225 protein-coding genes, 11 tRNA genes and 2 pseudogenes (1 of these 238 only partly in view) are annotated in these 212,191 nt (G+C 68.4%); 112 read left to right on the top strand and 126 right to left on the bottom strand.

Annotation, left to right across the window (positions count from 1 at the left end; all coding sequences use genetic code 11):
* Window positions 1–31 precede the first annotated feature (31 nt).
* Together IE302_RS21140 and IE302_RS21135 are read right to left on the bottom strand one after the other, a co-directional pair.
* Window positions 32–1,210, bottom strand: a complete 1,179-nt coding sequence (locus tag IE302_RS21140; protein ID WP_191256186.1) for a L,D-transpeptidase — start codon at window positions 1,208–1,210, stop codon at window positions 32–34.
* Window positions 1,211–1,422: 212 nt separating this feature from the next.
* Window positions 1,423–2,487: a UDP-N-acetylmuramate dehydrogenase gene (locus IE302_RS21135; protein ID WP_191256185.1), complete on the bottom strand. Its 1,065-nt coding sequence runs from the start codon at window positions 2,485–2,487 to the stop codon at window positions 1,423–1,425.
* 26 nt (window positions 2,488–2,513) lie between these two features.
* Between IE302_RS21135 and IE302_RS21130 the strand changes: the two genes are divergently transcribed.
* From IE302_RS21130 to IE302_RS21110, 5 genes are all read left to right on the top strand, one after another.
* Window positions 2,514–3,011 (top strand): DUF2505 domain-containing protein, encoded by a 498-nt coding sequence (locus IE302_RS21130; RefSeq protein WP_191256184.1) that lies wholly within the window; start codon window positions 2,514–2,516, stop codon window positions 3,009–3,011.
* The gene (locus tag IE302_RS21125; protein ID WP_191256183.1) at window positions 2,993–3,808 is read left to right on the top strand and encodes a class I SAM-dependent methyltransferase; all 816 of its coding nucleotides are present in this window, start codon (window positions 2,993–2,995) and stop codon (window positions 3,806–3,808) included. Before IE302_RS21130 ends, IE302_RS21125 begins: the two co-directional genes overlap by 19 nt.
* A gap of 66 nt (window positions 3,809–3,874) precedes the next feature.
* Entirely contained in the window at window positions 3,875–4,534 is a 660-nt protein-coding gene (locus IE302_RS21120) for a DedA family protein (RefSeq protein WP_191256182.1), read from the top strand.
* Window positions 4,512–5,396, top strand: a complete 885-nt coding sequence (purU, locus tag IE302_RS21115; RefSeq protein WP_191256181.1) for a formyltetrahydrofolate deformylase — start codon at window positions 4,512–4,514, stop codon at window positions 5,394–5,396. The genes IE302_RS21120 and purU overlap by 23 nt, the downstream gene beginning before the upstream one ends.
* 15 nt (window positions 5,397–5,411) lie before the next feature.
* On the top strand, window positions 5,412–6,041 hold the full coding sequence (locus IE302_RS21110) for a pyridoxamine 5'-phosphate oxidase family protein (RefSeq protein WP_191256180.1): 630 nt from the start codon (window positions 5,412–5,414) through the stop codon (window positions 6,039–6,041).
* 81 nt (window positions 6,042–6,122) lie between these two features.
* Here the strand turns inward: IE302_RS21110 and IE302_RS21105 are convergent, their stop codons facing one another.
* The 3 genes from IE302_RS21105 to IE302_RS21095 form a co-directional block, all read right to left on the bottom strand.
* A complete protein-coding gene (locus IE302_RS21105; RefSeq protein WP_191256179.1) occupies window positions 6,123–7,121 on the bottom strand; it encodes an NADP-dependent oxidoreductase in 999 nt (332 codons plus the stop codon).
* A gap of 100 nt (window positions 7,122–7,221) precedes the next feature.
* The gene (locus IE302_RS21100; protein ID WP_093937924.1) at window positions 7,222–7,656 is read right to left on the bottom strand and encodes an SRPBCC family protein; all 435 of its coding nucleotides are present in this window, start codon (window positions 7,654–7,656) and stop codon (window positions 7,222–7,224) included.
* A gap of 162 nt (window positions 7,657–7,818) precedes the next feature.
* Window positions 7,819–8,739: an ABC transporter substrate-binding protein gene (locus IE302_RS21095; protein ID WP_191256178.1), complete on the bottom strand. Its 921-nt coding sequence runs from the start codon at window positions 8,737–8,739 to the stop codon at window positions 7,819–7,821.
* A gap of 151 nt (window positions 8,740–8,890) precedes the next feature.
* On the opposite strand from IE302_RS21095, the gene IE302_RS21090 reads away from it, so the two are divergent.
* Together IE302_RS21090 and IE302_RS21085 are read left to right on the top strand one after the other, a co-directional pair.
* The gene (locus tag IE302_RS21090) at window positions 8,891–9,577 is read left to right on the top strand and encodes an ABC transporter permease (RefSeq protein ID WP_191256324.1); all 687 of its coding nucleotides are present in this window, start codon (window positions 8,891–8,893) and stop codon (window positions 9,575–9,577) included.
* Window positions 9,574–10,290: an ABC transporter permease gene (locus tag IE302_RS21085; RefSeq protein WP_191256177.1), complete on the top strand. Its 717-nt coding sequence runs from the start codon at window positions 9,574–9,576 to the stop codon at window positions 10,288–10,290. Before IE302_RS21090 ends, IE302_RS21085 begins: the two co-directional genes overlap by 4 nt.
* Before the next feature lie 7 nt (window positions 10,291–10,297).
* On the opposite strand, the gene IE302_RS21080 is transcribed toward IE302_RS21085, so the two are convergent.
* From IE302_RS21080 to IE302_RS21055, 6 genes are all read right to left on the bottom strand, one after another.
* Window positions 10,298–11,458 carry a transporter gene (locus tag IE302_RS21080; RefSeq protein WP_229907879.1) on the bottom strand — a complete coding sequence of 387 codons (1,161 nt, stop codon included), beginning with the start codon at window positions 11,456–11,458 and terminating at the stop codon, window positions 10,298–10,300.
* Window positions 11,459–11,646: 188 nt separating this feature from the next.
* The gene (locus IE302_RS21075; RefSeq protein WP_191256175.1) at window positions 11,647–13,068 is read right to left on the bottom strand and encodes an aromatic amino acid lyase; all 1,422 of its coding nucleotides are present in this window, start codon (window positions 13,066–13,068) and stop codon (window positions 11,647–11,649) included.
* Window positions 13,065–13,619, bottom strand: a complete 555-nt coding sequence (locus IE302_RS21070; RefSeq protein WP_191256174.1) for a YbaK/EbsC family protein — start codon at window positions 13,617–13,619, stop codon at window positions 13,065–13,067. The genes IE302_RS21075 and IE302_RS21070 overlap by 4 nt, the downstream gene beginning before the upstream one ends.
* Window positions 13,620–13,632: 13 nt before the next feature.
* A complete protein-coding gene (locus tag IE302_RS21065) occupies window positions 13,633–13,926 on the bottom strand; it encodes a DUF2516 family protein (RefSeq protein WP_191256173.1) in 294 nt (97 codons plus the stop codon).
* Window positions 13,927–14,011: 85 nt separating this feature from the next.
* Complete coding sequence (locus IE302_RS21060) at window positions 14,012–14,689, bottom strand: hypothetical protein (protein WP_191256172.1); 678 nt, start codon at window positions 14,687–14,689, stop codon at window positions 14,012–14,014.
* Window positions 14,686–15,108, bottom strand: a complete 423-nt coding sequence (locus tag IE302_RS21055) for a helix-turn-helix domain-containing protein (RefSeq protein WP_191256323.1) — start codon at window positions 15,106–15,108, stop codon at window positions 14,686–14,688. Before IE302_RS21055 ends, IE302_RS21060 begins: the two co-directional genes overlap by 4 nt.
* Before the next feature lie 151 nt (window positions 15,109–15,259).
* On the opposite strand from IE302_RS21055, the gene IE302_RS21050 reads away from it, so the two are divergent.
* Window positions 15,260–16,393 (top strand): methyltransferase domain-containing protein, encoded by a 1,134-nt coding sequence (locus tag IE302_RS21050; protein WP_191256171.1) that lies wholly within the window; start codon window positions 15,260–15,262, stop codon window positions 16,391–16,393.
* On the opposite strand, the gene IE302_RS21045 is transcribed toward IE302_RS21050, so the two are convergent.
* From IE302_RS21045 to IE302_RS21035, 3 genes are read right to left on the bottom strand one after another with little or no spacing between them, the layout of a single operon-like run.
* Entirely contained in the window at window positions 16,355–17,026 is a 672-nt protein-coding gene (locus IE302_RS21045; RefSeq protein ID WP_191256170.1) for an AAA family ATPase, read from the bottom strand. The two genes, IE302_RS21050 and IE302_RS21045, sit on opposite strands and share 39 nt — an antisense overlap.
* A gap of 2 nt (window positions 17,027–17,028) precedes the next feature.
* Window positions 17,029–17,406 (bottom strand): TFIIB-type zinc ribbon-containing protein, encoded by a 378-nt coding sequence (locus IE302_RS21040; protein WP_077241269.1) that lies wholly within the window; start codon window positions 17,404–17,406, stop codon window positions 17,029–17,031.
* Window positions 17,407–17,439: 33 nt separating this feature from the next.
* Complete coding sequence (locus IE302_RS21035; protein ID WP_191256169.1) at window positions 17,440–17,808, bottom strand: VOC family protein; 369 nt, start codon at window positions 17,806–17,808, stop codon at window positions 17,440–17,442.
* A gap of 60 nt (window positions 17,809–17,868) precedes the next feature.
* Between IE302_RS21035 and IE302_RS21030 the strand changes: the two genes are divergently transcribed.
* Window positions 17,869–18,369, top strand: coding sequence for a CGNR zinc finger domain-containing protein (locus IE302_RS21030; protein WP_191256168.1), 501 nt, complete (start codon window positions 17,869–17,871; stop codon window positions 18,367–18,369).
* 316 nt (window positions 18,370–18,685) lie between these two features.
* Here the strand turns inward: IE302_RS21030 and IE302_RS21025 are convergent, their stop codons facing one another.
* Window positions 18,686–19,984: a DUF445 domain-containing protein gene (locus IE302_RS21025; RefSeq protein WP_191256167.1), complete on the bottom strand. Its 1,299-nt coding sequence runs from the start codon at window positions 19,982–19,984 to the stop codon at window positions 18,686–18,688.
* Window positions 19,985–20,013: 29 nt separating this feature from the next.
* On the opposite strand from IE302_RS21025, the gene IE302_RS21020 reads away from it, so the two are divergent.
* A complete protein-coding gene (locus IE302_RS21020) occupies window positions 20,014–21,177 on the top strand; it encodes a pyridoxal phosphate-dependent aminotransferase (RefSeq protein WP_191256166.1) in 1,164 nt (387 codons plus the stop codon).
* 15 nt (window positions 21,178–21,192) lie between these two features.
* Here the strand turns inward: IE302_RS21020 and IE302_RS21015 are convergent, their stop codons facing one another.
* Window positions 21,193–21,666 carry an RNA polymerase sigma factor gene (locus IE302_RS21015; protein ID WP_191256165.1) on the bottom strand — a complete coding sequence of 158 codons (474 nt, stop codon included), beginning with the start codon at window positions 21,664–21,666 and terminating at the stop codon, window positions 21,193–21,195.
* Window positions 21,667–22,049: 383 nt separating this feature from the next.
* On the opposite strand from IE302_RS21015, the gene IE302_RS21010 reads away from it, so the two are divergent.
* Window positions 22,050–23,189 (top strand): hypothetical protein, encoded by a 1,140-nt coding sequence (locus tag IE302_RS21010; protein WP_191256164.1) that lies wholly within the window; start codon window positions 22,050–22,052, stop codon window positions 23,187–23,189.
* 517 nt (window positions 23,190–23,706) lie between these two features.
* On the opposite strand, the gene yczR is transcribed toward IE302_RS21010, so the two are convergent.
* Window positions 23,707–25,161 (bottom strand): MocR-like transcription factor YczR, encoded by a 1,455-nt coding sequence (yczR, locus tag IE302_RS21005; RefSeq protein WP_191256163.1) that lies wholly within the window; start codon window positions 25,159–25,161, stop codon window positions 23,707–23,709.
* A 61-nt stretch (window positions 25,162–25,222) separates the two neighbouring features.
* On the opposite strand from yczR, the gene yczE reads away from it, so the two are divergent.
* A complete protein-coding gene (yczE, locus tag IE302_RS21000) occupies window positions 25,223–25,855 on the top strand; it encodes a membrane protein YczE (protein ID WP_191256162.1) in 633 nt (210 codons plus the stop codon).
* A 116-nt stretch (window positions 25,856–25,971) separates the two neighbouring features.
* Here the strand turns inward: yczE and IE302_RS20995 are convergent, their stop codons facing one another.
* Window positions 25,972–26,496 carry a Clp protease N-terminal domain-containing protein gene (locus IE302_RS20995; RefSeq protein ID WP_191256161.1) on the bottom strand — a complete coding sequence of 175 codons (525 nt, stop codon included), beginning with the start codon at window positions 26,494–26,496 and terminating at the stop codon, window positions 25,972–25,974.
* Window positions 26,496–26,705 carry a sigma factor-like helix-turn-helix DNA-binding protein gene (locus IE302_RS20990; protein ID WP_004559389.1) on the bottom strand — a complete coding sequence of 70 codons (210 nt, stop codon included), beginning with the start codon at window positions 26,703–26,705 and terminating at the stop codon, window positions 26,496–26,498. Before IE302_RS20990 ends, IE302_RS20995 begins: the two co-directional genes overlap by 1 nt.
* A 61-nt stretch (window positions 26,706–26,766) precedes the next feature.
* Here IE302_RS20990 and IE302_RS20985 point away from each other — a divergent pair, with 61 nt between their 5' ends.
* The gene (locus IE302_RS20985; protein ID WP_191256160.1) at window positions 26,767–27,540 is read left to right on the top strand and encodes a protein phosphatase 2C domain-containing protein; all 774 of its coding nucleotides are present in this window, start codon (window positions 26,767–26,769) and stop codon (window positions 27,538–27,540) included.
* Between the two features lie 53 nt (window positions 27,541–27,593).
* Window positions 27,594–28,145, top strand: a pseudogene (locus IE302_RS20980) (DUF998 domain-containing protein); the annotation flags it as partial.
* A 78-nt stretch (window positions 28,146–28,223) separates the two neighbouring features.
* On the opposite strand, the gene IE302_RS20975 reads toward IE302_RS20980, so the two are convergent.
* Window positions 28,224–29,228, bottom strand: coding sequence for a D-cysteine desulfhydrase family protein (locus IE302_RS20975; RefSeq protein WP_191256159.1), 1,005 nt, complete (start codon window positions 29,226–29,228; stop codon window positions 28,224–28,226).
* 88 nt (window positions 29,229–29,316) lie between these two features.
* Here IE302_RS20975 and IE302_RS20970 point away from each other — a divergent pair, with 88 nt between their 5' ends.
* From IE302_RS20970 to IE302_RS20940, 7 genes are all read left to right on the top strand, one after another.
* On the top strand, window positions 29,317–30,699 hold the full coding sequence (locus IE302_RS20970) for an amidase (protein WP_191256158.1): 1,383 nt from the start codon (window positions 29,317–29,319) through the stop codon (window positions 30,697–30,699).
* Window positions 30,696–31,244 (top strand): TetR/AcrR family transcriptional regulator, encoded by a 549-nt coding sequence (locus tag IE302_RS20965; RefSeq protein ID WP_191256322.1) that lies wholly within the window; start codon window positions 30,696–30,698, stop codon window positions 31,242–31,244. The genes IE302_RS20970 and IE302_RS20965 overlap by 4 nt, the downstream gene beginning before the upstream one ends.
* Window positions 31,241–32,125 (top strand): oxygenase MpaB family protein, encoded by an 885-nt coding sequence (locus tag IE302_RS20960; RefSeq protein ID WP_191256157.1) that lies wholly within the window; start codon window positions 31,241–31,243, stop codon window positions 32,123–32,125. Before IE302_RS20965 ends, IE302_RS20960 begins: the two co-directional genes overlap by 4 nt.
* 112 nt (window positions 32,126–32,237) lie before the next feature.
* Window positions 32,238–33,686, top strand: coding sequence for a DUF8832 domain-containing protein (locus IE302_RS20955; RefSeq protein WP_191256156.1), 1,449 nt, complete (start codon window positions 32,238–32,240; stop codon window positions 33,684–33,686).
* Window positions 33,683–34,099: a FixH family protein gene (locus IE302_RS20950; RefSeq protein WP_191256155.1), complete on the top strand. Its 417-nt coding sequence runs from the start codon at window positions 33,683–33,685 to the stop codon at window positions 34,097–34,099. The genes IE302_RS20955 and IE302_RS20950 overlap by 4 nt, the downstream gene beginning before the upstream one ends.
* A 19-nt stretch (window positions 34,100–34,118) precedes the next feature.
* On the top strand, window positions 34,119–35,252 hold the full coding sequence (locus IE302_RS20945) for a hypothetical protein (protein ID WP_191256154.1): 1,134 nt from the start codon (window positions 34,119–34,121) through the stop codon (window positions 35,250–35,252).
* Complete coding sequence (locus tag IE302_RS20940) at window positions 35,245–35,793, top strand: hypothetical protein (protein ID WP_229907875.1); 549 nt, start codon at window positions 35,245–35,247, stop codon at window positions 35,791–35,793. The genes IE302_RS20945 and IE302_RS20940 overlap by 8 nt, the downstream gene beginning before the upstream one ends.
* A 58-nt stretch (window positions 35,794–35,851) precedes the next feature.
* On the opposite strand, the gene IE302_RS20935 is transcribed toward IE302_RS20940, so the two are convergent.
* The gene (locus tag IE302_RS20935; RefSeq protein WP_191256153.1) at window positions 35,852–36,106 is read right to left on the bottom strand and encodes a DUF397 domain-containing protein; all 255 of its coding nucleotides are present in this window, start codon (window positions 36,104–36,106) and stop codon (window positions 35,852–35,854) included.
* A 346-nt stretch (window positions 36,107–36,452) separates the two neighbouring features.
* On the opposite strand from IE302_RS20935, the gene IE302_RS20930 reads away from it, so the two are divergent.
* Window positions 36,453–36,725, top strand: a complete 273-nt coding sequence (locus tag IE302_RS20930) for a hypothetical protein (protein ID WP_191256152.1) — start codon at window positions 36,453–36,455, stop codon at window positions 36,723–36,725.
* Between the two features lie 5 nt (window positions 36,726–36,730).
* Window positions 36,731–36,997, top strand: a complete 267-nt coding sequence (locus tag IE302_RS20925) for a hypothetical protein (protein ID WP_191256151.1) — start codon at window positions 36,731–36,733, stop codon at window positions 36,995–36,997.
* 4 nt (window positions 36,998–37,001) lie between these two features.
* On the opposite strand, the gene IE302_RS20920 is transcribed toward IE302_RS20925, so the two are convergent.
* From IE302_RS20920 to IE302_RS20910, 3 genes are all read right to left on the bottom strand, one after another.
* Window positions 37,002–37,859, bottom strand: a complete 858-nt coding sequence (locus IE302_RS20920; protein WP_191256150.1) for an SAM-dependent methyltransferase — start codon at window positions 37,857–37,859, stop codon at window positions 37,002–37,004.
* Window positions 37,856–38,689, bottom strand: coding sequence for an SAM-dependent methyltransferase (locus IE302_RS20915; protein WP_191256149.1), 834 nt, complete (start codon window positions 38,687–38,689; stop codon window positions 37,856–37,858). The genes IE302_RS20920 and IE302_RS20915 overlap by 4 nt, the downstream gene beginning before the upstream one ends.
* Window positions 38,690–38,753: 64 nt before the next feature.
* On the bottom strand, window positions 38,754–39,611 hold the full coding sequence (locus IE302_RS20910; RefSeq protein ID WP_191256148.1) for a helix-turn-helix domain-containing protein: 858 nt from the start codon (window positions 39,609–39,611) through the stop codon (window positions 38,754–38,756).
* Window positions 39,612–39,830: 219 nt separating this feature from the next.
* Here IE302_RS20910 and IE302_RS20905 point away from each other — a divergent pair, with 219 nt between their 5' ends.
* Window positions 39,831–40,739: an MBL fold metallo-hydrolase gene (locus IE302_RS20905; protein ID WP_191256147.1), complete on the top strand. Its 909-nt coding sequence runs from the start codon at window positions 39,831–39,833 to the stop codon at window positions 40,737–40,739.
* 323 nt (window positions 40,740–41,062) lie between these two features.
* Window positions 41,063–42,502, top strand: coding sequence for an NADP-dependent phosphogluconate dehydrogenase (gene gnd / locus IE302_RS20900; protein WP_191256146.1), 1,440 nt, complete (start codon window positions 41,063–41,065; stop codon window positions 42,500–42,502).
* 114 nt (window positions 42,503–42,616) lie between these two features.
* On the opposite strand, the gene IE302_RS20895 is transcribed toward gnd, so the two are convergent.
* Both IE302_RS20895 and IE302_RS20890 read right to left on the bottom strand, forming a co-directional pair.
* Window positions 42,617–43,336, bottom strand: coding sequence for a Clp protease N-terminal domain-containing protein (locus tag IE302_RS20895; RefSeq protein ID WP_191256145.1), 720 nt, complete (start codon window positions 43,334–43,336; stop codon window positions 42,617–42,619).
* 32 nt (window positions 43,337–43,368) lie between these two features.
* Complete coding sequence (locus IE302_RS20890) at window positions 43,369–44,583, bottom strand: NAD(P)/FAD-dependent oxidoreductase (RefSeq protein WP_191256144.1); 1,215 nt, start codon at window positions 44,581–44,583, stop codon at window positions 43,369–43,371.
* Window positions 44,584–44,719: 136 nt separating this feature from the next.
* Between IE302_RS20890 and IE302_RS20885 the strand changes: the two genes are divergently transcribed.
* Window positions 44,720–46,069: a nucleobase:cation symporter-2 family protein gene (locus tag IE302_RS20885; protein WP_191256143.1), complete on the top strand. Its 1,350-nt coding sequence runs from the start codon at window positions 44,720–44,722 to the stop codon at window positions 46,067–46,069.
* A gap of 10 nt (window positions 46,070–46,079) precedes the next feature.
* On the opposite strand, the gene IE302_RS20880 is transcribed toward IE302_RS20885, so the two are convergent.
* The gene (locus tag IE302_RS20880; protein ID WP_191256142.1) at window positions 46,080–46,607 is read right to left on the bottom strand and encodes a serine/threonine protein kinase; all 528 of its coding nucleotides are present in this window, start codon (window positions 46,605–46,607) and stop codon (window positions 46,080–46,082) included.
* Window positions 46,608–46,854: 247 nt separating this feature from the next.
* On the opposite strand from IE302_RS20880, the gene IE302_RS20875 reads away from it, so the two are divergent.
* Both IE302_RS20875 and IE302_RS20870 read left to right on the top strand, forming a co-directional pair.
* Window positions 46,855–49,632: an EAL domain-containing protein gene (locus IE302_RS20875; RefSeq protein ID WP_191256141.1), complete on the top strand. Its 2,778-nt coding sequence runs from the start codon at window positions 46,855–46,857 to the stop codon at window positions 49,630–49,632.
* The gene (locus IE302_RS20870; protein ID WP_191256140.1) at window positions 49,629–49,928 is read left to right on the top strand and encodes a GNAT family N-acetyltransferase; all 300 of its coding nucleotides are present in this window, start codon (window positions 49,629–49,631) and stop codon (window positions 49,926–49,928) included. The genes IE302_RS20875 and IE302_RS20870 overlap by 4 nt, the downstream gene beginning before the upstream one ends.
* Before the next feature lie 4 nt (window positions 49,929–49,932).
* Here IE302_RS20870 and IE302_RS20865 read toward each other — a convergent pair whose 3' ends face one another.
* From IE302_RS20865 to IE302_RS20800, 14 genes are all read right to left on the bottom strand, one after another.
* Window positions 49,933–50,754 carry an arylamine N-acetyltransferase family protein gene (locus tag IE302_RS20865; RefSeq protein ID WP_191256139.1) on the bottom strand — a complete coding sequence of 274 codons (822 nt, stop codon included), beginning with the start codon at window positions 50,752–50,754 and terminating at the stop codon, window positions 49,933–49,935.
* Between the two features lie 22 nt (window positions 50,755–50,776).
* A complete protein-coding gene (locus tag IE302_RS20860; RefSeq protein WP_191256138.1) occupies window positions 50,777–51,325 on the bottom strand; it encodes a hypothetical protein in 549 nt (182 codons plus the stop codon).
* A 132-nt stretch (window positions 51,326–51,457) separates the two neighbouring features.
* Window positions 51,458–51,727: a hypothetical protein gene (locus tag IE302_RS20855; RefSeq protein WP_229907874.1), complete on the bottom strand. Its 270-nt coding sequence runs from the start codon at window positions 51,725–51,727 to the stop codon at window positions 51,458–51,460.
* A gap of 8 nt (window positions 51,728–51,735) precedes the next feature.
* The gene (locus IE302_RS20850; protein ID WP_191256137.1) at window positions 51,736–52,938 is read right to left on the bottom strand and encodes an ABC transporter permease; all 1,203 of its coding nucleotides are present in this window, start codon (window positions 52,936–52,938) and stop codon (window positions 51,736–51,738) included.
* Complete coding sequence (locus tag IE302_RS20845) at window positions 52,935–53,639, bottom strand: ABC transporter ATP-binding protein (RefSeq protein WP_191256136.1); 705 nt, start codon at window positions 53,637–53,639, stop codon at window positions 52,935–52,937. The genes IE302_RS20850 and IE302_RS20845 overlap by 4 nt, the downstream gene beginning before the upstream one ends.
* Window positions 53,636–54,853 (bottom strand): efflux RND transporter periplasmic adaptor subunit, encoded by a 1,218-nt coding sequence (locus IE302_RS20840; RefSeq protein ID WP_191256135.1) that lies wholly within the window; start codon window positions 54,851–54,853, stop codon window positions 53,636–53,638. Before IE302_RS20840 ends, IE302_RS20845 begins: the two co-directional genes overlap by 4 nt.
* A gap of 111 nt (window positions 54,854–54,964) precedes the next feature.
* Entirely contained in the window at window positions 54,965–55,987 is a 1,023-nt protein-coding gene (locus IE302_RS20835; RefSeq protein ID WP_191256134.1) for a hypothetical protein, read from the bottom strand.
* A 313-nt stretch (window positions 55,988–56,300) separates the two neighbouring features.
* Complete coding sequence (locus tag IE302_RS20830) at window positions 56,301–57,428, bottom strand: tyrosine-type recombinase/integrase (RefSeq protein WP_191256133.1); 1,128 nt, start codon at window positions 57,426–57,428, stop codon at window positions 56,301–56,303.
* Window positions 57,428–57,640, bottom strand: a complete 213-nt coding sequence (locus IE302_RS20825; protein WP_037333131.1) for a helix-turn-helix domain-containing protein — start codon at window positions 57,638–57,640, stop codon at window positions 57,428–57,430. Before IE302_RS20825 ends, IE302_RS20830 begins: the two co-directional genes overlap by 1 nt.
* 12 nt (window positions 57,641–57,652) lie before the next feature.
* On the bottom strand, window positions 57,653–59,299 hold the full coding sequence (locus IE302_RS20820; protein WP_191256132.1) for a replication initiator: 1,647 nt from the start codon (window positions 59,297–59,299) through the stop codon (window positions 57,653–57,655).
* Complete coding sequence (locus IE302_RS20815) at window positions 59,296–60,879, bottom strand: FtsK/SpoIIIE domain-containing protein (protein WP_229907873.1); 1,584 nt, start codon at window positions 60,877–60,879, stop codon at window positions 59,296–59,298. The genes IE302_RS20820 and IE302_RS20815 overlap by 4 nt, the downstream gene beginning before the upstream one ends.
* A gap of 335 nt (window positions 60,880–61,214) precedes the next feature.
* Window positions 61,215–61,469, bottom strand: coding sequence for a helix-turn-helix domain-containing protein (locus tag IE302_RS43270; protein WP_191256319.1), 255 nt, complete (start codon window positions 61,467–61,469; stop codon window positions 61,215–61,217).
* 37 nt (window positions 61,470–61,506) lie between these two features.
* Entirely contained in the window at window positions 61,507–61,761 is a 255-nt protein-coding gene (locus IE302_RS20805; protein WP_191256330.1) for an AMED_5909 family protein, read from the bottom strand.
* Between the two features lie 542 nt (window positions 61,762–62,303).
* Window positions 62,304–62,762 carry a hypothetical protein gene (locus IE302_RS20800; RefSeq protein ID WP_125731890.1) on the bottom strand — a complete coding sequence of 153 codons (459 nt, stop codon included), beginning with the start codon at window positions 62,760–62,762 and terminating at the stop codon, window positions 62,304–62,306.
* Between the two features lie 161 nt (window positions 62,763–62,923).
* On the opposite strand from IE302_RS20800, the gene IE302_RS20795 reads away from it, so the two are divergent.
* Together IE302_RS20795 and IE302_RS20790 are read left to right on the top strand one after the other, a co-directional pair.
* Window positions 62,924–63,808, top strand: a complete 885-nt coding sequence (locus tag IE302_RS20795) for a DUF5919 domain-containing protein (protein ID WP_191256131.1) — start codon at window positions 62,924–62,926, stop codon at window positions 63,806–63,808.
* A gap of 10 nt (window positions 63,809–63,818) precedes the next feature.
* Window positions 63,819–64,289 carry an NUDIX hydrolase gene (locus IE302_RS20790; RefSeq protein WP_191256130.1) on the top strand — a complete coding sequence of 157 codons (471 nt, stop codon included), beginning with the start codon at window positions 63,819–63,821 and terminating at the stop codon, window positions 64,287–64,289.
* Here IE302_RS20790 and IE302_RS20785 read toward each other — a convergent pair.
* From IE302_RS20785 to IE302_RS20755, 7 genes are all read right to left on the bottom strand, one after another.
* Entirely contained in the window at window positions 64,280–64,840 is a 561-nt protein-coding gene (locus IE302_RS20785) for an HD domain-containing protein (protein ID WP_191256129.1), read from the bottom strand. The two genes, IE302_RS20790 and IE302_RS20785, sit on opposite strands and share 10 nt — an antisense overlap.
* An 83-nt stretch (window positions 64,841–64,923) precedes the next feature.
* A complete protein-coding gene (locus tag IE302_RS20780) occupies window positions 64,924–65,436 on the bottom strand; it encodes a DUF4145 domain-containing protein (RefSeq protein ID WP_191256128.1) in 513 nt (170 codons plus the stop codon).
* 793 nt (window positions 65,437–66,229) lie between these two features.
* Window positions 66,230–66,303: transfer RNA gene (locus tag IE302_RS20775), tRNA-Phe, on the bottom strand.
* A 31-nt stretch (window positions 66,304–66,334) separates the two neighbouring features.
* A tRNA-Asp gene (locus IE302_RS20770) sits at window positions 66,335–66,408 on the bottom strand.
* Window positions 66,409–66,437: 29 nt separating this feature from the next.
* A tRNA-Glu gene (locus IE302_RS20765) sits at window positions 66,438–66,510 on the bottom strand.
* 256 nt (window positions 66,511–66,766) lie between these two features.
* Window positions 66,767–67,081, bottom strand: a complete 315-nt coding sequence (locus tag IE302_RS20760) for a helix-turn-helix domain-containing protein (protein WP_229907872.1) — start codon at window positions 67,079–67,081, stop codon at window positions 66,767–66,769.
* Between the two features lie 59 nt (window positions 67,082–67,140).
* On the bottom strand, window positions 67,141–67,398 hold the full coding sequence (locus IE302_RS20755; RefSeq protein ID WP_020633070.1) for a hypothetical protein: 258 nt from the start codon (window positions 67,396–67,398) through the stop codon (window positions 67,141–67,143).
* 593 nt (window positions 67,399–67,991) lie between these two features.
* On the opposite strand from IE302_RS20755, the gene IE302_RS20750 reads away from it, so the two are divergent.
* A complete protein-coding gene (locus IE302_RS20750) occupies window positions 67,992–68,414 on the top strand; it encodes a hypothetical protein (protein ID WP_191256127.1) in 423 nt (140 codons plus the stop codon).
* Between the two features lie 116 nt (window positions 68,415–68,530).
* On the opposite strand, the gene IE302_RS20745 is transcribed toward IE302_RS20750, so the two are convergent.
* Window positions 68,531–68,734, bottom strand: a complete 204-nt coding sequence (locus IE302_RS20745) for a cold-shock protein (protein WP_003097368.1) — start codon at window positions 68,732–68,734, stop codon at window positions 68,531–68,533.
* Between the two features lie 421 nt (window positions 68,735–69,155).
* Here IE302_RS20745 and IE302_RS20740 point away from each other — a divergent pair, with 421 nt between their 5' ends.
* The 6 genes from IE302_RS20740 (at window position 69,156) to IE302_RS20715 (ending at window position 74,281) form a co-directional block, all read left to right on the top strand.
* Complete coding sequence (locus IE302_RS20740) at window positions 69,156–70,397, top strand: L,D-transpeptidase (RefSeq protein WP_191256126.1); 1,242 nt, start codon at window positions 69,156–69,158, stop codon at window positions 70,395–70,397.
* A 287-nt stretch (window positions 70,398–70,684) separates the two neighbouring features.
* Window positions 70,685–71,029, top strand: coding sequence for a hypothetical protein (locus tag IE302_RS20735; protein ID WP_191256125.1), 345 nt, complete (start codon window positions 70,685–70,687; stop codon window positions 71,027–71,029).
* Complete coding sequence (locus tag IE302_RS20730; RefSeq protein WP_191256124.1) at window positions 71,030–71,587, top strand: SigE family RNA polymerase sigma factor; 558 nt, start codon at window positions 71,030–71,032, stop codon at window positions 71,585–71,587.
* Between the two features lie 4 nt (window positions 71,588–71,591).
* A complete protein-coding gene (locus IE302_RS20725; RefSeq protein ID WP_229907871.1) occupies window positions 71,592–72,056 on the top strand; it encodes a hypothetical protein in 465 nt (154 codons plus the stop codon).
* A 215-nt stretch (window positions 72,057–72,271) separates the two neighbouring features.
* Entirely contained in the window at window positions 72,272–73,687 is a 1,416-nt protein-coding gene (locus IE302_RS20720; protein ID WP_191256122.1) for an MFS transporter, read from the top strand.
* A gap of 9 nt (window positions 73,688–73,696) precedes the next feature.
* Window positions 73,697–74,281 carry a PaaI family thioesterase gene (locus IE302_RS20715; protein WP_020633063.1) on the top strand — a complete coding sequence of 195 codons (585 nt, stop codon included), beginning with the start codon at window positions 73,697–73,699 and terminating at the stop codon, window positions 74,279–74,281.
* A 67-nt stretch (window positions 74,282–74,348) separates the two neighbouring features.
* On the opposite strand, the gene IE302_RS20710 is transcribed toward IE302_RS20715, so the two are convergent.
* Entirely contained in the window at window positions 74,349–77,030 is a 2,682-nt protein-coding gene (locus tag IE302_RS20710) for a tetratricopeptide repeat protein (protein ID WP_191256121.1), read from the bottom strand.
* Between the two features lie 189 nt (window positions 77,031–77,219).
* Here IE302_RS20710 and IE302_RS20705 point away from each other — a divergent pair, with 189 nt between their 5' ends.
* The 4 genes from IE302_RS20705 to IE302_RS20690 all read left to right on the top strand — a co-directional run bounded on the left by IE302_RS20705 (window position 77,220) and on the right by IE302_RS20690 (window position 80,550).
* The gene (locus IE302_RS20705; protein ID WP_229907870.1) at window positions 77,220–77,972 is read left to right on the top strand and encodes an ESX secretion-associated protein EspG; all 753 of its coding nucleotides are present in this window, start codon (window positions 77,220–77,222) and stop codon (window positions 77,970–77,972) included.
* Window positions 77,973–78,066: 94 nt separating this feature from the next.
* Entirely contained in the window at window positions 78,067–78,483 is a 417-nt protein-coding gene (locus IE302_RS20700) for a hypothetical protein (protein WP_191256120.1), read from the top strand.
* An 8-nt stretch (window positions 78,484–78,491) separates the two neighbouring features.
* Complete coding sequence (locus IE302_RS20695; RefSeq protein WP_191256119.1) at window positions 78,492–79,037, top strand: DUF3558 family protein; 546 nt, start codon at window positions 78,492–78,494, stop codon at window positions 79,035–79,037.
* A gap of 19 nt (window positions 79,038–79,056) precedes the next feature.
* The gene (locus IE302_RS20690; RefSeq protein WP_191256118.1) at window positions 79,057–80,550 is read left to right on the top strand and encodes a hypothetical protein; all 1,494 of its coding nucleotides are present in this window, start codon (window positions 79,057–79,059) and stop codon (window positions 80,548–80,550) included.
* 43 nt (window positions 80,551–80,593) lie between these two features.
* On the opposite strand, the gene IE302_RS20685 is transcribed toward IE302_RS20690, so the two are convergent.
* The 9 genes and pseudogenes from IE302_RS20685 to IE302_RS20645 all read right to left on the bottom strand — a co-directional run bounded on the left by IE302_RS20685 (window position 80,594) and on the right by IE302_RS20645 (window position 89,655).
* Entirely contained in the window at window positions 80,594–81,559 is a 966-nt protein-coding gene (locus IE302_RS20685) for a glutamate ABC transporter substrate-binding protein (protein ID WP_191256117.1), read from the bottom strand.
* Entirely contained in the window at window positions 81,559–82,953 is a 1,395-nt protein-coding gene (locus IE302_RS20680; RefSeq protein WP_191256116.1) for a GlnX family signal transduction membrane protein, read from the bottom strand. The genes IE302_RS20685 and IE302_RS20680 overlap by 1 nt, the downstream gene beginning before the upstream one ends.
* A gap of 106 nt (window positions 82,954–83,059) precedes the next feature.
* Window positions 83,060–83,631 (bottom strand): annotated as a pseudogene (locus tag IE302_RS20675) (response regulator).
* Complete coding sequence (locus IE302_RS20670; protein ID WP_229907869.1) at window positions 83,598–84,581, bottom strand: sensor histidine kinase; 984 nt, start codon at window positions 84,579–84,581, stop codon at window positions 83,598–83,600. Before IE302_RS20670 ends, IE302_RS20675 begins: the two are co-directional and overlap by 34 nt.
* 103 nt (window positions 84,582–84,684) lie before the next feature.
* Complete coding sequence (locus IE302_RS20665; RefSeq protein WP_191256115.1) at window positions 84,685–85,947, bottom strand: GAF domain-containing protein; 1,263 nt, start codon at window positions 85,945–85,947, stop codon at window positions 84,685–84,687.
* Between the two features lie 72 nt (window positions 85,948–86,019).
* Window positions 86,020–86,892 (bottom strand): diacylglycerol kinase family protein, encoded by an 873-nt coding sequence (locus tag IE302_RS20660; RefSeq protein WP_191256114.1) that lies wholly within the window; start codon window positions 86,890–86,892, stop codon window positions 86,020–86,022.
* A 193-nt stretch (window positions 86,893–87,085) separates the two neighbouring features.
* A complete protein-coding gene (locus IE302_RS20655) occupies window positions 87,086–87,289 on the bottom strand; it encodes a cold-shock protein (RefSeq protein WP_005163378.1) in 204 nt (67 codons plus the stop codon).
* A 286-nt stretch (window positions 87,290–87,575) separates the two neighbouring features.
* The gene (locus tag IE302_RS20650) at window positions 87,576–87,746 is read right to left on the bottom strand and encodes a hypothetical protein (RefSeq protein WP_005163371.1); all 171 of its coding nucleotides are present in this window, start codon (window positions 87,744–87,746) and stop codon (window positions 87,576–87,578) included.
* A 247-nt stretch (window positions 87,747–87,993) separates the two neighbouring features.
* Window positions 87,994–89,655 carry a thiamine pyrophosphate-binding protein gene (locus IE302_RS20645; protein WP_268246770.1) on the bottom strand — a complete coding sequence of 554 codons (1,662 nt, stop codon included), beginning with the start codon at window positions 89,653–89,655 and terminating at the stop codon, window positions 87,994–87,996.
* Window positions 89,656–89,771: 116 nt separating this feature from the next.
* Between IE302_RS20645 and IE302_RS20640 the strand changes: the two genes are divergently transcribed.
* Together IE302_RS20640 and IE302_RS20635 are read left to right on the top strand one after the other, a co-directional pair.
* Window positions 89,772–91,058 (top strand): hydroxyacid-oxoacid transhydrogenase, encoded by a 1,287-nt coding sequence (locus IE302_RS20640; RefSeq protein ID WP_191256112.1) that lies wholly within the window; start codon window positions 89,772–89,774, stop codon window positions 91,056–91,058.
* The gene (locus IE302_RS20635; protein WP_191256111.1) at window positions 91,052–91,471 is read left to right on the top strand and encodes an acyl-CoA thioesterase; all 420 of its coding nucleotides are present in this window, start codon (window positions 91,052–91,054) and stop codon (window positions 91,469–91,471) included. Before IE302_RS20640 ends, IE302_RS20635 begins: the two co-directional genes overlap by 7 nt.
* Here the strand turns inward: IE302_RS20635 and IE302_RS20630 are convergent.
* From IE302_RS20630 to lanKC, 4 genes are all read right to left on the bottom strand, one after another.
* Window positions 91,427–93,163 (bottom strand): ABC transporter ATP-binding protein, encoded by a 1,737-nt coding sequence (locus IE302_RS20630; protein ID WP_191256110.1) that lies wholly within the window; start codon window positions 93,161–93,163, stop codon window positions 91,427–91,429. The genes IE302_RS20635 and IE302_RS20630 overlap by 45 nt on opposite strands.
* A complete protein-coding gene (locus IE302_RS20625; protein ID WP_191256109.1) occupies window positions 93,160–94,827 on the bottom strand; it encodes an ABC transporter ATP-binding protein in 1,668 nt (555 codons plus the stop codon). Before IE302_RS20625 ends, IE302_RS20630 begins: the two co-directional genes overlap by 4 nt.
* A gap of 112 nt (window positions 94,828–94,939) precedes the next feature.
* Window positions 94,940–95,083 carry a SapB/AmfS family lanthipeptide gene (locus IE302_RS20620; RefSeq protein ID WP_191256108.1) on the bottom strand — a complete coding sequence of 48 codons (144 nt, stop codon included), beginning with the start codon at window positions 95,081–95,083 and terminating at the stop codon, window positions 94,940–94,942.
* Between the two features lie 39 nt (window positions 95,084–95,122).
* Entirely contained in the window at window positions 95,123–97,666 is a 2,544-nt protein-coding gene (gene lanKC / locus IE302_RS20615; RefSeq protein ID WP_191256107.1) for a class III lanthionine synthetase LanKC, read from the bottom strand.
* A gap of 426 nt (window positions 97,667–98,092) precedes the next feature.
* Here lanKC and IE302_RS20610 point away from each other — a divergent pair, with 426 nt between their 5' ends.
* Together IE302_RS20610 and IE302_RS20605 are read left to right on the top strand one after the other, a co-directional pair.
* Window positions 98,093–98,458: a hypothetical protein gene (locus IE302_RS20610; protein ID WP_191256106.1), complete on the top strand. Its 366-nt coding sequence runs from the start codon at window positions 98,093–98,095 to the stop codon at window positions 98,456–98,458.
* Entirely contained in the window at window positions 98,451–98,873 is a 423-nt protein-coding gene (locus IE302_RS20605; protein WP_191256105.1) for a hypothetical protein, read from the top strand. The genes IE302_RS20610 and IE302_RS20605 overlap by 8 nt, the downstream gene beginning before the upstream one ends.
* Window positions 98,874–98,894: 21 nt before the next feature.
* Here the strand turns inward: IE302_RS20605 and IE302_RS20600 are convergent, their stop codons facing one another.
* Genes IE302_RS20600 through IE302_RS20590 form a run of 3 tightly spaced genes read right to left on the bottom strand, consistent with a single transcriptional unit; the run spans window position 98,895 to window position 100,801 of the window.
* Window positions 98,895–99,881, bottom strand: coding sequence for an MCE family protein (locus IE302_RS20600; RefSeq protein WP_191256104.1), 987 nt, complete (start codon window positions 99,879–99,881; stop codon window positions 98,895–98,897).
* A 32-nt stretch (window positions 99,882–99,913) separates the two neighbouring features.
* On the bottom strand, window positions 99,914–100,372 hold the full coding sequence (locus tag IE302_RS20595; RefSeq protein WP_229907868.1) for a PPOX class F420-dependent oxidoreductase: 459 nt from the start codon (window positions 100,370–100,372) through the stop codon (window positions 99,914–99,916).
* A 36-nt stretch (window positions 100,373–100,408) separates the two neighbouring features.
* The gene (locus IE302_RS20590; RefSeq protein WP_191256103.1) at window positions 100,409–100,801 is read right to left on the bottom strand and encodes a MerR family transcriptional regulator; all 393 of its coding nucleotides are present in this window, start codon (window positions 100,799–100,801) and stop codon (window positions 100,409–100,411) included.
* Between the two features lie 54 nt (window positions 100,802–100,855).
* Between IE302_RS20590 and IE302_RS20585 the strand changes: the two genes are divergently transcribed.
* Window positions 100,856–101,812, top strand: a complete 957-nt coding sequence (locus tag IE302_RS20585) for an SDR family NAD(P)-dependent oxidoreductase (protein WP_191256102.1) — start codon at window positions 100,856–100,858, stop codon at window positions 101,810–101,812.
* Here the strand turns inward: IE302_RS20585 and IE302_RS20580 are convergent.
* Complete coding sequence (locus IE302_RS20580; RefSeq protein ID WP_191256101.1) at window positions 101,809–102,897, bottom strand: alpha/beta hydrolase family protein; 1,089 nt, start codon at window positions 102,895–102,897, stop codon at window positions 101,809–101,811. The genes IE302_RS20585 and IE302_RS20580 overlap by 4 nt on opposite strands.
* Before the next feature lie 138 nt (window positions 102,898–103,035).
* Between IE302_RS20580 and IE302_RS20575 the strand changes: the two genes are divergently transcribed.
* Both IE302_RS20575 and IE302_RS20570 read left to right on the top strand, forming a co-directional pair.
* Entirely contained in the window at window positions 103,036–104,238 is a 1,203-nt protein-coding gene (locus IE302_RS20575) for a sensor histidine kinase (RefSeq protein WP_191256100.1), read from the top strand.
* Window positions 104,235–104,882 (top strand): response regulator, encoded by a 648-nt coding sequence (locus IE302_RS20570; RefSeq protein WP_191256099.1) that lies wholly within the window; start codon window positions 104,235–104,237, stop codon window positions 104,880–104,882. The genes IE302_RS20575 and IE302_RS20570 overlap by 4 nt, the downstream gene beginning before the upstream one ends.
* Here IE302_RS20570 and IE302_RS20565 read toward each other — a convergent pair.
* From IE302_RS20565 to IE302_RS20555, 3 genes are all read right to left on the bottom strand, one after another.
* Window positions 104,872–105,516: a GNAT family N-acetyltransferase gene (locus IE302_RS20565; protein ID WP_191256098.1), complete on the bottom strand. Its 645-nt coding sequence runs from the start codon at window positions 105,514–105,516 to the stop codon at window positions 104,872–104,874. The two genes, IE302_RS20570 and IE302_RS20565, sit on opposite strands and share 11 nt — an antisense overlap.
* A gap of 104 nt (window positions 105,517–105,620) precedes the next feature.
* A complete protein-coding gene (locus IE302_RS20560) occupies window positions 105,621–106,862 on the bottom strand; it encodes a lipase family protein (protein ID WP_373308008.1) in 1,242 nt (413 codons plus the stop codon).
* A gap of 210 nt (window positions 106,863–107,072) precedes the next feature.
* Window positions 107,073–107,276, bottom strand: coding sequence for a cold-shock protein (locus IE302_RS20555; protein WP_016330817.1), 204 nt, complete (start codon window positions 107,274–107,276; stop codon window positions 107,073–107,075).
* Window positions 107,277–107,426: 150 nt separating this feature from the next.
* On the opposite strand from IE302_RS20555, the gene IE302_RS43325 reads away from it, so the two are divergent.
* Window positions 107,427–107,699 (top strand): hypothetical protein, encoded by a 273-nt coding sequence (locus IE302_RS43325; RefSeq protein ID WP_229907867.1) that lies wholly within the window; start codon window positions 107,427–107,429, stop codon window positions 107,697–107,699.
* A gap of 18 nt (window positions 107,700–107,717) precedes the next feature.
* Here IE302_RS43325 and IE302_RS20545 read toward each other — a convergent pair whose 3' ends face one another.
* Window positions 107,718–109,241: a nucleobase:cation symporter-2 family protein gene (locus tag IE302_RS20545; protein WP_191256096.1), complete on the bottom strand. Its 1,524-nt coding sequence runs from the start codon at window positions 109,239–109,241 to the stop codon at window positions 107,718–107,720.
* 194 nt (window positions 109,242–109,435) lie between these two features.
* On the opposite strand from IE302_RS20545, the gene IE302_RS20540 reads away from it, so the two are divergent.
* Window positions 109,436–110,647 (top strand): amidohydrolase family protein, encoded by a 1,212-nt coding sequence (locus IE302_RS20540; protein WP_191256095.1) that lies wholly within the window; start codon window positions 109,436–109,438, stop codon window positions 110,645–110,647.
* Here IE302_RS20540 and IE302_RS20535 read toward each other — a convergent pair whose 3' ends face one another.
* Entirely contained in the window at window positions 110,648–111,559 is a 912-nt protein-coding gene (locus IE302_RS20535; RefSeq protein ID WP_229907866.1) for a trypsin-like serine peptidase, read from the bottom strand.
* A 65-nt stretch (window positions 111,560–111,624) separates the two neighbouring features.
* Here IE302_RS20535 and IE302_RS20530 point away from each other — a divergent pair, with 65 nt between their 5' ends.
* The 3 genes from IE302_RS20530 to IE302_RS20520 all read left to right on the top strand — a co-directional run bounded on the left by IE302_RS20530 (window position 111,625) and on the right by IE302_RS20520 (window position 114,837).
* The gene (locus IE302_RS20530; protein WP_191256094.1) at window positions 111,625–112,125 is read left to right on the top strand and encodes a polyketide cyclase; all 501 of its coding nucleotides are present in this window, start codon (window positions 111,625–111,627) and stop codon (window positions 112,123–112,125) included.
* A 104-nt stretch (window positions 112,126–112,229) separates the two neighbouring features.
* Window positions 112,230–112,898, top strand: a complete 669-nt coding sequence (locus tag IE302_RS20525; protein WP_229907865.1) for a S1 family peptidase — start codon at window positions 112,230–112,232, stop codon at window positions 112,896–112,898.
* Between the two features lie 679 nt (window positions 112,899–113,577).
* Window positions 113,578–114,837, top strand: coding sequence for a hypothetical protein (locus IE302_RS20520; protein WP_191256093.1), 1,260 nt, complete (start codon window positions 113,578–113,580; stop codon window positions 114,835–114,837).
* A gap of 12 nt (window positions 114,838–114,849) precedes the next feature.
* Here the strand turns inward: IE302_RS20520 and IE302_RS20515 are convergent, their stop codons facing one another.
* Window positions 114,850–115,407 (bottom strand): NUDIX domain-containing protein, encoded by a 558-nt coding sequence (locus tag IE302_RS20515; RefSeq protein WP_229907864.1) that lies wholly within the window; start codon window positions 115,405–115,407, stop codon window positions 114,850–114,852.
* 6 nt (window positions 115,408–115,413) lie between these two features.
* Window positions 115,414–116,745, bottom strand: coding sequence for a helix-turn-helix domain-containing protein (locus IE302_RS20510; RefSeq protein ID WP_494492202.1), 1,332 nt, complete (start codon window positions 116,743–116,745; stop codon window positions 115,414–115,416).
* 75 nt (window positions 116,746–116,820) lie between these two features.
* On the opposite strand from IE302_RS20510, the gene IE302_RS20505 reads away from it, so the two are divergent.
* From IE302_RS20505 to IE302_RS20455, 11 genes are all read left to right on the top strand, one after another.
* Window positions 116,821–117,279 (top strand): hypothetical protein, encoded by a 459-nt coding sequence (locus IE302_RS20505; protein ID WP_229907863.1) that lies wholly within the window; start codon window positions 116,821–116,823, stop codon window positions 117,277–117,279.
* A 31-nt stretch (window positions 117,280–117,310) separates the two neighbouring features.
* Entirely contained in the window at window positions 117,311–117,553 is a 243-nt protein-coding gene (locus tag IE302_RS20500) for a hypothetical protein (protein ID WP_191256091.1), read from the top strand.
* A gap of 195 nt (window positions 117,554–117,748) precedes the next feature.
* Complete coding sequence (locus IE302_RS20495; RefSeq protein WP_229907862.1) at window positions 117,749–118,435, top strand: hypothetical protein; 687 nt, start codon at window positions 117,749–117,751, stop codon at window positions 118,433–118,435.
* A 19-nt stretch (window positions 118,436–118,454) separates the two neighbouring features.
* Window positions 118,455–119,273: an FtsK/SpoIIIE domain-containing protein gene (locus tag IE302_RS20490; protein ID WP_191256090.1), complete on the top strand. Its 819-nt coding sequence runs from the start codon at window positions 118,455–118,457 to the stop codon at window positions 119,271–119,273.
* Between the two features lie 39 nt (window positions 119,274–119,312).
* Entirely contained in the window at window positions 119,313–119,531 is a 219-nt protein-coding gene (locus IE302_RS20485) for a hypothetical protein (RefSeq protein ID WP_191256089.1), read from the top strand.
* Window positions 119,528–119,788, top strand: coding sequence for a hypothetical protein (locus tag IE302_RS20480; protein ID WP_191256088.1), 261 nt, complete (start codon window positions 119,528–119,530; stop codon window positions 119,786–119,788). The genes IE302_RS20485 and IE302_RS20480 overlap by 4 nt, the downstream gene beginning before the upstream one ends.
* Window positions 119,789–119,800: 12 nt before the next feature.
* A complete protein-coding gene (locus tag IE302_RS20475; protein ID WP_191256087.1) occupies window positions 119,801–119,986 on the top strand; it encodes a hypothetical protein in 186 nt (61 codons plus the stop codon).
* Entirely contained in the window at window positions 119,986–120,255 is a 270-nt protein-coding gene (locus tag IE302_RS20470) for a hypothetical protein (RefSeq protein WP_191256086.1), read from the top strand. Before IE302_RS20475 ends, IE302_RS20470 begins: the two co-directional genes overlap by 1 nt.
* A 153-nt stretch (window positions 120,256–120,408) precedes the next feature.
* Window positions 120,409–121,800, top strand: a complete 1,392-nt coding sequence (locus IE302_RS20465) for a replication initiator (RefSeq protein ID WP_229907861.1) — start codon at window positions 120,409–120,411, stop codon at window positions 121,798–121,800.
* Window positions 121,801–121,816: 16 nt separating this feature from the next.
* Entirely contained in the window at window positions 121,817–121,996 is a 180-nt protein-coding gene (locus tag IE302_RS20460) for a helix-turn-helix transcriptional regulator (RefSeq protein ID WP_037319078.1), read from the top strand.
* An 11-nt stretch (window positions 121,997–122,007) separates the two neighbouring features.
* Complete coding sequence (locus IE302_RS20455) at window positions 122,008–123,204, top strand: site-specific integrase (RefSeq protein ID WP_191256084.1); 1,197 nt, start codon at window positions 122,008–122,010, stop codon at window positions 123,202–123,204.
* A 39-nt stretch (window positions 123,205–123,243) separates the two neighbouring features.
* Here IE302_RS20455 and IE302_RS20450 read toward each other — a convergent pair.
* Window positions 123,244–123,319 (bottom strand) — tRNA-Lys (locus IE302_RS20450).
* Between the two features lie 98 nt (window positions 123,320–123,417).
* Between IE302_RS20450 and IE302_RS20445 the strand changes: the two genes are divergently transcribed.
* The 3 genes from IE302_RS20445 (at window position 123,418) to IE302_RS20435 (ending at window position 126,434) form a co-directional block, all read left to right on the top strand.
* Window positions 123,418–123,957, top strand: a complete 540-nt coding sequence (locus IE302_RS20445) for a DinB family protein (RefSeq protein ID WP_191256083.1) — start codon at window positions 123,418–123,420, stop codon at window positions 123,955–123,957.
* Between the two features lie 25 nt (window positions 123,958–123,982).
* Window positions 123,983–125,356, top strand: coding sequence for a nitrosuccinate lyase (locus IE302_RS20440; protein ID WP_191256082.1), 1,374 nt, complete (start codon window positions 123,983–123,985; stop codon window positions 125,354–125,356).
* A gap of 82 nt (window positions 125,357–125,438) precedes the next feature.
* Window positions 125,439–126,434, top strand: a complete 996-nt coding sequence (locus tag IE302_RS20435) for an SCO0930 family lipoprotein (RefSeq protein WP_191256081.1) — start codon at window positions 125,439–125,441, stop codon at window positions 126,432–126,434.
* A gap of 11 nt (window positions 126,435–126,445) precedes the next feature.
* On the opposite strand, the gene IE302_RS20430 is transcribed toward IE302_RS20435, so the two are convergent.
* Window positions 126,446–127,042, bottom strand: a complete 597-nt coding sequence (locus IE302_RS20430) for a DUF4383 domain-containing protein (protein ID WP_191256080.1) — start codon at window positions 127,040–127,042, stop codon at window positions 126,446–126,448.
* A 185-nt stretch (window positions 127,043–127,227) separates the two neighbouring features.
* Here IE302_RS20430 and IE302_RS20425 point away from each other — a divergent pair, with 185 nt between their 5' ends.
* Both IE302_RS20425 and IE302_RS20420 read left to right on the top strand, forming a co-directional pair.
* Complete coding sequence (locus tag IE302_RS20425) at window positions 127,228–128,151, top strand: serine hydrolase (protein WP_191256079.1); 924 nt, start codon at window positions 127,228–127,230, stop codon at window positions 128,149–128,151.
* 66 nt (window positions 128,152–128,217) lie between these two features.
* Window positions 128,218–129,057 (top strand): oxygenase MpaB family protein, encoded by an 840-nt coding sequence (locus IE302_RS20420; RefSeq protein WP_191256078.1) that lies wholly within the window; start codon window positions 128,218–128,220, stop codon window positions 129,055–129,057.
* Here the strand turns inward: IE302_RS20420 and IE302_RS20415 are convergent, their stop codons facing one another.
* A complete protein-coding gene (locus tag IE302_RS20415; protein ID WP_191256077.1) occupies window positions 129,058–130,275 on the bottom strand; it encodes an alpha/beta hydrolase in 1,218 nt (405 codons plus the stop codon).
* 136 nt (window positions 130,276–130,411) lie between these two features.
* Entirely contained in the window at window positions 130,412–131,359 is a 948-nt protein-coding gene (locus IE302_RS20410; RefSeq protein ID WP_191256076.1) for an alpha/beta hydrolase, read from the bottom strand.
* Window positions 131,360–131,514: 155 nt separating this feature from the next.
* On the opposite strand from IE302_RS20410, the gene IE302_RS20405 reads away from it, so the two are divergent.
* The 5 genes from IE302_RS20405 to IE302_RS20385 all read left to right on the top strand — a co-directional run bounded on the left by IE302_RS20405 (window position 131,515) and on the right by IE302_RS20385 (window position 136,543).
* Window positions 131,515–131,982 carry a MarR family winged helix-turn-helix transcriptional regulator gene (locus IE302_RS20405; protein ID WP_191256075.1) on the top strand — a complete coding sequence of 156 codons (468 nt, stop codon included), beginning with the start codon at window positions 131,515–131,517 and terminating at the stop codon, window positions 131,980–131,982.
* A gap of 27 nt (window positions 131,983–132,009) precedes the next feature.
* Window positions 132,010–132,858: an SAM-dependent methyltransferase gene (locus IE302_RS20400; protein ID WP_191256074.1), complete on the top strand. Its 849-nt coding sequence runs from the start codon at window positions 132,010–132,012 to the stop codon at window positions 132,856–132,858.
* A 117-nt stretch (window positions 132,859–132,975) separates the two neighbouring features.
* Complete coding sequence (locus IE302_RS20395; protein ID WP_191256073.1) at window positions 132,976–133,512, top strand: PadR family transcriptional regulator; 537 nt, start codon at window positions 132,976–132,978, stop codon at window positions 133,510–133,512.
* A gap of 10 nt (window positions 133,513–133,522) precedes the next feature.
* A complete protein-coding gene (locus tag IE302_RS20390; RefSeq protein WP_191256072.1) occupies window positions 133,523–135,541 on the top strand; it encodes an NADPH-dependent 2,4-dienoyl-CoA reductase in 2,019 nt (672 codons plus the stop codon).
* 48 nt (window positions 135,542–135,589) lie between these two features.
* The gene (locus tag IE302_RS20385) at window positions 135,590–136,543 is read left to right on the top strand and encodes a prephenate dehydrogenase (protein WP_191256313.1); all 954 of its coding nucleotides are present in this window, start codon (window positions 135,590–135,592) and stop codon (window positions 136,541–136,543) included.
* A gap of 69 nt (window positions 136,544–136,612) precedes the next feature.
* Here IE302_RS20385 and IE302_RS20380 read toward each other — a convergent pair whose 3' ends face one another.
* From IE302_RS20380 to IE302_RS20370, 3 genes are all read right to left on the bottom strand, one after another.
* Complete coding sequence (locus IE302_RS20380; protein ID WP_191256071.1) at window positions 136,613–136,846, bottom strand: antitoxin; 234 nt, start codon at window positions 136,844–136,846, stop codon at window positions 136,613–136,615.
* A 62-nt stretch (window positions 136,847–136,908) separates the two neighbouring features.
* Window positions 136,909–137,841: a TauD/TfdA dioxygenase family protein gene (locus tag IE302_RS20375; RefSeq protein WP_191256070.1), complete on the bottom strand. Its 933-nt coding sequence runs from the start codon at window positions 137,839–137,841 to the stop codon at window positions 136,909–136,911.
* 204 nt (window positions 137,842–138,045) lie between these two features.
* Window positions 138,046–138,384, bottom strand: a complete 339-nt coding sequence (locus IE302_RS20370; RefSeq protein WP_191256069.1) for a hypothetical protein — start codon at window positions 138,382–138,384, stop codon at window positions 138,046–138,048.
* 90 nt (window positions 138,385–138,474) lie between these two features.
* Here IE302_RS20370 and IE302_RS20365 point away from each other — a divergent pair, with 90 nt between their 5' ends.
* On the top strand, window positions 138,475–139,098 hold the full coding sequence (locus tag IE302_RS20365; RefSeq protein WP_191256068.1) for an AAA family ATPase: 624 nt from the start codon (window positions 138,475–138,477) through the stop codon (window positions 139,096–139,098).
* Window positions 139,099–139,101: 3 nt separating this feature from the next.
* On the opposite strand, the gene IE302_RS20360 is transcribed toward IE302_RS20365, so the two are convergent.
* The gene (locus IE302_RS20360; protein ID WP_191256067.1) at window positions 139,102–141,066 is read right to left on the bottom strand and encodes an FUSC family protein; all 1,965 of its coding nucleotides are present in this window, start codon (window positions 141,064–141,066) and stop codon (window positions 139,102–139,104) included.
* Window positions 141,067–141,115: 49 nt separating this feature from the next.
* Between IE302_RS20360 and IE302_RS20355 the strand changes: the two genes are divergently transcribed.
* On the top strand, window positions 141,116–141,556 hold the full coding sequence (locus IE302_RS20355) for an SRPBCC family protein (protein ID WP_191256066.1): 441 nt from the start codon (window positions 141,116–141,118) through the stop codon (window positions 141,554–141,556).
* 283 nt (window positions 141,557–141,839) lie between these two features.
* Here the strand turns inward: IE302_RS20355 and IE302_RS20350 are convergent, their stop codons facing one another.
* From IE302_RS20350 to IE302_RS20325, 6 genes are all read right to left on the bottom strand, one after another.
* A complete protein-coding gene (locus IE302_RS20350) occupies window positions 141,840–144,368 on the bottom strand; it encodes a CHAT domain-containing protein (protein WP_191256065.1) in 2,529 nt (842 codons plus the stop codon).
* A 114-nt stretch (window positions 144,369–144,482) separates the two neighbouring features.
* The gene (locus IE302_RS20345; RefSeq protein ID WP_191256064.1) at window positions 144,483–144,962 is read right to left on the bottom strand and encodes a carboxypeptidase regulatory-like domain-containing protein; all 480 of its coding nucleotides are present in this window, start codon (window positions 144,960–144,962) and stop codon (window positions 144,483–144,485) included.
* Window positions 144,959–145,564, bottom strand: a complete 606-nt coding sequence (locus IE302_RS20340; protein ID WP_007030724.1) for an RNA polymerase sigma factor — start codon at window positions 145,562–145,564, stop codon at window positions 144,959–144,961. Before IE302_RS20340 ends, IE302_RS20345 begins: the two co-directional genes overlap by 4 nt.
* 330 nt (window positions 145,565–145,894) lie before the next feature.
* The gene (locus IE302_RS20335; protein WP_191256063.1) at window positions 145,895–146,068 is read right to left on the bottom strand and encodes a hypothetical protein; all 174 of its coding nucleotides are present in this window, start codon (window positions 146,066–146,068) and stop codon (window positions 145,895–145,897) included.
* Between the two features lie 116 nt (window positions 146,069–146,184).
* Window positions 146,185–146,910 (bottom strand): SGNH/GDSL hydrolase family protein, encoded by a 726-nt coding sequence (locus IE302_RS20330; protein ID WP_191256062.1) that lies wholly within the window; start codon window positions 146,908–146,910, stop codon window positions 146,185–146,187.
* An 82-nt stretch (window positions 146,911–146,992) separates the two neighbouring features.
* Window positions 146,993–147,625, bottom strand: a complete 633-nt coding sequence (locus IE302_RS20325) for an NAD(P)-dependent oxidoreductase (RefSeq protein ID WP_191256061.1) — start codon at window positions 147,623–147,625, stop codon at window positions 146,993–146,995.
* Between the two features lie 96 nt (window positions 147,626–147,721).
* On the opposite strand from IE302_RS20325, the gene IE302_RS20320 reads away from it, so the two are divergent.
* Window positions 147,722–148,306 carry a TetR/AcrR family transcriptional regulator gene (locus IE302_RS20320; protein ID WP_191256060.1) on the top strand — a complete coding sequence of 195 codons (585 nt, stop codon included), beginning with the start codon at window positions 147,722–147,724 and terminating at the stop codon, window positions 148,304–148,306.
* 13 nt (window positions 148,307–148,319) lie between these two features.
* On the opposite strand, the gene IE302_RS20315 is transcribed toward IE302_RS20320, so the two are convergent.
* Window positions 148,320–148,823, bottom strand: coding sequence for a GbsR/MarR family transcriptional regulator (locus IE302_RS20315; protein WP_191256059.1), 504 nt, complete (start codon window positions 148,821–148,823; stop codon window positions 148,320–148,322).
* Window positions 148,824–148,917: 94 nt separating this feature from the next.
* On the opposite strand from IE302_RS20315, the gene IE302_RS20310 reads away from it, so the two are divergent.
* Both IE302_RS20310 and IE302_RS20305 read left to right on the top strand, forming a co-directional pair.
* Entirely contained in the window at window positions 148,918–149,814 is an 897-nt protein-coding gene (locus tag IE302_RS20310) for an ABC transporter ATP-binding protein (RefSeq protein WP_191256058.1), read from the top strand.
* Complete coding sequence (locus tag IE302_RS20305) at window positions 149,811–151,445, top strand: ABC transporter permease (RefSeq protein WP_191256057.1); 1,635 nt, start codon at window positions 149,811–149,813, stop codon at window positions 151,443–151,445. Before IE302_RS20310 ends, IE302_RS20305 begins: the two co-directional genes overlap by 4 nt.
* A gap of 44 nt (window positions 151,446–151,489) precedes the next feature.
* Here the strand turns inward: IE302_RS20305 and IE302_RS20300 are convergent, their stop codons facing one another.
* From IE302_RS20300 to IE302_RS20275, 6 genes are all read right to left on the bottom strand, one after another.
* The gene (locus tag IE302_RS20300; protein WP_191256056.1) at window positions 151,490–151,870 is read right to left on the bottom strand and encodes a hypothetical protein; all 381 of its coding nucleotides are present in this window, start codon (window positions 151,868–151,870) and stop codon (window positions 151,490–151,492) included.
* A 36-nt stretch (window positions 151,871–151,906) separates the two neighbouring features.
* Window positions 151,907–152,230: a superantigen-like protein SSL4 gene (locus IE302_RS20295; protein WP_191256055.1), complete on the bottom strand. Its 324-nt coding sequence runs from the start codon at window positions 152,228–152,230 to the stop codon at window positions 151,907–151,909.
* A gap of 53 nt (window positions 152,231–152,283) precedes the next feature.
* Window positions 152,284–152,859, bottom strand: a complete 576-nt coding sequence (locus IE302_RS20290) for a TetR/AcrR family transcriptional regulator (protein ID WP_191256054.1) — start codon at window positions 152,857–152,859, stop codon at window positions 152,284–152,286.
* 62 nt (window positions 152,860–152,921) lie between these two features.
* The gene (locus IE302_RS20285) at window positions 152,922–153,707 is read right to left on the bottom strand and encodes a metal-dependent hydrolase (RefSeq protein ID WP_191256053.1); all 786 of its coding nucleotides are present in this window, start codon (window positions 153,705–153,707) and stop codon (window positions 152,922–152,924) included.
* Between the two features lie 57 nt (window positions 153,708–153,764).
* Entirely contained in the window at window positions 153,765–154,118 is a 354-nt protein-coding gene (locus IE302_RS20280; protein WP_005149764.1) for an STAS domain-containing protein, read from the bottom strand.
* 214 nt (window positions 154,119–154,332) lie between these two features.
* Window positions 154,333–154,641, bottom strand: coding sequence for a WhiB family transcriptional regulator (locus IE302_RS20275; protein WP_029715500.1), 309 nt, complete (start codon window positions 154,639–154,641; stop codon window positions 154,333–154,335).
* A 136-nt stretch (window positions 154,642–154,777) separates the two neighbouring features.
* Here IE302_RS20275 and IE302_RS20270 point away from each other — a divergent pair, with 136 nt between their 5' ends.
* The 3 genes from IE302_RS20270 (at window position 154,778) to IE302_RS20260 (ending at window position 156,468) form a co-directional block, all read left to right on the top strand.
* Window positions 154,778–155,194, top strand: coding sequence for an ATP-binding protein (locus IE302_RS20270; RefSeq protein ID WP_191256052.1), 417 nt, complete (start codon window positions 154,778–154,780; stop codon window positions 155,192–155,194).
* On the top strand, window positions 155,191–155,964 hold the full coding sequence (locus IE302_RS20265) for a SigB/SigF/SigG family RNA polymerase sigma factor (RefSeq protein ID WP_191256051.1): 774 nt from the start codon (window positions 155,191–155,193) through the stop codon (window positions 155,962–155,964). Before IE302_RS20270 ends, IE302_RS20265 begins: the two co-directional genes overlap by 4 nt.
* Window positions 155,965–156,042: 78 nt before the next feature.
* On the top strand, window positions 156,043–156,468 hold the full coding sequence (locus tag IE302_RS20260) for an ATP-binding protein (protein WP_191256050.1): 426 nt from the start codon (window positions 156,043–156,045) through the stop codon (window positions 156,466–156,468).
* Here the strand turns inward: IE302_RS20260 and IE302_RS20255 are convergent.
* Window positions 156,437–156,913: a MarR family transcriptional regulator gene (locus IE302_RS20255; RefSeq protein WP_191256312.1), complete on the bottom strand. Its 477-nt coding sequence runs from the start codon at window positions 156,911–156,913 to the stop codon at window positions 156,437–156,439. The genes IE302_RS20260 and IE302_RS20255 overlap by 32 nt on opposite strands.
* A gap of 55 nt (window positions 156,914–156,968) precedes the next feature.
* On the opposite strand from IE302_RS20255, the gene IE302_RS20250 reads away from it, so the two are divergent.
* A complete protein-coding gene (locus IE302_RS20250; RefSeq protein WP_191256049.1) occupies window positions 156,969–157,604 on the top strand; it encodes a nitroreductase family protein in 636 nt (211 codons plus the stop codon).
* Here the strand turns inward: IE302_RS20250 and IE302_RS20245 are convergent.
* Window positions 157,582–158,238 (bottom strand): alpha/beta hydrolase, encoded by a 657-nt coding sequence (locus tag IE302_RS20245; RefSeq protein WP_191256048.1) that lies wholly within the window; start codon window positions 158,236–158,238, stop codon window positions 157,582–157,584. The two genes, IE302_RS20250 and IE302_RS20245, sit on opposite strands and share 23 nt — an antisense overlap.
* A gap of 28 nt (window positions 158,239–158,266) precedes the next feature.
* Window positions 158,267–158,914 carry an HNH endonuclease family protein gene (locus IE302_RS20240; protein WP_373308011.1) on the bottom strand — a complete coding sequence of 216 codons (648 nt, stop codon included), beginning with the start codon at window positions 158,912–158,914 and terminating at the stop codon, window positions 158,267–158,269.
* Window positions 158,915–159,092: 178 nt separating this feature from the next.
* Between IE302_RS20240 and IE302_RS20235 the strand changes: the two genes are divergently transcribed.
* Window positions 159,093–160,097, top strand: coding sequence for an SEL1-like repeat protein (locus IE302_RS20235; RefSeq protein ID WP_191256046.1), 1,005 nt, complete (start codon window positions 159,093–159,095; stop codon window positions 160,095–160,097).
* Here the strand turns inward: IE302_RS20235 and IE302_RS20230 are convergent.
* Both IE302_RS20230 and IE302_RS20225 read right to left on the bottom strand, forming a co-directional pair.
* Window positions 160,094–160,987 (bottom strand): SWIM zinc finger family protein, encoded by an 894-nt coding sequence (locus IE302_RS20230; RefSeq protein WP_191256045.1) that lies wholly within the window; start codon window positions 160,985–160,987, stop codon window positions 160,094–160,096. The two genes, IE302_RS20235 and IE302_RS20230, sit on opposite strands and share 4 nt — an antisense overlap.
* A gap of 4 nt (window positions 160,988–160,991) precedes the next feature.
* Window positions 160,992–161,660, bottom strand: coding sequence for an SDR family oxidoreductase (locus IE302_RS20225; RefSeq protein WP_191256044.1), 669 nt, complete (start codon window positions 161,658–161,660; stop codon window positions 160,992–160,994).
* 47 nt (window positions 161,661–161,707) lie between these two features.
* Between IE302_RS20225 and IE302_RS20220 the strand changes: the two genes are divergently transcribed.
* A complete protein-coding gene (locus IE302_RS20220) occupies window positions 161,708–162,277 on the top strand; it encodes a TetR/AcrR family transcriptional regulator (protein WP_191256043.1) in 570 nt (189 codons plus the stop codon).
* Here IE302_RS20220 and IE302_RS20215 read toward each other — a convergent pair.
* Window positions 162,274–163,473, bottom strand: coding sequence for a hypothetical protein (locus IE302_RS20215; protein WP_191256042.1), 1,200 nt, complete (start codon window positions 163,471–163,473; stop codon window positions 162,274–162,276). The genes IE302_RS20220 and IE302_RS20215 overlap by 4 nt on opposite strands.
* Entirely contained in the window at window positions 163,470–164,933 is a 1,464-nt protein-coding gene (locus IE302_RS20210; RefSeq protein ID WP_191256041.1) for an AAA family ATPase, read from the bottom strand. Before IE302_RS20210 ends, IE302_RS20215 begins: the two co-directional genes overlap by 4 nt.
* A 164-nt stretch (window positions 164,934–165,097) precedes the next feature.
* Between IE302_RS20210 and IE302_RS20205 the strand changes: the two genes are divergently transcribed.
* The 5 genes from IE302_RS20205 to IE302_RS20185 all read left to right on the top strand — a co-directional run bounded on the left by IE302_RS20205 (window position 165,098) and on the right by IE302_RS20185 (window position 166,995).
* Window positions 165,098–166,111, top strand: a complete 1,014-nt coding sequence (locus IE302_RS20205; protein WP_191256040.1) for a phosphorothioated DNA-binding restriction endonuclease family protein — start codon at window positions 165,098–165,100, stop codon at window positions 166,109–166,111.
* Window positions 166,112–166,623: 512 nt separating this feature from the next.
* A tRNA-Arg gene (locus tag IE302_RS20200) sits at window positions 166,624–166,697 on the top strand.
* Window positions 166,698–166,733: 36 nt separating this feature from the next.
* Window positions 166,734–166,822, top strand: a tRNA-Ser gene (locus tag IE302_RS20195).
* Window positions 166,823–166,825: 3 nt separating this feature from the next.
* Window positions 166,826–166,897 (top strand) — tRNA-Arg (locus tag IE302_RS20190).
* Window positions 166,898–166,920: 23 nt separating this feature from the next.
* A tRNA-Cys gene (locus IE302_RS20185) sits at window positions 166,921–166,995 on the top strand.
* 70 nt (window positions 166,996–167,065) lie between these two features.
* Here IE302_RS20185 and IE302_RS20180 read toward each other — a convergent pair.
* From IE302_RS20180 to IE302_RS20145, 8 genes are all read right to left on the bottom strand, one after another.
* A tRNA-Arg gene (locus IE302_RS20180) sits at window positions 167,066–167,139 on the bottom strand.
* A 42-nt stretch (window positions 167,140–167,181) separates the two neighbouring features.
* Window positions 167,182–167,271, bottom strand: a tRNA-Ser gene (locus IE302_RS20175).
* Between the two features lie 65 nt (window positions 167,272–167,336).
* The gene (locus IE302_RS20170; protein ID WP_191256311.1) at window positions 167,337–168,992 is read right to left on the bottom strand and encodes a phosphatidylglycerol lysyltransferase domain-containing protein; all 1,656 of its coding nucleotides are present in this window, start codon (window positions 168,990–168,992) and stop codon (window positions 167,337–167,339) included.
* Window positions 168,993–169,187: 195 nt separating this feature from the next.
* Entirely contained in the window at window positions 169,188–171,164 is a 1,977-nt protein-coding gene (locus IE302_RS20165; RefSeq protein ID WP_191256039.1) for an acetoacetate--CoA ligase, read from the bottom strand.
* A gap of 19 nt (window positions 171,165–171,183) precedes the next feature.
* Window positions 171,184–171,945 (bottom strand): ESX secretion-associated protein EspG, encoded by a 762-nt coding sequence (locus tag IE302_RS20160; protein ID WP_191256038.1) that lies wholly within the window; start codon window positions 171,943–171,945, stop codon window positions 171,184–171,186.
* Window positions 171,945–173,069 (bottom strand): PPE domain-containing protein, encoded by a 1,125-nt coding sequence (locus IE302_RS20155; protein WP_191256037.1) that lies wholly within the window; start codon window positions 173,067–173,069, stop codon window positions 171,945–171,947. The genes IE302_RS20160 and IE302_RS20155 overlap by 1 nt, the downstream gene beginning before the upstream one ends.
* Window positions 173,069–173,548, bottom strand: coding sequence for a hypothetical protein (locus IE302_RS20150; protein WP_229907860.1), 480 nt, complete (start codon window positions 173,546–173,548; stop codon window positions 173,069–173,071). Before IE302_RS20150 ends, IE302_RS20155 begins: the two co-directional genes overlap by 1 nt.
* Before the next feature lie 47 nt (window positions 173,549–173,595).
* Window positions 173,596–174,228 (bottom strand): dienelactone hydrolase family protein, encoded by a 633-nt coding sequence (locus IE302_RS20145; protein ID WP_191256036.1) that lies wholly within the window; start codon window positions 174,226–174,228, stop codon window positions 173,596–173,598.
* A 97-nt stretch (window positions 174,229–174,325) separates the two neighbouring features.
* On the opposite strand from IE302_RS20145, the gene hisC reads away from it, so the two are divergent.
* Window positions 174,326–175,381: a histidinol-phosphate transaminase gene (gene hisC / locus IE302_RS20140; RefSeq protein WP_191256035.1), complete on the top strand. Its 1,056-nt coding sequence runs from the start codon at window positions 174,326–174,328 to the stop codon at window positions 175,379–175,381.
* A 47-nt stretch (window positions 175,382–175,428) separates the two neighbouring features.
* Here the strand turns inward: hisC and IE302_RS20135 are convergent, their stop codons facing one another.
* Together IE302_RS20135 and IE302_RS20130 are read right to left on the bottom strand one after the other, a co-directional pair.
* Window positions 175,429–176,190, bottom strand: coding sequence for a sulfite exporter TauE/SafE family protein (locus IE302_RS20135; protein WP_191256034.1), 762 nt, complete (start codon window positions 176,188–176,190; stop codon window positions 175,429–175,431).
* A 92-nt stretch (window positions 176,191–176,282) separates the two neighbouring features.
* Window positions 176,283–176,909: a GNAT family N-acetyltransferase gene (locus tag IE302_RS20130; protein ID WP_191256309.1), complete on the bottom strand. Its 627-nt coding sequence runs from the start codon at window positions 176,907–176,909 to the stop codon at window positions 176,283–176,285.
* Between the two features lie 74 nt (window positions 176,910–176,983).
* Between IE302_RS20130 and IE302_RS20125 the strand changes: the two genes are divergently transcribed.
* Both IE302_RS20125 and IE302_RS20120 read left to right on the top strand, forming a co-directional pair.
* Window positions 176,984–177,676: a FadR/GntR family transcriptional regulator gene (locus IE302_RS20125; RefSeq protein ID WP_191256033.1), complete on the top strand. Its 693-nt coding sequence runs from the start codon at window positions 176,984–176,986 to the stop codon at window positions 177,674–177,676.
* Between the two features lie 77 nt (window positions 177,677–177,753).
* Window positions 177,754–178,569, top strand: coding sequence for a class I SAM-dependent methyltransferase (locus IE302_RS20120; protein ID WP_191256032.1), 816 nt, complete (start codon window positions 177,754–177,756; stop codon window positions 178,567–178,569).
* Between the two features lie 48 nt (window positions 178,570–178,617).
* Here IE302_RS20120 and IE302_RS20115 read toward each other — a convergent pair whose 3' ends face one another.
* Window positions 178,618–179,118, bottom strand: coding sequence for an FBP domain-containing protein (locus IE302_RS20115; protein WP_191256031.1), 501 nt, complete (start codon window positions 179,116–179,118; stop codon window positions 178,618–178,620).
* 84 nt (window positions 179,119–179,202) lie between these two features.
* On the opposite strand from IE302_RS20115, the gene IE302_RS20110 reads away from it, so the two are divergent.
* Window positions 179,203–180,687 carry an adenylate/guanylate cyclase domain-containing protein gene (locus IE302_RS20110; protein WP_191256308.1) on the top strand — a complete coding sequence of 495 codons (1,485 nt, stop codon included), beginning with the start codon at window positions 179,203–179,205 and terminating at the stop codon, window positions 180,685–180,687.
* Here IE302_RS20110 and IE302_RS20105 read toward each other — a convergent pair.
* Window positions 180,674–181,711 carry a beta-ketoacyl-ACP synthase III gene (locus IE302_RS20105; RefSeq protein ID WP_191256030.1) on the bottom strand — a complete coding sequence of 346 codons (1,038 nt, stop codon included), beginning with the start codon at window positions 181,709–181,711 and terminating at the stop codon, window positions 180,674–180,676. The two genes, IE302_RS20110 and IE302_RS20105, sit on opposite strands and share 14 nt — an antisense overlap.
* 154 nt (window positions 181,712–181,865) lie before the next feature.
* Here IE302_RS20105 and IE302_RS20100 point away from each other — a divergent pair, with 154 nt between their 5' ends.
* Together IE302_RS20100 and IE302_RS20095 are read left to right on the top strand one after the other, a co-directional pair.
* A complete protein-coding gene (locus IE302_RS20100; protein ID WP_191256029.1) occupies window positions 181,866–182,339 on the top strand; it encodes an Lrp/AsnC family transcriptional regulator in 474 nt (157 codons plus the stop codon).
* A gap of 217 nt (window positions 182,340–182,556) precedes the next feature.
* Window positions 182,557–182,961, top strand: coding sequence for an SsgA family sporulation/cell division regulator (locus tag IE302_RS20095; RefSeq protein ID WP_191256028.1), 405 nt, complete (start codon window positions 182,557–182,559; stop codon window positions 182,959–182,961).
* Window positions 182,962–183,129: 168 nt separating this feature from the next.
* On the opposite strand, the gene IE302_RS20090 is transcribed toward IE302_RS20095, so the two are convergent.
* Window positions 183,130–184,233, bottom strand: coding sequence for a S1 family peptidase (locus IE302_RS20090; RefSeq protein WP_191256027.1), 1,104 nt, complete (start codon window positions 184,231–184,233; stop codon window positions 183,130–183,132).
* Window positions 184,234–184,703: 470 nt separating this feature from the next.
* Here IE302_RS20090 and IE302_RS20085 point away from each other — a divergent pair, with 470 nt between their 5' ends.
* From IE302_RS20085 to IE302_RS20060, 6 genes are all read left to right on the top strand, one after another.
* Complete coding sequence (locus IE302_RS20085; protein ID WP_191256026.1) at window positions 184,704–187,646, top strand: ATP-binding protein; 2,943 nt, start codon at window positions 184,704–184,706, stop codon at window positions 187,644–187,646.
* Between the two features lie 212 nt (window positions 187,647–187,858).
* Window positions 187,859–188,710: an ESX secretion-associated protein EspG gene (locus tag IE302_RS20080; protein WP_191256025.1), complete on the top strand. Its 852-nt coding sequence runs from the start codon at window positions 187,859–187,861 to the stop codon at window positions 188,708–188,710.
* Between the two features lie 30 nt (window positions 188,711–188,740).
* Window positions 188,741–189,184, top strand: a complete 444-nt coding sequence (locus IE302_RS20075; RefSeq protein WP_191256024.1) for a hypothetical protein — start codon at window positions 188,741–188,743, stop codon at window positions 189,182–189,184.
* 10 nt (window positions 189,185–189,194) lie between these two features.
* A complete protein-coding gene (locus tag IE302_RS20070; RefSeq protein WP_191256023.1) occupies window positions 189,195–191,207 on the top strand; it encodes a hypothetical protein in 2,013 nt (670 codons plus the stop codon).
* Window positions 191,204–191,533 carry a type VII secretion target gene (locus IE302_RS20065; protein ID WP_191256022.1) on the top strand — a complete coding sequence of 110 codons (330 nt, stop codon included), beginning with the start codon at window positions 191,204–191,206 and terminating at the stop codon, window positions 191,531–191,533. The genes IE302_RS20070 and IE302_RS20065 overlap by 4 nt, the downstream gene beginning before the upstream one ends.
* Complete coding sequence (locus IE302_RS20060) at window positions 191,530–192,054, top strand: YbaB/EbfC family nucleoid-associated protein (protein WP_191256021.1); 525 nt, start codon at window positions 191,530–191,532, stop codon at window positions 192,052–192,054. The genes IE302_RS20065 and IE302_RS20060 overlap by 4 nt, the downstream gene beginning before the upstream one ends.
* 214 nt (window positions 192,055–192,268) lie before the next feature.
* On the opposite strand, the gene IE302_RS20055 is transcribed toward IE302_RS20060, so the two are convergent.
* From IE302_RS20055 to IE302_RS20040, 4 genes are all read right to left on the bottom strand, one after another.
* A complete protein-coding gene (locus tag IE302_RS20055) occupies window positions 192,269–193,444 on the bottom strand; it encodes a GGDEF domain-containing protein (RefSeq protein ID WP_191256020.1) in 1,176 nt (391 codons plus the stop codon).
* Between the two features lie 254 nt (window positions 193,445–193,698).
* Window positions 193,699–194,961 (bottom strand): MFS transporter, encoded by a 1,263-nt coding sequence (locus IE302_RS20050; RefSeq protein WP_191256019.1) that lies wholly within the window; start codon window positions 194,959–194,961, stop codon window positions 193,699–193,701.
* 106 nt (window positions 194,962–195,067) lie between these two features.
* Window positions 195,068–195,757, bottom strand: a complete 690-nt coding sequence (locus IE302_RS20045; RefSeq protein ID WP_229907858.1) for a hypothetical protein — start codon at window positions 195,755–195,757, stop codon at window positions 195,068–195,070.
* A 115-nt stretch (window positions 195,758–195,872) separates the two neighbouring features.
* On the bottom strand, window positions 195,873–196,697 hold the full coding sequence (locus IE302_RS20040; protein WP_191256017.1) for an SDR family NAD(P)-dependent oxidoreductase: 825 nt from the start codon (window positions 196,695–196,697) through the stop codon (window positions 195,873–195,875).
* 144 nt (window positions 196,698–196,841) lie between these two features.
* Here IE302_RS20040 and IE302_RS20035 point away from each other — a divergent pair, with 144 nt between their 5' ends.
* Both IE302_RS20035 and IE302_RS20030 read left to right on the top strand, forming a co-directional pair.
* Window positions 196,842–197,603 (top strand): trypsin-like serine peptidase, encoded by a 762-nt coding sequence (locus IE302_RS20035; RefSeq protein WP_191256016.1) that lies wholly within the window; start codon window positions 196,842–196,844, stop codon window positions 197,601–197,603.
* A 7-nt stretch (window positions 197,604–197,610) separates the two neighbouring features.
* Entirely contained in the window at window positions 197,611–197,835 is a 225-nt protein-coding gene (locus tag IE302_RS20030; RefSeq protein WP_191256015.1) for an RNA-binding S4 domain-containing protein, read from the top strand.
* Window positions 197,836–198,121: 286 nt separating this feature from the next.
* On the opposite strand, the gene IE302_RS20025 is transcribed toward IE302_RS20030, so the two are convergent.
* Complete coding sequence (locus tag IE302_RS20025; protein ID WP_229907857.1) at window positions 198,122–198,838, bottom strand: Crp/Fnr family transcriptional regulator; 717 nt, start codon at window positions 198,836–198,838, stop codon at window positions 198,122–198,124.
* A gap of 113 nt (window positions 198,839–198,951) precedes the next feature.
* Window positions 198,952–199,896 (bottom strand): Ldh family oxidoreductase, encoded by a 945-nt coding sequence (locus IE302_RS20020; RefSeq protein WP_191256014.1) that lies wholly within the window; start codon window positions 199,894–199,896, stop codon window positions 198,952–198,954.
* A gap of 113 nt (window positions 199,897–200,009) precedes the next feature.
* Here IE302_RS20020 and IE302_RS20015 point away from each other — a divergent pair, with 113 nt between their 5' ends.
* From IE302_RS20015 to IE302_RS20005, 3 genes are all read left to right on the top strand, one after another.
* Window positions 200,010–200,297, top strand: coding sequence for a DUF2277 domain-containing protein (locus IE302_RS20015; RefSeq protein WP_034309927.1), 288 nt, complete (start codon window positions 200,010–200,012; stop codon window positions 200,295–200,297).
* Between the two features lie 28 nt (window positions 200,298–200,325).
* Window positions 200,326–200,706 (top strand): DUF4190 domain-containing protein, encoded by a 381-nt coding sequence (locus IE302_RS20010; protein ID WP_191256013.1) that lies wholly within the window; start codon window positions 200,326–200,328, stop codon window positions 200,704–200,706.
* A gap of 58 nt (window positions 200,707–200,764) precedes the next feature.
* Window positions 200,765–200,853, top strand: a tRNA-Ser gene (locus IE302_RS20005).
* Between the two features lie 58 nt (window positions 200,854–200,911).
* Here the strand turns inward: IE302_RS20005 and IE302_RS20000 are convergent.
* On the bottom strand, window positions 200,912–202,687 hold the full coding sequence (locus IE302_RS20000; RefSeq protein ID WP_191256012.1) for an RICIN domain-containing protein: 1,776 nt from the start codon (window positions 202,685–202,687) through the stop codon (window positions 200,912–200,914).
* Window positions 202,688–202,806: 119 nt separating this feature from the next.
* Here IE302_RS20000 and IE302_RS19995 point away from each other — a divergent pair, with 119 nt between their 5' ends.
* Entirely contained in the window at window positions 202,807–203,214 is a 408-nt protein-coding gene (locus IE302_RS19995; RefSeq protein WP_191256011.1) for a YciI family protein, read from the top strand.
* Between the two features lie 8 nt (window positions 203,215–203,222).
* Entirely contained in the window at window positions 203,223–204,365 is a 1,143-nt protein-coding gene (locus IE302_RS19990; RefSeq protein ID WP_191256306.1) for an RNA polymerase sigma factor, read from the top strand.
* Here the strand turns inward: IE302_RS19990 and IE302_RS19985 are convergent.
* Window positions 204,355–204,858 (bottom strand): MarR family winged helix-turn-helix transcriptional regulator, encoded by a 504-nt coding sequence (locus tag IE302_RS19985; RefSeq protein WP_191256010.1) that lies wholly within the window; start codon window positions 204,856–204,858, stop codon window positions 204,355–204,357. The genes IE302_RS19990 and IE302_RS19985 overlap by 11 nt on opposite strands.
* 534 nt (window positions 204,859–205,392) lie before the next feature.
* Here IE302_RS19985 and ypfJ point away from each other — a divergent pair.
* On the top strand, window positions 205,393–206,313 hold the full coding sequence (gene ypfJ / locus IE302_RS19980) for a KPN_02809 family neutral zinc metallopeptidase (RefSeq protein ID WP_191256009.1): 921 nt from the start codon (window positions 205,393–205,395) through the stop codon (window positions 206,311–206,313).
* A gap of 269 nt (window positions 206,314–206,582) precedes the next feature.
* Here ypfJ and IE302_RS19975 read toward each other — a convergent pair whose 3' ends face one another.
* A complete protein-coding gene (locus IE302_RS19975) occupies window positions 206,583–208,130 on the bottom strand; it encodes a M28 family metallopeptidase (RefSeq protein ID WP_191256008.1) in 1,548 nt (515 codons plus the stop codon).
* Between the two features lie 80 nt (window positions 208,131–208,210).
* Between IE302_RS19975 and IE302_RS19970 the strand changes: the two genes are divergently transcribed.
* Window positions 208,211–209,188, top strand: coding sequence for an NAD(P)H-quinone oxidoreductase (locus tag IE302_RS19970; protein WP_191256007.1), 978 nt, complete (start codon window positions 208,211–208,213; stop codon window positions 209,186–209,188).
* A 76-nt stretch (window positions 209,189–209,264) separates the two neighbouring features.
* Here IE302_RS19970 and IE302_RS19965 read toward each other — a convergent pair whose 3' ends face one another.
* Window positions 209,265–210,464 carry a cysteine desulfurase-like protein gene (locus IE302_RS19965; RefSeq protein WP_191256006.1) on the bottom strand — a complete coding sequence of 400 codons (1,200 nt, stop codon included), beginning with the start codon at window positions 210,462–210,464 and terminating at the stop codon, window positions 209,265–209,267.
* A gap of 134 nt (window positions 210,465–210,598) precedes the next feature.
* Between IE302_RS19965 and IE302_RS19960 the strand changes: the two genes are divergently transcribed.
* Window positions 210,599–211,198 (top strand): bacterial proteasome activator family protein, encoded by a 600-nt coding sequence (locus IE302_RS19960; protein ID WP_191256005.1) that lies wholly within the window; start codon window positions 210,599–210,601, stop codon window positions 211,196–211,198.
* A gap of 95 nt (window positions 211,199–211,293) precedes the next feature.
* Here the strand turns inward: IE302_RS19960 and IE302_RS19955 are convergent, their stop codons facing one another.
* A protein-coding gene (locus IE302_RS19955; protein ID WP_191256004.1) for an epoxide hydrolase family protein crosses the window boundary here: on the bottom strand, window positions 211,294–212,191 show its 3' portion. Its footprint extends 212 nt past the window's final position; 898 of the gene's 1,110 nt are visible here — the last part of the coding sequence; its start codon lies off the right edge, out of view; the stop codon is at window positions 211,294–211,296.

Below are 212,191 nucleotides of genomic sequence, written 5' to 3'. Positions count from 1 at the left end.
GGGGGGGGGGGGGGGGGGCGCGGGGCGACGGCTACTTGATCGCGGACAGGGCCTTCCAGGACTTCCAGTCGTAGAACCAGTTCTTGACGTCCGATTTGGTCGGGCTGCCCAGTTTGGACCCGGTGATCTCGACCGGGTCGCCGATGAGCGCCGAGTCGAAGTACTTCTTCGCGTCCGCTTCGAGCAGGTTCACGCAGCCGTGCGAGGTGTTGGCCTTGCCGATGTTCGACGCGTTGTCCTGGTTCTCGTGGATGTACTCGCCGTTGTTCGAGATCCGGCAGGCCCACTTCTTGTTGACGTTGGTGTAGCCGTAGCGCGCGTTGTCGAACCGCGCCGTCGGCTCCTTCGTCATCACGATGAAGGTGCCGTTGGGGGTGTTCCGCTGGACGTCGCCGTCGAGCCCGTTCGAGCACGGGTAGCTCGCCGACTCGGCGCCGCCGCGGTAGACCTTCATCGTGTGGTCCGGGGTGTTGACCTTGACCACCTGGTTGCGGCCGATCTTGAACTTGGTGGTGACGTCGGCCTTGCCGTACGCGCCGCCGCCGAGCGCGACGCCGTAGAGCTTGGCCTCGACGTTGACCGTGATGTTGGCGGGCCAGTACTCCTTGGGCCGCCAGTCGACCTGGGTGTCCGACAGCCAGCCCCAGGAGCCCTCGACGTCCTTGTCGGTCTTGACCTTGAGCGCCTTCTCGGCGGCCGCCTTGTCCTTGACCGCGGACGCGAACTTCACGCTGATCGGCATCGCGACGCCGACCTCGGCGTCGTCGGCCGGGTTCAGCGTGGCGCGGACCTCCTTGGCGGGCTTGACCGTGGTGAAGGAGCCCTTGAGTTCGGCGGGCTTGTTGTCGCTGCCGGTGGCCTTCGCGGCGTAGGTGTACGTCTTGCCGTAGCCGAGGACCTCGGAGCTGGTCCAGGTGAGCCCGTCCGCGGCCAGCTCGCCCTTGACGTCCTTGCCGCCTTCGCCGGTGACCTTGACCTCGGTGAGCTTGCCGTCGGCGACCTTCACGACGACCGGGGTCACCACGGAGGCGTCCTTGGCGTCGGCGGCGGGCTCGGCGGTGATCTTGGCTACCGGCGCGGCTTCCTGCTCCCCGCCGCCGCTGCTGCCTTCCGGCTTGGCGTTGCCGCCTTCTTCGCTGGAGCAGGCGGCCGCCAGCATGGCCGCCCCCGCGGCGAGCGCGGCCTTGAACACCGTGCGCCGTTCGATCACCGTGTACCTCCCATTGGCCCCCCGCGAGCTTCTACCCGCCCAGCGCTGGGGACCTCTCCGACGTTACCCGCGGCGACGGATCTCACCCTCGCCCCTCGGAGTGATAGACGCACGGAGGTGGCGTGGGGTTGTTCACTCTTCGCATTTCGTCCTCTGAATGCGGTAGTTCGTGTCGCCAACTACCGCATTCAGAGGACGAAATGCGGGGAGGGCTAGAGCGAGCAGTTGATGAGCAGAGGCTCCGGGTGCAGCGAAACACCGAAGCGGGCCTCGACGCCGTCGCGCACTTCGCGCGCCAGAGCGAGAAGGTCCTCCGTGGACGCCTTGCCCCGGTTGGTGAGCGCGAGCGTGTGCTTCGTCGACAGCGAGACCCTGCCGCCGGGCCCCTCGTGGCCCTTCCCGAACCCCGCCCGCTCGATCAGCCACGCCGCGGACAGCTTCGTGCCGCCGGGCGCCGGGTACTGCGGCACGCGCACGTCCTCGCCCACGACGTCGACGATCCCTGCCAGCACCTTCGCCAGCTGGGCCTCCCCGATGATCGGGTTGGTGAAGAAGGAGCCCGCGCTCCACGTGTCGTGATCGTCCGCGTCCAGCACCATGCCCTTGCCGCGACGCAGGCCGAGGACCGCTTCGCGCGCTTCGGCCGCCGGGACCCGGTCGCCGATCTCGACGCCGAGCGTGCGCGCGAGCTCGGCGTAGCGGATCGGGGCCGAGAGGCCGTCTTCGGTGACCTTGAAGCGCACTGTCAGCACCACACCCGCGTCAGTCCCCTTCAGGATCGACGTGCGGTAGCCGAAGCCGAGCTCTTCGGCGGTCAGCGTGCGGATCTCGCGGGCGGCGCGGTCGTAGAGGTCGACCGAGACCAGGGACTCGGCCACCTCGCAGCCGTACGCGCCGACGTTCTGGATCGGCGTCGCGCCGACCGAACCGGGGATCCCGGAGAGGCATTCGAGCCCGCCGACGCCCTCGGCGACCAGCTCCGCGACGAACCCGTCCCAGTTCTGCCCCGCCGCTACCTCGACGAGATCCCCGTCACGGGTCCAGCCGGTGTTGCCGACCTTCAGCACCGCGCCCTCGAAGCCGCCGTCGGCGACGACGAGGTTCGAGCCGCCGCCGAGCAGCAGGACCGGCTCGCCCGCCTCGTCGGCTTCGCGGACCGCGTCGACCAGGGCCTGCACGGTCTTCGCCTCGGCGAACCGCCGCGCCGGGCCGCCGAGGCGCAGCGTGGTGTGGTCGGCGAGGGCGGCGTGCTGGGTGGGAGTTTCGGCAGTGCTCACGCCCGTGAACGGTACTGTCTGGCGCCATGGCCTCCCGTATCGAGCACCGCTCAGCGTTCTCCGCAGACCTCGCGACCACGTTCGACGCGGTCGCCGGCGAGCCGGCGCTCCGGGCCAGGCTGGAGCAGATCGGCGGCGACGACGCGGAGTTGCTGGAGTACGTCCCGGATGGGGACGGCGTGCGCTACAAGCTGCGCCAGGGCATCAGCTCGGACAAGCTCCCGTCCGCCGTGCGGACGCTGCACCGGGGCGACCTGATCGTCGAACGCGAGCAGACCTGGAAGGCCTCCGGAGCGGGATACACCGGCACGGCGACCGCGGCGGTGTCGGGCGTGCCCGGCGAGATCACCGCGAAAACGTCCCTGACCGACGAAGGCGAGCGGACGACGCTGGTGAACAGCGGCACGGTCAAGGTGCGGATCCCGTTCGTCGGCGGGAAGCTGGAGGGCGTGATCGCCGAACAGGTCACCAAACTGCTGGAGCGCGAGGCGGAGTTCGTCGCGAAGTGGCTGGCCGAGCGCTGAAGCCGGTCGGGGCACCGACACGCGGGACGACCAACCCGAACCGGCTGCGCCGCGTCGACCGGTGGCTCGCGAGCGACGCGGGTGTGACCCGGCTGCTGCGCCGCGCGGACGAACCGCTGGTGGTCGACCTCGGTTACGGCGCCTCCCCGGTGACCACCGTGGAGATGGCGCGGTGGCTGCGATCCGTCCGCCGCGACGTCCGGGTGCTCGGCCTGGAGATCGACGCCGAACGCGTCGCCGTCGCGCAGGCGCGCGTCGACAAGCCGTGGCTCGACTTCCGGCGCGGCGGCTTCGAACTGGCCGGGACGCGGCCGGTGCTGGTCCGCGCGTTCAACGTGCTGCGGCAATACGACGAGGCCGAGGTCCCGGGGGCCTGGTCGCTGATGCTGGACGCGATGGCGCCCGGCGGGCTCCTGGTCGAAGGGACCTGCGACGAGATCGGACGGCTGAGCACCTGGGTCGCGGTCGGGCACGACGGACCGCGCACGCTCACCCTATCGGTCCATCTCGCCAGCCTGGAGCGTCCGTCCACAGTGGCCGAACGACTGCCGAAGGCCCTCATCCACCGCAACGTCCCCGGCGAGCGGGTCCACGAACTACTGTCCGCACTGGACGTCTGCTGGGCGACGGCGGCGCCGCATCAGAACTTCGGCGTCCGTGCCCGCTGGGCGCATACCGTGCACCTGCTCACCGGCCGGGGCTGGCCGGTGCTGAACCGGCCTTCGCGCTGGCGGCTCGGCGAGCTGACCGTGCCCTGGTCCGCGGTCGCGCCGAGTGACCGCGGACTGGTCCCTTAGCGGGAATTCATCGCCAGCACCCCACTCCGTCACCCCGTAGCGACCTGCGGTGATCACCATGGAACCGTGGAACTGCTGGAGTACGTCACCGAACTGCTTCGGGGCACCCTGGGATCACCCTGGCTGTGGGTGATCGTGTTCCTCGTGTCCGGGTTGGACGCGCTCCTGCCGTTCATGCCGAGCGAGACGACCGTCATCACCGTCGCCGTCCTGATCGGCCCGGACTTCCCGCAGCTGGCGCTGCTCGCGCTGGTCGCCGCGCTCGGGGCCTGGCTGGGCGACTGCCTCGGCTACACCGTCGGCGCCGCGGCGGGCCCGCGGGCGCTCGCCCGCCTCCAGCGCGGTCCGGACGGGGTCCGGCGCTACGAATGGGCGAAGATCCAGGTGCGGCGCAACGCCGTCCTGCTGATCCTCGCCGCCCGCTACCTGCCCGGCGGCCGGGTCGCGAGCGGCCTCGCCAACGGCAGTCTCGGCTACCCGCCGCGCAAGTTCGTCCTGCTCGACGCCCTCGGCGCCGCCATCTGGGCGGTGTACAGCGTCCTGATCGGGCTCATCGGCGGAGCGACCTTCGCGGACGAACCGGAGAAGGGCCTTCTGCTGTCCTTCGCGATCGGCCTGCTGCTGGTCGCGTCGATCGAGATCGGGCGGCGGGTCCGCGTCCGCATCCTGACCCGGCGCCGCGCGGCGGCCGAGAGCAGCGACAATGGAGTCCGTGTCGAACCCTGAACGTCGCTACGTGATCTCCTTCGGCTGCCCCGACCGCACCGGCATCATCGCCCGGATCTCGGGTTTCCTCGCCGAACACGGCGGCTGGATCGTCGAAGCGGCGTATCACACGGACCCCGACACCGGCTGGTTCTTCACCCGCCAGGTCGTCCGCGCCGACTCGCTCCCGTTCGACGCCACCGAACTCCGCACGCGCTTCGCCGAGGTCGCGAACTCGCTTTCGGCCGAGTCGAGCTGGCAGGTGACCGACACGGGTGAGCGACGTCGCGCCGTGATCCTCGTCTCCAAGGCCGGTCACTGCCTCTACGACCTCCTCGGCCGCGTCGCGTCCGGGGAACTGGACGTCGACGTCGCCGCCGTCATCGGCAACCACGCTTCGCTGGGCGACATCACCCGCGCCCACGGCATCCCGTTCCACCACGTCCCGTTCCCCGCCGGCGACGCGGAAGCCAAGGCGTCCGCCTTCGCCGAGGTGCGGAAACTGGTCGACGAACACGACCCGCACGCCGTCGTCCTCGCCCGGTTCATGCAGGTCCTGCCCGCGGAACTGTGCGAGGCCTGGGCCGGGCGGGCGCTCAACATCCACCACAGCTTCCTGCCGTCGTTCGTCGGCGCGCGGCCGTACCACCAGGCCCACGCGCGCGGGGTGAAACTCATCGGCGCGACCTGCCACTACGTCACCGCCGACCTCGACGCGGGCCCGATCGTCGACCAGGACGTCATCCGGGTCGACCACGGCGACTCGGTCGAGGACATGGTCCGCAAGGGCCGCGACATCGAGAAGGTGACGCTGGCGCGCGGGCTGCGGTGGCATCTGGAGGGCCGCGTGCTGGTGCACGGTAACCGAACCGTCGTCTTCTGATGATTCACTGAGCTCATGGGGACTTCAGAGATCAAAACGATCGAGACTCTCGACGCGCTCCGTGAGCACCTGGGCCACCCGGCCGAACGGACCAAGGGGAAGATCCTCCCCTTCGTCGATCAGCACGCGCGGACGCTGATCGAACACTCGCCCTTCTACCTGCTGGCGACGGCGTCGTCCGACGGGACCTGCGACGTCTCCCCGCGTGGCGACCCGGCGGGTTCGGTGAAGGTGCTCGACGACAACACCCTGGTGCTGGCGGACCGGCCGGGCAACAAGCTGCTCGACAGCCAGACCAACATCATCGAGAACCCGCACGCCGGACTGCTGTTCATCGTGCCGGGCATGAACGAGACGCTGCGGATCAACGGCCGCGCGAAACTGGTCGCCGACGCGCCGTTCTTCGACGACCTCGTGGTCAAGGGCAAACGGCCCGCGCTGGCGATCCTGATCGAGGTCGAAGAGCTGTACATGCACTGCGCCAAGGCTTTCCTGCGGTCTTCGCTGTGGAAGCCGGACACCTGGCCGGAGCGCTCCAGCCTGCCGACCGCGGGGCAGATCTTCCGGGACCAGATGAAGCTGGACGTGACGGCCGAGGCTCTGGACGCCGCCCTGACCGAAGGCGCCCTCACCACGCAGTACTGAGCGCCCGCGCGCGTGCAATGAAGGGGCCTTTCATAGCAAATTTTGCTATGAAAGGCCCCTTCATTGCACGCGGGGAGCGGGTCAGACGCGAACCAGCATCTTGCCGGTGTTCGCTCCGCCCAGCAGGTCCAGAAAAGCCTGCGGCGCGTTGCGGATACCGTCCACAATGGTCTCGGAGTACTTGAGCTCGCCGGAGGACACCAGCGGCGCGACCTCCTTGACGAACTGCGGCTGGAGCGCGAAGTGGTCGCCCACGAGCATTCCGCGCATGGTGAACCGCTTCGCGATGATCGACGCGAGGTTGCGCGGCGCCGCGGCCGGTTCGGTGTTGTTGTAGACCGAGATCATCCCGCAGATCGCCATCCGGCCGTGCAGGTTGATCGAGTCGATGGCCGCTTCGAGGTGCTCGCCGCCGACGTTGTCGAAGTACACGTCGATGCCCTCGGGCGCCGCCGCGCGCAGCTGCTCGATGACCGGGGCGTCCTTGTAGTTGAACGCCGCGTCGAAGCCCAGTTCGTCGGTCAGCCACTTGACCTTGTCGTCCGTGCCCGCGCTGCCGATGACCCGCTTCGCGCCCTTCAGCTTCGCGAGCTGGCCGACGACGGACCCGACGGCGCCCGCCGCGCCGGACACGAAGACGGTGTCGCCCTCCTTGAACTCGGCGACGTCGAGCAGACCGGCGTACGCGGTGAGCCCGGTCATGCCGAGAACGCCCAGGTACGCCGTGACCGGCGCGGCGTCGGGGTCGATCTTCACCGCGTGCTTGGCGTCGACGACGGCGTGCGAACGCCAGCCGAGGCCGTGCAGCACGATGTCGCCCGGCTCGAAACCGTCCACGGTGGACTCGAGCACTTCACCGACGGCGCCGCCGTGCATGACCTTGCCGACCTCGTACGGCTCGGCGTAGGACTTCGCGTCGCTCATCCGGCCGCGCATGTACGGATCCACGCTCAGCACCTGGTTGCGGACCAGGATCTGCCCCTCGCCCGGCACCGGGATCTCGACGTCGGCGATCTCGAAATTCTCCAGCGTCGGGACACCGTGCGGACGGGAGGCGAGCCGGATCTCGGTTGCGTTCACGAGGTAACTCCAAAGTCTGTAGCCGAAGCGGGGCGATCGCCCCGTATCCATGTCCGGTACAACGGGCTAACCGGGGCGACCATTCCGATTGTGGTGAGCGCTACACGACCTCGGCGAGCTTGCCGAGCACTCCCTCGTAGATCCGCTTGAGCCCACCGGGCGCGAAGGTCTTCTCGAAGAAGCCGCCGATGCCGCCCGCGCCGTCCCAAGACGTCTCGATGCGGACGAGGCTGCCGTCCGGCACCTCACGCACGGTCCACGTGGTGACCATGCTGGAGTTCGCGTCGGTCTCGACGAGAGTGCCCTCGGACGGCTCGGTGACCGTCGCGGCGACGTCCCGCACGCGCTTCGACGTCGCCTGCAGCTTCCAGCTCGCCTTCGTGCCCGCGCCGACACCGCCTTCGGTGACCTCGTAGTCGCGGTAGTGCTCGGTCAGCAGCTTCGGTCGGGTTTCGGCGTAGTCCGCGACGAGCGCCCTGACCTTGTCCGCCGGCGCTTCGATGGTGCGCTCCGCGATGGCCGTGACCTTTCCCATCCCACTCCCTTTCACCCGTGTTGCAAGACAGCGTCCACGATTCCACCGCTGCTCGCGAGAGGAACGAGCGCCCCCGTCCCGCTCCTGCCCCGGCCGCAATGAAGGGGCCTTTCATCGCAAATTTTGCAATGAAAGGCCCCTTCATCTCACTTGCGGAGGACCTCAGATGAGGGACTTCTCCTTCAGCCAGTCCTTCGCGACGTCGGCCGCCTTCTCGCCGTCCGAGTCGACGCGCTTGTTCAGCTCACGCAGCTGCACGGTGTCGAGGGCCTTGCTCACGGCGTTGACGGCGGCCGCGAAGTCGGCGCCGCGCTCGTCGAGGACCTTCTTGTTCACCGCGGGCACGACGTTCTCGGTCGGCACGATGGCGAGGTCGTCCTCCAGTGCCACGAACTGCGGGTCGCCCACCAGCGGGCTCACCGAGTCGACCGGGATGACGGTGACCTTGCCGGACCGCAGCTGCTCGACCCGCGGGCCCGCCTCCTGCACGGTCTGGAAAGTCGCCTTCAGCTTGTAGACGTCGGTGAAGCCCTTGAAGCAGGGAAGCCGCTTCTCGCACTCCGGCCCGCCCGCGACGATGACGTTGTCGACCTTGGACAGGTCGCTGATCTTCGCGAGGCCCTTCTCCTTGGCGAGGTCGGCCTTCACGATGTAGGTGTTCTTGTCCTCCGCCGGCGAGTAGTCCAGCAGGCCGATGCCGTCGGGCTCGAACAGCTTCTTGAGCTGCTCGTGCTCGCCGGCCGCGTCCTTCGCGGCTTCCTTACCGAAACCGGTGGTGATGGCGGCGCCCTGGTACTCCGGGATGAACTGGAGTTCGCCGGACTTCAGCGCCGGGTAGATCAGCTCGCGCGAACCGAGGTTCAGCTTGCGGGTGATCGGGTAGCCCTTGGCCTCCAAGGCGTTCGCGTACAGCTCGGCGAGGATCAGGCTGTCGGTGAAGTTGAAGGAGGCGACGACGATCGGCGCCCCGCCCTTGCTCTGCGCGGCCGGGGCCGCCGCGTCGTCGCCACCCCCGCAGGCGGTCATACCGAGGACGGCGGCGGCGAGCACCGCGCCCACTCGAACATTCCGTGTCCAGCGCACGTGCACACACTCCTATGACTCGTTCAGAGGAATGGACAGTATCTCCGGGTCACGACAGAATCCACATTTTGAGAGTTCCGCCCCGTGCGCTCCCAGAGAACGGAATCGCACCGCCCGAACGGGGTAAGGTCGGCCGGTGCGAGCATCCTCCGTGTTCCCCGTACCCGCCCAGGGCGGGCGGCCGCTGTTCGAGTGGCGGTGGGTGGACCGCAACCTCGACGAGATCTTCGAGCGGCTCGGCGAGCACGTCACGCTCACCGCGGCGGCGCTCGCCATCGGCCTGGTGGTGTCGATCGGTGTTTCCGTGGTTTCGCTGCGTCGCCGGTGGTTCTACGCCCTCGCGCTGGGCACGGCCGGTTCGCTGTACGTCATCCCGAGCCTCGGTGCCTTCGCCGTACTGGTGCCCTTCACCGGCCTGACGTCCTTCACCACCGCAGTCATCCCGTTGGCGACGTACACGTTGCTGATCCTCATCCGCAACATCGTCACCGGTGTCGAGCAGGTACCCAAGGAAGTCCGCGAAGCCGCGATAGGCATGGGTTTCACGCGCGCGCGGCTGCTGTGGCAGGTCGAGCTGCCGCTCGCGCTGCCGGTGGTGATCGCGGGGCTGCGCGTCGCGGCGGTGACCACGATCGGGCTCGTGACGGTGACTTCCATGCTCGGCAAGGGCGGGCTCGGATACTTCATCCGCAACGGGATCCAGACCGCGACGCCGAACCCGACGTCGATCATCGTCGGCGTCGTGCTTTCCGTGGTGCTCGCCGTGGTGGTGGATCTGCTGCTGTGGCTCGGTGGGCGCGCACTCGCGCCGTGGTCGCGGAAGGCGGCGTCGCGATGAGCATCATCGACCAGACCATCGAGTGGTTCGGCGAACCGAACCGCTGGAGCTGGACCGACCCGGCGGGCGTGCCGTACCGGACCGTCGAGCACCTTCAGTTCTCCTTGCTGGCGTTGGCGATCTCGGCCGTGCTGACGATCCCGGCCGCGTTGTGGCTCGCGCACTACCGCCGCGCGCAGTTCCTCGCGACGAGCGCGGTGAACATCGGCCGCGCGATCCCCAGCTTCGGGCTGGTGATCCTGTTCTGGTTCCTGGCTTCCCGGCTCGAAGCCGACACGACGTTCTGGCCGCTGATGCTCGCGTTGGTGGCGCTGGCGCTGCCGCCGTTGTTCACCAACACCTACGCGGGCGTCATCCAGCTGGAGCAGGAAACCGTCGACGCCGCGCGCGGAACCGGCTACCGGGAGTGGCAGATCATGCTGCGCCTGGAGTTGCCGCTCGCGTCGCCGGTCATCCTCGCGGGTGCCCGCGTCGCTTTCCTGCAACTGGTGGCGACCGTCGCGATCGGCGCGATCGTCAACGACGGCGGTGGGCTCGGACGGTACATTGTGGACGGTTTCGCGCTCGGGGATCCGGGCCACGGCGAGATCCTGGCGGGTGGTATCGCCGTGGTCGCACTGGCGTTGGTGTGCGAGGGCGTTTTCGCGCTCATCACACGCTGGGTGACGCCGCGCGGGCTGGCGATCCAGTCCCGCGCGGACGCCCGGACCTGATCTCGCGTTATTCGCGTAACCAGACCCAGTACTGGTCACCGTCGAGAATGCGGTGCTGAGCGAGGAAGCCGTTCACGGTCCGCTCCGTCGCCTGGTAGACGGGCTCGATCACCGGCTTCACGGTGAACGACGGGCCTTCGGCGGTGTCCGGTGAGATCGCCGCCCCGTCCAGCGTGCCGTTGAACGGGTACACGGCGCATTCGAGGGCCGTCCCGTCCGGGCCGGTGTGCCACTCCGGACCCCACCGCGCCGCGCAGAACCTCCTGGCGACAGCGTTGTTGGCGTTTCGAGTCGCCTGGTCGTAGTGGATCCGCGTGAGCGGATAAGTGCGCCTGCCACAGCATTTGGACACGTTCCCCGCGTAGTACCGCCCCTCGGCCAGCCCGGGATACGTCTTTTCGACGCCGCCATGGAACGCGTCGGACACCAGCCGGGCGTAGTCCGCGATGGTCGGCTCGCGGACATCGAGGAGGAACATGGGTGTCATCGGGAAGACGCACATGCTTCCTTTGACGTAGTCGGCCTCGTCGCACCGCGCGGTGGACGAGAGGGGCGGCGCGTCCAGCTTGCCGGTCTCGCCCTCGAGGAACAGGAACCGGCCCAGCTGGTACCAAGTGCGTTTCTCGGCCTGGATCTGCGGCGGATCCGCGGGATTCGGGACGTCCTCACCGCGCATCGTGAACCTGGCGTACTCGATGGACTGGGCCTTCCAGTCCGCGAGGCTCTTCGTGATCCGGGTTTCGGGCGCGTCGCAGTCCACGGTCCCGCCCGGGTTCTTCGCGGCGCATGTCATGCCGACGCCGAGACGGGCGGTGTCCGGCAGGCCGGTGTGAGAGCCGATGCCCACCCGGTGCCCGATGACGACACCGCGCCGCCCGGGCTCCATGTTCCGGATGACGAACACCCGCGCGTTCAACTCGGCGACGACCGGACAGGTCGATTCGGGGCAGGCGTAACGCTGATAGCGCAGATTGGTGATCTGACAGGTGGAAAACCGATTTTTGAGATACCCGATCAACGGATCCGGCCGGCTGGGAGAACATTCGTCGAAAGTGATCGGCTTGGGTTCGTTGATATCTTCCAGGGTCTGTTCGGCCGTTTCCGGGGGCGAAACGGGTTTCGCCGTCCGCAGGTCCGCGTCCGGCGGGAGATTCTCCGACAGTGGCAACTCCCGCAGTATCTCCAAGGGTGTCGCGAAGGCGGCGCCTTGCGCCACAGTAACTGTCGAGGCGGCGAACAGGGCCAGAACAGAGAGGATGAGCGCGGCACGACAAGGTCTTCGACGATTCATGGGTCCCCATTTCCGAAAATAATGTGGACGCCAAGATTAAGGGAGCACCGCCGTCGGGATCGTCGTCAGAACGGCCCAAATCCCCCGGCCGAAAACGCGGCGACGAGAGCAGTCACTTCCGGCCCCAATGACCGATCCTCCGCCACCGGCGGCACCAACTCCCGCAGCCGCTCATAAGCCGCTCGAAGCCCGGGTGCCCCCTGACCGGAGGCCAGCCACCGCGCCTGCGAACCCGTGATCAGGTCGCAGGCGGTGATGGCGAACATCCGCGCACAGGCGTCGCGGAGCTGATTGCCCGCCGCCCACGCGAACGCCTGCACGTCCTCCTGCCCGGCGGAAGTGTCGAGGGAGCCCAACGTCGCGGGCGTGGTCAGCCGCCGCAACGCGTGCAGCTCCCCCACCGCGCGTTTGTGCAACGGCACCAACCCCGCGTACGGCCCCGGAGCGGGCGTCAGTTGCGCGGGCAGACCGCTGAACCGCTTGTCCAGCAGCCGGTGCGCCCGCTGGACGCTCACCTCGCCGAGATGCGCCAGCGCCGCCGACACCGCGTCCATCCGCAGCCCGAGTTCGACGGCGTGGAAACCCGTCGTGGACACGAACTCGCCGTCCAGGAAGGCCGGCGAGTCGGTCGGCATCGAGCGCCGCAGGACCGCGTCCAGATCGTCGGCGACTCTCGTCAGGTGCGCGATCGCGCGCGGGGCGACCCGGACGGAAACGGGCGCCTGCACGACATCCCGCCGTTCGGCGGAGCCGTCGATCAGCTCGCCCAGCTCGACCAGGACCGCACGGAGAACCCGGTCGTCCCCGGCCATGACAGGACGGTAGATCGCTCGCGGCGCACCGAGAACGTCGACCGCGATCGCCGCGGCCAGCGTCTGGAGGGCCACGAGCCGCCGGACCTCGGCGAGCGCGAAGGCGGCGAGCGTCTCGGCCAGCGGCGAGCCCTGGATGAGGATCGCGCCTTCCTTGAGGCCCGGCTCGTACGGCTTCGCGAGCACCTCGGACGCGGGCGTCTCGACGCCGTCCACCAGCACGGTCCCGACACCGAGAAAGGTCTGGAAGGCGTGCGCCAGCGGGATGATCTCGCCGGCACTGCCCAGCCCGGTCCTCGGCACGGCGGGCGTGAACCCTTCGTTCAGCCTGTCGACGAGGAACGTCACCAGCTCCGGGCTCGCGCCCGCCTCCGGCGCGAGCAGATCCCGCAGGCGCACCAGCAGGAGCCAGCGCACCTCGCCGGGCGAGAGCCAGGGCGGGCCGCCGACGGCACGGCCGACCAGCAGATTCCGCTGGTGGGCGGCCGTCGCGTCCACCGCGACCCCGGCGAGCCGCCCCATGCCGGTGTTCACGCCGTAAACGGGACGATCGGTCAGCGCGTCGAGGACGCGGGCGCGGTTTTCACCGAGCCTCGCCAGCAACGCGGGGTCGATCTCGACGACTTCGGCATCGAAGGCCGAAGCCGGTTCGAAGTCCTTTGTGGACAGCCTCACTCGACGGGGCGCGCGAGGTCGTCGATGACCTCGGCCCCGGGCAGCGACGCGAGCGCCGAACCCGAGATCAGCAGCTTGCTGCCGCGGATCCCGCTGCCGATGATCAGTTCGGGCTCGTCGGCGACGCGCCGGTCGATCAGGATCGGCCACGATTCGGGCAGGCCGACGGGCGTGATGCCGCCGTACTCCATGCCGGTGATCGAGACGGCCTCGTCCATCGGGGCGAAGGACGCCTTGCGGACGTCGAGACGGCGTTTGATCACCCCGTTCACGTCGGCGCGGGTGGTGGCGAGGATCAGGGCGGCGGCGAAGCGGACCTCACCGGCACGTTTGCCGGCGACGACGACGCAGTTCGCGGACGCGGAAAGCGGGGAGCCGTACGCCTCGCAGAAGGCGGCGGTGTCGGCGAGTTCGGCGTCGATCTCGGCGACGCCGAGGGCGTCGGGATCGGACAGGGCGGCGAGTGCCTTGGCGACGGGCTCGGCGAGCAGGTCCGTGCGCGACGGGGCGGGGACGACGGTGAGGCTTCCGGCGATGGTCCAGGTGGTCACCCCGCCACCCTAATCACCAGTTGCGGCCGCCGCGTTGCACCTCGATGAGCTTGGGCCGGACGTCCACGAGGTAGACCAGGACCGCGACCAGCGCGGGCAGCCACAGGATCATGCCGCCGCCGTAGAACTGGAACAAGGTCATCACGACGGTGGACCCACCGGTGATGAGCATCCAGATGGGCTTGGTCTTCCGATCGGCGGCCGAATACGCGTCCGAGCGCTGGAGCAGCGCGTGCACGAAGGCGAACAGCCCCGTCAGCGCGCCGCCCCAATGGATGGCGAAGAGGATCCAGTTGGCAACGAACACGAAACCAGCTTACGTCAAACCGGGCGAATGCCCCGGGCCCCTGGCGCCGAAGCGGTGCCAGGGGCCCGGGAGTTCGCGTGGACCTTTACTTCTCGGTCGTCTTCGGCGCGTTGGCCGGCTTCTTCGCGGCCGCGCTGGTGGTGGTGCGGCGCGCGGCGGGCGACGTGGTCTTCGGCGCGGTCTTGTTGGCGACCTTGCGCGAAGCCGAGCGGGTCTCGTGCGCGAGGTCGTCGCCGATCTCCTCGACCTCGTCGGCGATCTCGCCCGCGACCTCGGTCACCTTGCGGGCGGTCTTCTCGCCCACCGAGCGGGTGCCCTTGGTGACCTTGCCGAGCACGGTGTCGATGCGCTCACGGGCGTCGGTGGTCACGTCCTCGACGCGGTCCTGCGCGGTGCTCAGCGCGTCCTCGAGCTGCTCGATGGCCTTCTTGACCTGCGGCTGCGCGGCGATCTTGTCCCACGCCTGCTCGCCGGACTCGGCCAGCTTGTTGTACAGCTTCAGCGCGGCTTCGGTGTACTCGTCGATGACCTTGCGCAGCTCGGCCGGGTCCAGCTTCTCGCGGAGACCCTCGACGTCGTGCGGAAGCTCCTCGATGTTCTTGCGGGCGGCCTCGCCGCTCTCGACGACGCGCTCCTTGGCCTTCGACACGGCGTCGACGACGGCCTGGCCCGCCAGGTTGCCGGCGCCCAGCGCGGCCAGCAGCGGGGTGCGGACCTGGTCGAGGGCGGTGTGCTTGCGTTCGGTCTTGGTGGCCGTGGTCATGCTGACTCCTTGGATTCGGCTGCTGGGTCTTCGGGTTTCGCGTCCGCCGCCTGCGTTGACTTCTCCGGCCTCGCGGCGGCGTTCTCGCGGCGGAACGATTCGTAGACGTCGAGCAGGACCTGCTTCTGCCGTTCGGTCAGCTCGGTGTCGGCGCGGATCGCGTCGCCGACCGGGCCGCCCGTGGGCAGATCGAGGATGCCCGCTTGCACGTAGAGCGCCTCGGCCGAGATACGCAGGCCCTTGGCGATCTGCTGCAGGATCTCCGCGCTGGGTTTGCGGACCCCGCGCTCGATCTGGCTCAGGTAGGGGTTGGACACTCCGGCGAGTTTCGACAGCTGCCGCAAGGAGATCTTCGCGTTGCTGCGCTGCTGGCGGATGTACTCGCCGATGTCGGAAGCGATGTCCGCGACCTTCTCCATCGGTCCGCCCGATGCGGGCTGATCCCGGTTGGTGTCTGACATCGGTCACCTCCTCGCGACGTCTTCAACGCTACGCGCGAGTGCTAGCTATTGCAAGCACTCTGCTTGCAACCATCGGGTGTGTCGGTGCTCACCCCGCTACCGTGGAGGTATGTCGAACGCGACGCGGCTGCGGCGGCGCCTGGTCGAGCATCTGCTCGGCGAGGGCGTCCTGCACGACGCTCGCTGGATCACCGCGTTCCGCACCGTGCCGAGGCACGTCTTCCTGCCGCGGTTCTTCGTCCCGGCGGCGAACGGCTGGGCCGCGATCGAGAGCGGCGACGACGAGTGGCTCGCCCGCGTCTACTCCCCGGACGTGCTGGTCATCCAGCTCGACGACGATTCCGGGCTCTGGGAACGGGCGCGCTACCTCGGCGCGCAGCCGGGAACGCCGACGAGCTCGTCCAGCCAGCCGACGATCATGGCGATCATGCTCGAAGAGCTCCGGGTCGCCGACGGGCATCGCGTACTGGAGATCGGCACGGGCACCGGGTACAACGCGGCCCTGCTGTGCCAGCGGCTCGGCTCCGGGCTCGTGTCCACAGTGGACATCGACCCGGATCTGGTCGACGCCGCGCGCAAGCGGCTCGCGGAGGCCGGGTACGCGCCCTCGTGCGCCGCGGCCGACGGTGCCGACGGCTTCCCGGCCGGCGTCCTCTACGACCGGGTGATCTGCACCTGCTCGGTGTCGTCGATCCCGCCCGCGTGGCTGGAGCAGACGGTGCCGGGCGGGCTGATCGTCACCACGCTGAATCGGCCGATCGGCGGTGGACTGGTCCGGATCGTCGCGGGCGAAGGCGCGACGGGCCAGGGGCGGGTGCTGGCGCGCGACGGTCGCTTCATGCCGCTGCGCGCGCACCGGTTCAGGCCGTCGAAGGTGCCGGAAGGCGACATCGTCTGGCGGCCGACGACGCTGCCGATGGGAGTGATCACCGAAGTTCGCAGCCGCTTCGAGTTCTTCGCCGGGCTTCAGCTCCCGGGCGTGACAGCCCTGCGAGACGGCAAGAACACCGCGCTGATCCATCCGGACGGCTCATGGGTACGGCATCGGCAGACGAGCCGCGGCTGTGAGGTGGCCGAAGGCGGACCGCGGCGGCTGTGGGAGAGCGTCGAACTCGCCTATGAGGAATGGCTGGACTTAGGTGAGCCGTGGCGGGACCGGTTCGGGCTCAGCCTCGACGGCGAGGACCAGGTGCTCTGGCTGGATTCACCCGGCGGCCGCACCTGGCCCCTGTGCCTGGGATAGCCGCAGCCCTGAAAGCAGGCCGCGCACCCAGGTCTCGACGTGGTCGACGGCGGCGTCCACCGGGAGGTGGGTGGTGTCGAACAGCTCGACCGGCGGTTCCATCGAGGGCGCTTCCCGCTGCAGCCACTCGTTGAACTCCAGCATCTCCTCGACCCGCTCCTCGTCCCACTCGCGCCAGGCCGGCCGCGCCAGCAAACGCTTGCGCAGGGCTTCGGGCTCGCTGACGAGCGCGAGATAGTGGATGCCGGAGAAGAAGACGCGCTCGGGCAGCCGCTCGAACTCGGGCGGCGCGACGGTGCCGCACAGCACGACCGGGCGGCCGTTCTGGTGCAGCATCGCCGCCATCCGCAGCCAGGTCGAGCGGAACGCGGGATGGCCGGGGACGTCGTCGCGCAACGCCCCGGTCCACAGCACGTCCTGCTCGACCACGAGCGCGAGATCGCCGAGACGGCGCGCCAGCAGGGGCCCGACCGTCGACTTGCCCGCCCCGCTCGGCCCGGTCAGCGCGAACAGCGGGAGCTGCCGGAACGGCCACCGGTGCGCGCATTCCGCGCACACCAGCAGCCCGCTCTCGACGCGTGGCCGTTCGGCGCGATCACCGCAGGCCGGGCAGATCTTGAGATCGAGGACCACGGTCAGTCGAAGAGGCCTTCGAGGAAGCCGCCCTTGCGACGCTTGCCGTGGTGGCCGTACCCGTGCGGGGAGTCCGCGTAGCCGCCGCGGTACCCCTTGGGCGAGTCGGCGTAGCCGCCCCGGTAGCCCTTCGGTGAATCGGCGTATCCGCCGCGATGCGGCCGCGGGGAGTCCGGACGGCCGTAGTGCGGCGCAGGCGCGTGCCCACCTCCCTGGTACGGCGGGGGCTGGTGGCCGCCGTAGTACGAGTTCTCGGCACCGGCGATGGCCTCCAGCTCGCCCCTGTCCAGGAAGATGCCGCGGCATCCCTGACACTGGTCGATGTGGATGCCGTTCTTGTCGACGGTCTTCATGGCGTTCTGGCACTTCGGACAAATCACGTATCAGAGGTTACGCATTTTTCGCCTCCGAGGTCAGCAGGCGCACAGGCAAAACGGATGACCGGCCGGATCCGCGTACACCCGGAACGTCTCCGGGGAGTCGTCGAGCAGCTTCGCGCCGATGGCCAGCGCGCGCTCGTGAGCGGCCTCCATGTCGGTGACGTCGAGATCGACGTGCGCCTGCTGCGGGTTCTCGGCGGACGGCCACGCGGGCGGCCGGTAGTCCGGGACGCGCTGGAACGAGAACCGCGCGCCGCCTTCCGGGTTCCGGAGAGTCACCCAATGGCCGTCTTCGGCGACGTCGGCCGCCTTCCAGTCGAGCAGCTCGCGGTAGAACTCCGCCAGCGCGACCGGGTCCGGGCAGTCGAGGGCCACCGCGCCGAAGGTCGGTACCGCACCCATGGTCCATCCTCCAAGATGATCGAGTAACCAGTGAAGTGAGTATGCGGGTTATCGGAGCCGATGACAACCGGTCACGCCCGTACACTGGGCGAGGTGAACACCGACGCGTCCCTGGTGGTCGAGTTTCTGAACACGGTGAACGTCGAACGCGGCACCGACCTCCTGGACGATCTGGAGACCTGGCAACGCTGGGCTCGGGATCACCGGCTGCGGGCGGATACCCCCGTGGCCGCGCGCGAAACCCGGGACGCGCTGCGGGCGGCGATCGGCGACCCGCGGCTGCCCCGGCTCGGCCTGCGCGCGCCGGCGGACATCGTCCTCGGCCCCGAAGGCCCGCTCCTGGTCGCGGAAACGGTCAAAGAAGCGGTGCTGGCGGCGTCGACCCGGCTGACCGTGCTCGGCGAGTGGATCCGGCTCAAGATCTGCCCGGCGGACGACTGCCTGTGGGCGTTCTACGACGAATCGCGGAACCGGTCGAGGACGTGGTGCTCGATGCGGGCGTGCGGGAACCGGGAGAAGGCGCGGGCCTGGCGGGCGCGGACGGCGGACGTCTCGACCTGAGTGCCGGAACCCGCGTGCTTGAACCCGTCACTCGCGTGATCAGAGCCGGATCTCGCGTGCTTGGGGACGTCACGGCTCCAAGCACGCGAGATCCGGCCTAAATCACGTGAGTTCCGGCTCCAAGCACGCGACATCCGGCAAGCGTCCTGGCCCGAACGACCACAACTTCTGGGGTCACCCACCCCCGAGTTACCCCCAGGGGTTGTGCACAGCGTTAGGCCAAAGACGTGAAATGCTGTGGATAACCCTGGGGATGACTCCACTTCCTGTGGACAACTCCCGGTGAACCCTCCGGAGTGTGGTATATGCGGAAGGCTCAGAAGAGCAGCTGCGCGACCGCGTAGATGACCAGGCCCGCGAGCGCGCCGACCACCGTGCCGTTGATCCGGATGAACTGCAGGTCCCGGCCCACCTGGAGCTCGATCTTGCGCGAGGTCTCCTCGGCGTCCCAGCGCTCCACGGTGTCGGTGATGATCGTGGTGATCTCCTTGGAGTAGTGCGTGACGACGTAGGCCGCCGCGCCCTCCACCCAGGTGTCCACCTTGGACCGGATCTGGTCGTCGGAGACCAGCCGCCCGCCCAGGGTCTCGAGTCCGGTGCGCACGCGGCGCCGCAGCTCGCTCGACGGGTCTTCGGCGGCGTTGAGCAGCATCTCCTTCGCCGTCGCCCACGCCGAGCCGATCAGCTTCTGCACCTCGTCGTGCCCCAGCATCTGCGCCTTGACCTGCTCGGCGCGCGCCATCACCTCGGGGTCGGTCTGCAGGTCCTGGGCGAACTCGCCGAGGAACTTGTCCAGCGCCAGCCGCATCGGGTGGTTGACGTCGGTCTTCACCGCCCACACGAAGGACAGCACCTCGCCGTAGACCTTGTCCGCGAGCATCTCGTCGACGAACTTCGGCGACCAGCTCGGCGCCCGGTCCGAGACCACGCGCAGCATCGTCGTGTGGTTGTCCCGCACCCATTCGTAGGCGCGGTCGCACATCAGGTCCACCAGCTTGTGGTGCGCCCCGTCGGCGAACACGCCCTCCAGGATCTTGCCGAGCGGCGGCCCCCACGGCTTGTCCACGATCCGCTTGACCACGGCCTGTTCCATGATCGCCTGGACGTCTTCGTCGCGGAGCACCTTGACCGCGGCCCGCACGACGGTCGCTAGTTCGGACGTCACGCGTTCGGCGTTCCGGGGCTGCGAAAGCCAGCCACCGAGCCGCTTGGACACCTCGACCCGGCTCAGCTTCTCGCGGATCACGGACTCGGACAGGAAGTTCGAGCCGACGAAGTCACCGAGGCTGCTGCCCAGCGCGTCCTTCTTGTTCGGGATGATCGCGGTGTGCGGGATCTTGATCCGCAGCGGATGCCGGAACAGCGCCGTCACCGCGAACCAGTCGGCGAGCGCGCCGACCATCCCGGCCTCGGCGGCGGCGCGGACGTAGCCGACCCAGTCCGGCCAGCCCGCGGCCTCGGCCCAGCTGGTCAGCAGGAAGATCACCGTGGCGCCGAGCAGGAACGACAGCGCGACCAGCTTCATCTTGCGCAGGCCGCGGCGCTTCTCCTCCTCGGCGGCGGTTCCACCTGGCGGATCGGCTGGGGTCACCTTGGCGGGCGTCAGTTGCTCCACACGGCCATTGTCCGTGAGGATGGCTGATCGTGCGCGAACCTGTCCTCGTACCCCGCCTCCAGCCCTTCACCTCGACCATCTTCGCGGAGATGACGGCACTGGCCGTCCGCCACGAAGCCGTCAACCTCGGCCAGGGTTTTCCCGACACCGACGGGCCCGCCGGAATGCTCGACGCCGCCAAGAACGCGCTGTTCGGGGGCGCGAACCAGTACCCGCCGGGTCCCGGGCGGCCGGAGTTGCGCGCGGCGATCGCGCGCCACCGGCTCCGCTACGGCGTCGAGTACGACCCCGGCACGGAGATCCTGGTCACCGCCGGTGCCACCGAGGCCATCGCGGCGTCGCTGATCGCGCTGACGCAGGCGGGCGACGAGGTCATCGTCATCGAGCCCTATTACGACTCGTACGCCGCCGCGGTCGCCATGGCGGGCGCGGAGCGGCGTGTCGTCGGCCTGGTGGAGCGCGACGGCCGGTTCGCCCTCGACGTCGAGGGCCTGCGTGCCGCGGTGACCGAACGGACCAGGGCGATCCTGATCAACTCGCCGCACAACCCGACCGGCACGGTGTTCACGCGCGCCGAACTGGAAGCCGTCGCCGCGCTCTGCGTCGAACACGACCTGATCGCGATCACCGACGAGGTGTACGAACACCTGGTCTTCGACGACGCCGAGCACTTCCCGCTCGCGACCTTCCCCGGCATGCGCGACCGGACGGTTTCGATCTCCAGCGCGGGCAAGACGTTCAACTGCACCGGCTGGAAGATCGGCTGGGTCTGCGCGAGCTCGGAACTGGTCGCGGCGGTGAAGGCGGCGAAGCAGTTCATCACCTTCGTCTCGGGCGGCCCCCTCCAGCCGGCCGTCGCCCACGCGCTGGACCACGAAGTGCCCTGGGCCGAGGAACTGCGCGTGAGCCTGCAGGGCAAGCGGGACCGGCTCGCGGCGGGTCTCGCGGAGGCCGGGTTCGCGGTCCGGCCGACCGCGGGGACGTACTTCATCTGCGTCGACGTCCGTCCGCTCGGCTTCGACGACGCCGCGGAACTGGCCTGGCAGCTCCCCGAACGGGTGGGGGTGGCGGCCGTGCCCGTAAAGGTGTTCACCGATCACCCGGAAGAGTGGAAACATCTGCTGCGTTTCGCGTTCTGCAAACGCAATGAGGTCATCGACGAAGCGGTCACCCGATTGCGCAAACTTCAGTGACTCGTCCGATGTCCTTCACGCCCAGCCGCCCTTTTCGAGCGCGCGCCTGAGCCTGTCCAGACACCGTCTTCGCAGCCTGCCCACACTGGCCGGACTGATCCCCAGCTCCCCCGCGAGCTGCGTGTAGGACAGCTCCGGCCGGTGTGCGAGCAGCCACATCAACCGCCGGTGGACGTCCGGCAGGAGATCGACCGCCGCCCAGAGCGCGCGGGCGAGTTCGGCGCGGACGACCTCGGTCTCCGGAGTCGTCCCGGAGTCCGGGAGCGGACGCGGCGTTTCGCGCCTGTTCCTGGTGATCATCCGGAGCGCGCGGCGCCTGGCGGTGGTCGTCAGCCAAGCCGCGAGCTTCGCTTCGTCGCGTAGCGCGCCCGGTGCGCGAAGCAGTTCCAGCCAAGCGTCCTGACAGACGTCCCTGGCGTCGGATTCGGTCAGGCGATAGGTCTTCAGCGCGCCGAGCACCGCCGCCGAGACCGCTTTCACGTCCCACATCCCGGACTCTCCTCTCCAGACGGCCCGCGACCGCCACGTCGATCACCGAACGCGACTTCGACGGCACACACCGCAGCAGGGATCCTGAAAAGGTCAGGTCATCGCGGATTTGAGTAGTTCCACCCGGGCCCGGATGGCCGCCGGGCACACACCGAGAGTGATCAACTTCGGTACTCCATGCACCGGAGCCGGTTGCGTCGTTCCGCCTAACGGGCTGGATCAGCGGCGGCTGAGGTGAAACACTCCCCTCCGGTGCTAAAACTGGTGCAGCCCCGGGGGAACTGCGACCTGACCGGAAGAGACCCCAAGAAAGATCGAACTCACGCGGAGAACGTGGGTTTCAGGCGCGGACGGTGGTGATTGCTGTGAGTGGTGCGGCAGTCGTGTCCCGTCACGGCCTCACCTTCCGGAAGTCCGGCGCGCGAATTCTTTTCGCGGGCGGGCTCGCGCTGACGGGCTGGCTCCTCGGCGCCGTCCTGAGCACTCCGGCTTCGGCCGACGAACAGACCCCCGTGACGCCGGAGACCTCCGTGGTCCAGCCCGCGAACGGGGCCGAATCCTGGAAATCGACTACTCCGAACGAGTCCACTTCGGACTCCGGTACGGCCGGGGCCACGAAACCCGTTGAGGCCACCGAAACCCCGGAGACCGAATCTCCCAAGGCCGCGTCTCCCCAGGAAGAGCCCGCTCCCGTTTCGAGCAAGGAGCCCGAGGCCTCGTCTTCCGAGAGCCCCGTGTCCTCCGAGAACGCCGTCGAGGAAAAGGCCGTTTCGAACGCGAGTTCCGTCGAGGAGACGAAGACTTCTTCTCCGGAACCGCAAAAGAAGACCGCGAAGCCCCAGGCGTCCAACGGTTTGCTGGGCGGCCTCATCGGCGGCGTGCTGGATCTCGTCTCGAACACGGTCGGCGGGGTACTCGAAACCGTCGGCGGGGTCGTCGGCGGAATCAGCGAACACGTCGTCGAGCCGATCGTGAAACCGGGTCCGTGCTGCGGATCGGGTGATCCGGGGATCCTGCCGGGCGCGGGCGACATACTCGACCCCGTCTTCGGCGGCGGATCGGGTCACTCGGCAGGCGGCTCGGTGACCATCGCCGTCCCGGCCAAGACGGCCACGACGAACGAGCCCGCGCCGAACACCCCGGACCCGCGTCCGTTCGTCCCCGTCACGGCGCCCGCACCGGCACCCGCCGTGCAGAACCACCGCGTCGCCACGCTGCCCCTCCAGGTCAAGACCGCCACCAAGCCCGCACCGGCCGCGCCCGCCGCTTCCGACACGCACGCGTCCCCGGACGGCGGCGGCTCGGGCGGCGGCGGTGGCCTGCCGAACACCCCGGCGACCCCGGTCGCGCCCACGACGACCGCGCAGCCCGGGCACGACCACTCCGGCGGCGGCCGCGGGCTGCTCGCCGTGCTCGACTCCGGAATGCCCGCCACGCAGCTGAAACTCATCGGAGCCGGCTGCGACCACGAAGGCGAGCGCACCGGCCGGGAAGCCGCGCTTCCGGCCACCTCCCCCGACTGACCTGACCGGGTCGCCGGGGAGAACCACGTCCAAACCAAGATCAACTTCTGGTTTCGGCGTCCCCTGAAGTCCCCGGCTTGAGTCCGTTTTCGCCTGCCCCTCTTTCAGGCATCCCCTGTCTTCCCGAACGGCCGACCGCGCCCGGCCGGTTCGGATCCCGGCCCCGGCGCCGCGCTGCCCCTTTGCGGCGCCGGGACCAGCACCGGGTGGACTCCGGGGGCTTCTGCTCACCGCGCCGAGCAGGAGCCGGTCTAGCTCGAAGTCCGCCTGAACCGCGGGCGGTTCCCGGCACGTCGAGGGGCTGTGCCGGGTAACCGCCGCGGTGCCCGTCCCGAGGTTTCGGCCTCGGGGCGGGCCGGATAGCCGGTGCGCCGGTCGTGCGGCGCCGATGCCCTCCCTGGAGCATCGGCCGCCCCGCCGGCGCACCGGCTATTTCCGTTTCCGCCCTACGCGTTTCGTCCTCTGAATGCGGTAGTTGCCTACGCAAGGACCGCATTCAGAGGACGAAACGCATGAGTCAGGTGACCTGCATGGCCACCGGGGCGGCCGTGGCGGGCGTCGCGGCGACCGAAGCGGCGGCCACGCCCAGCCGCCGCACGGCCTCGAACAGCCGGTCGGCCGGGAGCGAATACGGCAGGCGCAGCCAGCGCTCCAGTCCACCGTGGACACCGAACCGCGAACCCGGCGCCACCTGCACCCCGTGTCCCGCCGCCGCGACGGCCAGGCGCGTGCTCATCGGCTCCGGAAGACGGCACCACAGCGAAAGCCCGCCGGGCGGCACGGTGAACGTCCACTCGGGGCAGTACCAGTTCAGCGCCCCGGTGAGCGCGTCGCGCAGGGCGAGCGCCTCCTCTCGACGGTGCGCCAGCGCGGCGCCGCCGTCGTCGAGGAGTTCGGCGAGCACGAGTTGCTCGAAGACCGGAGAGCCCAGGTCGACGGCGAACCGGGCCGCGATCAGCCTGCCGATGACGTCCTCGGAGGCGCGGATCCAGCCGAGCCGCAGGCCTGCCCAGTGCGATTTCGACGCCGAACCGATCGTGATGCCCAGGTCGCCCGCGAACGCCCCGAGCGGCGGCGGCCCGTCGGCCGGATCGCCTTCGAGGTCCAATTCGACCAGGGTCTCGTCGATGATCGCGGGCGTCCGTGCACGGCTCAGCGCGGACGCGAGCCGCTCGCGGCCGACGGCGTCCATCCGCAGGCCCGTCGGGTTCTGGAAGTCCGCGACGAAGTACGCGAGCCTCGGCGCGGACTGCCGCAGCGCGGCTTCGATCCCGACGATGTCCCAGCCGGTGGCGGGGTCGAGCGGCACCGGTACCGGGATTGCGTGCGCGGCACTGATGGCTTCGAGCGCGTTCGGATACGTCGGCTGCTCGACCAGCACGCGGTCACCGGGACCGGCCAGCATGCGCAGGACCTGCACGAACGCGTGATGCGCGCCGTTGGTGATCATCACCTGATCGGCGTTGGTCGGCAGCCCGCGTTCGGTGTAGCGGCGGGCGATCCGCTCGCGCAGGATCCGCAGGCCGCGTACGTGGTAGCCGTTCTCGCCGAGGTGGTCCACCAGCGCCTTGCGCGCGGCGTCCACGGCCGGGACCAGCCCGGGAATCGCGGGCGGGCAGGCCTGGGCGAGGTCGATGAGGTCCTCGCCGGACGGCAGGATCGTGTCCCGGCCCCGGCCGCCGGGGGACGCGATCCAGGACCCGGCCCCGCGGCGGCTGGCCACCAGCCCGTCGGCCCGCAGCTTGTCCAGCGCGGCGCCGATCAGCGTGCGGCTGACTTCCAGGGCGTCGGCGAGCTCGCGCTCGGCCGGGAGTTTAGTGCCGAGCGGGAGCCTGCCGTCGAGGACCAGCAGCTCGACCGCCGCCGCGAGATCCGCGGCACCGTGTCGAGAACCACTCTGCCGCCAACTCCCCAGCAAAATGGCCAATTTCGAGCCTGAAACGCGTCCAGTCAGCGGGATCAGCGGTTCCATAAGGCCAATTGTTCCAGATTGGCCATGGTCAAGGTAGCCACTTACCCCTGATGGTGCACTCGTGGCACTCAAACTCGACCTCAGACCCGTCGGCATCTCCCACGACACCACCCGTCGCTCGCTCCAGCTCGTCGGCGGGCTCGCCCTCTACGGCGGCAGCATGGCCATGCTGACCCGGTCGGGGCTCGGCCTCGACCCGTGGGACGTGCTGCACGAGGGCCTGATGAAGCGCACCGGCCTGTCGTTCGGCACGGTCACCGCGATCGCCTCGGTGCTGGTGCTCCTGCTGTGGATCCCGCTGCGGCAACGGCCCGGGATCGGCACGCTCGCCAACATCGTGGTCATCTCGCTGACCGTCGACCTGGTCCGGCTCTTCCTGCCCGAACAGGACGTCCTCGGCTGGCAGATCCTCAACCTGGTCGCCGGTGTGGTCCTCAACGGCCTCGCCGCCGCGATCTACGTCGGCGCGCGGCTCGGCCCGGGCCCCCGCGACGGGTTGATGACCGGTTTCGCGGCCCGGACGGGCAAGTCGATCCGCCTCGTCCGGACCCTCATCGAGATCACCGTCCTGGCCGCCGGCTGGCTGCTCGGCGGCACCGTCGGTGTCGGCACGGTGCTCTACGCGCTGGCCATCGGGCCGCTGACGCAGGCTTTCCTGCCGTACGTCGTGTGGCGTGAGCGTTCTGCCGCGTAGCCGCGCGCGGGACTCGCGTGATCAGAGGCGTGACTCACGTGATCAGGCACCGCACTCGCGCGTGCGGGGTCTGATCACGCGAGATCCGTCTCTGATCACGCGAGTCCGGTGTCTGATCAACTGGCCTCGCGCTGCTCCACCAGGCGCCGCACGGCCAGGTAGTCGATCCCCCGCTGCGCGAGGACGTCGGCGGCCACGCCCGGAAGCGCGGTCAGCGCGAGCAAGAGGTGCTCGCCTTCGATGCGCTTGCTGCCGACCTCGACGGCTTCACGAAGGCTCTTCTCCAGCACCTTCTTCGCGTCCTGCGTGAAGGGCCGATGCCCGCGCCCGGCGCGCTGCCCCCCGGCCAGCGCGCCGGGACCGTGGGTCTGTTCGACCCGCGCGACGATGTGCTCGACGTCGATGCCGAATCCGCTCAGGGCTTCGACGTCGGCGTCGCTCATGCCGCCCCGGCGGCGGACGCGGCGGAGGTCGTCGGCCAGTTCGTCCGCCGGGCAGCCCAGGGTGGTGAGCACGCCGGCGCGCTGCGCGAGCGAGGTCAGCAGGTGCAGCGGGTCGACGTTCGCGGACGCCTCCTCCGAAGCGACCCGCTGAGCCCCCATGACGACCTCGCGGAGTTCGGTGGTGAACCGTTCGAACATCAGTGCCTCCCGTACTTCTTGTGCACCGCTTGCCTGCTGACCCCCAGCTCGGCCGCGATCTCCTGCCAGGACCAGCCGTGCACCCGCGCGCTGCGGACCTGCACGGCTTCGAGTTGTTCCAACAGCCGGCGCAAGGCGGCGACGGCGCGCAACCCCACCCGGGGATCGCGGTCGCCGGCTCGCGCGGCCAGATCTGTCGCTTCGGTCATGACGTCAACCTACGTTGACATCTCGCCCGCGTCAACCTCAGTTGACAGTTAGGGTCTGGCCATGGTCGAAATCGCAGTGGCGGAAAGGGACGGAGTAGGCGCGGACGGAGCATCGCGCCCGACAGAAGACCACGTCGCCGTACTCGGCAACGCCGTGGTCGTGCTCGACGGGGCGACCGCGCCGCGACCGGATCTGCCGTCCGGCGGCTGGTACGCGAGCCTGCTCGTGCGCAGCCTGTCGCGGGCGCTGACCGCGGAACCCCAGGCGGATCTCGGGATCCTGCTGGCCGGGTCGATCGCCGACGTCGCGAGTCGCGAAGGGCTCGAACCGGGACGATCACCGTCGAGCACGGTCGCTATCGCGCGCTGGACGGACGAAACCGTCGACGCGCTGGTGCTCGCCGACAGCCCCATCATCGCCTTCGGCCCGGCGGGCGCGGACCCGCTCACCGACGACAGGCTGGTTTCGCTCCGCGACGGAGGGCAGCTCCGCACGGGCGCCGACGTCCGCGCGAAACGCAACGCGCCGGACGGCTTCTGGGTCGCCGAAGCGGAACCGAAGGCGGCCGCCGAGGCCGTCCGCCGCAGCTGGCCGCGCTCGGAGGTCGAAGCCCTGTTGCTGGCGACGGACGGGGTCGCGATCGGTGTCGACGAGTACGACCTGTTCGGCTGGCCGGAAGTGCTCGCCCTCAGCCGGGAACGTGGTCCGGACGCGGTCCTCGACGCGGTGCGCACGGCGGAGAAACAGGACCCGGACGGTGTCCGCTGGCCTCGGGCGAAAAGGCACGATGACCAGCTACTGGTACTGGTCGAGTTCGGGGTAGCCCCAGGGTAAAACCGGGGGCTTCCCGGATCGGAAATCCCCGCCCGCGCGAGCAGGCTGGACGCATGACGTTCCCTGGGGAGAGATCGCGGGCCAGACCCTGGCTGATCGCGTCGGGCGCGGCCATCGGATGGGCCCTGTTCACCATGGTGGTGCTCCACCTGATCAGCTCACGCGATCCGGTGTTCGACACGCTGTCCAGCTACGCCTACGTCGATCGCGGCACCGGCATGCTCGGGGCCAGCGTGCTCTCCCTGTCCATCGGCTCGCTCACCGCGCTCGGCGCGCTGGCCGCGGCCGGGATCCCGCTCAGCCGCACCACGAAACTGCTGTTCGTGCTGTGGTCGCTGGGACTGGCGGCGGCCGCGATCTTCCCGGCGAGCTACCCCGAATATCCGGACCCGGTCAGCGGCGAGATCCACCTCTACGCGTGCCTCATCGCGTTCCTCAGCCTGCCCGCCGCCGGGTTCACCCTGCGCGACAACCTGCGCGGCACCCCCGCGGCCAGGCGGATCGGCCGCCTGGCTTGGGGCAGCGCGGCGGGCCTGGTCGTCTTCGGGCTCAGCTTCATCTTCGTGCGCCTGTCCGACATCCCGTTCTTCAAGGCGCTGACCGATTTCGTGCCGGTCGGTGTCACACAGCGGCTTTCCCTGGTGGCACACGTGATCCTGATCGCCGGGATGCTGAAGGTCGCGTCAGCGGCTCACCGCGTCGGCGAATTCGGGCGCGTACCCGTAGAGACCGGGAAGCCCGCCCGTGTGCAGGAAGACCACGTGCTCGTCGGGCGCGAAATGGCCTTCGGCGGCCCACTCGATCAGCGCGGCGCCCACCTTGCCGGTGTACACGGGATCGAGCGCGATCCCTTCCGTGCGGCCGAAAAGCCGCACCGCGTCCCACGTCGCGGCGGTCGGGATCCCGTAGCCGGGGCCGATCGTGCGGTCGTCGATGCGCAGACCGTCGAGTGACGGCGGCTCGGTCCCCAGCAGTGCGGACGCCGCGATGGTGAGGTCGGCCAGGTTGTCCAGGGCCTCGTCGACCGGATGACTGACACAGGCGATGTCCAGCGTCAGCCGGTCGAGATCCGCCGCTCCGACGACGAGCCCGGCGGACGTCCCGCCGCTGGCGTGCGGCGCGACCAGCCGGGCCTTGGTGACGCCGAGCGCGTCGAGCTGCCCGTCGAGCTCCCGCGCGGCCGCCACGTAGCCGAGCGCGCCGACGCCGTCGGAACCGCCGACCGGGAACGTGGCCACCTTGCGGCCCTCGGCCGCGGCCTCGGTGATCAGCCGGTCGTAGGTCTTGCCGGTCTCCTCGCCGTCGCGGCAGACGTGCACGGTCGCGCCGAAGAGGTGGTCGAGGGAGACGTTGCCGGACCGTTCGTACGCGTCGCCGTCGCGAGGGACCTTCGCCGTGAGCACCAGCTCGCACCGCAAACCGAGCTTCGCGCAGGCCGCGGCGGTCTGGCGGCCGTGGTTGGTCTGCAACGCGCCGAAGGTGATCACCGTGTCGGCGCCGTTCTCGATCGCCGCGCCGAGCAGGAACTCGAGTTTGCGCAGCTTGTTGCCACCGACGCCGAGCGGATGCACGTCGTCGCGTTTGAGCAGCAGGTTCGGCAGACCGAGGGCCTCGCCCAGCCGGGGTGCCGGATGCAGCGGCGTCGGGTAGCCGCCGAGGTCGACGCGGGGGAAGCGATCCAGGTTCATGCAGGTCACGTAACCACACCGAAGACGCCCGATCGAGGTTACCCGGTGGTATCGTTCGTTTGAACGAACGAGAGAGGCAGGGGGAGCCATGACCACGTCGAAACCGGAGCTCGCCTTCACGGGCCTGGCCGAACAGGCCTCGATGCTCGCCGCCGGAGCCACGACGTCGGTCGAGCTCACGCGCTTGGCGCTCGAAAAGGCCGAAGCCAGCCAGCCGACCCTCAACGCCTTCAAAAGCCTTCGCGCCGAAGAGGCCCTTCGCGAGGCCGAGGAGGCCGATCGACGGCTGGCCGCCGGCGAGACCGCTCCCCTGCTCGGCGTTCCCACCGCGATCAAGGACGACCTCGACCTCACCGGACTGCCGACCGCGTTCGGCTGCGAAGGCGATTTCTCGGTCGCGACAACGGATTCCCCTCCCGTCGCCGCGCTCCGTGAGGCGGGCGCGGTGCTGATCGGCAAGACCAACACCCCGGAACTCGGCCAATGGCCGTTCACCGAAGGCCCCGCGTTCGGCGCGACCCGCAATCCGTGGGACACCGAACGCACCCCGGGCGGTTCCTCGGGCGGCGCGGCGGCGGCCATCGCGTCGGGGGTGATCGCCGCCGCGCTGGGTTCCGACGGGGCGGGGTCGATCCGGATCCCGGCCGCGTGGACCGATCTGGTCGGGATCAAACCGCAACGCGGCCGCGTCCCGACCGAACGCGAGCTCTTCCACGGCCTGACCGTGGTCGGCCCGCTCGCGCGCACCGTCGCCGACGCGGCCCTGCTGCTCGACGTCGCGGCGGGCACCGGGACCGCGTTCCAGGCCGCCGCGCGCCGCGAACCGGGCCGGATGCGGATCGGCCTGTCCACCAGGATCCCTTTCACCGCCACGAAAACCCGGCTCGACCCGCAGGCGCACGCGGTCGTCGTCCGGCTCGCGGAGCGGTTCGCGGAACTCGGTCACGAGATCGTCGAGATCGAACCCGACTACCGGCTGATCGGTCTCACCTTCCTGCCGCGTTCGCTCGTCGGCGTGCGTGACTGGTCCCGTCGCGTCCCGGACCAGGCGCGGCTCGACCCGCGCACGCGGGCCAACGCGCGGCAGGGCTCGGCGCTGGCCGGACCGGCGCTGCGGCTGGCCAGGGCCACGGAACCGTTGCTGCAACGCCAGATCGGCTCGGTGTTCGGCCGGGTGGACGTCGTCCTCACGCCGACCACCGCGACCCCGCCGCCGCGGATCGGCACCTTCGACAAGCTCACCGGCTGGCAGACCGACCAGGCCATGATCGCCGCGTGCCCTTACGCTTGGCCGTGGAACGTGCTGGGCTGGCCGGGGGTCAACGTCCCCGCCGGGCTGAGCCCGGAAGGACTGCCGCTCGGCGGCCAGCTGCTCGGCCCTTCGCATGCGGAGGAACGGCTGATCTCGCTGGCCGCGCAACTGGAAGAGGTCGAACGGTGGCAGGACCGCAAACCCGAGACCGGTTGGTGAACACCCGCGAGACGATCCTCCACGCCGCGCTCAAGGTGGTCGGGGAACAGGGCGTCGGAGGGCTGACCAACCGCCGGATCGCGACCGCGGCCGGGGTCTCGCTCGGCACGCTGACCTACCACTTCCCCAGCCAGACCGCGTTGCTGCGCGAAGCGATGCTGCTGTTCGTCGAGGAGGAGACCACGAAGCTGACCGGCTTCGTGGACGCCTACCGCGAGCAGGGCTTGAGTGTCGAGCAGGCCGCGTCGGTGGTCGAGCAGGTCATCTCGCAGCTGCCGTTCGGCACCGACGAACTCGGCGCGCACGAGCTGTACCTGCAGGCCGCGCGCGACCCCGGGCTCCAGGACGCGGCCGCGCGGTGTTTCGCCGCCTACGACGAGCTCGCGCTGGTGATCCTGAAGACGCTCGGTGTGCCGTCGCCCGAGCGGCTGACCGGTCCGGTGGTGGCGCTCATCGCCGGATTGCAGTTGCGCAGGCTGGCGACCGGCGACGACGGCGTCGGAGTGGCGCAGTCGTTGATGATGCTCATCCGCGGCGCGTCGTGAGCGGTCCGCCGATCGTCAAGGGCACGGCGGCATGGCGGTACTTCGGCGACTTCCGGGCCGGACTCATGGCGGGTCAGGTGCTGGTGCTGCAGGTCGCGCATCCGGTCGTCGCGGCCGGGGTGCGGGATCATTCGGACTACGTCGAGGATCCGTGGACGCGGCTGATGCGCACGGCCGCGTCGCTGTCGATCTACATCTACGGCGGTCCCGAAGGCGCCCGCTACGAGGCGGACCGGCTGCGCGCGCTGCATCGCGAGTTCACCGGGGTCGACGCCGACGGCCGCCGGTACAGCGCGCTGAACCCGCGCGCGTACGCCTGGGTGCACGCCACGCTCGTCATGGTTCCCGTTGACACGCAACGGTTCTACGGCAAGCCGATGACCGCGTCCGAACTGGACGAGTACTACGCGCAGATGTGCGACGTCGGACGCCTCCTCGGTCTCCGAGCGCAGGACATGCCGCCGACGTGGCCGGAATTCGAGCGCTACTACACGGAAATGATCGACGGCTTCGGCCCGAACGGGACGATCTCGACGCTGTTCGAGACGATCCGGACGGTGAAGAAACCCTGGCGATGGCTGCCCGACGAACGCTGGGTACGGCTCCAGCGGTGGCAGCATCGGGGTCAGATGTTCGTCATCCGAGGCACTCTCCCGCCCGCGTTGCGGGAGCGTCTCGGTCTACAGTGGACAGATCGGGATCAGCGCCGGTTCGATCGGTTCCGGGCCGTGGTGCGGGTGACCGGTGGTCTGGTGCCGGTGACGCTGCGCTCGTCGCTCGTGCGCCGGATCGGCAGGCTGAACGTCTGGTTCCGGGCGCATCCCCGCGCTTACCGCTTCCTGGGCGGCGACAACGGACCCGGAAGCTTTCGGAGCATTTAGTCCTCTGGATGCTCCCCTACCGGAGTAAGGGCCGCCGTCCCCTGTACGGGGGACCCCGGTTCACCCCGCGCCGTGACGCTTTCCCCGGCTTCCGTCGTTAACTTCGGCCACGATGGGGAATTCACCGAGGGGGCGGCGCGCGGCGCCGTTGGTCATCGCTCGCGTACTCGTGCTCTGTGCGCTGGCGTCCTTGCTGTGGGGCGGCACGGCCCGGGCGGACGGCGTGTCGAGCGGGGCGGACGTCCAAGTCGCGCAGACGCTCGGTACCCGGGATCTCACGGTCGTGCTGCGGCGGATGGACATCGCGCCCGGGCCGCTGCACGTCGACGTCGTCACGCACGCCGGAAGCGCGCCGGGCACGCTGAAACTGCGCGCGTCGACGGCCGGGAAGACGTTTTCCGAAACCACGGTCCGGCTGGACGGGAAACCCGGCGCCCATCCGGCGCTGCTGAAGGTCGACCAGCCCGGGCCGTGGGAACTCGGCCTCGACGACGGGACGGACACCGCGTCGATCCCGTTCCTCGTCCCGGCCAGGGTCATCCCGCCTTGGGAGAAGGCCACCTTCGGCGGTTTCGTCGCCGCGGGCGTGTTCCTGGTGATCGGCCTCGTGGTCGCGCTGCGCGTCCGGCGGCCGCAACTCGCGCTGATCCCGGCAGGCGGGATGGTCGCCGCGCTCGCGGTCGCGGTCACCGGCGCGATGCTCTCGGCGTCGACCCCGGCGCCACCCGCGCCCGGTGCCGCGCTGGACCCGACGATCGACAACATCCAGGACCCGTACGCGAACGCGCAGATGTCCACTGTGGACTTCTCGCGGCCGCCGGTGAACCTGGCCGTGAAGGCGCCGAACGCACGATCAGGCGGACTCACCGAGGTCCGGCTCGCCTTCGCGGACGGTGCGACCGGCCGCCCGGTCGACGATCTTTTGGTGCACGACAACGCCTTGGTGCATCTCGTCGTGATCTCGCCGACGGGCAGGCTCTGGCATCTGCATCCGGTTCGCGTCGCTCCCGGCGACTATCGCGTGAAGTTCACACCGCCCGAGGCGGGCACCTACGCCGTCGCCGCGGAAGTCGCCCGGCGAGGCGGTGGCGTGCAACTGGTCCGCGCCACGATGGGTGTCGCGGCGGGCACCGACTCCCCCGCCGAACCCGTGCCGCCGGGCGCCGGCCGCCGGGTCGTGCACGGGAACCCGGTCGACGTCGAGGTCAAGCCGGGGACGCCGACCACGATCACCGCGCGGTTCGGCAAGGCGGATCTCCAACCCTGGCTGGGCATGCTCGGCCACCTGATCGTCGTCGGCCCGATAACCGGCGACAACCGGGTCGGCGCGGATGCCGCTGCCGCGCCGACCTGGGCCCATGTGCACTCGATGATCCCGCAATCGCCCGGTATGCCGGGAAAGCCCGACGAGACCGTCGCCGCGTACGGCCCCGACGTCCCGTTCACCTACACCTTCGCCGCCCCCGGCAAGTACCGGATCTGGCTGCAGGCCGAACGCGACTACACGGTGCTGACCGTGCCCATGCAGATCGAAGTCCCACCGGAAGGGGCGCCGCAATGACCACCGAGACGTCCACAGTGGACAGACGCAAGCCCGTCCTGCTCATTTCCGTGGTCGCCGTGCTCGTGGTGGCGATCGTGGCCTGGCTGGTGTGGCCTAGCGGCGGCGGGGAACAGGTGCAGAGCTCGACCCAGGGGCCGTACACCGTGGGGCTTTCGGTCGTGGATCCGCACCAGGGCGGCAATGTCTTCGCGCTGACCGTCACCGGGGCGGTGCCGGAGGTCGTCACCGTCGAACCGGTGATGCCGCAGATGGGGCACGCGCTCGCCCCGTCGCCCGCGATCGCGGAGGCACCGGGCCGGTTCCGCACCGGCGACGTCCTGTTGCCGATGTCGGGGCAATGGGAGATCACCGTTTCACTGCGCGGGCCGTCCGGTTCGACGCAGCACGTTTTTCCTTTGCTGGTCAAGTAAGAGAGGGAGGTCGGGGGGTATGGATCTCACCGCGGGAGGGGCGAGGGTCGCCTCGGTGACCCGAAGCGAACGCACCGGGCTCGTACCGGCGGGCACGGTGCTGGCCGGATCGGTGATCTCGCTGATCGGGCTCACCTGGGACATCCAGTGGCACGGCGACGTCGGACCGGACACGTTCTTCACGCTGCCGCATCTGTTCCTGTATTCGGGCAGCGCGATCTCCGGGCTCGCGAGCCTCATGGTCGTGCTGATGACCACGGCCGCGCGCCGGGCAGGCCGCGAGGTCGACGCCCGCGTCGGGGGCCGCGCGATCAACGTCTTCGGCAGGCTCTTCGCCGCACCGGCCGGCTACCTGGTGACCGGGACCGGCGCGGCGATGTTCCTGCTGTACGGCCTGTGGGACCAGTGGTGGCACGGGCTGTACGGCTTCGACGCGGTGATCGACTCGCCGCCGCACATCGGGCTGCTGCTGTCGATCACGCTGAGCATCATCGGCACGGTCATGGTGTTCGCGGCCGCACGGGAGCACCGCTGGGGCACGCTCGGCGTGGTCGGCAGCCTCGGCGTGCTGATCGCGTTCAGCACGGTCACCGTGCTGGGGCTCCAGCAGATCGACGTCGACCGGGTCGACGTGATCTCCGTGGGCATCGCACTGCTTTCGGTGCTGCTGGTCTCGGCGGGCGCCGGGTTCTGGGGGCGGCCGGGCGGCGCGGTCCGGGTCGCCGCGGCACTGGCGGTCATCCAGGCGATCACCTGGTGGTTCTCGCCGTGGGCGGCGGAGGCGTACGCGAGCGCCGTCGGCCTGCCGATGCGGGACTACATCGACGGCGTGCCCGCGATGCCCGCGATGATGCCGATGGCGTTGCTGCCGATCGCGGCCGTGCTCGAAGCGGTCTACCTGCTTTCGCGGCGTGGCCTCTCCGCCGGCCGGGTTTCGGTGCTGGCGGGCGGGATCGGCGGGTTCCTGATCGGCGCGAGCATGCCGATCCAGAACGTGCTCGTGTACGGGGCCTCGCACGTCGAGTGGGCGCTCGTGTTCGGGACCGCCGCCGCCGGCGCGGTGTTCGGGCTGCTCGGCGGGTTCGCCGGGTGGCGGTTCGGCGGAATGCTGAGGCTGCTGGCCCCGGCGAAGGGGGACGACGCGCATGCGTAAGACACTGCTGGCCTTGGCGGCGGCGATCGGGTTGCTGTTCGCGACCACGCCCGCGGCGAACGCCTACGAACCGGTGAACATCGTCCACACCGAGCGGGTGCAGGTCGGCCCGTACGGGATGACGGTCGGGTTCAGCACGTGGCCGTTGCGCGCCATGCAATCGCTGGACTTCACGTTCATCCCGGACGACGGGATCGCCGGGAAGTCGGGGACGCTCGCGTTCGTCAATCCGGAGACCGGGCGGCTGGGCCGCCCGCAGCCGCTGGCGAAGCACCCGCGGAAGCTGGAGGTCTGGGGACTGGACATCCGGGCACTGCAGACGCAGGGCGCGTGGACGTTCCGGTTCGAGATCGACGGACCCGCGGGCAAGGGCACGGGAGAACTCCGCGATCTGACGGTGCTCGAACAGCCGGGACCGCCGATGGCGGTGAGCTGGTCGATCAGCCTGATCCCGCTGATCGTCCTGGCCGTCCTGATCACCATCGCCTGGAGGCGCACGAAAGCCCGGCTGCGGGGGAACGGGCTCCCGGCGACGGTGTGACTCGAAGTGACGAAGATCGGATGGCTCGCGTGTCCCGAGGGGGCACGCGAGCCTTTCGTCATGGGCTCAAATCGAACTGTCCGGCCTTGACCGCCTCCAGGAAGGCGTTCCACTCACCGGAATCGAAGACGAAGACGGGACTCGCCGCCAGCTTGGTGTCACGCACCCCGACCAGGCCTTCCCTGCCGAGGTTGACCTCGACACAGTTGCCTCCGTTGGGCTCGCTCGCGAAGGACTTCTCCCACGCGGAGTCGTCGAACAGCGACACGGCCGTGGTCGGATCGTAATCCGCCGCCGATGGATAATCGGCCATTGGTCGTACCTCCGAACGTCGGTCGGGGATGCGGTCGCGACCTGCGCGAACCGTCACGGCCCCAGCTTCTCCTTGCCTCAACGGGACTATCCCGCACGGCCAAGTGGGTGATCAACTCCGCCCACTCTCGACATGAAGATTATTCCAGGAGTAGGATTAATCGCAGCGGCCGGGGCTCGCTTGTTGGTGATTCGCCCGCAGTATGCGAAAACCCCGGCGACGGCTGTCACCGGGGTGGCGCTCACCAGGAAGTTCGCCCGTTCCAGCCGGTCACCGACGGCAGGTGACCGGACGGGACCTCCGGGCGCGTGACCACCCACCGCCGACCTCGTGGGGGAGGATCAGCGTGATCATTCAGGACACGATGCCTGCGACGGTACTCGCCGTCGGCAGGCTCATGGCCGGGACGGCGGGCGAAAGCCGCCGCTCCGCACACCTTTTCGACCTGCACGCCGGGGGTTCGCACCCCGAATTCCTGCACGCCCGATGCGGCGCCGCGATGCCTTACGACCACCTGGAATGGATCCCCGTCGGTTCGGGGATGCCGTGTGAGCGTTGTCTCGGTCTGGCCGGTTCCGCCGACCAGACGCGGCTGCCGCGGCCGAGCCGGGGAGTGTGACGGTCATGGCCGTCCGCCTCACCACGCTGTTGTTCCGCCGTGAGGACGACCGCCTGGCACCGACGAAGCGCCGCAACATCGGGCTCGAACTGCGTCAGCGGTTCGGGTTCAGCCTCATCCAGGCCCCGCTGCGCAAGCAGCCGCCGTGGAACTCGGAAGTCGACTTCCCCCTTCAGCGCGGCGCGCACCGGGACCTGATCAGGACCGGCCGGCCGCTCGAAGGACACTTCGAGCTATCGCCCTTGATCGGGCATCTGACCGGCCGGGCCTGAGGGATCAGGGCTTGCGGCCCAGGCCGCCGAGCCCGCCGGTGAAGGTCGGGTCGTCCGCGAACCGGTCACTGGCCCGGGAAGCCGCCTCGTCCAGGTGCCAGGTGGCCATCCAGTCGATTCCCGGCTCCACCAGCTCCAGTCCGTCGAAGAACGCGGTGAACTCCGCGCGGGACCGCAGGTGGAACGGCGCGCTGGTCTTCTTGTAGAGCTCCTGCACGTTCTCCCGGTTGTCGCCTTCCTTGCGAGTGACGCCGTCCTCCGTCAGATGCGAGGACAGGAAGTACGAACCCGACGGCAGCAGGTCGAGATAGCGCTGGACCATCTCGTGGACGGGTTCGTCCGGGCCGAGGAAGTACAGCAGGCCGACGAGGCACAGCCCGATCGGCTGCCGGGGGTCGAGCACCCCGGTTTCGAGGGCGCGCTTCCAGATGTCGGCGGGGTCCCGCACGTCCCCCTGCAGGACCGCGTGCCGCCCGAGCAGGCCCTCCCTTTCCAGCAGCAGCTGGGAATGCGCGACGGCGACCGGTTCGATGTCGACGTAGACGACGCGGCTGTCCGGGTTGATCGCGCTCGCGATCTGGTGCACGTTGCCGACGGTGGGCACGCCGGAGCCGATGTCGAGGAACTGGGTGATCCCCTGGCGGGCCAGGTAGCCCACGCCGCGGCCGAGGAAGTCGCGCCCGACGCGGGCGAAGGTCTTGACCTCCGGGAACTGCTTGAGCACCTGCGAGCCGAACTCGCGGTCGATGGCCCAGTTGGCGGAGCCGCCGAGGAACCAGTCGTACACCCTGGCCACGTTGGGTCGTTCGAGGTCGACACCTTCGGGGGCATCAGGGTCTCTGGGGTCCTGCTGCGTCGTCATACCGTCACACCTCGTCGGAAACCGGGTTTGCGGGCGACCCCGCCGATGGCGCAGTTAAGCGTAGGCGAGCGGGGGTCGTCCAGCCGCCATGCGCCGACCGGGACCAGACCCGGCGCCACGAGGTCGAAATCCCCGAAGAAGCCGAGGATCTCTTCCTTGTCGCGGAACGAAGCGGGCGTGCTGGACTGGTCGTACTGCTGCACGACGCGCTTGATCTGTTCGAGCTCGTCGCCTTCCACATCGGACTTCGTGACGTGGGAAAGAACGTAGAAGGAGCCTGGGGGCAGAAGTCTCCGGTACCGCGCGATGACGTCGGCGAGCTCGGGGCCCGGCACGAAATGCAGGACCGCGACGGTGAGCAGGGCGACCGGTTTGGCCGGGTCGAGCACGCCGGTGTCGAAGGCGTGCTCCCAGACGTCGTCGGCGTCGCGCAGGTCTCCGCCGATGACCGCGTGGCGGGCGGGGTCCCCGTTCTTCTCCAGGAGGATCCTGGCGTGCGCGACGGCGACCGGTTCGTTGTCGACGTACACGCAGCGGCTGTCGTCGTCGAGCTCCCCGGCGATCTCGTGGACGTTGCCGACCGTGGGCACGCCGGAGCCGAGGTCGAGGAATTGGTTCACGCCGTGTTCGGCGCAGTGGCGCACCGCGCGGCCGAGGAAGGCCCGGTTGGCCCTGGCGAGGGAGCGGATGAGCGGGAACGCCTTGACCAGTTGTTCGCCGAATTCCCTGTCCACCGCCCAGTTCGCGGTTCCCCCGAGGGCCCAGTCGTAGATCCGGGCGGCGTTGGGACGCTCCAGGTCCACGCCTTCGGGTAGGAACTGCGGGTCCACGTCCAGCCCCTGTCCACTCGACCGCGCCTGTGCGGACAACCCTACCGAAGGAAGCGGCGAGCTCTCAGGTTTGCATCTGATTGCGGTACAGCTCGGCGAGTTCCTTGAGGAACTGCCGGGTCTCCTGGCGTTCCAGCGCGGCGCCGCGCAACCGGTCCCAGGAGTCGACGAAAATGTTGAAGTCCTTGACGTCGTCGAGGTACAACCCGCCCGCGGAATGCTCGATGTAGACGAAATCCCTGGTGCGATCGGGAAAACGCATGATGGTGAAGTCGTTGGGGACCGCGGCGAGGCGGGCGCCGAACGGCAACACGTGCACATACACGCGCGGATGCTTGTCCAGCGCCAGCAGATGTTCGACCTGGTCCAGCATCACCGCCGGGGCGGAACCGCCGGGAGCGCGGCGCAGGGCGCCCTCGCTGATGATGAACCGGTAGTAGGGCGGCTGCTGTTGCTCGAAGACGGCCTTGCGGTCGAGCCGGTTGCGGACCAGCGAAGTGACGTCGGTGGCGCCGGCTTCGGTGAACTGTTTGAGCATGTAGTGCTCGGACTGCAACGGGCCGGGGATGCGCTCGCCGTGCCAGGTGAGGATCTCGGCGGCCGCGGGTTCGAGGTCGGTGAAGGTGCGGAACCAGTGCGGGACCACGGATCGGTAGCCGGACCAGTGGCCGCGCTGCCCGGCCGCGGCGCGGGCCAGGTTCATCAGCGTGTCGGCCTCGTCGCCGTTGATCCCGAACGCGTTCAGCATCGATCGCACATCCCCGAGTTTGACCCCGACGGCACCGGACTCGATCTTGTTGACCTTGCCCTGGGTGCAGCCGAGAACCTCGGCGACCTGCTGCTGTGTCATCCGCGCGGCGTTGCGGGCATGCCGGAGCTCGTTCCCGAGCTGCTTCCGGCGCGAGGTGACGGTGCTGGCCATCGCCTTGCTCTCCCGGACCACATAGCCAGGACCGCGGCTGCCCGCCGTCCTGCGCGCGAATACTCGAACCCACCCAGGGTACTTCACCTTGCGGGGTTCGATGATGACATTGCGCAGCGTTCCAGGAAACGGCCGAAAACACCAGTCACCTGGTACGTCACCCTGGTGGCGGAGCGATCTCGTCACATTTCGGGCACCTCGGCCGGGCATAGTGACCGAGTGGACCAATCTCCCTTCGCCCGGCGGCTCTCCGACGGTGTCTTCGGGTACGTGCAGCCCGACGGCTCCTGGTGGATCAACAACTGCGGGTTCGTCTCCGCGGGTGATCACACCGTGGTCATCGACACATGTTCCACCGAACGGCGCACGCGTGCCCTGCTGGAGACGGCGGCGTCGACCGGCGGTGCGCCGGTGACCACCGTGGTCAACACGCATCACCACGGCGACCACACGAACGGCAACTACCTGGCGGCGGGCGCGACGATCGTCGGGCACCGGAAGACCCGCGAGGTGATGGTCGCGACCGGGATCAACACCTACGAGAACGCGTTCACGGGGAGCGACTGGGGGCATCTGGAGCTGCGGCCGCCCGAAGTGGTGTTCGACGACCGGCTGACCGTGCACGCCGGTGACGTGCGGCTGGAGCTGATCCATCCCGGGCACGCCGCGCACACCACCAACGACGTGCTGGTCTGGCTGCCGGAACGGCGGGTGCTGTTCGTCGGCGATCTGATCTTCAACGGCGGCAGCCCGTTCGCGCTGATGGGCTCGCCCGCCGGCTGGCGGAAGGCCCTGGACCTGGTGCGCGAGCTGGAGCCGGAGACGATCGTGCCGGGCCACGGCCCGGTGTGCGGGCCGGAGGCGATCGACGTCGTCGACGGCTATCTGGGCTTCCTGCAGAAGCTCGCCTCACACGGGAAGGCCGCGGGCCTGACGCCTCTCGAAGCCGCGCGCGAAGCGGATCTCGGGCCCTACGAGGCACTGTCCGAACAGGAACGCCTGCCCGCGAACCTGCACCGGGCCTACGCCGAACTGGACGGCCTGGAGTGGGGCGCACCGATCGACCTGGGGGCCGCGATAGCGGACATGGTCACCTTCAACGGCGCCCCGATCCGCTGCTTCTCCTGACGCTGCTCACACGTCTCGCCCTGCGCTCTTGCCAGGTCCTTCTTCCCGCTCGGGCAAGTGTCAGGAAAGCCACTTTCAGGACACTTTTCGTCCTGAAAGCCCCTTTCAAGACATCCGAACCCCCTACCCCAGCCCCCCACCCGTCCCTGGGGGACGGCCCCGCACCCAGCGTACCGGCGCCCCCGCCGGGAGGGGCCGGTCGAGCCGAGTTGTCCACAGGCCGGTCAGGTTGTGGACAACTCGGCGTTGATCCGTTCTCGCCCCGGCGCCGTATCCCTCGACGGGGATAGGCTCGGCACGGGAATCGAAGCGGAAGGGTGCGGATGAGCAAGAAGGCGAGCATCGGGGTCACCGGCCTGGCGGTCATGGGCCGCAACCTGGCCAGGAACCTGGCGAGGCACGGGCACACGGTGGCCCTGCACAACCGCTCCGAGCAGCGGACGAAGGAACTGGTCGAGCAGTTCGGCGACGAAGGCGACTTCATCCCGGCGTATTCGGCGCAGGAGTTCGTCGACGCGCTGGAGCGGCCGCGCCAGGTCGTGATCATGGTCAAGGCCGGTGCGCCGACGGACGCCGTGATCGACGAGTTCGTCCCGCTGCTGGAGAAGGGCGACGTGATCGTCGACGCGGGCAACGCGCACTTCGCGGACACCCGGCGCCGCGAGGCCGCGTTGCGCGAGAAGGGCATCCACTTCGTCGGCACCGGCGTGTCCGGCGGCGAGGAGGGCGCGCTGCACGGGCCGAGCATCATGCCGGGCGGCTCCAAGGAGTCGTACCAGTCGCTCGGGCCGCTGTTCGAGGACATCTCGGCGAAGGTCGACGGCGAACCGTGCTGCACGCACGTGGGCGCGGACGGCGCCGGGCATTTCGTGAAGATGGTGCACAACGGCATCGAATACGCCGACATGCAGTTGATCGCCGAATCGTTCGACCTGCTGCGCGGCGCGGGCGGCTACTCCCCCGCCGAGATCGCCGGCATCTTCCAGAACTGGAACTCCGGACGGCTGGACTCGTACCTGATCGAGATCACCTCACAGGTGCTGGCCCACACCGACGCCGCTTCCGGCAAACCGTTCGTCGACGTCGTGGCGGATCAGGCGGAGCAGAAGGGTACCGGCCGCTGGACCGTCCAAATCGGACTGGACCTGGGCGTGCCGATCAGCGGGATCGCCGAAGCCGTCTTCGCGCGTTCGCTGTCCGGTTCGTCGAACCTGCGTGAGGCCTCCCGCGGTCTCGGCGGTCCTTCGCGCGCTCCGCTGACGGGGTCCGCTTTGGACACCTTCGCCGACGACGTGGAGCAGGCGCTGTACGCGTCGAAGGTGGTGGCGTACGCCCAGGGCTTCAACCAGATCCAGGCGGGCGGTGCCGAATACGGCTGGGACATCGACCTCGGCAAGGTCGCGTCCATCTGGCGCGGCGGCTGCATCATCCGCGCGAAGTTCCTGAACGACATCACCGCGGCGTACGCCGACGAGCCCGCACTGCCGACGCTCTTGACCTCCGGCGGCTTCCGCAAGGCCGTCGAGGACGCCCAGGACTCCTGGCGTTCGGTGATCTCCACGGCGGTGCGGCTCGGCATCCCGACCCCGGGCTTCTCGACGGCGCTGGCGTACTACGACGGTCTGCGCGCCGAGCGGCTCCCCGCCGCGCTGGTGCAGGGGCAGCGTGACTACTTCGGCGCCCACACCTACCGCCGGGTCGACAGGGAAGGTTCGTTCCACACCGCTTGGGCGGCCGACGGCCGTCCCGAGTCCTCCGCCTGACAGAGGTACATGAAGGCCCCCTTTATGTACCTAGGCGCAAGGAAGGGGGCCTTCATGTACAGGCGGCCAGCAGGACGAGAGCGACGAACACCAGGACAGTGAGCGCGATCCTGGTCATTGCCCGCGTGCGGCGACGATCTCCGCCAGCGACCGCAGGATCACCGCCTCGGTCTGCTCCTTCGTGAGCCCGAGCCCGGTCAGCAGGTCGTCGCCGAGTTCGAACAGGGCCAGCAGGATGTGCTCGGTGCCGATGTAGTTGTGCCCGAGCCGCAGCGACTCCCGCATGGTCAGCTCAAGCGCTTTCTTGGCCTGTGCCCCGAAGGCCATCTTCGCCGCTTCCACCGGTTCGCCGGCGGGTTCCGGCAGAGCCGCCGAAGCGGCGTCGCGGACGGCTTCGAGGGTCACGTTCTGCGCCACGATCGCCCCGGCGGCGAGCGCGGCGGGTTCGGCGAGCAGGCCGAGGACCAGGTGCACGGGCTCGATCTGCGGGCTCTTCGCCGTGACGGCAGCGTCCCGCGAAGCGACGACGACGTGCCGCGCGCGGTCGGTGTAGCGGCTGAACACCTTCACCAGGTCTTCGAGCGAAGAGCCGCTGGATTCGACGAAACGTTTCTGAGCGGCCTGCTTGGACACCCCCATGTTCTTGCCGATTTCGGTCCAAGAGGCGCCGGAGCGCCGCGCCTGGTCGACGAAGTGGCCGATCAGATGGTCGGCCACTTCGCCCAGGTGCTCGCCGAGGAAGACCGCGTCGGACAGCTGGCCGAGCACGTCACCGTCGGGATGCTGCTGCTTGATGTGGGAGATGAGGTCGTCGAGACGAACTGGAGTGGTCATAGCGTCAACTCTAGGTTGACGGCCTCCAATCGTCAACCACGGGTTGACGCAAAGGTGGCCTTGAGATCGAAGCCGTTGGCCTCCAGCGTCTCGAACCGCGGCGCCGGATCCGCGGCGAACAACCGTCGCGCGGCGATGTGGTCCGGTGGCCGGTTCACCGACTCGACCCCGGCCAGCACGCCGTCCCGGAACGAGAGCACCGAGAACTTCCCGCCCTCCCGATCCCCGGTCACGATGGTCTTCTCCGCCCCGGTCAGAATCCCGGCGATCTGCAGTTTCGCGCCGAGCTGATCGGTCCAGAACCACGGCAGGCTGTCATAGGGCGCGGGTTCGCCGGTGATGACGGCGGCCGCCGCCCGCGCCTGGTCGACGGCGTTCTGCACCGACTCCAGCCGCGTCGCCGTCCCCGCCTGGACGCAGGGGAAGTTCGCGCAGTCCCCGACCGCCGAGATCTTCGGATCGCTCGTGCGCAGGTGTTCGTCGACGACGACACCGTTCGCCACGGCGAGCCCGGCCTCCTCGGCGAGCCGCGTCCTCGGTTCCACGCCGACCCCGACCAGCACCAGATCGGCGGGCAGCAGGCTGCCGTCGCTCAGTTCGACCTCGGTCACCCGGCCCTCGCCGCGCAGCGCGGCGACCCCCTTGCCGACCAGGATCGTGTGCCCGGCTCCCTCGTGCAGAGCGGCGAAGTACGCCGAGACCTCTGGAGTCGCGACGCGGGCCATCAGCCTGTCCTGCGCCTCGACGATCGTCACGGGCCGCCCGGCGTGCGCGGCGAACTCCAGCCCGATGAACCCGCCCCCGACCACGACCACGTTCTCCGCGCTTTCCAGGGCGGAACGCAGGACGTCGGCTTCGTCCTTGGTGCGCAAGGTGAACACACCGTCCAAAGTGGACCCGGGAACCGGCAGTACGCGGTTGACCGCTCCCGTCGCCAGCACGAGATGGTCGTACCCGTGGGCGCTCCCGTCCTCGAGAACCACCTTCGCGCCATCGCGATCCACCGACGCGACCCGGCCGGGGATCAGCTCGATGCTCTTCTCCGCGAAGAAGTCCTCAGGCCGCAGACGCAGCTGGGCGTCCCCCGCGGTCCCGGCGAGATAGCCCTTCGACAACGGAGGTCGTTGATACGGCAGCCCGGGTTCGTCGCCGATGAGCAGCACCCGCCCGTCGAACCCCTTGTCCCGCAGCGAGGTCGCCACTCCGAACCCGCTCTGCCCGGCCCCTACTACGAGGACGGTCTCCATCGGCGCTCCTTCCGTTGTGCCCGGTGTCCATTCAACACAGCTCCGGGGATTTCGACACGTGATCCTCACGCGGGTGAAGCGCTACGGTCATGCCCGACGAGTCCACTGGTGTTCCCGCACGTGAGGAGGGGATCGCATGAGCCGGCCCGACGTCCACCCGGTCGACGCCCGCCCGCCGCTGCCGAAGCTGACCTTGCTCGGCCTGCAGCACATGACGATCATGTACGCGGGCTCGGTGGCCGTCCCGCTCGTCGTGGGCAGCGCGCTGAAACTCGACGCGGCGACGATCGCGTTGCTGGTCAACGCGGATCTGCTGGTCGCGGGGATCGCGACGCTCATCCAGGCGATCGGGATCGGGCGGCTCTTCGGGATCCGGCTGCCGGTGGTGGCGGGCGCGACGTTCACCGTGGTCAACCCGATGATCATGATCGCTTCCCAGTACGGCATGCAGGCCGTCTACGGCGCGATGATCGCGTCGGGTGTGTTCGGCCTGCTCATCGCGAAGCCGTTCGCGAAGATGATCCGGTTCTTCCCGCCGCTGGTCTCGGGCACGCTGCTCGTAGTCATCGGCATCTCGCTCATCGGCCCCGGCGTCGGCCTGATCGCCGGCCACGACACGACGTCGCCGGACTACGCGAAGCCCGCCAACCTCGCGCTCGCGTTCGGCGTGATCGCGGTGATCATCCTGTTCACACGGGTCCTGCGCGGGTTCGCGAACCAGATCGGCCCGCTGCTGGCGCTGGTGATCGGCCTCGCCGCGGCCGTCCCGATGGGCCTGGTGAGCTTCCAGGGCATCGCCGACGCCGGCTGGTTCGGTCTCGCGTCGCCGTTCCACTTCGGCCCGCCGACCTTCCCGATCGCGGCCGTGCTCTCGATGTGCGTCGTGATGCTGGTGACCTACACCGAATCCACCGCGGACCTGGTCGCGGTCGGCGAGATCACCGGACGGCCGGCGACCGACTCCGACCTCGCGCGCGGTCTCGCCACCGACGGCCTCTCGGCCATCCTCGGCGGCGCGATGAACTCGTTCCCGGACACGGCTTTCGCGCAGAACGTCGGCCTCGTGCAGATGACCGGGGTGCGCAGCCGCTGGGTGGTCGCGACGGCGGGCGGCCTGCTCGTGCTGATGGGCCTGGTGCCGAAGGTCGGCGCCTTCGTCGCGGCCGTGCCGGAACCGGTGATCGGCGCGGTCGCGGTGGTCATGTTCGCGATGGTCGCCGCGGTCGGCGTGCAGAACCTGAAGAAGGTGGAGTTCTCCGGCAACCACAACACCTTCATCGTCGCGGTGTCGTTCGGCGTCGGCCTGCTGCCCGCGTTTTCGACGAACCAGTTCGGGAACTCGATCTTCTTCCAGCATTTCCCGTCGTGGCTGCAGACCGTCTGCGGCAGCCCGATCACGGTCGCCGCGATCGTCGCCTTCACCCTCAACCTGCTGTTCAACCACCTCGGCAAGCGCCGGGAGCCGGATCTCCTGCAGGCGCCCTAACCCTCGATCTCTAGCACCACAGCCACTTGGGCCACAGGTTGCACTCCTCGGTCGGAGTCGTCGAGGGCGGCGGCGGGGTCGGGTTGGGTGGCTGCGGGGCGCCCGTCGACCCGGTCGGCTTCGGCGGGTCGGCAGGCTCGTGCGAAGTCGGTGTCGTCGTCGGTTCGTCCGGGGTGTCGGACGTCGACGCGACCGAACTCGACGTGCGTCGGCTCGACGACGTTGTTTTGCTGGGCTGCGAGGAAGTCCCGCCTTCGCCGGTTTCGACCGTCTCAGTGGACGGGACCGCCGAAGTCGCGTCGGCGCCCCTGTTCTCCGAGGGCCGCTTCGGCATCTCGATGACGCTCATGTTGTTCGGCTGGGCGTTCTGCTCGGGATCCGAATCGAACCCGACGAGAACACCGGCCGCGCCGCAGGCGACGACCACGGCGATCACCACCGCGATAACTCTCCAGCGTGACTTTGCCCGTGACTCCTCGTGGTCGTCCCAGCCCTCGCGAATGAGCAGGTCGGCGACCGAAACGTCGTCGTCATCCACCAGCTGAGACCTTTCGCACCCGGGAACGAGCGAACAGTAGTTTTACCGCAACTCACCGCCGAATGGGTGAAGTTAACCAAAAATTATTCACCCGATGGAACACGTTAGCGCATGCCGGTCACACAGTGTGTATTCATATGCTTTCGTGCATATCTGCGGCCGCCCACCTTCGGTTCGCGTATACAGCGCCCTTCGCGGGTGGTGTAATCGACGGTGCCAGTACCGGTAGAGGGGGTTCGGACGGATCATGGAGGCTGACGCCCTCGCCGTGCCGGGAGCCGGGAATTCCGGTCGTCCGACAGGCGCGCCGCTCGGAAACGAGCCGCTCGGCGATCTCGGCCTCGCGGGCGACGACGCCGCCATCTGGTCGTACGACTTCGAGAGCGAGAAGCTGTCCTGGCTGCCCGGGCTGGAGAACCTGCTGGGTGGCGGTGTGCTCACCGAAGCCGAGACCGAATCCCGGCTCGCCGATCTGGTGGCCCCGCTGACCTCCGGCACCCGCACTTCCCCGCCTTGGCGCGAGTTCGAACTCGAGCAGTCGTTCCGGAACCCGGCGGGCGAGCTTCGCTGGGTCCGCCTGCGCGCCCGCACCATCGGTGACGACAACGGCTCGACGGGACTGCTCGGGATCGCCACCGACGTGACCGACGTCCACGAGAACCGGCAAGCTCTCGAAGATCTCACTGACCGTTACCGGCTTTTGGTGGAGCTGAGTCCCGACGCGGTCTGCGTCCACGAAGCCGGCATCGTCACGTACGTGAACCGGGCGGCCGTCTCCGCGCTCGGTGCGTCCTCGACCGCCGAGCTGATCGGGCGGCCGATCATGGACTTCGTCGCCGAAGAATCGCTCCCGGCCCTGCTGGACAGGATCGCGTCGCTGCACCGCCAGGGCGCGTCGACCGATCCCGCCGACACCGTCATGCTCCGCCTCGACGGCACGAAATACCTGGTCCAGAGCATCTCGGTGCGCACGACCTGGGAGGGCAGGCCCGCGTTCCAGGTCATCATGCGCGACATCAGCGCGCAGAAGGCCGCCGAAGCGACGCTGCGCTACCAGGCCGCGCTGATCAGCCACGTCAGCGACGCGATCATCGCGACCAACGGCACGGGCATGGTGACCAGCTGGAACCCCGCCGCGGAGAACGTCTACGGCTGGACGGCGGGCGAAGCGATCGGCGGCACGGTGAGCGACCTCGTCGGTGCCGCGCTCGACCCGGAAACCGTGCTGCGCAGGGGTGGCGTCCTGCGGACGACGCACCGTCATCGCAACGGTTCGACACTGGCCATCCGCATCTCGGCCGCGGAGATGGCCGACGGCTTCGTGCTGGTCTGCGCCGACGAAACGGCCCGGCGACGGGCCGAACAGCACTACAGCACGGTGGTCGCTTCGCTCGACGAAGGCGTGGTCGTGGTCGGGCCCGGCGGCCTCATCGAATCGGCCAACCCGGCGGCGTGCCGGATCATCGGCATCGACCACGACGACCTCATCGGCGTCCCGTGCGTGACACTGGAACTGTTCGACGAGCAAGGCCGCATCCCGCCCGCACGGATCCCGTCGGTGGTGACCAGGCGCACGCGGGTCACGCAGACCGGGCTCGTGCTGCGGCTGCGGAGGCCCGACGGCGGCGACGTCTGGATCTCGCTGACCTCACGGCTGCTGACGCCGGAAGACCCGTCGGCCATGGCCGTGGTCACCTCGTTCACCGACATCACCGAACGCCGCGCCATCGGCGAGCGGCTCGCCCACGAGGCGACGCACGACCCGCTCACCGAACTCGCGAACCGGACGCTGGTCCTCGACAGCCTCGCCGAGGCGCTGTCGGGTGCCGGCCGCGCCGAGCTGACCACGCTGCTGTTCATCGACCTCGACAAGTTCAAGGTGATCAACGATTCCCTCGGGCATTCCGTCGGCGACAAGGTGCTCCGCATCGCGGGCGAACGACTGCGCCGGGGAATCGGCGAGAGCGACCTCGTCGGCAGGCTCGGCGGCGACGAATTCGTCGTCGTCACCGCGGAGATCACCGAACCGGACGAGATCAAGGCACTCGCCGAGCATCTGCGCGAGGCGCTGACCGAACCGATCACGGTCAACGGCAGGCAGCTGCACATCGACGCCAGCATCGGCATCGTCACCGCGGCCAACGACGACACCCGGACCGCCGAAGATCTGCTGCGGGACGCGGATGTCGCGATGTACCAGGCGAAAACGCTCGGCCGGGCACGGTACGAGTTCTTCGACGTCGAGCTGCGCGAGCGGATGCAGCGGCGGCTCCGCATGGAACAGGACCTGCGCGACGCCCTGCAGAACGAGGAACTCTGGACCGCCTACCAGCCCGTCGTGGACATCGAATCCGGTGAGATGGTCGCCGTGGAGGCGTTGCTGCGCTGGAAACATCCGGCGCACGGCACGATCTCGCCCGCCGAGTTCATCCCGCTGGCCGAGGAAAGCGATCTGATCAACCTGATCGGCAAGCACGTCCTGCGCACGACCACGCGCGAGATCGCCCGGCGGCGCGACCAGCTCGGCATCGACCTGAACCTCAAGGTCAACCTGTCCGCCCGGCAGCTGGACGACCCGCATCTGGTGCCCACGGTGCAGGACGCGCTGAGGACGACCGGGCTCCCGCCGCACGCGCTGACCTTGGAGGTCACCGAGAGCGCGCTGATGCGGGACCAGGCCGCGGCCGCCGAAGTCCTGGCGTCGCTGCGCGATCTCGGTGTCTCGCTGGCGATCGACGACTTCGGCACCGGCTATTCGTCGCTCGCGCAGCTGCAACGGCTCCCGCTGGACACGCTCAAGATCGACCGCACCTTCGTCACCGGCATCGCGGAATCGCGCGACGCGGCCGCGATCGTCAAGAGCATCATCGCGATGGCGCACGCCGTCGACCTGATCGTCGTCGCCGAAGGCGTCGAAGACGAAGAGCAGCTCGCGGTCCTGCGTGAGCTGCGCTGTGACCAGGCGCAGGGCTTCCACCTGGGTCGCCCCGCGCCTCCGGACGAACTTTTCGGAGCCGTTGAATGAGTGTCGAGATCAAAGCCGGGGAAAACCGCTACGACATCGTCGTGGACGGGAAGACCGCCGGGTTCGTGGATACCCGCACCCGAGGAGACGCGGTCCTGTTCCTGCACACCGAGATCTCGGACGACTTCGCCGGCCAGGGCCTGGCGGGCAAGCTCGTCACCGCCGCGCTCGACGACGTCCGGTCGCAGGGCAAGTCCGTCCTGCCCTACTGCCCGTACGTGCGCTCGTACATCGCGAAGCACCGCGAGTACGAGGATCTCGTCCCAGAGGACAAGCGCGCCGAGTTCGAGCTCTAAACCCTCAGCCCGGGTAGATCTTCAGGAGCTTCGCGAGTTCGTCCTCGGTGAGGACGACGTCCAGCTCGCGCAGCGTCGCGTCGAGCCGCTCGGCCGGGACCGGCGTGGTCTCCTTGGTCCCGTCCGGGCGTTCGACGATGAACTCGCTGCCGACCAGCTTGCGGCTGAGCCCCTCCTCCAGGCGCATGATCACCAGCTGCCCGGTGAACGGCGAACGCGGATGCGTCGACGTGTAGTGGTGGTAGACCTCGTAATCGATCCGGTGCATCGGCGTGAGCGTGAAGGCGTGCAAGTCGGTCCAGTCGTCGCCCTCCTGCTTCTGCAAGCGCCACCAGTCGCCGTCGGCGACGAGCCGGTGCGGCCAGCCCGCCTGCTCCACCACGGCGCCGTCGACCAACGGCATCGGCACCAGCATCCCCGCGCCGAAACCGACGTCGACCAGGTGCTGGACGCCGTCGGCCTCGATGACGAGCGTCATGTGCGTGTACGGGCCGGGCCGCTGCGGCTGCACTCGCGCAACCAGGCGGCGCACGGGGTAGCCGAGCTGCTCGGCGGCCGCGGCGAAGAGGCTTCCGTGCTCGTAGCAGTAGCCGCCGCGCTGACGGCGGACGAGCTTGCCGATCACGTCTTCGAGCGCGATCCCCTTGTGCTGTTCCAAAACGACGTCGACGTTCTCGAACGGAACGGCCAGGACGTGCGCCTTCGCCAGCTCACGCAACGCGGCGGCGGAAGGCTTCGCGCGGTCCTGGCCGATCCGGCCGAGGTACGCGTCGAGATCGAGGGTGCCGACGGTCCATTCGTCGACCTGCTCAGGTGCGAGTGTCATGCCTCCAGCCTGACACCTCCACCTAGATCGAGGTCAAGATCATTGCGCGCAGACCGTGGCCTGGGCGGGCAGCGTGCCGTCCAGGAGGTAGCGGTTGACCGCGGCTTCCGCGCAGCGCGGGGGTGTCGCCGCAGACCAGCGCCAGCATGAGGGAACTCTGCGCGCTGCCGCTGTTCTCGATGCCGCTCAATCCGGGGTGGTTCAAGAACTTCGTGATCCCCAGCAGCCAGTTCGACGGCAGCTCCATCCCCTTCAGCGCCCGGACGGTCGCGGCGAACTGCTCGTTCTCGCGGTCGTCGGAGGAGGCGACGTAGTAGACGAAGGGGATCGTGCGTTCGTACAGCGTGTCCTCGCCGACCTTCACCGGTGCCCGCTTCGCGTCACGGATGACCTTCTCCATCCCGGCGCGGACCTCGGCGGCGGTCCTTCCGAGACTTAGGCGCTGGTGCCGCGGCGCCGCCCAGGCGGCGAACTCGTCGACGTCCATGTCACGGGCGATGTTGCGGGCGGAGATATGCGGCAGCACGTCCGACGGTTGACGATTCGCTTGATCCCCATACCCTGCTCTCACTCGGTCCACTGTGGACGCTCAAGGCGTCACCAGAACCGTAGGAGAGCGGGGACACCGATCCATCCCGTCTGCCGTAGTGCCGTCGCTGGGGTCAGCCCCACCTTCGCGCTTCCTGGGTGCCGGGCTGCGCGGTCACCGTCCCGTCGTGCCCCGGGGTCCGTCCGCCTGCCCCTGTCCGTTCGGCGCGACGACCTGCCGGGCAGGTGCCGGGGAAGACGCCGGGCCGAATACGGCGTGCGTCCAGGCGCCGAGCGCGAACACGGCCGCGAGCGCGACCAGACCGGCCAGCACCTGCGTCGTCCTGGAGAACGGCCTGGCGGCGCGGCGCATCTCGCCGTGGAGGTCACCGGTCACCGCCGGACCGGCGACGATGTCCTCCGCGGTCGGTTCAGTAGACGGCATCGAGACTCCTATTCGTGACGCAAGGCGTCGATCGGCCGCAGCTTCGCGGCCCGGTTCGCTGGGAAGACGCCGAAGAACAGCCCGATCAGGGCGGAAACCGCGAACGCCAGGAAGATCGAGGACGGCACCACGACCGGCTGGATCCCGGAGATCGTGAACCGGCTGCCGATCAGCCCGATCGCGACGCCGAGCAGGCCGCCGAACAGGCTGAGCATGGTCGCTTCGGCGAGGAACTGGCCGAGGATGGCCGAACGCGGCGCCCCGACGGCCTTGCGGATGCCGATCTCGCGGATCCGTTCGGTCACCGTCACCAGCATGATGTTGGTGACGCCGATCCCGCCGACCAGCAGCGAGATCGCCGCGACGGCGGCCAGCAGCACGGTGAACGTCTCGGTGGCGGAAGTGCGGGTCGCGAGCAGTTGTTCGGAGTTCTGGATCTGGTAGTCCGCGGTGCCGCCGGCGCGGATCCCGTGCCGCGCGTTGAGGATCGCGGTGATTTCGGCCTGGGCGAGGGAAACCGAGTCCGCGCCCGCCGCCTGCACGGCGATCTGGCTCAGGCTTCCGTAGCCCGCCAAGGAGTTCTGGACCGCCGAGATCGGCGCGATCGCGACGTCGTCGGCGTTCTGCGGCCCGGTGCTCCCCTGGGCCTTCAGCACCCCGGCGACGGTGAACTGGATGCCGTTGAGCAGCACGTTCCCGCCGACCGGCTTGGCCGTGCCGAAGATCGACTGGGCCGTCGTCGCGCCGAGGACGACGACCTTCCGCGCGGCCGTGACGTCCTCGGCGGTGAACAACGCGCCGTCGGCTATCTCCTTGTTGGTCGTGGTGAAGTACGCGGGTTCGGTGCCCACGACGCTCGGGATGTCGTACGACGTCTGGCCCCGGGTCGCCGTCGCCGTCGTCGTCACCACCGGCGACGCCGCCTTGACGTCCGGCGCGCCGACCGGGTCGACGAGCGCGTGCGCGTCCTGCACCGTCAGCGGGCGCGCCGTCGCGCCCTGGCCGCCGCCGCGTACCGGGGACACGGTGACGACATTGGTGCCGAGTCCCTGGATGCTCGCCGCGATGGCGGCGGAAGCGCCGTTCCCCACCGCCACGAGCAGGATGACCGCCGCGACGCCGATGGTGATGCCGAGCGTCGTCAGCGCCGACCGCAGTTTGTTCGCGGTGAGACCGCGGATCGCGAACCGCAGGATCTCCAGGAAGTTCACGACGCCACCCCCACCGCACGGGTCGCCTCGTCGGAGACGATCAGCCCGTCGTCGACACGGACCACACGGCGGGCGTGCGCGGCGACCTCGTCCTCGTGCGTGATCACCACGATGGTGCGGCCGAGGCGGTTCAACCGGTCGAAGACGCCGAGGACGTCCGCGGTGCTGCGGCTGTCGAGATTGCCCGTGGGCTCGTCGGCCAGCAGCATCGCCGGTCCGGTGATGAGGGCCCGCGCCACGGCCACGCGCTGGATCTGCCCGCCGGACAGCTCGCTCGGCAAGTGCTTGGCCCGGTCGGACAGCCCGACCATCTCCAGCGCGGCGAGCGCGCGCTCGCGCCGTACCGACCGGCGAAGTCCACTGTAGACAAGCGGAAGCTCCACATTGGACGCAGCGGAGGTGCGGGGAACCAGATTGAAGGATTGGAAGACGAAGCCGATCTTGCGATTGCGCAGCAACGCCAGCTGACGCTCGTTGAGTTCGCCGACGCCGAATCCGTCGAGCAGGTACTCGCCCGAGGTCGGCACGTCGAGGCAGCCCAGCATGTTCAGCAGGGTCGACTTGCCCGAACCGGACGCGCCCATGATCGCGACGTACTCGCCGGGCAGGACGGTGAGGTCGACGCCGCGCAACGCGTGCACGGCGGTCTCCCCTTCGCCGTAGGTCTTGCGCAGTCCGGAGACCGCGATCACCGGGTTCATCCCCGACCGCCAAATCCGCCTCCGGTGCCGGTGCCGCGCTGGCCGCCGCCGGGGAAACCTCCCGTGCCGCCCGTCCGGTTGGTACCGCCGGTGCCGGTGGCGGCCGTCGCGGTCAGCACGACGTTCTCCCCTTCGGTGAGCCCCGAGGTGATCTGCACCGTCGACTCGCCGCGGATCCCGACCTGCACCTGGCGCGGGGCTTCCCGGCCGTTCTCCTGCACGGTGACGACGTTCGTGCCGCCCGTGGTCCGCACCGCGGCGGCGGGGACGCTCAACGCGTTCTGCGCCTCGGCGACGGTGACCACGACACTCGCGGACTGGCCGGGCCGCAAGCCTTCCGGCGGGCTGGCCAGCGCCAGCTTCGTCTTGTAGGAGACGACGCTGCCGCTGGTCGTCGGCGTCAGGTCGACGCTGGAGACGGTCGCCTGGACCGGCTTGTCGGGCGAGGAGTTCAGCGTCACCGTCGCCTTCTGGCCCGCTTTGACCTTGCTGACGTCGATCTCCGCGATCGAGGTGTCGACGACCAGGTCGGTCATGTTCGTGATGGTGATGAATCCGCTGCCGCCACTGGACGAAGACGACGTCGAGGCGTTGGAGTTCCCCTGGTTCCCGCTCGACGTCTGGGAACTCGCTGAAGAACCGCTGGAGGATTGCTGTCCGACGGTGCCGTTGATCGCGGTGACCGTTCCCGCGCCGGGCGCGGTGAGGGTGGTGTCGTCGAGCGCGGTCTGGGCGTTCTGGACGTCGAGCTCGGCCTGGTCCAGCTTGGCCTGCGCCGAGGCGACACTAGTCTGCGCGCTTTGAGCGTTCTGGCCGGTGGCGGGGGTGTCCTCCGCTGTCTCCGCGGTGTCGAGATTGTCCTGCGCGACCACGAGGTTCGCCTTCGCGACCTTCAGCTCCTTCGTGGCCTGAGCGCTGTCGATGGTCGCGAGCTTCTGCCCCACCGACACGACGTCGCCGACCTTCACGTCGATCGACGCGACCTTGCCGGCCGTGGCGAAGTTCGCGGTGCCGGTGTACCCGCTGGCGAGGGTCCCGGCGGCGGAGACGGTCTCGGTGACCGTGGCCCGGCGGACCGGCGTACTGCGGGTCTGGGCCTGCGCGGTGTTCTGTTCGGGACTGAATGCCTGGTATATCCCGAGACCTGCTCCGGCCAGCAGCACGATCAGGACACCGTTGAGCACCCAGGCCTTGGAGGGGCGAGCTCGCGTCATGCGGTGACACTGCTGCCGTTGCTTGGCAATGACCTGTTGATTGCCTGTGAGCCCGCTGTGTATCGGGGGCGGCCGCCCCGGCTTCGCACCGGGGCGGCCGCGCTGGTCCGATCAGGAAGCGCACTTCCAGCGAACGGGTACCGTCTTCCCGGTCGCCGTGTCGACGTAGCTGCCGCCGACGACCCCGGCGTCGGTGATCGTTCCGGCGACCGCGCGGCTGGAGCCGGCCGGGGCGGGAAGGTACTGCCAGGTCGCGCCCGGAGTGGCGACGACCGGGACCGTGGTCTGCTCACCCGGCTTCCGGTAGCTCATCAGGACCGTGCCTGCCGAGGTCACCGCGAGCCCTTCGGTCGTCTCGGTTCCCGGCGTCGACGCCAGTGCGCCGGACAGATCCCATTCGACCGCCCCGAATCCGAGGGCCGAGCCGATGATCCGGGTGCCACGAACACTCGACACCCGGGTGATCTCACCGCCGAGCGGCGTGGCGAGGGTCCGGCGGGTTCCGTCCGGAGCCCAGACGAACGCGTGAGCGTCCGCGCCGATCAGACCGAAGATCGCGACACTTCCGTCGTCGCCGATCCTCGGTGTCGTCGGGAAGAAGCCGTCCGGCGTCGACAACACGACCGGCGGCTCCGCCTGGTGACCGGCACGCCAGACGGCGACCTTCTGTACTCCGTTCCGCGAAATCCGGCCGACGATGTCCCCTGCGGCGTTGATCCCGTCGAGACTCGGCGATTCGTTCCCGAAGACTCCGGACGGCTGACGGACTCCGGCGTGGTACCACTCCGGAGTCGAAACCCCTGGCGCGGCGGACCACGAGCCGATCAGGTCGCCCTGCGCGTTGATCCCCGTCAGGTTCAGCGAACCGCCCACCGGCGGAAGCCCTTCCGGAACACCGTCACGCCAGACGACGAACTGCTGACGGCCGTTCGCGCTGGTGCCCGGGCCGGCAAAGGCGGTTCGCCCGTCGGTCGCGGTGACGAAAGCGCTCGTCACCCCCGCGGGCAACGCGAGCGGTTCGGCGGCATAGGCGCAGGCCGCCGCGGCCGCGGGTGTGGCGACGGAAACGAGCGTGGCGGTCGTGGCGACAACGGCGGTCGCCAGCGCGGCCAGGCCGGATCTCAGAGTGCGCAAGATTTTCCTCCCAGTAGGAAAAGACCGGGAGGACAGCACCACCACGGGCTGTTCCTCGACAGCCCGCGTCCCCCCGTACGCACAGCTTCACGGCGCACGAATGCGCACGCAAGCATTAGAACGATTGTTCGACCGATCGGACCAACGTGCCGGGCGCATGAAAAAACCGCCTCGATGTGCATCGAGGCGGTTCGTTGAGCGGTGGCCAGGGCCGGGGTCGAACCGGCGACCTTCCGCTTTTCAGGCACAGACGTTTCCGCTGGTCACGGGGGTTGCACCAGTGCCGCGTGCAACCCCCGTGCAACATCGCGCCTCAGTGCTTCACGATGATGGTCTTGGGCAGCTTGGCAGCGTTCCCATGCGCGGCGAGCTTGCTCAACTGGTCGGCTACCTCCCTATCCCGCCCTTCGACCGCGTGGAGATACCGGAGGGACGCAGCCGCCGACGCGTGCCCGAGACGCTTCTTAAGGTCAGCCAGCGTCGCGCCCGCACTCGCTGCGAGCGTCTGCCCCGTGTGCCGCAGGTCGTGATAGCTCACATCCACACCGACCTTCACCCGCGCCCGGACGAACGCCTGATAGACCGCGTTTCCCCGCATCGGCTGCCCGTCCTTGCCGATGAAGAACCGATCCCGCCCCGCCCACTCCTTCATGTGGTCCCGCAGGTACGGCATGACGTGCGGAGGGACTGACACCGGCCGACGGCCCGCGTCCGTCTTGGGGTCCTTGTCGTACTTCTTCGGACTCTCCAGAAGCTCCACCCTGTTCTTCCGGACCCACACGACGCCGTCCACCAGGTCGACGTCAGCCGTCCGCAGGCCGCAGACCTCACCGCGACGAAGACCGCACCAGGCCGCCAGCAGCACGGCCGCCTGGTAGCGAGGAGTGATCGCCTCGACGAGGTCGACAATCTGGCCTGGGGTGGCGATGCCCCGTTCCTTCGCCTTGTCTGTACCCGCGCCGGGGATCTGGCAGGGGTTGATCATGATCGCCCCGTCCCTCTTGGCCGAGTTCATCACGGCACGGAGGAAGCGGTACGACTGCCCGATCGACGTCTTCCCGCCCTCTCCGAGCAGGGCCTTGGCGTACCAGCTCCGCACCACCGGCGGGGTGATCGCGATCAGCGGGAGGTCCAGCAGCTCAGTCATGTGAAGGCGCATGTTCCGCCGACACGTCTCCTCCCACCTGTCCCCGATGTTCGGACTGTCGCGCAGATAGGCACCCGCGTAGTTGCCGAACGTTTCTCGTCCTAGCTTGTCGTCCAGCCAGGCACCCTTGTTGATATCCGCCTCTACGCCGACCAGCCACCGATCAGCGTCGGTCCTGGTCCGGAACGTGTCCGGCGCGTACTGGCGCACTCCGTTCGGACCGAGGAACGACGCCTGAAACCGGCCGGAAGGCAGCTTCCGAACCGACCCGAACCGCCTCCGCTTCTTCGCCATCACGCCACCGCCCGACCAGCGGACCAGCTCACCCGTACCGGCTCGACGCGTCCCGCCATCACGAACGCGTCCAGATCAGCGACCGCCAGCCGAACGTGAACGCCGACCTTGTGGAAGGCAATCCGCCGTTCCGCGATCAGCCGCCGCACGAACCGGACACCCGTGTTCAGGTACTCAGCCGCTTCATCGACTGTCAGATAGTTCTTCTCCACGTCTCCCCCTTCCTAGGCCGCTTGCCGAGTTGCCGAAGTTTCCGGACGTTCACCAGGTGGCCCCTGTGCGGCGAGTAGTGCTCGGTCGTACTCGGCCTTCCAGGTGATCCGTTCGGAGATGGCGCGCATCACCAGGTGGTCCCGTGGTGGGCAGTGGGTGTCGCCGGGTTCGACCTTGCGCCAGACGAACCGGTCCGGTTCGGGTTGTTCCTTGGTGATGCCGACAGCGGCCAGCGCGTCCAGGACGAAGCCCTTCCGGTCCGCCTTGTGGTCAGCCACGGTCTTGCCCGACCACTTCCGGGACACCAGCACCCGCCGCCCAGGAAGTCCGAGTGTCGTTCGACGGTGAGCTCGTCCCTTGCAGTGTCCGGGAACAGTCTTTCCGTTGGCTCCCTTGGGGTTGATGCCGTACAGCAGCCACACAGCGCACCGAGGCGAACACGGGGTCACCGCCAGCTCAGCGTGAAGACGGTCGTGGTGATCCCGCTGCGCGACGGTGTCCGCGTCGACCACTTCACCCGTGGACTTCGTCAGGTACTTAGTGAGGTAGCCGATGTGACGCCCGGATTCCTCCGTGCCGCCCAAGATCCCCTTGGAGTGCACCTGACGGCCGAACGTGACCACATGCGCCGGTTCCTCCACCGCCTCCACGGCCTCATCCCACGACGGCAGCGGCTCCCGAGTGTCCGGGTCCACGAACGTCCGGGAACCCATGTCCCACAACGGTTCCCGGTCCGTGTACACGATCTCGTCATGGTTGGGCCACCACACCTGGTGATAGGTGGCCTCCGTGACCATCCGGATGACCTCGTGCGAGATGGAGCCCCGTAGGGCGGTGTGCAGGTGCGGAGCCGCCCGCCGTTGGGGTTCCACGGTGGCGAAGTACTGCACATCCCAGCCGACCGCCCGCCGCAGGTTCTGCCACCACCGGTCCACCAGCGCCGAGAAGTGCACCGCGTCCCGAGCAGCCCGCCGGTAGTCATAGGTGGTCGGGTTGACCGGCGAGCCGTCGGAGCGGACCGGGCCGTAGGTGTCGCAGGTGAGCGTGACGAACATCGACGGCCGGAACTTCCCCGCGAACTCACGGCCCACGGTGGTCTTGGCGACCTTGCGGCGTGGCAAGTTCGGCGCGTCCTGCCGCCGCTTGGTCGACCGCTTCACCGGACGCTTCTCCGGGACGTCAAGGGCAGGCAGGCGACCCGTCATCCCGGACGCCCGCAGCTCCTCGTCCACCGAGGCGACCTCTGCCCGCAGCTCCTCCATCTCGACCTCGTCACCGACCGCCAGCGCCTCCCGGTAGGCCGCCGCCAGATCTGCCCGGAACGCCACCAGCTCCGTTTGGGTCTTCGACGGCGCTTCCCGTTCGATGACGGGTTCTTCGGTCATATGCCAGCCCTCGCGGCACTGTGCCTGACGGAGCGCTTTTGCCTTGCGAGCGCAGGGAAGGCACACCGATTCGACCGTCGACCCACAGGGCACGGGCACGTAGCGGATATCGCCGGTTTCGGTGTCTCCGACCTCCATCGTGAAGGGCCGGACACACACGCCGTGCTTTTCCGCGGTGGCCTTCACGACCTCCGCAGAGAGCGCCCCGCGGATTCGTCCATTCGTGGCCGGCGGGGCGGCCGGACCTGTTCCGACCTGCGAATCTGTCGTCATGCCGTCCCCCTCTCGCCGCGCCGGTCTGACAGGTGGATGACCGAGGCACCGCCGTTGGTGACGTAGTGCTCCAGATGCTTGACGGTCTGGTCCGGAACCCAACCGGCCCGCACGCGCAGGGGTTCGCGGATGCCTTCGCCCCAGACGTAGCCGACACCGGCCGCCGACTCGGGAATCCGGTTCGCCCACGCCCCACGCTCATAGGCGCCGTCCCCGAGGACCATCGGGACCTGACTCTTCGCGGTCACCCGCAGGCAGATACGGCGGGTGAACAGCTCCCGCACCGGAACGGTTTCCTTGGTCGGCTCCTGGACATAGCCTCGGACCGCGAACCCGAGCGCCCGCCCCTGAGTGGTCAGGATCGCGACCCGTTCCACGATCGCGTCACGGGTCTTGCGATCGGTGTAGCGGGTCAGAGCGCCGATCTCGTCGAACTCCAGCAGCTCCACCGGATACTCGGCCGAGACCGGGACCTGACGGGTGTACCCGGCGAAGACGCGCTTCCGGTTCTCCAGCTCCTCCATCAGCGCCTCGAGGACATCCAGCGCTTCCTTGCCGGACACCCCGTAGCGAGCGAAGATCCCGCGACCGTAAGCAAGTTCGACCGCCTTCGGGTCGATCCCGGACACCCGGACGAGACCGGCGCGGATCGGTGCCGCAGCCGACACCAGCGGAGCCCACAGAACCGAGCCCTTCCCCGACCCCGACGCACCAGCCACCAGCGTGTGCGCGCCACCACCAACCAGCGGCAACGTCCACGGCGTGCCGTACTCCGTCGAACCCGCGTACACCGCCCGCAGATCCACGCCCGAGCCGTCCACGGACACCATCTCTGGAACCGGCAGGCCCGTCACCGCCGTGTCCAGCAGATCCCGGCGCATGAAGTCGATGGACACCACATCCGGCTCAAGCTCCCGCACCTGACACCGCGCGACCTTGCGCGCCACCGCCAGCTCTCGCGCGACCTCATCGAAGTCTTCCGGCTTCTGTCCAGGGACCAGCCGGACCCGGACCTCATCCCACGACGGGCCGGAGCGGACCGACAGCAGCTTCGGCACCGCCACCCCGGACGCTTGACGAGCCTTCGCGACCGCCTCACGCTTGCGCCGACGAGATACCAGGTTCACCGTCACGTCGACCGGGATGGCGTCATCCCGGACAGTCAGACCGCAGGCGTGCAGCCACCCGGCCAGCTTCCGCCCGTAGAGCGCCCAGCGCAGCCACCACGCCCGCAGCCACCGCCCGCACCACTGGTCATACCCGACCGCGTCCAGCCGCCACCACATCAGCAGCACCGCCGCCAGCACGCCGACCGTGACGACGAGGGACACCCAGCCCAGCACCGTGCACCAGGCCCACAACGCCAGCAGCGCCAGGCAGGTACGCCAGTGCCCGACGAGTTGCCGAACAATCCAGCCGACCGCCCGCAGCAGGCCCCACAGCGCCACGCCGAGCACCGCCAACGCGGCCAGCGCCTCGAACACACTCGCCAGGACACGGCCGACCTTGGCCAGCACCCACAGCACCACCGCCAGGCCGCCACCGACCGCGAGCGTGGTCATGATCTCCTGCGTGTTCATCGCCGACCACCCCGCAGACCAGTAGCGGGAACCACGATCGGCAGCGGCAGCATCCCCAGGCACGGGGAGCACTTCTCCTCACCCGGCAGCAGCCGAGCGAACCGTTTGCATTCCGTACAGCGCGTTCGGGTGACCCCCGTTGACTCGCACTGTGTGCCGTCATTTATCTTCGTCATTGTTCACTGCTCCAGTGGACAGGCGCAGAACCGGAACAGGTTGGTAGCCAAGGGCCGGTTCTGCGTTTTAAGGGACACTTTTTAGCCACATGAGGACGCGTTTATCCGCCACACGTCCCCACGTGCGAAAATTTCGATATTCAGTTCTCGCCTATCTGGTCAGTCCTGTGACCGTGCACGCTCCTTACGTTCGAACTCCCGAAGCGCGACCAACCACACGTGCTCCCGTGCGATATCCAGGCCATCCGCCAGGCGGACCGCTGTAGTCACCGTGGTCAACGACCGTTCGCCCCGCTCCAGTTGGCCGAGGTGCCGAGGGCTGATGCCGGATCGCGCGGCCAGTTGAGCTTGGGTCAGTCGCCGAAATCGGCGTGCCCGCCGCAACCATTGCGCCGCCGTCTTGCCGTCCAACATCGAGCCGTCGCCGTTACCTCCCCATTCCTGCACGCGCCTACTTGGCATCCGATTTCTCCGCCTGAATCCTCGCGGCCAGTTCTTCCGCCTTGCCGTCCTCGTGCGCGACCCAGTACCGAATCTCGTGGTGATGGAAACGGTCCACATCGGACACCGCGCGATACATTCTGGCGTTGGCCTGCCGCCATTTCAGCCACGTCGACAGGCTCGCCCCTGGCAGCGGACGGGTCGCAGCCGCGACGTCGTGCGCATCCTTGAGTGTTTGCGGCTCATTCCTGCCCGGAGTCGTCATCACAGGCCCCGGTCCGTGCGCGGCTTTCGAGCAGTGCCGCCAGTTCGTCCGCGCAATCGCGGAGTCGGCGTAGGAAGACAGCCCGGCTCAGCCAGTCGCCCCGATGTTCGGGAGGACGGATCGTCAGCGATCCCGCTGTGCCCGACAGGACCAGCGCCGGGGGCGACCCCGGACCCGAACCAGTTTCCTCCACCGTCACCTCGTCCCACGGGCTGATCACCCACGTTGGGCCGAACCCCTCCCGCATAATCGTCACCTCCCGCCTTGCGTTCCCACTGCCGTGCCTGGTCCTCGAAGGCTTGCGCGGCGGACCCCACGGCGGCGACCACCCACCACGGCAGGTCGGGATCACCGCCCAGCGCTCGCCATGCCTGAGCGACCAACCGCGACGCCGCCGCCATCTCTCGCGCAACATCCGGATTCGCGCCCCTCGACCGTGCATCCACGTCCGCCGCGTCCCGATAGACGCGGTACGCCGACTCCCACGCGGACACCTGCTTTTTCGACGTCACGACACCACTTCCCTCTAGAAGTCAGTGCCGTCACGCGGCCTTGGCCGAGGACTCACCCGCCGTCGACCGGGAAGCCTTCCCGCCCGCGCCACTTCCCGCCGCCTTGAATCCGGTAGCGCGGAAAACGTAGGACAGGTACTTGTACTCGCCTTGCCCGGCCACCTTCGGCTCAGCGGTCAACCCGTCCAGCTCCACCGGGCGCATACCCGGCATCACCTCGCCCGTCGTGGGCACCGGTTGCACGTCGGCCAGCAGCGTGATCTCGAACGAAGCCCGCTTCGCCTTCGTCTCACCGGGGTCGGTCGCCATGAACTTCCACTGCCGCTTCCCGGTCACCTCGTCCACCCGCTGCCTCGTCGGCCGCCCCTGCGCCCTCTCCTCACGCGACTGATATTCGTTGTCCGGCGACACTTCGCCCACCATCACAAGACCCTGCGGAAACGCGTCATCGTGGTCAACGCTGAATCGAATGCCCTTTTCGATCGCCATGTCGTAGTGAACCTTCCCGCTTGTCGGATACGCCTTTACCGGCGTACCTACAACAATCGGCCAAATGCGTGTCCCGTCACGACACCGTCTCGGTCTCGCCTCACAGCGTCTCGCACTCACCTTGTCTCGTCTTGTCTCGTCTCCCGTGCTAGCTTGGTCTCATGAGCCCCGACACCACTGCTCAGGAAGCCCGGCCGATCGTCCTCAAAGTCCTGCTCAGAGGACGACACTTGCAGAGCTACCGCGCGTTCTGCCGCGAGTACGACAAGGTGGCCGAGAAGGTCGACAAGAGCCTGAGGGGCAGCTTTCCCAGCAAAGCCCAGTTCTACCGATGGCTGTCCGGCGAACTCGTCGGCCTGCCCTACGCCGACCACTGCCGAATCCTTGAAGCAATGCTTCCCGGCTGGCAAGCCGAACAACTCTTCGAGTTTCACGACGGTGGAATCGAGTTCGTCCCCGAACCAACTGCGTCGCCGACGAGCCAGGCCATTAATCCGCCAAGCTCCGCGATGGAACCACGCGGCAACCCGGAAGTCGTTGAAGTCTTCTCGCACCGGAGCGCGATCCCTGCCGACCTGTGGACTCGGCTGCTGGACGACAGCGGGGAACGCATCGACATTCTTTGCCTGGCCGCCCTGTTCCTCGTTGAACGACCGACGTTTGCGAAGCAGGTCAAGCAGAAGGCCAGTGATGGGGCCAAAATTCGGCTTCTGTTCGGCGATCCCGACGCGGACGAGGCCACCAAGCGCAGCGAAGAGGAACAGCTCGACGCACGCACCGTTTCCGCTCGCATCCGCAACGCACTAGCGTTCCTGCGCCCGCTCGATGGCGTACCCGGCGTAGAGGCACGGCTGCACACCACCACGCTGTACAACTCGGTGTTCCGGTTCGACGACGAGATGGTCATCAATACCCACGTGTACGGCCTTCCAGGAGCACACGCCCCCGCTCTGCACCTCCGGCAGACACCGAAGGGCGACATGTTCGAGACGTACATGGAGAGCTTCGAGACCGTCTGGTCTGCCGCCAAGCCGCTGACCTGGTAAGCAAGGAGCTATGGCACGCCGAGACCACTACCACGAACCGAACGCGCCGAAGGCGAACTCACTGCGGGTCGCCGTCAGCGCGTTCATCCTGGACGAGGCTCGCCGGCTGCTGATGATCCGGCGCACCGACAACGATCGATACGCCATCCCTGGCGGTGGACAGGAGTTCGGCGAGACAGTGGCAGGGGCCGTGGTCCGCGAGGTCGAGGAAGAGACAGGCCTGACCGTCGACGTCACTGGCTTCATCGGGATCTTCTCCGACCCCGACTACGTCATCGAGTACGACGACGGCGAGGTCCGCCAGGAGTTCTCGCTCTGCTTCCGCGCCCGCCCTCTGTCCGGTGACCTGCGCACGAGCAGCGAGAGCAAAGAGGTTCTGTGGGTCGAACCAGCCAGGCTGGACGGCCTCAACATCCACCCCGCCATCAGGCTCAGGATCGCCCGCGGCTTCGAGAGTGCTGACCAGCCGTTCTACACGTAGTCGATGCCTGCCGCCCTCAGCTGAGCTTCTGTCCGCCCGACAGCAGCGGCCAACTCTGGCCGCGCAGCCTGAATAAAGGTCGACACGACGTCATCCGGTCCGTACCGCTGTTGAATCTCTGCCGCGCGCTCTTCGAAGGTGACAACTTCACCATCCGGCGACGTGGTCATGTCTGCCCACCACAAAGCGTCCCTTAGTGGTGTCCGCTCGTCATTCCAGTCGACTAGCTCGTCTGCCATGCCCCGCAGCTCCGCTTCGAGATGCGCCGCCGAGTGATGAGCTACCAGCGCACACAACCGCTCCGGAGCACCGACCTCCCGGAGGTATCGCGCGCCATCCAGCGCATGCAGTCCCGTGACAGCCAGCTCCGGTGCGTAACCAAGGTCATGGACCAGGCCAGCCGCAGCAAGCAAGTCTGCGTCACCAGTGGAGAACAGCCGGTCCGCAACCCGCGAACGCTCATAGACCCCCTGGACATGTCTCCAGCGACGAGGCAAATGCACACCAAGCCACCCTGCCGCTAGCTCGTCGGCCCACACTCGCAAGTCCACACATCCACGATATCGGCCGTCGAAGTAGTGCGCCGACAATCTCGTCGCCGAAACCGGCTTAACACAGTTCGCCCCGCGTCTCGCTACGTCACAGTAGATTCTTTCGAAGAATCACCGGATTCCTCGCCATCACTCTCAAGCGCCATCAATTCACCTGGCACCTCAAAAAGATTTCGCAAGAACTGCACAGTAAACAGCAGGGCGCGACGCGCATCGGATTCAGACAAATCTTCATCCGTGTGATGAGCGCCCATGTTTCCCACTTTCCGAACATGACTTAAAACCTGTTCGAAGTCTTTCGTGACGTACCCCTCGGATATCAGCTTTTGAATCGAGTGGACTAGCGGCTTTCTTGGCTCATTTACACCCTTAGCCGCCGCAGCAGCTTCAAGTGTCCGCCGGAGCTGTACAGCCGCAGCAGAGGGCACACCCGCTTGAAGCACGCGAATTGCACCCTTCAAGTGCTTCCCAATATCGTCAGGGAGATGGCCGACACTGTAAGCAGTGTCTTCAGCATCCGGGAAGACACGTTCGATCATGACGTGCCACTCAAGGGGAATCGGGTCGTGCGGACGCAACTCCGGACTCGTGTCCATGCGGACCAGCTTTATCGTCGTCAGGTTCGCACATCTCGGGCAAGCCAAAACTGCCCACGGACTTTCACGCAGATCAGCACCTTTGACAGACATGCGCGACCAAAGTATCTCCATCATGGCATCTCTAAGACCACACGCGCCACAGTCACGAAATCGCAGCTCGCCGAACCGCATAAAAAACTACCTCTCACGCTCAAGACTCCGCTAGATCACAGGTTGTCCTCATAGGTCGCTCCTAACGCGTGCTCCGTTTCGCAGCTTGGTCACGACTTGCTGCCGAACTTGGCTCTATGGGATCAAGGCGCCGCCGTTGGCGGCGCGCGGGTCACCACCCGTCCGGCGGGCTACGCCCAGGAGGCGACGCCGGCCTCCCGCTCCGCTCCGGCAGGCGCCGCCGGGCGAGCCCGCCGCAGGGCAGCACCCGCAGCGCGCCGCCAACGACGACGGAGACCCAGGAGCCACACAGCGAGATCACCCGACCCACCCAGCCGACGCGCAGTGGTCACCAGGTGGTCCCTCGCTTCTCAGCGTCTAACACCGGCCCGCCCGCATCAAGGCGGGAAAGCGTGCCTTGACGCGACCGAACCGGCGCTAGAGATGGCAGGGGCGAGGGAAACGGGGCGAACAGGCACGCGAAGCCCTCAGCGAGCGACAGCAGCCCCGAGGCGTGCAACATACGTGCGACAAGCGGCGGCCAAAGCGGGTCAACCACGGTCAACAGTGGACAGACTCAAGATCGGCCCCGGACATGAAAAAACCGCCTTGACCTGGATCAAGGCGGTTCTGAGAGCGGTGGCCAGGGCCGGGGTCGAACCGGCGACCTTCCGCTTTTCAGGCGGACGCTCGTACCAACTGAGCTACCTGGCCGGGAACGCCGGCGAGGAGCCGAACGATCTTGCGACCCTGACGGGACTCGAACCCGCGACCTTCGCCGTGACAGGGCGACGCGCTAACCAACTGCGCCACAGGGCCTTGCATACTGCTTTTACTACTGTACTGCGTACTCCCAACGGGATTCGAACCCGCGTTGCCGCCTTGAAAGGGCGGAGTCCTAGGCCGCTGGACGATGGGAGCCCGGTTCGGTTTCGGCGAACCGATCCGACCCGCGCTCTCCGGTGTCCCCGGGAGCGAACATAACTATAGGACACCCCTGTTTTCACTCCCGCACAGGGGGTCCCCTAGTTGTTCACAGGGCTGGGACCTGCGAGAACGCGGTGAGGTCAGGATATCAGGGCCGACGCGTCCCGCAGGGCGTCGAGACGCCGCCGGAGCTCGTCCCGCTCGTCGCCCGTAAGAGTGACGGCGAGGAGCTCGGCCACGCGCCGGTCGGTCAGGTCCTCGGCGTACGGAAGAGCGGATCGGCCGAACGGCCGGGGTCGTCGGCCCCCGAAAGGCTGACGTGCGCCCACTGAGCCGATGACCGCGAGTAGGCACGCACCGCGGAGGCCGCGTCGAGAGCCACCATCGCGGGCGGCAGGGCGAACTCGAAGAGCCACGACGGGAAGATCCCGAACAGCTCCGCGACCACCTTCGGCGGCGGGTCGCCCAGCACCGCCGAACGCCCTCGCAGGTACAGCGTCCGAGGCGGCAGGCCCACCTCGGACTCGACCTCGGCGAGCTCCGGGGAGGGCGACCTCCCCGTCAAGTACAAAAGAAAGCCCGGCCGAGCGGTGAACACCGCACGACCGAGCTTCGCGAACGACCTCAGCGCTGAACGGGCGCCTGCCCGTCCTCGTCCAGCGTCAACCCCAGCATGTCCAGCAACTGGACACAGTCATCGACACCCAGCGCCCCATTGGCCACCGCCAGCCGGGCACGCCGCACCTGGTCGTCGGACACCCGCTGGGCATCCCCCTGACCCGTGCGCTGCGCCGGCAGACCACCAGCCAACGTCGTCGAGCTTCCCCCATCGGCACCTTCGTACCGAAGGAGGAACTGTCGAACTTCCACAGACCCACCCATGGTTCCTCCAGACGGCCAACGAACAGCTTGGCCGCGAGGCTAGCCAGAGCCGGCCGCGACACACAGCCCCCCGGAGAGTGAACCTGTCGACACGCTCCGCACAACGCAGAGCAATCACGCGCACACCGGCACCACATGAACCACAGGCGAACCACAGGTGGCGCCCCGACCGGAATTCTGCCCGCGCCCACTCGCCCTTCTCAGCAAACCGTGCAACAATCGATTTGCTGACACACCCCCGGTCAGCGCCTGTGGAGATCCCCTCCGACCCCCGCGTTCCTCCCCCTGGCGCGGGGGTCGTCTACATTCCGCCGCTTGTCGCTTCGCGACCGCGCCGTGAGTCGTAGTGCCATCCCGGGGGCCCAGCCCCCGGACCCCCAGGGTCCGTGCGGCGGCGGCTGGCAGCCCCGGACTCGGTCCATCGGGCATTCATCTCACCGCTTTGTGAATGGTTCTTATCGCTCGCCTTGATTGCGGGTTGTGATCACGGGAAAAGGGTTTCCTGTCGGGGTTGGGCCGAATGGGACAAGAAAATGGGTGTGTCGTGGCTCACTGTGGTTGGTTTGCCGAGACCGAACCGTTATCGTGGCCCGGTGCCCCTTCCTTCCCTGAGCCGTCGCAGCGGCAGCCGCACGAACATGAAGCCGGTCAACCCGGGTCGTCACCGCAACTCCCCCACCAAGGAGGCCGAGGCGGTCGTCGAAGACACGGAGCTCACCAGCTACCTTCGCGCCCTCGCCCCGGACAACGACCCGGAGAGCACCGGCACCGGCAAGCGCTTCGGCGAAGCACAGGTGTTCCAGCTGCGGATGAACCTCATCGCCTGCGAACAGCTCAAGGACGCCGCCGCCGAACGCAACCTGTCGCCGCAAGCGCTGGCGCAGGAATGGATCCTCGAGCGCCTCTCGTGGGAATCGCAGGCCAACTCGGCCCAGCAGCGCCGCCACGAAGAAGCCCACACCGACGAGTTCCGCTTCGACGCCAACGCGTGGGAGCAGCAGCCCGTCCCCCGCTGAACCGTCACCCCGGAACGGAACAGCACAAACGAAGAAGTCTTCAAAGCCATAGAAAAGCCCCCGGCGAGATCGCCGGGGGCTTTTCTGATCAGTCTGAGCAACGCCGAAGGGCGGACTCAGATCGCGCGGACCTTCTGGGCCTGCGGGCCCTTCTGGCCCTGACCGACCTCGAACTCCACTCGCTGGTTCTCCTCGAGGGTGCGGAAACCGCGGCCCTCGATCTCCGAGTAGTGAACGAAGACGTCGCCCTCGCCGCCATCCTGCGCGATGAAGCCGAAGCCCTTCTCCGCGTTGAACCACTTCACAGTGCCTTGCGCCACCGCTTTACTCCTCGTTGCACATCCGCTTCGAGTGCCGCCGAAGCGACACCCAGACCGTCCCGGGCGGTTCCAACGAGTCGAGCGAAGAGCGCGTCACCGGCTCATGGCTCGCGTCAGAAGTTCCGCGAGTGTGAAGCCACGAACACGCAAAACGACGGCCTGATGGCAGCGTACCGGGATCTGGCCATATTTGAAGCCCGTGATCGGACTCTGGGCATGCCCAAGTACCAAGGTCACCGGAACGTCGTAGACCGATCCGTCTTCTGTCGGACCCTCTCGCTACCCTGTCGCCGCACGCCGACCTCAGATCTTCGCCGGACACGGACCGAAGTCGGTCATGCCCCGTTCGTGAACTATGATCCACCCGATTGTGACTCGCATCACTCCTCGGCGGATCAACTCACGGGGTGGTCCGGACGTCATGGTCGGTGTACAGGGGAGCAAAGGGGAAGCTTTGAGGTTCACGGAATCCGCGCGCCGCCGGGCGGCGATCGCGGCACTGGGGTTGGTCGCCGTTCTGACGCTGGGGGCGTGCAGCAGCGAGCCGACCGTGTCGGCCAGCGGCCCGGACAGCGGCGGCCAGATGAGCGGCGAGACCGGCGACAAAGCGGCGGCGCCGGCCAAGCTGACGTACGAGCCCGCCGCGGGCGCGCAGGACGTCGCGCCCGGCCAGCCCATCAAGGTCACCGTCGCGGACGGCACGCTCGACCAGGTCGTGCTGACCAATCCGGACGGCAAACAGGTCGCGGGCCAGCCGTCCGAAGACAAGAAGAGCTGGTCGACCACCGAGCAGCTCGGCTACGGCAAGGCCTACACGTGGTCCGGCAAGGCCACCGGCACCGACGGCAAGCCCGTCCAGATCGGCGGGGCCTTCACCACGGTCAAACCGCGCAAGCAGGTCGGCGCGAACATCAACGTCTTCGACGGGCAGACCTACGGCATCGCCATGCCGATCACGCTGACGTTCCCGAGCAAGGTCACGGACAAGGCGTCGGTCGAGAAGGCGCTGTCGGTCGAGACCACGCCGAAGACCGAGGGTTCCTGGGCCTGGGTGCACGACGACACCTCGGTGCACTGGCGGCCGAAGGCCTACTGGCAGCCCGGCACCACGGTGAAGTTCAACGCCAAGATCTACGGCGTCAAGGTCGGCGACGGCGTGTACGGCAAGGAAGACCGCTCGGCGAGCTTCACCATCGGCCGCTCGCAGATCGTCAAGGGCAACACCCAGACCCACCGGCTGCTGGTCATCCGTGACGGTCAGCAGATCGCGGACTACCCGGCCAGCTACGGCCTCGACGCGGACCCGGGCCGGGTCACGCCGAGCGGCACGCACGTCGTGATGTCGAAGCACGACACGTACTCGATGACCAACGAGCGCTACAACTACGAGAACATCGTCGTGCCGTCCGCGGTGCGGTTCTCCACCAACGGCGAGTTCATCCACGGCTACGGGCCGTCGATCTGGGCGCAGGGCAAGAAGAACATCTCGCACGGCTGCGTGAACCTGGCGCCGGCCAACGCCAAGGCGTACATGGACGGCGCCTTGGTCGGGGACCCCGTCGAGATCGAGGGCAGCACCCAGAAGATCAACCGGGCGCGCGACTACAGCGACTGGACCTACGACTGGGCCGAGTGGTCCAAGCTTTCCGCTCTCGCGAGCTGAAGTAACTTCCATGGAACCGGGCGGCCGGAGACCCCTGTGGTCTCCGGCCGTTCGTGCCTTGACCGAGAACGCGTCTTCCGGGAGCGCGCCAGCGCGACGGGAAGACTTCACCCCGCGCGCCGCTTTTGGCCGGAGGCCACGGAAATATTTTGCCGGGCGCCATAGTCGTGAACCGCCGCTGACCTGCGGTGGAGCGCCTGGCGAAATTTTCCGTCAGCGCGCGGAAAAGTCACTGCAACCGGAAGCTGGGCGAGGCGCATGTGTAACCACGCAAGGCGCCGCGGCCAATGAGCGGCGCCCGGATCGAGGAGACACTCTTGCGTACTCGTATCGCTCTCACCCTCGGCGCGCTGTTGCTGGCGGGCGGCGCCGCCTTCGCGACCACGTCGCTGGCGTCGGCCGACCAGAGCGCCCCGTCGTCGACGGTCACCCCGGCGCCCCAGCCGCCGGCCAAGACCCCCACCACCGAGCGGCCGGCCGAGCCGCCTCGCGCCACCACCGCGCCGCCGCGTGAGGTCCCGCGGACCCCGGCGGTCGCCGCGCCGGGCGAACACCGCGTGCCCAAGGCCGTCCCGGCCGGGCCGACCGGGGATCTGCACCTCCCCGCCATCGTCGAAGGAGCCGGTAACTAGGTGTCGTCGAGCCGCTCGTCGAAGACCGGGACGGGCTCGCCGTGGGACGGCGAGTTCGCCCGGTACTTCGACGAGCGCGCGCACAGCCTGCGCGCCACCGCGTACCTCCTGTGCGGGGACTGGCACCAGGCCGAGGACATCACCCAGGCCGCGCTGCTGAAGCTGTACCTGGCTTGGCCGAGGCTCTCGCGGCACGACGCGCTCGACGGCTACGCGCGCAAGATCGTGCTGCGGACGTTCCTCTCCGAGCATCGGCGTGTCTGGCGCAAACGGGAGAAGCTCACCGACGCCCTTCCGGAAGTCCCGGACGAAACGGGCGGCACCGAACAGGAGATGCTGGTCAGGCACGCCCTGTCCGGCATCGCCCCGAAGCAGCGGGCCGTCCTGGTGCTGCGCTACTTCGAAGATCTCAGCGTCGACGAGACGGCCGCGGCGCTGGGCTGCAGCACCGGGAACGTGAAGAGCCAGGGCGCGCGGGGTCTGGCGACCCTGCGCAAACGGCTCGGACCGCATTTCAGTGAACTGGCCTTGAGCGGAGCGCACGACGATGGGAGGTGAGGAGATGGACGAGGACATCAAGGGCGTGCTCTCGCACGGTGCGAGCGGTCCCCCGCTGGGCATCCGGGCGGCGGACATCATCGAACGTGGTGGCCGCATCCGGCGACGACGCAAGCGGCTGGCCGTGGCGGGGAGTTCGCTGGCGACGGTCGCGGTGATCGTGCTCGGCGCGATCGCCGTCGGCGGTCACGGCGGTGAGGGGTCCGCGCCGGTGCCGCCCGCCGGACCGGGGCTGTCCACCGTCTCTCCCCCGCCGGTCACGCCCGCACCTTCCGAGACGCCCTCCACTCCGGAGGTCGCCCCGCACGAGCCGCCCCCGGCCACCCCCGAGACTTCCCCGAAACCGGGTCAGACGCGCACGACGCCCAGGACCCCTCCGCCCGCACGCACGACGGCCGTTCCTCCCCGCGCGCCGAGCGCGACGAAGACGTCGAGCGACTCACCGCCGACGGCGGCCTCGACGCGGTGATCCTCCGCCCGGAACGTCCGAATCCCGAGTTGTCACCCAAAGTAATCGGAAATTCTCCGACATCGGCTTTCACCTGGCCGTTCGTCACCGTTTTGGGGGAAAGACGCTCGCGCGATCGATCCAAAGCGCTGAGCCAGGACGTTTGAACACCTACGGTCGAGGGAACAAACCCTCGACGATGGGTAAGTAAACGGGTGGGTCGGGAGGTCAAACCCATGGCCGAAGAGGCGCTGAGTGCGTCACATCAGGAAAAAGGGGAACCCGCGGAGGCCCCACCTGAACAGATCAGAAAGGCCGTCGCCGGAGCGGCGATGGGTAACTGCATCGAGTGGTACGACTTCGGTGTCTTCGGCTTCATGCCCGCCATCCTGGGGCAGGTCTTCTTCAACGCTTCCAGTACTTCCGAAGGCGCGCTGGCGACCTTCGCGGTCCTGGCGATCACCTTCATCGTGCGGCCGTTCGGCAGCTTCGTGTTCGGTCCGCTGGGCGACAAGATCGGGCGCCAGAAGGTGCTCGCACTGACGATCATCCTGATGTCCGGCTCGACCTTCATCATCGGTCTGCTGCCGTCCTACGCGACGATCGGCCCGGCCGCGGCGGTCCTGCTGATCCTTTTGCGGACCATCCAAGGATTCTCGGCCGGCGGTGAGTACGGCGGCGCGGCGACGTTCATCGCAGAGTACGCGCCCGCCCGGCGCCGGGGTTTCTGGGGCAGCTGGCTGGAGTTCGGCACGCTCGTCGGGTTCGCGATGGGCGCCGGCTTCGTCACGATCTTCACCGTCGTCCTCGGCGACGACGCCATGCGGGAATGGGGCTGGCGCCTGCCGTTCCTGATCGCGGGTCCGCTCGGCATCGTCGGTCTCTACCTGCGGAACAAGCTGGAGGACACTCCGCTGTTCCAGGAGATCGAGAAGAAGAACCAGGTCGAGAAGTCGCCGCTGAAGGCGCTGCTCAAGAAGCACTGGACGTCGATCCTGCACCTGATCGGCATCGTGGTGATGCTGAACGTGGCCGACTACATCGTGATCACGTATCTGGAGACGTATCTCAAGGACGTGGTCGGGTTCAGCGGGCACGTGCCGTTGCTGATCATCCTGGCGACCATCGCGTTGATGCTGATCTTGATCGTGCCGGTCGGCATCCTGTCCGACAAGATCGGCCGAAAACCCATCCTGATCGCGAGTTGCGCGAGTTTCCTGGTGTTCCCGATCCCGGCGTTCTCGCTGATGGGCGCGGCCGCGGACGATCGGAACGCCTGGCAGCTCATGCTCGGCCTGGTGATGATCGCGGTACCGCTGGTGCTGATCCTCGCCGTGCTCGCGGCGACGCTGCCGGCGATGTTCCCGACGCAGGAGCGCTACGGCGGTTTCTCCATCGGGTACAGCGTTTCGACCGCCGCGTTCGGTGGCACGGCGTCGTACATCATCGGCAGCCTGGTGAAGGAGACCGGCGACAACCTGTGGCCCGCGTACTACCTGATGGGCGCGGCGGCGATCGCGGCCATCCCGATCCTGCTGCTGCCGGAGACGGCCGGGGTGTCGCTGCGCGGCATCGTGAACTCCCGGATCGCGCGGCGCCGGAAGCCGGAAACGAGCACTCCCGGCGGCGCCTCGGAGCTACCCGCGAGTTAACGTCTTTCCATGAGCCGTATCTCGCAGCCGTGGCCGCCGGTCGAAGTCGAACCGGCGACCGTCCACCCGAAAGCCCCGCAGCCGGGCAGCCATCTCGGCATCCACTTCGGTGAGTGCTTCGGGTGCGGCGACGAGATCGAGGCCGGGCTCCACCTGCATTCGACGGTGGGCGAAGGGACGACGGTGTACTCCAAGTTCACCGTCACCTCCGCCCACCAGGGTGCGCCCGGCCTCGCCCACGGCGGCCTGCTGGCCTGCGCCTTCGACGAGGCGCTCGGGGCGACCGTCGGCAACCTGCTGCGCCGTCCGGCCGTCACCGGGAAACTGGAGACGGATTTCCTCCGGCCCGTTCCGGTCGGTTCGACCCTGTACATCGCCACGAAACTGGACGGCGTCGCCGGCCGGAAGATCTACGTGAGCGCCGACGGACGGCTGGACGCCGAGGACGGCCCCGTCGCGGTGCGGGCGCGAGCCTTGTTCGTGCGGGTCGAGTTCGAGCACTTCAGCACCCACGGGGACCCGGAGGCGCTGCAGAAGCTCGCCGCGGCGCACGAAAAGGCCAAGCGCGAACGCGAGTGGGACATCAACCCGTGAAGCATTTCGTCCTCTGAATGCGGTAGTTCGTACGCCGAACTACCGCATTCAGAGGACGAATTGCGTTCTAGGTGAGGGTCCTGGGCCTGATCGCGTTGGCCTTGTCGACGAGTTCGACGCGCTGGTCGACCGATCCGGCCAGCCGGGCCAGCGTCCGGTAGCAGCGTTCGAGCCCGAACCGCAGATCCCGTTCTTCCAGATCACAGCCCAGCACCTTCGCGCCCGGCGTCGGCCGGTTCTGCGCGTTGAGCCAGCCGTGCGCGGCTTCGAGCACCTCCGCCGACAACCGCGTGCGGCGTTCGGCGTCGAGTTGCAGGCGCTCGAGCCGCGTCGAAGCGTCGACGAGGTCCCGCTCGGACACCATCACCGGGTCCTTGCCGCCGCCGTTGATCCTCGTCTTGATCTTGATCGCGGCCACCTGCGCGGCGACGTAGTGCGAGGACGACGCCGGGACGGCCTCCAGCACCTCGATCGCGCTGGCCCTGGCGCCCTGCGCGAGATACACGCGAGCTAGCCCGAAGGCGGCGCTGACGTACGACCGGTCTGTTCGCCACACGAGCTCGTAGTAGCGCGCGGCGCCGAAGTAGTCCCCGACGCCCTCCGCGCTGACGGCCAAGGCCAGCTTCGGCGCGATCTCGCCGGGAAGGTCGTCGTACACCGCTTCGAACGCGACGTGCGCGACGCGGGACCGGCCGCCCGCGAGCTCGATCAGGCCGCGGTACCAGTCGATCCGCCAGTCGTGCGGGAATCCGGCCTTGATCGCGAGGTACTGCGCGGCCTGCAGCTGCCGCTGCGCCTCGACCAGCTCGCCGAGTTCGATCCGGGCGCGGACGATGCGCAACCGGACCTCGATCGACTCGCGCGGCGCGCCGGCCAGCGACTCGATCGCGCCCTTGGGATCGAGCGCGACCGTCGACGCGAGCACGCCCGCCGCCGGGTCGTCCGTGTCGACCTGCGGGATCGGCAGACCCGAGACCACCTCGCCCGGATCCGGCAGCGGAACGCTCCCGCCGTGCTCCGGGACGACCAGTTCGACGCCGAACGTGCGGGTCTCCGGGCCGAAGACGGTCGAAGCGCCCGGGCGCGGTTTCCCGGTGCCCAGCGCCATGATCTCGCGCAGCACCCCGGTCAGCTGGTCGCCCATCTCCTCGGCCGCGATGAACCGGCGGTCCGGGTCGGTGTGCGTCGCGCGCTTCAAGAAGCGGTAGTACGAACCGAAGAGCGCGAACAGCGGGACGACGTCCGGGCCGGGCAGGGTCGTCTTGTACTTGCTGGTGTACCCGGAGAATTCGAAACTGAGGACGGCGAGCGTGCGGCCGACCGTGTACAGGTCCGATGCCACCGAAGCGCCGTGGGTCGCCAGTTCGGGCGCGCTGTAGCCGGTGGTGAAGAACAGCGGGCTCTCGTAGTCGTCGGTGCGGCGGACCGCGCCGAGGTCGATGAGCTTGAGCTGTTCGTGCGTCTGGATGACGTTGTCGGGCTTGAGGTCGCAGTACAGCAGGTGCTGGCTGTGCAGGTAGCCCATGGCGGGCAGGATCTCGAGCCCGTAGGCGATCACCTGGCCGATCGGCAGCGGCTCCGGGCGTTTCGTCTCGCGGTGGTGCGCGAGCGCGAGCTGGCGCAGCGACTGGCCGCCGACGTACTCCATGACGATGTAGCCGACGGAGTTGCCGGTGTCGCCGTCCGGATGCTGCACGAAGTTGTGGATCTTGACGATGTTGGGATGTTCGACCTCGGCGAGGAACCGCTGCTCGTTGGCGGCGGCCGCCATCGCGGTGGCGTCACCGGTGTCGATCAGGCCCTTGAGCACCACCCAGCGGTCGCTGACGTTGTGGTCCTGGGCGAGGTAGATCCAGCCGAGCCCGCCGTACGCGAGGGCGCCGAGGACCTCGTACTGGCCGCCGACGATCTCGTTCGGCCGCAGCTTCGGGACGAAGGAGAACGGGTTCCCGCACTTCTCGCAGTTGCCTTCCGGCGAGCCGGGTTCGCCGTCCTTGCCTCGGCCGACCTTGGCGCTGCAGCTGCCGCAGAAGCGTTTCTCCTCCGACACCATCGGGTTGTCGAGGACGGCGGACGCCGGGTCGCGGTACGGCACCTGCGGGACGTCGACGAGCCCGGCGCCGAGGCGGCCGCGGCGAGAGGTGCGCGACGACGTCCGGCGCGCGGTGCCGGGGAACGAACCCGTTCCGGTGCCGGTCCCTGTCCCGGTACCCTGGCTGCCCGATCCGGTGCCGGTGCCCGTGCCGCGGCTTTCGCTGGAGCGTTCGGGCAGGACGCTTTCCGTGCCAGGGTCCGGCAGCGGCCCGGGTCCGCTGTCGACGCGCGGCGTCGGCGGCATGATGCTCTGCGTCTCCGGCGTCGGCGAGGAGAGGACGCTGGTCGGCTGCGGGGCGTCGGCGGATGCCTGCAAGACGGGGCGGACGATCTGGGTCTGCGGGCTCACCGGGGCCAGCTCGCCCGGCGGACGCGTCGGGTCCTCGGCGCCGGGAATCGGCCGCTGCTGACCGCGCGGTGGAGTCTGCGGACGCTGGACCGGCGCGTGATAGATCGTGCGCTCGGCGTCCTTCTCCGGTGCGGGCTGTTGCTTCTGCCGCGGCGGTTCGGAGAGATCGAGCCTGCCGGAAATGGACGGTTCGGGCGTTTCCCAGCGAACCGGCGCCGGCGGCGTCCAGGAGGCGGACTCCGCCTCGTGCTCCGGCGTGGCGTCATCCGGCGCTGCGTGCCTGGGACGGCGCGGCTCTTCCGACACTGGTACCTCCCGAATCCCCGCGACGGCGTCAGCCCTGAGTCTAGGCCTGGGAGCGAAGCTCCTCCGTTGAGGGCGGCGGCGGGGGCATGGATGGACTAGACGTGCGCAAGCAGGTCCTGCCCGCGCCGGGTCGAACCCGCTACGGTGCGGGAGAGAACCGATTCAGCAGGTGATGAGGGGGAGGAACCGGTGCCTGCGTCATTTTCGATGTCGATGGCCCAGCTCGACGTCGTACTCGAAGAACTCGGGCTCGGCAGATTCGTGCTGCCCTTCGAAATCCCGACCGTCGGTACCACCGTCACGGAACGCGAGCGGCACTGCGAAGAGGTCTGGTCGGCTCTGGCGGACCGAGGCTTCGCGCGCGGTCGCGAACTCCTGCGCGACTACGAACAGACACTCCGGCTCTGGGCGACAGGCGACTTCGTCGTCACCCTGGAGGCGCACGAGGTCGAACAGGACGCCGAGTACCTCTATCGGGGTGCCTGGAACCAGCGTCTGGGCGTCGTGAGCCAGCAACGCGGATTCGACATCCTCTTCGAGCCGGTTTACCCCGATCAGGTGACCTCGACCCTGCTCGGCTATCTACCGTCGCTGCAGCCGTTCCCCGGACGGGTGACGACGTCCAGCACCCTCCCCCCGGCCAAACGACCGGACGACCCGTTCAACGAGGACCCCGGCAACCTCCGCCTGGGCGCGGCCGGCCGTTTCTTCGAATTCCCGCTCGCGCGACTCGGCACACTCGGCATCACCCTGCGCGACGATCGAGGGAAACCGCAGCAGAAAAGCGTCCAGTGGTTCGACAGCGTCCAGGGCCGCTTCATGCTCACCACCGACCGCTTCCCCGACGGCGAAGTCCGCCGCACGTTCACCCCGACGAGTGGCTCTCACCTGGCACGATGGATCCACGACCTGGTCGAAGCCGCCCGCGTCGGCAGCGCGTGATCCTCGCCGGAAGGCGGCCTTCAGGGCCGTTTCCGCTGATATCGTGACCTGACGAGCGCTACGAGTAACCGGGACTTGGTACAGGGGAGAGACCATGACTGACGGCACCGGCGGACCGCCGGGCGACTTCTCGAAGATGCTGGGCGACTTCTCGGCGCAGGCGGATGCGATGGTGACGGCTGCGAAGGAAGGGCGGTTCGCGGTCAGCCCTGAGATGGGCGAGGCGTACAAGACCGCGCTGCAGGATTACCTGGACAGCTGGGCAACCAACAAAGGCCAGTTCATCGTGCTGGGCCGCGCTCCAGAACTCGGTACGAGTCCCTACGCTCTCGACGTCGGCAAGCACGCCACTCTCGTCGCGGATGGTGATGAACAGTCGGCGAAGACCCAGCTCGAGGCACTGCAGAACGTCATATCACGAGCCGTGACGGCTATCGAGACCGCGAAGAAGAACTTCAATCAAATCGAGCATGACAACGAGTCGACCCTAAAGAGCCTTCGACAGGATTGATACAGAGAATGAAATCGGCACCAAATCTGTTCCTGCTGGCGGCGGCCGCTCTCGTCGTGACCGCCACGACGGTGTCATGCTCGACCGAGAAGCCAGGAAAACCCAATCCTGCACCGAGCGCATCTCAGTCCGCAGCTCCCAGCAGCGAGAACAAGGAAGTCTTCGCGGACCTGGACTCGTGCGAGATGCTGCGAGACGTCACCAGAACACTTGCTTACGAAGGATACAAGCCAGAGACATTGGAGAGCGACAACGGCTGCCGAGCGACGAAAGCGCGCTACGGAAACGTTTCCCTCTACTTCGTCGGCAATGAGGGAATCGGCAAGCTGAACCCTTCACAGGGAACCAAGACCACCGTACAGATCGGCGGACGCGAGGCCGTACAGTTTTCGGGCGATGGCGGGCGCGGGAGCTGCTATATCGGTATAGCGGTTACGCCTAACGCGCGCGCCAGCGTCACGCTGACCCTTTCAGATGGATCAAACGAACAGTCTTGTGCCGACGGAATGGTCGTCGCCGAAGCTGTCGCGCCCAAGCTGCCTAGAGGGAACTGAACGGATCAGGGAGGGGACCATGGCGGAGAACACGGGTCAGGACAACTTCGAGTCCGTGCTGAGCGCCGACGGCAAGGCCCATCGCACGTACGAGGGCAATCGCTACGCGGAGACCTACGACGAGGTCAACCGGGGGCCCGGTGGCAACGACCTCACCGCGCGGATGACGGCGGAGGCGAAGGCCGGCGAGTATTCGGGCCAGCAGGCCGAAAGCCTCGCGCAGGGACAGCAGTTCCGGGCCGGGCTCGGGCCGTCGGGTCAGCGCTACGAGGGTAACTCGCACGGCGACCTGATCGGCATGGTCACCAACAACCTCTCCGCCGAGAAGATCGACCAAAAGGGCGAGATCTGGAACAACCAGGGCAACGCGCTCAACACCTTCAGCAACGCCCTCAGCAGCGCCGCCAACAAGGAGGGCGCCCACTGGCAGGGTCCGTCCGCGGAGGCCGCGCACGGGTTCTTCAAGAACCTGGGCAAGTGGGCCGATACCGCAGGTGACGGCGCCTACCTCGCCTCCAACCGCTTCTCCCAGTCCGCGGCCGCGGCCACCACGGCGAAGAACTCCATGCCCGAAGAGATCCCCTTCGACCGCAACGCCGAGTACAAGAACGCGATTCAGCAGCTCGGGAACGGGAACTTCGCGGGCGCGGTGGAGACGGTCGGCAACATCCCGGCCAAGCAGGAGCAGTCGTTCCAGGCGCACCAGCAGGCCGCGCAGGTGATGCACACCTACGACCAGTCGCTTTTCGACGTCAATTCCAAGCAGCCCACCTTCGCCCCGCCGCCGGAAATGGGCGATTCGACGACGGCGTCCGGGTTTTCCGGGGGTACCGAGGCCAAGGGTTTCAGCGGCGGACCGGGGCCTGGCCCCGGATCCGGTCCTGGGGTGTCCGGTCCGGGCTACTCGGGCGGACCGGGACCGACGTCGGGACCGGGGCCCGGGATCACCACGGGCGGCGGGCACACCGGGGTGCCGGGGCCGAACCAGCCGCTCAGCGGGCCGCCCGGATCGTTCCGGCCCGGGCCGACGCCGGGGCTGGCGGCCGTGAACGGTCCCGGCCCCACCGGGCTCGGGCGGCTGGGCAGCGAGCAGTATCGCGGCAAGCCCGGCCGGACGCCGACCGGGCCGGGTGGCAGTGCGGCGAGCCGGTTGACCAGCGGCGGAGGCGGCGGGTTCGGGCGCAACGGCGGTTCGGGCAACGTCGCCGAGCGGCTCGCGGGCGGCAAGGTTTCGGCCGGTGAGGCCGAGAAGCTCGCGGGCAAGGGCGGTGGTTCGGGCTCGGGCAAGCTGCCCGAGGAGCGGGTCACCCGGGGTGGTGCGGCCGCTGCGGGCAAGAGCGGTGGGCAGGGCCCGATGGGGGCCGGTGGCCCGGGCGGCAAGGGGCAGAAGGAAGAGGACAAGGAAAAGAAGGCCCCGAACTACCTGCAGGAAGAAGACGCCGACGTGTTGTTCGGCGGCTACGACGGCGAAATGAAGCCGGTGCCGCCGGTGATCGGCGAGAAGTCCCCATAACCCGAAGCGGGCCGTTCGGAAGCGACTCCCGAACGGCCCGTTCTCACTTGTACTGGGGTGAGGGCGGTGTCCCGCCTTCGAGTTTGTTCCCGATCCATTTCGCGTAGCTCGTCTGCCACGCGCCACCGCGCACGTTCTCCAGCACGGCGTTCACGTACCGCACCATGTCCTCGTTCTCCTTCGGGACACCGATGCCGTAGTTCTCCTCGGTGAACCGGTCCCCCACGATCTTCAGCGTCGGGTCCTGCGCGAGCATCCCGGCGAGGATGACGTCGTCCGTCGAAACGGCCTCGACCTGTTTCTGCTGCAGCATCACCAGGCAGTCCGACCAGTTGTCCACCGAGACCGGCACCGGCTTCGAGGGATCCGCCGCGATCTTCGTCAACGACGTCGACGTCTTGGTCGCGCACACCCGCCGCCCGGCGAGATCCGAGAGCTGGGTGACCTTCGATCCGGATTCGACCAGGATCCGTTGCCCCGCCTGGTAATACGCCGTCGAGAAGGCGACCCTCTTCAGCCGGCTGCAGGTGATGCTGTAGGTCCGGACCACGATGTCGACCTGCTTCTTTTCGAGCACGTCTTCCCGCAGTTTCGACGGGATCGCGCGGAACTGCACGCGGCCTTCCGCACTGCCGAAGATCGCCTTCGCGATCTCGTTGACCATGTCGATGTCGAAGCCTTCGAGCTGACCCGACGTCGGATTCCGGAAACCGAACAGGAACGTCGTCTGGTCGACGCCCGCGACGAGTTTGCCGTTCTGCTTGATCCTCGCCATCGTCGAGCCGCTGGTGATCGACGTGCCGCTGGTCGGCCGCAGGCTGGCCAGCGGGCTGCAGCTCGTGTCGGTCGTCCCGCCACCGCCGGCGTTGTCGGCACCGCCGACGTTCGCGGGCTGCGGCGGGGCGACGTCGCCGACCGGGGCCGGGTCGACCGGCGCCCCCGCGCTGCCGCAAGCCGTCGCCAGCACCAAGACCGCGCCGAGCACGGCCGTTCGCAGACCGTTCCGCATCACCGGTACTCCCTCAGCCGTTCACGGATTCCCAACGCGGCCCCCGCCGCCGCGATCAACGCCAGCACCGCGATCCCCGGCGCGAGCAGCGTCAGCGCGCGTTCGGCACCGCGGGTGTCGTCGAGGAATTCCTGTCGTCCCACGTTGATCGCGGCCACCAGGTTCTCGTCGAGCCGCAGGAACGCCCCTGCCGCGCCATCCTTCTTGTCGTCACGGACGGCCATGTCGACAGCGTCCTGGTAGAAGCCGTCGTCGTCGAGGCGCCGCACTTCACGGTGCGCCTTGAACCACGCCGACGCCGCCTGGATCGCCGCGTCCACCTTGTCCGCGCCCGCGCCGCCCTCCGCGAGGCCGCGGACCTCGCCGAGCAGGCCGCCCTGGCCGTCCGTCCCGCCGAGTTGCGCGGCGAGATCGCCGAAGTCCTTTTCGTACGCCGCGCCGTCGCCGCGGGCGACGAGGGCCAGCGTCTCGTCGGCTCGTGCCTGCAGGGCCGCGATCCGGGCGCGCACGAGGACGTCCACCTGGTGCGAGCCGTCTTCCTCACCGCTGCCGACGAGGCTGCTCTGCACGATCACCGCCACCGCGCCCCACAGCAGAGCGACCACGACCGACACGGACGCGACGACGAGCCCGACGTTCAGCAGCCGGTTGGTCTTCCGCGTCAGGTGCACCTGCGTGACGATCAGCGCGGCGAGCAGGGCGAGCAGCAAAGCCGTTGCCAGCCAAGGGAATCCGGTCGCGTCGTCCTGTTCGGCGGCGAGCCGGTCGGTGTCGATGCGGTACAGATCCTGTGCGGCGGGAAGGATTTTCGCCCGCATCAGTTCGGAGGCTTCCCGAAGATACGAGGCACCGACGGGATATCCCTGCCGGTTGTAAGTGCGTGCCGTCTCGATCAGTCCTGTGTAGACAGGGAGTTCGCGACCGAGCGTGTTGATCTGCTCGGCCGCCTCGCCGACGCCGGACGAGTCCGACGCCGCCTTCGCGAGCGCCGCACCGGCCTCCGCGACGTCGCGTTCGTACCGCTGGCGCATCGGGAGCGGCTCGGTGCCGATCGAGAGGAACGAACTGGCCGCCGTCGCGTCCGCGTCCGAAAGCGCGCGATAGACCTGCTGCGCGGCGGCCGCGAGCGGTTCACGGTGGTCGATCAGGCCGTTGATCGTGTCCTTCTTGTCCTGTGCCGCCAGCGCGCCGAACAGGCCGGCGACCAGCGACAGCAGGACGAGCCCGATCGCGATGACCGAAAGCCTGCCCGGCGTGGTCGCCGCGGACCGGATGATCGCGCGGATCCCGTTCCCCGGCAGTTCGAGCAGCCCGGCGATCCCGCTGCGGCCTTCCGGCGCAGGGGGCGGCGCGGGGCTGCCCGGCGGCCCCGGCCGGGTCACAGTGCTCGTCATCGCCGATCCTCCCCATTGGCTCTACCCGCAAAGAAGGTATCCGAGTCGGGATCGGCGCAGCCAGTGACACCGGCGTGTGTCATCGGCACGTGATCTCCCGGCAGCGTCAGAGGCCTTTTTCCAGGCCGTACCGCACCGCCTCCGCACGATTGCGCACACCGATCTTGGCGAACGCGTGGTTGAGGTGGCTTTTCACGGTGGCCTCGCCGATGAACAGTTCGGCGGCGATTTCCGGATTGGACAGCCCGCGCGATGAGGCCATCCGGGAAGTCGGCCTTGGCGCGAGTGACCCGTTCTCGAGTCGAGCGCGGCGACGAGCCTGGTCGGACACTTCGGCGGCGAAGATCGCCTGGCCGTTGGCGGCGGACCGGACGGCCGCACCGATCTCCGCGCGGCCCGCGTCCTTGGTCAGGTAGCCGCGGGCCCCGGCGCGCAGCGCGTCGGCGATCGACGCGTCGTCCGCGTACGTCGTGAGGACGACGACGGCGATGTCCGGGTGATCGCGTTTCAGCAGCCTGGTCGCGGCCACCCGTCCAGGATCGGCGTGCACAGGTCCATCAGCACGACGTCGGCCGCGGTGTGGCCGAGCAGGTCGAGCGCCTGCCGCCCGTCGCCCGCGGAGCCGGCGACCTCGACCCCGTCCATCAGCCCGAGCAACGCGACGAGCCCTTCGCGCATGACCTGCTGGTCATCGACCACGACCACCCGGATGCGTGCTTGGCCGCGTTGGTCAGCGCCTCCCGCGCGACCCCCACCAGCGAGACCACCTGGGCGGACGGCAGCGGCCGCTGCTCCCCCCAGACCTCGAAGGTCGCCCCGCAGTGATGCGCGTCCGCCAACTGGCGTAAGGCTTCGGCCAGCGAAGGGACGTCGCTGCGCAGGGCCGCGACGGCGTCCCGCGCCTCGGCGAGCCCGTCCGCCGCCAACCGGCGGGACAACCGGACCCTGCCGAGCGCACCGTCCACATCGGACTTCTCGGCCAGCAGGGCTTCGGCGACCTCCAGGTGGATCCCCAGCGCCCCGAGCGAATGCGCGAGGACGTCGTGGATCTCCCTGGCGATGCGGGTGCGCTCATCGAGCGCGGCTGCCCGCGCGTGTTCGCTCTGCGCCAGCTTGGTCTGCTCCAGCAACGCGGCCGCCTGTGCCGCCTGCACTTCGTACTGCCGCCGGTTCAGCCCCAGCAGCATCAGCACGAGCAGCACACCGACGTTGCCGAACACCAGCGGTTCGGACGCGCCCGCGACCAGGCCGGTGACCGCCGCGAGGCTCGCGTCGAGCCCCACCACCCCCAGGATGGCCGCCACCGACGGCTCGGTCAGGGTGGCGAACCGGCTGACCGTGACCACCGCCAGCACGATGGCGGAGGAGTCCTCCGCCCAGCCGAGTGCGATCGACGGCGCGACGCTCGCCACCCCGAGCAGGACGGTCGCCACCCGGGGGAACCGCGGAGAGGCCGCCACGAAGCCCAGCCAGCAGGCCCCGCAGACGCCGAACGCCGTCCAGATCCATGGACTGGACTCGCGTGCGGTCAGCAGCACCACCACGACCGCGGCCGTGCCGAGCAGCTGGACGACCAGCCGGCTCGGCGCGATCGTGTCCGGCAGCAGCGGCCTTTCCCGCTTCCCCATGAGTCCCCTCAGTGATCGCTCAGCCGCGTGACCATCTCGACCAGGATCAGGCGGTACGCCAGGAACCCCAGCAGGACGATGGGTTGAGCCGGAGGTGGAGGTTTCAGGCGCGGACTGCGGGCGCGACGGAGTACGGGAGGACCTCGCCCCCGTCCGCGGGCCGTTCGACGACGAGCTCGACGCCGTCGTCGAACCGGTACGGCCTGGCCAGCAGGATCCCGCCGAAATGCCGCCTCATCCTGGACATCTCCGCGCGGACGGTGACGGTGCGGCCGGCGTCGCCGAAGAGGTCCAGCGACAGCTCCGACGCCGACCTCCCGTCCCGGTGGAGAGCGAGGACGTACAGCATCTCCGCGTGCCGCGGGCTCAGCCGATGCGACCAAGTGCCCGCCGCGCCCGAGACGCGCAGCGTGCTCTCCCGAGACGACGTCAGGTCGAGGACGACGCGGGTCGGCGGTGCGTCCTCCTCATCGGCGACCCGGACGAGCCAGCCTCCGGGCAGCGGCTCCAGCAGGCAGTTCCCGTAGGTGGGCAACCAGGTCCGGCCCGCAGTCGCGTCGTTCGGCAGCGCGATCCGGCCGACCGGGACGAAACCGGCCGAGGCCGCGACCCAGCCGTGCGGGTCGGCGATGACCGCCCGGCCCTTCAGCTTGGTGAGCAGCGGCGACGCCAGTCCGCGCAGCCTTTCGAGTTCCGAGAGATGCGTGGTGCGCAGATGCGCTTCGGCGAGCTTCGCCACCGCGTCGACCAGGGCCAGCGTCGTCGGGTGCACCGTGGAGGCCGGACCGGAGAGGTCGACGGCACCGAGCAGCCTGCCGTCCCGAGGATCGTGCAGCGGCGCGGCGGCGCAGGTCCAATCGTGCTGGTTCCGGACGTAGTGCTCGGCGGAGTAGACCTGCACCGGATGCCTGGCGACCAGCGCCGTCCCGATGGCGTTGGTACCGGCGGAGTTCTCGTGCCAGTCGACGCCCTCGACGAACCCGAGCGCGTCGGCGCGGCGGCGAACCGCGGTGCTGCCGTCGCGCCAGAGGACGCGGCCGTCGGCGTCGACGACGGCCATGATGTGCGCGGCCTGCTCGGCGAGGCTGATCAGGCCCCCGCGCAAGGCGGGCAGGACGGCGGCGAGGCCGCTCTCACGACGGCGGGCTTCCAGCTGGTCCGGGGCGAGCGCGGGCACCGGGGCGCCGCGGTCCGGGTCGAGGCCGAGCCGGCGCATGCGCCGCCAGGACGCGCCGATGACCGCGCGCGGATGCCCCGGGAGAGTGGTCCCGGCTAGCGCGGCTTCGTGCACCTTGGCGAGGGCGCGCGCGTGCAGCCGCGGGTCCGCGCCGACCGGCAACGCCGCCTCCAGCTGCACCTGGCCCACTCCCTTGGTCCGTTTCGGCCAGTGTGCCCGGGCGGCGCGGCGTTCGGAAGGTCTCTGTGACCTGGGCGAGGCTTACCGCGTGAAGGGCGCGTCCACCAGGTGGGACGCGGGAAAGGCGCCCTTGGGCCGTCGTCCCAGCAGCAGGCCGGTCCTGGTGGCCTCGGCCATCACGGCGCGGACGTCGACGCACCACGGACCGTCGGGCTTCAGCTCGACGAAAGCGCTGTCTCCTTGTTTCAGCACGAAGTGCGGCTGGCCGTCGAGCGCGATGGAACCGCCGGCGGCGGCGAGGTCGACGCGGACCCCGGGATGCAGCACGCTCCAGCCCCGCACGCCCACCGACCGGACCTCGCCGGGCGCGATCGGCGCCTGCACGACGTACGGCGTCTCGTCGACCGGCCCGAGCGAAACCGCGACACCGTCCACAGTGGACTTAGGACTGGGGCACAACCGCCCGGGGATGCTCGACAGCCCGATCCCGTCCGGGACGGCGAACGTGCAGTACAGCTCGGTCAGCGACGCGGGGTCCCACCGGCTCTCCGAACACACGCTGACGTCGGTCAGCGCGATCTCGCGGCGTGCCTTCGTGACGACTTCGAGGATGGTCGCGCGGTTCGTGACCAGGTCCGTGTCCACCTGATGGGTGGCGAGCAACCCGGCGGCGAGCCCGGCGACGGTGGACTCGTCGGTGGTCCCGGTGGGCAGCATGAGCAGCGGGACGTCGCCGCAGGCGGCCGCGGCGGCCCGCATCAGGCCGTCGTCACCCAGGCAGATGAGCACACTCGCACCCGCGTCCACCATCCGGCGGACGGTGGAGATGATCTTCCCCGCCTCGGTCCACACCATCACCCGGCCGACCCCGGCCACGCGGAGTGCCGAGCGCAGGCTCTGGATGTCACGCTCCGAAGCGGGGTTCGCCACGATCCCCGCAACCGCTTCGCCCACATGTCCTCCGCTGCCGCGCCAAGTCCTACAAGGAAACGACGTCCGGGCCGCGAAAGAAAGAGTTGCACGAGGTTGCATCGCGACTCGCTGTGCGAACACGGCCATTTTGGTCAGTCGGACGGGCGGCCGCACCGTGAAAAAGCAGCAGGGCCGCCTCCCCGAGGGGAAGACGGCCCTGCTTGGAAAACCTGGATCAGATCACGGTGACCGAGGTGGCCTGCGGACCCTTCGCGCCCTGCCCGATCTCGAACTCCACGCGGGCGTTCTCCTCGAGGGTACGGAAGCCGTTGCCCTTGATCTCGCTGTAGTGCACGAAGACGTCGCCGCCGCCGTTGTCGGGAGTGATGAAGCCGAACCCCTTCTCGGAGTTGAACCACTTCACAGTGCCCTGAGTCATAAAATCTCCATATGCAACACAAACAAACAGGAAGCCACGTCGGCAGCCCGGGTCATGACCAGACGGTTTGCTTCCCCGGAAACACGAGGAGACACTACGCCCGCTGAGTTCTGCGAGCGTGAACCAACACGAACACAAAAATCGAGACCTGGAGCAGTAAAGCACACCTCACGCAGGCCGACAAGCGCCTTCACCCTGGTGTGCGCGGACGCACTGTACTCCCCATGGCGTAGCGACTCTTGACGGCGCGGTCACTCTTGACGGCACAGTACCCCTCGCGGCTCGGCTATTCGCCGCTGGCCGCCCGGAGCGGTACCTCGGCGCCGAACGGCGAACGGCGCAACGCCTCCCGGTTCGTTGCCACGACGGCGATGTCGTGGGTCTCCGCGTCCGCGCTGAACAGCACCGGCACCACGCCGGAAACGGACTTGTCCTGTGGCTTCGTCTCGTCAGCCATGTTTTCTCCCAGTGTCAACACAATGCTCGTAGTAGGACGTAACGCCCTGCGTGCCAACAACCCCACCGGTGATCACTCCGGTCCATATCGGACTCTCGGTGTTGCCGCGATTGTGCCACGGCCGACCGACAAAATCCGGTCTCCGCGACCGAAAGTCGGCCGAGTCGTCATCGCTTTCCCACACTTTGGAGCTGGTGAAGGCGGCGTCACAAGGGTTTCTGTGTATCCCCTGAGAAAACCGCGGCTCCTACTGCCCGCCCTGCTGCGGCCGCGCGGCGCCCAGCAGGCTCGTCAGCCGGATGTCCGGGGTCACCACGTCCGGATCCGTCCTGATGTCGATCACGCACGGCCGTTGCCGGACCAGCGCGCTCGCGATGATCGGCTCCAGTTCCTCGCGGTCGTCGACGGTGTACCCGGCGGCGCCGAGCCCGCGCGCCCACGACGCGAAGTCGGTGACGGGGACGGTGACGCCCGACAGCCGTCCGTGCTTGCGCGCCTGGTGCACGGCGAGCGGACCGTGGAGTCCGTTCTGGAACACGAGGACGGTCACCGGCACCCGATAGCGGACAGCGGTCTCGATCTCCTGCCCGGTCATCAGCGCGCCACCGTCGCCGACCATCGCGATCACTGTACGGCGTGGCTCGGCGAGTTTGGCCGCGACCGCCGCGGGGACCGCGTAGCCCATGGCCGCGTTGCTCGGGCCGAGCTGGCTGCGCGGCGCGGTGAAACACCAGTAGCGGTGCATGAACTGGGCGAAGTTGCCCGCGTCGCTGGTCACGATCGCGTCTTCGGGCGCGAGCTTGCGTACCGCGCGGATGACGTCGGCGGGGTGGACGCGGGTGGCGCCGCTGGTGTCGGGCGGCGTCATGAAGGTGTGCACGGCGGCGTTCGCGGCCGATGCGCGACGGGTCCTCGGCGAGGCGACGTCGCGCAGTTCGCGCAGGAACGGCTCGACCTCGGAGTCGACCCGGAAGGTCAGGCCGCCGCGCCGGGCGGGCTCGATCCCGGTGCCGACCAGCACCAGCGTCTGCGACGGCGTCGGGTAGCGGAAGGACTGGGTGGTGACCTCGTCGAGCTGCGTGCCCAGGGCGAGCACGAGGTCGGCGCGCTCCAGCGCGTCGAGCTGGCGCGCGGGGATACCGATACCGAGGTGGCCTGCGTAGCGCGCGTGGTTCTCGGGGAAGGCGTCCTGGCGGCGGAACGCGTTGTACACCGGGAGTGCGAGCTCGTCGGCGACGGCGATCAGCTCTTCGCGCGCCGCGCGCGCCCGGCCGCCGACGATCACCACCGGGTAGCGGGCCTCGTCGACCAGTTGCGCGACCGCCTCGGCGGTGCGGCCGAGCGCGCCGGTGGCGGGCGCCTTGACCGAGGCGACCGGTTTGGCCGAATCGAACGGGACGCCCCAGAAGTCGGCGGGGACGGCGACGACGGTGGGCCCCGGCCGCCCTTCGCGGCAGCGGGTCAGCGCCTCGACCAGCAGGCCGGGGACCTCGTCCGGGGATTCCGCGCGGCCGGTCCACTTGGCGAGGGGCTCGAACATCGCGGTCAGGTCCGCGGTGGGCAGTTCGCTGGTCGGCCCCGGATTGGACGGCGGGTTCTCCAGCAGGACGACCATCGGGCTCTCGTCCTGGTACGCCGTGGAGACGCCGATCGCGAGGTTCGCCGCGCTCGGACCGCGGCCTGCCAGCAGCACGGCCGGGTGCTCGGTGAGCTTGCCCTCGGCCTCGGCCATGAAGGCCGCGCCGGAGTCGTGCCTCGCCGAAACGAAGGTGATCGACCGCTCCCGCTGCAGCGCGTCGAGCAGATCCAGGAAGGACTCACCCACCACCGCGTACACGCGGTGGATCTGCGCCTCGGTCAGGATCCGCACGGCCGTCTGGGCGACGGACGCTCCCGGTTGGTATCTAATGGGATTAGCTTAGGCGGGCGGTGATCGGTGCCGTCAAGCGATCTTCCGATTCCGGCAATCCCGGAGCGGTGGAATGTCCGATATCGGAACGTGTTCGAGCAAGGGAGCACGAAAACGTGACCTCAACCACCGCCGGACGTGAAACAGTTTTCACTTACGGTGCCCCGGCCCTGAAATACGGCACCGGATCGAGTGACGAGATCGGCTACGACCTCACTCAGTACGGCGCCCGCCGGGTACTCGTCCTGACCGACGCGGACGTCGCCGCGACCGGCTGGCCACAGCGGATCGCCGAAGGCATCGAGGGCTACGGCATCGAAGCGGTCGTCTTCGACGGCGTGCACGTCGAGCCGACCGACGTCAGCATGCGGAAGGCCGTCGACTTCGCCCGCGGGCAGGGCGAGTGGGACGCCTTCGTCGCCGTGGGTGGCGGATCGGCCATCGACACCGCCAAGGCGGTGAACCTGCTGACCAGCAACGACGGCGATCTGCTGGATTACGTCAACGCCCCGGTCGGCGGTGGCCGCGCGCCGAGCGCGCCGCTGAAACCGCTGGTCGCGGTGCCGACCACCACCGGGACCGGTTCGGAGAGCACCACGGTCTGCGTGCTGGACGTGTTGTCACTGCGGGTGAAGAGCGGCATCAGCCATCTCCGGCTGCGGCCGAGCCTCGCCGTGGTCGACCCGAGGCTGACCGTCTCGCAGCCGCCGGAGGTCACCGCCGCGAGCGGGATGGACATCCTTTGCCACGCCGCGGAAAGCTATACGGCCAAGCCGTACACCGAGTTCGACCGGAAGCGGCCCGAGGACCGGGTTCCTTACTGTGGCTCGAATCCGCTGGCGGACATGTTCGCCGAGCAGTCGCTGCGGCTGCTGTCGTGGGCGCTGCCCGCTGCCGTGCGGGACGGCTCGGACCTGAAGGCTCGCGAGGCGATGGCGCTCGCGGCGACGTTCGCCGGGCTCGGTTTCGGCAACGCCGGCGTGCACATTCCGCACGCCAACGCGTATCCGATCGCCGGGCAGGTCCGGGAGTTCCATCCCGCCGGGTATCCGGGCGAGGAGGCGATGGTGCCGCACGGGATGGCCGTCTCGCTGACCGCGCCCGCGGCGTTCCGGTTCACCTTCGACGCCGCTCCCGACCGGCACGAGCGGGTGGCCCGGCTGCTCGCGCCGGATTTCGAATGGCCGGGCGATCTGCGGGACCACCTGCCCGCGGTGCTGCGGCAGATCATGCGGGAGATCGGGATCCCCAACGGGATCGGCGCCGTCGGCTACACCGAGTCCGATGTGGACTCACTGGTGTCCGGCACGGTGAAACAACAACGACTGCTGGCGACGGCACCGCGTGAAGCGTCCGAAGAGGACCTCGCGGGGATCCTGCGGGACTCGGTGACGCTGTGGTGAACGCCGAGTACCCGCACTGGCAGACGGTTCCGTTGCGGTGGAAGGACAACGACGTCTACGGGCACGTCAACAACGTCGTCCACTACTCGGTGATGGACACCGTGATCAACACGTGGCTGATCGAACGCGGCGGGCTCGACATCGAAACCGGCGGCGTCATCGGGCTGTGCGTGGAATCGCAGTGCAAGTACCACGCTTCGGTGTCGTTCCCGGGAGAACTCGAAGTCGGCCTGCGGGTCGGGCATCTCGGCCGGTCCAGCGTCCGCTACGAGGTCGGGATGTACTCGAAGGAGACGGTGATCGCGGAGGGGCACTTCGTGCACGTCTTCGTCGATCGCGAGTCCCGGCGGCCGGTCCCCGTCGAGGGTCTACTCAGGAGCGCGCTGGAAGAACTGCGCACTGGGCTGGGGTAGCCGCGGCGACCACGCGTGCATGAGCTGGGCGTAGCGCGTGGACCGGTCCATGAGTTCGAGGTGGGTGCCCAGGGCGGTCTCCTTGCCGTCCATCACCAGGACCCGGTCCGCGCGCAACGCCGAGGTCAGCCGGTGCGCGATCACCACCAGCACCCCGCCCCGCTCGGCGAACGCCCGTTCCGCGCGGGCTTCCGCCGGCGGATCCAGGTGCGACGTCGCCTCGTCGAGGACGACGACGCCCGCGTCGCTCGCGTACACCCGCGCGAGCGCGATCAGCTGTGCCTCGCCGGCGGACAGCGTGCCGTGCCCGATCTCGCCATCGAGCCCGCCCAGCCGCGTCACCAGCGGTTCCGCGCCGACGGCCGTCACCGCGGCCAGCAGTTCACCGTCCATCGCGGTCTGCGCGAACAGGCCGACGTTGTCCCGCACGGACCCCGCGAAGACGTAGGCCTCCTGCGGGATCAGCGCGACCATCCGGTGCCGCAGCGCCGCCGGGACCTCCCGGACCGGGACCCCGCCGAGCAGCACGCGGCCCGCCTGCGGTTCGAGCATCCCGGTCAGGAGCCCGGCCAAAGTCGACTTGCCGATCCCGCTCGGGCCCACCACCGCGAGCCGCTCGCCGGGCCGCAGGTGCAGGTCGAGACCACGCACCACCGGTTGCGCCGCCGCGCCCCAGCTGAAGGTGAGGTCACGGACGTAGATCGCGGTCCCGTCGGGTTCGGCCGTGCCGTCGGGCTCCGGTTCGGCCTCCGCGGTCTCCGCCAGCCGCCGCAACGCGACGATCAGCCGCAGCACCACGGTGCTCGCGGTCGAGGCAAGGCCCCGCAACGCCGGCTGCATCGTCGTCGCCAGGTAGACGAGCGCGCCGAGCGCGGCGCCCGCGGTGAGCACCCCGTCCCTGACCATTCCCGGCGCCACCAGCAACGCCAGGAGGAGCGGCACGAACCCGCCCGTCGCGATCACCACCGCCCGCGCCGCCCCGGACCGCGCCACCCGCACCGCCGCCTTGGCCTGCGTGTCGATGGCGTCGTAGAGATCAAGGGCGGCCAGGGGTTCCGCGCCGCAGGCGACGATGTCACGCATCCCGGACAACGACGCGCCCGCGACCTCGGCGGTCCGTTCGTCGGCCAAGGCGAGCGCCCGCTGACGACGGGCCAGCGACGGGAGCAGGCAGGCGAACACGGCCACCGCGACCACCACCGGGATCGCGACGATCAGCGCCAGCGAACCGGCGACGGTGAACAGCCCGGCCAGCGCCGCCACCGTCGTCACGACCATCGCGCGCGCCTGCACCAGAAGCCCGGCCGTGGCGTCGCGGACCACCTCGACGTGCTGGGTGATGCGGGCGACGCCGCTGGCGTCCGGCTGGTTCCGCGGCGGCGCGGGATCGTGCAGGACCCCGCGCACGACGGCGGTCACCAGCGCGTCGCGCAACGGCTCGACGACCTTGCCGAGCTGATGCCACACCAGCCGGGAACCGAACGCCCCGATCACGGCGACCAGCCCGAAGACCGCGAGCCAACGCAGTCCGGTGCCTGGCCGATCCGCGGCAAACCCCTCGTCAACCGCGAGTTCGACCAGGCGACCGGACAAGAACGCGGGCGCGCTCTCCAGGACGGAGCAGGCCAGCAGGACCAGCCCGCCTCTCCACTGCCCGGCCAGCGCCGAGCGGTAGAGCCCCCAGACGCTCACTGCTCACCCTCGGTGAAAACAGCCTGATACGCCGGATTTCGCCAAAGCTCTCCATGCGGGCCGACCGCCCGGACCCGGCCGTCTTCCAGCCACACCACCGTGTCCGCTCGCGCCGCGGTGGCCGCGCGATGCGTCACCACGACCCGCGTCCGGCCGGGCAGCGTGCGTTCGATCGCCTCCTCGACGGCGGCTTCGGTGACCGTGTCGAGGCTGGCGGTGGCGTCGTCGAGGATGAGCACTCGCGGCGCGTGCGCGATCGCGCGCGCCAGCCCGATCCGCTGCGCCTCCCCGCCGGAGAGCGGGGTTTCCGAAAGCGGCGTCCGGTAGCCGTCCGGCAGCCGGACGATCAGATCGTCGACCTGCGCGGACCGGCACGCGCCGCGCACGGCGGCCTCCCCCGCCCACGAGCCGTAGCCGACGGCGTCGCCGACGGTCGCGCCGAGCAGCGCGGGCCGTTCGAAGGCGAACCCGACGACGGCGCGGAGTTCGTACGGCCGCAGCTTCTCCAGCGGGCGCCCGTCGAGCGTGGCCGTTCCCTCGTCCGGGGTGAGGAGTCCGCCGAGGACGTTGACCAGCGCGGACTTCCCCGAGCCGGACCGCCCGACGACCGCGGTGAACTTCCCGCCACGCACGAGCAGATCGACGTCCCGCAACGCGCCTTCGACGGTGACCCCGCGCAGTTCGAGCGTGCCGCGTCCGGGGACGACGCCGAGTTCGCCCGGCTCGGGGACCGGCGCGTCCAGCACCTCGTTGATCCGCCGCGCGCACGACCGCGCGCGGGAAAGTGTGGTGAGCAAAGGAATCTGGCTGACCAGGCCCATGCCGAGGGCGACGTAACCGAGTGCCGCGAGCACCTGGCCGACGGTCAGCCTGCCCGCCATCACGCCGAAACCGGCGGCCGCGAGCACCGCGAGTTCCACCGCGGGCAGCAGCAGACCGGACCGCCACACCATCCGCGCCTGCGTACGCCACATCCCGCGGCCGGCGAGGCTCAGTTTCGGCAGTGGCCGCAGCACCCGTTCGGCCTCGCGGTCGGCGGTACCCGACGCGGCGATCGTGCGGAGCCCGGCGACGGCGTCGACCATCCTCGCCGCCAGTTCGCCGGACACCTCTTGATAGGTCAGGACGTCGTCGGCGGTGTTCTTCAGATGAGAGCGCGCGAACATCAGGCCGAACGGGATGCTGCCGAGGAAGACGAGCGCGAGCCGCCAGTCCATCAGCGCGAGCAGGACGACGGAACCACCGGAGATCAGGGTGGTCGATCCGAGCTGGACGACGACCGAGGCGATCAGCCCCGCGCCGGTGCAGTCACCGGTGAGCCTGCTGATCGCGTCGCCGTCGGCGAACCTCGAACGGGTGCCGAGCGCGAGATAGCGGTCGGCCAGCCGTCGGCGCAGCCAGGCCGTCGCGGAACTGGTCATCCGCGCGGTCACGATCCCGCCGATCAGGGCGACGGCGATCTCGGTGACACCGAGGACGATCAGCCAGGAGACTTCGGGAAGGCTGGGACGGCCCGCCACGACGGCGTCAACGGCGGCCGCGAGCGCTCCGGGCAGGAGCAGCCCGGACGCCGTCCCGGCCAGCGCGCTCAAGACCAGCGCGCTCAAGCGGGGACGATCGAGGGCGGCCACCGTGAGCAACAGCCGATCGGCTGACCCCGCCATCCCACTCCCTAATCCGTGATCCCATCGAGACGAAGCTAAAGGCAAAATGAGAGCGCGGGAGCGGCGCACTTGGCCTGTGCCGCTCCCGCGCCCTTCGTCGATCAGACCTGGATCAGTGGCAGGTCAGCAGGCTGATGGTGCTGTCCGCGCAGGACGCGAGCAGGCTCAGGTTGCTGGTGCCGCCGTGGCTGCCGCCGTGGCCACCGTCGAGAACCTCGGGGGCGTCCAGGGCCTGCAGGTCGAGAACCAGTTCCATGGTGTTCCCTTTCACTAGTTACCTCTTCGTCCGCCGTCCTCACTGGACGGCAGTTCTGGAGGACAGGAAAGGCAGCGCGGCCTTCCCGTCCAGGGTCGCGGCGAGGGCGAGCAGGACGCCCGCGCCGCCGGTGACGACATCCATCGACAGCCGCAGCAGCTGGTTGCCGGGGAACGCCAGGCCGCCCTTGTACGGCACCGCGTACCAGGCCAGCCGGGAAAGATGCAGGTCGATGGCGTCGCGGACGGTCCGGTCCGGTTCGGCGCCCATGGCCAGCGCGGTCATCAGCCCGCACCGGCCGAACAACAGACCGGGGTGGATGACGAACTCGCCGCGGCACGCCTCGCGCAGGCCGTGAAGGCTCTTCAACGCCTTCGCGTCCGGACGGTGCTTCGCCAGTTCCTCGGCGACCATGAGGATCCCGGCGCTGCCGACGCCCGCGTAGGGCAAAGTCCGGGTCTCGCCGTCGCGGACCTGCAGCGAGCCGTCGTTGGACTCGGCGCACTCCTCGATGTCCCGCTCCAAGGCCTGGTCGGCGAAGGACAGCCAGCCCGCTTCGCGAGTGCGCTCGAACAACCGGACGAACAGCAGCGCCGGACCGGACCAGCCGTTGAGCAGCCCGGCCCGGGCGAAATCGCCGGGCGGGTCGGCGGTCTCGAGCGCCTCGGCGAGCCGGACGGCGGTGCCCAGCGCCTGCCTGCCGAACTCGTTGTCCTTGCGGGCCACCGCGAAATGCAGCTGGGTGAGCCCGATCCCGGAGAGCCCGCCTTCGAGGCCGTGGTCGGTGGTCTGCTCGACCAGCGTCGCCGACGACGCCAGCAGCTTGGTGGCCTCGTCCCGGTAACCGAGCTCTTCGAGGACGTACGCGATCCCGTACGAACCGTCGTAGAACCCCGGGCGTCCCGGCGGATCGCGGCGGATCGAGTCCAGTAGCCAGCGTTCGTGCGCCGGGTGGCGCTCGCCGCCGACGGTGTTCAGGGCGTGGAGCACGCCGGCCGCGCCGTAGCCGAAGCACGCTCCGCCGACGCGGAACTGCTCGATGTCGCCGGGGAAGAGCCGGTCGGTGCGCTCGGGGGTCGCGCTGGCGAGGATCGCCTCGGTGATCTGCTTGCGGACCAGCGCCCAGTCCGGCTCGCCCTGGTCCAGCTCGGTCGCGCTCGTCAGCGGCGGGATGTTCCGGGGCGCGAGCACCGCGACGATCGAGTCGGCGTAGCCCTCCGGGACGTCGAAGCGTTTCTGGACGAAGTCCGCGAGCCCGCGCAGCTTCGCCGGGGCGAGCTCCAGGAGCGTGGTGAGCGGCAGGAAGATCCACAGCTTCAGGACGGCGAGCGCGTACTCGTCGACCTCGAACCCCTTCCGGTCACGCGGGGCGCGGAAACCGGGGGCGCCGAGAGCGGGCCGGACGCCGCTTTCGCTGTCGGCCGCCATCTCGAAGTCGATCAGCGAGACGGCGTCGTCGTCACCGTCGACCAGGATGTTCAGGGAGTGCAGGTCGCCGAAGACGATCCCGCGGTCGTGCACGTCGCCGACCAGCTTCTCCACGCGCCGGACCAGGGCCAGCGCGCGTCCGGTGTACTCGGCGATGTCGGCCTCGGTGGTGTCCCGCCGGGTGAGCGGGTAGTTGCGGGCGAGCCAGTTGCCGAGCGAAATGCCCGGCATGTACTCCATCGCCAGGAAGTGGTGCTCCCAGACGGTGAAGCGGTCGAAGGCGGTGGGGACGCCGTCGACGCCCTTCAGCCGCTCCAGCACCTCGTGCTCGCGGCGGAGCCGTTCGACGGCGTCGATCTCGTCGCGGTCCAGGCCGGCGAACGGCCTGGCCTCCTTCAGGACCACCCGCTCGTCGTCGGCGTTCCGGTCGGCGAGGTACACGCCGCCGCCGTTCGAGAAGTGCAGTGAACTCTTCACTCGATAGGGGAACTGATCCGTGCCGCCGCTCTTGCGAGCTGCGAGATGAGGTGCGAGGAACTCCGGAATGGTCACCCAGTCGGGTACGGAGAAGGTCGGCTCGCGCTTGTCCGGGACCAGCGTTCCGTCCGGTTTGCGCACCGCGAGGACACGTTTTCCGTCGAGTTCGACCCATTGCTCTGCGAATCCGCCATAGCGGACGTAGAGCGGCCCGGCACCGTACCGGAGATCACTGAGAATGTATGCCCCGGGTTCCCCGTCGAGCTTCGCGGACAACTCGGCCAGGACGCGTTCGAGCTCGTTGTTGTCAGCTGGATAAAGAGTCAGTAACTTGCCGCTTCCATCACGCGGAGCGTATTTAGAATTTCGTGCCAGCAAGGTGGTCCGCGAACGCAGATGCTTGTACGAGACGTCGTGCTCGACACAATGCTCGTGCACCTTCACGAGCACGCGCTCGGCGTTGCCCAACCCGGCCGACACGTGGATTTTCCAGCCCTGCAAGGGAAGGTTTCGATCAACAGGGTGCAACATCCGCCATACTCCGCGCACCCCGGAGCGCCAGCCCGACTCGGGAGCGGGCAACAGGGAGGCGAAATCATCGGACGAATTCCCGGTTTCCCGCTGTTCATCGAAGAACAGAGGATCGGCGAAGCAATACGCTTCGTACCGGACATCCATTGATCGCCCCCTCCTTCGGCACCAATCGGATGGGCCATGTGCACCATCGCGATGGAGAATATTCCACCCGCCGGATACCGAACGGCCAATCCGCCATACCGGGGGTTCGGATGGGCTGTTCAGGGACGTGAATTCGAAACCTACCGAATGGTAGGGGTACCCAGCGTGAGATCAACTGGGATTTCAACCACCCGGTCGGTGTGTAACAGGAACGAACCTGCGACGTAATCCCAGGTAGCGACGCCGATCACAATTAGACACCAGGGAATTGACAGAGCGCCAACCCCGCGCGCTTCGTGATCTATTCACCTGAGGTCTGGACCACTGCACGTTTCGTGGCGCCCGCCACGCACCTCACCGGTCGCCCGTCGGCGATGATCGGCCCGGAGGTACGTTGTCGCCGGTGGAGCGGGTAAGGAGGCGGGCGTGATCACAGGCCTCGCGGTGACCGTCGCGATCTGCGCGACGCTGGTCGCGGTGTGGAGTTTCGTGCAGTCCGTGCGCAAAAAACTTCCGGACAACGCCTTGCTGGCCGGCCTCGCCGTCGTCGAGCTCCTCCTGGTGGCCCAGCTCGTCATCGGCGTCGTGTTGCTGATCGGCGGCGGCCGTCCGGGCAGCATGGCCACCTATCTCGCCTACCTGATCGGCAGCCTGGTCGTGCTCCCGCTCGGGACGTTCTGGGCGCTGGCCGAGCGCACGCGATCGAGCACCGCGATCCTCGGGATCGCCTGTCTCGCCATCCCGGTGATGGTGCTGCGGCTGCACGAGGTCTGGGCGGGCGCCAGTGCCTGAAGAAACCGAGGAGCGAACGGTGGACACCCACCCGGACAAGACCTCCGGCCCGGGACGGATCCTGGTCGCCGTGTACGCGATCTTCGCGCTGGCGGCGACATCGCGCGCCGCCGTGCAGATCAGCACCAAATTCTCCGAGGCCCCGCTGGCCTACGTCCTCTCCGCGTTCGCGGCCGTCGTCTATCTCCTGGCCACCGTGGCGCTGGCCCGCCGCGGCGCGGGCTGGTGGCGGATCGCGCTGGTCGCCTGCGGGATCGAACTGCTCGGCGTGCTGACCGTCGGCACGTTCAGCCTCTTCGACCGCGAGGCCTTCCCTCACGCCACCGTGTGGTCGGTGTACGGGCAGGGCTACCTCTTCATCCCGCTGGTGCTGCCGGTGATCGGGCTGTTCTGGTTGCGGCGGACGAAGCCCTGACGGACAGCGCGCTCCGCTCACTCACTTCTCGAAGCAGCCCTTTTCGTTGAGCGGCCCGAACGTGGGCAGGACCAGCCCGCACAGGTAGCCGTCGATCCAGCGCCCGTTGCCCGCGACGTTGGTGAGCACCCGGATCGCCGGGGCGAACGCCGCGATCCCCTTGGCCAGCGAGTCCTGGTTGCGCTGGAGCATCGACGTCAGCCGGTCGAGTTGTTCGAGCACCGGCGCGAGTTGCCCGTCGTTGTCGGCGATGATGCCGTCGAGAGCGGTCGCGAGCCGTTTCGAGCCGTCGAGCAGGTCCTTGATCGCCTGCTGCCGAGTCGAGATCGCGCGCAGGAGCGCGTTTCCGTCCTGGACCAGCCGCTGGGCCTCGGTGTCGCGGTCGACGAGGGTCTGCGAGACCTGCCGCGTGTTCGCCACCAGCGTCCGGAGTTGCCGGTCGCGGGAGGCGATGGTGCCGGAGAGCTTCGAGATCCCGTCGAGCGCGGCACGGACGTCCGCGGGCGTGTCGGCGAAGGTGGCCGAGATGGCGTCGAAGCTCTTCGCGAGCTGATCGACGTCGACCGCATCGACGGTCTTCGACAGATCCCGAAACGCTTCAAGAACGTCGTATGGCGCGGTGGTCCGCCGCAAGGGGATCGCGTCGCCGGGATCGAGGATCGCCTCGCCGCGCGGGTCGAGCGCCAGATACTTCTGCCCCAGGACGTTCTTGATCTGGATGGACGCGCTCGTGGCGTCGCCGACCCACGCGTCCTTGACCCGGAAGGAGACGAGCACGCGATCGCCTTCGAGGTCGATCTCGGAGACCTTGCCGACCTTCACCCCGGCGATCCGCACGTCGTTGTCCGCGCGCAGCCCGCCCGCGTCGGAGAATTCGGCGGAATAGGTGGTGCCGCCGCCGATCACCGGCAGGGCGTCGGCGTTGAGCGCCGCCGCCATCCCGAGGGCCATCGTGGTGAGCCCGGCGAGCGCCAGCTTGACCGGATCCACCGCGCCGAAGGACCTCATCGCCTCACCTCGCTGGTCACGAGCGGCAAACTCTAGGGGCCGCCCGTGCCCATCGCCAGGCGAAACGTTGCACCGATCGGGTACTGTCGAATGTCCATTATGGACCATCGAAGGGTGTCGAGCCGGACTTCGTAGTGGAGCGTCTTGTACTTCTTCAGCCGGTGCGCGAGCGGGACGAGGAAGCCGTGCAGGAGCCGATGCTTCCTGGCGAGGAGAGCGGCCGCGTGCCGCGCCTCGTCGCCGTCGAGCAGGCGAACCTGTCCGCTCACGGGATCCCCGGTCGGGACGCCGCGGAAGGTCGACGGGGCGATTTCGACCCGTGGATCGTTCCGCAGCCGCTTGGCCTTCCACGCCGCGTCATACGTGCGGATGTAGGCGTGGTCCCCTTCGACGGCGATGTTGACCGGAGTCCCGACTGGCGTCCCGTCCCGTTTGAACGTCTTCAGCAGGATCGTCTTCTGGTCGGTGAACCTGGTGAGCTGTGTTGTCATATCCCTGGGACGACGCCGCCGCGCGGAACGTGACGGCTATCGCCAGAGCGCGTCCGCCGTCCCTCGCGCGACATGCTCCTCGTAGACCTCGACCTTCCTGCTGATCACTTCCAGGCAGTCGGCCAGTTCGGCGATCCGGTCACGGACGGTGTCCTGATGCGCCCGCAGCAGCTCCAGCCGCTTCTCCTCGTTTCCCGGCCCCTGCCGGACGAGCTCGGCGAACTCGCGGATCGTGGCGAGCGGCATCCCGGACGCCCGGAACTTCGTGCAGTTCACCAGCCATTCGACGTCGTACTCGGTGTACACGCGGCGGCCGTTCGCGTCCCGTTTCACCGGCGCCGCGAGCAGCCCTTCCTTCTCGTAGAAGCGAAGCGCGTGCACACTGAGGCCCGTCCGGGCGGTGACCTGGCCGATCGCGAGTTCCGTCACGGGGCGACCCTAACGGTTGACCTAGAGAGCCCTCTAGCTCCTAGCGTTCGCCGCATGATCACCGCACAGCACAAAATCGGGTCCGGCTTCGACGCTCGCAGTACCGCCGCGGAAGTCCTGACCGGGATCGACCTCACAGGCAGGCTCGCCGTCGTCACCGGCGGATATTCGGGGCTGGGCCTGGAAACCACGCGGGCGCTGGCGAACGCGGGCGCGCACGTCGTCGTCCCCGCCCGCCGTCCGGCCGACGCGGAGAGCGCCCTCGCCGGGATCTCCGGCACCGAGGTCGGCGAACTCGACCTCGCCGACCTGACGAGCGTCGAGACCTTCGCCCGCCGGTTCCTCTCCACCGGTCGCCCGGTCGACCTCCTGATCGCCGGCGCCGGGATCATGGCCGCGCCCGAACGGCGGGTCGGCCGCGGCTGGGAGTCGCATTTCGCGATCTGCCACCTCGGCCATCACGCCCTGACAGGCCGTCTTTGGCCCGCGCTGACGGCGTCCGGTGGCGCCCGGGTCGTCACGGTCGCCTCCTCCGGTCACCATTCCTCGCCGATGCGCTGGGACGACGTCCACTTCGAGCGCGGCTACGACAGGTGGCTCGCCTATGGCCAGGCCAAGACCGCGAACGTGCTGTTCGCGGTGCATCTCGACAAGCTCGGCGCCGAGCACGGGATCCGCGCGTTCAGCCTGCACCCGGGCGCCATCCTCACTCCCCTGCAACGGCATCTGCGGCAGGAGGAGATGGTCGAGCGCGGCTGGATCGACGAGCACGGGCACCAGGCCGATCCGGATTTCAAGTCGCCGGAGCAGGGCGCGGCCACCCAGGTCTGGGCGGCGACGTCGCCGTCACTCGACGGTATGGGCGGGCTCTACTGCGAGGACTGCGACGTCGCCGAAATCGCCCATGAAGAGGGCGAGTGGGTCGGCGTGCGCCCCTACGCGATCGACGCCGGTGAGGCCGAGCGGCTGTGGCGGTTGTCCACCGACCTCACCGGTGTCTCCCCCTGCTAGTTCCAGAACTTGATCTCGGGGTTGCCCGCCACCGGTCCGTCCAGCAGCGGCTGACGCGCGCCGCGCAGGTGCTTGTCGAAGAACGCGGAGAGATAAGCCCTGGTCAGCTGCATTCCGCGCACGCCGTCGAGCACACCAGGCTCCCTCAGTCCGAGCTGTTCACCGAGAACGCCGACGTCGGTGAAGGACGGATGCGCGGCCGCGGCGACGCTGATCCAGCGCTTCCAGCCGGTGAGGTTCGGCCAGCTGCCGGCCCACGTCGTGTCCGGACCGGCCGGGGTGTACTCGCTTTCGCGGCCGAGCAGCAGGAACGGCCGGTCGATCCCGGACGCGGGGATCGGCGACCACAGCCTGCCGTCCATATCGGCTCCGGCCCGGATCCGCTGGTCGGCGAGCATCGCCGTCGGCGTGCTGTACCCGCCGATGGAGTGCCCGGCCATGCCGATCCGGGTCCGGTCGATCAACCGGGACCACTGCGAAGAAGCCCTGGTCAGCGTGTCGAGGACGAACGAGACGTCCGCGGCGCGCACCGGTGGGAGCAGCTTCGAGTCCGAACCGCACGCGACGCAGCCGGTGACGTGCCCGTCGGGGAAGCCGGTGGCGAAGGATTCGTAGTTGTGGCCGATCACCGCGACGACGAAACCCTTGCTCGCCAGTTCCTCCGCCAGCCCGGTGAGCGTGGTGCGCGGTTTGTTGAACCCCGGTGACAGGACGACCAGCGCGCGCTTCCCCGGCAAGGGCGGGGTGTCGACCCGGGCGCTGGTCCGGAGACCGGCGAGCAGTCCGGGGTCGATGTCGGGGAGGCCCGATCCGGCCAGGAACAGCTTGGCCTCGGCCAAAGTGAGATACGGCCGTTTCGGGCCGACCGGCAGCAGCGCCGGGTAGAACATCGACACCATCAGCTCTCGCGGCCCGGTCGGCACCCAGGGGTCCTTGCGCGCCTGGTCGACCAGGTGCAGGTCGGTGGAGCCGACGGGATACGAGCCGGTCGGCGGCGGCAACGTCAGCCGCGGGACCGCCGAAGCCGGACTCGCGAGGGACACCATGCCAGCGAGGGCGGCCACTGCGACGAGAAGCCTTCTCATGGGGATTCCGTTCTGTCGAGGATCTTCCGCCGCCCAGCCTGAGACCGCGCGGCGTATTCGCGCGTCTGCCGGAGGTCGTATCCCGATGTCTGCCGCGAGAGGGATCCGCTGCATTCGATCCGGGATTACGCTCGGCTGGTGCTGGCCAATCTCAGGAGTCACCCCAAGGCCGTCGACCTCGGTCTGGTCGTCCTCATCGGACTGTCCACTGTGGCCTCGGCCGATGATCCCGAGGGTGTCGAGTGGTGGCTGACCTCCTTGGTGTCCTTGGCTTCCTTGCTGATCCGGCATCGCAATCCCACGATCACCTTCGCGACCGGTTCCGCGGTCTCGCTGCTGCACCTGGCCATGGGCAACGATCTCCGCCCGGTCGACGTCGTGGCGTTGATCGGTCTCTTCTCCGTCGCGGCCTGGGGATCGCGGCGGCTCTCCCTGACGTTGCTGGCGGCGGGACTGCTGGTCGCCGGGGCGTGGTCGTTCCACGCCTCCCAAGCGAATTCGCGGGAACCGGCCCCGCGGCCGCCGCGGATCATCATCATCGATCCACTGGCACCCTTCGACACCGATACCGACACGCGGCAAGTGCAGGACTGGGGCGGTTTCCCGGGCATCGAGCTGTCGCTCACGGTGGCGTGGCTGGCCGGGTTGAACACCCGGCAGCGCCGGATCCGCCTGTCGGTGCTGGAACAGCGGGCCGCCGATCTCGAACGCGAGCGGGACACCCAGGCCGCGCTGGCCGTGGTCGCCGAACGCGGCCGGATCAGCCGCGAACTGCACGACGTCGTCGCGCACGCGCTTTCCGTGATGGTGTTGCAGGCCCAAGGCGCCCAAGCGGAACTGGAGCGGCGGCCCGAGCGGTCGCGGGAGGCGCTGGACGCCGTGGTCGGCACCGGGCGGACCGCGTTGAGCGAGATCCGGCGGCTGCTCGGCGCGCTCGGGGGAGACGAGCCGGACTGGGAGCCCCAGCCCGGCGCGGAACGTTTGCCGAGGCTGGTCGCCGACGTCCGTTCCGCGGGCACGCCGGTCGAGTTCCTGGTCGAAGGGGAACCGCGACCCCTTCCGTCCACAGTGGACTTGGCGGCCTACCGGATCGTGCAGGAGGCGCTGACGAACGTGCTGAAACACGCCGGACCGGGCGCGTCGGTGACTATCGTGATGCGGTACGACCCCGGAACACTGGCGATCGAGGTGTCCGACGACGGCGTCTCGGCGGAACCGCCGTCCGGCACCGGGCACGGCCTCGAAGGGATGCGGGAACGGGTGAACGTACTGGGCGGCACCTTCACGGCGGGAACGCGGCCGGACCGCGGCTTCACCGTCCGCGCGACCCTGCCGTCATGACGATCCGGGTGGTCATCGCCGACGACCAGGCGCTCGTGCGCACCGGCCTGCGGATGATCCTGGACAACGCCGAAGACATCGACGTCGTCGGCGAGGCCGGGGACGGCGCGGAGGCCGTCACGCTGGTGGCGGAGCTCGATCCCGACATCGTGCTGATGGACATCCGGATGCCCGAGATGGACGGCGTCGAGGCCACCGCCGCGATCGCCGCGGCCCATCGCGCCCGCGTCCTGGTGCTGACCACCTTCGACCTGGACGAATACGTCTACGCCGCGCTCCAGGCGGGAGCCAGCGGCTTCCTGCTCAAGGACGCGCTGGCGCCGGACCTGCTCGCCGGCGTCCGCGTCGTCGCCGCCGGAGAGGCGACCCTCGCGCCCACCGTCACCCGGCGGCTGCTCGACCGTGTCGTCACCGGCCTGCCCGCCCCGGCCCCGGACCGCAGGCTCGCCCGGCTCACCGAGCGTGAAAACGAGGTGCTGCGGCTGCTGGCCCGCGGCCTGTCCAACGCCGAGATCGCCGAGAAACTGTTTCTTTCACAGGGGACGGTGAAAACCCACGTCGGCCGTATCCTCACGAAACTCGGCCTCCGCGACCGCGTGCAGGCCGTCGTCTTCGCCTACGAGTCCGGGATGATCAGCCGGTGACCGCGGCGGGCGCGCGCCAGTGCTTGCCGCGGCGGGGCCGCCGGTGCTGTCCGCGGCGCCCGAGGTCGGCGAGGCCGTCCGCGGGGCGCGCGGCGAATTCCTCCGCCGTGATGCCCATCCGCACCAGGTACTTGATCTCGCCGCGCACCACTTCGGTGTCGCGCAGCCTGCCTTCCTCGCGGAAGCCGAGACCACCGTGCAGCGAAAGGGACGCCAGGTTGCCGCCGTACACGGTGACCTCGCATTTGCGGAAGCCTCGCTGCTCGAACATATGCGCCAGGAGGACGGTGATCGCGTCCGTGGCGTAGCCGCAGCGCTGGTGACGCGGGGCGATCCCGATGCCGTAGCCGAAGTGGCCGGTCACCGGGTCGGCGCCGATGGTGCAGACCGACCCGACCAGCATCCGGCCGCGGACCGTCTCGATGCCGAAGTGGATGTCGTCGCCCGCGGAACCCGAACGGTGCGAGGCCCAATGCCGGTGCCCGCCGCCGATCAGCGTCGACGCCTCGCGGGCCATGTCGCGGTCGAAGCCCATCAGGACCCGCCGGTCCCGGAGACCGACCTCGCGCAACCGCACCTTCCGCCCGACCTGCTCGGGCTCCGGGGCGGAGCGGCTCACCGCGTCCGGCCGCACGGGTGCTCACGAACGATCACAAGCATGCATCGACGATATCGGTAGTGGCGGGGCGCGTCGCCGTGGGCCCGAGATGACCCTGGCCACTCGCCCCGCCCTCGCCGTCAGAACTGGCCGCAGTTCCCCGCCGCCTGCTTCCCCGCGAACCGCTCGGCCAGCCAGTTCGCCGCGTTGCCCTGGGCGCCGGAGATGCCAAGGACGTGGGAGAAGACCGGGCTGAACGACGGGATGTCCTGGAACCGCACGTTCGCGCCCTTGGCGCACCAGTCCTTGCCGAGCTGCTTGCCGATGCTCGACGGGATGACGTCGTCGTTGGGCGTGTGCTCGACCAGCACCGGCGCCGCGGGCTTGAGGTTCCCGATGCGGTTGGCCGAGACGATCCCTCGGAAGGGCTCCTGTTCCAGGTAGGCCGAGACCGGCCGCCCGTCCTTCGTCAGCTGGCTGGAGTTCTTGTACATGTACTTGAAGACGGCGTCCAGCGTGCAGGTGGTGCGTGCCTCGTCGAAGAGCTGTTTGCCGGCGTCGTTGGCCAGGTCCAGGATCCCGGCTTCCGGATAGGCCGCGTTCAGGCCGATCAGCGAATACCCCAGGAATCCGACGTACATCCCGCCGTCGAGGCTTTTCGCGAGGACGGCCTTGTCCGCGGGAGCCGCTCCGACGTAGGCGCCTTTCAGGTCGAGTTCGGGAGCGTACGAGGGCGCCAGTTCGACGGCCGAAGCCGAAGCGCCGCCACCTTCCGAGTAGCCCGCGACACCCACGGGTGACGAGGCCGAAAGCCCGGTGCCGGGCAGGCGCTGCGCCGCCCGCAGGACGTCGAGAACCGCGTGGGCTTCGGCCTCCCGCACCACGTACGTGTGCTCGCCCGGCGTCCCGAGCCCCTGGTAGTCGGTCTGGGCGACCGCGAACCCCTTGTCCAGCAAGGAAGTCACGAAGGAACTCTGGAACGACGAAACGAAGTCGCCGCCCTCGCCCGCCAGCGCCTTCGACGGCGCGCACTGATCACCCATACCCGCCGTGAACGGCGCGTACGCCACGATCGGCCGTTGCCCAGGCCCGCTCCATGCCTTGTCGGGCACCAGAACCGTGCCCGTCACCGGGATCGCGCGGTTCGCGGCGTCCCGGCTCAGGTACATGACCCTGGTCGACTCGGCACCGGTGAACTTCGACGGCAACGTCTTGAGCACGTCGCCGTTGCTGCCCGGCGGAAGCGGTGACGGCGGCTCGTAGAAGCCGGGATCGGCGCCGGCGGGCGCGGCACCGAAGGACACCAGGGCGGCGGCGAGGCCTGCGGTCACCGACAGGGACAGCAGGGCACGCAGACGGGACGGACGAACGGAAAAAGGCATGCTGAACTCCACTGATGAGTTCGGTTTCCTCTCGCGGGACCGGCGAGAGGAAACCCACAGTGGAGGCAGGCGGAGGGGCCGTCAACCAGCGATTTCGAGCCTTATCAGCTCGCTGAGGACGCGATTTCGGGTTTTTGTCACCCGTTGGAGTGCCCTAAACGCCCGAAGGCCCCCACCCGGAACGGATGGAGGCCTTCGGCGTGGAAAAAGTCAGATGGCGACGACGCGCTGGGCCTGCGGGCCCTTCTGACCTTGGCCGATCTCGAACTCGACGCGCTGCCCTTCGTCCAGGGACTTGAAGCCGGTGCCCTGAATCTCCGAGTAGTGCACGAAAACGTCCGGTCCGCCGTCGTCCTGAGCGATGAAGCCGAAGCCCTTTTCGCCGTTGAACCACTTGACGCTGCCCTGAGCCATACTTTTCTACCTGCTCTTCATAGCGAGTCTGAGCTCATTCGATGCCCAGATCTCACCGACCATTCTCGCAGGTCCTGCCGCCGAGCACACCTCCCCGGGCCGAATTCGGACAGATCCGCAGGTCAACGTCACCCTTGGCGAGTCGGCCGGATGGTCAGGCCCCCGGATCTCGACGTCCTCGGGCTGGTCGATCGCGAAGGCGATCGCCCTGGCGACGGCCGCGGGGTCGATCCCGAGCTCGGCGATCGGGCTGAGCGTGGCGACCCCGGCGTTGCCCACGAAGACGTCCAAGCGGCCGAAGCGCTCGATGGCGGCGTCATCGTGCTGATCAGCTGGTTGTCCCGGCTGGACGACGCCGAAGTCGACGAGCGTGGCCCGCGGCTGCTGTCGATCCTTGTCGACAGCCTCCGCGCGAGGGCTTGACCGCGGGCCCTCGCGGCGTCAGTGCGCTTCCGGGCCGGAGCCGAGCCGGTACTGCACGGGACGGCCGTCCGCGTCCTGAACCGGGACCGGCCTGCCCTCGGCGTCCACGATCTTGCCGTCGACGATCTTGTCGCCGTTTTTGAGCTGGGACAAGGCTTTGAGGTCGGAGTAGTCGATCACCCGGGTCGCCGTCGCGAACACCGACGGGTCACTGCCCGCCTTGCCCGGCTTCAGATGGTTGAACACCAGGTTCAGCACGACGGCCAGGAGCGCGGCGGAGCTGATCCCCGAATGGAAGATCGTGCCGACCCACCCCGGGAAATGGTGGTAGAAGTCCGGAATCGCGATCGGGACCATGCCGAGGCCGACCGAAGCGGCGACGATGACCAGATTCAGGTTCCCGTCGTAGTCCACTTTGGACAGTGTCTTGATACCGGACGCCGCGACCGTGCCGAACAGCACGAGACCGGCGCCGCCGAGGACCGGGTACGGGATCGCGGCGACCACCCGGCCGAGGATCGGGAGCATCCCGAGGACCAGCAGCACCACCCCGCCCGCGGTCACCACGAACCTGCTTCTGACCCCGGTGATCGCGACCAAGCCGACGTTCTGGGCAAACGCGCTCTGGGTGAAGCCGTTGAAGACCGGCGCGATCGCCGAGGACGCCATGTCGGCGCGCAGGCCGTCGCCGATCCGGCGCCTGCCGACCCGCGTCCCGACGATCTCGCCCACCGCGAGCAGGTCGGCCGTGGTCTCGGTGAGAGTCACCAGCACGACGATCGACATCGACACGATCGCGGCGATGTCGAAGGTCGGCGCGCCGAAGCTGAACGGCGTCGGCAGCGCGAAGATCGGGCCGTCCGCGACCTTGGAGAAGTCGGCCTTGCCCAGCAGGGCGGCCAGCACGGTGCCGACCACGATCGACAGCAGGATCGAGAGCCGGGAGATCGCCGGGACGGCGACCTTGCTGAGCACCAGCACGATCGCCAGCGTCAGCGCGGCCAGCCCGATATTGGAGACCGAGCCGAAGTCCGGCGCCTTGTCGTTGTTGCCCATCGCCCACTTGGCCGCGACCGGCATCAGGCTGAGCCCGATCACCGTGATCACCGTCCCGGTGACGACCGGCGGGAAGTACTTCACCAGCCGCGAGAAGACCGGCGTGATGAGCAGTCCGAGCACCGAGGACGCGATCACCGCGCCGAAGACGCCGGGGAGTCCGCCGTCGGCCACGATCGCGGTCATCGTCGCCACGCCGGCGAAGGAAGTGCCCTGGACCAGCGGCAACCGGGAGCCGAAGAAGGGCACGCCGTACGACTGCAGGATCGTCGCCAGACCGCCGATGAACAGGCACGACGCGACGAGCAGCCCGATCTCGGCCGGCGAGACGCCCGCGGCGCCGCCGATGATCAGCGGCGGCGCGATGATCCCGCCGTACATCGTCAGGACGTGCTGGATGCCGTAAGTGAAACTCTTGCCGATCCCGAGCCGTTCGTCCTCGGGCCCACCCCTCGCGGCCGCTGCGGTCTGCGTCCTCTTCACCATGGATCCGCCTCTCGATAGAAGCGAGCGATGCCGGGCAATTTCGATCTGCGGAGGTTAACTTCCACATAGCAGAACGGCAAGACCCGAATTCGGCGGGTGATCTTCGAGCCCGGATGGCGCGGATCACCTGATCGTTGCCTTCGGCGGACCGGCTTTGGTATACCAAATAGGGTTCGTCGAGAAAGGTGTCTTCCGTGCTGATCCGGGACGTCCGCCCTTGGGGTGGACAGCGCAGTGACGTCGAAGTGGCCGAGGGCAGGATCGCCGCGGTGCGCCCGCACGACCCCGCCGCCGCTCCGGCACCCGACACCGTCGAAGGGCGCGGCCGGCTGCTGTTCCCGTCGTTCAGCGACGTGCACGTCCACCTGGATTCGACCCGCGTCGGCCTGCCGTTCCGGCCGCACACCGGAGCGCCGGGCGTGTGGGCGATGATGCTGAACGACCGCGAGAACTGGCGCGACGCCGAGGTCCCGCTGCCCGAGCGCGTCGCCGGGACGCTGGAGCGGATGATCGCCAACGGCACCACGCGGGTGCGCACCTACGCGCAGGTGGACGTCGACTGCAAGCTGGAGAAGCTCGACGCCGTACTCGCCGCGAAGGAACGCTTCGCCGGGCACGCGGACGTCGAAATCATGGCGTTTCCGCAGGCCGGGATCCTGCGTGAGCCCGGCACCGTGGACGTGCTGGAGGCCTCGCTACGTTCGGGCGCCACCGTCGTCGGCGGGATCGACCCGTGCTCGCTGGACAAGGACCCCAAGGGACATCTCGACGTCGTGTTCGGCCTCGCCGAGAAGTACGGCGTGGAGGTGGACATCCACCTGCACGAACCGGGTCATCTCGGCGTTTTCTCGACCGACCTGGTGATCGAGCGGGTCCGCGCGCTGGACATGCGCGGCAAGGTGACGATGTCGCACGCGTACGAGCTGGGGTCGATCTCGGAATCGGTGAGCCGCCGCCTGATCGACACGTTCGCGGAGCTGGACATCGCGATGGCGACCGTCGCGCCGTCCGCCGACGGCCAGCTGTCACTGCCGGACCTCACGACCGCGGGCGTGCGCGTCGGCCTCGGCGAAGACGGCCAGCGGGATTACTGGAGCCCCTACGGCAACTGCGATCTGCTCGACCGCACCTGGCAATTGGCCTTCACCCACGGCTTCCGCCGCGACGACCTGATCGAGATGGCCCTGGCCGTCGCGACGATGGGCGGCGCCTCGATCATGAGCCACGGCGTCCCGCGGCTGGCGAGCATCGCCGACCGGCCCGGCGTGGCCGTGGGCGACCGCGCCGATCTGCTGCTGGTGGACGGTGAGACCCCGACGAGCGCGGTGATGGACCGCGGCAAGGACCGCACCGTGCTGCACGACGGCGTCGTCGTGGCGGACGGCCTCGCCGTGGTGGAGTTCTGATCAGAGCTCGCCGGCTCGCTCGTACAACTTCCGCACCGGCTCGGTCAGCGCGGCACCGCTCAGGTCCGTCGTCACGCCGTCCTCGGTCATCGTCCCCCGGCTCGTGACGCTGAAGATGGTGCCCTTGCCGGTGGCGGGATCGAAGTTCCGCAGCCACGGGCCGCCGCTGGAGCCGCCCGCGAGGTCGCAATCGGTGTTCCACGTCGTGTTGACCGAGTTCTCCTGGTACGTGGCGGGCCGCGCGCAGGAGAACAACGCCTCACCGCCGGCCGCCTGCGAAACGGGGTAGCCGAGCATCGTCGTGTCCACAGTGGACGGAAGCTTCCCGAACGAGATCTCCTGCGTTCCCGCGACGTCCGCGACATGGCGGCCGTCGACCGGATCCAGGGCGAGCACGGCGTCGTCGTCCGCCCCGCTCGTCGGGCCCGAATACGTGCTGGACCAGGCGAAAGCCCGGGCCGCGAACACCCCGTGCGGCGCCTCGCCGTGGTCGTAACCCGGGACGAACACGACGTTGACGATCTTGATCGGGTTGTCGAACCGGTCGAAGCCGCCGTTCACGCAATGCCCGGCGGTGAGGGCCACGTCCTTGCTGGAGCTGGGAACCACCGTCGCCGTGCAGGATCCGTCGACCCCGGGCCGGGCGGTGAAGAACAGCCGTCCGACCCCCGACGGCACCGGCCCCGCCCATTCGCGGCCGATCTTCTCCGCGGGCGGCAAATCCTCCTCGCCCACCCATTGACGCATCCGCTCCGGCGTCCAGTGAGCCAGCGCCGCCGCCCGGTCGGCCTCGCTCACCACGGTCACCACCTGGTCGTCGGCCGCGGACGCCGGCGCCGCGACCACCGCCGTCGCGGCGCCGAGAGCGGCCGACAGGGCAACGACACGGCGAGCTGCGCGCTTCAAGTCCATGATCAAGAGACGTCCCGGGCGCCGCGAAGGTTGTTCACCGGATCCGGTCACCGGAGGATGGGTGCATGATCGGTGACCGATGGGGCGTGAGCGACGACGAGATCGCGCGCGCTTATCCGTGCGACGACTTCGTCACCTCCCCGACGCTTCGCGCCTGGCGAGGCGTGAGTGTCGAGGCACCCACCGAAGCGGTGTGGCCGTGGGTCGCGCAAGTGCGGCTCGCGCCTTACTCGTACGACTGGATCGACAACCTCGGCCGCCGCTCACCCCGCGAGCTTTTGGATCTTCCCGAGCCCCGAGTCGGCGAAACGTTCACCGCCACCGGCGGGCGCAAGCTCGGCCGCGTCGTCTCGGTCGCGCCGGGGGAACAGCTGACGGGCGCCATCATGGGCGCCTTCATGTCCTACGTACTCATACCCCAGGAGCGGGACACTTCGCGCCTGCTGCTGAAGGTCGTCATGCGCACCAACCGCTTGGTGGCCGTCGGGGTTTCCGTCGGTGATCTGGTCATGGCCCGACGGCAGCTGCTCACCTTCAAGCAGCTCGCCGAACAGCACCGGAGTTGACGAGCTTCCTCCGGGTCACTCGTCAGGCTGACTCCCGTTGTGCCACCCGCCTGCTGCCACTGAACTGGTCCAGGTACAGCGGATCTCACGCAGGACGAAGGGACATGCCCATGTTCGCCCGCTCGGGTCGCAGGCTGGTCGGAGTACTGCTTTCCCTGGCCACGGCCACCTTGCTGGCCGGCCCGGCCGCCTCGGCGGCGTCGCCTGAACCACAGTCCACAGTGAACGGTGGCGACGCGATGTACACCGTCTCGCCGGGACCCGGCCGCGAACCGTACTACTGCTCGGCGGGGTTCGCGATCGTCGTCAAGAGCGTCCGCTACATCCTCACGGCCGGGCACTGCACCGAACACGGGCTCGACTGGAAGGACATCGGCCCCAACGAGGACTCCCACTTCCCGGTCACCGACTACGGGCGCATCCGGGACGTCTCCGGCTCCGGGAACGCCCGGGTCGACCTCTACAACGGCAACACCCAGCGGATCCTGCGCGCGGGCACCCCGCGGGTGGGGCAGGTGGTGTGCAAGAGCGGCATGAGCACCAAGAAGACGTGCGGGAAGGTCCTCGGCCTCAACCAGACCGTGAACTACGGCGGCGGCAAGCAGGTCGTCGGCACGATCGCCACCGACATCCCCATCGAGAGCGGCGACAGCGGCGGCCCGCTGTTCTCCGGCGCCACCGGCTACGGCGTGCTTTCCGGCGGGAACAGCCGGGTCAGCTTCTACCAGCCACTGCCGGCCGTGCTCGCCGCCTACGGGGCGCGCCTCGCCTGACGACCTAGTCGGCGGGGCTGTCTTAAGAGTGGGCCGCCTGGGGCTCGAACCCAGAACCTACGGATGCAAGATCAACTACTCTGGAAGGTTCCGGACAACCCCGAATGTCCCCGTTCACCTGGGCATTTCACAGGTGCAAACGCTGGTCAGTTCGGGATCACCCTGGTCAACACTGGCTGTTTGGGGGCACTAAAGGGGCAGTCGCCACTTCGGAAGGCGAGTCGCGTTCGGGAGCCCGCCAATGCCGGCCAATCCACGCGCCTCCCTTCCCGATCCTAAGCCGCCTGAGGCCAGGCCGGACACGGTCAACCCTGTAACCGATCTCGCGCCCGGAACGACCTACGCAAGGTGACCGATGTTACGGAAGGTGACCACGCGCGAGATCGGCGCGAAGCGGGGTTGACCGTGTCCGGCCTGGCTTCGACCATCCGGCGATCGGGTTGGGTGGCGTCCCCGAACGCGCTGTCATGTGACAATCTTTCGCGTTCTACCAACCGTCCTGCCGTGTCCTGCGCGCGTGTCCGACGGCGTCCGGCGCGGCCGTCCAAGACGGAGGCGACCAGGGCGGCCGCGCGCCTGTTCGGACCGCGCGCCCGCCCGGTAGGGCGGCTTGAAGACGTAAAGAAAGTTCTCACAGACCCAACTTCATCTAGCCGTATCGTTCGACCAATGGAGAGCCATGACAACTCAAGCTCAGTTTGAAGGTCATCCCCTGTGGCAGGTCACTGATGAGCTACAGAGCCACTTTGAGGAAAACGAATCCGCGATTAGCAGTGGCAATGGCGAAATCGGCGAGCAGATCCGATATTGCCTCGCTTTTATCTCGCCACACAAGACTTTGACGGACCCTGCACCATATTCAATGCTTGCATTATCTAATACGCAATCATTTTTGTCGCAGACCCTACAGGAAGTACGAAACTATGTATCCAACAACAATACGGCGCACCTGCAGAACGCATCCAGCTACTTAGACCAAGCAGTACACTCCTTTTCAGCCTGGCCGGTAATTAATGCCAAAGGCGGTGCAGCAGCATTAGCAAACCGCGCTTTTAAGGAGTACCGAGACTCTGCCGAAGCGGCGATAGCAAGGCTTCTGGAAAGCAATAATGAGCAGAGCAACCGAATTTCTGAAATCCTTAACGAGGCTAATCAAGAACGAGAGCGGCTCGCTGAGAAACTGCGATCGTTATCCGATCAGATTGATCGCACAGAGCAGAGGATTGCACAGGACGAGACCCGACTTGATACAGCACTGGTTACCAACAGCGAAGCTTTTACCAATTCTCAACAACGCAATAAAGAGAGTTTTGACGCCTGGCTCTCAAAGCAAGGCGAAGAGCTGACCGAACGTGCGCAGCCACATTTATCCCAAGTTGAGACGCTGAAGACCAACGCAGAAGGTCACCTTAACGAGATCGAAGAGCTTCACAAGTCAGTTGAAAAAGCATCCAGTAAGGCAGCAGCAGCTATTTTAGCAAAAGACTATGGGTCCTATTCGACACGCGAGTGGGTTTCTGGGGTTGTTGCATACGCATTTGGATTCGCCGTATTAGTAGGGCTTGGTATCTATCTAGTTCGAACTTTTGGCCAGGTATCATCGACCTTTTCGCCCACTTGGCAATATGTCATACTGAAACTTGGTATTACCGTTACGGGCGCCATTGCTGCTGGAGTCGCGTTTCAGTTTGGCTCACATGCACTGACTCGCGCAAGTACCAATAAGAGAGTGCAACTCGAACTTGGAACAATCGGAGCATTTCTATCGGACGTTGAAGATTCCAGCAAAGTTGAGCGGGCAAAGCTTGATTTTGTGGACAGAATGTTTGGACGCACTTGGGAAGGCGGCGACCAAACAGACAAGAGTAGCCAAGGCGCCAACGGCGTCAACACACTCGACAAAATGCTGGAGTTGGTCACAAAGATTAGAGGTCAATGAGTACCAATTGGTTTAGACTGGTCGCCCGAAGTCCAGGTACCGAGTTCGTCCATCAGCCTTAGCAATATTAGCTTCATGAAGACGCCTATGAAAAGAGGGCTTCAGTAGACTCTTGACTTCATCAAGCGCTCTGAACTCGAAAGTTTTCAGCTCATCGCGTGGCAATTCAATTTGCTCGATACTTCGTGAACTAAGGGTGCCTCCGTCGAAAATAAATTGCAGCGAGTCTCGCCAAACACCGTGCATAGGCGTCCAGTCCACAACCAACAGATTCCCAACGTTCAACGCAATTCCAAGTTCTTCCCGTATCTCGCGCTGAAGCGCCAGATACGGCGATTCGTTGGCATCTACAATACCGCCCGGGATTTCTGGGTAAGGCTTGTAAACTGGAGTTACAAAAAGAATTCGCCCGTTGGAATCGTGAATCAGCACTCCAGCGGCAACTGTCTTGCTGGCGATACGGCTAGCGATACCGGGGTTGAATTCGACCTCGGGTTCCCCCTCGGCCTCCATGTCCTTGAAGAACTGGGCAGCCTGTTCGGGACTGAGGTGGTGTGCCTGTTCAGTCACCAGCGCTCACCCAGCCAGTAGCAACCGGGCACGCTCCCGGAAGTCTCGAACCTGAGGTTGCTTGGCGTATCGCTTGAGCTGAACATCTACCTCTCGGATCACTTGGAGTGAACGTTGCGATGCCTGCTTGTTGCTGGACTCAACCGCGGCTAATCCCAGGCCGGCCGCCTGCTCGATGTCGCCGTTGAGCACTGCGACCTTAGCAAGCTGGCCAGTGCTGTAGACCTGCCGTCGTGGGTGTCCTTGAGCAGCGTTCCAAGCCAACTTGAGCGGTGCATACGCCTCGTGAGGCTTGCCCATGTCAACCCAGCTCACACCGACATAGGTTGCGAACACAGCATCAGTCCAGTGAGATGCCCATTCCGGAGTGCTGGCCGCCCCTACCTGCGCAAACAGCCGCTCTGCATCTAGGATCATCGCGCGACAGTCTGTTTCATTGCCCAGTCGCGCGTATGCCTGAGCAGCCATGAGGGTGGCTTCCGTGGCGACGATGGGCACCGTGGAGACATGCACGTTCGAACGTGCAGCTAGCGCGAACCTGAGTGCTTGGTCCGGCCTGTGGAGGTAGAGCGCTTGATGCGCCATCGTGGCCAACACGTAGGCACCGTACGCGGGTTCGTCTGCGTCCTTGGCTAGCCGAAGGGCTTGCACAAAGTAACGCTGTGCAACACTGTGCCGCTCTGCGTCGTATGCCATCCAGCCGATCACTTCACACAGGATCGCGGCTGCTGTGAACAGGGCTCGACTTGCTGGATCAGTTCCGGCCACGCTGAGACGTGGGGCTAGTCGTTCGCGCACGAACCTCACCGCAAGGAGGCGTTGTGTTTCCCCACCGATCGTTCGATCCAGGCTGTCGAACATCTGGGCAGCACTTCGGACCTCGAGTACGTCTGCCTCGGTGATCCGTCCATCGGTCGACTCGTAGCGTGACTCCCTGAACAGCCAGTCCATGCAGGCAGCGTTTAGGGCATCGACTGAGTACGAGCCATTCAGCACGCTCGTGTGCCGTGTCTCGTCGAAGACGGCGAGCTTGGTCAAGCTCTCAACGGCTGCCAGCAGTGATGGCGAGTAGATCAAGCCGACGTCCGAGCGAGCTTGGTCGGGGGTCGGGTTCAAGCCCAGCTCAAGTGCGCTCTTTCCGTAGACGTTGCACAAGAGTGACGCCACTGGCTCTTGAGGACTTCGTTGCCCACTCTCCCAGTACGAGACTTCACGGCTCAGACTGGAAGTCGTCTTGTTGAGCTTGACTCCCTTAGTCTTCGCACATACCTCGATCAGGTGAACGAGCTTGGCTTTCGTCCACCCTCGGTCGTCCCTAGCTTGCCGTAGCGGAGTCATCCGCCCCCCTGCTTTGCGTTGGGTACTGCCGTTCCCATTATCTCGCATCAGAATAGCTTTTTCAATAGGTGCGTCATGTCCCGTCACCCCCGTCATTTTCCGTCACTGTTGAGTCATGGCCACGACGCGGTTTGCTGTAGATACGCGCCGAATGAAGCGGAGCGTATTGCTAGCAAATTGATTGCCTTGGAGGGCATGATGCGTCTCTTGATCGACACTTCGAAGGTCACGTTCACCGTGGGTCGCGAGGTTCAGCCGAAGACCGACCAGAACGGCCAGCAGCGGTTCGAGCGCAACACCAACGTTCCGATGTGGGCTGTGCAGCTCGTTGCCATGGACGACGGCGGGGCGGAGGTGATCACTGTGACCGTTACGGGCCACCAGCCCCCCAAGGTCGCAGTCGGTCAGCTCGTCAACCCCGTGGAGTTGCAGGCGATTCCGTGGGCACAGAACGGCAAGAACGGGACGGCTTTCCGTGCGTCCGACATCAAGGCCGTCGCTGGTTCGAAGGCGGGTTCGGCTTCTTCGTCCTGATCCCCGTATTTTCGTGGCTTGGGAGTGACGCATGTATCTCGACACGGAAGACACCCGGTTTTGGGAGTCTGAAGCGCGTGACGCGCTGGAATGGCTTAATGTGGTGCGCGAAGTCCAGAAGGACATTCGTCGCCGGAAGCCTGCTAATCGTTGGGATCTGTACGAAGATCTCATGTTGGCAAGCGACCTTTTGTGGTCGAAATATCACTACGCATCCGCGAACCTCGCGATTCACCGTAGTGGCTTGACAATGGCCGACATGCTTGCGGCCTAGTTCATCAATTCGAGTAGCACGGGGCCGTTCTGGTTCTTGGCGGTTCCTGTCCGGCCCCGTGCTGCTCGTTTTCTTTATCAACTCTGCCTTGGAGGGCTGAGAGTCATGGCTAAGTCTACTCGTGGTGCCCGGGGACGGCGTACCGACGTTCTGGAGTTCTGGCACGCGCCGAAGCAGTGGATGCCCTTTGTGATCATGGGTGCGCTGATTCGCTGGCGCGTGGAAATCATCGTTCTTGCTGCCTGGGCAACGGGCATGGTGTGGCTGAACACCAAGGTCAGTTCGCTGACATCGTGGCTGATCTTCGCGGGCGTTCTGCTCGTGCTGGTCTTGGTGCCGTTCACTCGCTGGTTCTTCTTCGCGCGCATGTGGTGCGTGATCGACCGGCATCGACTGCGTACCTGCTTGAAGCAGACGCGTATCCGCACGATGAATCTCGATGGCGCGTTGCCCTTGATGCTGTGGGGACGCCCAACGAAGACCGGCGAACGAATCTGGATGTGGGTTCGCGCTGGCTCGTCCGGTGGCGATCTCGAAGCCGCGTTGGAGTACATCGCCCCGGCTTGTTTCGCCCGGGACGCACGTCTGCACAGGGTGCGGAAACTGTCCACGCTGCTGGCTGTGGATGTGATCCGACGGGATCCGTTGGACAAGACCACACCGATCGACTCGCCGTTGGCCAAGCTCACCTCGCTGATCGGCGGCAAGACCGAAGGCACCGAACCCATTACCGGCGCCACGATCACCCCGTTTCCCGTCCCGGGAACTATGCCGGCCGAATCCGGCTCGGTGAAGCCTCGTAAGACCACCGTGAAACCCGTCGAGTCTCCGCGCTCGTCCGTAGTGGTCAACGGGGAAGACCTCTCCGACTACATCGACTGATCACCAGGAGGTGACCATCATGAAGACCACCCATCGCGCTGACACCGTGCCCGTGTCCGGCCTGTCGATCTACGACCTGGTTCACCTGGGCATCTTCGAAGACGGCGTACTCGCGGAAATCGAGCTGATCTACCGCAACATCCTATTGGGTGGCGAACCCGGCGCGGGTAAGTCCGTCGCTCTCAACAACATCGTGGCGCACTGCGCGCTCTGCCCGGATGTGTCGCTGTGGCTGTTCGACGGCAAGCAGGTCGAACTTGGCCTGTGGCGCGACATCGCCGACGTGTTCGTCGGCCCCGACATTGACATGGCGCTTCACCGCCTGGGACAGCTCCAGTCCGAAATGGACCGCCGTTACACGGAGCTCAAGCGGGTTCGTCGCCGCAAGATCGCCAAGACCGATCCGATCGATGTGATCGCGCTCGTCATCGACGAACTGGCGATGTACTCGGCCACCATGGGCACCAAAGACCAGCAAGAGGCGTTCGTGCGCCTGCTTCGTGACCTGGTCGCCCGGGGCCGTGCCGCTGGGATCATCGTGGTGGCAGCCACGCAACGCCCCTCGGCGGACATCATCCCGACGTCCCTGCGGGACTTGTTCGGCTACCGGCTCGCGTTCCGGTGCACCACCGACAGTTCCTCGGACATCATCCTCGGACGCGGCTGGGCCACCCAGGGCTTCAACGCCGCGACCATCGCCCCGGAATCCCGGGGCATCGGCTATCTCATCTCTGAAGGGCTCCAGCCCCGGCGAATGAAGTCCGCCTACCTCACCGACGCGCACATTTATTCCCTCGTGGAATACGCCCGTCAACTACGCACCAAAAAGGTCGCGTAGCACCCCATCCGCAATTCCTTTCACGCTAGGAGTCTGCCCATGAACACCCAACGACTCATCGTCACACTTGCCCTGTTCGTGCTCTGCGCACTGGCGTTTCTCTCCGGGCTCTACCCCGTGATGAACCTCATTATGACGATTCTCGTCATCGCCGCGTTCGTGATCGGCGCTGTGATCACCACGGTCCACCTGACCCTGCTCAACAGCCCCAAGGACGTCAAGCCCGCACCGGTACCGCCCGAAGGCGCAGACCGATGACGCTCACGCACACCACGAGCTATCTCGAACACGCACTGCATCAGGTCAAGAGCGGCCGCCGTTCGAGCATGCCCGGCATCCGGCACTGCCCGGACTGCACACATCCCTTCATCCCCTACGACGCGCAGGTTCCGTACTGCCGCGACTGCCGCGTCAACCACTCCGTTCGTTGCCGCACCTGTCGAACCCTCTTCGACTGCGACGCCGAAGGAACTGTCATCTGCAAATCCTGCCAGAACCAGGAAACCCTCTTTTAAGGAGAAGATCTCATGCACACACGCCTTCAGCTCGACCCGTCCGCTGAAATCAGCGTCCGTTATGACGTCAGCTCTGATGTCTGGGAAATCGTCGCTCTCGACCCTCGCAGCGAATGCTCGGCAGTCATCGAACTGACCACCCAGCAACTGTTGTCGATCACCGCCAGCACGAAAAAGCCTTCGGAAGGACACCGGTGATGTTGACCTTTAGCATGCCGATAGCACTCACATCCGACCAGGTGTGGATCTTCGTTCAGTGCGGCGACACCGTCATCTCCTGTGCCCGGCTGGCCACTTACCTCGAAGTGCCTGAAGTTGTGGCCTTCCCTGAGGAGTTCACCGCCACCAACACGATCGTCCCGATCTCGAAACTGACCGGCGAGCCCATGCACAGCCTTCGCTGGGCAACCGTCGCCGATCTGGCAGACCACCCGTGCCGCTTCCCGAAAGCGGACTGGACTGCCTGACCCATGACCGTCTCGACAGTGACTCTCACCCCCAGCACTCCGGGAACGCCCAGGGTTCTGGGGGCGGGAGCCGTTGCCGAGCAGCACCCCGCACACCATGACCTCATCCGGCGCGTATCCCAGCCCGGGTATCAGTGGTGGCTCACGCACGTCATGTCCGCCGCCGCGTGCTCTCGACCGGTCCGGCTCAAGCTCGAAGCCCACTGGCACGGCAGTGCCGGAACGGAGATCGATCAGGTCACCGCGGGGATGCCCGACGGTGCCCTGTACGTGGCCTGCAAGAACCGCCGAACCTCCGTCTGCCCGGCATGCGCCCAGACCTACCGCGCCGACACCTATCAACTCGTCAAGGCCGGACTCGTGGGCGGCAAGGGCGTCCCGGAGACCGTCTCCGAACACCCCTGCCTCTTCGTCACCCTCACCGCCCCCTCCTTCGGCCTGGTCCACACCCGCGTGATCGGCCACAACGGCCAAGTCCGCCCCTGCCGGGCTCGCCGGAACACCGAGCCATGCCCCCACGGACGCCCACAGACGTGCCTGGAACGCCACCACGAGCACGATCCCCGCGTCGGCGAACCGATCTGCCGAGACTGCTACGACTACCGCCACCAAGCCGCCTGGAACTTCCACGCTGGCGAACTCTGGCGACGCACCACCATCGCCCTCAACCGGGCCTTGGCCCATGCCGGCCGAATCCGGGACACCCGCGTCCGCCTGTCCTTCGCCAAGGTCGCCGAATACCAGCGACGCGGCGTCATCCACTTCCACGCGCTCATCCGGCTCGATGGCCGCGACCTGGACAACCCGGACGCGATCCTCGCGCCTGACCCGTCGATCACGATCGATCATCTGCGCAGCTACGTCGACCACGCGGCCGCCTCGACCTCGTTCACCACCGAACCCCACCCGGTGAACCCATCCGGCTGGCCGATCCACTGGGGAGCCCAGGTCGACATCCGCACCGTTAAACTCAGCCCAGCGGACGCAGACGACCATGGCACCCTGACCACCACGGCCGTCGCCGCCTACCTGGCCAAATACGCCACCAAGGCCACCGAAGAAACCGGGCACATCTCCCGACGCCTCGACTCCCTCGGCATCGATCTTCACACCGAGCACGACACCCACCAAGCCCGGCAACTACTCGCCTGCTGGGAACTCGGCTCCCGCCCCCTCAACTGCCGCACCAAAGCCCAGCGCGAAGCCTGGGCACAAGGCTGGCGAAAGCTCCAGAAGTGGGCACACATGCTCGGCTACGGCGGGCACTTCTCCACCAAGAGCCGCCGCTACTCCACCACCCTCGGAGCACTCCGGGCCGTCCGTAAAGCTTTCAAACGCGGCGACCCCATCGAACCCGCCCAGCCCGAACTACCCCACGACGCAGACCCAGACGGCGATGACTCCATCGTCACCCTGAACTGGATCTTCGACGGCGTCGGCTGGCTCACCCTCGGTGACGCCATGCTCGCCAACACAGCAGCCGCCAAAGCACGCGAACGAAAGCAGATAGCACGAGAGGAGGTTGAAGAAGCCATTGGCAAATAACAGAAAGGAGTGATACATGAATCCCTTGTGGACGGTTGACGACGTAGCAGCGTACCTCAAAGTCCCTGTGAAGACCTTGTACGACTGGCGCACACGCGACTACGGACCAAAGGGCAAACGCGTCGGTAAGTACCTGCGATACAAGGCCGAAGAGGTCATCGCATGGTTCGAATCCCTCGACCCCGAAGCAGCCTAAAAGGACGAACTATGGCACGCCCACGCCTACCCGTTGGAACCGCTGGCAAGATCACGTCCCGGCGTGATGGTCCTAACTGGATCGCGTTCTGCAAGTACTGTGATCTTGACGGCATCGTACGCAAGATTCGCGTTTGGGATGCCACAAAGACCAAGGCTGAGAACAAGCTTCGTGAACGCATTCGTGACCGGCAGGCAGTCCAAGGACGAGTCAACATGGGCACCAAAGTCGTTGCAGTGGGCGAAAAATGGTTGTCCGAGTTCCGTGAACAGGTTGACCTCGGTAACCGAAGTGGGTCCTCATTGGACACTTACGAACATCGATGGAACACCCACGTGAAGCCTCGCGTGCTCGGGTTGAGTATGGGCGACTTGGACGCAGGACGCGTTGACACGATCTTGCAAGATATCAACCGCGCGTTGTCGGCAAGTTCCGCGAAGACAGCACGCACTGTCCTTTCAGGACTCTGGGGCTACGCTGTCCGCAATGGACCGTTGAAGATCAACCCTGTTCGGGACGCTCGTCCCGTGGAGAACCGTAAGCGTCGCAAGGCTCCACGAGCGCTGGAAGTCCACGAGGCACTGGCGATTTTCGAGCTTGCCGACGGTGATGAGATCGCGGTGCGGCAAGATCTCCCGGACATCATGCGGTTCTATGCGGGCACCGGGGAACGCACTGGTGAGGGCATCGCCGTGCGCTGGGAGCACATCGACTTCAAAGCCAAGGTCGCGCGCATGGAGGGCAACTTCGTCCGGACGAAAGCCGACGGAGCCAAGATCAACGATGGTAAGAGCGAGAACGCGCAACGTGACGTCGTGCTAGCCGACTGGCTGGTCACCATGCTGTTGAACCGTCGCGCCCGGGTCGCCGCTCAACGCGGCATCGCTTCCGAAGCTCTGACCGGCTGGATCTTCCCCAACTCCAAGGGTGGCCTTCGGGAGGCCAGCAACCTCCGCCGCGATTGGCGAGCCTTCCGGGTACGGCATGGGCTGGGCGACTGGTTCACCCCTCGTACCTTCCGCCGCACCGTCGCCACCGTGCTCACCGACGCCCTACCGGCCCGGTACGCGAGTGACCTGCTGGGGCACTCCCGGGTCTCCCAGACCACCGACACCTACGTCGGCCGGAAGGCGCCATCACGCCGTCCGGCTGAGGTTCTGGAAGTTCTCGGCGGTGACCTCAAAGAGGGCAGTAAAGGGGCACCATGATCAGACAGGTGATCAATAAGTGCCCCTGACCTGGGCTTTTGGTGGGCCGCCTGGGGCTCGAACCCAGAACCTACGGATTAAAAGTCCGCAGCTCTACCAATTGAGCTAACGGCCCGTGCGGGCGAGTCTAGTAGACCGCCGCCGACCACCAGGATGGCGGGGCCGCCGCCGGAGCGCCACGGAATTGTCGGGGGTGTCTGCCAGGGTCGGGGCATGGACACGATCCCTGACGAGAACTACTCGGCCGGCTGGGAGGGTGACCGCCCGGAGTCCCCGCGCGTGGCGAGCGAGCGCGAGATCCTGACGTCCACGCTCGACTGGCATCGCCGCACCTTCGAGCTGAAGTGCGAGGGGCTGACGCCGGAGCAGATGGCCATGCGCTCGGTGGAGCCGTCGAGCATGTCGCTGCACGGGCTGCTCAGGCACCTCACCGGCACCGAGCGCTGGTGGTTCCGCGTGCAGTTCGCGGGCGAGGACGTCCCGCTGCTCTACTACTCCGACGATCGGCCCGAGCAGGACTTCGACGACACGGACGGCGACGTCGAGGCCGCGTGGGCGGCGTGGCGCGAGGAGTGCGCGCGGTCCAGGGAGATCGTCGCGGCCGCTTCGCTCGACGACACGGGCACGAGCCGCCGCGACGGGGAGCCGTTCTCGCTGCGGTGGCTGCTGACCCATCACATCGCCGAGTACGCCCGCCACGACGGCCACGCGGATCTGCTGCGCGAGCGCATCGACGGGAGGACAGGCCACTGAAACCTGGGAGTGCGATGCTGGGCCGATGAACGCCGACCCCGATTCCGGCCTCCTCTCCCCGGTCCGCGCCGGCACGCCCGCCGAGGCGGCGACGGGTGATCTCGCCTGGTTGCGGGCCCTGCTCGACACGGAGGCGGCGCTCGCCAGGGCGCAGGCCGCCACCGGGCTGATCCCCCGGGAAGCCGCGGAGGCGATCACCGACGCGGCCGCGACGATCGAGATCGACGTCGTCGCGCTGGCGAGGGCGGCGCGGGAGACGGCGAACCCGGTCGTGGGGCTGATCAAGCAGCTGACCAAGGCGGCCGGGACGGAGCACGTCCACCGCGGCTCCACCAGCCAGGACATCTTCGACACCGCGATGATGCTGGTCGCCGCCCGGACACGGGCGCTTCTCACGGCCGACCTCGAGACGACGGCGGACGCGCTGGCGGACCTGGCCCGCGCGCATCGCGACACGACCATGGCCGGGCGCACCCTCACCGCCCACGCGGTCCCGACCACGTTCGGGCTCAAGGCGGCGGGGTGGCGTCAGCTGACGCGCGACGCGCTCGAGAGGCTGAACCGCGTCGTCCTGCCGGTCTCGCTGGGTGGCGCGGCCGGCACGAGGGCCGCGTACGCCGAGTACGCGCGTCTCGCCGGGCTGCCCGACGGCTATCCGCAGCGGCTCCAGACGGCCTTCGCCGAAGAGACCGGGCTCGCCGAGACCACGCTCCCCTGGCACACGCTCCGCACCCCGACTGCCGACCTCGCGGCGGCCCTGTCGTTCACCGCCGCCGCGCTCGGGAAGATCGCGGTCGACGTCCAGTTCCTGACGCGCACCGAGGTCGGCGAGGTCACCGAACCCGCGGGCGAGGGCCGTGGCGGTTCGTCGGCGATGCCGCACAAAAGCAATCCGGTGCTGGCGACGCTGATCCGTTCGGCCTCGCTGCAGGTCCCGGTGCTCGCCACCGGCGTCACCCAGGCCCTGGTCTCCGAGGACGAACGCTCCGCGGGCGCGTGGCACGCCGAGTGGCAGCTGCTGCGCGAGTGCCTGCGGCTGACCGGCGGCGCCGCGCACACGGCGGCCGAACTCGCCCGCGGTCTGGTCGTCGACGATGACCGCATGCGCGAGAACCTCGGCCTCACGCACGGCCTGATCGTTTCCGAGCGGCTTTCGACAGTGCTCGCCCCGCTGCTCGGCAAGACGCGGGCCAAGGAGGTCCTCGGGCAGGCGTCCAAGCTCGCCCTGGAGCGGGACGAGCCCCTCGGTGAGGTTCTTTCGAGCCTGCCTGAGATAACCGGAGTCCTCCCCGCGGAATCCCTGGCCGACCTGCTGGATCCCGCGAACTACACCGGTTCGGCCGGGGTGCTCACGGACGCCGCACTGGAGGCCCGCGAAGAAAATCCGAAAACTCCTTGAACCGGTCCCGCACCGGGCCCGTGTAGGGGGTACAAGCTCACCGCGCCGAGCCGCGGAACCCCTACGAACAAGGAGAAATCCCATGCTTCGCAAGCGTTTCGTCGTCGCAGCGGCGTCCGCGGCCGCGGGCCTGGTGGCGCTGTCGGCCTGCTCAGGTGGCACCGAGACGGCGGCGCCCGCCGTCGCCCCGGCCGCCGCGGTGGCCGGGGCGGGCGGGAACGCCCCCGCGGCCAAGGGTGAGACCAAGGTGGCCGTGGCCGAAGCCGGGGATCTCGGCCAGATACTCGTCGACAAGGACGGGTTCACCTTGTACCGCTTCGACAAGGACAGCGCGAAGCCGCCGAAGTCCAATTGCGACGGTGATTGCGCGAAGGCCTGGCCGCCGGTACTCGCCGACGGTGAGGTCCGGATCGAAGGTGTGGACCAGTCCCTGGTCGGCGAGCTGACCCGCGCCGACGGCCGCAAGCAGGTCACGGTCGGCGGATGGGCGCTTTACCGCTACGCCAAGGACGCCAAGGCGGGCGAGACGAAGGGGCAGGGCGTCGGCAGCACCTGGTACGCCGCGAACGCCAAGGGCGGCAAGGCCGGACAGGCGGCGAACGAGGCTCCCGCCGAGAAGAAGGCGGACGGCGCCACGAAACTGGTCGCGAGCAACGTCGACGGCATCGGACCGGCCATTGTGGACAAAGAGGGCTTCACCCTCTACATGTTCACCAAGGACAAGAAGAACAAGCAGCCGACCTGCAACGGTGACTGCGCGAAGGCCTGGCCGCCGGTGCTCGCCGAGGGCGACGTCCAGCTCGAAGGCATCGAGCAGAAGCTGCTCGGCACGGTGAAGCGCGCGGACGGCACCATGCAGGTCACCGTCGGCGGCTGGCCCGTCTACCGCTACGCCAAGGACGCGAACGCCGGTGAGGCGAACGGTCACGGCGTCGGCGGCACCTGGTTCGTCATCGAGCCCGCCGGCTGCAAGAGCAGCGCGCCGGTGAAGAACAAGGCGGCCCAGAGCGGGAACGCCGCCCCCGAGAAGAAGGACGACGCTCCCGCACAGTCCGGTGGTTCGGAGTACGGATACTGAGCCCGGAGAACCTAGTGGGCGAGGCCCGGCGGCCGCTCTTCCCGAGCGACGGCCGGGCTTTTCTCATGCTTCGGCCGTCGCGAAGTGTCCGGGACGGGTTCGACGAGTGTGGTGCTGTCGGCGCGGTCCGCCACCACGGTGTCTTCTTCGTCTTCCGGCAGCATCACCTTGTGCCGCGCGGGCAGGAACGCGATCACCAGCCCGAGCGCGGCGAGGCCGAGGTGCACCCAGTTGTCCGGCCCGTTGAGGTCGAACGGGTTCCCCGCCTGTGAGACCGGGTTCGTCGAAACGGTCCCGGCGATCATGAGCCCCCAGACGAACAGCGCCCCGAAGGCGACGAACGACAGGAGACCGAAGACCCGGGACCGGCCCGAGCCGAAGGTCAGCAGCAGACCGATCGCGCCCAGCAGGACGAACCCGAGGTTGTAGAGCGGGTTCACCGAGATTCCGAGGACGGTCACGTCGCTGTGACCGATGAAATCGGCGAACCCGGTCCTGGTGAAGCCCACGATCCCGAACACCAGGTAGGCCAGGCTCGCCAGCCCGGCGAGGACCTGCGCGGGCTGGAGCCCCGCCGTCCGGATACGAGCGCGTTGTGCACGTGCCATTGCTCCGCCTTCCAGAGTTGGCCACCTAAATTCACGCTGGGGGTCAGATACCCCGAGTCACTCCCGGACAAACCGGAAGCAACGCCGCGCGTTCGCGGTGTCACGGACTTCGCGTTCAAACGAGACCTGTGTCACACGAATAACCCATTCGTGAACACGAACGGGTGATCCGGCCAACAAGTCGTGTGGGCAAGGTGAGCGGAGTCTTCCTCCTGGTGGGGCTGTGCCTGGGGGCCATCCTCGCGATGCTGCTGGTCCCGTCGTCGCGACCCGGTCCGTCGGCGGTCGCGGTCGCCGCGTCGGACGCCGAGGCGATGACCGTCGAGGCCGGGCCTGTCGAATCGTCGAGGCCTTCTTCTTCCGCCGCACCGAGTTCGCCGGCACCCTCGAAGTCCGCCGACCCCGGAAAGCCGCCGGCGACCGTCGACGCGCAGACCCTCGCGGAGCTCGTCCCCGACGGTCAGGTCAGCATCGCCGTCTACGATCGCGTGGCCAAGAAGACCACGGTTTCCCTTAAATCAGAACGTTCCTACACCTCGGCGTCGCTCGTGAAGATCCTCATCGCGCTGGAATCACTGCAGGCGGGCACACCGTCGGCCACCGTCCAGCGGATGCTTTCGGTCAGCGACGACGGCATCGCCAGCAGCCTGTGGACCGCGCACGGCGGACCCGCCATCGTCACCCGCTGGGCGGGCAGGATCGGACTCTCCGGCACCCGCCCGCCCGAGGATCCCGGCCGCTGGGGCGACACCCGGATCACCGCCGCGGACATCGCGAAGATCTATCGCTATCTGCTGGACCAGGTGAGTGCGGGGACCCGGGCGACGATCATGCGCGCGTTGAGCGGCGCGACGGAGAACGGCTCCGACGGGATCCGGCAGTATTTCGGCATCCCGGACGCCGTCGGCGATCTGCCCTGGTCGATCAAGCAGGGCTGGGCTTGCTGCCGCGGCTCCCGGATCCTGCACAGTTCCGGCGTGGTCGGAAAGGACGACCGCTACATCGTCGTCGTCCTGACCTCCCAGCCGTCCTCGACCACCTACCCCGGCGCCGGCCGGCGGGTGACCGAGGTGGTGAAAGCGCTGCTCCCCGCGCTGGGCGCGCCCTGAGCCACTATTGACGACCTGTAAACAAGGTGGGACAGTGGCCTCACGCCGCTCTTCCGGGAGGTCGTCATGAGCACCGAAGCCCGCCTGCCCACCGTGACCCCGCTCGGCCCGGATTCCGTTGCCTGGCAAGTGGTCGGCGACCGGAGACTGCTGCTCGGCGCCGGGACGGCACTACTGCTGCAGGTCGCACATCCGGTGATCGGCGCCGGTGTCCACGACCATTCGAACTACACCGAAGACCCGTGGGGCCGCCTCGACCGGACCATCGATTCGTTGCTGTCCCAGGTTTTCGGCGGCCAGGAGTCGATCGCGGAGGCCACGCGGCTGCGCGAGATGCACAAGGCGATCAAGGGCGTCGACCATCACGGCGAGCGCTATCACGCGCTGAACCCCGAAGCCTATTGGTGGGTGCACGGATCGACCTTCTGGACGACTCTCCGCATGCAGGAAGTCTTCATCCATCCCTTGCCACGCTCGGAAAAACGCCGCTTCTACGCGGAATGGCGGCGGCTCGGCCTGATCCTCGGCCTCCGCGAGCACCACATGCCGCCGGACCTCGAAGGGTTCGAGACGTACTTCGACGACGTCGTCGCGAACCGGCTCGAAGACAACCACACGGTGCGGGAACTGCTCGACTCGATCACCATGCGCGACACCCCGCCGCCACCGTGGTGGTTCTTGCCGGAGACCCTGTGGCGGCCGGTCCGGCCGGCGGGCGGGAACGTGCTGACCCTGTGCGCGATCGGCTTGCTGCCGACGGCGCTCCGCGACCGCTTGAGTCTCAAGTGGACGGACGCGGACGAGCGCCGCCTCCGACGGCTGGGCGTGGTCATGAGAGCAGCCGGGAAACGCGTTCCCGACCGGCTTCGCTTGTACCCCAAGGCGTATCGCGCCAAGCGCGGTTGATCACTCGACGATGTCGACCAGCGCGCCCTTGGCTCCGGTGTTGGGCAGGGGCCAAGGGGTGACCCCGCCGTTGGAGATGATCTTCTTGTCCTGCGGCGCGCACGGCGCCACGGTCCGCGCGCCGATCCACGCCAGCACGTCGGGCACCTGTGCCTTGAAGGTGTTCATGTTGTGCCCGGCGTCCGGGATCCGCCACGACGAGAGCGTCGCGGGAGCGCGGACGGCCGCCTGGATCTGGTCGATGGAGAAGCTTTCGAAGTTCTCCTTGTCCCCGGCGATCGCGAGGATGTCGACCGGCGACGGGTGCTTCTGCAGGTTCAGCGAGACCGTGTTCGCGTCGATGATGTCCTGCCTGCCCTTGAACAGGTTCTCCGTCTCCGCGTCCACCGAGGCCTTGTAGTAGCCGCTGACACTCGCCGCCTGGCCGTACCACTGCGGGTGCCGGGTCACCAGGTTCATCGCGCAGTACCCGCCCGAGGACCAGCCCGCCATCGTCCACGCCTTCCGCTGCGGGTTGGCGCCGAGCTTCTCGATCGCCCAGTCGCGGATGTCGGCGGTGAGGTAGGTGTCGTTGGCGGTCCCGTTGACCTCGTCGATGCACTCGGTGTCGTGACCGATCTTCGGCTTGCCCGTCGGGTCCGGGATGATCACCAGGGTCGGCGGGAGCACGTGTTTCGCGATGGCCGCGTCGAGCTTGGCGGGCAGTTCGTAGGGGCCGGTGACCACTTCGGGGCCGGACGGATAGTTCGGGATCCATTCGATGACCGGGAACTTGAGCGACCGGAACGCGGGATCGTAGTACTGGGGCGGGAAATACACCGAGACGTCGCGCGTGAGGCCGGTGCGCTTGCCCGCCACCGTCATGTGCACGACGGAGCCCTTGCCCTCCTTGGCCCGCATCGCCCCGGCGTCACGCAGCTTGTCGAGGTCCGAGCCGTTCTCCCCGGCGACGGCGTTGACGTTGTCCCCGGAGTAGGCCCCGGTGCCGAACAGGGCGCCGACCGTCGGGAAGAACCCGCCGATCATGTTCCCGCCCATCCCGGTGCTGACCACGATCAGCACCACCGCGACGAGGATCGTGCCGGTGCGGCCCAGCAGCTTGCGGCGCCAGCGCTCCCAGAAGAACGGCACGGCGACGATCGCGAGCAGCGTCAGCACCACGACGATGATGAGGTTCAGCGTGGAATCGAGCCGGATGGCACTCAGTCCCAGTCCCATGGCGATCGTCTTCCTCCCCGGCCGCGGCACGCCCCCGCACCGCACTTCCCACATCTGGATCAAGAGACGTGCGACCACCGGGAAGTGTTGTCCAGGGTGACGCGTGTCACCCTGGACAAACCGTGTTCCGGGCTACTCAGCCCTCGAGGGCGGCGCGCAGCACCCCGACCGCCTGCTTTATCGCCGCTTCGGCGGCGTGCGTTTCGCGCAGCGTGTTGAGCATGACGAAGTCGTGGACGATGCCCTGGTACCGCACGGCCGTCACCGGTACTCCGGCCCGGCGCAGCTTGGCGGCGTACGCCTCGCCCTCGTCGCGCAGGACGTCGGCTTCGGCGGTGATCACCAGTGCGGGCGGCAGGCCCGCCAGCTCGTCGAGGCTCGCCCGCAGCGGCGACGCGGTGATTTCCGCGCGCTGCGCCGGATCGGTCGTGTACTGGTCCCAGAACCACTTCATGCCGTCGAGGGCGAGGAAGTAGCCCTCGGCGAAGCGCCGGTAGGACTCGGTGTCGAAGTTCGCGTCGGTGACCGGGTAGAAGAGCACCTGCTGGCGGAAGGTGACGTCACCGCGCTGCTTCGCGAGCAGGGTGAGCGCCGCGGTCATGTTCCCGCCGACGGAGTCGCCCGCGATCGCGATTTTCGTGCCGTCGAGCCCGTTCTCGGCGCCATGCTCGGCGACCCACTTCGCCACCGCGTAGTTCTGCTCGATGGCGACCGGGTAGCGCGCCTCCGGGGAGCGGTCGTATTCGGGGAAGACGACGGCCGCGCCCGCGCCGACGGCGAGCTCGCGGACCAGGCGCTCGTGCGTGTGGAAGTTCCCGAAGACCCAGCCGGCGCCGTGGATGTAGACGATCACGGGCAGCGGGCCGGTCACACCCTGCGGCCGGACGATGCGGACCTCGACGCCATCGACGTGCGTGGTCTCGACGTCCGCCGCGGGCAATTCGACGTCGCCGCTCTGGACCTCGTCGACGGCCTTGCGGCCCTCGTCCGGCGGCAACTGGAAGAGGAACGGCGGGGTGGCGGTGGCCTCGACGAAGGCCTGGGCGGCCGGTTCGAGGGCCAGGTCGTGCGGGTTGGCGGTCATTTCTGCCTCCTGGGAGCCGAAGTCGATGAACCGAAGATAGCTCGCAACTCGATTGCGCACAACTAAAATGTGCACGAGGAGATTTACCCCACTCAAGTGGCGTCATGGGGCATCATCGACAGCGGAGAGCGCGTTGGGCGAGCGAAGGAGGGCTTATGCCATCGAACGAAACCGCGTCGCTGTGCCTGGACGACCAGCTGTGCTTCGGGCTCTACGCGGCATCGCGGGCCGTGACCGCGCTCTACCGGGTGGTGCTCGACGATCTGGGCCTGACCTATCCGCAGTACCTGGTGATGCTCGCGCTCTGGGAGGAGGACGAGCGGCTGGTCAAGGAGCTCGGCACGGTGCTGAACCTCGACTCCGGCACGCTGTCGCCCCTGCTCAAACGCCTGGAGAAGTCCGGGCTGATCCGGCGTGACCGGCAGGCCGACGACGAGCGGTCGGTGCGCATCAGCCTGACCGGGGACGGCGCCCGGCTCCGGGACCGCGCGAGCGGGATCCCGAAGATCATCGGCGACGCGATGGGCCTCGACGCGGCCGGGCTCGCCCGCACCCGCGCGGAGCTCGATCGCCTGACCGAGTCCGTGAACGCCTACCGTCAGGCCTACGTCCCGGCCGGTTAGCATGGGATTTCCGGCGCGGACAAAGGGATGACGATGATCGATCACGACGCGGCGCTCAAGGCCGTCGAGAACAGCTTGGACCGGCCGTCCGCGGCCCGGGTCTACGACTACTTCATCGGCGGGGACACCCACTACGCCATCGACCGCGAGTTCGCCGAGAAGGTGCGCAAACGCCTGCCGCTCATGGGTGACTACTGCACGACCAGCAGGCAGTTCCTCGGCCGGGCCGTGCGGCACTGCGCGGAACTGGGCATCCGGCAGTTCGTCGACATCGGCTCCGGCCTGCCGACGGCCGGCAACGTGCACGAGGTCGCCGACGAAGCGCGGCCCGAGGAGGACACGCACGTCCTCTACATCGACAACGAACCGATCGCGCTCGCGCATTCGACGCTGCTGCTCGCCGACACCGCCGACCCGGGCCGGCACCACGCGATCGCCGCGGACCTGTTCGACCCCGAGGGGCTCTGGGAACGGGTGATGGACTCCGGCATCATCGACGTCCGGCAGCCGGTCGCGCTGGTGATCAACGCGGTCATGCACTTCATCAAGGACGAGCAGGACCCGGACTCGCTGCTGGACTTCTACCGCGACCGGATCGCGCCGGGTTCACTGCTGGTGCTTTCACAGATGACCAACGAGAACCCGGCCAACGAGGACGAGAAGCAGGCGCTGCTCGACATCCTCGACTACTACGAGACCACGACGAACCCCGGTTTCCTGCGCACCATGGACGAGTTCCGGCGGTTCTTCGGCGGCTGGCCGCTGCTGGAACCGGGCCTGGTCTACGCGCCGGCGTGGCACCCGGACGAGAGGACGGTCTTCGCCGCCGCACCCTCCGAGTCGCGCGTCATCGGAGGCATCGCCCGCAAGCCGTGACATTTTTTCTCGCGTGAAGGCCCCCTTCCCTCGGCTGAGCCGAGGGAAGGGGGCCTTCACGCGCTTTGTGACGCGCGTCGCCTTGCAGTGCAACTAGGTGCATATGAAACTGAGTGCATGGCACTGGAGCACGCGATCCTGGTCTCCCTGTCCGAGCGGTCCGGCTCGGGCTACGAGCTGACGCGCCGCTTCGAGAAGTCCATCGGACTGTGGTGGAACGCCACCCACCAGCAGATCTACCGCGTCCTCAAGCGGATGGAGGACGCGGGCTGGGTCGCCGTCGACCACGTCGCGCAGTCCGGGAAACCCGACAAGAAGGTCTACACCGTCGGCGACGCCGGCCGGGCCGAACTCGCCCGCTGGCTCGCCGAACCCGATCCCGCGGCCACGGCCCGGGAACTCGCCGTCAAGATCCGCGGCGCGACGCTCGGCGAACCCGGCGCCGTCGCCGCCGAGATCACCCGGCATCGCGACGCGCACGCGGCCCGCCTCGACGCCTACCTGCTGATCGAGAAGCGCGACTTCCCCGATCCTAGCGTCCTCAGTGGACAGTCGCTGCATCAGTTCCTCGTGCTGCGCGGAGGAATCCGAACCGAACAGGGCCACGTCGAGTGGCTCGAGGAAGTCCTCCAGGCATTCCACCACGATGCGTAAGGACCCTGCGATGAGCCAGTACCCGAACCTGCTTTCCCCGCTCGATCTCGGCTTCACCACCCTGCGCAACCGAGTGATCATGGGCTCGATGCACACCGGTCTCGAAGACAAGGAAGCGCATTTCCCGCAACTGGCCGAGTACTACGCCGAACGCGCCCGCGGTGGCGTCGGGCTGATCGTCACCGGCGGGTTCGCGCCGAACCGGACCGGCTGGCTCCTGCCACTGGCGTCGAAGCTCTCGACGCGCGCGGAAGCCAAGGCGCACAAGCGACTCACCGATCCGGTGCACGAGGCGGGCGGCAAGATCGCGCTGCAGATCCTGCACGCGGGCCGGTATTCCTACCACCCGCTGAGCGTCTCGGCGTCGGGGATCAAGGCGCCGATCAACCCCTTCAAACCGCGTGCGCTTTCCGGGTACGGCGTGCTGCGGCAGATCCGCGCGTTCGCCGATTGTGCCTTCCTGGCCAAGGAAGCGGGCTACGACGGCGTCGAGATCATGGGTTCCGAGGGCTACTTCATCAACCAGTTCCTCGCCGAACGGACCAACAAGCGCACCGACAAGTGGGGCGGCAGCGCGGAGAACCGGCGCCGGATCGCCGTCGAGATCGTGCGCCGCACCAGGGAAGCGGTCGGCGAGGACTTCATCATCATCTACCGGCTGTCCATGTTGGACCTCGTCGAGGGCGGCCAGAGCTGGGAGGACGTCGTCGCGCTGGCCAAGGAGGTCGAAGAGGCGGGCGCGACGATCATCAACACCGGCATCGGCTGGCATGAGGCGAGGGTGCCGACGATCGTGACGTCGGTGCCGCGCGCGGCGTTCACCTGGGTGACCGGGAAACTCAAACCGCACGTCGGGATCCCGGTGGTCACGTCGAACCGGATCAACATGCCCGAGGTCGCCGAGGAGGCGCTGGCCGGCGGCGACGCGGATCTGGTGTCGATGGCGCGGCCGTTCCTCGCCGACCCGGAGTGGATCCGCAAGGCCGAGACCGGACGCGAGGACGAGATCAACACCTGCATCGCCTGCAACCAGGCGTGCCTCGACCACGCGTTCAAGCGGAAACTCGTGTCCTGCATGGTCAATCCGCGCGCGGGCCACGAGACCACGCTGACCCTGTCACCCACGCGCAAGACCAAACGCGTCGCCGTCGTCGGCGCGGGTCCCGCCGGGCTCGCGGCCGCGACCGGCCTCGCCGAGCGCGGGCACACCGTCGAACTGTTCGAGGCGGACGACGAGATCGGCGGCCAGTTCGGGATCGCGCGGAAGATCCCGGGCAAGGAGGAGTTCGCGGAGACCATCCGGTACTACGCGCGACGGCTGGAGGTCACCGGCGTCAAGGTCCACCTCGGTACCCGCGCGACCGCCGAGAGTCTCGCCGGGGCCGGGTTCGACGAGGTCGTGCTGGCCACCGGCGTGACACCGCGGGTGCCGTCGCTCCCGGGTATCGACCATCCCAAGGTTCTGTCCTATGTGGACGTCGTCCGGCACGGGAAACCGGTGGGCGGCAAGGTCGCCGTGATCGGCGCGGGCGGGATCGGCGTGGACGTCAGCGAGTTCCTGACGCACACCACCTCCCCCGCGCTCGATCTGGACGCCTGGATGGCCGAATGGGGCGTCACCGATCCCGAACGGGCGGCAGGCGGGCTGACCGAGCGGAAGGTCGAGCCGTCACCGCGGCAGGTCTTCCTGCTGCAGCGCAAGAAGTCCGGTATCGGCGCGGGGCTGGGCAAGACCAGCGGCTGGGTGCACCGGGCCGCGCTGAAGGCCAAGCGCGTCGAGCAGCTCACCGGGGTCGGCTACGACCGGATCGACGACGAGGGCCTGCACATCACCGTCGGTGACGAACAGCGTGTGCTCGATGTGGACACCGTCGTCGTCTGCGCGGGCCAGGAGCCGGTGCGCGACCTCGCCGACGGCCTGCGGGCGGCCGGGCTGCCGGTGCATCTGATCGGCGGCGCCGACGTCGCGGCCGAACTGGACGCCAAACGCGCCATCGATCAGGGAACCCGCCTCGCCGCCGTTCTCTGAAGAGTGGCCGAGTAGATGGCAGGATGAACCCTTGTGCGGGACGTATGCGTGATCGGGCTCGGGTTGATCGGTGGTTCGCTGCTGCGCGCGGCGCATTCGATCGGCCGCACCACGTTCGGGGCGACGACCTCGGAAGCGGACGCGGACGCGGCCAGCAGAGCGGGTTTCGACGTGACCACGCAGGTCGAAGCGGCGCTGAGCAAGGCGGCCGAGCGGGACGCGATGATCGTGCTCGCGGTGCCGCTGCCCGCGGTCGAAGAGGTGCTCCGCACCGTTTCGCGGGTCGCCGGGCACTGTGTGCTCACCGACGTCACCAGTGTCAAGGGCCCGGTGCTCGACGTCGTCCGGCGGCGCGCGCCGTACGCGAAGTTCGTCGGCGGGCATCCGATGGCCGGGACCGCGGAGTCCGGCTGGAAGGCGAGCAACCCGGCGCTGTTCGGCGGTGCCGCGTGGGTGCTGGGCGTCGAGCACGACACGGATCTGACGGCGTGGGCCGAGGTCGCGGGGCTGGTCCTGGACGTCGGCGCGCACGTCGTCCCGCTGCCCGCGGACTCGCACGACGAGACGGTCGCGCGGATCTCGCATCTGCCGCACATCTTCGCGGCCATCCTGGCCACGATCGGCGCGCAGGGCGGGCCGCTGGCGATGTCGCTGGCCGCCGGGTCCTACACGGACGGCACGCGCGTGGCCGCGTCGAGCCCGGCGCTGGTGCGGGCGATGACCGAGGGCAACCGGGACGCGCTGCTTCCGATCGTCGACGAGGCGCTCGGGCGGCTGGGTGCCGCGCGGGGTTCGCTGGCCTCGACGGGCGGTCTGGCGGTGACGGTCAACGCCGGCCACGAGGGCGCGCAAGCGTTTGCGGCCAGTAAGGACGCGGAACGCGCGGGGGTGCGGGTCAGCCTGTCGGCCCCGGACGCGCGGGACGGCCTGATCGCGCTCGGCGAGCGCGGTGGCCGGATCACGGCGATCGAAGGCGACACCGCGGTCGGCGAGGTCTCCTGACGCGTTTCGTCCTCTCGTTGCGGTAGTTGCACGCGCAACTACCGCATTCAGAGGACGAAACGCGACGGTTTACTGGCCCTGCGGCGGCTGCTGCTGGTTCTGCTGCGGGGTGTCCGGGGTGTCGTCGAACTTGTTGAGGAAGTCCTTCGCCTTGCCGACCCCGGAGTCGATCTGGGAGTCGTGTCCGGAGAACTTCGACTTGGCGAAGTCCGCCGCCTTGTCCAGGCCGCCTTCGATCTTGTCGTTGTGCTCGCGGAGAGCGTCGGTGGCCTTGTTCTTCAATTCATCGAAGTTGATGCCCATGGCCCAATCGTCACACAGGTTCCGGTGAACCCGCCTCGACGATCACCCGTCATGGGGACGGCTCAGAACGGCCGGTCGCCGACGATGGCGACACGCTCGGCCACTCGCGCGTACGGGTGGTAGTCGTTGACCGCGTAGTGCTGGGTGGCACGGTTGTCCCAGAAGGCCACCGAACCGGGCCGCCAGGCGAAGCGCACCTGGAACTCCGGGACGTGCGCCCGGCTGAACAGGTACCGCAGGAGCCTGTCGCTCTCGTCGCGGTCGAGGCCGGCGATGTGGGTCGTGAAGGCCTGGTTCACGAAGAGGGTGCGCCGCCCGGTTTCCGGATGCGTGCGGACCACCGGATGCTCGACCGGCGGGAAGGCGTCCTGGTGACGCAGCAGCAGTTCCGGGTCGGAGAAGCGGGCGAAGCCGGGGATGAAGTCGTGCACCGCGGTCAGTCCGTCGATCCGTTCGCGGAGGTCTTCCGGCAGGTTGTCGTAGGCGGCGGCCATGTCGGCCCACATCGTGTCGCCGCCGATCGGCGGGACCTCGATCAGCCGCAGGACCGAGCCGAGCGCCGGCGCGGGCCGGAACGTGACGTCCACGTGCCAGATGTTCTCGAATCCGGGCATGGACGCCGACCTGGTGAAGCGGGTGGTGTCCTCGGTCTCACCCTGGGGGATGAAGGGATTCGTCTCCAGCTCGCCCCAGTTGGCGGCGAAGGCGCGCTGATGCGCCGACGTGATGTCCTGGTCGCGGAAGAACAGCACCTTCCACTCCAGCAACGCGCGGTTCAGCTCCGCGTGGAGGGCGGGCGTCAGCGGTTCGGCGAGGTCGACGCCGCCGATCTCGGCTCCGATCACCCGCCCCAGCGGGCGCAGCGCGAACAGCTCGTAAGGACGTTCTTCGACACCCTCCGGCAGGCGCCGCAGCACACGCGGCCCTTCGAGGATCCCGCCGTCGGGGACGGTCGCGGGGCGGAGGCGGACACGGTCGGGCAGTTCGATGGACATACGTGCTCCCTGGGTTTCACCGTCGGACGACTTGGCGAGGCGGGGAGCTACGCGGGCGGCGAGCCCAGACGTCCACGGCGCAGGAGCAGTGCGGCGACACCTTCGCTCGCCGGGTGGAACGGCGAGGACTTCAGGATGGCGGACACCTCTTCATGGTGGCGCCGGGACGAGAACGGGGGCAACCTCGTCCACGGGGCGGGATATTCACCGTCGCCGCTCGTAGGGATAGCTTCCCGACCAGGTGTTCCGCTCCTCGCGCGGGCGCAGCGCCTCGGCGAGCACCCACTGCGAATGCGTCGTGCCGCCCCGGCCGACCGGGCCGAGCTGGAAGGTCACCCAGCCGACCCAGTGCGCCGTCGTCGTCGCCCGCCACATCCCCAGCAGCCCGGGGACGGTGCCGGTCAGGTCCAGGCCGTCGGGGAGGCGGGTCTTGGCGGCGCCGACGGGGTAAACCAGCTTGAGGTCGACCCAAACGGGCTGATGGGGCCGGACCATGTGCAGGTGACGCGGCCCCGGCGGCAGCGTGTCACCAGTGTCGAGCATGGGGTCGATTATGCGTGAAAACTCGAACATTAGTTCGAGACTATGCTCACCCTCCCCCATCCGGGTGGGTCCGTCGCTAGGGTCGTCGGCATGCTCGTCTGGATCAACGGCCCGTTCGGCGGTGGCAAGACGCAGACCGCGCACGAACTGCACCGGCGTCTTCCCGGCAGTGTCCTGTCCGATCCCGAGGTCGCGGGTTTCGGCCTGCACCGGATGATGCCACCGCGGCTGCGTGGTGATTTCCAGGACCTTTCCGCGTGGCGCCAGGGCGTGTTCGAGGTGCTCGACCTCGTTCTAGGCAAGCAGGACGGCCCGGTGATCGTGCCGATGACGCTGGTGGAACCCATGTACTTCGAGGAGATCGTCGGCAGGCTGCGGGAACGCGGGCACGACGTCCGGCACTTCGCGTTGCTGGCCGAACGCGAGACCGTGCTGCGACGGCTGAGCGAACGCGGCATCGTCCATTCCGTCCGGCGGAAGGGCGTGCCGCCGAAACGCGAGAGTTTCGCGGTGTCGAAGCTCGACCTCTGCCTGGAACGGCTGGGCCGGGCGGAGTTCGGCGAGCACCTCCACACGGACAGGCTCACCGTCGCGGAGGTCGCCGATCGGATCGCCGCGTCGGCCGGGCTGACACTCGAACCGAACACGGACAGCGCGCTGCGGGGCTTCGTCCGTCGCAAGTGGACGAGCGTCAAGCACATCCGGTTCGACTGACGTTCAGGCCCTGCGGTGATACGGCAGAAAACGCCGGACCAGCCGCAGCGGCGCGCGTTCGACGAGGTCGGGGCCGCGCACGGCGTCGAAGGCGGCGCCGATCTGGTCGACGACACCGGACAGCTGCTCTCCGTCGGGCATCGGCATCTCCGCCGGGTCGCGTTCCTCGCGGACGGCGGCCGCGAGTTCGGCGAGGGCGGCTGTCAGCAGGGCGACGTCGGCCTCGCCGGGAGCGGGGGCGCCGCGGCCGAGGGTGACGCCGACCTCGGTGACGGCGTCGGCGACGCGTTCGAGTCCGGCGATCACCGGCCACCAGGCGACGGCCTGCCGTCCGGCGGCGGAGGGTTCGACGACGACCTGCTGGAACGCGGTGCGCAGGTCGGCCAGTGCGCGGTAGGCGCGGCGGCGGGCGCGTGAGCGTTCCAAGCGGGCTTCGCCGGACGGCGCGAGCACGAGGCCCTTGTCGACGTATTTGACCAGGCTGTCGAGGCTGTCGGCGAGCCGTCCGCCGACCTGCGGCCGCCTGCTGCCCGGCCACAGCAGGTAGCCAAAGAGCAGGACGATCGCGCAGCCGAGCACGGTGTCGACGAGCCGCGCGAGCACGACGTTCCAGCTCCCGGTGCTGGCGAGGTCCATCTGCAGGATGATCAGCGGGGTCACGAAGGCGCTGAGGACGCCGTAGTTGCGGACCTTGCCGACCGCGACGCCGCCCGCGAACACGGCGATCAGCAGGACCAGCAGCCAGCCCTCACCGCCCGCGGCGAGGACGGCCGCGCCGATGCCCACGCCGATCACCGTACCGATGCCGCGCAGGACGGCGCGGCCGAAGACCGAGCCGAAGTCCGGTTTGAGGACGATGCCGACGGTGAGCGTGATCCAGTAGGAGCGTTCGAACGGGACGAGCAGCGCGACGATCTCGGCGATCGCGACGCACAGCGTGAGGCGGAGCGCGGCGAACCAGGTGAGCGGGCCGGAGATCAGCGAGCCCGCCCAGCCGCGGAGGCGTTTGTGCCACGGCTGGACCTCGCGCCGTTTCCGGTTGTCGCCCTTGGCGATGCGGGCGAGTCCGGCGTAGAGCGCGGCGAGGACCGGGTCCGCGTCTTCGGGCGCTTCGGGAGGCTTCGGCGGTTCCTGGTTCGCGAGTACGGCGGCCGAGGTCGCGATGAAGTGGCCGATCACGTCTTCCGGGGCGCGGCGGCCGGCGTTGACCATCGCGACGGACGCCTCGACGGCGGGGGTGCTGGCGGACAGCAGGTTGAGCAGCTGGCGGTAGGTGGCGTCGCGGCCGGACAGCCAGGATCGCGCGGTGAGCAGCCGGTCGTACGCGGTGTTCATCGCCGTCGTGAGCTGGTGTCGCGCGACGCGGGAGGTGGCTTCGTCGGTCGCGGACAGCATCGCGGCGAGTTCGACGTAGACGTGGGCGACGGCGCCGCGTTCGGGGCTGGTGGCGCGGAAGGTCCAGGTGGCGAGCGCGATGAGCAGGCTCCAGGCGGCACCGACGCAGAAGTAGCCGAGGAGAATTTCGACGCGCAGGCCGGTGACGTGCTGGCCGGTGCCGAGCACGCAGAAGACGAACATCTGCAGCCCGGCGACGGAGGCGTTGCTGCCCGCCGCGCTGATCAGCGCGGAGACCGCCGCGACCGCGACGACGACCGGGATGGAAGCGGCGGGGATGCCGCCGGTGATCAGTCCGGCGAAGTAGCCGAAGGCGGCGGCCGCGGTGGCGCCGCCGAGCCGCCGGGCGCGGTAGCGGTACGGGCCGGCGGATTCGGACAGGACGGTGGGCAGGGCGCCGGTGGAGATGAGCGCGCCGACGCCGATGTCGCCGAGCGCGTAGCCGACGGCCAGCGGTACGGCGAGCGCGAGGACGGCGCGGGCGACCATGTTCCACGGGATGGGAACCGGGGTGCTGCGCAGCAGCTGCACCAGCCAATGTGGTGCGGCGATCTCGCGGCGCGTCGTGCTCACGCCCCTATCTTGACTTATCCGTCGCGGCCGGAGCGGTTATCGTCGCCACATGGGCAAGACGTACTCCTTCGAGATCAACCGGACGAGCAGCGCCTCGCCCGCCGCCCTTTTCGCGTTGGAGGCCGACGGTTCCCGGTGGTCGGAATGGGCGAAGCCGGTGGTGTTCCACTCGCGGTGGGCGCGGGAGCCGGACGCGGACGGGGTGGGTGCCGTCCGGGCCGTCGGGCTGTGGCCGGTGTATCTCCACGAAGAGACGCTCGAATACGAACAGGACCGGAAGCATGTCTACGGTTTCGCGGGCATCGCGCCGCTGAAGGACTATCGCGCCGAAGTCTCGTTCACGCCGAACGCTTCCGGTGGCACGGATCTGCGCTGGACCGGCCGGTTCACCGAATCGGTGCCCGGCACCGGCGCCGCCGCCCGCGCGGCCCTGCGCACCGTCGTCTCACTACTGGCCACCCGCCTGGTGAAACACGCCGAACGCCCCTGACCCCACCCCCCACCCGTCCCAGGGGGGCGACCCCGAATCCAGTCTATCGGTGCTGAGCGACGGGAACGGCCGCTCGGCGAGGTTGTCCACAGGTGACGGTGGTTGTGGACAACTCCTGTGGGTAGCTGAAGGACGCCATAGCCGCATACGACGCGGTGAAGGGAGCCTTCGCTGCATGAGACGCGGCGAAAGGCCCCTTCAGCCCCGCCGCCGACGACCGGATCCCGGCCACACCAAGTGGCGAAAGCGTCCTTCGCCGCATCGCATGCGGCGAAAGGCCCCTTCAGCCCGCCCCGAGGCACAGGAAGGGGCGCCGCAGTGGATCGGCGGCGGTCGCCTCGGCGAGCGCCAAAGCGGGCGCGGTCCCCGAAGCCAGCCGCCGATGCAGTTCGGACATCGCGTCCGCGGCGGCCTTGTCACCGACCCGCGCGATCGCGCCGATGACGGTACGCGAACCGCTGGCGAGCAGCGTCCCGGCGAACCCGAGCGCCTCCTCGCCCGGCCGGATGTGACTCATCGCGAGTTCGCACGCGGCCAGCACCACCCGTTCCGGCGGCTTCGCGAGCCGGGCGGTTTCGTGCGCGTACAGCGGACCGCCGACGAGTTCCAGCCGCGAGAACAGCGCGTTCGCCGGTTCGTGCGCGCCGTGCGCGACCAGGTGCGCCATCCCGGAACCGTCCAAAGCGGACAGTACGGTGTCGCTGGTCGCGTCCTTCCCGTCGACGAGCCGGGCCTGCGGGTACACCGTCCGCAGGTTCCGCACCTCGCCGACCGAACCCGGCACACCGGGACCGCCGGCGAGCAGCACCGGACCGGAACTCCGCCGCCCGGACGCGGTCACCCAGGCGGTGGCCGAAGGCGCGATCGACACCGGATGCCCGTGCAGCGAGGGCAAAGCGCCCCACGGCAACGCGTACAGCGAACCGATCGGTACGATGATCAGCTCGCGGTTCTCCAACGTCTTCGCCAGCGACGCGGAGATCAGTTTGTCCAGTTTGTCCGCCCGGCGCCGCGCGGAACCGGTGACGACCTCGACCAGCGGTGCGGGCAGGTTGTCCGGGGCCAGCGCGTCGAGGTCCGCGTGCAGCTGCCGCGCGGTCTCGACGATCTCCGCGAGCGGCCCCAGCTTCAGGAGCCGGAACCGGCCGCGGTCGACGACCACCGCGTACAGGGTGTCGCGATACCCCATCAGGCTGACCAGCACGCGATCCCCGAGCCGCTCGACCACCTCTTCGGGCGCGGAAACCGGCCGCGGCCGCCCCCACTGACTCGTGTACCAGCCGAGCCGGGTCGCCTCCCGCTGCAGACGGTCGTAGCGCTCCTCGAGTTTCCCGACCGGTTCGCCGGACAGCCGCCGCGCTTGGATCGTCCCCTGCACGTGCCGCATTTCGTTGATGTGCCGGGCGAGCGCGGGGTCTTCGATGACCGGGAGCGGTTCGTAGCGGTACACCTGCGCGCGCGTGCGTTCCAGCCACGCGAACAGGCTCTTCGCCCCGGCGCCGCTGCGCCTCGCCTTCTTGAGCACCAGCGTCAGCGCGAGTTTGCCCAGCTCCTCGCCGTGCGCCGCCGTGCCGCAGACGAGGTCGAGCCCGCCCATGCGGTCGCGGATCTGCCCGAGTTCCGCCAGTCCGGCGCGTGCCTGCGCGAGCGCGGACCGCGGCCGATGGGACGCCACCGCGAGTTCGGCCCGGCACAACCGCAGCTGCATCCGGTGGTCGATCGGCGTCGTCTGCCGCGGTTTCGGCACCTGGGCGAGGAGTTCCTGCGCGGCGGCCGTCTCGTCACGGCGGATCAGCAGCCGCACCGCGAACATCCTGGCCGCGCCCGCTTCGTCGCGCAGCCCGAGCCCGGCCAGCCGGATGGCGAGATCGGCCAGCCGTTCCGGCAGTTTCGCGGACGGCTTCTTCTCCCGGTCCGCCAAGACCTTCACCGCGTCCGCCCGCAGCCTGGTCAGCTCGGCGATCTCCGCCCACCGGCCGTTGCCACGCCGCAAGAAACTCCGCCGCGCGGACGTCGCGAGCTTCTTCGCCAGCGCGTGGTCACCCTCCAGGATGGCGGCCCCGGCCCGCGCGACCTCCGCTTCCGCGACGACGTGGTGCGCGCCGTTGCCGCGGAGTTCGGGGATCGCTTCGTCGAGATGTCGCGCGGCCTCCTCCGCGAGCCCGGCGGTGAGCAGGGCCTTCGCCTGGTCGAGCCGGACGAGCGGCAGCGAGCCGGGTCCGTCGGTGACGAAGATCGACGCCGCCTGCTCGTAGTGCCGGAGCGCTTCGGGGATGTCGCCGAGCAACTGGGCGTGATCGCCCAGGTTGTGCCGGATCTTCCCTTCGAGCCGGCGGTGCCCGTACTTGACCGCGATGTCCAGCGCGCCGATCAGATCCTTGTAGGCGCCGTCGGGGTTGGTCATCTGCAGATGCAGCCACGCCCGGTTCATCATGTTCCGGGTCAGGAGCAGGCTGTGGTCCTCGACTTCGTCGACCAGGCTGGGCAGCACCGCGTCATAGAGGGCGAGCGCTTCCTCCAGCCGCCAGATCCGCATCAGGACGACGGCGCGCTGCAGGACGACGGTGAACCGCAGCAGCCGCCGGGTTCCGCCTTCCGGCAACGAAAGCCGTACTTCCTCCGCTTCGTCCAGCCGGGCGAATCCGTCCTCTTGGGACAGGACCTCGGCCTCGGCCGCGGCGAGGCTGATCAGCACCCGGACCCGGATCTCCAGCCGTTCCGGGCCGGCGTCCTCCGCCGGCCCGAGGCAGGTCAAAGCCCGCTGCAGCAACTTGATCGCGGCGCCCGGGCCGTGATCGGCGGCGGCTGCCATCGCCCGTCGATGAAGGTCCGCGGCCTCGGCTACGGGATCGACGACAGGAGGAGACGGCGCGGGCACACGCACTATGGGAGCACACCCACGCCGCATAACGGAACAGCCGTCCGGTTAGAGCACCACTGTGGGGGTCACGACCGTCCGGCGGCACGTCACGTCACCGAGGTGGACCACGATCTGGGTGGTTCCCTGGGGAACGTTGTCCAGCACGAACCGGCCTCCCTCGTCGGCGGTGGTGGAACTCGTGCCGTGCTCGGCGACGCGAACCTCCACTCCGTACTCACCGGCGGGCACGAGCCAGCCGTCGATCCGGTGCTTCTTGCCGATCTTGGTGAGGTTGATCATCACCGTCAGATCGCTGACGGTGAAGGTGATCGTGCCGGTGTCGCTGCCGCGGACGCCTGCCGTGGCGTCCATCCGTTCCCAGCGCGCGACTTCGACATCGAGGTTTTCGAGCGCGAGCGCGAACTGAACCCGCTGCACCAGGTCTCCCGGTGGCGGGTCCAATTCGTCCATGAAGCGCCCGATATCGGCGAGCAAGGCCTCATCGCCCGGGGAGGTCATCTCCCCCGGCGTCCCGAGGTCGTTCATCGGCTTCCCCCTTCGTGGGCCAGTAGGTCGCGCATCGATTCGAGGCAACGGCCCCTGGTCGGGCCGACACTTCCGCGCGGCATGCGGAGTGCTTCGGCGACCAGCTGGTATTCGGCCCGCCCGGCGAGCACGGTCAGCCGAAGGAGCTGCTGACAACGGTGCGGCAGGCGGAGGAAGGCGCGCCAGACCCGGCGATCCCGGTCGGCGCGGACGGCTTCCTCTTCGGGGGCCGGGTGGGTGCTCTCCATGCTTTCGGCCAGCTCGTCGGTCAGCGGGACGGGCTGGGCGCGGCGGCCGAAAGGATGTTGGGCTTCACGTCTGGTGGTGGTGATCAACCAGGCGGCGAGCGCCTTGGGGTCACGGAGTTTCTCGAGCTGGCTGAACAGGGCGAGCCATACCGTCTGGACCACGTCCTCGGCGGTCAGGCGATCGAGCCCGTTCGCGCGCGCGACATGCCACACGAGCGGGGTCAGCTCGTGCACAAGTCTGTCCATCGCCTGGCGGTCACCGGCCCGCGCCGCGCGCATGCAGGCGGCATGCAGGTCGGCACCGGTCAGTCCTTCCCATGGCGGGTCTACCTCGGTCGTTTGCACGTCGGTCACCGTATCTGCCCCACTTCGGACGTGTCTTCGTGTCGGCGCTGGCAGTATCGCGGGCCCTTCGGGGAGAAGGAGCGTGCAAGAGGCTCTGGGATACATCAAGTCACTAACTTTTTCGTCGAGTTTCGGTCATCCCCCTCGGCGTGGGGAGAGGACAAAGGCACCGGCCGGCGCGAGTAGGTGTGGACTGCGCACCGGCCGGTCCTTTTTTCCCTCCCCCCGGGCCCGCTCCCCAACGGGCCCGCGTCCAGGTGTCCCCCTCCCCCGAAGGAGCACCCGGAGGTGATGCCCGGAGGCCCCCTCGGCCTCCGGACATCACCTGTCTGTGTGCGTTCAGTTCACCGGCGGTTTGGTGCCGTTCGGTTCCCAGTTGCCGTCCGGGCGCACGCCGGTACGGGTCGGGGTCGGTGCCGGCGCGGTGACCGGGCCCGGCTTCTGAGTTTCCTCGAGGTCCTCGGTGGCCGTGGCTTCGTCGTCGACGGGCGCGGTGTTGGTCTCGGTCGTCATCGGGTGTCCCTCATTTCCTCGACTGCTCCATAGGACGCAACGAGGCTGCCACCAGATACACGCAGAGCCAGCTTTTTCGCGGAAATTTCTTAATCTGTGGCAGGCGAGTGACCTGATCAGCGCTTTTGCCACTGATTGGTGTCGCTGAGTAGTTGCAGGCTCACTTCAGCGAGTTGTTCGGCCCAGCGCCGGTAGCCCTCGGGACCTGGGTGGAAACGGTCTTCGGCGAAGGTCGCGGGGTCCAGCATCGCGGCGGGCATCGGGACGTGGACGACGCCGGGCAGCGACGCCAGCCGGGCGGCCGCGGCGTCGAGGGTGGCCGACCGCGAGCCGAGGACGTCCCGCAGCGGACGCGGCAGCGCGGGGAACCGGCCCATCGGCGGCACGCCGGCCAGCACCACCGGTACCCGGCCGACCCGCCGTCGCAGCGAGACGATCAGATCGAGCAGGTCGCGCCGGTAGCGCGTGGCCGAATGCAGTTCGATCGTGTCGTTGACGCCCAGCGCGATCACCACGAGGTCGGCCGGTTCGAGCAGCGGCAGCAGGTCTTCACGCACCACCCGGGCGTTGGCCCCGGTCTTGCCGACGGCCTGCCAGGCGACCGCGCCGCCGTCCCGCGCGAGCTCGTCCGCGAGCCGTCCGGTCAGCGCCTCGGCGTGCGTCGCGGCGCCGACGCCATCCACAGTGGACTCCCCGAGCACCGCGAGCCGCACCGGGATGCCGTCGCCCGCCACGAGGCCGCTGACCGGCCCCGACGCGGCGGGCAGCCTGGGCGTCGTTCGGCGCACCCGGACGGCTTGCGCGAGCAGGATCGGGGCGAGCACCACCGCACGGCTGATCACGCCGCGACTCTACTTCCGCGTTTCGTCCTCTGAACGCGATCGTTGCGCACGCGACAACCGCATCGAGAGGACGAAACGCGGGTCAGCCGTGGGCGATCGCGACCGTCTGCCGGATGAGCGAGTCGTCCGAAGCCGCGCGAAGCAGGTAGTCGGCGACGTCGGCGCGGTTGAGGCTGTAGCTCCCCGGGACGTTGCCTTCGGTGCTGGCGGCGATGACGCCGGTGTGCGGCCCGTTCAGCAGGCGCGGCGGGCGCACGATCGTCCAGTCGACGTCGCTCGCGCGCACGATCCGCTCGGCGGCGACCATGTCGGCGAAGGCGTGCCGGAGGATCCTGCCGAGGATCGGCTTCACGACGTTCCTGGTGAAGAAAGGGTCGCCGTCGACGAACGGTCCGCTGGCGGTCACCACGAGCAGCCGCCGGCTACCGGCCGACCCGAGCGCGGCGAGGGCGGCGCGGACCCCGTCGGTGACGACGGTCGTCGGGTTGCGGTCGCGGGCGCCGAGGGCCGAGATCACCGCGTCGCGGCCGGAAACCGCCTCGGTCAGCGCGCCGTGCTCGGACAGTCCGGCGACGACGACGTCCAGCCGTTCGCCCTCGGCGGTCAGCCGGGACGGGTCACGGACGACCGCCGTGACGTGGTGCCCCGCGGCCAGCGCCTGCTTGACGACTTCGGAGCCGACCCCGCCCGTGGCACCGAGAACGGTGAGTTTCATGATCACGCCTTCCTGGGTTAGTGAACACTCACCCACTATGGTGAGTGTTCACTGACCACTTGTCGAGCGAACGCTGAGAAGCCCTCAGGAGCGAACATGGGAAGCCGCGAGGAGATCGTCGCCGCGGCGGCGAAGGTGATGCGCGAGCAGGGCTACGCGCACACGACGACGAAGGCCATCGCGCGAGCGGCGGGCTACTCCGAGGCGTTGCTGTACAAGCACTTCAAGGACAAGACCGAGATCTTCACGAGCGTGCTGACCGAGCGGCTGCCCGCGCTCGGGACGACGCTGGACGAGTTGATGAGGACCGCGGCGGACACCCCGCTCGCGGCGAACCTCGTCCGGCTGGCGCGGATCACGCTGTCGTTCTACCTGGAGAGTTTCCCGATCGCGGTGTCGCTGTTCTCCTCGCGGGAACTGCTCGCGGCGCACCGGGAAAAGGTCATGAGCAGGCAGAGCGGGCCGGACGTCCCGCTCGCGCGCGTCACCGAGTACCTGGACGAGGAGCGCCGGCTGGGCCGGATCCGCGAGGACGCGGACCTGGAGGTTTCGGCGTCCCTGCTACTCGGGGCATGTTTCCAGTACGCGTTCCTGGCGTCGTTCGAGGACAGGGAGCCGCCGGAAACGGAACTGGACGAGTGGGCGGAGCGGCTCGCGACGACACTGTCGCGAGCCCTTTGACTAAACGCTCTGGCTACTTGCCCTTCGCGTCCCGCATCTCGTGCCACTTCGCGTACATGTCGTTGAGCTCCTTGATCATGAAGCTCAGGAAGTCCCGCATCTCGGCGATCCGCTCCCCCGCCGGCGTGTCCGCGCCAAGGGCAGCAACGCCCTCGTCGGCGGCGTCGCGCCACAGGGTGATCATGCGGTCGCGTTTCATGAAGGTGGCGTACCAGAGGTCGTCGAAGAGGCGGTAGTGGTCGCGGCGCGAGCCCGGCTCACGTTCCTTGGCGACCAGGCCGATCTGCTCCAGCCAGCGCACGGCCCCCGAGATCGCGGCGGGGCTCACCGAGAGCTGGTCTGCCAGTTCGGCCGCGGTGAGCCGACCGGCGTCGGTGGTCATCAGCGCGGCGAACACCCTGGCCGGCATCCGCTGCATCCCGATCTGGGAAAGCGTGAGGCCCAGGTGCTCCACGTAACGGCGGACGGCGTCCTCGTCTCTCTCGGTGCTCGAAGCACTCTCAGGCGTCGTCGTCATGAGCACATCCTCTCTTACCTCCCCCAGAGTGATCACACCATCCATACGTTTTCTTAACTTCACAACTTCGTGAAATCACTGTACCTTCAGATCCATGGAAAACGCCATCTCCATCTCCGGCCTCCACAAATCCTTCGGCCGGACCAAGGCTTTGGACGGCCTTGACCTGCAGGTACCCGCTGGGGAGGTGCACGGCTTCCTCGGCCCGAACGGCGCGGGGAAGTCGACCACCGTCCGGGTCCTGCTCGGCCTGCTCCACGCAGACTCGGGCGACGTCCGCCTGCTCGGCGGCGACCCCTGGAAGGACGCGGCGAGCCTGCACCGGCGCCTCGCCTACGTCCCCGGCGACGTGAACCTCTGGCCCAACCTCTCCGGCGGCGAGGTGATCGACCTGCTGGGACGGCTGAGGGGCGGCCTCGACCAGCGCCGCCGCAAGGACCTCATCGAACGCTTCGACCTCGACCCCAAGAAGAAGGGGCGCACCTACTCGAAGGGCAACCGGCAGAAGGTCGCGATCGTGGCCGCGCTGGCCTCGCACGTGGACCTGCTGATCCTCGACGAGCCGACCTCCGGGCTCGACCCGCTGATGGAGGCCACCTTCCAGTACGCGATCCAGGAGGAGCGCGAGCAGGGCCGCACGGTGCTGCTGTCGAGCCACATCCTGGCCGAGGTCGAGGCGCTCTGCGACAAGGTCAGCATCATCCGCAACGGGCGCACCGTCGAGACCGGCACGCTGGCCGACCTCCGGCACCTCACCCGGACGTCGATCTCGGCCGAACTCGCCGGACCGCCGAACGGGCTGACCAGGCTGGCGAACATCCACGACCTCAAGGTCGAGGGCAACCGGGTCCGGTTCGACGTCGAAACCCGGTCGCTCGACGAGGCGCTGCGTCAGCTCACCGAGGTCGGCGTCCGCAGCCTGACCAGCCAGCCGCCGACGCTGGAGGAGCTGTTCCTCCGCCACTACACCACCGAAGCGAGCGCGAAATGACCGCGACGCTCGACCGCCCCCTCGTTTCGGGACCGGCGCACGGTCTGGTCGGCACCTGGCAGCTGACCAGGCTGGCGTTGCGGCGCGACCGGATCGTCCTGCCGATCTGGATCGTGCTGCTCGGGATCATGCCGTCGACGTCGTCGGGGACGTTCGAAACGCTGTACCCGACGGCCGCCGAACGGGCCGGGCTCACCGCGAGCATGGGCGCGAACCCGTCGCTTTCGCTGATCTACGGTCCGGCCTTCGACCTCTCGACCGCGGGCGGGTTCACCGCGTGGCGGCTCGGCGGCTTCCTCGCCCTGATCATCGGGCTGATGGCGGTCTTCACCGTCACCCGGCACACCCGCGCCGAGGAGGACACCGGCCGCGCGGAACTGCTGGCCTCCGCGGTGGTCGGCCGGTACGCCCTGCTGACCTCGGGCGTGCTGGTGTCCGCCGGGGCGAGTGTCCTCATCGGCTTCGTCGAGACCGGGCTGATGATCGGCGCGAAGCTGCCCGCCGACGGCGCTTGGGCGCTCGGCGCCGCCACCGCGGCGACCGGGCTGGTCTTCACCGCGGTCGCGGCGGTCGCCGTCCAGGTGGCCGAGTATTCGAGGACCGCCAACGGGATCGGCGCCACCGCCGTCGGTGTCGCGTTCCTGCTGCGGGCGGTCGGCGACTCGACCTCGGACGCGACCTGGGTTTCGTGGCTGTCCCCGATCGGCTGGGCGCAGCAGATCCGGCCGTTCGCCGACGAGCGCTGGTGGGTTTTCCTGCTGCCGCTGGCCGCGACCGTGGTCGTCGGCGCCGCCGGCTACGCGTTGCTCCCGCGGCGTGACGTCGGCACCGGCATCATCCCGCCGCGTCCCGGCCCCGCCGAAGCGGCGGCGTCGCTGCGCAGCCCGTTCGCGCTGGCGTGGCGGCTGCACCGGGGTCCGTTGATCGGCTGGGTGATCGGCACGGCGGTCTGCGCCGCGGTGTTCGGCTCGGTCGCGAGCGGGATCGGCGACGTCGTCGGGCAGAGCGAGCAGGCGAAGGAGATCTTCCAGCGCCTCGGCGGCACGGACGGGCTGATCGACGCCTTCATGGCGGCGATGACCGGCCTGTTCGCCATGGTCATCGCGCTCTACGGGGTGCAGGCCGCGTTGCGGCTCCGGGCCGAGGAGACCGCGATCCGCGTCGAACCGCTGCTCGCGACGGGCGTCGGCAGGCTGCGGCTGCTGGGGAGCCACCTCGTGTTCGCGTTCGGCGGCACGGCGCTGATGATGGTCGTCAGCGGTGTCCTTTTAGGACTGTCGAACGGGATGCGGTCGGGCACGATCGGCGACTCCGTCGGGGACATGGTGGTCGCTTCGCTGGCGCAACTCCCGGCGATCTGGGTGATCACCGGCCTCGCCGTGACGATTTTCGGCCTGGCGCCGAAGTTCTCGACGGCGGCGTGGGCGATCGCCGGGCTGGCGTTGCTGCTCAGCCTGTTCGGCGCGGTGCTGAACCTGCCGCAGGTGCTGCTGGACGCCTCGCCGTTCTCGCACGTTCCGAAGCTGCCCGCCGCGGAGTTCACCGCGACACCGCTGGTCTGGTTGACCGGGGTCGCCGTGGTCGCGCTCGTGGCCGGGCTCATGGGCTGGCGGCGTCGCGACGTCGGCTAGCCGCAGGGGAAACCGTGAAGGCCGTCCGACGGGGAGGACGGCCTTCACGGTTCTTGCCGTATTCCGCCGCCGGGCGTGACGACCAGTTTCGCGACCGCCGCGCCGCCGCCGCAGGCCTCGCCTGCCGGGTAGGCGATCGCCGGCGTCACGACGAGTGAGTGGGGCTTCCCGTCGTCGAGGGTCACCGTGGTCTTGATCGGCGTGGTCGGCAGACCGCGGACCGGGATGAAGACGTGCTCGCCACCGGGCGCGGCTTTGGTCACGCAGTCACCGGCCCAGCACAACTCCATCGACACGCGGGTGACTTCCGGCGGGACGTCGAGGGAGATCCCGTCCTCCAACGCGATGGCCGGGCAGGCCTTCTCAGGCGATTGGCACGCGGTCAAAGTCGCGACCAGGAGGACGAAAACGGGTAGCCGCCGCATACCGGGCAGACGTCGCGAGGGGCCGTCCGGGTTGCATCAGTCGATCCGGAATCCCGAAGTGGCAGTGGGCGGGAGCTCCGTCGAGGTGGTGGACGGCGTCACCGTCCGGGTCACCGTGCGCGGCGCGGGTGTGCTGGTGCGAGTGACCACCAGGGGTTCCGGGACGCTTCCTGGCACGGTCACCGTGACCGGCCCGACCGAGCGGGAGGTCGTGGCCGGGGCGGGGGTCCTGCCGACTTCGTGGACGCGGGACTGTGACTCGCGGCCTGCCACCAAAAGGGCGGCGACGAGCAGTCCGGTCGCGAGACCCGCGATGGCCGCGACCGTGACGGAACCGGTGGTGGGACCCTGACCGAACATCCGGCACCCCCTCGCCATGCGAAGCGCAGGTACGAGGACTTCTCGCGTTGATCTTACTTTTTGTTACGCAGCGTGCAAGTTGAGTGGAAGGTGCGCAGTCCGTCGATGACGATCCGCACGAGATGGCGTTCCTCCAGCGAATACCGTTCCGCGGCGAGGCAGCCGGCGATCAGGGCGCGCAGGTCGTCGCCGTCGATGTCCTCGCGTACCGCGCCCGCGGCCTGCGCCCGGGTCAGCAGCGCCTGCGAAGCCGCCCGGAAGTCGTTGCCCGCGCTCACTTTGAAGCCCAGCCCGGTCGTCTCGGCGAGCGCGTCGCACAGGGCCCGGTTGCGGGAGGCCTGCTGGACGACGCGCTTGAAGAAGTCGAAGAACGCTTCGCCGGGGTCTTCGGCGGTCAGCAGGTCGCGTGCCTCCTGGGCGAACTGCTCGACGCGGTCCAGGACGACGGCCTGGAAGAGCGCTTCCTTGCTGGGGAAATGCCGGTAGACGGTGCCCGCGCCGACACCGGCGATGCGGGCGATCTCGTCGAGGGGGACGGCGAGACCATCGACGGCGAAGGCCTCTTCGGCCGCCGCGAGCACCTTCGCTCGGTTGCGTCGCGCGTCGGCGCGCAGCACGGGCTTGTCCACTGTTCCCCTCCTCAACCGGGTCCGGCGTTCCGATTCAACGCTTTCCCGGACGAGGACATTCCTCACTGGACCGCGGTCTGCGCGCCTTCCGGCGTGAACAGGCTCTGGGCCGTGGTGAACAGGTACTCCCAGACACCCGGGATCAGCACCACGGCGGCGACCGCGAACACCGGGAAGATCAGCCGGTTCTCCACCTTCTTGCCGGTGCGGAACCGCAGTGGCTTCGGCGGCCGGATCTCGTACCAGGTCTCGCCCGCGATCGGGATCGGGAACAGGAACGGGCAGCCGGACTCGGTCAGCGCGTCGCCGAGGCAGTGCACGAAACACCCAGCCGCGACGGCGATGCCGAGCCAGCCGGAGATCTCCGCGAGCTGCGCCGCCTTGTCCGGCGGGGCGGTCCACACCCACCATCCGACCGCTGCGCCGCTGACCGGCAGCAGCCAGTCCCCGAGCGCGCCTTCCGCGAGCAGCAGCCCGAGGACGACGACGCCGAACACCGCCCACGGCCCGCCCTCGGCGGTGCCCCAGGAGGTCAGGAAGCCGAGGCCGACGGCGAACAGCACGGTGTGCGAGAGGTGCCGGTGCTTACCGGTGACCTTCTCGTCCCGCGGTCCCTTGGTCAGCGCGTAGAGGGCGGCCGAAACCCGGCGGAGCAGCCAGGAGAGCGCGCCGGTGAACCAGCCGAGCAGCTTCGACGCGCGGGCGCCCGGATGGTCGAGATCGGGAAGGAGGGCGAATCCGGCCGTGGTCGCGGCGAACACGACCGCTTGGTGCACCGTGCCCGCTCCGACGGCGGGCGCGAGCGCGAGGCCCGCGCACCAGCCGGTCAGGGCATGCGTCCGCCCCATCATCGTGCTGCTTCCCCCAGGTGTCGCGGATCACGAGCCCACGACCGTAGCGGGGGATCAGGCGGGGGGCTCTTCCGACACGCTGAGGTGCTCGGCGACGCCGGTGAGCTCGATCACTCGGCTCACCTGCGGGCTGGGCACCAGTTCGAGCTCGACCGCCTTTTCGGCGGCCTGGCGCTGGGCCTGGAGCACCACGTTCAGCGCCGAGGAGTCGAAGAAGGTCACGCCGGTGAGGTCGGCGACGACCCGTCCCGACGGCTTGTCCGTGATCAGGGCCCCGAGGGTCTCCTGGAGCTGCGGGCTCGTCAGCAGGTCTAGCTCACCGGTGACCACCACGCGCGGTACAGACGCGTCGGCGTCCAGCGTGATGCTGAAACCGGGCGGCGTGGTGTTCTGGTCCGCTGCGGGCATGCACATTCTCCTCATCAGGTGAGAACCGACGCTCAGCGCCGGAACGCGCCTGTGGTCTCAAGCGACGGCCGCGCCCAGTCCGGACACGGACGCACGCTCTTCTTCGGCGGGTTGGCTTGGCTGTCCCCGCAACGACAGTCTCAACCCTAACCCAGTACGGACGGGGCGCCACGATCGCCGTCACGCGCGTCGCCGACCGGTGTCCGGGACGCGCTCAATGCGCCGTCAGCGCCTTGCGCCCGGCGCGGCGTTCCCGGAGGAACAGCTCACGTCGTTCGATCTCGCCGAGCCCACCCCAGATGCCGTACGGCTCCTGGACCGCCAGGGCGTGCTTGCGGCACTGCGCCAGCACAGGGCAGGTCTGGCAGATCGCCTTGGCACGCGTCTCGCGCCGCTCGCGGGCCGAACCGCGCTCGTTGTCCGTGTGGAAGAACAAGCTGCTGTCGGCGCCTCGGCACGACCCACGGAGCTGCCAATCCCACTCTTCCGCCACCACGTTGGGCAGCCGGCTCACGTCAGCCACGTCGGTCCCCGCCTTTCCAGGAGATCGTTTGTCCCCGGTTACATGCCCGCCGCCTGCGCGACTCAAACCTGGGTTTGGTTTGCTCACACTCCGGGCAATCGACGACTCGGCAGCGCAGCTCGAGAGAGGAACACACGTGGTGGACAACACCCCGCCCAGCGGGCAGGGCGCTCAACTCATCGAGGTACGCACGGCCGCGGTACCGCACGTGGTACCGACTCTCCGGACGATCGTCGCGGACATCGCGATGCGCCAGGACTTCGACCTGGACGCTGTCGAGGATCTCCGGATGGCGGTGGACGAGGCCTGCTCCATGCTGCTCCCCTCGGCCGCCGACGGTCATCTGACCTGCGTTTTCTCGTGGAAGGACGGACGGATCGAGGTGACCGTCTCGGTGCTTTCGGACTCGCCGGAGCCCGACGACGAGACCGGTCTGTCCTGGCAGCTGCTCACCGCGCTGGCGACGTCCGCGCGGCGGAGCGTCACCCCGGCCGACGGCGGCTACCTGTCCAGGGTCGAGCTCATCCGGGAGAGCGAGGCGGCCCGGCCGTGACCGAACCCGTCGGGCGAGACGGCGGGGATGTTCCGGCCCTGTTCGAGCGCATGTGCGCGCTGCCGCAAGACGCCCCGGAACGCGAACGGCTGAGGGACGAGCTCGTGCGCGCGCATCTGGAACTCGCGCGCAACCTGGCGCGCAAGTTCCGCAACCGGGACGAGTCGATGGAGGACCTGGTCCAGATCGCGACGATCGGGCTGATCCACGCCGTCGACCGGTTCGACCCTGGCCAGGGCAGTGACTTCCTGGCCTTCGCGGTCCCGACCATCTCCGGTGAGCTCCGGCACCATTTCCGCGACAACAGCTGGTCGGTCCGGGTCCCGCGGCGGCTCAAGGAGCTGAACGCGAACATCTCGGCCGTGCGCGAGGAGCTGACGGTCCGGCTCTCCCGCGCGCCGAAGCCCAGCGAGATCGCCACGCATCTCGGCATCCCGATCGACGAGGTCTACGAAGGCCTCCGTGCCGGCCAGGGCCGGTACGGGGCCTCACTGGACAACCTCCTGGAGAACTCGGCGCACACCCGCTTCGGCGAGGCGGACGCCAACCTGAGTCAGGCGGAGCTCCGCGAGGCGCTGCGGCCGATGCTGGAACGGCTGCCCGATCGCGAGCGCAAGATCGTCGCGCTGCGGTTCGGGTCCGGGATGAGCCAGTCGGACATCGCGCGCCGTGTCGGGGTTTCGCAGATGCAGGTGTCACGGCTGCTGGCCGCCACGCTCAAGAAACTGCGTGAAGGACTGACCGAGACAGAACTCACGGACGGACCCTGATTCGACCTCGACCCTTGTGGGTATCTGGGAGACGACAACGGATCTGGGAGTCTCTCGCGTGAGGGGAGGTGCGGAACCATGACGATGTCCAAGACGCGATCGGGGGGCACGTTGCCGGTGGTCTCCCTGCCCCTGCCCGTTGATGTGACGGCCCCCGCGGTCGCGCGGCAAGCGGTCCGGACGACCCTGGCCGGCCTCGGCCTCGACGGCCCGGACGTCGACGACGTCCTGCTCGCGACCTCCGAACTGGTCACGAACGCTTTCGAACACGGTGAGAAGCCGGACAGGCTCGACGTCGAGTACTCCGACGGCAGGCTCACCCTGCGGGTCTACGACTCCGGCTCGAAGCGGCCGAAGCTGAAGGAACCTTCGCCGATGGCGGCGCGCAGCCGCGGTCTGCAGCTGGTGCACGCTCTGTCCGACGACTGGGGACACGAGCTGTGCGAAGGCGGAAAGTACGTCTGGGCTGTGTTCAGCCTTCACCCGTCCGACGCGCGAGCCTGAGCGCGGCGTCCGTTTCGGCGATCCGGTCCCGGAGCGATTTGCGCTCCAGCGCCTCGATGGCGGCGACCAGTACCTCCCTGAGCGGGTACAGCAGTTCGGCTTCCAGCTGTTCGGCTGCGGCGCTGGTCGCCGCCCACTCCGCTTCGAGCGTCGGCATCAGGCCGAGCGTCTTCTCGGTCAGCGAAACGATCCTCTGCCGCGCGTCGCGCCCTGGCCTGAGCGAGACGAGGTCCTGACGCGCCATCTGCGCGATGGTCTGGCTGGCGGCGGAGTGTGTCACGCCGACTTCGGCGGCGAGGTCGCGGATGGCCAGCGGCCCGTGGGCGACGATCGCGCGGACGAACGGGGTGAACCGCGGCCGGTAGTCCCCCAGGCCGATGTCCTCGAAGAACGCGGAGACGTCCGCCTCGGTCGTTTCGAGGACATGCCGCAGCAACGTGCCCATCCCTCGTTCGCGCGGCGGCCTCCCCACTCGCGGATTGTAACGACATAATCGCTTGATGACGCCCGAAGAGCTGCTGACGACCACCCGAACCGTCCGCAAACGCCTGGACCTGACCCGGCCGGTACCTCTCGAACTGGTGAAACACGCCCTGCAGGTCGCGCTGCAGGCGCCGAGCGGGTCGAACACGCAGCGCTGGCACTGGCTCGTGGTCACCGATCCCGGCCAGCGGGCCGAACTGGGGAAGCTCTACCAGCGTGCGTGCCGCGACTATCTCGATTCCCCAAGGGCGGCGGGGAAGCTGTTCGCGGACGATCCGGCGCGCTCGAAGGTGCAGAAGCGCGTCGGCTCCAGCGTCGAGTACCTGGCCGACAAGATGGGCGAGGTGCCGGTGCACGTCATCCCGTGCCTGGAGACGACGGACGCCGAACTGCCCGCCGGCAACCAGGCCGGGCTGTGGGGGAACCTGCTGCCCGCCGTGTGGAGCTACATGCTCGCGGCGCGGGCCGTCACGCTCGGCACCGCGTGGACGACGCTGCACCTCGCGTACGAGAAGGAGGCCGCCGAGATCCTCGGCCTGCCGGACAACGTGCACCAGGCCGCGCTCATCCCGACGGCGTTCTACACCGGCGACACCTTCAAGCCCGCCGCGCGTCAGCCGCTCGAAGAGGTCATGCGCTTGGACCGCTGGTGAGGTAGGACTCCAGCCGGTCCGCCAGGAGCTTGGGGTGGCTCAACGGCACGGAGTGCGAACCGTCGATCTCGTCGGGCGCGAATCCGAGCCGGTCCTGGACGACCCGGCGCAGGAACTCAGGCGTGAAGAACTGGTCTTCGCGCGCGATGAGCGCCTTCGTCGGGACGTCCGGCCACTTCTCCAGCGGCCACGGCTGCCCCCATTCGGCGCTGACCTGGTTCCGGGCGTGCGAGCCCGCCTCGGCGACGATGTCCGCGGGGACGCCGTTGTAGAACTGCTCTTCCTCGCTGAGGGTCTCGTCGGACTTGAAACCCGTGTTGCCCCACCAGTCCCCCGGCGACTCGCCCGGTTTCGGGATCATCGCGGTCAGCATCACGAGCAGTCGCGCCGAAAGCTTCCCGGCGACGATCGGCGCGGTGAAGCCCCCATAGGAATGGCCGACCACAACCAGGTCCCCGCGGTCGCCGATCGCGTTCACGACGGCGTCGACGTGCTCGGGGAAACCCGCCTTCTCGTCTTCGATCGGCAGGTTCACCGCGACGACGTCGTGGCCGCGTCCGGTCAGTTCCGCCTCGAGGAGGTGGAAGTCCCAGGCGCTGCCGCCACCGCCATGGATCAGTACGAAGGTCGCCATCGCCCCAGCCAACCCGAAACCGGGGAGATCAGCAACGACCGAGCATGTCGCTGAGCGCGCTCTTCTCCGCGGTGGTGATCGTGAGGCCGTAGTAGTGCTTCACGGTGATCCAGTCGGTGGCGTAGGTGCACCAGAACGACACGAGCGGCGGCTTCCACTGGTCCGGCGCCTTGTCGCTCTTCTCCTGGTTGACGTTGTCGGTGACGGCGAACAGCTGCGGCCGGGTCAGGTCGTTCGCGAACTGGCGCCGCTTCTCGTCGGTCCACGACTTCGCGCCGCTGACCCAGCTCTGCGCGAGCGGGACCATGTGGTCGATGTCGACGTCGGTCGGCTTGGTCCAGGTCTCGCCGTCGTAGATGCTCGTCCAGCTGCCGGAGGTAGGGGCGCAGTCGGAACCGGCCTTGACGTCCTTCCCGTCGCGTTTGAGCACGAACTCGCGGGTGTTGCAGTTGTTCCCCTGGTTGTCCCAGTGCGGGTACTTCTTGCGGTCGTAGCCGTCCATCGAACCGCGCGGCGCGACGGTGAGTTCGTCGAGCTGCTTGCGCGCGTCCGCGGCGCTGGCGGGGTTCGAGGGCTGGGGTTGCAGCGCGTCGCCCTTGCCGCTGACGAACCAGAACACCGCGAGCACGACGGCGCCGAGGGTGATCAGCAGGAGCAGACGCTGGGCCGTGGTCATCTGCCGGGTACGCGTGGCCACCGCGCGGTTCCTCTCGACGGGGAATGGGGAGTGCCCCAGTATCGCCGGGCCGCGCGGGGAAACCGGGAGCGACACGACGATGACGCCAGGTAGTTGTTGTCACATCGGGGCGCTGAGCAGCGACTACCCCTTGGACGCTGCCGGAAGGAGCGGGCTCGTGGGCGCCGAAAAACGTAAGTGGAACACCCGGATCGACGACTATCTGAACCGGAAGGCCGCGGAACGCGGACACGTGATCGCCATGGCACGCATGGGATCCACCGCGCTGGAGCGCGGCGATCTCGACGAGGCCGAGGGGTGGTTCCGGAAGGCCGCCGCGGGCGGGGACAGGGTCGCGATGGGCAACCTGGCGCATCTCCTGCGCGAGCGCGGCGTACCCGAACAGGCCGAACGCTGGTACCGCGAAGCGGCGACGGCCGGTGATTCGCATGCCATGGCGCATCTGGGAAATCTCTGCGCGCGACGCGGTGACGTGGACGCCGCCCAGGACTGGTGGCGGCGGGCCGCCGCCGAGGGCCGGGTCGAGGCGATGGCGGAACTCGGACGGTCGCTGCACCGGCGCGGCGACCTCGAGGAGGCCGAGCGCTGGGCGGTCGAGGCCGCGGAGGCGGGCAGCTTCGAAGGGATGATCACGCTCGGCGCCCTCCTGTGCGACACCGGCAGGACGACCGAGGCGGAACCCTGGTGGCGCGAGGCCGCCACCGAAACCGACGCGCCGTCGCTGGTCAAACTCGGTCTTGAGGCCGAGCGACGGGAAGATCTGACGCGCGCGGAAAGCTGCTATCACGCGGCCGCTGCCGCCGGCGCGCCCGAAGCCGCCGTCCGCCTGGGGCTGGTGCTGCATCGGCGCGGCGAGCTCGACGCCGCCGAACGCTGGTATCTCAAGGCGGCCAAACGGGGCGACGCCGCGGCGATGACGAATCTGGGCGTCCTCGCCAACGACCGGAACGATCCCGGCGAGGCCACCGCCTGGTACCGGAAGGCCGCGGAACTCGGCAGCGTCCCCGCGTACACCAACCTCGGCAGGCTCGCCGCCGACCACGGCAATTTCCAGGAGGCCGAGCACTGGTTCCGCGCGGCCGCCGACACCGGGGACCAGGCGGGGCAACGGGATCTGGAGGAGCTGTACCGGAACTCGGGCGTCCGGCACCGGCGCGCCTAGGCTTTCCAGTTCCGCATCGCGGCGAATCCTTCACGCAGCCGCTGGAGTTTGCGGCTGCGGTACGGGTCCTCGCCGTCGTCGAGCCGCCATCGTTCCTCGACGCCGGCGCGGAACACCGCGAGCCCCTCGAAACCGAGCCCGGCGGTGAAGTCCGCGATGCTCACGTCGACGCGGCCGGAACCGTCGAGATCCAGGCGTAGCAACCATTCCGCGAGCTCTTTGGGCTCCGGCGGCGTTTCCGCGCAGGCCTCGGCGTACAACGCGAGCGCGTTCCTGACCTCTTCGCCGAGCGCGCCGAACGAGTCCTCGACGAAGTCCAGCGCCTCGACGACGAGTTCGACGACGCGGCACAGCAGCGGAGCGTCCATGAGCTCCTGGGCGGTGGCGAGCACCTCGCGAACCTTTTCGGTGTACGCGAGCGTGCCCTGGAACCCTACGAAACCGCGCAACCGCAACGTTCCCTCGACGTGCCGCCGCAACGCGTCGAGGTCCTCGCGGCCCGCCTTGAGCGAGAGTTTGCGGAATAGGACGGGGTCCTCGTTCGCGTGCCCGACGAGCAGCTCGACCAGCTCGTCGCGGGTGAGGGTTTCGACGTATCCGCGGATGTCGGCCGCGCCGCCGTCCGCCACGCCTTCGAGGACCAGCAGCCCGACGGCCACGCAGTGTTTGCAGAAGAAGCCGTCCGCCGCGTGCGGGCAGGAGCACTCGCCGACGAGCTCGCCGCCGACGTTGCGCAACCGGACCGTGTACCGGTCGGTGCCGCTGACCACCGCCGCGACCCCGCCGGCGACGTCGTCCAGCGCCTCGACCGACTCCAGGTACTTGGCCCCGCGCGCGAACGAGACGTCACCGGCCTGCCTGCGGAGTTCGTCCTCGCTGAACCACGTCACCGCCCTATTGAACCCCTTGCGCCGGAGGACCGAGGAACAACCCGCCGCTCGCGTCGAGGACCTGCCCCGTCACCCAGCGGGCGTCGTCGGAGGCGAGGAACGCGACGACGTCCGCGATGTCGTCCGCGGTGCCGAGTCTCTGGTGCGCGGTGAGGGTTGCTATCGCGGTTGTTAATTCGGACGTGAAGACCTGGCCGTTGTCCGCGGTCCTGGTGGCGCCAGGCGCGACGACGTTGACCGTGATCCCGCGGGGTCCGAACTGGTGGGCGAGGGTGCGGCTCATCGTCTCGAGCGCGCCCTTCGTCATCGCGAAGGACGTCTGTGTCGGGTTGGCCATCCGGGTGGCGACCGAGGAGACGTTGATAACGCGGCCGCCGTCGTTCAACGGTGCTCGTTGGATGAGGAAGTACGGCGCCCTGACGTTGACCGCGAAGAGGTGGTCGAAGCTTTCGGGGGTGTCCGTCTCGATGGGCCCTGCCGGCTGGGCGGCCGCGTTGTTGACCAGGATGTCGAGGCTGTCGATGCCTTCGAGGGCTTTGTCGACGCCCTCCATCTGTGCGAGGTCTCCCTGACTGCTGTCGTGCCTTCGGACCTTGACGCCGTCTCTCTCAAGCCTTCTCGCGATCGCCGCCCCGATCCCTTTGGACGCCCCGGTCACCAATGCCGTCTTCATCGCGTACCCCAGATGTTAGTCACTAACACTTTGATAGTGTCTACCACATGAGCCTCCGAGACCGCCAGCGCGCCGAGACCCGGCTTCTGGTGCAGACGTGTGCCGTCCGCCTCTTCACCGACGTCGGCTACGACGCGACCACCGTCGCCGACGTCGCCGCGGCCGCCGGCGTCTCGGCGATGACGGTCTACCGGCACTTCCCCACGAAGGAGGACCTGGTCCTCTACGACGAATACGACCCCGTGACCGCTTCCGCTGTGCTTGGGCAGCCCGCTTCGCTGCCTTTGGCTGCGCGGATCGGGCGCGGTTTGGAGTCGACCGCCGCTCTGGGCACTTCCGAGGAGAAGGCTTTCCTGCTGGCGCGGCTCCGGCTGATGATCTCGGTGCCTGCGCTGCGGGCTCGGCATCTGGACAGCCAGTACGCGACTGCCGATGCGATCGTCGCTGCTCTTTGTGGTTCTGCTCCGGCGCCTGAGGAGGAGTTTCGGGTGCGGGCTACGGCCATGGCCTGCCTAGGCGCCGCTCACGTCGCGCTGATCCGATGGGCTGAGACGGACGGGGAGTCGGACCTGCCAGCTTTGATCCGACAGACCCTCACCAGCGTCTTCGGGGACTAGCTGGCCAGCCAGCCGCTAAATACTCGGGTCAGCTCGCCCTTGAGATGTTCAGGCGCGCAGTACGTGAGCGGACCTGCCATTGTGCGCCCCACCCCTACCTTCGGAACAGCCTCGATTGGCGCTACGACAAACGCCTCACCCTCGTCCACGAGCAACGTCCTGGCCTCGACCAAGTAAGCGAGAGCCTGGTCGTACCCGCTCCGCAGGTACTCGCCCTTATCGGTGTACTTGCACTCGATGACCACAGCGCGCTTGTTCGCAGGGTCTATCAAGAACAAGTCCGCACCCCGAACGTAGCCACGGCGTACCAGCCCACCGGTCGCCTCGACGTAGGGTTCAGTGTTCTTGGTGAAATCCCAGATCTCCGCAGCTTCGAACCACAAATCCCAGGGCGCAGCGCCAGGAACGTCTACTCGGAACGCGGGGCCACGTGAGCGTCCAGCCAGCGGACGGCGGCTGACCGGTCGACATTTCTGTTCTCGCAGTACACCGAGCATCGTCCCTAACACGCAAAGATGAAAAAGCCTCCACCTGATCTCGTCGTCTGGAGTCAGTAACTCGGCAGCAAGCCGAGCTAGGTCACTGGTTTCTTCCTGCCGAAGTAGATCGGACAGGTCTCCGACTACCCGCCACAACGGTCCAGCACGCCGGATTCCTTCGACCATCAGCAGATCCGGTGGCTCAGCTTCCACAGCTTGCAATTCTGGCTTTGCCGCCAGGTCGTCCAGCACGGATAACTGTTCCTGCACCTTTTTTCCGATCGTAGGACGCATCTCCTTGGCATGCAGATACACTGCAATGAGACGCTCGACCGTCCAGCGCAAGGCGCTCAATAGTTCGTCATCCACCCCACGACGACGGGCTCGCCCAAGAAACTCGGTCGGCGGCCACCCCTGTCGCCGAGTAGCCGGCCAGTCAATGGCTCCCCGCGGAGACCGGCTGCGCACCATTTCAGCTTGGCTGACAACGGGCAAGACCTTCAGCCAGTCCTGAACATTCGTGGGTAGCTGCTCAATCAGAGGTCGACATTGCTCGAAGAGGATGAGGTGTGCTCGACGCTCGACATCCTTCTCCGTCCACTCGAAGTCATCCTCACTGAGTACTGCGGCCAAGCCTGCGTACAGCTCGCCCTTACCGGACCAGCTGCGGAAAAGCTCCACAAGACCGTCCTCGGGAAAGGACAGCTTTTTCTTCATCGAAGAGCCTTCAGGTGGTCAAGCAGCCAATTCCATTGCCCGCCAAGCACCTCTTCAGCTCCTAGCTCCTCACCCAACCTGGTGAGGGTGTTTCCGTCGTAACCGGACAGCCAAGACCCCATACTTGCCAAGTAACCTTCGGCAACCAATTGCCTAAGGTCAGTGTCAGTATTCGCTAACAGCCCTGCTGCCACGTAGTCCGAAACATCGAGAAGAGCCGCCGGCCCCATCGGATCCAGAACAACACCCTGAGCGGTGTAGATCCTCTCCAGGATGGCGCGCAGCTGACCTGCCTGCGGTTCTGGAATAGGGGTATCAGCAGCGCTAATCCTGTTACTCAGCGCTGTCGAAAACTGGTCAGCTCTTGGTGCCGATACCGGGACATGGCCGAACCGTCGGCCAAGCGCCTGACCGAACCGGAACACGCGCTGAGCGTCGACTGCATTGTAAGTCCCGATGAGTCGCCAGTCGGTTCCCGCTACGTAGTAGATCGGCTCATTCGACAGACTGTCTGATCGAAGGCGCTCTTCACCGACTACAACACTTTCAGGGTCTGATCCCCACGTAAGAATGATGGGGCTAGACCGTGGATCGGCGCTGACACGACCAACCATGACCTCCTTGCCCGAAAGCCAGGTGAGCAGCCCTCCAAAGATTCGGTCCAGATCAGCACGATTTGCCTCATCAAGGACCAGCCATTGGTCCTGCGCGATAGCTTCCAGCACGTGACCGGGACTGAACCGCAAACGCTTCTTGTCGTCGACAGTTTCGCCGCCCACCAGCTCTCTGGTCGTCCATGACTCGTCCGGAGTCACGATCAGTGGATCATGGATGAGCCCCATGCCGAAGGACTCAGGATTCCTACCGATATCGTCGATGAGCTCGCCAACCAGCTGCGTCTTTCCAGTACCCGGCGGCCCTACCAACATGACCGACTTGCTGGACCGCACTGTTAGCCGAAGCATTCGTTGGATGCGACTGTCGATGACTAGCGGATGCGCAGGAGTCCGTATTTTTCGGTCCTTCACTACAACACTCTCCAACTGCGTCCCGAAAAACGCAGCCAACTTTTCGGCGGAGATGGTCTCGGCACCTTTCTGCACGCCGACCCACTTGACGTTCCAATCGGATCCATCTTGACCAAGAAGTAGAGCTGCAGGCGTCTCGCTCGACCTCAGGTACTTGCGAAGCTCAGCAACTGCTCGGTCCGTATCAGCCAGCGGGACGACCACGGCTACCAGCTCGGCGTTGTCGACCCGCGTCGAGCGCCTCAGCTGACCGGCCAGCTCGGCTGCCCGGCTGATTTGAATTGCAGCAATGCGAGTCGCTCGGATCTCCGCGACGCCTGCCAGGTAGTACTCAAGACGTGAAAACTTCGTCCCGCTTGGCGAGCTTAGGTCAACCTCACTCAGACCGTCTCGGAGCAGCCTCTCAGGCGTCCAATCCGCCGCTTCAGTCATGAGACTGAAGGTACCGGCGCCCGACCATCCCGACCTCGCGCCACGCGTAGTGACGGGTACACAGTCGCACTTCCCGATAGCGGACACGCTTCGCGCTAGCAGTTGCGCGTACGCAAGCTTCGCGCCACTACACTCAGTCGTCTGCGTCACACGGAGGGGTGGTTGTGGACGAGAACGGCCTGCACGAGCAGCTTCGCCGGCTTCAAACCGACAAGGTCGGCAGCCAACACGCACTGCACAAGCCCTTGTTGTTGCTCTGGCTCTTTGGTCGATACCTCGATGAACGCTCAGCGGCAACGACGTTCGAAGCGGCAGAAGATCCTCTTGAACAGCTGATCGACCGGTTCAGCCCACGCAGGGTTCCGGCAGCACAAGCCTTCTGGCAGCTTGAACGGACGCTGTGGACTCCTACGCAAGAAGACGGCACGCCGATTGACGACAACATCCCACGCTCAGCAAAGTGGCTACGGGACAACGGTGCACGAGGCGGCCTTCGCCCCGAAGTAGTGGACGTTCTCGATGAACCTCGTGGCGTCTTCTTGGCGGCAGATGTGCTCTATGAGTACTTCGACTCGAGTGTCGTCAGTGCGCTTCGGAGCGAGGTCAGGCTCGTCCCGCCGGTGTTCCTCCGCTCGACCGCGCTGAAGCGTGAAGCACCATCAACGACCACAACAAAGCTGCCCCAGCCATCGCGGACCAAGCGACGCGAAGTTCCTATCGAGTTTGAACGGGCCGTCCGCAGCGCAGTCTTCAAGTGGCTCGAAGACCTGACAGCCCAGAACGGTGGCCCGATCCCGTTCGCGCAGATGGCGAACTTCATCTTCGACGGTACGCGCATCCCAGTCCTCAACCCCCAGTCCGGCATCCACAAGCCTGCGAAACTCGATAGCGCCCTATCCATCAAGACGGTCTACCGGCGGCCGACCGAGGAACGTCCCTACGAGGATGAACTAGACGAGAGCGGCCGCATTCTTCGCTACAAGTATCGAGGCAAGGACCCACTTCACTCCGATAATGTCGCTCTTCGCAACGCGATGGAGCGGAAGCTTCCTCTGTTCTGGCTTAAGGGAGTCGACCCCAACGCGAACTACGAAGCGCACTTCCCTCTGTGGTTGACCGCGGAGCGGCCGGAGCAACACCTCTTCGAGGTCTCGTTCCAAGGCCCCCCAAAGAGCTAGTAGCCCACACTCTGCTTGCTTCACCGCAAATGCGTTGCGCAACAGCGATCGTTGAGTCATAGTTGGCCTACCCAACCAGCCCGAGGAGCAGCCATGACGAACATGCACGAGCGAAAGGCGCAGCGTCGGCATTCGGCCGCCGCGTCCATCGCCGTATGTCCGTCGCCTTGCTCTTGGCGACGTTCGTGGCAGTCTGACCAGCGAGTTCTGGTCGACGAGGGCTCCCCATCATGACGCGATAGCACGCGTGATGCCAGGGAGCCGCCCATCGGGAAACCGATCCGGGCGGCTTCTCTTTTGGTATGCCCGAAAGCAATTCTTTATCGGCGAGCTTGGGAAGCGGAACAGTCTCCAAAACCGTGTCCAGGGGGTTCGACTCCTCCCGCCGGTGCTCGACGCTGCCCATTTCAGCGCGAACCTTGATAACAGAAGACTTTTCTCAAAGCTCGCTCCCGTCGCCGAAGAGGCGGCCAGGGCGAGCGCCGGTGGAGGCGTGCACTCGTCTCCACCTCGCCTTTGTAGCTCAGGTGGACAGAGCGCCGCATTACGGATGCGGAGGTCCCAGGTTCGAGTCCTGGCAGGGGCACTGGTCGGCGTGTCCGAGGGGGATGCGCCGGTCGATGGAGGATTGGCCGAGCCCGGTAAGGCAACCGTCCCGAAAACGGTGGTCGGCGCGAGAGCGCCGCGCAGGTTCGAATCCTGCATCCTCCGCAAGCCCTCGTGGTCCAACGGATACGACGCCGGCGTCCGAAGCCGGGAACGCAGGTTCGACTCCTGCCGGGGGCACGCTGATCGAAGCCGAAGAGCTCGGCCCACTTCACGACGGTCGTGCGGCGGCCTGCAAAGCCGTTGGACTCCGGGTTCGACTCCCGGGTGGGTCTCCAGAATCCACACTGGACAGACAAAAAGGCCCTCCCGCGAACGGGAGGGCCTTAGTGCTGTCTCAACCAGACGTGCGCCCGAAGGGATTCGAACCCCTGACCTTCTGATCCGTAGTCAGATGCTCTATCCAGCTGAGCTACGGGCGCTTGTTCAGTTGTTAATCTAGCACCTGCCGGAACAGGCACCAGCGGAGGCTCCGGGATTTGAACCCGGGAGGGGGGGTTACCCCCAACCGCATTAGCAGTGCGGCGCCATAGACCAGACTAGGCGAAGCCTCCCAGGCCCAACGACCACTGCTCAAATAGGTTACACACCCCGTGAACCCCCGCGAAAGGGACCCCCCTTAGATCCGCTGCAGCGCTCTGAGCAGGCCGGATGGGCGTCCGCCGAGTCCTTCGGCTTCGAAGACGGCGATGCCGACGCGGGGGAGGTCGCGGGCCGCGGGGTAGGCCAGGTAGCGCGGGACCCACCGCGGCTGGAACTTGGCGTTGAAGCGGTAGAGGGTCTCGATCTGGATCCAACGTGAGAAGAATCGCAGCGTCCGGGCGGACAGGCGGGCGACGGGGCCGGCGCCGATGCGCTGGCCTTGCTCCAGGACCGCGCGGAAGGCGGCGAAGTTCAGGGAGACGTGCCGTGCGGGGGTCGTCAGGAGGAGTTCGGAGATCATCAGCTCGTTGATGCCGTTGTCGGCGGTCCGGTCGCGGCGCATGACGTCCATGGACAGGTCCTTCTCGCCCCAGGGGACGAACTGGAGGACGCCGCGCACCCGGCCGTCGTGTTCGGCGGTGACGAGGACCGAGCCCGGATCGCCCATGCGGCCGAGGGCCATCGAGAAGCCGCGTTCAGTGTCGGTGCCGCGCCATGTGGCGGCGAGGGCGCGGAGTTCGTCCAGCTCGGCCGGGACGAGATCTTCGGCCTTCCGGACGCGCACGGTGTAGCCGGCGCGCTTCGTGCGTGAGACGGCTTGGCGGACTCCGCGCATGACGCGGCCTTCGAGGGTGAAGGTCTCGGTGTCGACGACGGCCTCGTCGCCGATTTCGAGCACCTCCAGCCCGAAGCGCGCCCAGACGGTCGCGCCCAGTTCCGAGCAGCCCATGGTGGCCGGGGTCCAGGCGTACCGGCGGCAGACCTCCAGGTACTCCTCGATCGCGCCGGGCCACGCTTCCGGGTCGCCGAGCGGGTCCGCCGAGCACAGCGCGACACCGGCGATCACGCGATACGTCACCGCTGCCTTCCCCGACTTCGAGAAGACCACGAACTTGTCCCGGCGCAGGGCGAAGTACCCCAGCGAGTCCCGTTCGTCCAGCAGCGCTCTGAGCCGGTCGACCTCGTCGTCGGTCAGTCTCGGCGCGGGCTCTGCCGAGCGGAGCAGGAAGTACGCCGCCAGCAGGACCGCGGCGATGCCGAACAGCACCCCAACGGCCGCCGACAGGTCCTCCAGCCACAGCGCGCGGAACACGGCGGGACCGCTGACGCCGACCAGCGCCAGCACCGACTGAGCCAGCCGGTCGCCGGTGTCGAGGGGTTCCACCGCTCGCGCGATCGACAGCAGCACGAAGTTGATCGCGACCCCGGCCAGCGTCAGCTGCAGGAAAACCCGGACCGCGCGCCATCGGCCGGTCACCGGATCGGGGAGCGCGACGAAGTACCGCCGCGTCGCGATCAGGGCGATCAGCAGGGCGAGCGAAACGAGGCCGGGGCCGAGGACGTGCCGCAGCCCGAGGTGCGACACGGTCAGGAGCGCCGCGGCGGCGACCGTCAGTTGCCAGGCCCGGCGCTTGCGCCGTTTGAGGCCGGTGGCGAGCAGCACCAGCAGCACACCGGTCACCAGCGCGACGGTGGCCGCGCCGACCGTGGCCTCGTGCGGCAGCTCCAGCCATTCGGCGACGCGCCCGCGCAGGGTGCGCCGCCCGGCCGGGACCAGCACCGAGACCAGGGCCAGCAGTCCGGCCAGCCGCGTCACCCAGGTGATCGCCACGACCGAGGTGGCACCGGCCACCCGCCAAACGCCCGCCAAGTTTTCCGCCCCCGTCAGGTCGTGTCCTGTGAGTCTGTTCGATGGGCTTCGTGATCCAGGTGGTCCCTGGCGGTGCGGGCGGTCCAGCCTCGTACCGGGTTGTACTCGGCTGGACCGCCCGTGCCGTCAGGGGCCGCCTGGGCGCGGAGACCGCGAACGTGACTCGCAGGACGCGGCCTAGCTCCTTGCCAGCTCTACGAACGGTACAAGGGCGTCGGGGTTCAGCAGCGCATCCCGGCTGACGGCGCGGTCAGGTGAAACCCCCGAAAGGATCTTCTTGACCGGTACCTCGCATTTCTTCCCGTTGAGCGTCCGGGGTACCTCGCTCACCTGGACGAACCGGTCGGGCACGTGGCGCGGCGAGAGGGCGCCTCGCAGCTCCTTGCGCAGGGCGGGTTCGACCTCGTCGAGCGACGCGCCGTCGGTCAGCACGAGGAAGCACAGCAGCTGCCCGTCCTCGTTCCCCGCCGCCGACGTGTCGATCACCAGTGAGTCCGCGACCTGGTCGAAAGCTTCGACGACCCGGTAGAACTCGGCCGTGCCCATCCGGACGCCGCCACGGTTGAGCGTCGAATCGCTGCGCCCGTAGATGACCGCGGAGCCGCGGCCGGTGACCCGGATCCAGTCGCCGTGCCGCCAGATCCCGGGGTACATCTCGAAGTACGCCTCGCGCAGTCGCGAACCGTCCGGGTCGTTCCAGAAGAACACCGGCATCGACGGCATCGGCTCGGTGATCACCAGTTCGCCGACCGTTTCCACCACCGGCTTCCCGTTCTCGTCGAACGCGGCGACGGCGGCGCCGAGCGCGCGCACCGAGAGCTCGCCCAGCCAGACCGGGACGTCGGGGGCCGCCGCGACGAACGCCGCGCACAGGTCCGTGCCGCCGGACACCGAGCAGATCTGGACGCGTTTGCCGACCTCGTCGACGATCCACCGGAAACCTTCGACGCTCAGCGGCGCGCCGGTGGATCCCAAGGCGCGCAACGCGGTGAGGTCGAACCGTTCCGCCGGTTTGATCCCGGCCTTCAGGCAGCTCTGGATGTACGGCGCCGACGTGCCGAAGTAGGTGACGCGGTGCTGTTCGGCCAAGTGCCACAACACGTTGAGGTCCGGACTGCCGGGACTGCCGTCGAACAGCACGATCGTGGTCCCGGTCAGCAGGCCGGAGATGAGGAAGTTCCACATCATCCAGCCGGTGGTGGTGAACCAGAAGAACCGGTCACCGGGGCCGAGATCGCTTTGCAGCGCAAGGGCTTTGAGGTGTTCGAGGGTGATGCCGCCGTGGCCGTGGACGATGCCCTTCGGCAGGCCGGTGGTCCCCGAGGAGTACAGGACCCACAGCGGGTGGCCGAATTCGACGGGCTCGAAGGCCAGTTCCGCGCCCTCGTTGTCGGCGAGCAGTTTGTCCCAGTCGAGCGTGCCGTCGAGGCGGCCGCCGGCGTAGTCGATGAGCACGGTCGCTTCGAGCGTGGAGATCTCGTCCCGCAACGAGTTCACCGTCGACCGGCTGTCGAACCACCGTCCATTGTAGACGTAGCCGTTGACCGCGATCAGCACCTTCGGCTCGATCTGCGCGAAGCGGTCGGTGATCGCGCGGACGCCGAAGTCCGGCGAGCACGACGACCAGATCGCGCCGAGGCTCGCGGTGGCGAGGAAGGCGATCAGCGTCTGCGGGCAGTTCGGCGCGAGCGCGACGACTCTGTCCCCTTTGGACACTCCCAGCTTCCGCAGTCCTTCCCGCGCGGAGGCGACGGCGGAACGCAGGGCGCCGTAGGTCAGCTGGGACGAGAGACCGTCTTCGCGATGGAAGATCACGGCGACCTCGTCGTCGGCCTTCGCGGCGCCCGCGACGCCGGGCATGAGCGAGTGCTCGGCGTAGTTCAGCGTGCCGCCCTCGAACCAACGCGCGTTCGGCATCTCGCCGGTGAGCACCTCACCGGGCTGGTCGTGCCAGCGCAGGCCGAGGAATTCGCCGACGGCGGACCAGAACTCCGGCCCGCGCCGCACGGAGAACTCCCACAACGCGTTGTAGTCGTCGACTTCCACGCCGCGTTCGGTGCGCAGCCACTGGCGGAACGCGTCGATCTTGGTGTCGGGCAGGCGGCTCGGCTCGGGGCGCCAGAGCACTTCTGGGGCGTCGGCGGTGTGCGTCACCCCGCGATGTTAACCCTCGTTAACCGAACTGGCGAGCCCCCGTGAACAGCTCGTACGCCATCGTCTTGAGCCGCCCGGCGTCGAGCGGGGTGACCGTGAGCCAGCCCCGGTCACGACGGAGCCCGTAGCGGCCGTCGGGGGTGTCCACCCAGCTCAACGTACCCTCTCCGCGCACCCAGCGACCCTCCCAGGACTTCCTGGTCGCGCCAAGCCGTCCGCTGCCGATCCGCTGTGTCGCGATCCGCACCATCACGATGATCTCGGGTTCCCGCAGCCCGGCGTCGCGCAGGACGTCGGAGAACGCCGGCTGCCCGCCGCGCTCCCCCGCCTCGCAGGCGGCCGTGTAGTCGTCGACGCGCAGGTTCACCGACAGGCCGCGCCCCTGCTCGCACGGCGGCAACGCCTGGAGCAGGGTCGCGGCGACGAGCGGTTCCCGCAGGGCCGACATCTCGACCTCGGTGCCGGAGACGCCGATCGCGACGGCGCCGCGATCGGACACGCAACCGACGGCCCGGTACGCCGGATCGCCGTCGAGCCGCAGGTCCAGCGTCAGTTCGCTGTTCGCGAGGGTGTGCAGCAGCCCCACCAGCCCGGGTGCGGGCGCCTCCACCGTGCCAAGGCCGCGTTCCGACAGCGTTCGACTGGCCGTGGCCACCAGTTCCGCCCGGAACTCCGGCGTCCGCCCGACGTGCGGGACCTCCAGCACCGCGGGCAGTTCGTCGCGTCCGTGCGCCGACCACAGCAGGAACAGCTCGCCGACGTGCAACCGGATCCAGTCCATCAGCGACCGCTCCTCGGGTCCTCACCGATGACGGGCGGGGTCACTTGCCCGCTGAGACCCCAGACGTCGGAGTCCTCGACGAGGTAGTCCGGCGTCTTGTGCTGGTCCTCTTCGCCCTGCCGCCCCTGCGAAGGCGCCATGCCCATCGGCATCCCGCCGAAGCCGCCCATGCCGGCGGCCGCGGCCCGGGTCCCGGCGACCTGGCCGGGCTGCCCCGAAGGTCCGAAGCCCCCGACGCCGGATCGGCTGCCCTGCCCGAGCTGTTCCTGGGTTCCGCCGGGGGTGCCTGGCGGTGGCGGGACGTAGGCGCCGCTGCTCGCGCCGGGTGAGCGCGGTGCCTCGATCGGCTCCCGCACCTGGATCGGGGCGACGTCGTCGGTGGCGCTGCTGTGGGTCGAGTCGTCCGGCGGCGGGACCGGCGGTTCGGGCTTGGGTTCCGGCTTCGGTTCTTCGGGTGTCTTGAGGAGCTGCGGCCGCTTGCCGTACGAGGTGAAGCGGGGGACGTTCTCGTAGACCTCGCCGGAGTTCCGCTGCATCCGCGTCATCACGTCGGCGGCCTGGCGGTGCAGGTCCTGCGAGCTCTCGTCGGTGGGTTCGGCGACGATCCGCCCGGCCTCGGCGAAGCCGGATTTCGACGGCGGCGAGGCCGACATGGCCTGCGTCGAATCGGAAACCGGGATCGGTCGACGTCTCGGCGGCTCCGGCACCTTGGGCCGCGGGGCGGTCCCCGGCGGCTCGGGCATCGTGCGCCGCGCGGTGTCGGCGATGTCCGCCTGACGGCGCACGCAGTTCGCGACGTTCTCCGCGCGCCAGCTCGTTTCGCCCGCCCAGTCGACGAGCTTGATCGCGGCGTCACGGGCCCTGTCCGCGCCTTCGCCCGTCCAGCCGTCGGCGGTGGCGACGATGGCCGCCCGGAGTTCGGTGCCGGCCCGGTCGAGGAACGCGCTGATCTTCGCCCATTGCGCGGCGACGGCTTCCGCGCTCGTCAGGTCCAGCTCGTTGTGGACCATCTCGTAGAGCTCGCGATGTGAGTAACTCATCCAGTCGATGTCGGCGGCGAGGTGATCGGGACCGGGCTGGGGCTCGGGCTCCGGCGGCGGCCACGGTGTGGGCAGGATGCGCATCAGTGCTCGTCCTTCCGCTCGTGTTCGACGATGTCCTGCATGTCGAACCGGCGAGCGACCCGTTCGAGCTCCTCCTGGCCCTCCTCGTCCGCGGCGACGTACATCTTCCGCGCCGCCATCACGGTCAGCTGGAGGTCCTTGAGCACGACGGCGAAGTCTTTGAGGACGGGCACGGCGGCTTCGGTCCCCTCGGTCGCGGCGCCCTGGAACCGTTCGCTCATCGTGTGCCCGACGAAGTTGTCGCCCAGTTTCAAGGGCGCTTTGAACTCCGTCGAATCCTTGATCAGCGCGTTCAGCTCGTGACGCGCTTTGAGCAGCGCGTCGACGAGCTTCTTGGCGGCGTCCTCGGTGACCTTGACGGTCCCCTTCTTGGCATCGGTCTTGGTGTCCCGGATCTGGCCCGCCACGGGAGCCAGGGCCGGAGCCGAAGCTCCGAACGCGGCTTGTGGCGTCGCGGGTACCTTGGGTGACTGTGCCATTCGACCCTCCCCTGTCACATTCAAGGGAGATGTTAGCGCGGATGGAGTCAGCGCAGGTGGGCGTCGAACCAATTCAACGTGCGCTGCCAGGCCTCCGCGGCGGCGTCCGGGTCGGCGTCGAAACGGTGGTTGGCCCCCGGGTAGTGCACGACGTTCGTCGCGACCTTCGCCTTCGCCGCCGCGTCACGCAGCTGTTCGACCTCGGCGCCTCCGGCCTCGTCGCCCGCGTCGCCGTACATGCCGAGCCACGGGCTGGTGAGCCGTCCCGCGATCTCGACGAGGACCGGCAGCCCGGTCACGCCCTGCCCGCCGACGCTGACCGCCGCGCCCAGCCTGCGGTTCGACGCCACGACCAGCGCGGCCGTCCCGCCGAGGTCGAAACCGACGACACCGACGAGATCCGCCTGGACACCGCGTTCGGCGAGCCAGGACAGCGTCGCGTCGGTGGCTTCGAGCAGGTCCTGCTGTGTGAGGTTGTCCCGGTCGAGGTGCGGGGTGACGGTGAGCCAGCCTTCGCCGGCGAGCCCGGCCAGGAGCAGGCCCAGACCCTCTTCGACCTCTTCAGCTTCTTCGTGCAGCACCACGAGCCCGCCGCGGACGACGCCGTCCGGTTCGGCGAAGGTCAGGCTCAGCGTGTGGCCGTCGGCGTGCTGGTGTTCCACCGTGGTCGTCAGGGTCATTCCTCCATCAGACCACTCTTAGGTAAATATTCGGAGCCTGCACCCGCGCGGGAAGATACGGTGTCGGAGCCGTCCACTAGACGTAGGAGCGCCGAAGATGTCCCCAGTTTCGCCGCGTGCGGATCTCGAATCGTTGCCGAAGTACGTTCCTGGCCGAACAATCCAGGGTGCGATCAAGCTGGCGAGCAACGAGGTCCCCGGTGGACCGCTGCCGAGTGTGGCGCAGGCCATAGCCGAGACCGCGCAGGGCATCAACCGGTACCCGGACATCACGGCGTCCGCGCTCGTCGAGCGGCTGGCCCGTGAACTGGGCGAGCCGGTCGAGCGGATCGCCGTCGGCTGCGGTTCGGTTTCCCTTTGCCAGCAGATGATCCAGGCGCTGTGCGGTCCCGGTGACGAGGTCGTCTTCCCGTGGCGCTCGTTCGAGGCGTACCCGATCGTCACGCAGGTGGCGAACGCCGTCAGCGTGAAAGTGCCGCTGACGGACGGGCACGGGCTGGATCTGGACGCGATGCTCGCCGCGATCACGCCGAAGACGCGGCTGGTGTTCGTGTGCAACCCCAACAACCCGACCGGGACGGTCCTGCGGCGCGCGGAACTGGAGCGCTTCCTCGACGCCGTGCCGTCGGAAGTGCTCGTCGTGCTCGACGAGGCCTACAAGGAGTTCGTGACCGACGCCGAGGTGCCGGACGGCGTCGAACTGGCCCGTGGCAGGGACAACGTCGCGGTGCTGCGGACGTTCTCGAAGGCGTACGGCCTCGCCGGTCTTCGCGTGGGCTACGCGGTGGCGCCGGAAGCGATCGCCGTCGCGCTGAAGCAGGTCTACGTCGCGTTCTCGGTGAACATGATCGCCCAGGCCGCGGCCATCGCCTCCCTCGACGCGGCGGGCGAACTGCTGGAGCGCTGCAAGGAGATCGTCTCGGAGCGGACCCGCGTGCGGGATGCCCTGGTGGCCCAGGGTTACGAGGTCCCGGAGACGCAGGCGAACTTCGTCTGGCTGCCGCTGGGCGAGCGGACGACGGAGTTCGCGGAGCACGCGTTGGAGCGGAAGCTGATCGTGCGCCCGTTCGCCGGCGAAGGTGCGCGTGTGACCATCGGGACGCCCGAGGAGAACGACCTCTTCCTCGAAGCGGCCGAGGCCTTCCCGCGCTGACGGCTGTTCCGAACCCGGCCCGCGTTTCTCGGAGCGCGGGCCGGTTCCTATTTGAGGAGCAGTTGCACCATCGCGGCGAGGCCGACCACGACGATCACGCCGCGCAGCACCTTCGGCGAGAGCTTGCGGCCGATCTTCGCGCCGATCTGGCCGCCGATCGTCGACCCGACCGCGAGCAGCGCGACCACGGGCCAGCTGACCGGCGCGATGAAGGCGTAGATCGCGCCGGCGACGATGTTCACGACGGCGGACAGCGCGTTCTTGACGCCGTTGAGCCGTTGCAGCGACTCCGACATCAGCATCCCCATGACGGCCACCATCATCACGCCCTGCGCGGCCGTGAAGTATCCACCGTAGATACCGATCAGGAAGATCAGGAACAGCAGGAGCGGCCCGATCTTGTGGACCTTCCCGTTCTCCTCGCGGCGCTTCGCGACCCAGGCGGCCACTCGCGGCTGGACGATCACGAGCACCACCGCGAGCCCGACCAGCGCGGGCACGATCGTCTCGAAGGCGTCCTTCGGCAGCGAGAGCAGCAGGATCGTCCCGCAGATCGCGCCAAGGAACGACGCCACCGCGAGCTTCGCGACTTGGGGCCAGTAGCCCTTGAGCTCTTCGCGGTAGCCGATCGCGCCGCTGACCGTGCCGGGCGCGAGGCCGATCGCGTTGGACGTCGTCGCCGTCAGCGGCGGGTAGCCGAGCGCGACCAGGACCGGGAACGTCACCAGCGTGCCCGAACCGACGACCGTGTTGATGGTGCCCGCCCAGAGCCCCGCGATGAAGATCACTACCGCGTGCCACCAAGTCATAAAGCGCTCACGTGCGCACCCTAAGCACCGTTACCTCCTTTCGCGCTCTGGATGTGTCTAGTCGAACAATCAGCTGGTCCGTTATGTCTCGTTCAGTTCTTCTCCGGCAGATGGGCCGCCGTGATCTCCGCGGCCACCGTCCAGCCGAGCGTCAGGTACAGCGCCCGTCCCTGCTCCGTCGCGACCAGGACCGCTCGATCCGCCCCGGCCGCGACCGCCACCTCGTCGAGCCTGCGCATGACGAACCGGCCGAGCCCGCGACGCTGATGCTCGGGCTCCGTGACGACCTGGTCGATCACCGCCGTGCCGCCGGCGATCGCGACCCGGCCGGTGGCCGCGCGCGAACCGTCGGGCGCGCGCACCACGACGTCGGTGACCACGCCGTCGCCGACGAGTTCCGCCCGGTACGGCTCGGGCGCGGCCATCACGGGCCGCATCGCGAGCGGAGCGCTCATCAGGTACTCCGGCGGGCCGACCTCCCAGCTCGGCGGCACCGTCTTCTCCACCTCTTCACGCGAAGCGCTCACCTTCAGCCAAGTTCCGGGCTCCGTGAGCGAGCGGGCCCGGCTCTCGACCGAACCGGCGTCCGACAGCACGTATCTCACGCGATGCCCCGGGCGCCCGACGTCGAGCCGGTAGCCGTCCGGTTCCGCCACCGGGATCCCCACACCGCGGGACAGCGCCCAGCCGTGCACCCATGCCTTGATCAGCCCTGCCACCCCAGTCATCGTCAGATGATGACACCCCTCACCGACATTTCCGGGCGTTCCGCCGAACCTGCGAGGATGAATCCGTGGCCGACGACGAGCGCGAACAGGTGTGGAGTGCGACCGTCGATCATCTGCGCACGATGATCGATTCGGGCAGGCTCCCAGCCGGGTCGAGGCTGCCCGCCGAACGGGCGCTCTGCGGACAGCTCGGGATCAGCCGCGGCTCGCTGCGGCAGGCGTTGCGGGTGCTGGAGTCCATCGGCTACGTCCAGGTGCGGCCGGGTTCGGGCACGTACGTCCGCGAGACCGTCGACGAGCAGCCGCTCCGGAGCTGGTTCTCCGAACACGAGCAACTGGTCGAGAAGCTGTTCGATCTGCGGACCACCGTCGAGCCGACACTGGCCGAGCGGCTCGCGCTCCAGCACACGCCACGCGTGCTGGAGCGGTTGGAAGGCACCGTCGAGGAGATGGACCGGGCCGCGACCGACGGTGACATGTTGCGCGTGATCGCGGCCGACGCGGAATTCCACCGGGTGATCGCGGGTAATGCGGGCAGCGACGACGTCGCCGATCTGCTGCGCTCCGTGCTCTCGCTGGTCGGCGAGGAACGGCGGGCGGCGCTGCGGCTCCCGGGACAGATCCGCAAGGCCGTCGACGAGCATCGCGCGATCCTCGAAGCGATCCGCGCTTCGGACGCGACGGCCGCGCGGGACATCACGCGGCGGCATCTGCTCGACGCCAAGACCTACGTCCACGACTACACGGCCCGGGATTAACGCTTCCTTGATGGCCAGGCCGCCCTCGCACGAGTATTGTTTTCAGAAGTTTGTGAAACTTCTGACGGGGGTGTGCGGTGGAGAAGGTCCGGTTCACCGAAGAGAAGGCGACGATGCTGGCCACGCTGTACGGCCGGGCGCTCGACGCCCGCAGCGACCGGCCGGTCCTCGGCGACAAGGCGGCCGACGAGGCCGTGAAGCAGATCGACTACGACTTCGGTTCGCTCGGCGTCGACGGCCAGCTCGGACTGACCGTCGCGCTGCGGGCCAAGCCGATCGACGACTGGGCCGCGGAGTTCCTCCGCGCGCACCCGGACGCGACCGTCGTGCAGCTCGGCTGCGGGATGGACAGCCGCGTGTACCGCCTCGACCCGCCACCCACGGTGCGGTGGTTCGACGTCGACTACCCCGAGGTCGTCGACCTGCGCGCCCGGATCTATCCCGATCGGGACGGCTACCGGACCATCGGCTCGTCCGTGACGGACTTCGGCTGGATCGACGAGATCCCGTCGGACAAACCCGGTCTTGTGATCGCGGAGGGCCTGACGATGTATTTGCGGCCCTCGGAGGGCGAAGAGTTGCTTCGGCGGCTGATCGCGCGATTCCCGCAGGGCGGCGAAATGGTCTTTGACACCTTCAGCAGGCTGGGGATCAAACTGCAGAAGCTGAATCCCGTGGTCCGCAAGGCCAACGCGACGCTGTACTGGGGCATCGACGAGATCTCCGAACTGGAGCGCCTCGGCTTGACGCTGGTGTCGAAACTGGACGCGACGGATTACGCGACACCCGAGGTGAAGGACCGGCTTTCGACGTCACTGCGGGCGCAGTTGTGGGTCGCGGGGCTGATCCCGGCGTTCAAGAAGATGGGGCGGATCCTGCGATTCCGGTTCTGAGGGTGAGCGACGCCCCTCCGCGTTTAGTCCTCTGAATGCGTTCCGCGGTCAGCGCGACTCCAGCACCCGCTCCACGAACCGGTGCAGTTTGTCCTCCAGCCGGAAGACGCGTTCCTCCAGCGACAGCGTCTCCGCCGGCTGCGGCACGTCGGACTTCAGCTCGCCGCGGATGTACTGGCTGCACGCGAGGTTCGAGCACGCGTAGATGCCCAGCGTGTTCCCCTCCCGCCCGGGTTTCCCCGCGCGGCGCCCGGAGAACAGCGCGATGTCGGACAGCGGATGTGTCGTCGTGCACAGCCCGCACATGTTGCTCAGCAGGACACGGCCCTTCGGCCGGGGAGCGGCGCGAAGGGACAGTCCGATGGTCTCCCCGCGGTACGGCAGCACGAGATACGCCCGCGCGGTCGCCTTCGGATCGCGCCAGCCGAGGAATTCCCTTTTCTCCCAAGGGATCTCGCTCGACGGGGCGGGCAGCGTGACTCCCTTGGCCTCGCCACGCGTGCAGTTCACGAAGGACGCCCTGATCTCGTCCTGGCCCAGCGGTTCCATACCCGCACGGTAACCATCGCGGCCGAGAACAGGCGAACCGTTTTCCGGCGGAGGTCATACGATCACCGGGTGCGCGGGAAGACGATGTCGAGCCGGTTCAGGCTGGTGCTCAGGACCAGCCTGGGCTTCGCCGCGCTCGGCCTCGGGTCCAGTGTGTGCGGTGCCGGTGTGGTGGCGTTGCTGCTGCTCCTGCAGGGCCTGCCGAGCGAGGTCGGCGACGACGGCTGGATCCTCGGGGTCACCGCGGCTGGGATCGTGGCGCTGTCGCTGGTGGTCGGCACCGTGTGGACGGCGTGGCTGCAGCGTCGTACGGCGGTCTGGTTCGTCTTCGGCCGCCCGCCGACGAAGGACGAGGCCGCGCGGGCGCTCCGGATCCCGGTCGACATGGGGATCGTCAGCGGCACCCTCTGGCTGATCGGCACCATCCTGCTCGGCGCGCTCGCCCGGGTGCTCGGGTCCTGGATGGACGCGCTCGGGATGGCGCTGGTGATCGGGCTCGGCGGGCTGACCACGGTCGGCCTCACCTACCTCGCCGCGGAATGGGTCGCCCGCCCGGTGATGACGATCGCGCTCAAGGTGACGCCGCCGAAGGGGACGCTCAAGGTCACCGTGCGGACCAGGGTGATCATCACCTGGTCGCTGGCGAGCGGCGTCCCGTTCCTCGGCGTGCTGCTGGTGGCCACGCCGCCGGATCTCGGCCAGGGCGACCACGTCGCGAGCCTGATCATGCTTTCGGTGATCGGGCTCGGCGTCGGCGCGATCGGGACGGGCCTGCTCGCGAAGGCCGTCGCGACGCCGCTGCACCGGCTGCGGGTCGCGCTCGACGAGATCGCGCGCGGCAACAAGGAGATCGTGGTCGACGTCGACGACTCCAGCGAGATCGGCCTGCTGCAGACCTCGGTCAACGACCTCGCCGCCGGGCTCCGCGAACAGGAACGGATGCGGGACCTGTTCGGCAGGCACGTCGGGGACGAGGTCGCCCGGCACGCGCTCGAATACGGCGCCTCCCTTTCGGGTGACGTGCGCGAGGTGACCGCCCTGTTCGTCGACGTCGTCGATTCGACGGCCCTGGCGAGCCGCACCCCGCCGGAAGACCTGGTGAAGATGCTCAACCGGTTCTTCACCAGCGTGGTGCTCGCGGTGGGGGCGCGCGGCGGGCTGGTCAACAAGTTCCAGGGTGACGCCGCGCTCTGCGTCTTCGGCGCCCCGACCCGGCTGGCGGACGCGCCGACGGCGGCCCTCGCCGCCGCGCGGGCGATCCGGGACGCGGTCCAGGAGACCGGCGAGCTGGACCTCGGCATCGGCGTCGCGAGCGGCCGGGTCTTCGCCGGTCAGCTCGGGACGAGCAGCCGGTTCGAGTACACCGTCATCGGCGACGCGGTGAACGAGGCCGCGCGCCTGACCGAGCACGCGAAGGCCGCCGACGGCCGGATCCTGGCGAGCGAGGCGGTGCTCAAGGCCGCGCTGGAGAGCGAGCGCTCGCACTGGGAGCCGTACGCGGAACTGGAGCTGCGCGGACGTCGGGAACCGACGCACACCTGGGAGGCGAGCGCGCTCAGCCCGGAATGACCTCCGGCCAGCGCAGCAGTGTCGAACCCCAGGTCAACCCGGCCCCGAAGGCCCCCATCACCACGCGGTGCCCCGGCTGGAGCGTCCCGTCCTTGGCCGCGTCGGCCAGGGCGATCGGGATCGACGCCGCGCTCGTGTTGCCCACCTTCTCGATGTTCGAATACATCACGTCCTCCGCGAGCCCGAGCTGCTTCGCGCAGGTCTGCAGGATGCGGATGTTCGCCTGGTGCCCGATGAACCGGTCGATGTCGCCGACCTGCCAGCCCGCGGCGTCCAGCACCGCGCGCGCCGACTCGGCCATCCGGGCGCAGGCGTGCCGGAAGACGGTCTGGCCCTGCATCACCAGGTAGTGGTCACGCGGGTCGTCCGAGCGGCGGTTCTTCGCGCCGCCCGCCTCGACCCAGAGCAGTTCCGCGAGCTCGCCCTCGCTGTGCAGGTCGAACGCGCCGAGCGCGCCGAGCTCGTCGGCGTCACCCGCGCGAAGCAGGACGGCGCCCGCGCCGTCGCCGAAGATCGGCACCGTGCCGCGGTCCTCGGGGTCGACGAGCGAGGTGAAGACGTCCGCCCCGATCACCAGCACGCGGCGCGCGATCCCGGCGGCGATCAGCCCGGCGCCGGTGGCGAGCCCGTAGACGAACCCGCTGCACACGGCGTTGACGTCGAACGCGGCGACGCCGTTCAGCCCGAGCTCGCTCGCGACCTGCGGCGCGCTGGCCGGGCACAGCTGGTCGGCCGTCGACGTCGCGAGCACGACGGCGTCCGCCGCGCTCTCCCCCGCCGACGCCAGCGCCCGGCGGCCCGCCTCCACCGCGAGGTCCACAGTGGACGTCCCGGGGTCGACGACCCGGCGTTCGGTGATGCCGGTCCGCGTGCGGATCCACTCATCGGAGGTGTCCAGCCGCTGGGCGATCTCGTCGTTGCCCACCACGCGCGGAGGCAGCCAAGAGCCGAGACCGGCGAGAACGGCCACCTGAGATGAGGGCACCAAGAAATCCTTTCGCGGGGGAAATGCGAGGTCTGCCATTCACTTGTAAGCGCTACCATTCAGTAGACCCGTCAGTTGTGTTCCGGGTCACAATTCAAAGAATTCTCACCTTCTCCGTCGGCGTGATCCACGCCGCTCGGGGGCACGATCGAAGATCAGGCGCCCGGCGGAGTCGTCCGGTTAGCCTTGCCTGGTGCACACACCCGACCTCGACCGCCTGGACGTCGCCATCCTCGCCTGCCTGCAGTCGGACGCCCGCACGATCGCCGAGCACATCGGCGCCAAGGTGGGCCTGTCCGCGGCCGCCGTCCAGCGGCGGATCAAGCGGCTGCGCGAGACCGGGGTGATCGAACGCGAGGTGGCGGTGCTGTCGCCGCGGGCGCTCGGGCTGTCGATGACCTTCGTGGTGATGGTCGAGATGGAGCGGGAGAACCTCGCGGTGCTCGACGGGTTCCGGCGGCAGGTGCTCGCGGACGACAACGTCCAGCAGTGTTACTACGTCACCGGCAACGCGGACTTCGTGCTCGTCGTGACCTGCCGGGACATGGCCGACTTCGAGGCGTTCACGCGGCGGATGTTCTTCGACAACCCGAACGTGCGGCACTTCACGACGTCGGTGGCGATGGACCGGGTCAAGACGGGGCTGACCCTGCCGCTCGACCCCTGAGTCCTCCTGCGCGGTCCAAAAAGGACTCTCCGACCTCGTCACCACGGGTATCGGCCCGAACGCAAGGGGTCTGTGCCCGGCGTTACACCACTGTGGACAGGTGCAGCCGATAGCGTGAACGTGGCGACATTCGCGTCATCCGCCGTGTGCCCGGCCATCTCCTCCCCGAGACGAAAAGTTCGCGCCGCGCGAACCACGAGAGCACCGAGGAGTGGCCGTGCACACCGACGCAATTCACCAGAGCCAGTTCGTTCTGCTGAACAACAGCAGCACGCCCGTTCTCTCCCGCCTGTCCTTCCACGCCGGGGAGCCGTTCGCGGTCACCGTGTCGTTCCGGACCGAGCGCGGCCGGTGGGTCGAGTGGACCTTCGCGCGTGAGCTGCTCGCCACCGGTCTCACCGACCCCTCCGGGCTCGGCGACGTCCGCGTCCGCCCCGACCTTTCCGAGGACGAGGCGATGCTGACGCTGGAGATCGAGTCACCCGACGGTTACGCGTCGTTCGAGCTGGAGCGCGAGGACGTCGAGACGTTCCTCGAGTCCACCTACGAGCTGGTCCCGCTCGGCTCCGAAAGCGAGCACTTCGACGTCGAGGCGCTGATCGAGGAGATCAGCAACGTGTAGCCCCAGGGCCCAGCCCGCGGCGCGCAGCGCCTCCGTTGAGGGTGGCGGCGGGGGCATGGATGGACACCGCTCCCGCGGTACAGAAGGCGAAGGGCGGCCCGAGTGCGCTGGAGGCACTCGGTCCGCCCTTCGTCTTTTTCAGGTGGTTCTCGGTGACCGGGGACGGTGTCAGCCGAGGACCAGGGAGGTCCCGGTCGCGGACAACGCCGGCCGGACCGGGAAGAAGTACGTGACCGAGCTGTTGCCGCCGGACAGCATGCCCTGCGCCTGGTTGCCCGCGATGAGCGAGCCGCCGGAGTCGCCCGCCTGCGAGCGCACGTTGGTGGCGGTCATGCCGTAGACCGTGCCTTCGGAGTAGCGGACGGTCTGATTCTTGGCGCCGACGGTGCCGCAGGTCCAGCCGGTGGTCGAGCCCGACTTGCAGATCGAGGCGCCGGTGGCCGCCACGTTCGAGCCGCTGACGCGGGTGCCGTTGTTGATGACGCCGCGCGGCGTCCAGTTGCTGTTGACCCGCACGTGGGCGTAGTCGTTGGTCGGGAAGCTGACGCGGGCGAACGAGCCCATCGCGACCCGGTTGGAGCCGGTCACCGTGCCGGGGCCGCAGTGTCCGGCGGTGAGGAAGCCGCCGTTGACCGAGAAGCCGACCGAACAGCGCGAAGAGTTGTTGATGTAGTACGCGTCACCGCCTCGGACGTCGTACTTCAGGGTCGGCTTCCCGGTGGTCTCGACCACCGAGACGGCGGCCTTGTCCACCCCGGTCTTCTCCAGGTAGGAGTCGACGACGCCGCTCTCGCCCGGCAGGACGTTCAGCGTCACGCGGTTGGTCTTGGCGTCGACGCCCCAGCCGGTGATCGCGCCGTCCGCCGCGCGCTCACCCGCGTTCAGTTTGTCCACAGTGGAATCGAGCTGGGCGGCCGAGAAGCGCACGAGTTCCGCTTCCGCGCCGGTGGCGAGGACCTGCCCGAGTTTCGCCGCGTCGGTGACGCCGACGCGGAGTTTGCCGGTGGCCTCGTTGTAGCTCGCGCCGCCGAAACTGCCGGCGAGCGCCGAGGCGAGTGACTGTTCGAGTGCGCCGGCGGCGGTCTCGCTCTGGATCCTGGCGAGCGCCTGGTCCGCGGTCAGGCCGAGGTCCCGTTGCAGGGCGGGGACCATCTCGGCGTTGAGCAAGCCGATCGAAGACACCGACGACGCCGCCGCGGGGGTACCCGTGACGAGCGCGCCGGTGGCCAGTGCTGCCGTGGCGGCCGCACCGAGGAACTTCGTGATCTTCATGCTTCTCCCTCGTCATCACGCACGGCTCCGGTTCGCCGCGCGATAGCCCTCCCCTGACGGGTGAGAGTTGTGGATCGAGACGAGCCAGCAATCCGGGTCGGCGCGGGATAGGTATACCCATTCTTCGAGAACCGAATCCCTGCTCCGGCGACGATCACTGAGCGCTGGCACCCGTACGGTCACGTCCTTAAGTAGGGTTTCGAAGCAAATACCTTGCGTAGTCGTAGCCTCCCCCTGAACGTGGGATGAATCGCTAGATCGGGTTCTTCGCCGACGTTTCGGGTGCCTGGTGATTTTCCAACCGAAGATCCGTGGTCCAACCGGTGACGGTGCGTCGGCGAATGGCCTACCGAGATGCCCGTGCTGTCCGTGTTGGGTGGTTTACGACCCGGTAGGCAGTGCTTAGGCTCCGCAGGACAACGCACAAGATCGTGTCGGGCTCACGGGAACTCCCTACCGAGGAGCGCATGATGTGGCTTGCCACCCCTCGCCCGACCTCGGTCTCGGTCCGCGCCGGATCGACGGCACTGGTGGGCCGCGACGTCGAGGTCTCGGCGATCGTGAAGATCCTGCTGCGCCGTCCGGCCGCCGTGCTGATCGAAGGCGAACCCGGGATGGGCCGGAGCAGACTGCTCGAAGAGCTGGCCGGACGCCGCGAGTTCGCGCCTGCCCGGGTGCTCTCGGGCGCCTGCCAGCCGATGCGCGAACCGTTCCCGTTCGGACCGGTGCTCGAAGCGCTCCGTTCGGCGGGCGACCGGCCGCTCGGCCCGCTCAGCCCGGTCGCGGGGGTGCTGAGACCCTTGCTGCCCGAACTCGCGGAAAGCCTTCCACCCCAACCGGAACCACTCACCGACCCGTGCGCCGAACGACACCGTCAGTTCCGCGCCGTCCGGGAACTCCTGATCGCCTGCGGGCCCGCGCTCGTCCTGATCGACGACCTCCAGTGGGCCGACGAGGGCACCCGTGACCTGATGCGTTTCCTCGCCTCGGACATGCCCGCCGAGCTGGCCGTCGTCGCGGCCTACCGGACCGGCTCGCCCACGGGGCCCGGCGGCGCCGTCATCCCGTTCCGCACCCCGCCGAACGTCCAGACCGCCCGCGTGACGCTGGGCCCGCTCGACGTCGAGGCCGTCGGGAAACTGGCGGAGGAGCTGCTGGACCTGCCGCGGGTTTCCGCGCCGTTCACCGCGAAACTCCACGAAAGCACCGCCGGGATCCCGTTCGTGGTCGAGGAGACCCTGCGGGCACTGCGGGACGCCGCCGGACGGCTGCCGATCGGCGAAGTGCTCTCGGACCGGCTCCTGGAGAGCCTCGAAGTCCCGATCTCCCTGCGCGAGGCCATCACGGAACGGCTCGAAGCGCTGCCCGAACCCGCGGTCCGGCTGGCCCGCGCGGCGGCGGTGCTCGCCGTCCCGTCCGAACCCTCGGTGATCGGCGAACTCGCCTGCCTCACCGGTGACGCGCTCCGCTCGGCCCTGCTGTCCACTTTGGATGGCGGAGTACTCGGCGAACTCGGCGGCGACCGCTACGGCTTCCGGCATCCCTTGGCGCGCAAGGCCGTCTACGACACCATCAGCGGTCCGGAAAGGACGTTGCTGCATTCGCGTGCCATCCAGGTGCTCGCCGCGCTGCCGGTCCCGCCGCTGACCCTGCTCGCGAACCACTCGCGCGCGGCGGGGCGGACCGAACAGTGGCGTCACTACGCCGAGGCCGCCGCCGACGAGGCCATCGCCCAGGGCGACACGTCACGCGCGATCGACCTGCTCCAGTCCGTGCTGGCCGAAGCGGGGCTCGACGAGGACGACGTCGCCCGGCTGGCCACGAAACTGAGCCAGGTCGCGCTGCGCGGGTTCCGCCCGGACGTCATCGAGACCCTGGAGCGGATCCTCGAAGACCTCACCGACCTGCGCCCCAGCGTGCGCGGGACGATCCGGCTCAGCCTCGGGATGCTGCTGGTCCGCACGATCGGACGGCTCGGCCGGGGCCGGGTCGAGGTGGAGAAGGCGATCACCGAACTGGTCGACGAGCCGGAACTGGCCGCCCGCGGGATCAACCTGCTCGCCCAGCCGATCGACGGGCTGACCCCGTTGTCCTGGCACGAGGTCTGGATGGCGCGCGCCCGCGAGGTCTTCGACCGGCTCGAAGACCCGGAGCTGCGGCTCGCGCTCCTCGGCGACCGGATCTCCTCGCGGGCGCACATCGGCGACGGCTCGGCCTGGACCGAGTTCACCGAGCTTCCGGACCAGGGCAACGGCGTCGCCGAACGTGTCCAGCTCGCGCGGCTGTGGTGCAACCTCGCCGACGCACAGTCCTGGGCCGGACATCTCACCAGGGCGGAAAAGCTGGTCACGGAAGGCATCCGCCGCGCGACCGACGCCGGCGCGCTCTACGCCGCCGGGCTCGCGCAGGGCACCCGGGTCCGGCTGGACTGGGTGCGCGGCGACTGGCCGGGGCTCGCGGAGACCGCCGAACAGCTCCGCGACGAGTATCCCGACCTCGGCCCGATCGTCATGGAGTGCTCGCTCGTGCTCGGCGGGCTGGCCGCCGTCCGCGGGGAATTCGCCGCCGCGCAACGACATCTGACCGCGGCGAGCGTGCACGCGCCGGAGCACGGGCCCATCCCGGTCGTGCTTTCGGCGGCGGGGATCCTGATCCGGGTGCTCCTCGCGACGGACGACGTCGACGGCGCGTGCGCGGCGGCCGACAACGCCGTCGCGGCGGCCCGACGCAAGGGTGTCTGGGTGTGGGCGGCGGGACTGGTCCCGGCCGCGGCCGAGGCCTACACGCGGGCCGGGCGCTGGTCGGAGGCGGACGCCGTGGTCGAGGAGTTCGCCCGCGGCGTCGAGGGCAAGGACTCGCCGGTCTCCCGCGTCGCGCTGCTGGCGGGCCAGGCGATCCTGCTCGACGCGCGCGGCAAACATCCGGCCGCGGCAACGGTTTTCGACGAGGCGGCGGCGGGCTACGAGGCGTTGCCGATGCCGTACCAGGCCATCGGCGCCCGGGAGCGGGCCGCGCTGTGCCGGCTCAACGCGGGCCGTCTCACCGCGGGCGCTCTCACGGCGGGCGACCGCAAGGCGATCGAGGAACTCACGGCGGCCGCGGAGGCCTACGAGCGGCTCGGCGCGACCAGGGACGCCGGACGGTGCCGCCACCAGCTGCGGGAGCACGGCGCGTGGGCGCCTTCGCAGCGCGGACGGCGCGGCTACGGCCAGGAACTCTCGCCCCGGGAACTCGAGGTCGCGCGGATGCTTTCCGACGGCCGGACGAATCGGGAGATAGCCGACGGACTGTTCCTTTCCCCGCGCACCGTGGAACAACACGTGGCGAAGGTTCTGAGGAAACTCGGGGCCCGATCACGCACCGATGTGGCCCGCCGGATGACGAGTTACGCACCGGCGGCGATCGACCGGTAGCATCGCGGTGAACGGCCGTTATTCCTTTAGGGGCAAGAAAAGTGCCCGATCGGGCATTGTGATCCATTCCATCGGGTTCAGCGGTGTTCGTGTGGTTCCGTACAGTCATGCGCTGTGCTAGTTTGTTTTGGCCATTAACAAAGTCGGCCCCCTCTATGCAGGTCAGCCGATCGTGACGGGGTACGGCCCCCGTGAGGGAGTAGCGCAGAAGCATGGCTGAGCGAGCCGATTTCGCGCTGGGGACGATCGAGGCGACGGTGGTCGGGCGGGCGCTTGGCGTCGATGCCCGGTTGTTTCCCTTGCGTGTCCAGAACACCTCGATCGTCCCGGAGCGGTACACCGCGATCGTCCGGAAGGTCTACACCGATCTCGAGCAGCGCCGCCTGTCGATCAACGGCGAGCTGAACCAGGCCGTCCGCACCGCGTTCGCGCTGCTGGGGAATCACCGGATCACCGTCTCGATCAACGGCATCGACGGTCTCGGCCAGGACATCGCCGTCCTCACCCTCACCGACGGCAGGCAGGCGCTCGGCATCACGCAGGCCCACGGCGAAGACGAACTCCAGTTCGCGCTCTTCTCCGACGACGAGCTGGTCGAGGTCCTCTCCGGGGTGCTGCCGCGGATGCGCCCCGCGTCGACCGGCCGCCGCACGATCGTGCAGCAGGAGGAGCGCGCCGTCTCCGCGATGACCGCGCGCCGTCAGGCCGAAGCCGAGTTCGACGAGGAGGAGACCGACGCGTTCGGCAACCTCCAGTTCACCGGCGTCGTCCGCGCCCGGCCGGAGTCCCCGGCCCCGCGCAACGACCAGAGCGACCTCGAAGTCCTGGAGCAGGTGCTGGCCGGGCCCCGCCTCGGTGGCGGGTACATCATCGTGAGCGGGATCGGCCGCCGCGGCGAGCGGCTCCGGTCGACGCCGCTGAGCTGGCTCGACACCGAAGACGGCCGGTACCTAGTCTGGACCGAGACCGACGAAGCCTCGGGCGCCGTGATCGGTCACTACGACCCGGCCAGTCAGTCGGGCGTGGCGAACGCGATCCGGGACGCCATCGCTGACATCTACTGACCTTCCTGAACCCGGCGAGAGGACCCTCCGTTGACCGAGGAAGCACAAGAACTACAGCCGACAGCGAAGTTCGAGGCGGCGCAGGACCTGCGGCCCACGGCCGCGTTCAAGCCGGCCCTCCAAGGCATGGCGCTGAAGCGTCTGGCGGTGCAGGGCGGCTTCGCCGTCGACGAGACCACCGGCCAGGAGATGATCCGGTCACTCCAAGGTGTGATCGACAGCCTCGAAGAGCGGTGGAGCGCGCTGACCAAGCTGCAGAAGTCGCCACCGATGAGCTCCACCGCGACCGCGCAGTGGGTTTCCCAGCACATGCTCGGCACCGCGACGGACGCGCAGGGCCTGCTCACCCAGCTCCAGACCGCTCGCGCCGAGTTCCCCACCTACGTCGAGGCGATCGAACTCGCCAAGCGGAACTACCGCGAACGCGACCACGAGAACCAGCGCAACCTGAAGCAGATCGACACCGAGATCTGAGGAGAGACCTGTGACCGAATCCGAGGAGAAGACGGCGAAGGTCTCCGACCCGAACTCGCCCGACTACGACAAGCTCGACGCGCACTACGACCCGACGGCCGACTCGTCGTCCGACTACTACGTCGGGCCGCTGGCGGACCAGGGAGCGTCCGGCGACGAGATCCGGGCCGGGGCCTCGGCCGGAACGGACCTCATCTTCAACCTCCTCGGCTGGGGGAAGACGCCGCTCGCCGGCATGAAGGACCAGTTCACTCAGAAGATGTACGAGGGGCAACTGGAGAAGGCGCGCGAGGGGCTCGACAAGGACCTGGACATGCGAAAGCCCGGCGACCCGCCGTCCACGGTCTGGGCCAACGCCACCCACGAGCAGATGCAGTCCGCGATCGGGGAGAACGCGGACCCGGCCTCGGTCGGCGAGACCTCCGAAGAGTGGGTCCGGGCGGGCAACGACCTGGCCGGTCACCAGCGCAACCTGGCGAAGGCGATCAGCGCGAGCACGGCCAACTGGGAGGGCGAGGGCGGCGACGCGGCCCGCGAACACCTCGCCGGTGTCGGCAAGTGGCTCGGCGCGACGGCGAACGGCGCGACGCTGACCGGGCGGCAGCAGCAGATCCACTCGCAGACCCTCAACGAGACGCAGAAGCTGATGGCGGCGAACCCGCCGGTGGCGTTCAGCGTGCAGGAGGCCAACGCCAACCTGCAGACGATCAAAGACCCGGTGCTGTACATGGCGCAGCTCGGGAAGGATCTCGGCACCTTCAAGAAGCAGCAGGACGCTCGCGACCAGGCGGCGAAGGTGATGACCGACTTCGACACCACGGTCGGCTCGGCGATCGCCACCCCGGCGTTCCCGGCCCCGCCGAAGTTGAAGACGGCCCAGGCGACCCGGCAGATGCAGGGCACGCCGATGTCCGGTGGCGGCGGCGCTTCGCCCGCTTCCCTTCGTGACCGTATGTCGCCCGAAGGCGCGGACGGCACGCAGAGCCCCAGCCCGTTCAACGTGGGCGCGGACGGACTCACGCGTCCGGACGGCATCGCCGCTTCGCTCGACGGGGGCCCTCAGGGCGGACCCGGCGGCACGGGCGGTGGCCCCGGCGGCATGAGCCCCTTCAGCGCGCCGAACGGTGGACCCGGCGGGAGCAATCCCGGCGGTAATCCGGGTGGTGGCTTCCCCGGCGGCGGTTTCCCCGGTGGCGGCGGTCCCGGTGGCGGCCCTGGTGGCGGCCCCGTCACGAACCCTGTGCTGCCCAACATCCCGAACGGGCCGTCCGGCGAGAACTACCGCCCGCCGTCGTCGCCGAACATCAGCATGCCCAAGATCGACGAAGGGACGCACACCACGGGCTACACCCCGCCGTCCGTCTCGCCGCCTTCGTTCACCCCGCCGAACATCCCGATTCCCGAAAGCGGCGGCCCGCGTCCGGGCGGCGGTCTCCCGTACAACCCGCCGAACATCTCCATCCCGAACATCCCGGGGCCCGGCACTGGCGGACCGAACACCGTCCCGCCGAGGATCCCGCCGATCGGCCGCCCGAACATCCCGAACTTCCCGGACCCCGGCTCCTCCTACAAGCCCACGCCGTACACCCCGCCCAAGATGCCGAACATCCCGAACATCCCGGGCGGGGGCACCGGCGGCAGCGGCTTCGGCGGCGGCAGTGGTGGCAGTGGCAGTGGCTTCGGCGGCAGCGGCAGCGGTGCCGGTGGCTCCGGTGCCGGCGGCCTCGGCGGTGCCGGAAGGTCGACGGGCTCGCTCGGTATGGGCGGCGCCGCGGGCGCGATGGACGCCGAGGCGGCCGCGGCCCGTGCGGCCGGTGCCGGTGGTACCGGCGGCAAGCCCGGCAGTACCGGCATGAGCCCGATGGGCGGCATGGCACCCGGTGGCGCCAAGGGACAGGGCCAGGACGACAAGGAACACAAGGCAGCCGAGTACCTCGAATCCGACGACCCGTCGTTCTTCGCCGCCGACGAGGTCGTGGCACCGCCGGTCATCGGTGACTGGAAGAACAAGGACTGGAAGTGACAGCTTCATTCGAGGTCGAGCCGGACGACCTGACCGCGCACGCGAGCCATGTCGACGCGCTCGTGGACCGGTTGGACACCGCGCTCGGCGCTACCGGTTCGGCGATGTCGGCGGACGCGTACGGCCTGCTGTGCGCGTTCCTGCCGCCGATCATCAACCCGACGGGCGAACAGGCGGCCGAGGCGATCAAGGCCGCGGCCGAAGGGGTCCAGGCGACCGCGGACAACGTCCGCACCGCCGCGAAGTCCTATGTGGACGGTGACAAGACCAACGCGGAACCGTTCAAGGCCGACTTCAAGGCTTTGGACATCGGAGGAAAGAAGTGACGAGCGGGAACGAGCTCGGTGAGCTCATGCTGGATCCCGACGAGGCCCAGCGCAAAATGGACCAGTGGGCCGCGGGCCTGGAGGAAAAGGCGCAGCGTTACGCGGCCGCCCAGGAGCGGACCGAGCAGCTGCGGCTGACCGCCACCAGCTCCGACGGCGCCGTCAAGGTCACCGTCGGGGCGGACGGCGGCGTGACGGCCATCGACTTCGGGAACAAGGCCAGGACGTACCCGATGGAAGAGCTGTCGCGGCAGATCCTCGCGACCATGCACCAGGCGCAGGCCGGGATCGCGGGCCAGGTCGCCGAGGTCATGCAGGACTCGCTCGGCGACGAGGACTCCGAGACCAGGGAGCTGATGCTCGGCACCCTGCGCAGCCGGTTCCCCGAGGTCGAAGAGGACGAGCCGACTGAGTCCGAGCCCACGACTCCGCCTCCGGCGTCGGACTCCACCCCGCCTTCGCAGGCGCCTCGCGAGAAGCGCCACGAAGCTCCGGACGACGAGGGCAACTCGCCCTGGTAGATCGGCTTCAGTACAGGAAGCCTGGCCCCGCAGGCTAGATGCCGTCGCGAAAGCCACTTTCGGGACACCAGACGTCTCGAAAGTGGCTTTCGCGACACCGAAAGCGGCACACCCGCGAGCGCCCGAGCAGGCCACCGTCGCTACCGCGTTAGCGCGTGAAGGCCCCCTTCCCTCGGCTGAGCCGAGGGAAGGGGGCCTTCACGCAGTTCAAGGGTCAAGCTGCGGCGAGGGAGACGACGCGGTTCCGTCCGCTCCTCTTCGCCTGGTAGAGCGCGGAGTCGGCGACGTGCAGCAGCCGCTCCAGCACTGTCCCGCCCGCCGGATAGACCGCGGCCCCGATCGACACCGAAAGCCCTCGTACGGTCCTCGGCCCCGACGCCGTCGCGACCTCGACCTCGATCCCCATCACCGCCTGCCGGACGCGCTCGGCCACGGGGAGCACCTCGGTCTCCGTCGCGCCGGGCAGCAGCACCACGAACTCCTCGCCGCCGAAGCGCCCGACGGAGTCGTAGTCGCGTACGTGCTCGGAGATCGTCGTCGCGACGACCTTGAGCACGACGTCGCCCGCGAGGTGCCCGTAGACGTCGTTGACCTGCTTGAAGTGGTCGAGGTCGAGCATCAGCACCCCGAGTTTGCTCTTCGCCCTGGCCGCCGACGAAAGCTCCCGTTCGCTCAGCACATGCCACGCGTGCGCGTTCAGCACGCCGGTCTTGCCGTCGATGTTCGCCGCGATCTCCAGCTGCCGCACCAGCACGCTGCGGTGCAGCACCAGCACCGGCAGCAGGACGAACGGGACCAGCGCGGGCGCGTGCACGATGCCCAGCGCGGTGGAGGTCCCGAGCACCAGGGTGGTGACCTCCAACAGGTTGTCGTCGCCGGTGCCGAACAGCGAACGCGGCGACCGGCCCCCGGTGTGCAGGTAGACCGAGAGCGCCACGATGAACGCGTTGGCCACGGTGAACACGGCCGCCGCCTCGACGATCCGCAGCGAACCGGCGAACCCGACGGGCAGGCCGTTCCAGCCGGCCACGATCGCTCCCGAGGCCAGGCAGGAGAGCACGATGGCCGCCGCGCAGTACACGACGCGGTACGCCGGGCGGTGGCTCATCCCCCGCCACACCCGGAGCCAAAGATGCAGGTAGATGAGCAGCCCGAGGGCGAGCGCGAGCCCCGGCGGCAGGACGAGCACGCCCGCGAAGGTCCACACCGAAGTCATGTTGATGTGGGGCCGGTCACAAAGAGTGCGCCGCAACCGTTCCACCGAACGGGAAAGCTCGGCCTGCAGGAAAGCGAGGCCGAGCAGTGATCCAAATCGGACGAATTCCGTAGTGTCATAGTTCGATCGGAGCAAGGCGATTACGGCGACTGCAGCCGCAAGTCCTTCCACCACAATAAAAATCGCAGGTACGCCTCGTGGTCCGGACCATAACTCCCAGTTTCGGACCCAGGCTCTCAGACGTGTACCGGCCCCTTCTCCGGCGAGTTCCACATCCCCCATAATCATCGTCACCGGTCCCCCTTCCGTACACAATTCAATGTATCCGAGGTAGTACTGAGGGTGGCTCGAGTCATTTCCGGAACACACAGATGGAGCAGTGGGAGGGAGGACCATCATGAACGGTCGCGAGGACTGATCCCACCAATTCAGCCGGTTCGGCTCCCGGCCGGGAGCCACACATCGGGCCCGGTGGCGATGGTGCGTTTCCACGCCATCGCCATCGGGCCCGCCGAGGCGACGGCGACCGCGGCGGCCACGCCGACGGCCACGAACGGACCGGTCAACTGGGCGAGACCGCCCGCGAGCATGATCCCGATTCCCTGCACCGTGACCAAACTCGTCGAGGTCAGGCCCATCACCTGTGCCCGGACGCCGTCGGGCACCGCGCGGGCCATCAGCGCGACGGCCTGCAAGTGGTACGGCGCCGCGAAGGCCCCGCTGAGCCCGATCAGCGCGAGACAGGCCGGCAACGGAGGGCGGAAGAAGACAAAAAGCAAAGGAACGACGGATGCGATGGCGAGAATGCCGACGATTCGCGTTTTCCGTCGCGCCGGAACCCATTTCGTGAAGATCCACGATCCTATTACCGATCCCACCGGATCCGCCGCGAGAATAAGCCCGACCGCGAAACTCCCCGCCCCGAGACCGTTGGCGAGCGGGGCCGCGAGCCCTTCCGGCGCGATGGCGAACCCGGCGAGCATCTTCAACCCGAATAGCACGCGGATTCCCTTGCCCCGCCACAGTTCTCGGGCACCTTCACCACTGAAAGCCCGTGCCACACGGCTTTTCACCGAGGTTTCCGTGACGGCTGGCCCCCGGCGACGGACCCCTGTGGACACGAGCAGCGCGGAGACCACAAAGGTCACCGCGTCGATCACCAGTCCCCAGTAGGGCGTCACGAGCCCGATCACCAGTCCACCACCGCCGAACCCGGCCAGCTGTGCCGTTTGGATGGTGATCGTGCGGACCGCGAGCCCGGCGACGTACCGCTCGCCTTCGAGGACGTCCGGGAGCAACGCGAGCTGCGCCGCCCGGAAGGGGCCACCCGCCATCGTCAGGACCACCAGGAGCCCCGCCAGGACCGGCAACGGTGTCCCCGGCACGGCCATCAGCGCCGCGAGCGCCGCGCGCAGCAGGTCGCAGACGATCATCACCGTCCGCCGTGGATAGCGGTCGGCCAAACCGGCGAACAAGGTGCCGCCGATCAGCGTCGGCAGATACGTCAGGCCGTAGGTGAGCCCGGTCAGCCCCGCCGACGCCGTTCTTTCCCAGACCAGTACCGACAACGCGACCCTGGCCAGCTGGTCACCGGCCTGCGAAAGCGCCTCGGCCGCCCACAGCGCCCGGAACTCACCGACCGCGAAAGCGGCCTTGAACCCGGTGCCCGGTGCGGAATCCCCCTTCTCCATGAGCCCCTCCCCTTGGCTCACGGTAGTGGATCACTTCCGCACTGTCAGCGGCCATCCGGCCCACGACGTCCAGCAGTGTCCACTGTGGAGAGACGATTTCGCGCGGTCAGCGACCGGCGCCGTACCACATCATCCCCTCGGCCATTTCCATCGCCAGCGAACTCGCCACGACGGGATCCATCATGCTCCGGATGTCCTGCGTGGCCCTGCCCTGCGCCGTGATGTCGGTGCGCGGCTGCTCCGTCTGCCTGTTCTCGGTGGACGGGAGCGCGACGGCCTGTTCCCTGGCGGGCTTCCTCTTCGTCGTCGCGGGCGCTTGCTGCTTCACGGTGACCGGGACGTAGACGGTCACCGGGGCGGCCTGCGGCGCCGGTTGAGTGGGCTGGACCACCGGCGGCACGGCCTGCTGGGCCGCCACCGTGGGCAGCGGCCGCTCGGGCAGCGCGGTGTCTCCGGCCTGCTGGAGGGTGAACGTGCCGGCGAACCAGCCGATCGCGAGCAGCGCCACGCCCGCTCCGCCGACCAGCCAGGACCTGGCCCGGCGATGGATGACGACCGCCTTGGGCCGCAGATCCTTGTCGACGACCGGTTCACAGACCGGGGTCCGGACCGGCGCCGGCTCGGGCGCGACCTCGTTCTCCGGACTGCGCCGCCGTTTCGGCAGACTCGCCGCGATGATCCCCGTGCGGTCCAGCAACTCGGCTGTCTCGACGGGCACGCTCGCACAGAGCGCGGCATCGGTCGGCGTACGGCGCTGGGCGGCGCGCGGCATGGGGACCTCCGGAAGCGGAATCACGAACTTGAGCATTGTGGTGCATTTCCGACGCCGCCGTAAGTAACGCACCCCGATCGAGTTATCCCGAGCCGTCCGGACCACGGAGGGTTACTCCGTTCAGTGGCTTCCCATTCGCTCAGAGGCGCTTCATTCCCAGCCGTCCCAGCAGCGCGAGCGGGCGCTGGTAAAAGGATCCGAGCACGCGGGGAATCGCGTCGATGGCGTAGGCGTCCGGTCCGATCAGGATGCGCGCCGTCCCCCGTTCGATACCGCGCACGATGGTCTGCGCGGCCTTCTCCGGCGTCGTCCTCGCGATCTTTTCGAATCCCTCCGCGGCTTTGTCGATGTCCCGCTCGACGCCACCCCGCGCGTCGCGGGCGATATTGGTCTTGATGCCACCCGGGTGCACACAGCTGACCTTGACCGGATGCCGGGCGATCAGCATTTCCTGCCGGAGCGCCTCGGTGAACCCGCGCACCGCGAATTTCGCCGCGTTGTAGGCGCTCTGCGTGGGCACGCCGATGAAGCCGAACACGCTCGAAAGGTTGACGATATGCCCGTCGCCCGAGGCGATCACTTGCGGCAGAAAGGCTTTCGTGCCGTTGACCACGCCGCCGAGATTGATCCCCATCAGCCAGTCGTAGTCGTCCCAGGTCATTTCCTCGACCGTCGCGCCGAGGGCGACCCCGGCGTTGTTCACCACGAGGTTGGCGCCCCCGAAATCGACGGCGACCTCCTCGGCGTGCGCGAGAACGGCGTCGCGGTCGGCGACGTCCAGTTCGTACGCTTTCGCGGTCGCGCCCGCTTTCTCGCACAACGCGACGGTGCCGGCCGCGCGGACGGCGTCGACGTCGGAAAGGGCGAGCCTCGCCCCGCGCCCCGCCAGTTCGATCGCGAGCGCTTTGCCGATTCCCGAGCCCGCGCCCGTGATCACCGCGACCTTGTCCGTGAACGACTTCATACCCGCTCCCAAGTTCGACTGTTACCGGAGGTAACACATACTACGGCTGTGAGCTTGCTGTGCGTTGATCGATTCGGGCTGTGTTCGTGGACCGCTTATGGTGATCTGTAACCAGGACAACCGTGGACGACCGGAAGGAAGGCGATGCGCCGCGCCCTGTTGCTCGTGCTCTGTGTCGTTCTGACCGGTTGTTCCGCCGCGTCCGAACCTGCCGAAACCGAGCCCGGGGACACCGCCGCGACGGTGGCGGTCACCCCGGCCACGCCGCGGACCAACCCGGCGATCGGCGCGCTCTTCCTCGAAGGATCGCATTTCTGCACGGCCAGCGTCGTCCACAGCGGCCCGGGAGACCTCCTGCTCACCGCGGCGCACTGCCTCCACGACGGCGAAGGCGGCGAGTACGCGACGGGGATCACGTTCGCGCCCGGGTATCACGACGGCGTCGCGCCCTACGGCTACTGGGACGTGTCGGAGCCACAGGTTCCCGATGGCTGGGCCAGTTCGTCCGATCCAGACCTGGATGTCGGATTCGCGACCGCGCACCAGGCGGGCACCACGAAGACCCTCGAAAGCGTCACCGGCGCCAACACCCTGCTGACCGGCGGCGGATTCGAGCACACGATCACGCTGTCCGGCTATCCCGACGAGCGGGAGGCGCCGGTCGTCTGTCACGGCGTCAGCGCCCAGGCCGACACCTATCAGATGCGCGTCGGCTGCCCCGGCTTCACGACCGGCACCAGCGGCGGCCCGTGGGTGGTCGACCCCGATCCGGCGACCGGCCTCGGCACCGTCCTCGGCGTGATCGGCGGCTACCTGTACGGCGGGGACGATCCGGACACGTCCTACAGCAGCTACTTCGACACCGACGTCGCCACCTTGTACCGGAAGATGGACGCGCGGGGATGATCTCCCCATGAGCATCCACGACGTCCCGATCACCGGTGAGCCGATCCGCCTCGGCCAGTTCCTCAAACTGGCCAACCTGGCCGAAGACGGTTCGCACGCCAAAGACCTCCTCGACGCCGAAGAGGTCACGGTCAACGGCGAGGTGGAGGTCCGGCGCGGACGTCAGCTGACGAACGGCGACGTCGTGGAGGTCGGCGGCGAAGGCGGCCGTGTGGTTTTGAGCGGTTCGTGAACCCCACCGGGGCCGGGTGCGGCCGGCCCCCCTCGAGCCGGCCGTCCCCGTTCCCTCGCTCACCCGAGGGAAACCCCGATGAGTAGTCCGACGAACAGCGAAAACGCGCACAACTTGACCATCAAGTTCGCATCGCACATGACCTTCACCGATTCACCTCACGGAAGGGTCGGAGGTCCGGATCGTTCGGGCCGCAGACCTCGTCGGATCATTCGATCGACTCGCTGAGACGAATTTAGGACGGCGGGGAGCGGCTTTCCACATCAGATGATGCGGATCGGGGAATTCAGGAACCGGGCCGGACGAGCGAACGCAGCAGGTCGGTTTCGACGATCATCCGACCCCTGCCGGTGCGGAGCGCGCCTGCCTCGCGGAGGTCCTCCAGGATCCGGGTCACCGAGGGCAGCGACGCGGGCACCATGTCGGCGAGCTGTCGCTGAGTGAGCGTGATCGGCACGCGAACGCCCTCGGGACGGGCGTCCTCGGCGATCGAGAGCAGGCAGAGAATGGTGCGCTCGCGGACGTCGAGCCGGTACTGCTGCCGCTGATCGTCACTGTCCCTCAGCCGGGCGACGGCGGTCTGGAGGACGGTCCAGGTGATCCCGGGCCGCGCGTGACACAGTCCCACGAACCGGGCGGCCGGGATCACCAGGAACACCGAGGCGGACAGCGTCCGCACCGTCGCCGAGGCGGGCGATCCGTCGACCGCCGACATCTCGCCGATCAGCTGTCCCGGCCTTCGCCTGGCCAGGATGGTGCGGATACCGTCCGCGTCCTGGCGGAAGACCTCCGCCGAACCGGCGCACAGGAGATGGACGGTGGACGACGGGCTGCCTTGCGTGCAGATCTCGGCCCCGCGCGGAACCGACCGGGGTGTCCCGGCGGCGCTCATCGCCCGCCGGTCGTCCGGCCCCAAGGTCTCCCAGAAGGCACCCGGTTCGCACTCGGGGACCGGGTCCCGCCACGTCCGCTCATCGCTCACCGCACGCTGATCGGCCGCCATCGTTCCCCCTCTGGCACCGTCTCCTCGAACCGATAATCAAACCAGAGAAGAGACACCGAGCGGGACGGCACAATCGCCGCCAAGACGAATTTCGCCGGCGAGCGGCGACACGATCACCGACCAGTGAAGCCCGGCAATCTCAGCGCCTTCGCGAGGTCTTCGAGTTCGCGGTGCACCGGCTCGTTCAGCGGGACGCCCAGTGCCTGGCACTGTTCGAGGTATTGCGCCTCGCGCCAGCCGGGGTAGCGGACCGGGGTGCCGCCCTCCCAGCCGAGCAGGCTGCCGAACAACGCGCTCGCGGCCTTGTAGAACCCGTCGGCGCTGCGCAGCGTCGTCGGCGCGATGGCCATCACCAGCAGGCCGGTGTCGTGATCGTGGTCGCCGACACCGGAAAGCACCCCGGCGAAGATCTCGACCAGCAGCGCGAAACCGGCAACGGCGGCGCTGTCGACATCCGCCAGCGTGTCCATGTCGAGGACGAATTCGGGATACGCGCCGGCGGGGGCGGCCATGCCGAGCGGGTTCGCGGCCGTCCCGCGTTCCCCGCCCGCCGCCATGACGAGCCCGATCATGGTGTGCGGCAACGCCCTCGCGGCGTGATGCCCGGCGCGACCGAACGGCCCGACGCCGCGGACCGACATGAGCCCCACGCCGTAGCGGCCCGCGCGGGACACCGCCCGGTCCATCGCGTCGCCGACGGCCCACAGCCCCGGCGCGCGGCGGTAGTCGATCAGGGCGGCGGCACCGCGGTCGGCGATCATCAGCGGTTCGGCCCTCGGCCGCACCAGGCCGTTGACCAGCAGCGGCAGATGCAGCCGGGTCAGTTCGGCGACCCCCGATTCCGGGGTTCCGGTGAGGTCGCCGTGGCACAGTGCCTCGGCGGCCATCCGGGCACGGGACCACGGCAGGTCGTGCGCGGTGAAGACTTCGGTGACGAGGTCGATCAGGGCGTCGATCGGGACGCGCTGCCAGACCTGTTCCGGGATCGGGGAGGGCTCGGCCGGTTCGGGGAGCGGCTCGACGGGCGCACGGCGAAGAGAGCGGGGTCTGAGGGGCACTCCGCCGAGGGTGCCTTCGCACGTTTTTCGGCGTCAACGAACCAGGGCAGCTTCTAACCGACAGTGTGATCGAAGCGCCCGGAAACGTCGGTGGCCGGACGTACCATCGGGGCATGTGCCGGAACATCACCACGCTTCGAGGCCTGGAGCCGGCGGCGACGCCGGACGAGATCGAGGCCGCCGCCCGCCAGTACGTCCGCAAGGTGTCCGGGGTGCAGAGCCTGTCCGACGCCACCCGCGAGCCGTTCGAGGCCGCCGTCGCCGAGATCACCGAGATCACCAGGCGGCTGCTGACCGAACTGCCCGCACGCCGTCAGCCGCCGGCGACGGTGCCGCCGCTGCGCCGTCCCGAGGTCCAGGCGCGGATCGCCGCGAAGGCCGCGAAGAGTCAAGCGTCCTGAACCAAGCCCTGGCGGTTACGGTGAGCCGGTGACATACCCGCAAGACCCCTACGGTCAGCAGCAGCCTTACGGCCAGCAACCCCCGTACGGCCAGCAACCCCCGTACGGTCAGCCGTACCCGCCGCCGGGTTACGGGTACGGCCCCGCGATGCCGCCTCAGGACCAGGGCCTGGCGATCGCGGCGCTGATCGTGTCGATCGCCAGCCTGGTGGTGTGCAGCGGGCTGCCGTCGCTGATCGGCGTCATCATGGGGCACATCGCGCACGCGAAGGCCAAACGCGGCGAGGCGGGCGGCCAGGGGATGGCGCTCGCGGCGATCATCATCGGCTACCTCGGCGTCGCGATCATCGTCGGTCTCGTGCTGCTGTTCGTCATCGTCGGCATCGCGACCGAGTGGGACTTCGACTAGCGGACTTCGACCACATCCGAAGCGTTCCGGCAAAGGCCCGTCGGATACCCTCGACAGCGGTAGCGTGTCCGAGCGGCCGAAGGAACATGTCTTGAAAACATGCGAGGGCTCTGTCCTCCGTGGGTTCGAATCCCACCGCTACCGCCAGTCTTGACCGACGGAAAGCGCCCCAGGTCCGCGGACCTGGGGCGCTTTCCGTTCCGGATCAGGCGGGCACGAAGGCCCAGACCGTCTCGTCGCTACGGCCGCCCGCGAAGGGCCGCTGTTCCAGGATCGAAGCCGTGCCGTTGTTGACCTGCCGCACCGCCAGCGAACTGGCCCGGTTCACCAGTCCATAGCGCGTGTCGGCGCTCCGGAGCAGCTTCCACTGCTGATTCGTGGCCGAGCCGCAGTGCGTCTGTTCGAGCTGAGCGCCGTCCGCCGTACTGCCGGAGACCGGCCGCACGCACTGGCCGCTGCGCTCGTTGACGATCTTCCAGTACCCGCCGCCCGCGTCGGTGAGCTTCCATTTCTGGCCGTTGTCGTTCTGCCTGGCCACGTTGGTGATCTTCGCGCCCGCGGACGTCGAGCCGTCGACCACGGCCGCGCTGTTGCCGTTGGTCGCGACGGACAGGTAGTACTTCTTGCCCGCCTGCGGACCGGGGTCGGCGATGGGGTTCAGCGTCCACTGCTGGTTCGCCGCGCCGGTGTAGGGCTGCTGGACGAGCGGCGCCGGATACGCGCCGCCGTCGGTGATCGCGAAGCCCGTCAGGTAGTTGAAGATCGCCACCTTGCCGTTGCCGAGCGGCTGGAACACCCACCGCATGCCGTTCTGGCCGTTGCAGTTGTACTGGAGGATCTGCGTGCCGGGAGCCGTCCCGCTCTGGGCGCTGTCGGCGCACAGCTGGCTGTTGGCGTTGACGAGCTGCAGACCGGTGTTGTACCCGAGGATCCACTTCTGGCTCGTCGAGTCGGTCCGCGCCCGCTTGCTGAGGTTCACGAGCCCGCCGGTCGCCGAACCGATGACGTCGATCGCGTCACCGTTCGCGCCGGTGATGACGTAGGTCTTCCCGCCTTGGGCGTGCCCGTCGTCGTTGTCCGGGGTGTCCTTCTTGATCAGGAAGGCGCTGTTGGCGACATTCCAATGCGTGGCGAGCCAGCTGCCGGGGACGGGGTTCGTGCTGAAGTAGTCGTCGTTGCCGCAGTCCAGCAGCCGGTCGTAGTCGCGCTGCGTGCAGTCGAAGGACTGGGTGTCGCCGTAACACATCAGGTCCCATTCCTGGGAGCAGTGCCCGCCGCCCTGGTAGTGCGGGGCCCCGGGCAGGACCGCGCCGAGCATGTGGCCGAGTTCGTGGCCCGCGGCGTTGGCGCCCCAGCAGGGCACGGCGATCTCCGTGTAGTGCCTGCCGTTGTTGAAGGCGTTGGCCGGACCGGGCTGGTCGTCGCTGTCGCCCCAGGTGCCGGCACAGGTGAGCGGGTTGTCGGAGAACAGGATGTAGTCGCGGTCGGCGTTGTAGTAGCCGGCCTGGATGGCGCGATCGCGGATCGCGCCGGTCTGGTAGGTGCCGTCGGGCACGACGAGGTTGGCGACGGCGACCTGACAGCCCGCGCCGGCGGTCGTCACATACCGGATGTGCCTGCTGGCGCCGGTCACCGCGGCGCTGTCGTTGAACGAGTCGTCCATCCCGGACGCGTAGGCGCGCAGGGACGGCACGACGGTCGTGTACCGGTCGGGCTGACCGGCCTCCCGGACGTAGACCAGCTCGATGCGCTTGCCGGAAACCCCGTCGCCCTCGCAGACCACCGGGTTGGCGGCGATCTGCGCCTGAACGACGGTGGGAGCGAGCGGGGGCACCGCGGTCGCGCCGGGCGGCAGTGACCTGGCGGTGAACGCGAGCGAGTCGTCGGAGGCGGCGGCTCCCGCGGTCTCCCCCACGAGCAAGCCACAGATGAGGCCGACGGTCACCAGCGCACCGGCGTAGCGTCGTTTTGTTCTGGACAAGTGCTCTTCCTTTCGCGATGAAGAAACGCACACTTCTCGAACTGTCGCGAAGAGAAGGCTAGAGATCGGATGTATAGACCACCAGGCAGAAAGACCGGCAGACAGCCTAGTCTTCGGGCATGCCCAAGTACTTGCTGCTCAAGCACTACCGCGGCGCTCCGGCGGCGGTGAACGACATCCCAATGGACCAATGGGCGCCGGAGGAGATCACGGCGCACATGAAGTACATGAGGGACTTCGCGATCCGGCTCCAGGAGTCCGGCGAGTTCGTCGGCGAGCAGGCCATCGCCCCCGAAGGCACCTTCGTCCGCTACGACGGCGAAGGCAAGCCGCCGGTCACCGACGGGCCCTTCGCCGAGACCAAGGACCTCATCGCGGGCTGGATGATGATCGACGTCGACAGCTACGAGCGAGCGCTGGAACTGGCGGGCGAGCTGTCGGCCGCTCCGGGCGCGGGCGGGAAACCGATCCACGAATGGCTCGAACTGCGTCCGCTGTTCAGCGAGCAGCTCATCATCACGGAGTGAACGCCGAACTGGACGAGGCGCTGCTCCGGAGCCTCACCCCGAACGTCCTCGGGATCCTCGTCCGCCGCGGAGCCGACTTCGCGGCGGCCGAAGACGCCGTGCAGGAAGCGCTGATCGAGGCCGTCCGCGTCTGGCCCGGCGACCGGCCGAAGGACCCGAAGGGCTGGCTCGTCACCGTCGCCTGGCGCAAGTTCCTCGACATGGCGAAGTCGGACGCCGCCCGGCGCCGCCGCGAAGATCTCGTCGACGAAGAGCCGGAGCCCGGACCCGTCCCCGCGGTGGACGACACGCTGCAGCTCTACTTCCTGTGCGCGCACCCGTCGCTGACGCCGTCTTCGGCGGTCGCGCTCACCTTGCGCGCCGTCGGCGGGCTGACCACCCGCCAGATCGCCCAGGCCTACCTCGTGCCCGAAGCGACCATGGCGCAGCGCATCAGCCGGGCCAAGCGCACCGTGTCCGGAGTGCGCTTCGACCAGGCGGGCGACGTCGCCACCGTGCTCCGCGTGCTCTACCTGGTCTTCAACGAGGGCTACTCCGGCGACGTCGACCTCGCCGCCGAGGCCATCCGGCTCACCCGGCGGCTCGCGGCCGCGATCGACCATCCCGAGGTCGCGGGGCTGCTCGCCCTCATGCTGCTCCACCACGCCCGGCGCGCCGCCCGGACGGGACCCGGCGGCGAACTGGTGCCGCTCGCCGAACAGGACCGCGGCGAGTGGGACACGCGGCTGATCGCCGAGGGCGTCGAGATCCTGCGGGCGGCGCTGGCCCGCGACAGCCTGGGCGAGTTCCAGGCACAGGCCGCGATCGCGGCGCTCCACGCCGACGCGCCCGCCGCCGAGGAGACCGACTGGGTGCAGATCGTCGAGTGGTACGACGAACTCGCGCGCCTGACCGGCAGCCCGATCGTGCGGCTGAACCGCGCGGTGGCCGTCGGCGAGGCGGACGGTCCGCGCGCGGGGCTGGCCGCGCTCGCGGAACTGGACGACTCGCTGCCCCGGCACGCGGCGGTGGCGGCGTATCTCCACGAGCGCGACGGCGACCTGGCGACGGCGGCGCGGCTCTACGCCGAAGCCGCCGGCAAGGCGGCCGACCTGGCCGAACGCGCCCACCTGACGCGGCAGGCCGCGCGGATCAACGCCGTCAGGAAGTGATCGGCGGCAGGCGCGGCAGCCCGTCGATCTCCGACAGGTGATCGAGCACCCGCCCGAAAGCCCTGGCCAGCACCTGCTGCTCCTCGGGGTCCAGCAGGTCGATGAGGTGTTCTCGGACGCCTTCGACATGCGTCGGCGCCGCGCCCTTCAGCAGTTCCTCGCCGCGTCCGGTCAGTTCCGCGACGACGCCGCGCTTGTCCGCCGGGTCGCGGGTGCGGCGGATGATGCCCTCGGCCTCCAGCCGGACCATCTGGTGCGAAAGCCTGCTCTTGGTCGAGCCGAGCATGCTCGCCAGCTCCGTCATCCGCATCCGGTTGTCGGGCTGCGAGGAAAGACAGACCAGGACCTCGTAGTCGGCGAGGGTCACGTCGTGGTGCTCGGAGAGTTCCCGGTGCAGGCGCTGGCGCAGCCGCATGGTGGCGACGATGTAGGAGCGCCAAGCGACCATCTCGGACTCCGACAGCCAGCGCACTTCCTTCTGTTCCACCACCATCCACGCAGGGTAGAACGTTGATCGCACCGGGCGCATACCCGCCGGTTACTTTTCGGTCCTGAAAAATCCGGTGGAACATTCGCCCGAAGGAGGGTTACGAAAAGGTTGAGACTCGGCGTGAAAAGGCGCATTCTGCTTGTCAGCGGATGGTCGGGCAAGTATCGGGCGGACCGTAGGAGGTCGCCGGACCTGCTCCCAGCCGGGAAGGGTCAGGTGGTGGTATGGCGGGTGATTCTCGCGGTTGACCGCCTGCTGTGTCCCCGCGACCGGAACGGAAAGGACCGGGTCGGTCGCGACTGTGAACAGCGACGAGCGCGGGTATCTCAGATGCGCTCGACCATTCTCGCGCATTCGGCGTCACTCCGGCCTGTTTCGGGTTCGCGGCCTCTTCGACCGCCTCGGCAGTGCCCGGCGCCGGCCCGGTGATCGCGGCCAACCGGCGATCAGAACAAGACAACCTCGGTAGACCTGGGTGCGGCCGCGCTGAGTGGCCGCACCCAGGCATATCCGGGTCCGTCCGGCTACGCTTCCCCCGTGCGATTCGACGAAGGCGCGGGCCTGGACACCTCCGAAGTCGAGGACCTGCGAGGCGGCGGTGGCGGTATCGGCGGCCGGGTGGCACTCGGCGGCGGCGGGCTCGGCGTGGTCGGCCTCGTCATCTACTTCCTCATCTCCCAGTTCGGCGGCGTGAGCCTCAACCCGTCCTCGGGCGGGCTCGGCGGTCTGGGCGCCGTGGGCTCCGGACAGCAGGTGGACAACACCTCGCTGTCCCAGGAGTGCAAGACCGGCGCGGACGCGAACCGGAAGCACGACTGCGCGATCGTCGGCATCATCAACTCGATCCAGGACTACTGGGGCCAGGAATTCCAGCGCTCCGGTTCGACCTACCGCAAGGCCGTCACCAACTTCTTCAACGGCGGCGTGAACACGGCCTGCGGCAACGCGACTTCGGACGTCGGGCCGTTCTACTGCCCCGGTGACTCCGAGGTGTACATCGACCTCGGGTTCTTCAACGAGCTCCGCACGAAGTTCGGCGCGGAGGGCGGTCCGTTCGCGGAGGCGTACGTGCTGGCCCACGAATACGGGCACCACGTGCAGAACCTCACCGGAGTGTCCAAAAAGGGCACCGGGAGCGGGCCGACGTCGGGTTCCGTGCGGCTCGAACTGCAGGCCGACTGCTACGCCGGGGTCTGGGCGAACCACGCCACGACCAGCCCGACCGAGACCGGTCGGCCGCTGCTCAGCGAGATCACCCAGCAGGACCTCGACTCCGCGCTGGACACCGCTTCGCGGATCGGCGACGACTACATCCAGTCCAAGCTCGGCGGCGGCCGGGTCGACGAGTCGAAGTTCAGCCACGGCACCTCGGCGCAGCGGAAGAAGTGGTTCACCACCGGCTTCCAGACCGGCCAGCCCGCGCGGTGCGACACCTTCGCGACCAACAACCTGGGCTGAACCCGGAAGTACGGCCGGGAGCGTGACTCACGTGGTGGGACGCGAATCTCGCGTGCTTGAAGGGCGAACTCGCGTGATCGAAGGCGGAACTCACGTGACTGGAGACCGCACTCGGGTGTTCGGCATCTGATCACGCGAGATCCGCCTCCAAGCACGCGAGTTCGGCACCTGATCGCACCGATGGCCGCAGCGGTCCTCCCGGAAGTACATGAAGGCCCCCTTCCTTGCGCCTGGCGCAAGGAAGGGGGCCTTCATGTACTAAGGACTGCTTACGCGGCGACGGCGCCGTGGTGGTCGTCGGCGTGGACGGAAGCCGTCAGGCTCCGCTGCTTGGACCGCTCGGCCGCGCGAACGGCCTTCGCCTTCGCGGCCTTGCCACCCGGGACACCGTTGATGTTCTCGGTGCTGGTCGCGTACACGCCCAGCGCCCAGGCGACGGCGTCCGAGTTGCGGTCGAGCGCGACGCGGTCGATGTTGCCGAGGTTGTCGCAGGCCTGGTGGTAGCACTTGTCGTAGGGAACGTTGGCGCTACCGCCCCACTTGGCGGCCTGCGCCGCGGTCTTCACGCCTTCGGCGCCGGTGAACAGGCCACCGGACGGGATGCCGACCGCGATGAACTGGCCGTAGTCGGAACGACCGGTGAAGTCCGTGCCCTCGACCGGGACACCCTTGCCGTTCTGGAGGTAGTCCACGAGGGTCTTCTCCAGCTCGCCGGAACCGTACGGTCCCGCGCCCGCGCCGACACCGTCGGAGTTGTCACCGTCGTAGGCGAAGTACGCCGCGTTCGGCGAGGCGATCATGTCGTAGTTGTAGTACAGCGCGATGTCGAGCTGCTGCTCGAAGGTCAGCGAGTTGACGTAGTACGTCGAGCCGACGAGCCCGAACTCCTCGGCGCTCCACCAGCCGAAGCGGACGGCGTTGTTGGCCTTGGGCTTGCTGCCCAGCTGCAGCGCGGTCTCCAGCAGCGCGGCCGAACCGGAGCCGTTGTCGTTGATGCCGGGGCCCTCGGTGACGCTGTCGAGGTGCGAACCGAGCATCACGACGTTGTCCTTGCGACCGGTCTTGGTCTCGGCGATGACGTTGTAGCTCGTCCGCGCCTCCTGGAAGGCACGCAGGTCGAGGGTGACCGACGCGCCCGCCTTGCCGGCGAGCGCCTGGCCGTCGGCCTGGGTGATGCCGCCGGTCGGGATCTTGCCCGCGGCCGGGTCACCCAGGGTTCCGTTCACCGGGCCCGGGACGTTGTTGTAGACGATCGCGCCCACGGCTCCGGCCTCGGCGGCGGTCGCCTGCTTCTGCGCGAAGGAGCAGCCACCGCGCTGGATCAGCGCGATCTTGCCGGTGACCCCGCCGGCGTAGTCGGCGGCCTCGCAGCCGCTGGTCTCGTCGACCGGCACCACGGCGAGCGGGGCGGTGATTCCCCCGGCGGGCGTCGACGGGCTGTAGGACATGATGATGATCGGGACGTCGGCGCCCGCGACCGTCAGCTCCTCCGCGAGGGTTTCCGCGTAGGTGAACGGGAACTCCTGGCGCGTGACCGTGAAGCCCGCCTGCTCCAGCTTCGTGGCGACGTACTCCGCGGACTTCTTGTGGCCCTCGGTGCTGGCGGCGCGGCGGCCGCCGTTCGCGTCCGAGATCCGCTGCAACGCGATCAGGTGCCGGTTCACGTTGGCACCGTCGACCTTGTTGACGAGTTGCCTGGCGAGCGCGGGACCGTCGAGCTTCGGTGCGGCGGTCGCAGCGGGAGCCATTCCGACCGTGAGCGCGGCGGTGGCCATCACCACGATCGAGGGAACAATGCTTCTTCGCGAATATGACATGGGCGTCACCTTTGTGTGGTTTGCGTCATAGGTCAACCGACGTTCGGCGGACTTACCTTCACCGTTATAGGGTCGCCTGTATGTACGCGATCACCATCCGTGAGCCCGGCGATCCCGATGTTCTCGAATGGGCCGAGGTCCCCGATCCGGTGGCGGGTGAAGGCGAAGTCGTCATCGAGGTCGCCGCGAGTGCCGTCAACCGCGCTGACCTGCTGCAACGCCAGGGAAACTACCCGCCTCCGCCGGGTGCGAGCGAAATTCTCGGGCTCGAATGTTCGGGCACGATCGCCGAAATCGGCGAAGGCGTCGAGGGGTGGCGAATCGGCGACGAGGTTTGTGCTTTGCTCGCCGGTGGTGGCTATGGGGAAAAGGTCGCCGTCCCGGCCGGACAACTGCTTCCGCTGCCCGCCGAAGTCGAATTGCTCGCGGCCGCCGGACTGCCCGAAGTCGCGTGCACGGTTTGGGCGAATGTGGTCATGCACGCCGGATTGTCCGAGGGCGAGGTCCTGCTCGTCCACGGCGGCGCCGGCGGGATCGGCACGCACGCGATCCAGGTCGCCAAGGCGCTCGGCGCGACGGTCGCGGTGACCGCGGGTTCGGCCGAGCGGCTGGAGAGCTGCCGTCAGCTCGGCGCCGACATCGCGATCAACTACAAGGAGCAGGATTTCGTCGAGGTCCTGCGCGCCGAGACCGGTGGCGCGGACGTCATCCTCGACAACATGGGCGCCAAGTACCTCGACCGCAACATCGACGCGCTGAAGGCCGACGGCAGGCTCGTGGTCATCGGCATGCAGGGCGGGGTCAAGGGCGAACTCAACATCGGCAAGCTGCTGGGCAAACGCGTGAGCGTGTACGCCGCGGGCCTGCGTTCCCGGCCGCTCGCCCAGAAGGCGGCGATCGTCGCCGACGTCCGCGAGCGGCTGTGGCCGCTGGTCGAGCAGGGTTCGGTGAAGCCGATCGTCGGTCAGGTCGTCGCGATGTCCGAAGCCGCGTCCGCGCACCGCGCGCTCGAAGAAGGCACGGTCTTCGGCAAGGTCCTGCTGGCCGCGAAGTCCTGACCCCTCCCGCGTTTCGTCCTCTGAATGCGGTAGTTGCACACGCAAGTACCGCATTCAGAGGACGAATTGCGCAGTCTTAGCGGATCTCTTCCAGCACCCGGACGAGCTGGTTGACCTCGAAGACGTTCGAGTAGTGCGCGAGTCCGATTCGGACGGCGCCGCCGACTTCGGCGGCGCCCAGTGACCCGAAGACGCCGCTCGTGCCGTCGTCGGCGAAGGCGCAGAGCCCTTGGGACGCGAGATACTCCGCGACCTCGGGCGACTTCTTGCCCGCGACGGCGAACGCGAGCGCGGGGATCCGGCGCATGGCGTCGCCGATGACCATCACGTGCCGCAGCGAACGCAGCTCCGTGGACAGTTGCGCCAGCAGCCCCGCGTGATACGACTTCGCCGAACCCAGCGACGTCACCAGTTTCTCGCGCCGCGAGCCGATCGCGGCGTCGTCCAAACCGGCCAGATAGTCGATCGACGCGACCAGCCCGGCGAGCAACGGGTACGCGTGCGGGCCCAGTTCCATCCGGGCCGGGCCGCGCGCGGCCGGGTCGAGCGAGACCGAGGGCAGGCGTTCGAGCAGTTCGGGATCGCGGAAGACCAGCGCCCCCACCGACGGTCCGCCCCAGGCCTGCGCGGAAACCACCATCACGTCGGCGCCGAGCGCGTTGAGGTCCAGCGGCACGAACGGCGCCGCGTACGTCGCGTCGACGACGACCAGCGCGCCGACGCGTTTGGCGAACTCGATCACCGTCGGGACGTCGGGCCGGGTGCCGACCGAACCGGACGCGAGCGTGACCGCGACGGCCTTGGTGCGCGCGGAGACGAGGTTCTCGTACTGCCACGCGGGCAGTTCGCAGGTCTCGATGTCGATCTCGCCCCAGCGCACGACCGCGCCGACGCGTTTCGCGGCGCGGCGCCACGGCGCGAGGTTGGCCTCCTCGTCCAGCCTGGACACGACGACCTCGTCGCCTATCGTCCAGCGGTCGGCCATCGCGTCGACGAGACGGCGGATGAGGTCGGGCGCGTTGGGTCCGAGCACGACTCCGGCCGGGTCGGCGCCGACCAGGTCGGCGACCGCCCGGCGAGCGGCCGTGACAATGCTTTCCGCGCGCTGGGAGGCCGGAAACGCTCCACCCGGTCCGGACACCGGAGCGCGCATGGCCGTGGATACGGCCGAAGCGACCTGTTCAGGTACGAGCATTCCGGCGGCGCCGTCGAAGTGAATCCAGCCGTCACCCAGCGCGGGAAACAGCCCACGGATACGAGCGACGTCGAACGCCATGGGGACACCGTACGGACGTGCGGTTTGGCGCTTTACCCGGGGTTGGCCAGCCGACCACGGGGCGCGACGATTCCCGCTACGCTCGGAGACGGCACCGAAAACCACACTGCGCTCAGTGCCCGACGTAGGCCAGGATGGAGCCCATGACCGACCCAGTTTCCCGCGAATCGAACACCCCCGGTGACGGCGGCGGAGACTCCTCACCCCACGTGGTGGTCGTCGGCCCCGACGGCGTCCCGGTCGGTACCGCACGGCTCGCCTCCGGTTCCGACGAGGAGGCACCGCACGAGGAATCGGTCGGCGACCTCGTCGAAGAGCCCGCCAAGGTGATGCGGATCGGCACGATGATCAAGCAGCTGCTGGAGGAGGTCCGCGCCGCGCCGCTGGACGACGCCAGCCGCACGCGCGTGCGCGAGATCCACCAGACCTCGATCCGGGAGCTGGAGCAGGCGCTGGCGCCCGAGCTGCAGGACGAGCTGGAGCGCCTCGTGCGGCCGTTCACCGAGAACTCGACGCCGTCCGATGCCGAGCTGCGGATCGCGCAGGCCCAGCTGGTCGGCTGGCTGGAGGGGCTGTTCAGCGGCATCCAGACCGCGCTGTTCGCGCAGCAGATGGCCGCGCGGGTGCAGCTGGAGCAGATGCGGCGTGGTCTCCCCGCGGGTCCCTCGGCGGGCGGCGCCCTGGGCGGCCACTCCGTCGGTGGCGACTCTCACGGGCCGGGCCAGTACCTCTGAACCTCTGACGCGCTGTTCCCCAAATGTCATGAAAGGGCCGTTCAAGACGTTTTTCGTCTTGAACGGCCCTTTCATGACATCCGCGCCGACCAGGGTCACCGCAGCGGCCGGAAGAAAGTGCGCAGGTCCTCGATGAGCAGGTCCGGCACCTCCAGTCCCGGGAAGTGACCCCCACGGTCCGGAGTGGACCAATGCACGACGTTGTCGGTCCGCTCGGCCAGCCGCCGGATCGGCAGGCCGGTGTCCTTCGGGAACACGGCCACCCCGGTGGGCACAGAGGACTTCGGCGGCTCCGCGCCCCAAGCCCGGCCCGGCGCGGCGTAGATCCGCGAAGACGAGTTCGCCGTGCCGGTGAGCCAGTAGAGCATCACGTTGGTGAGCAGATCGTCGCGATCGATCGCCTCGTCCGGGACGTCACGCGAGTCCGAAAAGGACTTGAACTTCTCCACCAGCCACCCGAGCTGCCCGGCCGGTGAGTCGGTGAGCCCATAGGCAAGCGTTTGCGGCCTGGTCGCCTGGATCATCGCGTACCCCAGCTCATCCTGCCCGGACTGCACCGACTGCCCGCGCTCGGTCGTCGGCACCGCGCTCGGCAGCATCGTCAGATGCGCGCCGATCACCCGCTCCGGGCATCCGACCCCCACCTGCCGCGAAACGAGCGCGCCCCAGTCGCCGCCGTGCAGCCCGAACCGCTCGTACCCGAGCCGCGACATCAGCACCGGCCAGGCTTCGGCGATCCGGTCGGGACCCCAGTCCGCCTCGGTCGTCGGCCCGGAGAAACCGAACCCGGGCAGCGACGGCACCACGACGTGGAACGCGTCCTCGGGGTCGCCGCCGTACGCGCGCGGGTCGGAGAGAGGCCCGATGACGTCGAGGAACTCCACAATGGACCCCGGCCAGCCGTGCGTGAGCACCAGCGGGATCGCGGCCGGCTCCGGGGACCGCGCGTGCAGGAAGTGGACGTTCGCGCCGTCGAGGTTCGTGAGGAAACCG

Source organism: Amycolatopsis oliviviridis (genome assembly GCF_014654365.1).
GTDB lineage: Bacteria > Actinomycetota > Actinomycetes > Mycobacteriales > Pseudonocardiaceae > Amycolatopsis > Amycolatopsis oliviviridis.
The sequence above is the reverse complement of the archived record's forward strand: the minus strand, read 5'-3'. Positions and strand labels throughout refer to the sequence as shown.

Coding starts and splice junctions, on each gene's coding strand:
- IE302_RS20480 (WP_191256088.1), top strand. CDS start 119,528: ATGACGCTCACGCACACCACGAGCTATCTCGAACACGCACTGCATCAG.
- IE302_RS20715 (WP_020633063.1), top strand. CDS start 73,697: ATGAGCCGTATCTCGCAGCCGTGGCCGCCGGTCGAAGTCGAACCGGCG.
- IE302_RS20560 (WP_373308008.1), bottom strand. CDS start 106,862: ATGCCTTTTTCCGTTCGTCCGTCCCGTCTGCGTGCCCTGCTGTCCCTG.
- yczR (WP_191256163.1), bottom strand. CDS start 25,161: ATGGAACCGCTGATCCCGCTGACTGGACGCGTTTCAGGCTCGAAATTG.
- IE302_RS21035 (WP_191256169.1), bottom strand. CDS start 17,808: ATGGGTGCGGTACCGACCTTCGGCGCGGTGGCCCTCGACTGCCCGGAC.
- IE302_RS20700 (WP_191256120.1), top strand. CDS start 78,067: ATGACTGACGGCACCGGCGGACCGCCGGGCGACTTCTCGAAGATGCTG.
- IE302_RS20280 (WP_005149764.1), bottom strand. CDS start 154,118: ATGCCCGCAGCGGACCAGAACACCACGCCGCCCGGTTTCAGCATCACG.
- gnd (WP_191256146.1), top strand. CDS start 41,063: ATGAGCAAGAAGGCGAGCATCGGGGTCACCGGCCTGGCGGTCATGGGC.
- IE302_RS20365 (WP_191256068.1), top strand. CDS start 138,475: ATGCTCGTCTGGATCAACGGCCCGTTCGGCGGTGGCAAGACGCAGACC.
- IE302_RS20325 (WP_191256061.1), bottom strand. CDS start 147,625: ATGAAACTCACCGTTCTCGGTGCCACGGGCGGGGTCGGCTCCGAAGTC.
- IE302_RS20690 (WP_191256118.1), top strand. CDS start 79,057: ATGGCGGAGAACACGGGTCAGGACAACTTCGAGTCCGTGCTGAGCGCC.
- IE302_RS20355 (WP_191256066.1), top strand. CDS start 141,116: ATGGGCAAGACGTACTCCTTCGAGATCAACCGGACGAGCAGCGCCTCG.
- IE302_RS20080 (WP_191256025.1), top strand. CDS start 187,859: ATGGCTGAGCGAGCCGATTTCGCGCTGGGGACGATCGAGGCGACGGTG.
- IE302_RS20970 (WP_191256158.1), top strand. CDS start 29,317: ATGACCACGTCGAAACCGGAGCTCGCCTTCACGGGCCTGGCCGAACAG.
- IE302_RS20910 (WP_191256148.1), bottom strand. CDS start 39,611: ATGGCCAGCACCGTCACCTCGCGCCGGAAGCAGCTCGGGAACGAGCTC.
- IE302_RS20680 (WP_191256116.1), bottom strand. CDS start 82,953: ATGACGAGCACTGTGACCCGGCCGGGGCCGCCGGGCAGCCCCGCGCCG.
- IE302_RS19995 (WP_191256011.1), top strand. CDS start 202,807: ATGCCCAAGTACTTGCTGCTCAAGCACTACCGCGGCGCTCCGGCGGCG.
- IE302_RS20370 (WP_191256069.1), bottom strand. CDS start 138,384: ATGCTCGACACTGGTGACACGCTGCCGCCGGGGCCGCGTCACCTGCAC.
- IE302_RS20380 (WP_191256071.1), bottom strand. CDS start 136,846: ATGGGCATCAACTTCGATGAATTGAAGAACAAGGCCACCGACGCTCTC.
- IE302_RS20040 (WP_191256017.1), bottom strand. CDS start 196,697: ATGAAGTCGTTCACGGACAAGGTCGCGGTGATCACGGGCGCGGGCTCG.
- IE302_RS19985 (WP_191256010.1), bottom strand. CDS start 204,858: ATGGTGGTGGAACAGAAGGAAGTGCGCTGGCTGTCGGAGTCCGAGATG.
- IE302_RS20945 (WP_191256154.1), top strand. CDS start 34,119: ATGGATCTCACCGCGGGAGGGGCGAGGGTCGCCTCGGTGACCCGAAGC.
- IE302_RS20460 (WP_037319078.1), top strand. CDS start 121,817: ATGAATCCCTTGTGGACGGTTGACGACGTAGCAGCGTACCTCAAAGTC.
- IE302_RS20570 (WP_191256099.1), top strand. CDS start 104,235: ATGACGATCCGGGTGGTCATCGCCGACGACCAGGCGCTCGTGCGCACC.
- IE302_RS20500 (WP_191256091.1), top strand. CDS start 117,311: ATGTATCTCGACACGGAAGACACCCGGTTTTGGGAGTCTGAAGCGCGT.
- IE302_RS20420 (WP_191256078.1), top strand. CDS start 128,218: ATGAGCACCGAAGCCCGCCTGCCCACCGTGACCCCGCTCGGCCCGGAT.
- IE302_RS20470 (WP_191256086.1), top strand. CDS start 119,986: ATGTTGACCTTTAGCATGCCGATAGCACTCACATCCGACCAGGTGTGG.
- IE302_RS20525 (WP_229907865.1), top strand. CDS start 112,230: ATGCCCATGTTCGCCCGCTCGGGTCGCAGGCTGGTCGGAGTACTGCTT.
- IE302_RS20505 (WP_229907863.1), top strand. CDS start 116,821: ATGTCCCGTCACCCCCGTCATTTTCCGTCACTGTTGAGTCATGGCCAC.
- IE302_RS20375 (WP_191256070.1), bottom strand. CDS start 137,841: ATGTCCATCGAACTGCCCGACCGTGTCCGCCTCCGCCCCGCGACCGTC.
- IE302_RS20875 (WP_191256141.1), top strand. CDS start 46,855: ATGGAGGCTGACGCCCTCGCCGTGCCGGGAGCCGGGAATTCCGGTCGT.
- IE302_RS20085 (WP_191256026.1), top strand. CDS start 184,704: ATGTGGCTTGCCACCCCTCGCCCGACCTCGGTCTCGGTCCGCGCCGGA.
- IE302_RS20260 (WP_191256050.1), top strand. CDS start 156,043: ATGACGATGTCCAAGACGCGATCGGGGGGCACGTTGCCGGTGGTCTCC.
- IE302_RS20215 (WP_191256042.1), bottom strand. CDS start 163,473: ATGAAGAAAAAGCTGTCCTTTCCCGAGGACGGTCTTGTGGAGCTTTTC.
- IE302_RS20455 (WP_191256084.1), top strand. CDS start 122,008: ATGGCACGCCCACGCCTACCCGTTGGAACCGCTGGCAAGATCACGTCC.
- IE302_RS20025 (WP_229907857.1), bottom strand. CDS start 198,838: ATGGCGGCCGATCAGCGTGCGGTGAGCGATGAGCGGACGTGGCGGGAC.
- IE302_RS20740 (WP_191256126.1), top strand. CDS start 69,156: ATGGTCGGTGTACAGGGGAGCAAAGGGGAAGCTTTGAGGTTCACGGAA.
- IE302_RS20135 (WP_191256034.1), bottom strand. CDS start 176,190: ATGACTTGGTGGCACGCGGTAGTGATCTTCATCGCGGGGCTCTGGGCG.
- IE302_RS20795 (WP_191256131.1), top strand. CDS start 62,924: ATGAGCCCCGACACCACTGCTCAGGAAGCCCGGCCGATCGTCCTCAAA.
- IE302_RS20240 (WP_373308011.1), bottom strand. CDS start 158,914: ATGACCACGGCCCAGCGTCTGCTCCTGCTGATCACCCTCGGCGCCGTC.
- IE302_RS20320 (WP_191256060.1), top strand. CDS start 147,722: ATGGGAAGCCGCGAGGAGATCGTCGCCGCGGCGGCGAAGGTGATGCGC.
- IE302_RS20625 (WP_191256109.1), bottom strand. CDS start 94,827: ATGGCGGGGTCAGCCGATCGGCTGTTGCTCACGGTGGCCGCCCTCGAT.
- IE302_RS20430 (WP_191256080.1), bottom strand. CDS start 127,042: ATGGCACGTGCACAACGCGCTCGTATCCGGACGGCGGGGCTCCAGCCC.
- IE302_RS20975 (WP_191256159.1), bottom strand. CDS start 29,228: ATGAACCTGGATCGCTTCCCCCGCGTCGACCTCGGCGGCTACCCGACG.
- IE302_RS21085 (WP_191256177.1), top strand. CDS start 9,574: ATGAGCATCATCGACCAGACCATCGAGTGGTTCGGCGAACCGAACCGC.
- IE302_RS20390 (WP_191256072.1), top strand. CDS start 133,523: ATGAGCCAGTACCCGAACCTGCTTTCCCCGCTCGATCTCGGCTTCACC.
- IE302_RS20405 (WP_191256075.1), top strand. CDS start 131,515: ATGCCATCGAACGAAACCGCGTCGCTGTGCCTGGACGACCAGCTGTGC.
- IE302_RS20820 (WP_191256132.1), bottom strand. CDS start 59,299: ATGACGACAGATTCGCAGGTCGGAACAGGTCCGGCCGCCCCGCCGGCC.
- IE302_RS20510 (WP_494492202.1), bottom strand. CDS start 116,745: ATGACTCCGCTACGGCAAGCTAGGGACGACCGAGGGTGGACGAAAGCC.
- IE302_RS20955 (WP_191256156.1), top strand. CDS start 32,238: ATGGGGAATTCACCGAGGGGGCGGCGCGCGGCGCCGTTGGTCATCGCT.
- IE302_RS19965 (WP_191256006.1), bottom strand. CDS start 210,464: ATGGCGTTCGACGTCGCTCGTATCCGTGGGCTGTTTCCCGCGCTGGGT.
- IE302_RS20545 (WP_191256096.1), bottom strand. CDS start 109,241: ATGGTGAAGAGGACGCAGACCGCAGCGGCCGCGAGGGGTGGGCCCGAG.
- IE302_RS20435 (WP_191256081.1), top strand. CDS start 125,439: ATGCTTCGCAAGCGTTTCGTCGTCGCAGCGGCGTCCGCGGCCGCGGGC.
- IE302_RS21130 (WP_191256184.1), top strand. CDS start 2,514: ATGGCCTCCCGTATCGAGCACCGCTCAGCGTTCTCCGCAGACCTCGCG.
- IE302_RS20620 (WP_191256108.1), bottom strand. CDS start 95,083: ATGGAACTGGTTCTCGACCTGCAGGCCCTGGACGCCCCCGAGGTTCTC.
- IE302_RS20035 (WP_191256016.1), top strand. CDS start 196,842: ATGCGCCGCGCCCTGTTGCTCGTGCTCTGTGTCGTTCTGACCGGTTGT.
- IE302_RS20995 (WP_191256161.1), bottom strand. CDS start 26,496: ATGTTCGAACGGTTCACCACCGAACTCCGCGAGGTCGTCATGGGGGCT.
- IE302_RS20855 (WP_229907874.1), bottom strand. CDS start 51,727: ATGCCGTCTACTGAACCGACCGCGGAGGACATCGTCGCCGGTCCGGCG.
- IE302_RS20475 (WP_191256087.1), top strand. CDS start 119,801: ATGCACACACGCCTTCAGCTCGACCCGTCCGCTGAAATCAGCGTCCGT.
- IE302_RS21110 (WP_191256180.1), top strand. CDS start 5,412: ATGGGGACTTCAGAGATCAAAACGATCGAGACTCTCGACGCGCTCCGT.
- IE302_RS20725 (WP_229907871.1), top strand. CDS start 71,592: ATGGACGAGGACATCAAGGGCGTGCTCTCGCACGGTGCGAGCGGTCCC.
- IE302_RS20210 (WP_191256041.1), bottom strand. CDS start 164,933: ATGACTGAAGCGGCGGATTGGACGCCTGAGAGGCTGCTCCGAGACGGT.
- IE302_RS20870 (WP_191256140.1), top strand. CDS start 49,629: ATGAGTGTCGAGATCAAAGCCGGGGAAAACCGCTACGACATCGTCGTG.
- IE302_RS21015 (WP_191256165.1), bottom strand. CDS start 21,666: ATGTGGGACGTGAAAGCGGTCTCGGCGGCGGTGCTCGGCGCGCTGAAG.
- IE302_RS20595 (WP_229907868.1), bottom strand. CDS start 100,372: ATGACAACACAGCTCACCAGGTTCACCGACCAGAAGACGATCCTGCTG.
- IE302_RS20580 (WP_191256101.1), bottom strand. CDS start 102,897: ATGAGAAGGCTTCTCGTCGCAGTGGCCGCCCTCGCTGGCATGGTGTCC.
- IE302_RS20440 (WP_191256082.1), top strand. CDS start 123,983: ATGAACGCCGACCCCGATTCCGGCCTCCTCTCCCCGGTCCGCGCCGGC.
- IE302_RS20030 (WP_191256015.1), top strand. CDS start 197,611: ATGAGCATCCACGACGTCCCGATCACCGGTGAGCCGATCCGCCTCGGC.
- IE302_RS20890 (WP_191256144.1), bottom strand. CDS start 44,583: ATGGAGACCGTCCTCGTAGTAGGGGCCGGGCAGAGCGGGTTCGGAGTG.
- IE302_RS20720 (WP_191256122.1), top strand. CDS start 72,272: ATGGCCGAAGAGGCGCTGAGTGCGTCACATCAGGAAAAAGGGGAACCC.
- IE302_RS21100 (WP_093937924.1), bottom strand. CDS start 7,656: ATGGGAAAGGTCACGGCCATCGCGGAGCGCACCATCGAAGCGCCGGCG.
- IE302_RS20150 (WP_229907860.1), bottom strand. CDS start 173,548: ATGGCACAGTCACCCAAGGTACCCGCGACGCCACAAGCCGCGTTCGGA.
- IE302_RS20145 (WP_191256036.1), bottom strand. CDS start 174,228: ATGACCCTGACGACCACGGTGGAACACCAGCACGCCGACGGCCACACG.
- IE302_RS20655 (WP_005163378.1), bottom strand. CDS start 87,289: ATGACTCAGGGCACTGTGAAGTGGTTCAACTCCGAGAAGGGGTTCGGC.
- IE302_RS20685 (WP_191256117.1), bottom strand. CDS start 81,559: ATGCGGAACGGTCTGCGAACGGCCGTGCTCGGCGCGGTCTTGGTGCTG.
- IE302_RS20050 (WP_191256019.1), bottom strand. CDS start 194,961: ATGGAGAAGGGGGATTCCGCACCGGGCACCGGGTTCAAGGCCGCTTTC.
- IE302_RS21050 (WP_191256171.1), top strand. CDS start 15,260: ATGTCGAACGCGACGCGGCTGCGGCGGCGCCTGGTCGAGCATCTGCTC.
- IE302_RS20345 (WP_191256064.1), bottom strand. CDS start 144,962: ATGAACGACCTCGGGACGCCGGGGGAGATGACCTCCCCGGGCGATGAG.
- IE302_RS20105 (WP_191256030.1), bottom strand. CDS start 181,711: ATGGCAGACCTCGCATTTCCCCCGCGAAAGGATTTCTTGGTGCCCTCA.
- IE302_RS20400 (WP_191256074.1), top strand. CDS start 132,010: ATGACGATGATCGATCACGACGCGGCGCTCAAGGCCGTCGAGAACAGC.
- IE302_RS43325 (WP_229907867.1), top strand. CDS start 107,427: ATGGTCAGGCCCCCGGATCTCGACGTCCTCGGGCTGGTCGATCGCGAA.
- IE302_RS20935 (WP_191256153.1), bottom strand. CDS start 36,106: ATGGCCGATTATCCATCGGCGGCGGATTACGATCCGACCACGGCCGTG.
- IE302_RS20985 (WP_191256160.1), top strand. CDS start 26,767: ATGGTCGAAATCGCAGTGGCGGAAAGGGACGGAGTAGGCGCGGACGGA.
- IE302_RS19970 (WP_191256007.1), top strand. CDS start 208,211: ATGTACGCGATCACCATCCGTGAGCCCGGCGATCCCGATGTTCTCGAA.
- IE302_RS20295 (WP_191256055.1), bottom strand. CDS start 152,230: ATGTTCGGTCAGGGTCCCACCACCGGTTCCGTCACGGTCGCGGCCATC.
- IE302_RS20790 (WP_191256130.1), top strand. CDS start 63,819: ATGGCACGCCGAGACCACTACCACGAACCGAACGCGCCGAAGGCGAAC.
- IE302_RS20335 (WP_191256063.1), bottom strand. CDS start 146,068: ATGACGACCGAGACCAACACCGCGCCCGTCGACGACGAAGCCACGGCC.
- IE302_RS20520 (WP_191256093.1), top strand. CDS start 113,578: ATGACAACTCAAGCTCAGTTTGAAGGTCATCCCCTGTGGCAGGTCACT.
- IE302_RS43270 (WP_191256319.1), bottom strand. CDS start 61,469: ATGTTGGACGGCAAGACGGCGGCGCAATGGTTGCGGCGGGCACGCCGA.
- purU (WP_191256181.1), top strand. CDS start 4,512: ATGGAGTCCGTGTCGAACCCTGAACGTCGCTACGTGATCTCCTTCGGC.
- IE302_RS19960 (WP_191256005.1), top strand. CDS start 210,599: ATGGAGCCCATGACCGACCCAGTTTCCCGCGAATCGAACACCCCCGGT.
- IE302_RS20315 (WP_191256059.1), bottom strand. CDS start 148,823: ATGACGACGACGCCTGAGAGTGCTTCGAGCACCGAGAGAGACGAGGAC.
- IE302_RS20250 (WP_191256049.1), top strand. CDS start 156,969: ATGACGCCCGAAGAGCTGCTGACGACCACCCGAACCGTCCGCAAACGC.
- IE302_RS20755 (WP_020633070.1), bottom strand. CDS start 67,398: ATGGGTGGGTCTGTGGAAGTTCGACAGTTCCTCCTTCGGTACGAAGGT.
- IE302_RS20255 (WP_191256312.1), bottom strand. CDS start 156,913: ATGGGCACGTTGCTGCGGCATGTCCTCGAAACGACCGAGGCGGACGTC.
- IE302_RS20485 (WP_191256089.1), top strand. CDS start 119,313: ATGAACACCCAACGACTCATCGTCACACTTGCCCTGTTCGTGCTCTGC.
- IE302_RS20650 (WP_005163371.1), bottom strand. CDS start 87,746: ATGGCTGACGAGACGAAGCCACAGGACAAGTCCGTTTCCGGCGTGGTG.
- IE302_RS20815 (WP_229907873.1), bottom strand. CDS start 60,879: ATGAACACGCAGGAGATCATGACCACGCTCGCGGTCGGTGGCGGCCTG.
- IE302_RS20990 (WP_004559389.1), bottom strand. CDS start 26,705: ATGACCGAAGCGACAGATCTGGCCGCGCGAGCCGGCGACCGCGATCCC.
- IE302_RS19975 (WP_191256008.1), bottom strand. CDS start 208,130: ATGTCATATTCGCGAAGAAGCATTGTTCCCTCGATCGTGGTGATGGCC.
- IE302_RS20225 (WP_191256044.1), bottom strand. CDS start 161,660: ATGAAGACGGCATTGGTGACCGGGGCGTCCAAAGGGATCGGGGCGGCG.
- IE302_RS20305 (WP_191256057.1), top strand. CDS start 149,811: ATGACCGCGACGCTCGACCGCCCCCTCGTTTCGGGACCGGCGCACGGT.
- IE302_RS20845 (WP_191256136.1), bottom strand. CDS start 53,639: ATGAACCCGGTGATCGCGGTCTCCGGACTGCGCAAGACCTACGGCGAA.
- IE302_RS20395 (WP_191256073.1), top strand. CDS start 132,976: ATGGCACTGGAGCACGCGATCCTGGTCTCCCTGTCCGAGCGGTCCGGC.
- IE302_RS20885 (WP_191256143.1), top strand. CDS start 44,720: ATGAGCCGGCCCGACGTCCACCCGGTCGACGCCCGCCCGCCGCTGCCG.
- IE302_RS20695 (WP_191256119.1), top strand. CDS start 78,492: ATGAAATCGGCACCAAATCTGTTCCTGCTGGCGGCGGCCGCTCTCGTC.
- IE302_RS20220 (WP_191256043.1), top strand. CDS start 161,708: ATGAGCCTCCGAGACCGCCAGCGCGCCGAGACCCGGCTTCTGGTGCAG.
- IE302_RS20415 (WP_191256077.1), bottom strand. CDS start 130,275: ATGGGACTGGGACTGAGTGCCATCCGGCTCGATTCCACGCTGAACCTC.
- IE302_RS20670 (WP_229907869.1), bottom strand. CDS start 84,581: ATGGGGAAGCGGGAAAGGCCGCTGCTGCCGGACACGATCGCGCCGAGC.
- IE302_RS20310 (WP_191256058.1), top strand. CDS start 148,918: ATGGAAAACGCCATCTCCATCTCCGGCCTCCACAAATCCTTCGGCCGG.
- IE302_RS20015 (WP_034309927.1), top strand. CDS start 200,010: ATGTGCCGGAACATCACCACGCTTCGAGGCCTGGAGCCGGCGGCGACG.
- IE302_RS20530 (WP_191256094.1), top strand. CDS start 111,625: ATGATCGGTGACCGATGGGGCGTGAGCGACGACGAGATCGCGCGCGCT.
- IE302_RS20805 (WP_191256330.1), bottom strand. CDS start 61,761: ATGACGACTCCGGGCAGGAATGAGCCGCAAACACTCAAGGATGCGCAC.
- lanKC (WP_191256107.1), bottom strand. CDS start 97,666: ATGGATGTCCGGTACGAAGCGTATTGCTTCGCCGATCCTCTGTTCTTC.
- IE302_RS20350 (WP_191256065.1), bottom strand. CDS start 144,368: ATGGCAGCCGCCGCCGATCACGGCCCGGGCGCCGCGATCAAGTTGCTG.
- IE302_RS20600 (WP_191256104.1), bottom strand. CDS start 99,881: ATGAGGTCCTTCGGCGCGGTGGATCCGGTCAAGCTGGCGCTCGCCGGG.
- IE302_RS20555 (WP_016330817.1), bottom strand. CDS start 107,276: ATGGCTCAGGGCAGCGTCAAGTGGTTCAACGGCGAAAAGGGCTTCGGC.
- IE302_RS20920 (WP_191256150.1), bottom strand. CDS start 37,859: ATGACGACGCAGCAGGACCCCAGAGACCCTGATGCCCCCGAAGGTGTC.
- IE302_RS20245 (WP_191256048.1), bottom strand. CDS start 158,238: ATGGCGACCTTCGTACTGATCCATGGCGGTGGCGGCAGCGCCTGGGAC.
- IE302_RS21030 (WP_191256168.1), top strand. CDS start 17,869: ATGACAACCGGTCACGCCCGTACACTGGGCGAGGTGAACACCGACGCG.
- IE302_RS20445 (WP_191256083.1), top strand. CDS start 123,418: ATGGACACGATCCCTGACGAGAACTACTCGGCCGGCTGGGAGGGTGAC.
- IE302_RS20490 (WP_191256090.1), top strand. CDS start 118,455: ATGAAGACCACCCATCGCGCTGACACCGTGCCCGTGTCCGGCCTGTCG.
- IE302_RS20735 (WP_191256125.1), top strand. CDS start 70,685: ATGAGCGGCGCCCGGATCGAGGAGACACTCTTGCGTACTCGTATCGCT.
- IE302_RS20090 (WP_191256027.1), bottom strand. CDS start 184,233: ATGAAGATCACGAAGTTCCTCGGTGCGGCCGCCACGGCAGCACTGGCC.
- IE302_RS20160 (WP_191256038.1), bottom strand. CDS start 171,945: ATGGACTGGATCCGGTTGCACGTCGGCGAGCTGTTCCTGCTGTGGTCG.
- IE302_RS20495 (WP_229907862.1), top strand. CDS start 117,749: ATGGGTGCGCTGATTCGCTGGCGCGTGGAAATCATCGTTCTTGCTGCC.
- IE302_RS20940 (WP_229907875.1), top strand. CDS start 35,245: ATGCGTAAGACACTGCTGGCCTTGGCGGCGGCGATCGGGTTGCTGTTC.
- IE302_RS20800 (WP_125731890.1), bottom strand. CDS start 62,762: ATGGCGATCGAAAAGGGCATTCGATTCAGCGTTGACCACGATGACGCG.
- IE302_RS20110 (WP_191256308.1), top strand. CDS start 179,203: ATGTCGAGCCGGTTCAGGCTGGTGCTCAGGACCAGCCTGGGCTTCGCC.
- IE302_RS20865 (WP_191256139.1), bottom strand. CDS start 50,754: ATGACACTCGCACCTGAGCAGGTCGACGAATGGACCGTCGGCACCCTC.
- IE302_RS20950 (WP_191256155.1), top strand. CDS start 33,683: ATGACCACCGAGACGTCCACAGTGGACAGACGCAAGCCCGTCCTGCTC.
- IE302_RS20535 (WP_229907866.1), bottom strand. CDS start 111,559: ATGGACTTGAAGCGCGCAGCTCGCCGTGTCGTTGCCCTGTCGGCCGCT.
- hisC (WP_191256035.1), top strand. CDS start 174,326: ATGTCCCCAGTTTCGCCGCGTGCGGATCTCGAATCGTTGCCGAAGTAC.
- IE302_RS21060 (WP_191256172.1), bottom strand. CDS start 14,689: ATGACCACGGCCACCAAGACCGAACGCAAGCACACCGCCCTCGACCAG.
- IE302_RS20840 (WP_191256135.1), bottom strand. CDS start 54,853: ATGACGCGAGCTCGCCCCTCCAAGGCCTGGGTGCTCAACGGTGTCCTG.
- IE302_RS20155 (WP_191256037.1), bottom strand. CDS start 173,069: ATGCGCATCCTGCCCACACCGTGGCCGCCGCCGGAGCCCGAGCCCCAG.
- IE302_RS20285 (WP_191256053.1), bottom strand. CDS start 153,707: ATGGGGCGGACGCATGCCCTGACCGGCTGGTGCGCGGGCCTCGCGCTC.
- IE302_RS21055 (WP_191256323.1), bottom strand. CDS start 15,108: ATGGAGAAGGTCGCGGACATCGCTTCCGACATCGGCGAGTACATCCGC.
- IE302_RS20410 (WP_191256076.1), bottom strand. CDS start 131,359: ATGACCGCCAACCCGCACGACCTGGCCCTCGAACCGGCCGCCCAGGCC.
- IE302_RS20895 (WP_191256145.1), bottom strand. CDS start 43,336: ATGACCACTCCAGTTCGTCTCGACGACCTCATCTCCCACATCAAGCAG.
- IE302_RS20300 (WP_191256056.1), bottom strand. CDS start 151,870: ATGCGGCGGCTACCCGTTTTCGTCCTCCTGGTCGCGACTTTGACCGCG.
- IE302_RS20830 (WP_191256133.1), bottom strand. CDS start 57,428: ATGGCGAAGAAGCGGAGGCGGTTCGGGTCGGTTCGGAAGCTGCCTTCC.
- IE302_RS20115 (WP_191256031.1), bottom strand. CDS start 179,118: ATGGAACCGCTGGGCCAGGACGAGATCAGGGCGTCCTTCGTGAACTGC.
- IE302_RS20585 (WP_191256102.1), top strand. CDS start 100,856: ATGATCACCGCACAGCACAAAATCGGGTCCGGCTTCGACGCTCGCAGT.
- IE302_RS20925 (WP_191256151.1), top strand. CDS start 36,731: ATGGCCGTCCGCCTCACCACGCTGTTGTTCCGCCGTGAGGACGACCGC.
- IE302_RS20465 (WP_229907861.1), top strand. CDS start 120,409: ATGTCCGCCGCCGCGTGCTCTCGACCGGTCCGGCTCAAGCTCGAAGCC.
- IE302_RS20780 (WP_191256128.1), bottom strand. CDS start 65,436: ATGGACACGAGTCCGGAGTTGCGTCCGCACGACCCGATTCCCCTTGAG.